Genomic DNA, 227,103 nt, shown 5'->3' on the forward strand with positions numbered 1-227,103 from the left:
CGGTTGACGACGGCCTGTTCCATGACGGCCTGCACGTCCTCGTCCCGCAGGACCGTGACGGCGCCGCGCACGACCGTGGACAGTTCCGAGGTGACCCGTTCGGCGTTGTCGCGCTGCGCGAGCCAGCCGCCGAGGCTGTTCGCCACCCCGACCCGGCGGAGGCGTTCGCGGACCACCTGTTCGGAGAGGAAGTTCGTGCCGACGAAGTCGCCGAGGCTGTCGCCGAGGACGTCCTTCTTGTTCGGGATGATCGCCGTGTGCGGGATCGGCAGGCCCATCGGCCTGCGGAACAGCGCGGTGACGGCGAACCAGTCGGCGAGGGCGCCGATCATGCCCGCCTCGGCGGCCGCCTTCACGTAGCCGACCCACGGGGGCGCGTCCGGCCACAGGGTCAGGCCGATGAAGATCGCCGTCGCCCCCAGCAGGAAGCCCAGGGCGACGCCCTTCATCTTCCGTAGTGCGCGACGCTTCTCAAATTCGCCCGGTACTTGCTCCACGACGTCATTGTCCGTGAGGATTCCTATCCATGCCTCGAACCACGCTTGTACCCAGGCTGCGTCCGTTCACGTCGACGATCTTCGCGGAGATGACCTCCCTCGCGGTGGCCAACGGCGCGGTCAACCTCGGACAGGGTTTCCCGGACACCGACGGTCCGGCCGCCATGCTGGCCGAAGCCCAGAAAGCCATCGCCGACGGGATCAACCAGTACCCCCCGGGGCCGGGGCGGCCGGAGCTGCGCGCGGCCATCGCGGCGCAGCGGTCGCGGTACGGGACGCCCTTCGACCCGGACTCGGAGATCCTCGTCACGGTGGGCGCCACGGAGGCCATCGCGGCGTCGCTGCTGGCCCTGGTCGAGGCGGGCGACGAGGTGATCCTCTTCGAGCCGTACTACGACTCCTACGCCGCCTCGGTCGCCATGGCGGGCGCCACCCGGCGGGTCGTGTCCCTGGTGGAGGAGCCGTCGGGCCGCTTCGGTCTCGACGTCGACGCGCTGCGGGCCGCGGTCACGCCCGCGACCAAGGCGATCCTGGTCAACACCCCGCACAACCCGACCGGGACGGTCTTCACCCAGGCGGAACTGGAAGCGGTGGCCGCGGTCTGTATCGAGCACGACCTGCTGGCGATCACCGACGAGGTGTACGAGGACCTGCTGTTCGACGGGCTGGCGCACGTGCCGCTGGGGTCGCTGCCGGGGATGGCGGAGCGGACGCTGACGATCTCCAGCGCGGGCAAGAGCTTCAACTGCACCGGGTGGAAGATCGGCTGGGTCTGCGGGCCCGCCGAGCTGGTCGCCGCGGTGCGCGCGGCCAAGCAGTTCCTGACCTTCGTCGGCGGCGCGCCGTTCCAGCCCGCCGTCGCGCACGCGCTGAACCACGAGGGCGCCTGGGTCCAGCAGCTGCGGGCCTCGCTGGAGGACAAGCGCGACCGGCTCTCCGCCGGGCTCGCCGAGGCGGGCTTCGGGGTGCGGCAGACGGCGGGCACGTACTTCGTCTGCGCCGACGTGCGGCCGCTGGGCTTCAGCGACGGCCTGGAGCTGTGCCGCGAACTGCCCGGGCGCATCGGGGTGGCGGCGGTGCCGGTGCAGGTGTTCACGGACAACCCGGATCGCTGGCGGCACCTGGTCCGCTTCGCGTTCTGCAAGAAGGACGACATCCTGGACGAGGCCATCAGCAGGCTGCACAAGCTCGCCTGAGTCCGGTTCCCACTGTCCCTCTTTGGTGGGTCACCCGGATCCGGCTCCCGGTGATCGTCGTCCGACCGGCGATGACGATCACCGGGAGGACCAAGTGGACACAGCCGAGCTCGTCCGCCGGGCGGGCACGGGTGACCAGACGGCGTGGCGCGACCTGGTCGACCGGCACGCGGGCCTGGTCTGGCGGATCGCCCGCGCCCACCGGCTCGACGACGCGGACGCGGCCGACGTCAGCCAGAGCACCTGGATCGCCCTCGCCGAGCACCTGCCCACGCTCCGGTCGCCGGAGCGGCTGTCGGCATGGCTGGCGACCACGGCGCGGCGCGAGTGTCTGCGGATGATCGCCGACCGCGGCCGCGAGGTGCGGGCGTCGGAGTGGTCCGACGTCGTCGACCACGAAGGCGAGCACCGCTGGCCGGAAACCGCCACCCTGCGCGGCGAACGCGACGACACCCTGTGGCGCGCGTTCGCGGCGCTGCCGGACCGCTGCCGGTCCCTGCTGGGCCTGCTCGCCTTCGCCCCGGACCTGAGTTACGCCCAACTGGGTCGGGCGGTCGGTATCGCGGTCGGCAGCATCGGTCAGACCAGGGGCAGATGCCTCGACGCCTTGCGGCGCAAGCTGATCGCACTCGGGCTACCGGGCGAGGTGGCGTGATGACCGACGCGGAGTTGCTCGCCGAGCTCGCGGGCATGTTGGACCGGATCGATCCCGTGCCCGCCACCGTTCGCACCGCGGCGATGTTGGCGGGGACGTTCGTCGGCGCGCGTTGGGACTGGTTGGAACTCTCGCCGCTGGCCGGGGTCGCGGTTCGGGGCGAGGCGCGGATGTGGCGGTGCGGGGCTGGTGTCATCGAGATCGCCGACCGGGTCCGCGGGCTGCTGACCATCCCGGTCACCCGCGCCGAACTGCACAGCGCCGCGGGGGTGGTGGCCGTCGCGGTGGACTCGGTGGGGGCTTTCTCCGTCCGGGTGCCCACCGGCCGGATGCGGCTCGTACTGCACCGGGCCGGCGAGGTTCCGCTGGTCACGGGATGGTTCCGGTGACCTGGGAACACCATCACCAGGCCGCGCTCGCCCATCAGGAACGCGGCGAGCCGTTGCGGGCCCGGCCGCACGCGCGGCTGGCCCGCGAACACGCGGCGACCGCGGCGCAGGCGGCGGAGTCCGCGCTGGTCATGGCCTGGATCGCGCATCAGGTCGGCGACCATGGCACGGCCGTCGCGCTGATCGACGACGCTCGGCCCGCGTTGTCCGGCCAGCTTCTCGCGCGTGCGGACTGTCTGCACGGGCTGGCGCTCTCCATGATGGCCGAGCACGAATCGGCGCTCACCGTCCTGGCACGAGCGGCGGATCGGCTGCACGACGGCCACTGGCGGGCCAACGCCCTGGTCGGCATCGGCATCTCGGCGGGCTACCTGCGGCGGTCCGCCGTGGCGGAAGACGCCTTCGACCGCGCGCACGACCTCTATCTCGCCCACGGCAAACCGGAGCGGGCCCGGACCTGCTTGCACAACAAGGGATTCGTCGCCGCCCAGGCAGGCGACTTCAGCCGCGCCCTGCGCCTCTACGACGCCGCGGCCATCGACGAGACCAAGCGGCCGGAAGTCCTGGTGGACCGGGCTAACGCGCTGCTCGGCGTCGGCTTGGTCAACAGCGCCGGACGGGCGCTCGCCCGGGCGGCGGTGGCACTCGGCGCCAACGGGCGTGGGCCCGCTTTCGCCGAGGCGACCCTCGCCCACGCGCGCCGTGCGCTGCTGGCGGGCGATCCCGACACCGCGGCGAAGGCAGCGGGGACCGCGGCCGAACTGTTCGAGGAGCAGCGCAATCCCGGGTGGTCGGCGCACGCCCACGCCGTGCGCCTGCGGGCCATGGGCCGGACTTCGACCGACGTCGCCGACCGGTGCGAGCGGGCGGGCTGGGTGGCCGAAGCCGCTGAACTGCGGTTGCTCGCCGGGCGGCTGGATCTCGTCGAGCCACACCGGTTCGCGGCCGAACCCGGTCTGCGTGCGCTGGGCTGGCTGGCCCGGGCCCGCGCGGCGCGCGATCCGCGGGCCGCTTTCGCCGCCTGCCGCGCGGGCGGTCTCGGCGACTCACGGCTCGCCGCGGTCGGGGTCGACGCCGCCGTCGCGGGTGGCAGGCCCCGAACGATCTTCAGCTGGGTCGAACGCTCGCGTGGCGTGCAAGCCCCTGGGTTTCGAGAAATCAGCGCGGCGCTCGGCGACCGCGTGTTGCTCGACTTTTTTGTCCACAAAGGACAGATGCGGATGGTTTCCGTTTCCCGAGGGCGGTTCCACTCACACGTCGTCGGCCCTGCGGACGCGATCGTCGAAGCCGCCGAGAGCCTGCGCGTTTCGTCCACACTGGACGCCAGAACCGGCGGCGCCACGGCTTCTCAGCGCGCGGCACGGGTACTTGACGCGATGCTGTTCGCGGGGCCGGTGATCCGGGATCTGGTCGTGCTTCCGTCGGCGGAGTTGTCGTCGGTTCCCTGGGCGGCGCTGCCGAGCCTGGTGGGCAGGCCGGTCTCGGTGGCGCCCTCGGCCGCCGCCTGGCTGCGCGCGGAACTCGCCCCCGAGCGGACCGGGCCGACCGCGTGGATCGCCTGCCCTGGCTTGACCCACGCGGCGGGTGAAGTGGCCGCCCTGCGGGCCCGGCACGGCGGCACGCTGGTGACCGGCGAGGAGTCGACCGTCGCGAACGTGCTCGGCGCGATGTCCGGCGCCGGTCTCGTGCACATCGCCGCCCACGGCCGCCACCACGCGGCGGCGCCGCGGTACTCCACGCTGGCCTTGGCCGACGGCCCGCTGCACGCCTACGACATCGAGCGCCTTCCCGAGCCTCCCCGACGGCTGGTGCTGTCGTCCTGCGAATCGGGCAAGGCGGACCTGCTGGGCCTGATCGCCGTTCTGCTCGGCCTGGGTGTCAGCACGGTGATCGCCAGCACCCTGCCGGTCCCCGACGATTTGGCGGTTCCGCTCATGACCGCGCTCCACGAGCACCTCGCGGCGGGCGCGGGGCCGGCGAAGGCACTCGCGGACGCCCAACTGGCGCACGGACACCTGGGGTTCGCCTGCTACGGCAAGCCGGGATGACAGTTGGGCGCCTGCAACTTTTGATTGAGTCTCGTCCGCATCGTTCGATGCCCCGATCCTGAACTCTCGACCGATGCTCCACGCCGGCCACCAAGGCAAGGTGGAGACATGTTCAAAGCCCTGCGAGACCCCCGCTTCACCCAAGGCTGTTTCGCCCTTGAGCACGATGCGGGCCAGCGGTCGCCGCCCCGCTCCTTGCTTGCCGCCAGGACTGATCGCGGCTCGGATTCACCCGCTACGGCTCACCGGGACATCACCGGCGACACCTGTTCCCGTGCGGCGGTGTGGGTCAGGCCGTCGTTGATGGCCTTGGCGATCTCAGCCGCCACCCTGGGCGCGGCGAAGGAGGTGCCGCTCCAGCGGGCAGCGCCATAGGTCCGGCCGGTTTCCGACTGGCGGACGTGGGCGCTGACGACGTCCACACCCGGCGCGGCGGTGTCGACCCAGGGGCCGTGGCCGGAGAACGCGGCCGGGCCGCCGTCCGGCTTGGTGGCGCCCACCGCGACCACCGACGGGAGGGCCGCGGGCCAGAAGGGTCGGGAGGTGCCGTTGTTGCCCGCGGCGGCGACCACCACGGTGTCGGTGAAGCGGGCGAACTCGTGGGTCAGCGCGGGCGGGCAGCGGTCGTCCGCGGTGTGGCAGCCGGCGGTCAGGACGATGACGTCGAGGTGCTCCCCGCGTGCCGCCGCGTGTTGCCGTGTGCGGCGCAGGGCCATGGCCACCGTGCGGTCGTCGGTGAGGCCGTGGGAGCTCAGCACCCGGTGGTGGCGCAGGACCGCCCCGGGCGCATGGCGCAGGGCCACCCCGGTGACGAAGGTGCCGTGGCCCGCTTGGGCGTCGGTGACACCGTCGCCCTCGAAGTCGAGGGTCTCCGGGGTCGGACCCCACTCGCCGAACCAGGGGCGGCTGGTGAACCACGGGTGCGGGTCCACGCCCGTGTCCAGGATCAGCACCGTGACCGGCTTGGCCCACTCCTCGGCGGGCGGTTCCGGCGGCAGCTCGACGGGCTCGGGCTTGGCGCCGGTGCCGTGCATGATCGGGGCGCCGACCATGACCGTGTGGACGTGGTTGGCCGACACCTTGAGGCGGTCGGCGTAGTCCGCGGCGATCCGGACGGCGTCCGCCGTCGGGCGCAGCCGCAGGGTCGCGTGGTCGGCCGAGTCCACGCGGTCGATCCAGCGGCCGAGCGCGTCGACGGCGGCGTCGAGGCCGCCGAGCGGGACGAGGAGCTGGCCGCGGTGGACCAGGCACTCGGCGGGGCCGCCCGGGTCGTGGTGCTGGAAGGCGGGATGGCGCTCGGCGATCTCATCGGTGTGCACAAGGGACACGCTCCCGTCGCAAGGGGACAGGCGCTCGCGGGAAGGCCCCGCGTCACCCGGAGTGGTGATTTCCACACTCTGTGATGTTCGACGGCCCGGAGTGCGGCCGTTCACCGTCTTTCCGGGTGGAACGAGCCCGGTTAGGGTGCAGAAATGCGGCTGAGTCGTGGATAGTGGCTTGGTTGCGCCGGGTAGTCGGGACCGAGTCGCGGATGGTGGTGACGAGCGTGGATCGCACAGTGAGCGTGCTGTTGCTCCGCGTCGCCGCCGTCGCCGGGCTGCTGATGGCGGTCTGGGTCGCGATGGTGCTGCTCGCGTCGAACGCCTCCGCCGAGGACAAGCCGCTGCCGCCGAAACCGCCCCGGACCGGTTCCGGGCTGATCGGTGGTCTCGTCGGGAACACCCTCAGCACCCTCGATGTGACACGCCCGCTGGTGAGCGGGCTGGTCGGCACGGTGTCGGAGGTCCCCCTGGTCGACGAGCCCGTCGACCTGCCGCTCCTGGAACCCCAGGCAGGCGTCAGCCAGTCGAGTGAGACGTTCTCGGCACCCGCCGCGGTGTCGGTCAAGCCGCCCGCGCCGCCGCGCAAGCCCGCGGTGAGCGCGCCCGCGCCGATCAAGGCCGCTCCGGTGCGGCCCGCACCCAAGGTCGAGGCGCCCGTCGAGGCGCCGCGGCCAGTCGTGATCCCGAAGGCCCCCGCCCCCAAACCCACTTTCCAACTGGTGTCCGGCTCGTCGGATGAAGAAGCCGACAGGCGCACCACCCCGGAACCGCCCGCCGCGCCCGCGGCACCGGCCGCTCCGGGGTCCACCGCCTCCGCCGCCTCCGATGGCGGCGGTCACGCCCGCGGCCTGACCGGCATGCTCGCCGGTCGCGCCCCGCTCACCCCGCCCGCGTCGGCGGGAGTGGCGGGTACGCGCGTCACGGACGCGGCAGGCAGATGTGCGGGGCTTCCCGCGTCGTCCCCCGACTGACCCAGCACCTTTCTCGGGGACAGGTGTGCCCATAGGGCGCCCGTGTCCGCTCTCGAACCATCTCCACAGCCCGATCTGCCGACCGCGCCCGTGCAGATCGGGACCCTGGCCCCGGCGCCGCGATGCCCCCGCGGCGCCGGGGCACCCACTGGCCGTCCACCTTGATCGGCACAACGAGGGGCTGTGCCGAATGACCTTCATGGTGGACGACCAGGTCGAAGTGCGCTGGATGGCGACAGACCCGGAAGGGTCAACGCGTTACGCCATCCAGCGCACTGCGCTTTTTAGCGGGTAAAGGGGTAGGAAAGCTAGTCAAGCGACCGGAATGTGCCCATACGGACTTATCGGTGCAGGCGATCCGGTGACATTCTCGGCCACCAGCGACAGTCTGCGCACGGCTTCGGCCAGTTGCGCGGGGGGCAGCGTGTAGGGCAGCCGGAGCCAGCGTTCGAGGCCGCCGTGGGCGGCGAACCGCGATCCGGGCGCCACCCGGACCCCGAAGTTCTGGGCGGTCACCGCGAGCCGGGTGCCGATCGGCTCCGGCAATCGGCACCACAGGCTCAGCCCGCCGCAGGGCACCTCGAAAGTCCACTGTGGACAATGGGTGCGGACGGCCTCGACCAAGGCGTCGCGACGGGCCGCGAGCTCCGCGCGGCGCTCCCGCGGAACCGGGTCCGCATCGGCGTAAAGTTCAGCCAGGACAAGCTGTTCGAGCACCGGCGAGCCCAGATCGTAGGCGTGCCGGGCGGCGGCGATCCGCCGGATGACCTGCTCCGACGCGCGCACCCAGCCCAGCCGCAACCCACCCCAGTGCGACTTGCTGGCCGACCCGACGGCCATGACCATGCCACCGCCGAACGCGGGCAGCGGCGCGGGCCCGTCGAGCGGGTCGCCGTCGAGGTCGAGTTCGACCAGGGTCTCGTCCACGACGACGGGCGTCCGCGCGCGGCGCAGCGCCGAGACGAGCCGGGCGCGCCCCTCGGCGTCGAGCCTGCGGCCGGTCGGGTTGTGGAAGTCGACGATGAAGTGGGCCAGGCGCGGCGACGCCTGGCGCAACGCGGCCTCGATGCCCTCGTGGTCCCAGCCGTCCTCGGCCAGCGGGACAGCGACGGGGATGGCGTGCGCCGCCTTGATCGCGTCGATGGCGTTGGGGTAGGTGGGGAGTTCGACCAGGACCCGGTCGCCGGGGTCGGTCATCGTGCGCAGGACAAGCGCGAGCGCGTGGTGGGCGCCGTTGGTGATCAGCACCTCGGCCGGGGAGGTCGGCAGGCCGCGGGCGGTGTAGCGCTCGGCGACGCGCTGACGCAGGATGTCGACGCCGTAGTCGTGGTAGCCGTGACCCGCCAGTTCCGCGGCGAACCGGGAGCGCACGGCGTCGATGGCCTTGGCGATGCCCGGCACCGCCTCGGGCGCCGCGCGGGCAAGGTCGAGGGGTTGTTCGTCGAGCGACTCCCACGTCCGGTCGGCTGGGACGGGCAGGGCGGTCCACGACCCGGACCCACGCCTGCTGACGATCAGGCCGTCGGCGCGCAGCAGGTCCCACGCGGTGCCGACGAGCGTGCGGCTGACGCCCAGGGCCTCCGCGAGTTCGCGCTCGGCGGGGAGGACGGTGCCGGGCGGGATCTGCCCGTCGAGGACCAGCAGCTTGATCCCGGCGGCCAGCCCGGCCGAGCCCTGCCTGCTGCCGTGGGCCCGCCACTCACCCAACAACCGGACCAATTGCTGCTTGGACACCCGCCCACTGGGTGGAACACTCGACGCCATGCGGCCAATTGTCGCAGATTGGCCCTCGATAGGAAGTCCAATCATTGTCAGGATGGCCGCATGGCCGTAGTCAACCTCCAGCATGTCCCGGTCCGGGTCGCGCCCGGACGCCGTCTCACCCAGCTGTTCGCCGGACTCGCGCTCTACGGGGCGAGCATGGCGCTGCAGATCGAGGCGGTGCTCGGCCTCGCGCCGTGGGACGTGCTGCACGAGGCGCTGAACAAGGTCACGGGGCTCAGCTTCGGCACGATCACCGCGATTACCGGTGCGATCGTGATGCTGTGCTGGATCCCGCTGCGGCAGCGACCCGGAGTGGGGACTATCGCCAACATCGTGCTGATCTCGGTGTCGGTGGATGTGACGCTGTTCCTGCTGCCCACACCGGATTCCCTACCGGTTCGGATCGCGTTCCTCGCCGCCGGGATCGTCCTTAATGGACTCGCCACCGCCGCGTACATCGGCGCCCGGCTCGGACCGGGGCCGCGCGACGGCCTGATGACCGGGATCGCCAACCGGTTCGGGTTCTCGATCCGCTGGGTCCGAACGGGAATCGAGGTGGCGGTCCTCGCCACCGGCTGGCTGCTCGGCGGCACTGTCGGAATCGGGACCGCGCTCTACGCGGTGGCGATCGGGCCGCTCGCGCAGCTGTTCCTGCCGCTGGTCTCGTGGAAGACGATTGACCCGACCATCAATTCCGGGGAGGCGGGCAGCTAGCCCGCCTGGGCCAACTCCGCGCTGACGACACGGTGCGTGACGCCGAAGTCCGCCAGGATATCGGTCACTACGCCCGGCTCGGCGAGCAGCGCCAGCAGGACGTGCTGGTCGCCGATCGTGGATTCCTTGCGGGCCAACGCTTCCCGCAGGGCTCCCTCGATGACCTTCTTGGACTCCGGAGCGATCGGGACGCGCCACCGCGGACCGAACGTGCGCCGCCGCTTGGCCGGAGCCAGGGCGCCTTCACCATGAGCGGACTCGAGTGCCTCGACCACCGCGTCGACGTCGATGCCGACCTCGCTCAGCGCCGCCGTGTCCGCTTGGGACAGTCCGCCGCGGCGGTGGACCTTGGCGATCGCTTCGGTGACCGCGGCGGTGGTGACGCCGTGCGCGGCGAGGATCTTCGCGCTGACCGTGTCGGCGTCCTTGAGCATGGCCAGCAGGAAGTGCTCGGGCCGAATCAGCGCGGCACGCTCCTGTTCGGCCAGGTGGACGCCGTCGCGCACGATGACGCGGGCGGACTTGGTGAATCGCTCGAACATCTACTTCCTCCCGTATTTCTTGTGCACGGCCTGCTTGCTCACGCCGAGTTCGTCCGCGATCTCCTGCCAGGACCAGCCGTCGATCCGGGCACTGCGGACCTGGACGGCCTCGAGTTGTTCGAGTAGTCGACGCAAGGCGGCCACCGCGCGCAGACCGACCCTGGGGTCCTTGTCGCCCGCCGCCGTGGCCAACTGGGTTGCTTCAGCCATGTCGTCAACATAGGTTGACGACACCGGGGTTGTCAACCTTCGTTGACGGAGGCAGGATCAGGGCATGCCGGGATTCGGAATCGCTGAAGCCGCGGGGGTGGGCCTCGACGGGGTCGAACGCCCCAGCGAGGACGTGGTGATCGTGCTGCCGGAGGCGGTGATCCTGCTCGACGGCGCCACCAGCTCACGGACGGACCTGCCCAGCGGAGGCGACTACGCCCGCGAACTGGGCGCACAACTGGCCGCGCGGCTGTCGGCCGCGCCCGAACTGGACCTGGCCCACCTGGTCGCCGGGTCGATCCGGTCGGTGGTGCGACACAACGGCTTCACCCCGGGCGACAGCCCGTCGAGCACCGTGTCGATCGTGCGGTGGGACGACACGACGGTGGAGGCGCTTGTCTTGGCGGACAGCCCGGTCGCGGCTTTCCTCACCGACGCTGTGGAGGTTGTGGCCGATGACCGGCTTCGGGCTTTGCGGCGGTCGGTGGACACAGTGGTCGAATGGCGCAACCGCGAGGGCGGGTTCTGGGTCGCGGAGGCTGTTCCCGCTGCCGCTTCACAGGCGATGCGGGCTTCGTGGGCTCGCTCGGAGGTGCAGGCGGTGCTGATGGCCAGCGATGGGGTTTCTTGCGGGGTCGATGAGTACGGCGTGTTCTCCGGGTGGGAGGAGATGCGGCGGATGGTTGAGGCTGAGGGGCCTTCGGCGGTTCTCGCGGCGGTTCGGGCGGCTGAGTTGGCTGATGTGGATCGGGTTCGGTGGCCTCGGACGAAGGTGCACGATGATCAAGCCTTGGTGCATCTGGACTTTCGCTAACTTCGGCTGGGGGCCTGTTTGGGTGGTTCGCCTTGATTTGGGGACCCCGGAAATGGGCCTGCGCGGGTAAAGCGGGCAGGATAGGGAAACTGCCCCGCGCCGCGAAAGTTTAGGCCCATTTCACCCCAAATCAAGGCGAACCACCCAAACAGGCAGGTGGGATCGGCCCGTTGCGACTCGGGGTGGCTGGGATTGACCACTTGCGACTCGGGGTGGTCGGGAATGACCACTTGCGACTCAGGGCGGTCGGGAATGACCACTTGCGACTCGGGGCGGTCGGGAATGACCACTTGCGACTCGGGGCGGTCGGGATCGACCTCCTGCAAGTCGGGGTGGTCCGGAATGACCTCCTGCGACCCGGTGCGGCCGGGATCGACCTCCCGCAAATCAGGATGGTCCGGAACGACCTCCTGCAACCCGGAAGTGCCAGGGAATGACCTCGGGCCGGTCGGGACCGACCTCCTGCACCCGGGGGCGGTCCGGAGCGACCTCCTCGGTCCGGCACGACCTCCTGCGACCTGAGATGGCCGGGATCGACCTCCTGCAAATCAGGGTGGTCGGAATTCGCCCGTTGCGACTCGGGGTGATTGCGATTGGTCTAGTGCTTGCCCACACCAATCCATTCAAAACCCGCGCGGCGGGCGACTGCCGGGTCCAGGAGGTTGCGGGTGTCGACGACGATCGGCTTTCGCACCTCTCCTGCCAGCCGGGGCCAGTCCAGGGAGCGGAACTCCGGCCATTCCGTCAGCACGATCAGGGCTTCGGCGTCCTGCGCTGCCTGGTATGGGTCTTCCGCGATGGTGATCGAGTTCAGGTCCGGGTGGGTGACCCCCGGCTTCAGGGCCGGGTCGTAGCCGGTGAGGGTCGCTCCCGCCTGTCGCAGGAGGGCTGCCACTGCCAGTGCGGGGGAATCGCGCAGGTCGTCGGTGCCTGCCTTGAAGGTCAGGCCCAGTAGGCCGATCTTCACGTGCGACAGGGAGCCGCCCTTTTTGCCGGTGACGGCGAGGCGGATCTTCTCCACCATGCGCAGGCGCTGGCGGGTGTTGGTGTCGATGGTGGCCCGGATGAGGCGGAACTCGAAGTCGGCGGCGTCGGCCAGTTGGAGCATGGCCGAGGTGTCCTTGGGCAGGCAGGAACCGCCCCAGCCGGGGCCGGGCTGCAGGAACGCCTGGCCGATGCGCTTGTCGTAGCCCATGCCCTCAGTGACATCAGTGATGTCCGCACCGAGGCGGTCGCACAGTTCGGCGACGGCGTTGACATAGGACAGCTTCATCGCGAGGAAGCAGTTGGCGGCGTACTTCACCAGTTCGGCGCTGGGGGCGTCGGTCAGCACGGTGGGGGCGCCGAGCCTCGAGTAGAGCGCGGCGACTCGTTCGGCGGCGTCCTGTTTGCTGCCGCCGACGACGATTCGGTCGGGGTTGAGGAAGTCGTAGACCGCGCTGCCCTCGCGCAGGAATTCCGGGTTGGAGACGACTGCGACATCGTCCCGGACCAGGAGTTCCTCGGTCCGTTCCGCGGTGCCGACCGGGACCGTGGACTTGTTGACCACGACGCAGCCCGAAGGCAGCAGGTCTCGGGTTTCCTCGATGACCGACTCGACGATGCTCAGGTCCGCCACGCCACCCACGCCCATCGGCGTCGGGACGCACAGGAACATGACCTCCGGCTGGCGCTCGACGGCGGCCGCCGCGCCCAGGACGAAGGTCAACCTGCCCGCGGCGATGCCCCCGGCCACGAGTTCGGCGAGACCCGGTTCGAGGATGTCGACCTCGCCCGCGGTCAGGCGCTTGATCTTGTCGGCGTCGACGTCGGCGCACACGACGTCGTGGCCCAGTGAGGCCAGGCACGCGCCCGTCGTCAGTCCCACATATCCGGTCCCGATCACGGCGATCCGTCGTACGAACACCGATTCCCCTCCCATTTCGGTCAGTTCGCCTGCGGCGTGGTCATCCTGCGGGCCGCGGCGAACGCCCGCAAAGCCTTGTCGTCACGGAGATCGACAAGTGGGTTGCCCCATTGGTCTTGCAGGTTCCCGTCAGCGGGACCCGACCTGCGGTCGGTCGCGGGCCAGCCCTGCGGGAACGGGCCCCGCGAAGCGAAGCCGAGAAGGTCGTCGTACACACCGATGTAGGCCAGCGCCTGCGGCCGCCAGTCGAGCACCTGCTCCGCCCGGCGCCTGCCCGCGGTGCCCAGTTCCGCGCGCCGCTCCGGGTCGTCGGCGAGGGCGACGACGGCGTCGGCGAGGCCGTCGCTGTCCCCCGGCTCGATGTACACCGCGCAGTCGCCGCCGGACACGACCGTCTCGGTGAGCCGGTAGGCGACCACGGGAAGCGCGTAGGCCATGTACTCCATGGTCTTGTTCATTGTCGACACATCGTTGAGCGGGCTGCGCGGGTCCGGGGAGAGACCGATGGAGGCCGCCGACAGATACCGGGTGATCTGCTCGGGGCCGACCCGTCCGGTGAACTCCACATAGTCGTCCAACCCGAGGTCGGTGCTCTGCCGCCTGAGATCCTCCAGGCAGTCGCCGAAGCCGAGGAGAACGAAACGGAAATCCTTGCGGTCCATCAGGTTCACGATGCGGTCGGCGGCCAGGAGAACCCCGTCGACGCCGTCCTGCGGGCCCATGATGCCCAGGTACGCGACCAGGTGCTTCCCGCCGCGCCGCGGGCCGTCGTCGACGACCGCGGGCCGCATGACCGAGGTGTCCGGGCCGGACCGCACGACGGTGGTGTGCTCACGGGGCACGCCGCCCCGGTTGACCGCGATGTCCTGGTAGGACGTGTTGGTGGAGATCACCCGGTCCGCGGTGCGGAACGTGCGCCGTTCCAACCACTTCAGCACCGCCAGCTGCGCCTTGCCGGGCAGCGACGTCGGCTCGCCGAAGCGCGACCGGAACACCTCGGGGTTGAGGTCGTGGTGGTCGAAGACGAACTTGACCCCACCGAGCTTCCACAACAGTGCCAGCGCCCAGTAGGTGTCCGGCGGGTTGCACGCCTGCATGACGTCGAACCGGGCGCGGCGGCGGACCTTGAGGGTCAGCCGGGCCGTGCGCAGCCAGCAATAGACGAACTCCCATGCGTAACCGAGGAGACCGTCGGCCTGCCGCGGCGGCGCGTACTTGTAGAGGTGCACACCGTCGAGTTCGGCATAGGCGGGATCGCCTGGGCCCTTGGGGCAGATCACCGAGACCTGGTAACCCGCGTTGACCAGCGCCTGGCACTCCAACCAGACCCGCCGGTCCAGCGGGACCGGCAGGTTCTGCACGATGATCAGGACATGAGGGGGCCGAGCACTCACGCGGACCTCTTTCTGAGGTGAGCTGACGCTTCGTAGTCGCTGAAACGGCCCCGAGAGTTACGGATCGCAGGTCACGATGTGCTCAATCACAGTCCCTTGACCTGGTCAGAGCACCCATTCGGTGTAACGCGGAGTGCCCGTGCGGTCGATACAGAATGCGATGGTCCGGTGTCCCCGTCGTGGCCGCCGCCGTGTCGGGAGGTGATGCCGGGGTGTACATCGCGTCAGCGCGGGCAGGCCGGGGCTCTCGACTGGGCTCGGTGCCCCCCACGGTCGTCGCGCTGGGCACGGTCAGCCTGCTCACCGACATCTCCGCGGAGATGATCACCGCGTTCATGCCGGTCTACCTGCTTTTCACCCTCCATCTCAGCTACGTCCAGTTCGGACTCATCGACGGCATCTACACGGGCGCGACCGCGATCCTGCGCCTGGTGGGCGGCCACGTCGCCGACCGGCTGCGCAGGCCCAAGCTGATCGCCGGAGTCGGCTATGGACTGTCCGCGTCCACCAAGCTGCTGTTCCCGGCGGTCGGCGCGTCGACGTTCGGCATCGGCGCGCTCATCGCGGTGGACCGGGCGGGCAAGGGGCTGCGCACGGCCCCTCGGGACGCGCTGATCTCACTGAGCGTGCCCACGGAGCGACTCGGCACCGCGTTCGGCGTGCACCGCGGCATGGACACCATCGGTGCCCTGCTCGGCCCGATCGTCACGTTCCTGCTGCTGGCCAACCTGGGCAGCGCCCCGACGCCGATCTTCGTCGTGAGCTTCGGTTTCGCGGCGGTCGGCCTGATCGTGCTGATGTTCTTCGTCCGGGAACGGCCCGTGGCCGAGGTCCCCGCCGGTCCCCGCCCGTCGATTCGAGCGGGGTTGGCGCTGCTCGCCGACCGGAGGTTCCGCCGCGCCTGCGCGGTCGCCGGGCTGCTCGGGCTGGCGACGCTGTCGGACGTGTTCGTCTTCGTGCTTGTGCAGCGCACCACGGAGATCTCGATCGGCGCGCTGCCACTGCTGCCCTTGCTGACGGCGGGCACGTTCCTGCTCGCCGCCGCCCCACTGGGCAGGCTGGCCGACCGGGTCGGCCGGTGGCCGATGTTCTTCGCGGGCCACCTGCTGCTCCTCGGCGTCTACCTCCTCCTGCTCGCGCCGTCGGGCGGGTACGTCGTCGCGGTCGCGGCGCTGGTGCTGCACGGGCTGTTCTACGCCGCGACCGATGGTGTCCTGTCGGCGTGGGCGAGCACGATGATCCCGGCCAGCCTGCGGGCTTCCGGACTGTCCGTCGTACAGACCGGGCAGGCGCTCGCCCGACTGACGTCCTCGGTAGCCTTCGGCTTTCTGCTGCAGTACACCGCGATCGGCACCGCCGTTCTCGTCGCGGTCGGAACGCTCGCCGCGGCCTTGCTCGTGGTGGCGCAGGTGACGAGGACCAGCGCATGAGAGACCTGGTGTCGCGGTATCGAATCGCGATCGGTTTGGTTCTGATCGTGGTCGTCGCGGGACTGACGTCGTGGTACGTGATCACCACCGCGCGCCCGGAGGCCGGCGCGGGCGGCCAGAACGGCGGCGTGTTGGTGATCGACCAGCGCGCGGGCGGCGACGCCGTATCCACTTTGGACGGAGATCCGGAGGGGCAGCGGACGCCGACCGGGCTGCGCTGCCAGCGGGTGTACTCGGCGGGCGGCACCACCGTGTGCCTGCGACCGTCCGGGGTGGGCTTCGAGGCAGCGGTCCTCGACGCGGGCGGCAAGACGCTGCGTTCGGTCGCGCTGCCGGGGGTGCCGAGCCGGGCGCGGGTGTCCGCGTCGGGGCGGATCGTGTCGTGGACGGTGTTCGTGACCGGCGATTCGTATGCGGCGCCGGGGGGATTCTCCACGCGCACCGGGTTCCTGGACCTGCGGTCGGGGACGCTGGTGGAGTCGCTGGAGAGCTTCTCGACCACTGTGGACGGTGCGCCGCACGACGCGGTGGACGAGAACTTCTGGGGCCTGACGGTCGCCGCCGACGACACCACCTTCTACGCCACGCTCGGGACCGGTGGCCGCCGGTGGCTGGTCAAGGGCGACCTGTCGGCACGCACGGTCGCGACGGTCCGGCCGGGGCCGGAGTGTCCGTCGCTGTCACCGGACGGGACGAAGGTGGCCTACAAGAAGGCGGGCCGCTGGGTCGGGCGGTGGGAGTTGGCGGTGCTGGATCTGGCCGCAGGCAAGGAGACTGTGCTGCCGAAGACCGAGGGCATCGACGACCAGGCCGCCTGGCTGGACGACTCGACCCTGGCTTACGGAGCCCCGTCGAGCTCGACGGGGGTGCCTTCGGTGTTCCGCGTGGCGGCGGACGGTTCCAGCGACCCGGTGCTGCTGGCGAAAGACGCATCCTCCCCGGTCCCGGCTGGTTGATGAACCCAGGCGGACTGGCTACGGGCGGAACCAGGCTGTTCGCCAGGGTTTGCCGGTCGTGAGGACCTCGGCGACTGAGCCCGCCCGGTAGCCCTGTTCGCCCAAAGCCGCGACCAGTTCCCTGGTGACCTCGCCCCGGTCGAACGTCGGCCGAGGCGTGTCGTCGCCCTCCGGGACCTCGAAACCGTCGTGCAGCAACACGATCGCGCCCGGGTGCAGCTGCGGGAGCGCGCGGCGGGCGACCTCGCGAGCCGAGCCGTCGACCCAGTCCGACACGGTCGGGCCCCACACGACGACCTCCAGCCCCGCGCGGCGGGCCGCCGCGAACGTCGACAGGGACTGGGAGCCGTAGGCGGGGCGGAACAGGCGGATGTCGGTGCCGCTGACCGCCGCCAGCCTGCGCTTTCCGTCCGCGATGAGCCGGTGCACCTGGGACGCGGGCAAACCGGTCAGGCGTGCGTGGTCGATTCCGTGCAAAGCGATCTCGTGACCCTCGGCGACCACTCGCCGCACGAGGTCGGGGTGGCGTTCGGCGCGTTCGACGAGGATGAAGAAGGTGGCGTGGATCCCCAGGGCGGCAAGGGCTTCAAGCACCTCCGGGGTGCCGTCCGGGTCAGGTCCGTCGTCGTAGGTCAGGGCGACCATCCGCTCGCTGGTGCGGGCGGCGCGCAGGGAGCCGATGGGGGTGAGGAGGCGGTCGGTCGCCTGGCGGACCTTCGTCCGGGCGCGCGGCGAAAGCCGTTGTGCCAGACCGGAGGTCAGTGCTCCCAGCGACGTCATCCGATACTCCCAGCGGCGATCTCGGCGACCTGGCGCGCGGCGCGGTCCCAGGTGTAGTGCTCGGCGACACGCGGGGCGTCGGCGTGGGTGTGGCGGTAGATGTCGTCGTCGGCGAGGACCTCGGCGATGACTTTCGCCAGGTCGGCGGGGTCGTCGCCGCGCACCAGGTCGCCGGTCCGGCCCGCCTGGATGATCTCCGGCATGGCGAAGGCGTCGCGGCCGACACACGGCAGGCCGCGGGAAAGGGCTTCGACGAAAGCGATCCCGAAACCCTCGAACCGCGACGGCAGGACGAACAGGTCGTGCGCGTCGTACAGGGCGGCCAGCTCGCCGACCGGTCGCCTGCCGAGGAACTCCACGCCCGGTGGGACGGGACCGGGCAGCGGCCATTCCCGCGGGCCGACGACAGTCAGGGTGAGCTCCGGGTCGACGTCGCGGCGCAAAACCTCCAGGGCCGCCACCACTTGGTCGCCCGCCTTGGTGTGGAAGTCCTTGCCCACCAACAGCAACCGGCGTCGTGGGCCGGACATGCGCCGCGCGTGCGCCGCCCGGGTCGCGGCCGGATCCGGGGCGCCGGTGGACACCCCCGGGTTGACCACGTGCACCTTCTCCGGCGGCAGCCCGCTGACCCGGACGAGGTGGTCGGCGAACCAGCCACTCATCGCCAGCACGCCCGCCGCCGACGCGTAGACCCGGTGCTGCCGCTCGGCCGACCAGCGAACTGCCTCGCGGGTCAGCGACGGGAAGTGGCTCAGCCCGCCCGGCTGGTCGATCAGCTCGGTGAGGACGTCGTAGCTGAGGTCCTGGAGCAGGAAGTAGGGCTTATCCAGCACCGCGAGGTCCTGGATCTGCAGCACGGCGTCGCAGTCCGACGTGCGGGAAGCCTTGCGCAGCAAGGTTTCCTCATACCTGCGGGCCACCTTCGAGTGCCGCCACATGCTCACCCACCGCCCGTCCACCCGGCGCGCGTAGGCGGCCTTGAACGCGGTGCGCACCGCCGCGGGGTGTTCCACGCCGAGGTCGACCACGTCCACCCGGTTGCGCAGTGCGGCGCGCAGGTTCCACGGCGTGTGCGACCAGGTCAGCTCCGGGACGGGGTCCCAGCTGCAGGCGAATCCCAGTCTCATGTCGACGACCTCACACTCGGCTGGTCAGCGGATTCGGGGTCCTCGATGGCGTCGATCTCGTCGCGCCGGGCCATCCGCCACAGGGCGCCGATGATGCCGATGACGAGGAACAGCAGGCCGCTGATCATCGGGAACCCGAGTCCGTCGAAGGTGACGAAGGCCAGTGCCGCGACCGCGATCGAGGCGGCCAGGGCCTGCCCGAGGTGGCGGAGGTCCTCGTCGCGGGCGCGGGCCCGGATGCCGCGCGCGGAGGCGAAGCTGATGACGAACAGCAGGATCAACGCGGTCAGGCCGAAGAACCCGGTCTCGATGATCTGGCCGAGGTATTGGTTGTCCAGGGTGATGAAGTCCTCCGGCAGGAACGTGCCGAACGCGCGGCCGAACCACGGGGAGTCGTTGATGAACTCGCCGACCACCACGTAGTCGTCGGTGCGGCCCTGGATGCTTGGGTCGTCCTGCCAGCCGGTGAACAGTCCGGTGATCGTGCCGACCAGGCCGGGGATGAGCAGCCGCAGGCACACCACGAAGACCGGGCCGACCAGGAGCGCGACCATCCGCCGGAATCCGTTCCAGCCCGCGAAGAGCACGATGAACGCGACGAACATGCCGAGCGTGGCCGACCGCGACACCGACATCGGGCTGGCGATGCCGATCAGCGCCACCAGTCCCCACCACAGCCAGCGGCGTTCCTTGACGTAGAACGCCAGGTGCAGCGCGATCGGGAACACCATCGCGAGCACGACGCCGTACTCGATCGCGTGCGAGGCGGTGGCCGAGACCCGGCGGAAACTGGAGCGGTCGGTGACCGAGGCGATGGTGTAGTTGACCTCCAGGCCGGGGATCTTGTAGAGCTCGGCCAGGTTGAGCCCGGTGGCGAACTGCAGCAGCCCCATCACGGCGATGACACCGGTGAGGATGACGATCGTCCGCAGCAGCAGCTCGACGCTCTTGCGGGTGCGCAGCAGGTCCGCGGCGACGAACGCGATGCCGCACCACGACATCAGGGTCAGCATCGCGCGATCGGCCCCGGACACCTGCGGAGCGGGCAGCGGCTGCAGCATCCCGACCGAGTACGACACCAGGATCGCGATGGCCAGCAGGCCGACCGCGACCCGCGCGGGCTGCAGGCCGGTCACGATCCCCGACCCCGGCCGCATCCGCACGACCAGCCAGAACAGCAGCAAACCCATGCCGAGCACCCCGGCGGGGGTGCCACTCGCCCCCAGCGGGCCGATGATCAGCTGGGCGGGCAGGCAGAACAGCAGGACGGCGTAGACGGTCAGCAGACCGCGCGCGTCGCCCCGCTCCTGTCTGGCGGGGAGGAAGGAGGACACCGCCCGCTCACTTGGTTCCGGGCGTCGACCCGTTCGTCGGCGACATCCGCAACGGACGTGCCCCCGCCGGGGTCGAGTCGACCCGCTTCGGCGCGGGGGTCTCCGTCGGCCGCTGCTCGGTCTGCAGCGGCGTCACGGGCTTGACCCGCTTGGTCTCGTCGACCCGAGGCCAGTCCGGGTCCGGCTTGGGCGGGGTGACCGGCTGGACCCGCTGGGTCTTCTCGGCCGATCCCGGGGGCGCCTGCCGGGGCTGCCGTCCGTGCGCGGCGGGGTCGATGAACCCGGGCGGCGGGCGGCGGTGATCCTGCGGCGGGACCGGGGGTCTGCGGTTGCCGGGAGCCAGGTCGACAGGCGGGATCTCGACGGGCAGGATCTCGTCGACACCGCTCTCCTCCATCGCCTTGGCGGCCTCTTCCTGCAGCTTGCGCGCCTGCACGCTCTCGGCCATGAAGGCGGCGAGCACGGTCAGGGCGAGGCCGACGGCGAGCATGCCCGCGAGCGCGCGCATCTGGCTGCCCCGCGACGCCTCGGCCTGGGTCGCGGTGGTGACCGGGCTCAGGACGATCAGCAGGTTCTGCGGCGCCTTGAGTTCGAGTTGGTTGCGCTGCAGCAGCTCGCCCATCGCCTTCTCGACGATCCGGGCGGTGTTCAGCGCTTCCTGTTCGTCCTTGGACTTGGCGGTGACCTGGAGCACCGGGGCCTCGCCGGGCACGATGTCGACCAGGTACTCCGCGGTCGCGCCCTTGCTCTTCATGTCCTCGACCGACACCGGGTCGTTCATCCGGCGGGCGGTGATCTCGGCGACGATGCCGAGGGCGCCGCCGAAGCCGAGGTACGGGTTGGCCTGGCCTGCCTGGGTCGAGCCGACCTGCGCGGGCACGAGCAGCACGTCGGAGGCCTTGGCCTCGTAGGTGGGCGGGATGGCGACGAAGATCCCGACGGCGGCCACCAGCATCAGGCCCAGGCCGGTACCGACGACCACCCAGTGTCTGCCGAGGACCTTCAGCGCGCTGACGAAGTCGAGTTCCTGGCCTGCCCTCTCGCGGGCGCGGGCGATCACGAGGCGACGCTTGTTCTTGCTGGTCTCGCTCATCGCAGTACCTCCGATCTCTTCGTGCCGGTCAACTCGTCGCTGTTCCCCAGTCCCCGATGCCACACTTCCAGCGACAGCAGCGTCCAGAGTCTCGGTTGCTCATTTCGGCTGCCCGAGTCGTGCTCGGCGAGCAGCCTGCGCACGGCCCCTGGTTCCAGCACGCTCGCCGCGAACGACGACGGGCCGGTCAGCAGGTCGTGCGCCATGTCGCGCAGCCCGCCGCGGAACCACGCGTCGAGCGGCACCCGGAAACCGGCTTTCTTGCGGTCGACCACGTCGGCGGGCAGGTGTCGGCGGGCGACCTCCTTGACCACCCACTTGGTCACGCCGTTGCGGACCTTGACCGAGCTGGGCAGCGAGAACGCCAGTTCCACCACCCGATGGTCCATGAACGGCGGCCGCAATTCCAGCGAAGCGGCCATCGACATCCGGTCACCGCGTTCGAGCAGGTTGTCGGCGAGCCAGGAGTGCGAGTCGGCGTAGAGCATCCGGTGCAGGGCGTCACCACGGCCGCGCTGGTACGGGCCCAGGACGCTGCGCGTGGCGGGCTCGCCGAGCAGCGCGGTGCGCTCGGCCCCGGTGAACGGCGCGAACCAGCCGCGCATCCGCTCGGCGGTGCTCGGCTCGGCCATCGCCCGCATGGCGACGCCGAGGCGGGCGCCCGCGGCGGGCAGCGACTGCTCAAGCCTGCGCAGGACCGCGCCGCGCGGCAACGCGGGCAGCAGCCCGGCCCAGCGGGTCGCGCGCGCGAAGCGGTACTTGGGGTAGCCGCCGAACAGCTCGTCGCTGCCCTCCCCGGACAGCACGACCTTCACGTCCCGGCGGGCCAGCTCGGCCAGCTTGAACACCGCGACGTCGGCGGGTTCGGACAGCGGCGCGTCGCGGTGCCAGCTCAGCTTCGTCCACGACTCGCGGAAGTCCTCGGCGGTGACGATCACTTCGTGGTGCTTGCTGCCGACGATGTCCGCGACCTTGCGCGCCCACTCGACCTCGTCGACCCGCGCGTCGCCGAAACCGGCGGAGAACGTGTGCAGGTCGGCGCCGTCACGGGCCTTCGCGATGAGCGCGGTGATCAGGCTGGAGTCGACCCCGCCGGACAGGTAGGCGCCCACCGGGACGTCGGCGACCAGCGCGTCGCGCAGGGCCTCGTCCAGCGCCTCGGCGACCAACTCCACCGCCTCGGCCGGTCCGCAGCCCACCCGGGCCGGCCGGACCGGGACCTCCCAGTACTGCCGCAGCCGGAGCTGGCCGTCACGGCCGAGGGTGAGCCGGTGGCCCTGCGGCACCTTGCGCACGCCTTTGACCAGTGTGAACGGCGCCGGGACCGACCGGTGCGCGAGGTAGTCGTGCAGGCTCTCCTGGTCGACCTCGGGGCTGCCGATGACCGGGTACAGCGCCTTGATCTCCGAAGCGAAGGCGAAGACCTTGTCGTCGGCGTAGTAGTACAGCGGCAGGATGCCCATGCGGTCGCGGACCAGGTGCAGCTCGCCGGTCTCGGCGTCGTGCAGCGCGTAGGCGAACTGCCCACGCAGCTTGCTGGTCCCGTTCACGCCGTGCTTGTCGTACAGCGCGAGCAACGTCTCAGTGTCGCCTTTGGTGCGGTACGGGTAGTCCGGCAGCTCCGTCCGCAGCTGGCGGTAATTCAGGATCTCGCCGTTGAACGCGAGGTGCTGACGTCCGCTCGCGGACTCCATCGGCTGCACGGACGCGTCCAGGTCGATGATCGAGAGCCGGGTGTGCGCGAAGCCGACCGATCCCTCGAACCAGACACCGCTGTCGTCCGGGCCGCGGTGGTGCAGGGTCGCGCCCATGGCGGCGAGCAGCTCGGGGTCGACGGGCCCGCCGTCGAGCCTGCGGATCCCCGCTATTCCGCACATGGCGTGTCCTCGGCGAGGTCCATCAGCTGACGGGCGCGGGCATCCCATGACTCGGGCAGCACAGACCTTCTTCGTTGGTCCGGAGTGGACAGACCACCGTCGTCGAGGCTCTTCGCGATCAGCTCGACGAACTCGGAGCTGCTGGTGGAAACCCGGACCAGGTCGGTGTAGTGCGCGATCTCGGGGAAGTCCGTGCTCACCACGGGAAGGCCGAGCGCGAGGTATTCCTTGAGCTTGATCGGGTTGGCGTGGGTGATCCAGTCGTTGTCGAGCCACGGCATGATCGCCACGTCGAATCCCGAGCCGTAGGCCGGAATCTGTTCGTAGGGACGGAAACCGAGCCAGTGCACGTTCTCGTACTTCTCGAACCGCTCCATCGAGCAGGTCGCGTCGCCGATCAGCACCAGCGAGACGTCCGGCAGCTCGGCGGCGACCCGCTCCATCAGGTCGAAGTCAACGACGTAGTCATCGAGCCCGCCGAAGAAACCGACGCGCGGGCCGGGGATCGACGCCAGGTCCGCGGGCAGCTCGGCGGTCGGGGTGAAGTGCTGGAGATCGACGCCGTGGTCGAGGAAGTAGCCCCGCTCGCCGGTGACCGCGCGGTCGTCGGACTGCAGCGCGCGGCTCACGTAGAGGATGTGGTCGGAGTGCGCGAGGAGCTTGTCCTCCAGCGCCTCGATGGCCGCGGTGTCCGCCTCGGGGAACGCGGAGTGCCGGTCGGAGCGGTTGAACAGCAGCTTCTTGCGCGGCATCGGCTCGACGACGTCCCACGCGGTGGGGATGGTCGCGACGACGACCGGTGTGCCCATCCGCAGCACCGCGCATACCGCGCGGACCTGCGCGCGCACGAGCACCGCGTTGAGCTTGCGCAGCCACGGCTTGCCGTAGAACGGCAGCGGCAGCGGGGTCATGACATGGAAGCCCGGCACATCGGGCAGCGGGCGGCGCACCAGCATCGCGACGCTGCGGGCCTTGCGCAGGATCCGGCGCAGGAACTGCGTGCTGCGCCCGGGCAGCGGCATCCGCATGCCGATGCTGTTGACGAGAAGCACCTTGCGCCGCTTGGCGACCCGGCGCATCAGCTGGAAGTCGGAGTGCGCGCGATTGTGATACCACCAGTCCTGAGCGGAGAAGCACAGGTAGCTCGGCCCCTTGGCCGAATCGAGCGACTCGGGCCAGCGCCGCATGCCGACCAGGCCGCGCAGTGCGGCCCGGTGTCGGGCAGTCCCCGCGCCGCGGACCGCGCGCAGGCCCTCATTGAGCGCGACGGCCAACCACATCAGCACCGAGCGGATCCGGCCGTGGCGTTTCCGGTGCAGCCGGACCCGATTCGCGGCGAGCAGCGACCAGAGGGTCGCCGAGGACTCCGACTCGCCGCCCAGGTGCACGGCGACCGCGGCGGGCTCGTAGCGCACGGCGAACCCGCGTGCACGCGCGCGCAGCATGAAGTCGGTTTCCTCGGAGTACAGCAGGAAGCGTTCCTCCAGGTCCCCCACGTGGTCCAGACAGTCGCGGGTGACCAGCCACGCGGCGCCGGTGACCCAGTCGGCGTCGGTGCCGCCCTCGTAGGCGCTGGAGTCCGTGACGGTCTCGCCGAGCACGGGCACGCGGCCCGCCAGGTTCCCGCCGAGGACGGCCTCACCCAGCGCGCGCAGGACGGTCGGCTCGCGGCGCAGCGACTTGTGCACGACGCCGTGCTCGTCGGTCAGCTTGGGGGCGACGATGCCCGCCCCGGTGGCCGCGGCCGTGTCGCGCAGCGTGGCGACCGAGCCCGGCGCGAGCCGGATGTCGGCGTTGAGAACAAGAACGTCGCAGCCGGGGGCGGCGGCGATGCCCGAGTTGACCCCCGCGGCGAAGCCTTCGTTGCCGAGCCTGCGCACGAACGGGACGTCGAGACCGAGCTTGGCGGCGGTGGCCGCGACGACGTCGGCGGTGCCGTCCGTCGACGCGTTGTCCACGACGATCACCCGCGACTCGCCCGCACCGAGCAGCGCTTCCGGAAGAGCCTCCAGGCAGCCCGCTATGACCTGCGCGCTCTGGTAGGTGACGATCACCACGGCCAATGGGCGTCGCTGATCCGGTCTAGATTCCTGCGGAGACTGCTTCACGGCCACGTCCTCGACAACCCACGACGCGCCGGCGGTCCCGGCGACAGAACACTTGCCTGGTAGATCGACGGCAGCCGGATGACCGTTACTCTCGGTCTACTTATTCACCATGTCTTCACGCCGACTAGTCACACGGAGTGATTAGCCCGGCACGCCAAGGGCCGCGATGTGACTTGGTGTCCACATCGCGGCCCGTCGAGCGCGCATCGGTGCTTGTTCAGCCCCGGATCGGGACCGGGTTGCCGTTCGCGTCCACGTTGCCGCCACCATCGGTGGTGCCCGACAGGGCGTTGTGGAACGGCGCGTACTTGAACTCGGTCAGCACGTTGTCCTTGACCACGAACGGCGGCGACGCCGCGGCGAAGATCAGGTGGTTCGAGCGCCTGATGTAGTTCCCCTCGATCAGCCAGTTCTTGCTGATCGCGGTGCCCGCACCCGGGGTGGCGTCGTTGTAGATGCCGATGCCGTTGTGGGTGTAGCCGCCGTCCATCCGGCCGCCGTCGATGTAGTTGTGCCGGACGACGCCGTTGCTGGCGTTCGGGTTCATGTTGATGACGTCGGTGTGGTCGCCATCGCGGAAGTACGTGTCGTGCAGGAAGTTGTCCTGGATCAGGTACGGGCCCTGACCCTGGATGATCATGTGGATGTTGAACCCGTAGATGTTGTTGCGCACGAAGGTTCCGCGGTCGTAGGCGAAGATGCCGTTGCCGCTGAGCCCACCGGACTCGGGTGCGATCGTGCTGTCCTGGATGGTGACGGTGCCGTTCTCCAGCCACACCGCGTGGTGGTCGCCGCCGTAGATGCGGCTCTGCGAGACGGTGATGTGCACGCTGTCGCCGACATTGACGTGCAGCATGCCGTCGATCAGGAACTTCTCGATCTTGTACGGGTTGGCCGCGGTGCCCGCGCCGGGAATGCCCTTGTCCTTGAGCCAGGTCGCGTTGACCAGCTGGGTGCCGCTGACGCGCCGCAGGTCGGTCGCCTTGACGCCGGTGTTCGCGGCGTTAGGCCAGCCGGACAGGCCGGGCGTGGTCGTCGCGGTGGTGGAGGCGGACGGCTTGGGCGCGACCGTGCCGGTGGCGGTCTTCGAAGCCGAGGAGCTCGGCGCCACGGACGCGGAGGAGGTGGGGACCGGGCTGCTCGTCGAGCTGGGCGGGGAGGAGGACGAGACGGTGGGTTCGACTGGGAGTGTCGCGTCGGCGGGAGCGCAGGCGATCGTGGCCGCGGCGACGATCAGCGATCCGCCTACCGCCAGGACGCGGCGACGAGCCTTGCCGGGTAAATCAGAGCCACGGTGCGTGGCCGTGCGGGGATGCACGAGCAATGCCTACCTTTCGTCTGACCGCGTCCAAGCCGGACTTCGAATCCCCCGTAGTCCGGCCAGGTGGAAGTGGTCTCGTTATCTTCATGTGACCAATTGGCGCCCGAACGGTAACCCAAGGTTCCGGCGGGTGCATTAGTCCATTCAGACCAGCCCATGGTCGCACGGGCAGGGCCGGCTGCTCCCTGCTCGACCGGATCGTGATCCGGTCCGGCCGAGGTGATGATCGGATACGACCACGCCGCTCGCAGGTCAGCCCGGCGACCCGCCGGCGATTCCCGCTGACCTGCGCGAACTCGCCAACATCCGCCCCGCGAAGACGATCGCAGCGAGAATCGTTTGCATTCGCAGGCGTGACGCCCGCCACACTGGCGCTGTTAAGGGTGCTGACCAGCGGCTTCCTTCTTTCCGACGGATGTGAGTTCGGCCAACCCCGACCGCATCGGAGCGACCACCGGCAGGTACAGCAGCAGTCCGCCGATCCCACCGACGGCGAGGATCAGCAGGTCGGGGCTCAGGTGGCGGGTGGCGAGGAACGGCACCACGCACAGCAGCAGGACTCCGGCGAACGGCCGGGCCACCGCCTTCGCCAGGCCGGCGGCTGGGATGCCGAGCCTGCCCAGGGTCCACAGGAACGCGGGCACCATGATCAGCACGGCGACCAGCATGTGCGCGACGCCGACTCCGGCGACGCCGCCCACTGAGGCCCCGAGGACCAGGGCGGGCAGCAGCGCGACGACCCACATGGCCTGCAGCGCCAGCGTGCGGCGGGCGTGGCCGAGCGCGATGAGCAGGTCGAAGCACAGCTGCAAGGCGACTCGGGCGACGCCGAGCACGGCGAGGAACACCAGCGCGGTGGCCGCGCCGACCCACTTCTCGCCGTACATCAGCCGGATCGTGGGGACCGCCATGATCGCCAGCAGGCCGCAGATCGGCACCGCGGCGGCCATGAGCAGGCCCATCGAGCGGGTGAAGGCGACGCGCACGGCGTCGAGATCGTGCTGGAGCCGGGCGAAGGCGGGGACGCTCACCCGGGCGACCGGGATCGACAGCAGGGTGATCGGCCAGCTCGACAAGTTGAACGCGAGCACGTAGAGGCCCAGCGTGGTCGGACCCAGGATCGGGCCGATCACCATGTTGTCGAGGTTGACCATCAGCACGGTGAGCAGCGTGGCGCCGCCGAGCGGGATGCCGTTGCGCAGCAGTTCCTTGGCGATCTTCGGGTCAAACGCCGGCTTGTAGCGGGCCGGGGTGAGAGCGAGGTGCATCAGACCGTTGACCAGGTTTCCCGCGAGCCTGCCCCACACCAGGCTCCACACGCCGACGCCCGCCAGCGCGAGCGCGAGGGTGAGCCCGGTGGTGATGACGAACCCGGACATGTCGGCGTAGAGCCGCAGGTCCTGGCGGAACGAGCGGGTCAGGATCGCCGACGGCACGGCCAGCGCGCCGTTGATCAACAGGGATACCGACAGCACTTGGACGAGTTCGGTCGCCTCCGGCGCGCCGAGCGCGGTGGCGAACAGGCCCGCGCCGCCGAAGAAGACCAGGAACATCACGCAGCTGAACCCGAAGATCACCGTGGTCGCGGTCGGCGCCACCTTCGACACGTCGCCGGGCCAGCGCACCAGCACCTGCTCGATGCCGAGGTCGTTGATGTTGATCAGGATGACGAGCACGACGGTCGCCACGGCGAACAGGCCGTAGTCGTTGGGCGTGAGCAGCCGGGCCAGGATCATCCCGGAGATCAGGTTGGCCAGCCGCGACACCAGGGTGCTGGCGAAGCTCCAGCGCACGCCCTTGCGGACGAGGGCGCCGAGGTCTTCGTCCTGGGTCGTCACAAGCGTTCCCGGCGCCCGCGGATCGCGGCGGTGACCGCGGACAGCGAACGGTTCTCCAGGAACGGCCGCTCGAAGGCCCGGTGGAACAGGTACGACCCGGCCAGCACGGCGGCCATCCCGACCGCCAGCAGGAGAACGAACCTGGTGAGCGGGTCGGCGACGACCGGCTCGACCGCGAAGTGGCCGATGAGCCACAGGATCGGCAGGTGCACCAGGTACACGCTGTAGGAGTAGAGCCCGATCCCGCTGAGCACCCGGCCCGCCAGCAGCGAGCGCAGCGGGCCGAGCCCGCCGCCCGCCAGCGCGGCCAGGATGCAGGCGGTGCCGACACCGACGAGCAGGTCGATCCAGAAGTAGGCGTGGTCCACCCACACCGATCCCTTGACCGCGGCCAGCACACCGAAGGCGGCGAAACACCCGATGCCCAGCGTGGCCAGGCCGCGCGGCGACCGGCCGTCGCGCACCACCTGGGCGGCGGCGACCCCGAAGACGAACAGGGCGAGGAACTGCGGGGTCAGGTTCAGGATGCCGTCGAGCGCGCCGACGTTCTCGCCGACGAGCTGGGCGCCGATGACCGCGGTCGTGAAGATCGCGACCATCCACACGGGGCCGAGCTTGCGGCGGAACAGCAGGACCAGCGGGAACAGGAAGTAGATCTGCCATTCGACGGCGATCGACCAGAACGCGCCGTTCGGCTTGGGGCTGTCGATCACGTCCTGGACGAGGAAGAAGTGCGCGATCACACCCTTGAGCGTGATGGCGCGGCCGGTCAGCTCGGGGGTGATCAGGCCGAAGACGATCACCGACAGCGCCAGCGCCGCCCAGTACGGCGGCAGGATTCGCCAAGCGCGCCTGCGCAGGAACCGGAGGGTCCCACCCAACTCGAACTCGCGGCGGGCCGGGGCGACAGTCAACGAGAACCCGCTGACCACGATGAACACCGCGACTGCCAGGTGGCCGTAGACGAGCCAACCGAGCGCGGCGGGGCCGGTGTTGACGGGGTAGCTCGGGTAGACGGTGAACCAGATGTGGTGCAGGACAACGTAAAGCGCGGCGACCGCGCGCACCCCGTCCAGGTAGGACAGGCGCGGCTTCGGCCGGTCGGCCGTGGCGGGGGCAGCGATCTCGGTCGCGCGCTCGGTCATTTCGCCTCCACCACGTCGCCGTCACGCCGGTAGCGCTTCCCGCAGGCCGGGCACACAAGGGTGTCCTCGCCCTCCGCGTCGAGGCGTTCGGCGCACTCGCAGACCCAGCCGCGCACGGCGGCCGGGTTGCCCGCGACGAACGCGTGCGCGGGCACGTCCCTGGTGATCACCGAGCCCGCGGCGGCGAACGCGTACGCGCCGATCGTGGTGCCGCACACGACGGTGGTGCCCGCGCCGAGTGTCGCGCCGGACTCGACTCGGGTGCCGCTCAGCGCCTCCGGGCCCTTCTTGATGTGCGCGCGTGGGCGGAGGTCGTTGGTGAACACGACGTTCGGGCCGAGGAAGACGTCGTCGCCGGTGGTGACGCCGTCGAAGAGGAGGACCGCGTTCTTGACCGTCACCCGGTCGCCGAGGCGCACACCGCCCTCGACGAACGCGTGGTCGCAGATGTTGCAGTCGACGCCGACGACCGCGCCGGGAAGCACGTGCGCCCACGCCCACACCCGGGTGCCCGCGCCGACCTGGTCGGACTCGCACAGCCCCAGTGGGTGCACTCGCACGCCTTCCGGCTCAGCCATGTCTGGCCACCGCCTCCGCGAGGACCGCGCACACCCGCTCCTGCTGGTCGCGGGTGATGCCGGGGAACAACGGCAGCGACAGGATCTCCGCGGCCGCGCGCTCGGCGACCGGGTAGCCGCCCGGCGCGCCGTACTGGGCGAACGCGCCGGTCTCGTGCACCGGGGTCGGGTAGTGGATGCCCGCGCCGATCCCGGCGGCGTTGAGGTCGGCGAGCACGGCGTCGCGGTTGGCGACGCGTACGACGTAGAGGTGCCATACGTGCTCGTTGCCGGTCGCGGTCGTGGGGACGCGCACGCCGTCGACGCCTTTGAGGAGGTCGGCGTAGGCGTCCGCGGCGAGCCCGCGTTCGATGTTCCAGTCGGCGAGCAGGCGCAGCTTCGCGCGCAGCACGACCGCCTGCAGTGCGTCGAGGCGGGAGTTGAAGCCGACCACGGGGTGCGAGTACTTGCGGTCGCTGCCGTGGTTGGCCAGGAGCCGGACCCGCTCAGCCACCTCGTCGTCGTCGGTGGTGATCGCGCCCGCGTCGCCGAACGCGCCGAGGTTCTTGCCCGGGTAGAAGCTGGTGCCCGTGGCGACGCCGAACGCGCCCATCGCCTTGCCGTCCTGGGTGGCGCCCTGGCACTGCGCGGCGTCCTCGATGACGACGAGTCCGTGTTCGCGGGCGACCGCGCCGACCCGGCCCATCGGGGCCAGCTGGCCGAACAGGTGCACCGGCATGACGGCCGTGCACGTCGCGGCGACCTCGGCCAGCGCGTCGGGGTCGATCAGCAGGTGCTCGTCATCCACGTCGACCGGCACCGGCACCGCGCCCGCGCGCAGCACGGCCTCGGCGGTGGCGACGAAAGTGTTGGCGGGCAAGGCGACCCGGTCGTCTCGGCCGACGCCGACCGCGCGCAGCGCGAGTTCGAGGGCGTCGGTGCCGTTGCCGACGCCGACACAGTGTGTCCGGCCGGTGAACTCGGCGAACTCCGCCTCGAACGCGGCGACCTCCGGGCCGCCGACGAAGCCGGTGGTCGCCAGCACCCGGGCGAAGCCGTCGCGGACCTCGTCGGCGATCTGGTCGCGCTGCCAACCGAGGTCGACAAGTGGAACGGTCATCGAACGGCCCCTTCAGGTGCTGTCTTGCGCGGAGCGAAACCCTTGCCCCGCAAGTTGTTCTTGAGTGGCTCGGGCAGTCGGCGCCCGGCCAGCAACGCCGCGGTCCGAACGCCCTCGCGCAAAGCGGTGGACCGCGACACCTTCGCCGCGGCCACCTCGCGGTAGAGCCGTTCGACGCCGCGGGCGGCGGGCGCCAGCCCGTAGTGCTCGGTCACCACCGACCGGCCGAACGCGCCGAGTTCCGCACGCCGGTCCGGGTCGAGCAGCAGCGGCCGGATCTGCTCGGCCAGCGGCTCGGCCGACAGGTCGCCGGTGCCGAGGCCGTAGTAGCCCCACTGCCCGAAGTAGCCCGCGCTGGTTTCGTCGTAAGGCAGGGAGAACCCGCGCTCGCCGAGCACCACGATCGGCTTGGCGAAGGCCAGCGACCGCAGCGCGGAGCCGCCCATGCCGAGCATCAGGTCAGCGCAGTCGTAGGCGGGGCGCGGGTCGATCATCCCGCCGGTCATGACGACGACATCGGTGCCGTGGCGGTCGTTGACCCGGTTCGCGAGCTCACCGACCCGCTCGGCCGCGGTGCCCTCGCCGACCAGCACGAGCCGCACCGGCAGGTCCTCGGCGAGCAGGTCGACCGCGGCGATGCTGCGCTGCAGGCTCTCCAGCTTGAGCCACTCGGTCAGCCGGGACACGGTGACCAGGTTGAGCTTGCCGTCGTCGAGCCCGAACTTCGCCCGGAAGGGCGCCGAGTCGACGGCTCCGGGGGCGTTGAAGTCGGTGTCGACCGGCGGTTCGAGCAGCTCGACCCGGCCCGCGCGCATCGCCCTGGCCTCGTCGACGAGTTGGCGGGTGCCGAAAGTGGTGGTCAGGTGGCGCGGAAGGAAGCGCGGCACGACCATCCCCATCATGGTGCAGAGGATGGGAACGCCACGCAGGAGATGTTCGCCGTAGTAGGCGTCGAAGCACTGCGGCCAGTCCCACACGTGGATCAGGTCGGGCCGCTCGGTGCGCACCGCCGCGCGCAGCGCCCGCATGACGGCGGGCGACGGATGCGACTGGGCATCCGGTGCCTCGATCAGCCGCAGGCCCTTCTGCTCGGCGAGGGCCACGGCGGGCCCGGGGGCGGCGAAGAGCACCACGTCGTGGCCGAACTGGTCGCGCACGGTCGCGGCGAGCTCGATGGCGTTGGTCTGGGTGCCGCCGAGTTCGAGGCGGTGGGCGAACACGAGGATCTTCATCCGGCCACCCCGATCCGGGCCGGGAGCTTGCGCGCGGGCACGCCCGCCCAGGTCTCGCCGTCCGGAATGTCTTGCAGCACAACGGCTCCCATGCCCACCAAGGCCCGCTCCCCGATCCGCAGCCCCTCCCGCACGAGCGCGCCCGCACCCAGGTAGGCGCCCGTGCCGACGCGGACAGCGCCCGCGAGCGCGACGCGGCCCGCGAGGGTGACGCCGTCGCCGACCTCGTCGTCGTGGGTGAGCAGAACCTGGGGCATGGCCAGCACGAACTCGCCGATCCGCTGCGGCGCGGTGACGACGCAGCCGGCGAAAAGCATGGTGCCCGCACCGATCTCGGTGCCCGCGGCGACACTGGCCGCCGGGTGCACGAGGGTGGCGTAGCGGCCGTTCGCGAGACCGAGTTCGGCGGCGATGCGGAGCCTGCTGCCCGCGTCGCGGCTGCTCGCGGTGCAGATCAGCACCTCGGCGTCCGGGTGGTCGTGCACGGCCTCGACCGGGCCGAGCACCGTCGCGCCGTCCACCACGGCGCCGTGTCTGGCCGTGTTCGCGTCGAGCAGGCCGAGCAACTCCCAGCGCGGAGACACGGCGTTGACCGCCGCGACCGCCGCCATGGTCTCCCTGGCCAGCCCGCCCGCCCCGATCAGCAGCAGCGGCCTGGTCACAGTGGACTCCCCGCCGGGACCGGCAGGCCGAGCGCCGCCTTGACCGCGTCGACCACGGTGGCCTGGTCCTCGGCCGTGAGGTCGTGGAACAGCGGCAGGATCAGCGTGCGCTCGGTGAACGCCTCGGTCGCCGAGAGGTCGCCGTGCGGGTGGCCCGCGTACGCGGGCTCCAGGTGCGAGGCCATGATCCCGCGCCGGGCCGACACCCCGCGCGCGGCGAGGTCGGCGAGCAGCTCCGTGCGGGTGATCCGCGCGTCGTCGGGCAGCCGGATCCAGAACGACTGGTAGTTCGTGGTGCCGTACTCCGGGTCGCGGACCATCCCGAGTCCGGGCACGTCGGCGAACGCCTCGTGGTAGCGGGCGGCGAGCTCCCGGCGACGGGCGACGATCGCGTCCAATCTGGACAGTTGGACCAGGCCGACCGCTGCCTGGATATCGGTCATCCGGTAGTTGAACGCGGTCTCCAGGTACTGCTCGATGACCACGCCGCCGCCGCTGTGCCGGTCGGCCGCGCTCACGCTCATCCCGTGCTCACGCAGCCGCCGCGCCCGCGTGGCCCACTCCGGGTTGTCGGTGGTGAGCATGCCGCCCTCACCGGTGGTGAGCAGCTTGCGCGGGTGGAACGACCACGCGGCGAGCGTCGCTTCGGCGCCGACTGGCGCGCCCCGGTAGGTGGAGCCCGCGGCGCAGGCCGCGTCCTCGATCACCGGCAGGCCGAGCGGGTCGCACAGAGCACGCAGCGCCGCGATATCGGCGGGCACGCCCGCTTGGTGCACGGCCATGACCGCGCGGGTCCGCTCGGTGAGGACCTCGCGGACGGTGTCGGCGGTGAGGTTGCCGGTCGCCGGGTCGATATCGGCGAAGACGGGGGTCGCGCCGCAGTAGCGGACCGCGTTGGCGGTGGCGATGAACGACAGCGACGGCACGACCACCTCGTCGCCCGGGCCGATGTCGAGCAGGTGCACAGCGAGATGCAGCGCGGTCGTGCACGACGAGACAGCGACACCGTGGTTCGCGCGCACGCGCGCGGCGAACCGCTCCTCGAACGCGGCGACCCGCGGTCCCTGGGCGACCCAGCCGGAGCGCACCGCCTCCGCGGCCGCCTCGGCTTCGTCCTCGCCGAGGAGGGGGCGCATCACGGGGATCATCTGCGTTCTCCTGATTCCGCGCGCGCCGTGCCGACCGCCATGGGCCCTCCCTGGTTCGATCCCGCCGGGATCAGTCCGATCGCCGCCGCGAAGACGTCGCCGCGCCGCGACCACGAGTGCCGCGCGGCGAAGCGCTGTCGGGCCTCAACGACCTCCGGTGTGCGCGGCAGCGCCGCCGCTTGTGTGACCGCGGCGGCGAAGTCCGCCGCGGTGCTCGCGATGGACAACATCGAGGAATCGAGCGGAAGCGTTTCGCCCGCGCCGTCGGCGAGCCAGCGGCTGGCGGGCAGGTCCGAGCTGACCGCGGGCCTCCCCGCGGCGAAGTACTCCAACGTCTTGAGCGGGAACGACGCCCGGTTGAACGGGGTGTCGAGGTACGGGGTGAGGCCGACGTCGATGGCCCGGAAGTACCCGGGGAGGTCGGTGAACGGCACTTCGTCGACGTGCGCCACGGTGGGCCGCGAAGTCAGCAGCGCCCACCGCTGCGGCTCCCAGGAAGGGTTGCGGGGCCCCACCATCAGCAGCGAGACACCGGCGTCCACAACGGACTCCAGCAGCTCGATGTCGATGCGCGCGGTGATCCGGCCGACCAGGCCCGCCACCGGCGACGGCAGGTCGGGCAGGCCCGGCGGAAGCGGTGCGGAGTCGACGTCGAGATAGGCCGCGGAGTGCACGCCGTTGGCGATCAGCACAGGGTCCGCGCCGAGCCCGCTCCAGCGCTCGACCAACGCGGGTGTGACTGCGATCACGGTGTCCGCCCGGCGCAAGGCCACCTGCTCGACCGCGCGCAGCCACTCCGGGTCCAAGCCCATCAGCTGACCGCCCGCGACCCAGTCGTCGGTGCCGTAGAGGACGTCGCGAACGTCCGGACCCCAGCAGCCGAGGACGTCGTCGAAGGAGAACGACACGACCGCGTGCGGCTGCCTGCCGAGCCTGCGCAGCGCCCACCGGATCTGGGAGCGGACAAGAGGCCACGTGGTGGCCCGGATTCCCGGCCGGGACAGGCCCGGCAGCGCCACCGGGGTCAGCCGGATGATCCCGTCCGCGGCCCGCGCGAGCCGAGGCCACACGCCCGGGCCGACACCCGGGCGGAACCGCCGAGGGGTCACCGGGGAGATCGGCGGGTCGACCCACAGCACCGTGGCGTACCTGGTCAGCTGCTCGGCCTGCTGGCGGTCCGCGCCGCGCACGCCGTCCCACGGCTTGCCCGACATCATCACTACCAGTGGATCCGGTCTCCGACCGTCCCCCGTGCCCTCGATGCCCACCGTCGACTCCGATCCCCTGCGTCCCTGGACAGTCCCTCCTCCTGTGTCGGTCATCGGCGGCTCTACGTTGCAGGGCTGCCGAGTGACTTCCACGGCTCAAAGAATTTCCGCGTCATCAGCGTGTGCGTCTCAGCGGCGAACGTGGTGTATCGCCGGAACACCGCTTCCTCGGTCAGGTCGGCTCCGGACTGCCGCGACCCCTTGGCCTTCGTGGACTTCGCCGCCGGAGCGGGCGCGCCGAACGCGACCGGCTGGGCGGCAGCCTCGCTGTCCGTGCTCTGCAGGCCCGCGTTCAGCGTCTGCGCCCCGCCCGCGCCGCCCACCGATGGCGAGAACACGGTGTCGACCCAGTAGTTGGTGTCGTTGCCCGACGTCGGGAAGCCCGTGGAGCCATAGCGGTACACGCCGTTCGGCGCACCCGCCTGGGCCCGCGGCGCGTGCAGCGGCGCCCGGTCGACACCGTTGAACTCGAACGTGCCGTAGGTGACCGAGTAGTGCCCGTTCGGCGCGTAGTACGACGCGATGTACGTCGTGCCCGGGCTGACCGCGATCGGCGACGCGAAGTTCGCCTGCTGCCACCCACCCGCGGTCTCACCGCTGAACGTCACGGTGCCCAACAGGGTTCCGGTGTCGGTCCACAGGTGGCCGACGTGCGTTCCGGTGTTGCCGGATCCCTTGTAGAACCGGATTCCGCTGACCGTGCCCGCGGTGTCCACGGTGAAGCGCACCCCGAGTTCCAGCGGGCCGTTGTCGTTGGCCGACGGGATCGACGGTGTCGCCGTGTCCGGGAACAAGGTGCACGGGCAGCCGGACCCGGCGGGCTGGGCCGTGGTGAACGTCCACGTCACCGACGCCGACATGGTGTTGCCCGTCGTGTCCTTCGCCCCGGACACCGTCGCCCGGTAGCTGGTCGCGCTCTGCAGCGGCGCCGACGGCTGGAAGGACGCCGTGCGGGTGGCCGCGTTGTAGCTCAGGGTTCCGGGCACCGCGGTGCCACCGGCGGTCGGGGCCACGGAGAACACCGGGGTGTTCGCCTGGATGTCCTCGTCGAACGTCGCCGAGATGGCGCCCGTGGGCGGGACACTGCTCACCCCGTCGGCCGGGTTCGTCGCGGTGACGGTCGGCGCCGTGGTGTCCGGCGGCGCGACGTTGGTGAAGATCGCGTCGACCCAGTAGTTCGACGACCGGTAGCTGTCGATCGGGAAGCCCGAGGTGCCGTACCGGTAGAGCCCGTTGGTCTGCGCCGAATTCGCCGGCGCGTGCAGCGGCGCGTTGTCCACACCGGACACGAAGTAGTCCAGGTTGGACGAGTAGCGGCCGACCGGCGCGAAGTACGAGACCACATAGGTCGTGCCCGCGGTGACCGCGACCGGGTTGGCGAACTTCAGCGTCTGCCAGCCGCTCGCCGTCTCGGCGGTGAACGTCCCGCCCGCCAGCTTGGCGCCGGTGTTGGACCACAGGCTGCCGGTGTGCGTGCCGGTGTTGCCCGCGCCCTTGTAGAAGCGGACGCCGGAGATCCAGCCGTTGGTGTCCGGGATGACCCGCATGCCGAGTTCGACCGCGTTGCTGTCGTTGGTCGACGCCGTGCCCGGAACCGCGCTGTCACTGAACAGCGTGCAGGGGCAGGCGCCGATGCCGGAGGTGGTGAACGACCAGCTGAACGCTGTCAGCATGGCGTTGCCGCTGGTGTCGGTCGCCTTCGCGGTGGCGGTGTAGACGGTCGCGGGCGACAGCGCGGTGGTCGGCTGGAACTTCGCCGTGCGCGAGCCCGGGTCGTAGGTGACCGTGCCCGTGCGGTTGCCCGGGTTCAGCGTGAACTGCACGGTTCCCGCGTTGACCGCCTCGTTGAACGTCGCCGTGAGCGCGGCGTTGACCGGCACGCTCTTGGCGCCGTTGCCTGGGGTCACCGAGCTGACCGTCGGGGCCGTCAGGTCCGGGTCCGGCACGAAGACCGCGTCGACCCAGTAGTTCGCGCCGCCGCCGTTGATCGGGAAGGCGCCGCCGCTGCCGTAGCGGTAGACACCGCTCGGGCCGTCGGTGCCGTTCGCGATGGCGTGCAGCGGCGGGTTGTCGACCGCGGCGTTGAGCCCACCGAGGGTCGCCGAGTAGAAGCCGCCCGTGTGGTACGACACGACATAGGTCGTGTTGGCGCTGATCTGCACCGGGGTGGAGAAGTTGGCCTGCTGCCAGCCGGAACTGGACTCATTGCTGAAGGTCACGGTCGCCAGCTGCGTTCCGGTGTTGGACCACAGCGTGCCCTTGTGGGTGCCGACGTTCTGCGGTCCCTTGTAGAACCGCACGCCGGTGATCTTGCCGCTGACGTCGGAGCGAAGCCGCATGCCGAGCTCGACACCGCTGGCGTCGTTGACCGTGACGATGGTCGGCGTAGCGGTCTCATCCCAGACCGTGCAGGGGCACACGCCTGGCGGTTTCGGTGTGGCCTGCGTGGTGAACGACCACTGCACAGGCGTCGTCATGGTGTTGCCCGCGGTGTCCTTCGCCCCGGAAACCGTGACGGAGTAGGCGGTCGAGTTCGCCAGCGGCGAGGTCGGGGTGAAGGTGGCGCGGCGGGTCGCGGCGTCGTAGGCGACACTGCCGGGAACCGTGACGTTGCTCGGGTTGCGCACGACGAAGCTGATCGTCGCGGGCTGCACCGGCTCATCGAAGCCCACGACCACCGTGGTCGACGCGGACACGCTGGAACTGTTGGGCTGCGGCGTGACCGGGGTGCCCGACGGCGCGATGGTGTCCGGCGGTGCGACGGTGTCGAAGACCGCGTCCACCCAGTAGTTGCCGCCCTTGTAGCTCTCGGACGGGAAGCCGAACGAGCCGTAGCCGAAGACGCCGTTGAGCGCGGTCTCCTGCGTGGCGGGGGCGTGCAGCGGCGGCGCCGAATAGCCGGAGTTGCCGAAGAAGTACGCGTCCGCGGCGTAATGCCCATTGGGCGCGTTGTAGGAGACGATGTACTGCGTGTTGGGCTGGACCGCGACCGCCGGGTTGAACCCCGCGGTCTGCCAGCCGGAAGCCGTCTCGTTGGTGAAGGTCGCCGTCGCCAGCTGCTGGCCCGAGGCCGTCCACAGACCGCCGACGTGCACACCGGTGTTGCCCGCGCCCTTGTAGAAGCGGACGCCGGTCAGGTAGCCGGCGGTGTCCACAGTGAACCGGGTGCCGACGTTGATCGAGCTGGTGTCGTTGGTGGCGGGCGTCTTCGGGACCGCCAGGTCCGGGAACAGGGTGCACGGGCAGGTGCTGTTGACCGTCACCGACGCGGGCGTGCTGTCGGTGTTGACGCTGTCGTCGGTCGCCCGTGCCTTGATGTCGATGGATCCCCGGCGCGGGATGCTTCCGGTGTAGGACCAAGTCTCACGGCCGTTGGCCGGGTGCCAGCTGGCACCGCCGTCGAGGGACACCTCGACGCCGCCGACGCGGCTGCCGTCGACGGCCGTGCCGGTGACGGTGATCGTGTCGCCGCTGTTGACCGTCGCGCCTGGAGCGGGCGAGGTGATCGTCGTGTTGGGCGCGGTCACGTCACTCGACGCGGTCGCCGCGACCAGCCCGGCCATCAGCGTCGTGGGCTGCACACCCATGTCCGCGAACAGGTTGACCGTGGCCTGCTGCATCCGCTGGTCGGTGTTGACCACCGCGCCGTCGTGGTTGTCGTCCAAGCCCCACGACCACTGCACGGTGCCCGCGCCGAAGACGAGAGCGCCGCTTGCCGCGCGGTAGAGCGTCATGCGGTGGGTGGCCTCGCCGGGCGCCACGGACGAGCCGTGGTCCATCAGCTTGGCCGCGACGGTCTCGGTCGTCTTGGACAGCCGGATCATCCCGTTGGGACGGAACCCGTTGTCCAGGTCCTCATCCCACTCGTATCCCAGCGTGTTGGGTGCGAGGGTGGCGGTCGCACCGGCCAGCTGGGTCGCGACCGAGGTGTTGCGCCAGAAGCGCATCTTGCCGTCGTCGGCGGGAACCTTGATCGCGTAGCTGCAGCAGTTGACCGTCCAGATCTGACCGGTCAGCGCGTTCTCGGGCTTGCCGCCGTCCGACGGCGGGCTGAACCGCGGGTCCCGCCAGGTGCCGGTCCACGCCACGTTCGGGTCGATCTTGGCGTTGGCGTGGGTTTCCTTGTAGGTCACCAAGGTGCGGTAGGACGTGTTGGACCCGTCGATGCTGTTCTCCCAGCGGGTCTTCCAGAAGACCTCGTTGCCGCTGAAGAACGCCAGGTGCACCCCAGCGTCGCGGGCGGCCTCGACGTTGGCCCGCTGCGCGCCCGACCAGTACTCGTCGTGGCCGGTGGAGATGAACATCTTGTGGTTGAGCAGCAGCGAGCCGCTGCGGTCGGCGTCGATGCCGGAGATGTAGCTGACGTCGTAGCCGTTGCGCTCCAGGAACCGGATCATCGGGTACTCGGACCCGAAGACGAAGTCGCGGCCGTCCGGAACGTCGGTGCGAGTGGAGAATGGACGGTTGTAACTGAGCTTGTACGCACGGCTATCGGGCTGGCCGCCGTAGAAGGAGTTGCCGCCCCACACGTTGTAGGCCTGCCACGTCGGGTCGGAGGTCTGGAAGACCATCTTCGACGTGCTCGCGTCATTTCGGACGATGAACACGATGTGGTTGTTCACATCGGTGTCGGTGCGCTGCAGGTTCGCGATGTACACACCGGACACCGCGGTGGACGGTACCGCCCACGAAGCGGAGACCTGCCAGTTGCCGCAGTCGATCAAGCCGGTCGCCGACTGGCTCAGACACGCGGGCTGGGTGCGCGGCGTCGGCGTGATCGGCGTCGCGGTCATCTTCCGCGCGCCGAGGCCGCCGTAGTAGCCGAGCCGGAAGATATCGATCTTGTACGGCGCGGAAGTCTTGACCTTGAAGGAGATCGACTGTCCCACGTTGACACTCATCGAGGTGCCGAAGCCCTCGATGCTCGGGTCGCCACCACCGGTCGCGTCCCAGTTGGCCGTGCCGGGCTTGGAGTTCTCACAAGCCACGGGGCTGACAATGGGCGCGTCACAGGGTCCGGCGGCGACGGCGGTGGGCACCACCGCCAGCGCGGTGAGTCCCGCCGCGATCAACGCCGCCGCGGTCGACATGGCGACCGCTCTGCGAACGCGGTGCGCGAAGCGACGACCACTACCGGCGATCAAGCCGGTGGGTGCGGAAGCGGACACGGCCAATTCCTCTCAAGCCGTCCAGCCGATGAGCACTTCGTCATCGGTGCGGAACGCAGGCACGGCCGGCGTTCCAGTTGTCCCCAGGGCATTTGGTGCGGGTAGTCGACCTCGACGGTCCACCGCGGCGGCCGGTTCGCGAATCACGACACGACACGCACTCCCGCGGTTTTCCGAGTTCTTCGGCACACCGCGGGACACGTTGGATACCACTCAATGTCGTAATCGCGGGTTTCCACGCTCTGTTACAGGTTCCGCGACCATTTGGGGGGTGAACAAAGACCCACTTGCCCTAGCGCCCACACAGCGTGATCGCCACGTGAGAAAAGCGTTACTCGGCGGGCCGAGGCTGGGACTTCCACCACTGGACAAGGCCGCGTAAGCCGTCCTCCAGCTTGATTTCCGGGCGCCAGCCAAGATCGCGCTCGGCGGCGCCGATGTCGGCCAGCCTGCGCGTGACGCCGTTGACCTTGCGGTCCGGACCGTGCTCGGGAACGAGGTCGGAGTCCATTGCGGACAACAGCGCGTTGGCGAGGTCCAGCAGGCTGGTCTCGTGCGCGCTGGCGATGTTGTAGACCGTGTCGGTCACGTCCGCCCGCGCCGCGAGCACGTTCGCCCTGGCGATGTCGTGGACATGCACGAAGTCCATGGTCTGCGCGCCGTCGCCGAAGATCAGCGGCGCCTTGCCGTCGACGACCCGGTCCATCCAGCGAATAAGGACCTCCGTGTACAGACCGTGGACGTCCATTCGCGGGCCGTAAACGTTGAAATAGCGCAAAGCCACGTAGTCCAGGTCGCGCATCGCCTTGAAGCTGCGCAGCATTCCCTCGTTGAACGCCTTCGCGGCGCCGTAGAACGTGTCGTTGTTGTACGGGTGGTGGCGCTCGTCGGTCGGGAAGGTCTCGGCGAGGCCGTACACCGACGCCGACGACGACGCGATGACCTTCTTGACCCCCGCGTCGGCGGCCGCCTCGATGACGGTGAAAGTGCCGTCCACCAGACACTCCAGCGCCAGCCGTGGTTCCTCGGCGCACTGCGTGATGCGGATCGCGGCGAGGTGGAACACCAGATCCATGCCCGCGGTCAGCTCGCCGACCACGGCCCGGTCGTTGATGTCGCCGTCGACCACCCGGAGCCGGTCGCCCGCGACGGCCGAGGCGTCGGCGAGGTTCTCCTTGCGGCCACGCACGAAGTTGTCGAGCACGACGACCTCACGCGCGCCCGCGGCGAGAAGCTGGTCGACCACCGCCGACCCGATGGTCCCGGCACCGCCGGTCACCAGAGCCCGCTGACCCTCGATCGGCTGGGCGGTCATGCGGAAACCCCTTCACTGTCAGCGTCGAGCAGGTCGAGGTCGGCACCCAGGATCGGCATGAACACCCCGCCCTGGGCCAGGCTGGCCGACGCGGCCTCCAAAATGGACAGCACCTGCAAGCCGGACCGACCGTCCGTGAGCGGTGCGCGGCGCTCGGTGATCGACGCGTGGAACTCGGTCATCACCGCGCGCAGCGCCTCCTTCTCCGGCAGCGCCGGGGCGACCATGTCACCGGTGCGGTAGGACACGATCGTCTGCGCGCGGCGGTCCTCACCGAGGTCCGCCGCCTCGGTGCGCTCGACACCGCGGTCGTAGACCGACAGCCGCTGGGTCGGGTTCAGGTCGTCCCAGACGACCGTGCGCGTCGAACCGCCGATGACCATCGTGCGGATCTTGGTGGGGGACAGCCAGTTCACGTGCACGTGCGCCATGGCGCCGCCGGTGAGCTGGATGGTCAGGTGCGCGACGCACGCGTGGCCCGCGCCGATCGGGTCGGACCCGTGCGCGGCGACCGAGAGCACCCGCACGTCGTCCGGCAGGATCGACAGGAAGATCGACAGGTCGTGCGGCGCGAGGTCCCACAGCACGTCGACGTCGGGCTGCACGAGCCCGAGGTTGATCCGCACCGAGTCCAGGTACTGCACCGAGCCGATGCCACCGCCGCGAACCAGCTCGCGGAGGTGCGCGACCGCGGGGGTGTAGCAGTAGGTGTGGTCGAGCATCAGGGTCAGGCCACGGCTGTCCGCGGCCTCGACGAGCTGCCTGCCCTCGGCGTACGTGGCGGCCAGCGGCTTCTCGACCAGCACGTGCTTGCCCGCCTCGAGGGCGGCCATGGCGACCGGCAGGTGCGTCTTGGCGGGCGTCGCGATCGCGACGGCCTGCACGGCCGGGTCGGCGAGCACCTCGTCGAGCGAGTCGGACACCCGGACCGTCGAGTAGTCGCCCAGCACGCGACGGGCGCGGGCGAGGTCGAGGTCGCACAGGTATTCCAGCCGCAGACCGGGTGTGGCCTGCGCGTTGCGGACCAGGTTCGGCCCCCAATAGCCTGCCCCGATTACGGCGAGCCCGATGGTTCCCACGCGGTGAATCCCCTTCAAACGATGTGACGAGTCCGGTTCCCCGAACCGGTTCTCAGTACGCTCCCAAGCCGCTGAACACGGCACGGAAGGTCTTCCAGAGGATCACCGCGTCCAGCGCCAGCGACCAGTCCTCCACATACCGCAGGTCGAGCCGGACCGACTCCGCCCACGTCAGATCACTTCGCCCGCTGACCTGCCAGAGCCCGGTGAGCCCCGGCTTCACCAAGAGCCTGCGGCGCACGTCCGGCGCGTACCGCGCGCTCTCCTCCGGCAGCGGCGGCCGCGGCCCGACCAACGACATCGATCCGGTCAGCACGTTGAGCAGTTGCGGAAGCTCGTCGATCGAGTAGCGGCGCAGCGTCGAGCCGACCCGGGTGATCCGCGGATCCCGGCGCAGCTTGAACAGCAGGCCCGAACCTTCGTTCTGGTCGGCGAGATCTGTCAGCATCCGGTCCGCGTTCTTGACCATGGTGCGGAACTTGATGATGGTGAACTCGCGGCCGTCCTTGCCCACGCGGCGCTGCTTGTAGAACACCGGGCCACGGTTGTCGATCACGATGGCGAGCGCGACAAGCATCATCAGCGGCGCGAGGACGGCGAGCAGCAGGCTCGAGCCGATCTTGTCGACGACGTCCTTGACCACCCGGCGCACACCGGTGAAGGACGGCGCGGTGACCCGCAGCATCGGCATGCCGAGCACGGCGTCGACGTGCAGCCGCGGACCCGCGACCTCCATCAGCACGGGCGCGACGACCATCTCGGTGCCGCTGCCTTCGAGCTTCCACGCGAGCTGCTGCAGGCGCTGGGGAGTCCAGTACTGGTCGGGGGTCACCGCGACGATCCGGTAGCCGCCACGGCGCACGTGGCTGGCCAGGTCGCTGAGCCTGCCGACGACGGACACACCTTCGAGGTCGCCGTCGGCGACGCCGAGGCCGTCGCGGGTGCACACCGCGTCGACGCGCCAGCCGAGGTGCGGCGAGTTCCGGGTGCGGGTGATCAGGTCGCGGACCGTGTCGACGCTGCCCGCGGCCATGACCGGGAGCAGGCAGCGGCCCTCACGGCGCGCGCGGTGCAGGAACTGGCGGAGGGCGTAGCGCATGGGGAACGCGATGATCGCCGCGCTCGGGACCACGATGAACACCCACGGGCGGATCTGCTCGATGTCGAACAGCAGGCCGCTCAACGCCAGCATGATCGCCGCGGCGGCGAAGCCGCGGCCGAGCCTGCGGAACTCTTCGGCGCCCTGGCCCAGGACCGCGAGGTTCCACGCGCGGTTGGCCATGAGCGAGCCGAGCAGGACCAGCATCGTCGCGATGCCGATCAGTTCGGCGGCCGGGCCCGGCACGGAGTCGTCGGAGACCAGGCTGCCGACGATCAGGACGGCGGTGACCAGCGCGAAGAGGTCACCCAAGAGCACGCCCGTGCGGTAACGCGGTTCCCAGCCCGCGACCGGCGGGAAGGACGGCTCACCCGCGGGCAGGTCGAGTCTCGGCGTTCGCGCGCGACGCGGCGCCACGGGCGCGGGCCACATGGTCGATCTTCGTCGCGGGAACCCCGTTTGGTCACGCATCGTGTATCCCCCGGTTCAGCCGGTTTGGGCATGCACCGGCACAGGGGCGTCCCCGAGGTCCCTCGTGCCTTCGTCTAAATGTGTTGGACGAGCCACTCGCTCGAACGCTTTGATCGAGCTCTGGCCGCGCTACGTGATTCGTTTCCCTCGCCGGGACCGTTACACGGAGGGTTAGTTTCTTGGTAACCCGTTCGCACGCACAGCCAGTTGCCGCTTGCCTTTCTATACCGTGCGTAGCACTGACCGTTGCCTTTTGTTCACCAGCCGCTGATCAACACCCCAGGTCACAGCGTCGCGGCGAACACTCTCGACAGTCGCATTAGGACAGTTGGCGACCTGACTCACCGTAGGTCCCGCCGTTGATCAACCGGCAAATGATGATCGTCGGTCCATTTCCCGGCCGACGGGCCCGCCGCCTGTTCCGTGATCAGATTTCCCGACCGGCATTCCGGGGGTTGCTCAATTTCGAACCGCCAAGTGCCCGCTTTATGCCCATCCACCAGGACATCCGCAGGCAGAGCCCAGCCCTCCGACGATCACCCGGACGCCTGACCGACGCTCACGCACAGCGATCACAAACCAGAGTTCCGGCAATTACCCGCCCCCTGTGCCTCGCACCACACCCGATCGAGTGGCCCGCGGGCAGATCAACTCACCCGCTCGACCTCCGCCGTTTTGCCCCTCGAGCGCCCGGCAGACGACACGAAGTCCCGGTGAACCCTTCACAAATCGCCCACCGCCGGCCACAAATAGGTAACCCCCATCACATTCACCCATCCGGGGTAAGGCCATTCGGCCCTAACCGCGCCCACGCCCCGAAAAATGCCCCCTCGGGTCCGGCGACGGACCCGGCCTCCACTGGTGGCCGTGGCGGTGCCGGATCCGCCCCCGGGGGGAAACGCAGAACGCCCCTCCCGGATCCCGGGAGGGGCGTTCTGTTCGACACTGTGGCCAGGGGCGGGGTCGAACCGCCGACCTACCGCTTTTCAGGCGGTCGCTCGTACCAACTGAGCTACCTGGCCGTACTACTTGCCTGACCAACACAACCACGATCCCCAAGGGATCGCACCCCGATACCGAAAGGTGCGACCTACCAACAGAACCAAGCTGGTTCCGCCGGCCGCCGCACCGTGGGGGTTGGGGGTTGCCCCCCTGTGCTTCGCCGAGCGCCCCTCTCCATGTTTCCGTGGAGAGGGGCCACCCAAAGCGAGCGACCCAGACGGGACTCGAACCCGCGACCTTCGCCGTGACAGGGCGACGCGCTAACCAACTGCGCCACTGGGCCTTGCTCTACTGCTGTACTGATCAACACTGTACTGCGACTGCACTAGCTACTACGTACTCCCAACGGGATTCGAACCCGCGCTGCCGCCTTGAAAGGGCGGAGTCCTAGGCCGCTAGACGATGGGAGCCCGACCGCTCGGGCGGACCGATCGACTGCGCTTCCAGAGGCTACCGGTTCTGCTTGCTGGTATTCGCTGGGAGCATGGATAGCTTAGGGCACACCCCCTCGGTACTCCAAAACGGGTTATCCATTATGCCTCTGAGCTGCGGAAACGCGGCTTTTCGGCGGCCACGGAGCCGATCAAGCCCCGGGTCGGGCACGACCCGGGACCGCGATCGAGTTCGCGGCGTGCGTCCCGGGCCTTCGGCGCCGCCCCACGCGGGGGGACGACCGGGGCCGGGAACGTCGGAGAAAGCGGCCGGAATTGTCGATCATGTCCGACTCGGAGTGCTTCCCGGACACACGGACAAGATCGACAAAAGAAGGCGTGGAAATTCAGAACTGAATGGTGCTCACAATTCACCCGAACGTCATTGACGACGGTCGCGCGCCGGCCGACGGCCCGCGCGCGACCGGGGTCGGCGACTACCGGCGGACGGCAGGCAGGCCGTCGTCACCTTCCACGAGTCCGAGCATTTCGAGCAGCTCACGGCAGTCGTCGGCGTCGATCGAGCCGCGCGCGACAGCCAGCCTGGCTCGCCGCACCTGCTCGTCGGACACGCGTGCCGAGTCGCCGGACCGCGGCGCAGGCACTCCTGTCGAGAATTGGCCGGACGTGCCGAGGCTGTCCTGCTGAAGAAGGAAGGACCGCACTTCGAGTGACCCGCTCATATCGCCTCCCCGAATTGTTTGGCGTGAGGCTATGAGAGATCTCGTCCCGGTCACAGCCCCCCGGAGAGTGAACCGAGTACACGCCGGGTAGCCGAACGTGATCGATTTTCTTGATCCCTGCCGGGTTTGGCCAGTAGGTCACCAACTTTGGGATCACCTGAACGGCGCAACGAGGCCCCACCCATGTAAACCTTTACCCCCTAGGGGTATCGTTGCCTGCGCGAACCACCATCGTCGAGAGGATCCCTCCGTGTCTGTTCAGACCGTCTACACCGTCACCGGCATGACGTGCGGCCACTGCGCCAGCTCGGTCACCGAGGAGCTCACCGGAATCGAGGGCGTCACCGACGTCGCGGTCGATCTGGCGAGTGGCGCGGTGACCGTCACCAGCGCCACGACACTGGAGCGGGACGCCGTCGTGACCGCGGTCACCGAAGCGGGTTACCAGGTCACGGCCTGATCGCTCCCCCGCGCGGGTTACCTACCGCGAGATTTACCGAGGCGCAAGGCGAACATCAGGTGAACATTTTCCCTCGAATTTTCCCACCTTGCCCCTCCCGCAGGACGAGTGCGCGTGCAACAATCGACTTGCTGACATACCCCCGGTCAGCGCCTGTGGAGATCCCCTCCGGCCCCCGCGTTCCTCCCCCTGGCGCGGGGGCCTCTCCATGTCCGCAGGTCAGCGGCCTGCCCAGCTGGGTTGTCACAGTGGTCACCGCTCGTTAATCACATCGTGTGGTGTGTCGCCCCTCACAGAGGAGGCGGCACCGCAACCGATTCGTTATCCTCTCCCGGTGCCTTTTCCCTCTTTCGGACGCAGCCGTACCGACCTCAAGGCGGTCGGCACCAACACGGGACGCCACCGTCCCCCGCACCGTGAGCAGAGTGAGGAACTCCTGCCCGACGTAGAGCTGGAGAACTACCTCGCGGCTCTCTCCCCCGAATCGGACAACGAGACGACGGCCACCGGCCGCCGCTTCGGCAGCGCCGAGGTCTACCAGCTGCGCTTGTCGCTGATGGCGAACGAGCAGCTGCGCGAACTGGCGGCCTACCGCCAGACCTCCCCGATGGCGCTCGCCCAGGAATGGGTCATGCAGCGCCTGGAGTGGGAGTCGCAGCAACTGCAGCGGTCCTGACACCCACACGCACGAGAGCCCCGGTCGTGGGCGACCGGGGCTCTCGTGTGTGAGGACTAGAGCGGGACGACGTTCGTTGCCTGCGGGCCCTTCGTGCCCTGGCCGACCTCGAACTCGACGCGCTGGTTCTCCTCAAGGGACCGGAATCCCTTGGACTGAATCTCCGAGTAGTGCACGAAGACATCGGCGCCGCCATCATCCTGCGCGATGAATCCGAAGCCCTTCTCGGCGTTGAACCACTTGACTGTGCCCTGTGCCATAAAACCTGCCTCCATCGCAGGAGCTTGGGGCTGCACCATGCAGCCCCGGGCCGCCCTCGGGCGGTGCTCCCGCCCAGTCCGACGAAAGCAGCGCGCCCGCGTTGTCGTTCCGCGAGCGTGGAAAGCACGAACACAGAAGCTACGGCCTGCAGGGCAAAGAATATCGAGATGTCGTGGGCCGCACTACTGCCTGACGGGCACCCCGCTAGCCCAAGCGGGTGATCTACATCGACACGCTCCGAACATCTTCCGGCCGTCCCTGAACCGCCACCCAAAAGCAACAGATGTGACGTGAGTCACACCCCTATTCAGCCAACTTCGAAACCCACTACAGCGTCGTAATGGGTGTCAAGGGGTGCTGGGGGAAGGGAAGCGACATGGGCGGCACGAAACTCTCGGGGAGACGGTGGATTCCCGCCACGCTGGTGGGTGCCGGACTGGTCGCGGTCCTCGCCATGACCGGCTGCACCACGACCGGCGCGGGCACGGCCACCTCCGTGGGCGGCGGCCTGGTCGAGCAGCCCGAGCCGGCCAAGATCACCGTCAGCCCGGCCGCGGGCGCCAAGGACGTCGGACCCGGCGGACCGATCGCGGTCAGCGTCGCCGACGGCACCCTCGAGAAGGTCACGCTCACCAACCCGGACGGCAAGCAGGTCAAGGGAGAGCTGGCCGCGGACAAGAAGTCCTGGAAGCTCGGCGAGGACCTCGGCTACGCCAAGACCTACACCTGGTCCGGCTCGGCGCTGGGCGCCGACGGCAAGAGCGTCCCGCTTTCCGGTTCCTTCACCACCGTCAAGCCGAAGAGCCAGATCAAGGCGAGCCTCAACACCGGCGACGGCCAGACCTACGGCGTCGCCATGCCCATCGCGCTGACCTTCGACGCACCGGTGAAAGACCGGGCGGCCGTGCAGAAGGCGCTGACGGTGGAGACCTCGGTCGACACCGAGGGCGCGTGGGCCTGGCTCAGCGACCGGTCGGCGCACTGGCGCCCCAAGGAGTACTGGAAGCCCGGCACGAAGGTCACCGTGAAGGCCGACACCTACGGCATCGCCTTCGGCAACGGCGCCTACGGCCGCAACGACGTGACGTCGACGTTCACCATCGGCCGGTACCAGGTCGTCCAGGGCAACACCCAGACCCACCGGATGGTCGTGAAGACCGAGGCCGGGCAGACGCACGACTTCCCCGCCAGCTTCGGCCTCGAGTCCGACCCGGGCCGGGTCACCAAGAGCGGCACGCACGTGGTGATGAGCAAGCACGCCAGCTACGGGATGACGAACCCGAAGTACAACTACGAGAACGTGGTCGTGCCGTGGGCGGTCCGCATCTCCAACAACGGCGAGTTCATCCACGGCTACGCCCCGTCGATCTGGGCCCAGGGCAAGCAGAACGTCTCGCACGGCTGCATCAACCTGGCCCCCGCCAACGCGAAGCTCTACTTCGAGACGGTTCTTCCGGGCGACCCGGTGGAGATCATCGGCAGCACCCAGCAGCTCGGCGCACAGGACGGCGACTACTACGACTGGGCCTTGTCCTGGGACAAGTGGCAGGCTCTCTCCGCCGAAGCCCCCTAACACTTTCCTCCAAGGTGGCCACCGCCGAAGCGCTCGCCGCTTCGGCGGTGGCTGTCTATGCACACCGTGTGCCAGGCCACAGAGGACGCCCGGCTTACGCTCGCGGCATGAGTCGTGCACCTGAGCCGTGGCCGCCCGTGGAGACCGACCTGCCGCAGCGGCATGAGGACGCCCCGGACCCGGGCACCGACCTCCCGCCGCACTACGCCCACTGCTTCGGCTGCGGCGACCAGGCCGAGGACGGCCTGCATCTGCGGGCCACCGTCGGCGAGGGCCACACGATCCTGTCGCAGTTCACCGTCACCGAGGCCCACCAGGGCGCCCCGGGCCTGGCCCACGGCGGCCTGCTGGCCTGCGCGTTCGACGAGGCACTGGGCACGACGGTCGGCAACCTGCTGCGGGCGCCCGCGGTCACCGCGAAGCTGGAGACGAGCTTCCTGCGGCCGGTCCCGGTGGGCACCACGCTGTTCATCGACGCCCACCTCGACGGCAGCGCGGGCCGCAAGATCTACGTCAGCGCCGACGGCCGCCTCGACGCCCCGGACGGGCCGATCGCGGTGCGCGCGCGGGCGCTGTTCGTGCTGGTCGACCTGAGCCATTTCGTCACCCACGGCCGCAAGGAAGACCTCGTCGCCGTGGCGAAGGACCCGAGCCTGCTCAGCCACCGTCCCTTCGAGATCAATCCGTAGGCTGAGGGGGTGGTATTCCTCCTCATAGCGCTGCTGGTCGTCGCGGTTCTGCACGCCTACGTGTGGAAGCGGCTGGTGCTCGACGTCGCCCGGACCCCACGGTTCCGCAAGGCGGGCACCATCGCGCTCGCGGTCCTGGCCGTGCTGCTGGTCGCGGCTCTGGTGCTGCCGCGCCGGATCGGGATCGACGCCGCCCGCTGGATCGTGTGGCCCGGGTACCTGTGGTTCGCGGTGCTGTTCTATCTGTTCGTCGTCCTGCTGGTCCTGGAGATCCCGCGGCTCGTGGCGAACCGGTGGCCGAAGGCGAAGGCCACCGACGAGAGCCGCAGGCTGTTCCTGGCCCGCGGCGCGGCGGTCGTGGCGGCGGTCGCGGCCCCGGCCACGGTCGGCGCGGGCATGGTCTCGGCCCTGAGCGCTCCCGACGTCAAGCGGTTCACGGTGCCGATCCGCAGGCTCGACCCGTCGTTCGCGGGCTTCCGGATCGCGGTGGTCAGCGACATCCACCTCGGCCCCATCCTCGGCCGCGCGCACACCGAGCGGCTGGTCCGGATGATCAACGAGACCCAGCCGGACCTGGTGGCCATGGTCGGCGACCTGGCCGACGGGACGGTCGAGGAACTGGGCCACGCGGCGGAGCCGCTGCGCGACCTGGTGTCGCGCGAGGGGACGTTCTTCGTCACCGGGAACCACGAGTACTACTCCGGCCACCAGCAGTGGATCACCGAACTGGAACGGCTCGGCCTGCACTACCTGCGCAACACCCGCACCCCGATCACGCGGGCGGGCAAGACGTTCGACCTGGCGGGCATCACCGACGTCACCGGCAAGCAGTTCGACGACGGTCCGGACGTCGTGGGCGCCCTGCGCGGCCGCGACGAGACCACCCCGGCTGTTCTGCTGGCACACCAACCGGTCCAGGTGACCGACGCGGCGCGCGCCGGGGTGGACCTGCAGCTGTCGGGCCACACCCACGGCGGGCAGCTGTACCCGTTCCACCACGTCGTCGGACTGGCTCAACCCGCCGTGTCCGGCCTGTCCAAAGTGGACGACACCTGGCTGTATGTGACCAATGGGGCGGGCTTCTGGGGTCCGCCCGTGCGGGTCGGCGCGGCACCGGACATCACGGTGCTGGAGCTGGCGAGCGCGCCGATCATCCGCTGAGGGCCGCTACCAGGGCAACCGGGACCGCAGCTCCCGCCGGGCCCGATAGAGGTGCAGGTGGACACCCGCGGGAGAGATGCGCAGTTCGCGCGCGATCTCCGAGGGACGATATCCGCGCATCGAATACGCGATCACCTGACGCTGCCGGGGCGGGTGCTCCCGCAGGCCGCTCGTGAGGTCGAGCAGTTCCTCCCGCCGCACCAGGTGGTCCAGCGGAGTCGCGGAGTCGATCCCGGCGACCGCGCAATGCTCCACCGAGCACTCGGTGACCAGCGGCCGGTAGCAGCCGTGGCGGTCATGGTCACGCCATAGCCGGGCCGCGATGCCCCGCACGAGAGAGCAGGGATGGTCGACCGTCGTCCATCTTCGGTAAATGGCCGTCATCGCGTCCTGGGCCAAGTCCGGCGCCAGGTGGCCTGCGCCGAGTCGAACCAACAGGTCGACCACTCGGGGCCATTGCTCTCGATAGAACCGGTCGAATTCGGAATCGGACGCATTCGTTTCCATCATGACCGCCGAAACACGAAACCCCTGGGTCCGCGGAAAGAGAACTGATCCCGCGGGCCCAGGGGCCACGTTTATCGCATCAACCTCAGTCGTCGATCTCGTCGCCGGTGTGCACGACACCCTTGACACAGCGATCGATGTAGGTCGGGTTGAGCGCGTTCACGGCGACGGCCACGACACCACCGGCGATGGTGTTGTTGGTGGCGCAGACCGGGATGTTGACGTTCTCGGCGACGTCGACGTTGTCGACGTTCACGACGCCGACCTGGCCGTCGTGGTGACCCGGGAAGTCGCTGGGGCCACCCCACTCGTCGTCGCAGTCCGTGCACGCGAACGCCGCGCTGCCGATCATCATGAGGCCCGCGACAGCGGACGCGACAAATCCTGCCTGCTTCAGCACTGGATCACTCCTTGATCGAGGGTTTGGATGGATCGGAAATGGTCTTCCGCCAATGCCCGGCAGCGAACCTACCGAAAGTGGGTGCCCAACTCCGCGCGAAACCACGGCGAAACAGAACAACCACCCGAATCGGCATTAATCGCGCCCCGCCATTGACGGTGAGCCACTTAATGATCAACCAGCTCACCCGTCAGAGCCGAGGCATCACCCATTCGGGACGACTAGATCCGCGAATGTCGGGATTCATTCGACATCACGGGTCGCGGGTTCCCCCGACTGGCATTTCGCGAGCCGCCGCGCACGGCGATCTGGCACCTACCGAAGACGTCGCTCGATCAGGTGAAGGTGCGGGGCCGGATGGAGTTGGCCTTGTCCACCAGCGCGTGTCGTTGTTCCGCGGTGCCCGCGAGCCGGGCCAGCGCGCGGTAGCAGCGTTCCAAGCCGAAGCGGAGTTCGCGCTCCGACAGGTCGCAGCCGAGGACCTGCCGGTTCGGCGTCGCCGGGTGCGCGCCCGGCTTGCCCGCCTTGACCCAGCCGTAGGCGGCTTCCAGCACGTCGGCGGACAGCCGCGTCCGCCGCTCGGCGTCGAGGACCAGCCGTTCCAGCCGCTTGGCGGCGTCGTGGATGTCCGGCTCGGCGACCGGGGTCTGACCGGTCGGCCGGGTCTTGACCTTGATCGCGGCGACCTGCGCGGCCACGTGGTGGCTCGAGGTGTCCGGCACCGAGTGCAGGACCTCGATCGCCCCGTTGCGCGCGGTCTGGGCGAGGTACACCCGGGCCAGGCCGAACGCGGCGCTGACGTACGAGTGGTCGGTGCGCCAGACCAGTTCGTAGTAGCGGGCGGCGGAGAAGTGGTCGCCCTCCTGCTCCGCGCTGGCGGCAAGCGCGAGCTTGGGGGCGATCTCGCCGGGCACCGCGTCGTAGACGTGCTCGAAGGACTCGCGGGCGGCCTTCGGGTGCCCGCCCGCCAGGGCGATCAGGCCCCGGTACCAGTTCGGGCGCCAGTCGGCCGGGTCCGCGACGAGCCTGCGGGCCGCGTCGAGCTCCGACGACGCCGCACGCAGATCCCCTTGCTCCATGCGGGCTTTGACCAGTCGCAGCCGCACCTCGATCGAGTCCTGCGGAGCGGCGGTCAGCGCCGCGACGAGTTCGGCGGGCTCGGTGGCGGTGATGCTGGCGAGGACGGCGGCGGCCGGGTCGTCGGTGTCGATCAGCGGCAGCGGCAGCACGGAGGCGACGTCGGCGGGGCTCGGCAGCGGCAGCGGCTCCGGGCCCTCGGACACGACCGAGCCGAACGTCCTGGTCTCCACACCGAACACAGTGGACAGACCGGGCCGCGGCCTGCCGGTGCCCAGCGCCATGACCTCGCGCAGCACGCCGGTCAGCTGGTCGGCCATCTCCTCCGCGGAGGCGAAGCGCTGCACCGGATCGGCGTGCGTCGCCCGCTTGAGGACCCGGTAGTAGCTGCTGAACAGCGCGAACAGCGGCTCGGCGTCCGGGGCGGGAAGGGTGTGCTTGTAGCGGCTCGTGTAGCCGGCGAACTCGATCGACAGGACGGCCAGGGTGCGGCCGACGGTGTAGATGTCGGAGGCCACGGTGGCGCCCTCGGTGGCCAGTTCGGGCGCGGCGTAGCCGGAGGTGAAGAACAGCGGGCTCTCGTAGTCGTCGGTCTTGCGGACGGCGCCGAGGTCGATCAGCTTGAGCTGCTCGCCGTGCTGGATCACGTTGTCGGGCTTGAGGTCGCAGTAGAGCATGTCGATGCTGTGCAGGTAGCCGATGGCGGGCAGGATCTCCAGGCCGTAGGCGATCACCTGCCCGATCGGCAGCGGCTCGGCCCGGCCCGCCTCGCGGTGGTGTTCGAGCGCGAGCTGGCGCAGCGACTGGCCGCCGACGTACTCCATGACGATGTAGCCGACCAGGTTGCCGGTGTTGGGGTCCGGGTGCTGGACGAAGTTGTAGATCTTGACGACGTTGGGGTGCTCGACCTCGGCGAGGAACCGCCGCTCGGCCACGGCCGAGGCCATGGACGTCGCGTCGCCGGTGTCGATCATGCCCTTGAGGACCACCCAGCGGTCGCTGACGTTGTGGTCCTTGGCCAGGTAGATCCAGCCGAGGCCGCCGTAGGCGATGCTGCCGAGCACCTCGTACTGGCCGCCGACGAGGTCGCCGCGGAACAGCCGGGGGCGGAAGTTGAACGCCTGGCCGCACTTGTGGCACTCGCCCTCGGCCGGGCCGGGCGCACCGTCGGTGCCGCGGCCGACCTCGGCGCCACAGTTGTTGCAGAAGCGCTTGTTCTCCGACACCGACGGGTCGTCGAGGACCGCGCTCGCCGGGTCCTTGACCGGCACCACGGGAACGTCGACCAGACCGGCGCCCAGCCTGCCCCGCCCACTGGCCCGCGACGCGGTGCGCCTGCTGGTGCCGGGGAAGGAACTGGACCCGGTGGTGATCGGCCCGGACTCGGTCCGGGTCGCGAGCGGATGGGGTGTCTGCTGGGGTTCCTCCGGCGGCTTCGGCGGCACGATGCTCTGGGTGAGCGTGTGCATGCCGAGCACGCTGGTGGGCTGCGGGTCGCCGTCGCTCAGGGCGGTGTCGGGCAGGACACCGGGCTGGCGGGGGGCGACCTGCGGCAGTTCCTGCGGCCAAGGGGCGCCGGGGAACGGGGAACGCGACGGATCACCTGGTGCGGATCCGGTGCGGCGCGGATCGCCGTGGGCGGCGGATGGGGGTTGACGGCGCTGACCGGACTGGGGCTGCCCGCCCTGCGACGGCGGACCTGACTGGCCCTGGGAACCAGGGGCCCTGCCCTGCTGAGCCTGGCCCTGCTGAGGTTGCCCTTGCTGGGTTTGGCCCTGCTGGGCTTGGCCCTGCTGAGGCTGACCCTGCTGGACTTGGCCCTGCTGAGGCTGACCCTGCTGGACTTGGCCCTGCTGAGGCTGACCCTGCTGGACTTGGCCCTGCTGAGGCTGACCCTGCTGAGCTTCGCCCTGCGGAGCTTGGCCCTGCTGAGGTTGGCCCTGCTGGGCGTTGGAACCCGCGGCCTGGTGACCCTGTGCGCCGTGCACGGGCTGGCCTTGCGACGGCTGGCCTTGCGAGCCGGGAGCGCCGAACGGCTGGTGCGCCTGGGAACCAGGGGCGCCGGCGAGCTGGTGGCCTTGCGTGTTGCGGCCTTGCGGGGCCTGAGCCGGAGGCTGCTGACCACGAGGTCCCTGCGGCCCCTGACCGTGGCCCGTGGGCGTGCCCTGCGGGTAGGGCCTGCCCTGGGTGGCCGAGGGATGCGGCGGCTGCCCCTGGGGCCGCCAACCCTGCTGCTGGCCCTGCGTCCCGCGGGGAGGTGTCTGCGGCGGTGCGCCCTGCGGATGCGGCTGCCCCTGTGTGCCGGGCGCGTGCGGCCGCGGTTGCCCCGCGGCAAAGGCGCCGGCCTGACCGGGCGCACCCGGAACGGGGTACTGCGCGGTCCCCGCCGGCTGGGGGTTCGCGGCGAACGGTTGCTGCGCCTGGGTTGCCTGCCGTGGCTGCGCGTGCGGGCGGGGCGGCTGGCTCTGCCCGGCGAACGGCGGCTCGGTGGCACCGGTCGACGCGGGGTGCCTGCCCGGTCCGGATTCCGTGCCGCCGGTGGTGGCCTGCGGCCTGCCCGGTGAGTCCGCCGGCGTCCGCGGCGCCGAGCCGGAACGCTTCGGGTCGGCGTCACGCTGGATCTGCCACTGGAGCTTCTCCGGGCGCGGCTCGGGCTCCTCGCGGGGCTCGTCGCCGGGGGGTGTCCACTGTGTCATCTCGGCCTCAGTCCCGGTACTTGACCGTCGGGGGCGCGGCCTGTTCGCCCGCCTGGGTGAGCCAGCGCCCGTAGCTGGCCGTCCACGAGCCGCTCGCGATCGACTTCTCCAGCACGCCGTTGACGAACCGGACCATGTCCACGTTCGCCTTCGGGATGCCGATGCCGTAGGGCTCCTCGGTGAACCGCGGTCCGACCATCTTCACGTTCGGGTCCTGTGCGACCATCCCGGCCAGGATCGTGTCGTCCGTGGACACGCCGACGACCTGTCCCTGCTGCAGCATCAGCAGGCAGTCCGTCCAGTTGTCCACGGCGACGACCTCGGGCGGCGCGGGGGAGTCGCGCAGCTTGTTCAGCGACGTGGACCCCTTGGCCGCGCAGACGCGCTGGCCGCGGAGCTGATCGACGCCGGTGATCTCGGAGCCGCGGTCCACCAGCAGGCGCTGGCCCGCGACGTAGTAGATCGCGGAGAAGTTGATGTCGACCCAGCGGGCGCAGGTCGCGGTCATCGTGCGGACGACGATGTCGACCTCGCCGCTCTGCAGCGCGGGAATCCGCTCCGCCGAGGTGATGACCTTGAACTGGACCTTGTTGGCGTCACCGAAGATGGCCGCGGCGATCTCGCGGACCCGGTCGATGTCGAAGCCCTCGATCTGGTTGCTGGTCGGGTTTCGGAACCCGAACAGGAAGGTGTTCTGGTCGACGCCCGCGATGAGCCTGCCGCGGTCCTGGATCTTCTTCATCGTCGACCCCTCCGGCATCGCGCCGGGGCCGGGCATCGCGCCGGGGCGCAGGCTGGCGGTGGGGTCGCACGGCGGGACCTGGGTGGCCGCGCCGGTGGTCGTCGGCGGGTTCACGACCACGCCGACCGGCTCGGGCCGCTGGGCGGACTGCACGGCGGCCAGGTCGACCGGCTTGCCCGTGGCCGTGCAGGCGGTGGCCAGCATGGCCAGCGCCGCTACGAGTGCCGCTGTGGCACGCCTCATCGGTACTCCCGCAGTCGTTCCCGGATGCCGAGCAGGATCCCGGCCACGGCGATGATCGCCAGCACGACGACGCCGGGAACCAGGCCGGTCAACGCCGCACCGGCGTACTTGGTCTGGGTGAAGAACTCCTCGCGGCCCGCGTTGAGGGCCGTGATCAGGTTCTTGTCGAGCTTGCCGAACGCCGTGGCCGAGCTGTCCGGCGCGGCGCCGATGGCCGTGGCGACGGCCTCCTCGTACTGGCCGCCGTCGTCGAGTTCACGGATCTTCTTGTGCGCGGCGACCCACGCGTCGGCGTTGGCGCGGGCCTGGTCGACCTCGCCCGCGATCGCCGGGCTGGAGGCCAGCTCCCTGGCCTGGCGCAGCAGGTTGCCCCGGTCGCCGCCGCTGAAGGTGACGGAAAGTTCCTGCCACTCCTTCTCATACCCGGGCCCGTCGCCGCGGGCGACCAGGGTCAGGGTCTCGTCGGCGCGGCACTTCAGCGAGTTGATCCTGGCCTGCACCAGCACGTCGACCTGCTGCGAGCCGTTGCGTTCGCCGTCGCCGACCTGGGTCGCGCTGATGATCAGCGCCGCGGCGCCCCACATGAGGGCCAGGGCGACGGCGAGCGTCGCGCCGAACAGGCCGACGTTGAGCAGCCGGTTGGTCTTGCGGGTCAGGTAGCGCTGGCTCATCACGAGCGCGGCGAGCAGGCCCACGGTGAGCAGCAGGGTGAACCAGGGGAACGACCTGGCCTCGGCCTGGCCTGCCTTGAGCCGGTCGTAGTCGATCGCATAGAGCTGCTCGGCGGCGGGCAGGATCTTCGACCGCATCAGCCCCGACGCCTCGCGCAGGTACGCCGCGCCCGCCGGGAAGCCCTGGCGGTTGTTGGTGCGCGCGGTCTCGATCAGTCCCGTGTAGACGGGCAGCTGCTGCGAGAGCGTGCTGACCTGCTGCTCGGCCAGCGAGTCGCCCGCGACGTCCGAGGACGCCTTGCCGAGCGCGGCGCCCGCCTGGGCGATGTCGAACTCGTAGCGTGACCGCAGCGCGGCGGGCTCGACACCGCCGGAGAGGAACGCGCTGGCCGCGGTGGCGTCGGCGTCCGACAGCGACCGGTAGATCTGCTGCGCGGCCGCGGCCAGGGGCTCACGGTGGTCGGTCAGCTCGTCGAGGGTGGACTGCTTCGTCTGCAGGGTCACGGCGGCGAAAAGGCCGGTGACCACGGTCAACAGGAGCAGGCCGACCGCGATCAGGCTCAGCCTGCCAGGGGTCGTCGTCGCCGAGTGGGTCACTCGACGCAACGGCGAAGCCTGCCTGGCCTCGGCGGTCACCACGGATACGTCCACGGGGCAACAGTCAACAACACAAACCCACCCACGACGCCCGCTTTCCCCCGGCGGTTATCTGCCTGTGACGCCGGCACCTTGTCGGAAAGAACCTAGTCGACCGCCACCCGGCGAGCCACCACGGCTGGATTTAACCTGCCGCGTCCCAATGGCGACGGTGAGTCACCAAAAGTCCTTCTTGCGTGCAGGTCAATCGCCTGGTTGCCCTCTGGTTCTGCCCGCGCGCCTCTGGGACCGTCGTTGTATGACCAGTGATCACAACATGCGGCATGTCGCCACGTTCTGCGGCCAGTGCAGCTGTGGCTGCCCGGAGCTGTGGATCGATCCGGACGCACCCGAGGAGAAGCGGGTGGTCATCACCGACGACTTCGGCCAGCGGATCCAGATGAGCGTCGGACAGCTCACCGACCTCGTGGCCGACGTCAAGAACGGTGTCCTCGACGAATTGCTCATCCCGAGCTAGCCACTGTGGCCACCTGGCTCGGGTGGACGTGCACGGCGGCCTTCCTGGCCGTCGCCGGGTACGCGATCGCCCGGCTGGTGGTCGCGTGCCGCACGCCCGGCTCGACCGGGTGCCACCGCACGGTCGACACCGCGCACGCGCTGATGGCGCTGGGGATGGCGGTGATGTGCTCGCCGGTCGGCGGGCCGCTGCCGATGGCCGGATGGCAGACCGTGTTCCTGCTGCTCACGGCCTGGTTCCTGGTCCGCAGGGAGCCGGTGTCCGGGTGGCACGGCGGCGGGCTGCACCACGCCGTCGGCGGGCTGGCGATGCTCTACATGCTCACGGCGGTCCCGCACAGCGCCCACGCGATGGCGTCCGCCTGGAGTCCCCGGATGGCCGGGGAGGCCGCGCTGCCGGTGCTCGGGTGGATCTTCGTCGGCTACTTCGCCGTGCAGGCCGCGCGGCTGGCCCGGGTGAGCCTGCGGTCGGAGGCGCACCGGGTGGCGGCGGGCTGCCAGGGCGTCATGGCGGTGGGGGCGGGCGGGATGATCCTGGCCATGCTGTGAAGTGCTTACACAACTCGAACCCTTTCCTGGCGTCTCCTTGACTCTGGTCTGTGACAGTCATGTCATCAGGTCGTCAAGGGAGGAACTGCCATGCGGGTCAAGCAGTGGGCCGTGGTCGCGGCCATCGTGAGCGGGGTCAGCCTGGTCGGCGGCGGGGTCGCGGCGGCGCAGCCGAGCGCGCCGGTCACCATCACCCTGAGCCCGGAGCAGGTGCAGAAGCTGTGCGAGAAGCGGCTGCCCAAGGCGGAGAAGCGGATCGCCAAGCTGCTGGAGCGCATCAATGGGGACGCGCAGGTCAAGGGGTCCGTGGCGTGGCTCAAGGCGCGGGCCGAGAAGGAGCGCGCGGCGGGTCGGGAGACCACCGCCCAGCTGCTGGAGGAGCGGGCCGAGCGCCGGGCGGGCCGGGTCGATGAGCTGAACAAGGCGAAGGACCGGGTGGCGGAGTTCCAGTCGAAGCACTGTGGTGCCAAGTGAAGCGCGCGCTGACCATGGCCGCGCTGCTGCTGGCCTGCGTCGCGTGTGAGCAGCAGCCTGGGTCATCGGACACCACGAGTACTTCTGAGATCGAGCAGATCGAGTCCACCCTGGACGCCATCGAATCCGAGCTGGCCGGGGATTAGCCTGACGTCCATGGAGTCCCGTGGGCTGGTGCTCGTGGTCGAGGACGACCCGGCGATCGCCGAACTGGTCACGCTCTACCTGCGCCGCGACGGGTTCGGGGTGCAGGTGGAGACCGACGGGCAGGCGGCGCTCGCCGCGGCCCGCCGGGTCAAGCCGGTCGCGGTGGTGCTCGACATCGGGCTGCCCGGCATGGACGGCATCGAGGTCTGCCGCGCGATGCGCAAGGACGGCGACTGGACCCCGGTGCTGTTCGTGACCGCGCGCGACGACGAGGTCGACCGGGTGCTGGGCCTGGAACTCGGGGCCGACGACTACGTGACCAAGCCGTTCAGCCCGCGCGAACTGGTGGCGCGGGTGCGCACGGTGTTGCGGCGGGCCAACGGACCTGGCGCCGGGGAGGTGCTCTCGGCGGGCGGGACGCGGCTCGACCTCGGCGAGCGTCGCGTGTGGACGGACGCGGGCGAGGTCGCGCTGACGTCGACGGAGTTCGACTTGCTGGCCCACCTGATGCGCAGGCCGGGTCAGGTGTTCGACCGGGCCCAGCTGCTGAGCGCGGTCTGGGGATACGCCGCGGCGGCGGGGACCCGCACCGTCGACGTCCACATCGCGCAGCTGCGGGCGAAGCTGGGAGCACAGTGTCCGATTAGGACGGTCCGCAGTGTCGGCTACTCGGTGGAGCGGCAGTGAAGCGGGCGTCGATCGCGGTCCGGATCACCGCGCTGGCCCTGGCGGTGGCCGGGGTCGTCGCCGTGATCGGCGGGCTGGTCTCGGCGCGGCTGGTCGTGCAGACCGCGCGTGAGGTGACGAGGCAGACGCTGTCCGACCAGGCCGACGTGGTGGCGGGCCAGCTCTCCGACAGCAAGCTTGGGCTGCGGCGGGTGGTGGAGGTGCTCGGCGGTCAGGGGGTGGCGGTGGTTCAGGTGCGGCCCAACGGGAACGTCGTCAGCTCGGACGCCACCGCCGAGCGGGCGGCGCGGCAGGCGGGCATCACGGAGCTGACGGGGCCGGTGCACACGACGGTCGAGCTCAACGGGCGGGTCCTGCTCGTCGAGCTGCGGCCCGCCGATCCGCGCGGGGCGATCGGGCTGGTCCGGGAGACGGAGACGGCCAAGGGAGTCGGGCGGACGCTGGTCCGCAACATCGCCTTCGCCCTGGGCCTTGGCCTGCTGGTGGCCGCGGTGGCCGGGCTGGTCCTGGCGCGGCTGCTGTCGCGGCCACTGCGCCGCACGGCGGCGGTTGCGACGTCGATGAGCCACGGCAGGCGCGACCTGCGGGCCCCGGTCGACGGGCCGCGGGAGGTGGCGGAGGTGGCGGCGGCGGTGAACGAGTTGGCGGACGCCCTGCACCGAAGCGAGGCCCGGCAGCGGGACTTCCTGCTGTCGGTGTCGCACGAGCTGCGCACGCCGCTGACGGCGGTCAAGGGTTTCGCCGAGTCCCTGGCCGACGGCGTGGTCACCGGCGACGCGGTCGCCGCGGCGGGCCGCACGATCGACCAGGAGGCCACCAGACTCGACCGGTTGGTGACCGACCTACTCGACCTGGCCCGCCTCGGCGCCGACGACTTCCGCCTCGACGTGGTCGCCGTCGACCTCACCGCTTTGGTGGCGGAGACGGCGACGGTGTGGTCAGCCCGCTGCGCCACGGCCGGAATCCGCTTCACCCTGGAGGCGCCGCCCGACCCCGTCATCGTCCACGCCGACCCCCGCCGACTGCGGCAGGTACTGGACGGCTTGGCCGAGAACGCTTTGCGCGCCACCCCTTCCGGCCGCCCTATGGTGCTCGCGTTGTCCCGCGCGCCGGGGGCGGCGGTGTTGCAGGTGCGCGACGGAGGGCCGGGGTTGGCGCCGGAGGAGTACCAGGTGGCTTTCGAACGCGGGGTGCTGAATGCGCGCTATAGCGGGAGCAGGCCGGTGGGGACGGGGATCGGGCTGGCGCTGGTGCATGGGTTGGTGAGCCGGATGGGCGGAGTGATCGAGGCTGGGCCCGCCCCGGAGGGCGGGGCAGCCTTCACCGTCCGCTTCCGAACCGCCTGACCCCACGGCACCACGGCACCACGGCACAAATTTCGGCGCCGACCCCTCCACACAAAGCCCCCGCCCACCTCGGGGGGCTGCCCTTGGCCAGTCTATCGGCTGGTGGGGGTGGGTGGGAGGGGTGCGCTGGGGCTGTGGACAAGTCGGGGTGGGTGTGGATGGGGTGGGCGTTCGACTTGCGGTTACTGGGTCGCGCCTTTGAGGACCGTGTAGAGCGCGTCCACTGCGGACTGGTCGCCTTCGACGGTGACGGCGTCCTCGTCGGTGCGGCGCCAGAGCCAGCGGAGGAGGGTTTCCGGGTCGGCGCGGACGGTGGCGTCGGGGGAGCCGTCCGGGGCGGTGAGGGTGATGACCTTGGAGTCCAGGTTCACCAGCCAGGCCGAGCCCGCGGTCTCCACCTGGACGCGCTGGCCGGTCAGGTCGTCCAGGGTGCCGGCGAAGTCCTCACGGAAGTGGTGGGAGGCGAACGCCAGGAACCGCTCCAGGACCTCGTCCACCCCATCCACCGCCAGGTCTTCCGGGATGGGGGCCGACTCGACGCCCGCGGCGAGTTCGGCGTCGATGCGGTGGATCACCGTTTCCTGCGCCATCCGCCGGATCCAGAACGCGACCGTCTGATCCGGTGGGAACCAGGTCACGGTGACGTCCGAGGGCTGGCGGTGGCTGAACTGGGCCAGCAACCTCGCATAGCCGCGGTCGAGGGCCGCCAACGGGTCCTCCGCGCTCACGTCCGGCTGCGGCTGCCGAGCGTCGTGTTCCATGGTGGCCGCTTTGTGCAGGTAGACCTGGGCGACATGGCGGACCAGGTCGGACATCGTCCAGGGAAGACAGGTGGGCACCTCGGCATCGGGCGCCGACGCCGCGATGGTGCGCAGGCGGGCGTAGTCCGAGGCGAGGCAGTCGAGGTAGCGCTGTGAGTCCATATGGCACACCCAAGCATCTGTCACCGGCGATCCGCGCCCGTTTTTCGCTCGCGCGCCAACTCCCGCAGGTAGGGCAGGAAATCGACCTCGATGGTGTGTCGCTTCGACGACAGGTACCGCTTGCGCACTGACCGCTGGTAGGCGGTGATCTCGCGCCGCATCGCCGCGCTGGTGGGCAGCCCTGCCGCACCCGTGATCAGGTCCGCGACCCAGTGCGCCTGCGCTTCCGCGATCGGCATGATCGCTCCCAGCGGCTGGACCAGCCCGAGGAAGTACAGGCCGGCGTGGTCCGGGGCCACGACTCGCCGGTACAGGGCCACCTCGTTGTCCCGCGCACTGAACACCGACGGCGCCAGGAACGGGAAGCTGATCCGGTAGCCGGTGCAGTAGACGATCTCGTCGACCTCCTCCTTCGACCCGTCGGCGAAGTGCACGACCGTGCCGTCGAGCCGGGTGATGGTCGGCTTGACCGTCATATCCCCATGCCCGAGGCGGACCAACAGGTCGCTGGACACCGTGGGGTGCGCGGAAAGCACCTTGTGGTCCGGTTCCGGCAGCCCGTAGTCCGCCATCCGGCCCTGGGTCATCCGCAGCGCGATCCGCATCGTCTGCCGCTGGAACCAGTGCGGCAGCAGGGCGAGCGGCGTCTTCGCGAGCCGGTCGAACGGCTGGCCGAACAGGTACTTCGGCACGATGTGCGCGCCGCGGCGCATCGCGAGGAAGGTTCGCTCGGCCACCCGGGACGTTTCGACGGCGATGTCCGTGGCGGAGTTGCCGATGCCCAGGACGAGAACCTTCTTGCCCACATAGGGATCGGGGACCTTGTAGTTGTGGGCGTGGGTCTGCCCGCCCTCGAAGGTGTCCGCGCCGGGGAAGGCGGGCTCCGGCCAGCGCGCGTCCCAGTGGTGTCCGTTCGCGACGATCACCGAGCCGTACTCGGCGGTGCGGCGCTCGTCGGTGTCGCGGTCGCGCACGGTCACCCGCCAGCCCTCGCCCGCGGGCTCGACGGCGACGACCTCGGTGCGGAAGGTGATCCGGTCGCGCAGGCCGAAGTAGTCGACGAAGTCGTCGAAGTACTCGGCGATCTGGAAGTGGTTCGGGTAGTCCGGCAGGTGCTTGGGCATCGGGTACGCGGCGTACTCCATGACCTGCCGCGACGTGTTGATGTGCAGCGACCGGTACGCCGACGACATGCCGTTGTCGTTGAGGTAGCGCCAATTCCCGCCGACCTCGGACCCGGCCTCGAAGCAGTCGAAGTCGATCCCGCGGTCACTGAGCACCTGCGCGGCCGCGATGCCGGACGACCCTGCCCCGATGACGCACACTCGCTTCATCGGGCCAGATTAGTCAGTCAGACCCGCCGCATAGGAGAGCAACTTCTCGTGGGACCAGGTCAGTTCGCCGCTCTCGAAGTCCGTCAGGACCGAGCGCAGCCACGCGAGTTCGGCGCGGCCGACGGCCTGCGCGTACTCCTCCTCCAGCCCGAAGATCCGCGGCAGCCCGGTGACCTCCGCCAGGGCCGCGTCCAGTGACCGCTCCAGGGCGTCCGCGCGGGTCCGAAGGCACTCGGCGACCTCGGTCGGCTCCATGATCAGCATCGACGCCAGCGCGGCGGGGAAGGCGGGGAACTCGGTCGCGGGTGTGCTCAGCAACTCGCGCAGCCACTCGACGACCGTGCGCGAGCCCTCTTCGGTCAGCTCGTAGACCGTGCGCTCAGGGCGACCCTCGTCGCGGGCGGTGTTGCGGACGCGGATGAGTCCGACCCGGTCGAGGCGCTCGACGGTCTGGTAGACGCTGTTGCGCTGCGCGACGTTGGCGACCCGGTCCTTGGCCCGCTCCTTGATCAGCTCACGCATCCGGTACGGGTGCATGGGCTGCTCGGCCAGGAGGACCAGCAGGACGAGGGCCAGCGGCGATGGGCGGTGCGACCGGCTCGACATGGACCAAGCCTAATCGCTTGTCTCGCCATAGTCATAATATGTATAGTCATGGCATGACCTCACCTGTTCTGATCATCGGCGGAGGCATCGCCGGTCCCGTGACCGCGATGGCGCTCCGCGAAGCAGGAATCGACTCGACCGTCTACGAGGCCTACGACCAGGCCGCCGATGGTGTCGGCGCGTTCCTCGGCCTGGCACCCAACGGATTGCACGCGCTGCGCGTGCTCGGCCTGGACGAGCTGGTGCGCTCCGCCGGGTTCGACAGCCCTGGCCTGCGGCTCACCCTCAGCGGTGGTCGAACGCTGCTGGAGACGTCGTTCACCGGCACCCGCGCGGACGCGCTGCCGCCGATTACGATCAAGCGCGCCGACCTCTACGCGACCCTGCGCGACGAGGCCGTCCGCCGCGGGATCGACCTCGTCTACGGCAAACGCCTGGTCGACGCGGTGTCGAGCGGCACCGGCGTCGTCGCGCGGTTCGCCGACGGCACGACCGCCGAGGGCGACCTGCTCATCGGCGCCGACGGCCTGCAGTCGCGGGTCCGACAGCTCATCGACCCGACCTCGCCCGCACCCCGCTACGTGCCGTTCCTCAACACCGGCGGCTTCGCCGAGGGCGTGCGCGTGGACGTGCCCGTCGGGTTGACCCAGATGATGTTCGGCAGGCGCGCGTTCTTCGGCTACACCCCCGCGCCCGACGGCTCGGTCTGGTGGTTCGCCAACCCCGCGCAGCGCCAGGAACTCTCCCGCGCCGAACTGGACGCGATCACCTCCGAGCAGTGGCGCGCCCGGCTGTTGGACCTGTTCGACGGCGACGACCCGGTGGCGTCGGAGCTGATCAGGGCCACCCCGGTGATCCCGCCGTGCTGGGCGACCTACGACTTCCCCTCGGCGCCGCGCTGGCACCGCGACCGAATGCTGATCATCGGCGACGCCGCGCACGCGACCTCACCGTCGTCCGGCCAGGGCGCGTCGATGGCCTTGGAGGACGCCGTGGAGTTGGCCCGCTGCCTGCGTGACCTCCCCGACCACACCCGCGCTTTCACCGCCTACGAGGGTTTCCGGCGCGAACGGGTCGAGCGGATCGTGGCCACGGGCAAGCGCAACGGGTCGCAGAAGGGGCTCGGCCGGATCGGCCGGATGCTGCTGCCGGTGATCTTCAAGGTGTTGCCCAAGCCGGACCTGAACTGGATGTACGACTACCGCTCGCCGTGGGACACCCGAGTCACAGTCTGAATCCGCGCGGGCCAGGTAGTCTGCCGGAAGAGCACGTCTGGGGGCGTGCCGCTTCCTAATACTTGGGGTGTAGATGAAGCGCGTTGTTTCCCTTTCTGTCCTCGCGATAGTCGCTCCGTTATTGGTCACCATTCCGGGCGCGAACGCCGCGCAGCCCACCCGGGCGCCGAAGCTGCCGTCGATCCAGACGGCCGACCTGCCCGCGAGTCCCCCGGTCAAGGCGAAGGCCGCGACCTTGGCCGCGAAGTCCGGCAAGACCACGGCGCCAGGTGTGCGTGAGGTGGCGCCGGACGGCGGGTTCTCGATGGTGGGGCTCAAGTGGAGCGGCGCGGCTCCCGAGGTGATGGAGGTGCGCTGGCGCACGGACGGCACCTGGAGCGATTGGCAGGAGAACGAGCCCGCCGAGGGCGGACGCGACGGCAAGCCGGTCGTCACCACAGAGCCGATCTGGACCGGGCGGGCCGATCGGGTGCAGGTGCGGGCCACCCGCGCGGGCGCGGACGCGACCGACGCGCTGACAGTGGTGGCCGTCGACCCGGGCGAGTCGCCGAACGACTCGCTCATCGCGAGCGTCAACGCCGTCCCGGACAGGCCGACCCTGGTCACCCGCGCGCAGTGGGGCGCGGATGAGTCCATCATGAACTGGACGCCGGAGTACGTCGACGACATCAAGGGCGTCACGATCCACCACACCGCGCAGACCAACAACTACACCTGCGCCGATTCCGCGGCGATGGTCCGCTCGGTCTACCAGTTCCACACCGTCGCCCAGGGCTACGGCGACATCGGCTACAACGTGCTCGTCGACAAGTGCGGCATCTTCTTCGAAGGCCGCTCGGGCGGCCAGCGCTACCCGGTGGTCGCAGGGCATGCGTACGGCTTCAACCGGCACACCTTCGGCATCTCGATCATCGGCGACCACACGACCACCCCGCCCACGGATGTCACGCTGGAATCGGTCGCGACCATGGCGGCGTGGAAAATGGGCAACGGCTACATCGACCCTGCGGGCACGATCACGCTGACCAGCGGCGCGGGCACGGACAAGGCCAAGTACCCGATCGGCAAGCAGGCGACCCTGCCAAAGATCTTCGGCCACCGGGATGTCGTCTTCACCGAATGCCCCGGCACCACGGCGTACAACAAGCTCGACACCATCCGAGCTCGGGTCACCGCGCTGATGGGTGACTGGCAGGCCAGCCCGATCCACCAGAAGTGGCAGGCACTGGGCACGACCTCCATCGGCCCGGTCTACGGCGTCGAGCAGTCGGAGGCGGGCGGCGGGCGGTCCACCGAGTTCAAGCAAGGCGTGTCGACCATCGCCTACCGCTCCGACGTGGGCGCCCACCTGGTGAGCGGCGCGATCAACGCCAAGTTCCGGGAACTGGGCGGATTCGCCAAACTCGGCTACCCGACGAACGACGAGTCAGGCACCACCGACGGCCAGGGCCGCTTCAACCATTTCACCGGCAACGCGTCGATCTACTACACACCGACGACCGGCGCACACGCGGTGCTCGGCCCGATCCGCGACACCTGGAACTCCCTGGGCGCGGAAAAGTCGTTCCTCGGCTACCCCACCACCGACGAGGAAACCATCGACGGCGGGCGACGGGCCAACTTCCAGGGCGGCACCGTCCTCATCAGCAACAGCACCGGCAAGATCACGATCTACCGCAAGTACACCGGCACCACAGCGGTCCGCCGCTGAGGTTCGCTTGACACGAAACTGCCCGACCGGCCATCCGGTCGGGCAGTTTCATTGAAAGAAGAATCCACATACGCAACGGACCCAGCGAAAGCGCCGGTCGGGTGGTTCGACTTTATCTGGGGGGAGAAGGACCTAAACTTGCGCTGCGCGGGGCAGTTTCTTCACCCTGCCCGCTTTACCCGCGCAGGTCCTTCTCCGGGGTCCCCAGATCAAGTCGAACCACCCGACCGGCACCACACCCCAAAGCCCGCCCCACGACGCCTACGTCCGGGAACGGATAGCCGATCCAATATCCCCAACCCGATCAGCGAGCAGCCCCACAGCCCCCACCGCCCGACTCATCGGATCAGTACCGTCCCCACCCAACGCCTTCTCCCGCAGATAAGCCGCCTTGACCACAGCCCACCGCTCACCCTGCGAAGCCGACAACCTGCCCCGCAACTCAGCGAGCTTGAGCAGATTGGCCTCAGCGCCAGAAGTGAGAGTCTGAGCTTCACCCTGATAGTGGTCATCAATGACCGCTTCCAGCTCAGCATCATTCATCACCGGCACAATGCGCTCCGCGAGCTTGTTCATGTTCCGATACGACCCCTGCAACCCAAACGGCGGCTCAGTCCGCGAGGAATCAGCCTGAGCAGCAGACTCGATATAAGCCTGGTTGTTCGCCAACACCACTTCCTGCACCCGCAAAAGCTTGCGCAGCACCGAAAGGATCTGTTCGACCTCGACCGCCGAGTAGGGATGCGAAAGCTGGTCGGACCGAACCGAGTCGTCCCCGCGAGCCATCCGAACAAACAGGCCGATGTCCGCCCGTTCCCGAGTGGACAGTGGAGCCAGAACCGGGTTCGACGTGAGCGAGTTCTCCACGTAGCTCAGCGCGAACAGTTCCTCCCGGCCGGACAACACGTCACCCAGGTTCCACACGTCAGCCCGGTTGGCGAGCATGTCCGGGACGCGGAAGCGCTTGCCGGACTCGGTGTACGGGTTGCCCGCCATGCACACGGCGAACCGCTTGCCACGCATGTCGTACGTGCGGGTGCGGCCATCCCAGACGCCTTCCATCCGCCGCTGCGCGTCGCACAGGGAGATGAACTTCTGCAGCAGCTCCGGGTTGGTGTGCTGGATGTCGTCGAGGTAGAGCAGGACGTTGTTGCCCATCTCCAACCCGAAGTTGATCTTCTCGATCTCCTGCCGGGCGGTCGCGTTGGGGGCGTCCGCCGGGTCGATCGACGTCACCTCGTGACCCAGCGCCGGGCCATTGACCTTGACGAACACCAAACCGAGACGGTTCGCGACGTACTCCATCAGCGTCGTCTTGCCGTAGCCGGGCGGCGAGATCAGGAGCAGCAGGCCCATCTGATCGGTGCGCTTGGCGTCACCCGCCGCACCCAGCTGCTTGGCCAGGTTGTCGCCGATGAGCGGCAGGTAGACCTCGTCGAGCAGCCGGTTGCGGACGAACGCGCTCATGACCTTCGGCTGGAACTCCGTGAGCCGCAGCCGAGACTTCTCCGCCGTGACCAAGGACTCGCGCTTGCGCTGGTAGGCGCGGAAAGCGGGCACCTGCTCCACCCGGAACCGCTTGGTGCGGGCCAGGAACTCATCGAGCCGCAGGTCGAGCGCGCGGTCGGCGATCCGCGGATGCGCCCCGAGCAGACCCTCGACCCGCTCGGTGAGAGCGGCGGACGAGTCGTGCCGCGGCAGGTCCGCGCACAGCTCGATCGCGACCGCTTCCGGCAAGTCCACATCGGACAGATCGGTGGTCGCCTGGAACGCGCCGAGCCAGGCGAGGACGAGTTGGTGCCGGGTGCCGAGATCGTCGCCCAGCGAACGGATGTCCTCGTCGAACTGCTGCCCACAGGCGGCACGGAAGCGGTCGACGAGCGTGCGGGCGGCGGCACTGGTCACGAATCCCAGCGGCGCGCTCGCCAACTCCTCGAACAGGTACTCGCCGACATCCTCGACCGGCAGACCGGCTCCGGCCAGGAACTCCGACGCCGCACCGGAAAGCTCCGCGCTCAGGGCGGCGATGGCGGGTGGCGGCCCGAAGGCCGATCGGACCCGGGCCAGCGAGCCCGCGCGAATCGTCCACTGGTTCCGGGTCGCCTCATCGGTGCCATAAGCCCAGAACAGCTGGGCGGCCGCGCGGACGGCGGGCGAATAGCGCAGCAGACCGGCACCCGCGTGCAGGCGCAGCAGCACGTCGAGGATCTGCGTGGCGTCGTGGTCGTGCACGCCACGTTCGTAGCCCTCGTCGTAGCGGCTCTCGGCGACCTTGCGCACCTCGGCCAGCAAACTCTCCGACTCGCGCAGCGCGACCGCGTCGCCCGAGTCCAAGATGGACGCAGCGAGATGCTCGGCCCGGTAGACCGCAGGCGACTCGGACACCAGCAGCTGTGACCAGAAGACGCTGGTGTGCTGGAAGTCCTGGTCGCGGACCGGCGAGCGGTAGTCGGTCCCGGTGACCGCGAACGCCATCTCGTCGCCATGCGGGACGAGCGTCAGGTCGAGCGGCTGGGTGTTGACGGCGAAGGCGTGTTTGCCGAAGCGCAGCGTGTCGCCGCCGTCGCTGAACAGGTCGAGGCGGTCGCGCAGCGAGCGGCCCGCGTCCTGCCGGGCGGCCTTCACCCGGCCCGCCAGTTCCTCGGCCCGGACCTGGTCACCGAGTTCGCGCAGGTCCGCGGTCACCGAGCGGAGCTTGGCGACCATCGGGTCGGAGGCGAAGTAGGTGTTGACCTCGTCGATCGAGGCCAGGCTCGCCACCCGGCGGGTGACACTGGCCAGCACCCGCTCGGCCGACTCGACAAGCCGGTCGGCCCGGCGGGCGCGGTCGTCGAGCAGGGCCTGCTTGCGCGAGGAGAACGCCTCGTAGACGTCTGTCCGCTTCTTGCTGAGCTCGGTGAGAAAGTCGTCGAACTCGCCGAAGCGCGACTCCAGGTTCTCCACCTGGAGCATCAGTCGGCCGAGTTGCTCGTCGCAGCGCTCCGGGGTGTCCGCGACCGCCAGCGCTCCCGTAATGGCCTGCCCGAGCAGGGCGAACTCGGCGGCGAACTCCGCGCGGCCCTCAGTAGCCAGGAGTTCCTTGCGGCGCGCGGTGAGGGTGGCGCGGGCCCGGTTGACCCCCGCGAGGACTTCGCCGATCCGTTCCAGGATGGACGTGCGCGCGGTGGCGTCGGCGATGTCGAGCGAGCCGACGACCTCGGTGACGACCTCCAGCCCCTCGGACTGCTCGCTGAGCCGCTCGCTGATCGGCGCCGCCTCGGCGACCGTGGCGATCGACTCGGCGTCGGCGACCAGCTTGGCGACCTGCTCGTGGTAGCCGGTGAACGCGTCGGCGCCCTGCAGGAAGCCGACGGCGCGCTGGCCCGCCGAGGTCTGCTCCTCGGCCACCATCGCGTCCAGCGAGTCCACAGTAGACAAGTCGACATATCGCTGTTCGCGCAGGGTGATGAGCCTGCCCTGGGCGCGGCGCAGCTCGGCGAGCTGGGAAACCCAGGCGGCGGCCGACTTCGGCGCCTCGCCGCGCACGGTCCGCACCAGCGTGGTGATCTGGGCCGAGGTCTCGGCCAGCACGTCGGCGGCCTGCTTGGTCAGCGCGGTGACCGTTTCGAACTCGTCGAGCACCTGCTCGGCGGTGGCCCGCACCTCGGTCAGCGGCTCGCGCAGGTCGCCGAGGTCGAGCCAGTGGTAGATGTCGAACGCCCGGGAGCAGGACGCGATCAGCGACTCGAAGACGGCGGCGGACGGAGCCATGTCGTCGACCATGTGCGCCACCGACAGGCAGTCGGAGATCCCGCGCACCAGCTCCGGGTTGCCGACCCGCTCCAGCGGCCCGGTCCCGACCGGCTGCGCGGCCGCGTAGGTGTCCGACAGGTACGGCGTCTGCCAGACCTGCATGGGATGCACGCGGGTCGGCTCCTCGGAGACGGCCCGGAACACCACCAGGGTGCCGTCGTCGAAGAGCGAATACCCGTGGCAGACCAGCGGGTTCGCCACTTCCTTGCGGATCAGGTTGTACGGCAGCAGAAGCGAGCGGCCGTCGCCGCGGGCGTGGAAGACGAACAGCACGTCCTCGCCGTTGGGCGAGCGGATGACCCGCTCGTACTCCAGGTCGGTGACGTCGGTGTCGAACGTCTTGTGGACGCCGGTCGCGAGGTAGTAGCCGCCGGGGAAGATCAGGCCCTGGTCCTCCGGCAGCCGCCTGCACGCCTGGCCGATGCCGTCGAGCCGCACCACGGACTTGGTGTGGGTGTTGAAGACCAGGTGCCGCCAGGCGGTCTCGTTGTACGGCCGGACGCGGAGGAGGATCAGCGGCCCCACCTCGGCGTAGTGCACGTCGGCGTCGGCGAGGCTCTGCAACGGCTCCGCGACCGACTCGGCGTAGATGCCTTCGCCGGTCTCGGTGTTGTTCTCGATCTTGAGCGTGAGGTCGCCGTGGATCGTCTCGACGAACACCTTGTCCAGGATGGAGATGTGCGGGAACCGGCCGAGCACGTGGTTGTCGCGGGTCGTCTCGACCCACTCGAAGTCGTGCGACGGCGGGAAGACGTGGTCCCGTTCACCACGGTTGTCCTCATAGGACACCAGTCCGCTGGGAGTGATCTTCCACCGCAGGACCTTGATGTCCTCGGTGCGCGGACCGGTCTGGAACACCGCGAGCAGCTTGCCCTCGACCCGGCGCAGTTGCAGCAGCCGGGTCTCGCGGTAGTACCGGTACAGCTCGCCGAAGTCGCGGACGAACTGCTCGTCACGCAACAGCTCCGGCAGCTCCTCCGCGCCCGCCGCGTCGAACCGGAACGCCTCGCCGTCGCGCACGAAGCTGTGCAGGGAGAAGACGTCGTCGATCGTGGTCTCCGGCTTGAGGCCGATGAACACGTTGTAACCGAACAACATCTGCCCACCCACGGACACGATGTCCCTGGGCACACAGTTGTTCTCCGTGCGGATCCGGTCGTTGCCGACCAGCCGCAGCTCGGTCCCGCCGAACACCCGCAGGCGTTCGACGTTGAGCGCCTCGGCCCGGCGGGCCAGCTCGGCGGCTTGCTCGCCGAGCCGGGCCCGCAGCACCTCGTACGTGCCCGCGTCAAGCGCGGGGGCCTGCGTGGCCACCTCAGTCGTCGTCACCGCTGTCGGGTCAGCTCTGCGCGGCGGCCAGGGCGGCGACCGGCTGGTCGGCGATGCCGAGACGCTGCGCGTGGCCGAGCAGCTCCTGCAGCTTCGTCGAGTCGCCGCCACCGGTGTTGATCAGCTTGAGCAGCAGGGCCGACACGGTCAGGTTCTTGACGTCGTTGGTGCCGAACGACCCGAGGATGCCCTTGAGGTCGTCGGTGAAGCTCGCCGAACCGTTGAGCCACCCGCCGCCGAGCTGCTGCGCGACCGACGAGTGGTCGACGAACCCGTCGACGGCCTTGCCCATCGAGATCGCACCGACGATCTTGTCGAAGAACATGGTCTCGCCGCCGACGATGTCGATGTCGGCCTTCTCCAGGCCCGCGGCCAGCACCATGGCCTGCGCCTCGGCGACCTCGCGCTGCGCGTCGATGCCCTTGAGGCGGACCTCCTTGTCGGCTTCGAGCCGCAGGCGGTACTCCTCGTGCCCGCGGGTCGCGTCGTCCATCGCGGCCAGCGCGCCCGCCTTGTCGGACAGACCTTCGGCCTCGCCCTTGAGCTTCTCCTTGATGCCCTCGGCCTCGGCCATCGCCTTCTCGCGGTAGACCGCCGCCTCCGCGCGGCCGACCTTCTCGATCGCCGCCGCGTCGCGCTCACGGACCTGGACCTCGGCCAGCCCCTTCGCGGCCGCCTCGGCCTGAGCGCCCTCGGCGAGCCGGATCATCGCCCGGGTGTCGAGCTCCGCAGCCTGCTGGCGGGCCTCGGCGAGCACCAGTTCCTCGCGGGCCTTGTGCTTGGCCGACGCCTCGGACGCCTCAGCCGCCTTGATGTCCTTGACCAGGCTCTCCTGCGCCTCGGCCTCGGCGCCGATGATCAGCGCCTGGCGCTTGCGCTCGGCCTCCTCGACCATCCGCAGGCGCTTGATGTTCTCTTCCTGCTCGGCGACGGTCTTGTCGACGGCGATGCGCTCGCGCACGACCTCGGCGACCGCGCGCTTCTCGGCCTCGACCTCTTTGTTCTTGGAGATGGTGGAAAGCTCGGTCTCGCGCTCGCGGGCGATGACCTCCAGCATCCGGTCCTTCTCGATGCGCTCGGTCTCGATGGCGATGACCCGCTCGCGGTTCTTCTCCGCCACCGCGATCTCGCGGGCCTTGTTCTCGGTCTGGATGCCGAGCGCTTCCTCGGTGCGCAGGTGCGCGGTGTTGGCCTTGAGCCGCTCCTCGGCCTGGACCTTGGCGGTCTCGGCCTCTTCACGGGCGCGCATGGTGTCGACCTCGCGACGCTGCTTGATCTCCGCGTCCGCCTGCCTGCGCTCGAGTTCCAGGATGGCCTCCCGCGCGTCGACGTTCTGGCGGGTGATCTCCTTCTCCTCGTTGCGCTGGAACTCGTTGGTGCGGATGTGCTCGATCGCGGTCAGCTCGGTGATCTTGCGGATGCCTTGCGCGTCAAGGATGTTGGCCGCGTCGAGCTGGGTCATCGGGGTCTGCTCCAGGTAGTCGATCGCCGCGTCCTCAAGGCTGTAGCCGTTGAGGTCGGTGCCGATGACCCGGATGATCTGGTCGCGGAAGTGGTCGCGCTGGGTGTAGAGGTCGACGAAGTCGAGCTGCTTGCCGACGGTCTTGAGCGCCTCGGAGAACTTGGCGTTGAACAGCGCCTGCAGGGTGTGCTCGTCGCTGGCCCGCTGGGTGCCGATCGCCTGGGCGACCTTGATGACGTCCTCGACGGTCTTGTTGACCCGCACGAAGAACGTGATCCGGATGTCGGCGCGGATGTTGTCGTGGCAGATCAGGCCGTCCTTGCCCGCACGGTTGATCTCGATGGTCTTCACCGAGATGTCCATGAGCTCGGCCTTGTGCAGCACCGGGAGCACGACCGCGCCGGTGAACGTGACGTCCACCTTCTTGACCTTGGACACGATCAGCGCCTTGCCCTGCTCCACCTTCCGGAACAGCCTGCTGACCAGGAACAGCATGATGATGATGACGAGCAGGATCACGCCGAGCAGGATGCCCAGACCGGTGGAGATCAGGTCCATTCTTGGTGCCCCTCAGTAAAGGTCAGATCAGGAAAGTGGAACGTCGACGGCGGAGATCCAGAAGAACTCGCCGGTCGGGTCGTAGTCGTAGATGAACGCGGTGTCGCCGGTGCCCAGCACGGGCCCGCCCGCGCGGCGGACCTGGATGATCGCCGAGGAGCCGTCGTCGGCGGTGACCTCGGCCTGGCCGAAGGTCTCGTCGACGACGCCGGTGCGCACCACGCACGGCCTGCCGACGAAGTCGATCCGGGAGGCGACGACCTCGTCGCCGAACATCCGGCGCAGCGGGACGACGACGATCCGGGTCACGAGCAGCGCGATGAGCAGCGCGGCGAGCAGCACGCCGATCAGGAGCGCGATCTTGAGCGGAGCGGCGAATCCGACATCGCCAAGCAGGACCGTGCCCACGAAGGCGACGAACCAGGCCACCACGATCACCAGGGTGAACGCGATGCTGGCGGGCACACCCCCGAGGCCGAACCCGTCGGCGACGCCGCCATCCAAACTGTCCGCCGCGTCCACTTCGGACGCACCCAGCGCGACGAAGAGCCAATAAAGGATCACGACGAGCAAGAGGAAAGTGAACAACACGACGGGGAAACGGAGAGTCGTCGCGACGAACTCACCCATTTACCGCCCCCATCACCGAGTTGTCGAGGCCGACCCTAGCGGTCTTCCCCTGTGTAGTTCGCGTTTCCGCGAGACAATGTGACGCGGTGGAGACCACCGAAGTTCCACCCGTCCACAGCGGACCGCAGATTAGTGTTACCGGAAGTAACTGTTACTTGCTATCATGGCTTCGAACAGCCGCGAGAGAGGCAAGGACCATGACGCTGGCACACGCCGACACACCGCCCGCCGGGGGCGCGCCTGTCCTGCAGATCCTTATCGCGCTGGGCATGTTCGCGGCGGTGTTCATCCCGCTGACGATCTTCGCCGTGCGCGAGGTGCGCGGCCGCAAGACCGCGCTGGGCGGACTGGCCGATTTCGCCGCCCGGATCACCGGACTGCCCCGCTGGGCGCCGCTGCCGATGGCCGTGGCGTTCGCCTCCGGCATGTCGGCGCTGATCGGCGTGTACTGGGACGTGCCGATCCACATGGAACTCGGCCGCGACGAAGGCCCGCTGGCAAACCCCTCGCACTACCCGATCTACTTCGGACTCGTCGGCATCTTCGCCTCCGGCATCATCAGCGCCGCACTGTCCGTGCGCGACATGCCGCCCGGCGGCCTGAAGATCGGGCCGAACCTGCGCATCCCGCGCGGCAGCGTGCTGATGATGGCCACCGGCTCCGTCGGCCTGATGGGCTTCCCCCTCGACGACCTGTGGCACCGGCTCTTCGGCCAGGACGTCACCGAGTGGGGTCCCACGCACGTGCTGATGATCTGCGGCGGCATCATCGTGGTGATCGGCATCCAGCTCCTGCTCGCCGAGGCTCGGCGGGTCACCGGGGACACCAAGGTCACCCGCTGGCTCGGCGTGATCACGGCGGGCGCGTGGCTGATGGGCACCTCGGCGATGCTGATGGAGTTCGACCTCGGCGTGCCGCAGTTCCCGATGCTCGCCCATGTCGGGCTGGTCGCGCTGACCACCACGTGGCCGATGGTCGTCGCCCGGGCGAGCTTCGGCCCCGGCGGCGCGCTGATCACGGTCGGGGTGCTGATCGTCTCGCGGCTGGTGTTCGTGGCCATCCCGTTTGCCCAGGACTTCCACGTCGCGGTACTGCTGCCGTGCATCGCCGAGGCGATCGTCATCGAGATCGTCGCGCTGTTCCTGCGCCCCGGCTACGCGTTCGGCGCGGTGTCCGGCCTCGCGGTCGGCACCCTGGGCATGCTCGCCGAGACCGGCCTGAGCCAGTGGATCATGCCCGACCCGTGGCCGACGTCGATGCTGCTCGACACGATGATCGTCGGCGTGATCGCCGGTGTCTCCGGTGGCCTCATCGGCGCGTGGCAGCACCAGCGGATCACCGAGATCGCCCAACCGCACACGGTTGTCCGGCCGCAGGGCTTCCGCCGCAGGCACGCCCTGGGTCTCGTCGGCGCGCTCGGCGCGACGGCGGTGCTCGGTTTCGTCGTGCCGCCGCAGGACCCGGACCCGGGCTGGACGGCGGAAGTCCAACTCACCGAGTCCCCCACCGGCCTGCACGTCGAGCGGCCGGACGGCGCCCCGGAGCGCTGGGTCAACGCCACCATCAAGATCACGCCCGCGGAGATCACCAAGGACGCGGTGTGGCTCAACGGGTTCTCCTGGCAGGGCGGCGGCTTCAACAGCGCGCCCCTGGTCCCGCTGGGCGACGGCGTCTACCGGACCAGCGAGCCGCTGCCGGTGTTCGGCAACTGGAAGTCCGGCATCCGGCTGCACACCAGCGACCGCGTGCTGACCCTGGCGCCGGTCTACGCCCCGGCCGACCCGGCGGCGAACGCCCCGGCGATCGCCGCCGTCGACGGGCCGCACCCGTTCGTCAAGGAGATCGACTTCCTGCAGCGGGAGCGCAAGTCCGACACCCCGCCCGTGCTGTGGTCGATCGCCTACCTGTTCGTCGGCGGCATCTTCGCCCTCGCCTGGGCCCTGTTCGCCTGGCTCTACGCCTCGGCGGCGCAGCCCGTGCGGGAACGGACCAAGGCTGTCGCGTAGCTCCCCTTCGTCCGCCCGAAAGGTCATCGACTCTCGGTGACCGGCGGTCGACGCTGTGAGACGGCACCCATGTCGGCCCACAGGGAGCACTCGATGTCCGCACCGATCGAACAGCTCGACCCCGAAGTCCAGGAACAGCTCAGAGCCCACTTGGAGATCTCCGACAACTCGGAGCTACCCGGGCCGGGGGAGAACTACGAAGAGATCCTCACCTTCTTCGGCGAGCAGTACGAGGCGCTGAAACAGGAGGTCGAGGTCGTCAAGACCCGCATCGCCTATCTGCTCGAGTCCCTGCCGCAGTACATCGACCAGGCGGGAGGCTCGCGATGAACCCCACCTCGTACCTCGACACGCTCCCCACGGAGTTGCAGCAGCAGATCGTCAACCAGCTCGACGCCGATTCCGTGGCCACGCTGGCCATGCAGGTCTCGGCGATGCGTATGCGTGAGGTGGCCCTCACGCGCCTGCAGGCGATGCAGGGCGGGTTGCAGGCGCTCAACGACGCCATGGACCGCGAGTTGCAGCAGATCTGGGAGGACGGTTACTGACGCCCCCGGGTCACGGGATCGCGCGCTCCAAGGCGTCGAGCAGGGGCGCGACCCGATACGGGATCTGTTCGGTCATCGCGACGGCTGTCGTGCTGCGGATGACGCCGCGGCACGCCAGCACCGCGTTGATCACCTCGTGCAGGTGCCTGGTGTTGCGGGCGGCGACGCGGACCAGCAGGTCGCCGTCGCCCGCGATGCCATGCGCCTCCAACACGAACGGCACGACGGCGAGGTCCTCGATCGCCGACCCGAGCCTGCCCTGTGCGACCTGCACCGTCAGAAACGCGGTGACCTCGACGCCCAGTTCCGTGTAGTCCACCGAGCGACCGCGCATGCCGACAACGCCCTGGCGTTCGAGCCGGGCGACACGCGCGTGCGCGGTGTTGCGCGCGATGCCCAACCGCTCGGCCAGCTCGGTGATGCCGATGCGCGGACTCGCGACCAGCTCGCGGATGACCCGCAGGTCAAGCCGGTTCAGCATGCCCATGCTGCGCAACCTCCTCACTGGACACGAACCAGATTTGAGCATTTCGCTCAAATTCCACCTCACAGTCTTGCACTACGCTCACCGTGGGCCGTCTCCTTGCCCGCGACGCGCAGGCGAATGAGAGGTGTCGACGACCATGACGGAGCTGTTCGAGGGGTACCGCCCCGCTGACGTCGTGCGCCGGACCTCAGGTCTGGGCGCCATGACCGGGGTCCAGGCCCTCGGCAAGCTGCTTGTCGACCAGCACCGCGCCGACCAGGCCAGGGGCTGGAAGACCGCGGGCCTGGTCTCCGGGTACCGGGGGTCACCGCTCGCGGGGCTCGACCAGGTGCTCGACCGCAACGCCGACCTGCTCGCCGAGCACGACATCAAGTTCATCCCCGGCGTCAACGAGGAGCTGGGCGCGACCGTCGTCTACGGCTCCCAGCTCGCCCCGCAGCTGCCCGATCCGCGCTTCGAGGGCGTCTTCGGCCTCTGGTACGGCAAGGCGCCCGGTGTGGACCGCTCCGTCGACGCGTTCAAGCACGGCACGTGGATGGGCACCACCCCGCGCGGCGGCGTGCTCGTCGTCGCCGGTGACGACCCGGCCAGCAAGTCCTCGTCGCTGCCGTCCAATTCCACGATGGCGCTGGCCGAGTCGCTGATGCCGGTGCTGGCGCCGGTCGACGTCGCCGACGTGCTGCGGCTGGGCCGCTTCGGCTTCGAGATGTCGCGGTTCAGCGGCGCGTGGACCGGGTTCACCGTGGTCACCAACATCGGCGACGCCTACGAGATCGTCGACCTGGGCGCGACGCCGGAGATCGTGGTCCCCGAGTTCGAGTGGGACGGGCGGCCGTGGCGGCCCACCCACAAGCCCGGTGTCGGCATCCCCGAGGCGCTGGCGATGGAGCGCGAGGTGCTCGACGGCAGGCTCGCCGCCGCCGTCGCGTTCGGCGCGGCCAACGGCCTGGACCGCATCGAGGGCGCGGTGTCCGACGCCCGGATCGGCCTGGTCGCCTCCGGCCACAACTACGCCTCCCTGCGCGACGCGCTGCAGCGACTCGGCCTTACCGAGGACGCGCTTCGCGCGCGCGGGATCCGGGTCCTGCGCCTGGGCATGGTCCACCCGCTCGACCGGGACCTGCTGTTCCGCTTCGCCGACGGCCTCGACGAGTTGGTCGTCATCGAGGACAAGCGCCCGTTCATCGAGACGCTGATCAAGGAAGCGCTGTTCGACAAGGCCGTCCGGCCGCGCGTCTACGGCAAGCAGGGACCTGAGGGCAAGACGCTCATCCCCGTGCACGGTGCGCTGGAGGCCGACCGGATCCTGGTCGCGCTCGGCCGCTTCCTGGCCGAGCGGGTCGGCCGCGAGCACGTCGACCTTCGGCACCCGGCGTTCAAGCCGCGGCTGCCCGCGCTGACGCTCACGCCGATCAACCGCACCCCGTTCTTCTGCTCCGGCTGCCCGCACAACCGCTCCACCGAGACCCCCGACGGCTCGCTCGCGGGCGCGGGCATCGGCTGCCACGCGATGACCACGTTCATGGACCGCAGCGTCGGCTTCACGCAGATGGGCGGCGAGGGCGTGAGCTGGGTGGGCGCGGCGCCGTTCACCGGCACCACGCACCTGTTCCAGAACCTCGGCGACGGCACGTTCTTCCACTCCGGCAGCCTCGCCGTGCGCCAGGCCGTCGCGGCGAACACCAACATCACCTTCAAGCTGCTCTACAACGCCGCGGTCGCGATGACCGGCGGCCAGCACGCCGACGGGTCGGTCGACCCGGCCGCGGTGACCCGGATGCTGCACGCCGAGGGCGTCGTCAAGACCGTCGTGGTCTCCGACGAGCCGCGCAAGTACCCGCGCTCGACCAAGTGGGCGCCGGGCGTCCGCGTGCGTCACCGCGACGACCTGGACAAGGTCCAGCGCGAGCTGCGCGAGACTGAGGGCGTCACGGTGATCCTCTACGACCAGGAGTGCGCCGCGGAGAAGCGCCGCAAGCGCAAGCGCGGGCTGGCGCCGGACCCGGCCAAGCGGGTCATGATCAACGAGTCGGTGTGCGAGGGCTGCGGCGACTGTGGACAGAAGTCCAACTGCCTGAGCGTCGAGCCGACCGACACCGAGTTCGGCCGCAAGACCCAGATCGACCAGACCTCGTGCAACAAGGACTACTCCTGCCTGCTCGGCGACTGCCCGTCGTTCCTGACGGTCATCCCCGGCACCGGCAAGAAGCGCCTGGTCCGCGACGAGCTGCCCGCCGACCTGCCCGAGCCGGATTCGCGGCCGACCTCGGCGAACCTGGTGATGGTCGGCATCGGCGGCACCGGTGTCGTCACGACCAACCAGGTGCTCGCCACCGCCGCGCTGATCAGCGGGCTGGACGCGCGGGCGCTGGACCAGACCGGGCTGAGCCAGAAGGCGGGCGCGGTGGTCTCCCACCTGCGCATCACGCCGGAGCCGACGTCGCTACCCGGGCTGGTGCCCGCGGGGACCGCCACCGGCTACCTCGCCTTCGACGCGCTGGCCGCGACCACCGACGTCAACCTCTCGCGGTGCTCCGACCGCACGATCGCGGTCGTGTCCACTTCGGAGGTTCCGACCGGGAAGATGGTCGTCGACCCGGCGGCGTCCTACCCGGGGCGTGAGGACCTGCTCGGCAAGATCTCCGGTCGGACCAAGTCGGTGCACGCCTTCGACGCGCTCGACCTGGCGGAACGGCTCTTCGGCAGCACGGCGGCGGCCAACTTCCTCGTCGTCGGCGCGGCCTACCAGGCCGGGCTGCTGCCGCTGACCGCGTCGGCCATCGAGCGGGCCATCGAGCTCAACGGCGTCGGCGTGGCCACGACCATCCAGGCGTTCCGCGCCGGCCGCAAGGTCGTGCAGGACCCGACCTGGATCAGCTCGACGAAGCCCGCCGCGGCCCCGGTGGAAGGCACCGAACTGGAGCGCCTGCTGGCGATCCGGGTGCCGGAGCTGACCGCGTACCAGAACGCCGACTACGCGCGCCGGTACACCGACGTCGTGTCCACTGTGGAAGCGGCGGAGCGTGCGCTGGGGCTGCCCGGCACGCCGCTCACCGAGGCGGTCGCGCGGAACCTGTTCAAGCTGATGGCGTACAAGGACGAGTACGAGGTCGCCCGGCTGCACCTCGACCCGGAGCTGCGCGCGTCGGTCGAGGAGAAGTTCGGCGCGGGCGCCACCATCGGCTACCAGCTGCACCCGCCGATGCTGCGGGCCATGGGGATGAAGCGGAAGCTCACGCTCAAGCGGACGGCCGGTCCGGCGTTCAAGGTGCTGCGGGCTCTTCGCGGACTTCGCGGCACCGCTTTCGACCCGTTCGGCCACGCCCACCTGCGCAAGGTGGAACGTGCGTTGATCAGCGAATACGTCGCGATGATCGAGCGGATCGCGGGCGAAATGACCACCGAGAGCCACGCCGTGGCCTGCGAATTGGCGGCGCTGCCGGATTCGGTGCGCGGCTACGAGGACATCAAGCTCGCGTCCATCAATCGTTATCAAGAGCGGATTCTTGGTCTACTGGATCGATTCGACCAGGCGAATCGTCCTCTGGAAAGGGTCTAGACCGGCGGTTAACTGGCAACTGTTAACGCTTTCGGAGCGTCATAACCCGACCTACGTTCCCTCTCGAATGGTGAAGGCAATGTTCACCCGAAGGTGCATGCCGTCACCGGTTGCGCATTCACGAGAGGACCTCTTGATGAAGAAGCGGTACACCGCCGCGCTCGCCACCCTGGGCCTGGCCATCGCCGGGTTCGCGGTTCCGACGCTGGCAGGAACGGCCCAGGCTGGTCAGGACGCGGCGATCGAGGCTGGCTACGACCAGTTCATCGTCACCTTCGCCGACTCGGCGACGTCCCGTGGCCTCGCCCACAAGGGTGTCACCCAGGTGCGCGAGCTCACCTCGGGCAGCGTCGTCGTCAAGCCCTCCCGCGGCCTCGGCCGCAACGGCACGGCCGCGCTGATGAACGACCTGCGCAAGCAGGCCGGTGTCGTGAGCGTCGAGCCCGACCTGATCATGACCGCCACCTCGGCGGACACCCGCTACAGCGAGCAGTGGGACCTCTTCGAGGCCACCGCGGGCATGAACGCCCCCGGCGCGTGGACCACCGCTGACGGCGCGGGCGTGACCGTCGCGGTCATCGACACCGGCATCGTGAAGCACTCGGACCTCGACGGCAACGTGCTGCCCGGCTACGACTTCATCAGCGACGCCACCAGCGCCCGCGACGGCAACGGCCGCGACGCGAACCCGAACGACGAGGGTGACTGGTACGCGGCGGGCGAGTGCGGCGGCGCCGCCAAGCCGAGCGACTCGAGCTGGCACGGCAGCCACGTCGCGGGCACCATCGCGGCGGTCTCGGGCAACAACAACGGCATCGCGGGCATCGCGGCGAAGTCCAAGATCGTCCCCGTCCGCGTCCTCGGCAAGTGCGGTGGCCGCACCTCCGACATCGCCGACGCCATCACCTGGGCGTCCGGCGGCAAGGTCCGCGGCGTGCCCGCCAACGCCAACCCGGCCAAGGTCCTGAACCTCAGCCTCGGCGGCAGCGGCACCTGTGCCCGCGCCTACCAGCGCGCCATCGACGGTGCGGTGTCCCGCGGCACGACCGTCGTCATCGCGGCGGGCAACTCGAACTCCAACGTCTCGGGCTTCACCCCGGCCAACTGCAACAACGTGGTGTCGGTGGCCGCCAGCGACCGCGAGGGCAACCGCGCGTTCTACTCGAACTACGGCGCCCTGATCGACGTCACCGCCCCCGGCGGCGAGGTCCGCAACGAGACTGACGCTCCCGGCACCCGCACCAAGCCCCAGGACGGCATCCTCTCGACGATCAACGCGGGCACCACCACGCAGACGACCGAGGACTACAAGACGTTCATGGGCACCAGCATGGCCGCCCCGCACGTCGCAGGCCTGGTCGCCCTGATGCTCGGCGAGAAGCCGCTGACGCCCGCCCAGGTCGAGGCAGCGCTGAAGGCCAACGTCCGCCCCCTCGCCGGCGTGTGCGCCGAGGGCTGCGGCTCCGGCCTGATCGACGCGACGAAGACCATCGCGAACATCTGAAACACCTGAGTTAGCCCCCGAAAGGGCGGCTGCCACCACGCCCGGTGGCAGCCGCCCTTTTCTTTGTCCCCCCTTCCCCCTGCCGCAGCCCAGTCCCACCTCATCGCCCCGGCGGCCCAGCAGGGGGAGGAGGAAGAGTCAGGGCAAAGCGAGCAGGGGCAAGCATGTGCGGCAAGCAAGGCACGGCACGCAAAGCAGGGCGTGGCAAGCAAGGCGGGCCGGCAAGGCAAGCAAGGCAAGGCTGGCAGGGCGGCAGGCCGGGCAGGCAGGCAGGCAAGTCGGGCAGGCAAGTCGGGCAGGCAAAGTCGGGCAGGCAAGTCGGGCAGGCAGGCAGGCAGGCAGGGCGGGCGGGCAAGCAGGGCGGGCAACGCGGGCAACGCGGGCAGGGCTGGCAACGCGGGCAGGGCTGGCAACGCGGGCAGGGCTGGCAGGCAAGCAAGGCAGAAGAACGATCAGCTACTCACCCCATAACCATTGCCGCCCAACTCAAAGCACCAGGTCGCGCCTGCCACCGCCAAGCGGAGAGAGACCCACCCCAACCACCCCACCGCCCCCACTAACTAAGCAGTTCCCCCACAGCACCCACCCCGGAAGAGATCACCTCAACGATGCCCTTAGTCCCTGCACTTCCCCCTGCACCCTCGTCCAGGCAATCGTTAGCTCTCGGGCGGCGGTGTCAAGGGTCAGCTCCGCTGATCGCGAAGCGACGGCCGTTTACGGCCGCCCTTGATACCGCCGCCCGAGAGTTAAACAATCAAAGCCGAGGGAGACCCCACCTGCCACGGACCCGGGAGCCAGAAGCCGGAACCCACGGAGCCAGAAGCCGGAGCCACGAAGCCGGAAGCCGCGGAGCCACGGAGAACTAACGAGACAACTCCATCACCCAGTTGATCTCCCAAGTCTCCCCGTCATCCACCGAGAACCCCTGCCGCCAAGTAGCCGAGTCAGGCGAGTGCACCGTCCACAAGTAGCTGACCTTCACCCGCCGCCCCTCAAACTCGTCCCACCCGTAGAACTCCCCCTCGCTATCGGACGCGAAGTTCCCGAACACCGGCGCCTGCAGCACTCCGTCCCGGCTGCTGATCCAGTAGATCGCCCAGTGCTCCCGCTCCACATCCCAAGTCCGCAACGTCAACCCAGCGGACCCCTTGGTGGGGAACGAAACCTCGTCGATGTTGCCCCCGAAGAACGGCCGACACGTCGACACCGCGGGGAACTCGTCCCACTTGTCGCTCCCGGTCAGCGGGTCGAGGAGCCGCCGGTTGACGACATTCCAACTGCCATGCAGAAAATCGAACCCCTTGGTCATGTCCCGGACGCTAGAGGGGTATCACTGACATCTTCTGTCAGTGGTACCTGCGAAACTTCCCCCATGCGCGCGAGCAGACTGGTGTCCCTCCTCCTGCTTCTGCAGACTCGCGGCAGGCTGACCGCCCAGGAACTCGCGACCGAACTCGAAGTCTCGATCCGCACCGTCTACCGCGACGTCGACGCCCTGCACGCCGCGGGCATTCCCCTCTACGGCAGCGCGGGCCCCGCGGGCGGATACCAACTCCTCGGCGGCTACCGCTCCAAGCTCACCGGACTCACCAGCGACGAAGCCGAGTCCCTGTTCCTCATGCCCGGGCCTGCCGCCGAGTTGGGGCTCGGCTCCGTGGTCGCCGCCGCGCAGCTCAAGATGGTCGCCGCCCTTCCCGAAGAACTGCGCGACCGGGCGGGGCGCATCTCCTCGCGGTTCCATCTGGACACCCCGGGCTGGTACGACTCCGACCAGACCCCGCACCTGGCCGCCGTCGCCGGCTCGGTGTGGAACCAGCGGGTGATCGACGTGCGCTACCGCCGCTGGAAGACCCCGCGCGAGGTGACCCGGACGTTGCGGCCGTACGGCGTCGTCCTGAAGGCGGGCCGCTGGTACCTGGTGGCTCACGGCTCGACCACGGTGTCGACGTACCGGGTCTCCGCGATCCTGGACCTCGAGGTGTCCACGGAAACGTTCGACCGCCCCGATTTCGACCTCGTCGCCTACTGGAAGTCCTACGTGGAGGAGTTCCTGTCCTGGCGCCTGCGCGGCACCGCGACCGTGGCACTGTCCCCGCGCGGGATGGAGCGGATGCCCGACATCCTGTCCACCGAGGCAGTGCGGGCGATCGAGGAGACCGGCGAACCCGGCGAGCGTCCACTATGGACTCGTGCGGTGATCCCGGTGGAATCCCCCAGCCACACTGTCAGCGACTTGTTGCGGATGGGCGCGGACATCGAGGTCATCGAGCCACCGGAACTCCGACAACTGTTCGCCGAGACGACCAGCGAACTGGCGCGCTTGTACGCATAGGCGGTCAGCCAACGCTTTCCGCGACCTGTGCCGACCGCCCGCGGGTGTAGTGGAAGGCGGTGATGGCCATGAGCACGCCCCACACGACGAACCATGGGGCCCACAGGTAGAGGTGGCCGTAGAAGCCGCGCCAGTCCATATCCCCAGGCGGCACAAGGATTCCGGCCCGGACCAGCAGCTGGATCCCGATTTGCGCGGCGCCATAGAGGATGAGGGCGGCCGCGCCGCCCCAGCCCGCGAGCATCAGCATCCAGTGCGGGAACCGCTTCCGGCCCCACGGCTGGACCAGTGCCAGCGCCACGACACCGCCCGCGACCTTGACGAACCCCGCGAACCACACGGCGAAGTAGATGCCCGGATCGCCCGCCTCGATCAGCTCCACCGCCTCACGACCGACCGTGTCGAGGGCGAAGGTGCCGCCGAAGCCCCAGTAGAAGCTGGTGAGGGCGAACAGAAACGCGCACGCCGCGGTCGCGTACCCCGCCCACCGGCCGGACTGGCGCGCACGGATGTCGGTGATCATCGTTCCCCCCGGAAGTCGACCTCACCGTAGCAAATTCAACGCACGTGGAAACCGGATCGACCAAGCCCGAGGGGGAAGTTGTGGGGCGCCCGGGGCTCGAACCCGGAACCTACTGATTAAAAGTCAGCAGCTCTACCGATTGAGCTAACGCCCCTCCGCTGCGCGAGTGTACCGGGTGTCAGACGGCGGGGAGGCGAGACTGGGTGATCAGCGGGGGACAGGGCCCGCGCCACCCATCCCATTCGGCCATCAAATTTCCTGATGAGCGCAACTGGTAATGGCATGAATTGGCGAGTAGCAGACATTTCGTGGATCCCCCTACTGCGGTCGGCTAGGCCTTGGCAGAAGCAGCGCGGCATCGAGTTCGGCGTGGTGTTCCGGGTGATCGATCCACCACTTCGCGTAATACGGATTGCGCGCGACAATTGTCGAGTAGGCGTGTGCGACGCAGGCGGTGAGCTCGTGTCTGCGGTCGGCCCACGGACCGTCCGAGCGGATGGCCAGCAGCACCGGGGTGATCAGCGGCGTACCGCGCAGCGGGCGCACGACGACCCCGTAGCCGTCGATCGAGGCGGGTTGGAGCAGGCAGACCGCGCCGTCCGCGGTGAGGGTCATGGCGGTCCGGGCGTCGCTGACCTGGTGGGTGAGGCGGGGCAGGAAGCCCGCCGCGTCGCACGCGTGGCGGAGTTGGATGCGCAGGCCGTCCTCCTCCGGTGGCGGCACCACCCAGTCCCGGCGGGCGAGGTCGGCCAGATCGATTTCGTCGGCTCCGGCGAGCGGGTCGTCCTCGCTCAGGCCGACGAACTGCGGCTCGCGGACCAGTGAGCGGACCTCGACACCGGACAGTTTGCGCTGGTCAACGCCCTCGAACCACTCGAACACGGCAACGTCGGCGCGGCCGGACGCGACCAGGTCCAGGACGCCCGAGCCTGCCGTGTAGGTCTGCACCCGCACCTCGGCGCAGCGGATCCACGCGGCCAGTTCGGAGACCACGGTCCCGGTGAACAGCATCGGCATGGAGGCGAAGACCAGCGAGGTGTCGGCCGCCGAGCGCGCCTTCGGGTCGCCCATGTTCAGCAGCGTCTTGACGTCGTCGAGTACCACCCGCGCCGAGCGGATGAGGCTGCGGCCCAGCTCGGTCGGCACGCTGCCCGTCGGGGACCGCTCGAACAGGTCGCCGCCGATCAACCGCTCGATGGAGCGCAGCTGCGTGGTCATCGCGGGCTGCGACACGCCGATTCGCGCCGCCGCCTTGGACACGCTTCCTTCCTCGGCGATCGCGCAGATCGTCCGCAGGTGTCTCAGTTCCAAGTTCGCCATAACCGCAATTAATACCCCGTTTAGATGAGCCTTGGCCAGAAGGCTGGGTCATATTTCGCTGCACGGATACCTGCGTCCGTGATTTTAAACCCTGCATTTCGAGAGGAGCCCGCATGCGGCTCAAGAAAGCCGTGCTCGCGGTGAGTCTGGCCGCGTCCGCGATCGGTGTGGCCATCGCCGCGCCGTCCGCGTTCGCCGCGCCGCCGCCGCCCGAGGACAACGTGGCCCAGCCGATGATCATCGGCGGCGGCAACGCCAGCCAGACCTACTCGTTCATGGTGTCCCTGCAGACATCTCAAGGTCACCACTGCGGTGGTTCGCTGATCGCCCCGCAGTGGGTGGCGACCGCCGCGCACTGCGTCGGCAGCCTGACCCAGGCACGGGTCGGCACCACCACCTGGAACTCCGGCGGCACGCTCGTGCGGATCGCGTCGCAGACGAAGAGCCCGGACGGGCGCGACTTCGCGCTGGTCAAGCTCGCTTCCGCCGTGCAGCAGGCACCCATCACCATCGCCGCCGACCCGGGCCCGGCGGGGACCGTCACCCGGCTCATCGGCTGGGGCCAGACCTGCCCGACCCGCGGCTGCGGCGGCGCGCCGACGAACCTGCAGGAGATCGACGTCAAGGTCCTCAGCTCCGGCTGCACCGACAACTTCGACTCCACCAAGGAGATCTGCCTCGGCGACAAGCCCAACACCGGCGCTTGCTACGGCGACTCCGGCGGCCCGTCGGTGCGCCAGGTCAACGGCCGCTGGGAACTGACCGGCGCCACCAGCCGCGCGGGCCAGGGCCAGGACACCTGCGGCACCGCGCCCGCGATCTACATGAACGTCCCGGCCTACAAGAACTGGATCAACCAGACCACCGGCGGCGGCACCACACCGACGCCGACACCGTCGTGCTCGGACGTGCAGCCGTGGAACCCGAATGCCTGGTACTCGCCGGGCAACCGCGTCTCCTACAACAGCCACCGCTGGGAAGCGACCTGGTACACCACCGGCCAGGCTCCCGGATCGTCCCCGTGGAGCAACTGGCGCGACCTCGGCTCCTGCTGACCGGTCGCGGATGATCCCGGATGCCGTCACCGCCGCGCGGTGGCGGCATCCGGCTCGTGGGTGGAGACGATCTTGTCGATCCCCCATGCGGCGACCACCGCGATCAGGCCACCGACGGTGTTGTTGTAGAAGTCCTGCGAGTCGCAGATGCCGACCGCGATCAGGGCCTGCGTCAGCTCGATGCCCGCGCTGAGCACGGCGCAGGCGATCATCACCGGCCAGGCGCGGCGGATGGCGAGCGTGGCGAAGAACGCGAACGGCATGAGCATGTAGAAGTTCAGCCGCTGTTTCGTGCTCGCCAACGCGAAGTCGTTCTCGACGCACCGCCGCAACGGGTCCAGCGTGGCGATGTCCGGATCCAGGACGCCGGATCTTCCCAGCGTGACGGCCAGCGCGAGCGCGAGCCCGAAGCCCGCGAGCACGGCCGGAACCCGACGCCAGCCCCGCCACCTGGCCAGCACGAGCGCCACGAACCCGATCACCACGCACCCGGCGACCATCGCGGCCGCCACCAACGGCTGGTTCAGTATTCGTTCCGCCAGGTCGGCGTCCTGCCCCATGCTCATACGCACTGCCCCCAGGTATCGGTTATCTCTTCACTTGAAGACGTCCGACCTGGGCGAAGGTTGAGCGCGACCCGAGAATGGGCTGGTCAGTCCCAGTCCCAGCGGAAGCCGAAACAGCCCGGACCGAAGTCCAGGGCCACGGAATGCACCGTATGCCGGTCATCGACAGCCATCGGCCGCACCCGCTCGGCGTTGCCCGCCGTCCGAGCGAACTGCTCACACCGCCCGGGCGCGGCGGCCGGGTCGAAGCACACCTCCAGCACGTACTCGCGCACCGGCAGCCGGAACTTGCGCTCGTAGTTGGTGGCCAGCGGATGCGGCGGCCTGCTGACCAACTCGTGTTCGAGGACGATCGTCTCGCCGCGGCGAAGAACCGTGTCGAAGACGAGTTCGGCGACCAGCAGCCCGCTCTCCGGCCTGCTGATCGTCCGGCCGAGATGACAGTTGCGCAGCGGCCGGATCGTGGGCAGCGCGCGGTCGTGCTCGTCGATGTGGTTGATGACGATCCAGCGGTCCGGGCCGTCCGCCTCCGCGCGCAGCACCTGCCGCGAGGTCGACGTCCGCTCGCCCCGGTCGCCGCCGACGACGACGCGGTCGTGCTGGCTGAGCCGGGTCAGCCGGTCGTCCCAGCCGATGTCGACCCCGCTGACCGCGTCCTCCACCGGGGTCTCCCGCGGCCAGAACGCGCCCATCGCCGGGCGGTGCGGGTCGATCAGGGCGGTCAGCGCGCCGCGTGGGACGTCCAGGATGTCCTCAAGGTGACGGACCACGGCCAGCGAGGACTGCCGGGCCGGGCGGCTGCGGCCGGTCTGCCAGTAGCTCAGCGTCGCCAGGCTGACCGACACCCCGCGCCTGTTCAGCCGGTCCTGGATCCGGACCAGCCCGAGGCCCTTCGCATCGATCGCCGAACGCAGGGCGGCCGCGAACGACGGCATGGTGCTGTCGTAGGCGAAGTCGGGCTCACTGAACATCGCGGGCTCCTGATCTGGTCGTGCCGATGGTCGTGCCAGAGCCGGGGGAGGTCAAGGCCCGGTCATTACCACCCAGCTGAGCCGACCGGGATTGACCAGGCATGATTCGAAGCCGTGTCCACCCTCCCCGCCGAACTCGCAGGCGCCCTCGACGACGCCCTCGGGCGGTTCCCGACCTCGCAGGTCACCGACGCCGTCGAGGCGCTCATCCAGCTCTACCGCGGTGGTGTCGACCCGTCGTCGCTGGTGCTGGACAAAGACCTCACGGTCGCTGCCTACGCGGCGTACCGGATGCCCGCGACCTTCGCCGCCGTGTCGGCCGCGCTGCGGCACGCGGCCGCCCTGGCCCCCGAGTTCCAGCCGACGTCGATGGTGGACGTCGGCGGCGGCACGGGGACGTCGGTGTGGGCGGCCCAGTCAGTGTGGCCGTCGCTGGCGGAGGTGACTGTGTTGGAGCAGTCTGCGCCCGCGATCGCCCTGGGCCGCAAGCTCGCGGAGCGCTCGTCGGCGCTCGCGGTGCGATCGGCGCGGTGGGAGCGGGCCGTCATCGGGAGCAGCGTGGCCAAGCCCGCCGCCGACCTGGTGACGTTGTCCTACGTGCTCGGCGAGCTGGCGGAGTCGTCGCGGGCGGAGGTGGTGCGCTCGCTTGCCCAGGACGCGGGTCTGCTGGTGCTGGTCGAGCCCGGCACGCCCGCGGGCTACGAGCGGATCGTCGCGGCCCGCGACCTGCTCATCGCCGACGGGATGAAGGTGCTGGCGCCGTGTCCGCACGAGCGCGCGTGCCCGATCCCGCGCGGGCAGGACTGGTGCCACTTCGCCGAACGGCTCAACCGGACCGCGCTGCACCGGCGGATCAAGTCCGCGACGCTCGCGCACGAGGACGAGAAGTACTCCTACGTCGCCCTCACCCGCGCCGACCTGCCGCACGTGGACAACCGCGTGCTGCGCCACCCGTTCAAGCGCAAGGGACTGGTGTCGCTGAAGCTGTGCACCGACGCGGACGGGCTCGCCGAAGTCAAGATCACCAAGCGCGACCCCGCCGCCTACAAGCGGGCCCGCGATGTCGAGTGGGGCGACGGCTGGAGCGCGGACACATGATCGACATCACAGGCCTCACTGTGCGCTAACAAGGGAGAAATCCCTTGGCTGTCAAGCGAAAACGGCGTTCAAGACGCGGACCTGCCGGTCGGCAAGTGATCAACTGATCTTGCCCTGTCAACTCGTTTACCGAGAGTCGAGCATCGGCATTTGCTCTATCCACTGTGGACTGATTCCTGCTGTTAGCGTCGATTTCGGTGCCGTCACATGGCATCCACCCGACTCAGGAGGAACAGACATGACCAACCGCATGCGCGCAGTGACCACCGTGTTAGCGGGCACCGCCGCCGCGTTCGCGCTCGCCGCGGGCACCGCGCAGGCCGCACCCGCCAACTCGGTCTTCCTCTACACCGGCACCAGCGGCCACTGCGCCACCAGCGGCAACAACGGTGTCGCGGGCGGCGTGTTCGCCTCCTACACCTGCCAGGCGGGTATCGCGGGCTACAGCCTGTCCGTCACCGCGAAGTCCGGCTCGGTGAGCGGCGTCTACATCAACACCTTCCCGTCGCTGGCCGACTGCCAGGGTGTGGGCAACAACGGCAAGTCCGGTGGCGTCTTCACCTCGTACCACTGCCAGAACGGTGTCGCGGGCTACAGCCTCTCGGTGACCGGCTGATCCACCGCCCAGGGGTGCCCGCCGCGGCACCCCTGGGCGTTTCGACCGTCGTTTGGAAGGCTGGTGGCCATGGGAGTCGAAACGTGGTCGTCGGCGGCATGGGTGGAACTGGCGACGGCGTGGCTGGACGAGCGGCTGGCCGACGCGGGCATCGAGCGGACCGGCCCGGCCGAGCAGCCGCGCGTGCGACCTTGGTCGACCCAGCTGACCGCGCCGACCACGGTCGGAACCGTGTGGCTCAAGGCGGTCAACCCGCCGAACGCCTTCGAGGCCGGGCTGTACGACGTGCTGCACGAACTGGTCCCGCACCGCGTCCTCGCCCCCATCGCCACCGACGCCGAGCGCGGCTGGATGCTGCTGCCCGACGGCGGCCGCACGATCGCCGACCGCGACCTCGCGGACGACGACCTGGTCAAAGTGCTGACCGAGGTCATACCGCGCTACGGCCTGCTGCAGCGCGACCTCGCCCCGCACGTCGACCGGATGCTCGCCGCGGGGGTCACCGACATGCGGCCCACGGTGATGCCGCAGCGGTTCGACGAAGCCCTCGCCGTGGTGGGCGACCTGCCCGCCGTCGCCGCGAAGTCCGGCGAGTTCGCCGACTGGTGCGCCCGGCTGGCTGTGTCCCCGGTGCCGCCGAGCCTGGACCACAACGACCTGCACGCGAACAACATCCTGCTCGCCGACCTGGCCGATCCCGACGCGGTGCGCTTCTACGACTGGGGCGACGCGGTCATCGCGCACCCGTTCGCCGCGATGTTCGTCCCGCTCAAGGTCCTCGCCGACATCCTCGGCAAGCAGACCACCGGCGTGCTGCGGGTGCGCGACGCCTACCTGGAGGTCTTCGCCGACCTGGGATCGCACGCGGAACTGGCGGCCGAGCTGGACCTGGCGTGCCGGGTCGCGAAGGTCGCGCGGACCCTCGTCTGGGCTCGCGCTGTCGCCGTCTCGCCCGGCGAGTGGGCCGACGCGCCCCGGGAGACGCTGATGAGCCTGCTGGCCGAGTCCTACTTCTGACCGCGGTGGACGGCGCGCGGCGCGCCTGACAGCCTGGCGCGATGGAGGAAATCGAGCGGAAGTTCCTGGTGGCGGACGACTCGTGGCGGTCGTCGGTGATCTCGACCAACCGGATGGTGCAGGCGTACCTCGCCATCGGCGAACGCGCGCAGGTGCGGGTGCGCAGCTCCGGCGACAAGGCGTGGGTGACGGTCAAGGGCCAGGCGAAGGGGATCTCCCGGCCGGAGTTCGAGACCGAGGTGCCGGTGGACTTCGTCGAAGGCGTGCGCTCCTCGGGACTGTGCGAGGGATCACCGGTGGAGAAGGACCGCCACGTCGTCGACGTCGACGGGTATCTGTTCGAAGTGGACGTGTTCCTCGGCGACAACGAAGGGCTTGTGCTCGCCGAACTGGAACTGGACACTGCCGACGCCGAGTTCCCCCGCCCGCCATGGCTGGGCGAGGAAGTCACCGACGACAAGCGGTACCGCAACGCTTACCTCGCGACGAACCCGTGGGCGAGCTGGAACCGTGACGGGGACATGGACGTCTACCCGTCGACTTAGATCTCAGAGGGGACGACACATGGCGGACATCGAGTATCGGTTCGGCACCGGCGAGGGCGACCCGAACGTGCACCACGGCCAGGCCAATGTGGACGTGGACGGCGACGGCACGACCGACGCGATCGCCGTCGACTTCGATGGTGACGGCCGCTACGACGACGCCATGTGGGACTCCGACGGCGACGGTGTCGCCGACACCGCGCTGCTCGACCACGACAACGACGGGGTGGCGGAGTCGGCGTACTCCGACCCGACCGGGCTGGGCACGTGGAACGCCAAGGGCCAGGGCGGCGAGCCGAAGGCCGAACCGCAGGCCGAGGACGTCCCGGAGGAGAAGAAGGACGCCGCGCCGGACGACCAGTCGCAGGACCAGCCGTCCGACGTGCCCGAGGAGGACACGCCCGCGAAGGACACTCCCGTGGAGGACAAGGGCGAGAACGTTCCCACCGAGGACAAAGAGGAGCCGAAGGACCACGAGCCCCGGGACGAGGGCGACGCCAAGGACGACGGCTCCAAGGGCGAGTCGGCCGGGGAGGACTCGGGTTTCGAGAACATCCCGACGGATGTCGAGTTCGAGAACGAGTCCGGGTCTGAGGGGTCTGACGAGTCCGGGGAGTCCGGGGAGTCCGAAGAGCCGCCCGCCGCCGAGGAGGAAGAGCCCACCGCCGAGGAGGAGCCGCCCGCGGAGGACGACACCCTCGACGACGGCGCGTTCGCCGACGCCGACCTGTTCCAGGCCGAGGACACCACCGACGCCGGACTGTCGGACTGGTACTAGAACTTCGCAGACCTCGCAGACTTCGCAGCCCGGACCAGGGCGTCTCCGGCAAGATCCACTGGATACGCCCTAGCCTGATGGTGTGGGGATGACACTCAGCAGGCGCGCCCTGCTCACCGCCGGGGCGGTGGGCGTCCTCAGCGCGTGCACGCCCCCGGAGCCGCGCACGCGGGCCACCGAGCCCAGTTCAGCGCCGAGCCCGTCGCCGAGTTCGTACGCCGTCCCCACGACGTCGGCGTCCGCACCGGCCCCGGTCTCCACGGCACCGACCACGACGCCCGCCGCTCCGACCGCGCGGGCGGCCGTGGTGCGCCGCTATCAGGCGGTCCGGCCCACCCAGTTCGGCCTGACCGTGCCCGGCGTGATCAACCGCCTGCCCTCGGCGGGCGTCGCCTTGACGTTCGACGCGTGCGGCGGCCCCGGCGGCGCCCAGTACGACGGCGCGCTGATCAAGACCCTGCGCGACCTTCGTACCCCCGCGACGCTGTTCCTCAACGCCCGCTGGATCGAGGCCAACCCGGCGATCTTCCGCGACCTGGCGGCCGACCCGCTCTTCGACATCGCCAACCACGGCACCAGGCACCTGCCGCTCTCGGTCGCGGGCCGCTCGGCGTACGGCATCGCGGGCACCCGCGACGCGGGCGAGGTCTACGACGAGATCGCCGGCAACCACGAGCTGCTCACGCGCGCGCTCGGCAGGCCACCGGCGTTCTTCCGCTCCGGCACCGCCCACTACGACGACGTCGCCACCAAGATCGTCGCCGAGCTGGGCGAACAGGTCATCGGCTTCGACGTCAACGCCGACAGCGGCGCCCGGGCGAGCCTGCCCCAGATCACCCGGGCCATGGCCGGGGTGCGGCCGGGCTCGATCGTCATCGCCCACATGAACCGCCCCGGCGGCGCCACCGCCCAGGGCATGGCCGCCGCCCTGCCGCCGCTACTGGCCGCCGGAACCCGGTTCGTCCACCTGCGCTGAGGCTGATCGAGTTCGGCGCGGTCGACCCACCCGCGTCCGACGCGCTTGGAGCAGCATTCGCAGGACGGTGAGCGCCCGCTCGCCGCGCTCGCCGCGCACCGCCACCGCGATGACCCCGGCGAGGAGAACGAGCAGCGCGGACGGCGCGTATCTGAGCAGCACGACGATCGCCAGCAAGGGCACCGGCAGCTGGGTCAGCACCTGGACAAGCGTGGGCATGAAGCGTTCTCCCTCGTCGGGCCGGGAGAAACGCGCGCGAACACCATCGGCGTCCCCTTCGACCACTGGAAGAAGGAACGCCTGTACCTCCACGGCCGGCCCGAATACGCGATTCGGCCCACCGAGTCAGGGACAGACGACCTCGGACCCCTCGATGATCTCAGAAACGGCCGAGTGCGCACAGGGCCAGTCGGGCGCACCCGGCGCTGTAGGCCACGTCACGATTCCTGGGCCCGGCGGGCACTCCGTTAGCCTTGAGGCGTGATGTCCCAGGTCCCGCCCCTCATGATCGGCCCGTACAAGGTCGATCCTCGGGTCGTGCTCGCCCCGATGGCGGGCATCACCAACGTCGCGTTCCGGACGCTGTGTCGCGAGTTCGGCAGTCCGACGTCGCTCTACGTGTGCGAGATGATCACCGCCAGGGCGATCGTCGAGCGCGATCCGAAGACGATGGAAATGATCACCTTCGGGGCCGACGAGCACCCCCGGTCCATGCAGCTCTACAGCGTCGACCCGGCCAACATGCGCGAGGCGGTCAAGATCATCGTCGCGGAGGGCCTGGCCGACCACATCGACATGAACTTCGGCTGTCCCGTCCCCAAGGTCACCCGCAAGGGCGGCGGGGCGGCGCTGCCGTTCAAGCGACGGCTGTTCGGCGAGATCGTCGCCGCCGCCGTGCGCAACGCCGGGGACCTGCCGGTCACCGTGAAGTTCCGGGTCGGCATCGACGACGAGCACATCACCTACCTCGACGCGGGGCGCATCGCCGAGGCCGAGGGCGCCGTGGCGGTCGCGCTGCACGCGCGGACGGCGGCGCAGCGGTACTCCGGTCAGGCGGACTGGTCGCGGATCGCGCGGCTCAAGGAAGCGGTGACGACCATCCCGGTGCTGGGCAACGGCGACATCTTCAGCGCGACCGACGCCATCAAGATGGTCGAGCAGACCGGGTGTGACGGCGTAGTCGTCGGCCGGGGCTGCCTCGGCAGGCCGTGGCTGTTCGCCGAGCTGCACGCCGCCTTCACCGGCGCCCCGATCCCCGACGGGCCGGACCTGGGCACCGTCGGCCGGATCCTCTTCCGGCACGCCACCCTCCTCGCCGACCACCTCGGCCCCGAGAAGGGCCTGCGCGACCTGCGCAAGCACATGGCCTGGTACCTGCGCGGCTTCCCGATCGGCGGCGACCTGCGCACCCGCTTCGCGATGGTGTCCGGGCTCGGCGAACTGGCCGACCTGATCGGACAACTCGACCCGACCGCCCCCTATCCCGAGGAGGCCGAAGGGCCGCGCGGGCGCCAGGGGTCGCCGGGCAAGGTCGTGCTGCCGGAGGGGTGGCTCGACGATCCCGACGACGCCGCTGTGCCGGTCGGTGCGGAACTGATGCACTCCGGGGGCTGAACATGCGGTGGGTACTGGGGGTCTTACTCGTCACGGTCACAGCGTCGGCCTGCTCGACGACGGTGGCCGGGCAAGCGGTGCCCGCGGGCGGCGCGGGCGCGCCGGAAGTCGAACGCGAACTCGTCGGCCGCTACTTCACCGACTTCAACGACGCCGCCGACGAGGGCCCGGAGACGCAGCGCGACTTCCTGCGGCGCACCCAGCACCCCGACTTCACCGACCGCACCTGCGACCTGGGTGACCTCGTGCTCACCGTGGAGCCCGCGCTGTCGACCTTGCGCACGGACGCCAAGTGGAAGCCCGAGGACGCGAGCAAGCGCCCGCGCGGCTCGGTCTACGTAGTCGGCGTGTCGGTTCGGATCCGCCGCGACAACGCGACCCTGGCCGAGCAGATCGGGTCACAGCGGGTCGTCGTGCTCGACGGCCGCGCCTATGGTTTCGCTCCGTGCCCCACCCGCTGATCCATTCGGGGTACCCGAACGGGCGCGTACCGCAACAGCGCTCAGTGATCGTCACCGGCTTGGCCCAGCGTTCAGTCCACCAGTAGGGGGAATTCCCGGCTCCAGTCGTCCCGTCCGCTCAAGCCTCGCGTCATTACAGACGACACACCACGTAGGTAGGAGGTGACCGCGGTGGCCGCACTGGGACGAGGCGTCGCCGAATCTGAGCCCGCCCAGCGGGCACGGGACAGCGCCTGGCGCAACGAGCCGACGGTTCCCCTGCGTCGGTCCGCGCTCGCCGACGCCGAGGATCCCGACTCTGCCGCCGCCGGCCCACCCGCGGACGCGGCGAACCTGGTGAGTCTGCACGAGTCGATCGCCGCGCTGCTCGCCTCGCGCGGGCAGTACCGCCAGGCCTACCAACACCTGCGGTCCGCTTTGGACCTTATGTCCGAACTCAGCGCGCCCCCGCAGATCCCCGAACAGTTCCGCCGCGAGGTCGACCGGCTGCGCCGCGAGCACGCCGAGGCCCACGAGCAGAGCATCCGCGACAGCCTCACCGCCAGCTACAACCGCCGCTACCTCGACCAGCGGCTGGTGGAGGTGGTCAGCGAGCAGAGCCACGCCCACGGGCTCGGTGTCGCGCTGGTGGACCTCGACTGGTTCAAGCAGGTCAACGACACCTTCGGCCACCTCGTCGGCGACCGGGTGCTGCAGCGCGTCGTCGAGCTGCTGCAGCAAGGCCTGCCCGAGGGCGCGTTCTGCGCCCGCTACGGCGGGGAGGAGTTCGTTCTCGTCCTGCCCGGTGTCGACCGCCCGACAGCGGTCACGCTGGCCGAGACCGCACGCGCGCGCGTAGAGACCTATGCGTGGTCGTCGTTGGTCCTCGGGCTGCGCGTGACGGTCAGCATCGGCCTCTCGCACGAACCGGCGACGCACGTGGCGCACAACACACCCGCGTCTCCCGAGCGGCAACTGCGCGACGCCGACACCTTGCTCTACACAGCGAAACAGTCGGGCCGCAACGCCGTCGCCTATCTGCTCGACGGCAAGGCTCACCTGGCCGGACCGGCTTCCGGCAGGCGTGCGGTCACTGTTCCGCGAGCAATTCAGCCTTGAGACCGCCCCCAGAGGGCGATGCTCGCCCGATTGGGCTAGTGGTATCCGCGTAATTGCGTACCGTTAGTGAACAAATCCCGGCTTGCGGTCGTCACGACCGCCCCTGCGGCCGTACTATCGCCTCCGCCTGCCACGATTAGGTGGGCAACCGCACGCAGTCCCACAACGTGTTGATAACCACCTGACAACGGTTCGAGCAGAACTTCGGAAGGAGCCCGGGTGCGCGACGATCTCGACCCCGACTCCGGACGTGCGACTCAGGGTGGCAAACGACGTGCTCCCGAACCCGACGAGGCGCCCCGCCGCAGGCGCCGGTCGATGGAGGCGTCCGGCGGGGTCAGCGTCTCGGACCTCGTAGAGCGGCACACCGGGTCGCGAACGAATCTCCAGCCCGTGCCGCCGCCGCACAGACCGGCGGAGAAACCCGCCGACCCGCCCGCACCCCAGTACGTCGCACCTCCTGAGCCCCCGGCCAAGCACGGCACAGGTGAGTTCCCGGCAGGCCCCGCCGCCGATGTCGCACCGCACGCCCCTCGCACCGGCCGCCGCCGCGCCGTCGAGGAGGATCCCCGCCCCAACCTCGCCGACGCCTTCGGCCGCCCCCAGCCCGAGCCGCCGCCGCGCGCGGTCGAGCCGCCGGCACCGCCGCGCGCGATCCTGCACGCCCCCATCCCGGCGGACCTCGCCGTCCCGCCGACCGGCGCCGACCCGCGCAGGCCGCTGCCGGTCGAGCAGGTGCACCGCATCGTCGAGGTCAAGCCGGAGGAACCCACGCGGCGACCAGAGCCGCGACGCGCCGACGTCGGCCAGCACTCGATCCCGATGGCGCCCGTCGTCGCACCGCGGCCGGTCGCGTCCCCGCAGGGTCCCCGGCAGGCGGAACCCCGCCCGATCCCGATGGACCCGGCGCCCCGGCCCGCGGACGTTCCCTATGGCGAGCAGCGCACCGGCTCCCGGCCCATCCCGGTGGACCCGCCCCAGGGCCACCGGCAGGCCGATCCCCGTCCGATCCCCATGGACCCCGCGCCCCGCCCCGACGTGAACCACCGCGGCGAGCAGCCCGGCGACGTCCAGCGCACCGGCGCCCGTCCGATTCCCATGGACCCCGCGCCCGGCCGCAGGCCCGGCGACTCGGGCCCGCTTCCGCGCGGACCGCGGCCGACCGGCGCTGTCGACCCGGCCCACCGCACCGGAGCCCGGCCGATCCCCGCGGAGCCCCACCGTCCCCCGGGCCAGAACAGCGGCCACCGCCTGCCTCCCGGCCCCCAGGGCAACGGGTACCGACCCGCCGATCCGAATGCCCAGCAGGGCAACGGGTACCGGCCCGCCCCGCAAGGCGGCTACCAGCCGACTGGCGGCCACGAGCGGCCCGTGCCGAGCGATTCCCCCCAGGGCTACCGTCCGGCCCCGCAGAACCCCGGCTACCGGCCGGACGCCTCCCACGAGGGCGAGCCAGGCGGCAGGCGCGGCCCGTTCCCCGGACAGGCGCCAGGGAACCGCGGCGGCGAGCACCCGATGGACCCCGCGGGCCGGGGTTCCCGCCCGCTTCCCGTCGACCCGCGCGGCCCCCGGCCCGCCGACGGCATGCCCCCGCGCGGCCCGATGCCGACCGGTGCGGGCTCGGTCGACGCGATCCTGTCCGGCAGGCAGCCCGCGGGCGACACGGGCAGCCATCCCCGGCCCCGGCCCGACGCGGACATCGGCCAGGCCACCGGCCACTACCCGCCCCCCGGCCAGGACTCGCTGCCCGGAAACCAGTCACGGCCGATGATCCCGCGGCAGCTCCCGCCCGGGCAGTCGTCGATGCCGCCGCGGCCCGATGTCGCCGAAGCGCCGAAGCCTTCCGCTCCCGCCGTGCCGCCCGAAGAGCTCATCGGCATGACGACCGAGATGGAAGCCATCGGTGAGCACACCCAGAAGCGCAGGCGGGTCGACCAGACGCTGGCCCGCTTCTCCAAGGTGCACGACGAACTCAAGGCCGAGGAGCGCGCCCGCAAGTCCAAGTTCAGCAAGCTGAACCCCTGGGCCGCGCAGGACGCCGAACTCGACGAGCACCTCGAGGAACTCGCGATGGTCCCCGGCGAGCCGACCGCGCTGGTCGCGTCGGTAGGGGTCGTCGGGCCTGACGCAACCAACACAGCCGACCCAGGCGAGGCAGGCGACGAGCCGCCCGCGGGCACCCGGTTGCAGGAGAAGAAGGTCCGCAAGCAGACCCAGTCGTCCAAGATCGCGAAGATCGTCGCAGGCGTCATGGCCGCGCTGGTCTTCCTCTCGAGCGCCGTCGGCTGGGGCTTCCAGAAGTGGGCCGACGACAAGATCCCGAACGTCCGCGGCCTCGACCTCAACTCCAAGTCGATCCAGAACCCGGAAGCGCAGCGCGGCGACGAGAACTTCCTGCTCGTCGGCTCCGACTCGCGCGAAGGTGCCGCGGGCGAGGACGGCGTGGGCAGCGCGGACAAGGTCCCCGGCGCGCGCTCCGACACGATGATGATCGCGCACGTGCCCGCCGACCGGTCGCGGGTGGTGATCGTGTCGTTCCCGCGTGATCTGGAGATCAAGCGGCCCGAGTGCGAGCGGTTCGACTCCAAGACGGCCACCTACACCGGCGAACGCGTGCCCGGGCAGAAGATCGCCAAGATGAACACGGCCTACCAGGTCGGTGGGCCGCTGTGCGCCACGAAGGTCGTGCAGGAGATCTCAGGCCTGCGGATCACCCGGTTCGTCGGCATCGACTTCAACGGCTTCAAGGGCATGGTCGACGCGGTCGAGGGCGTGAACGTGTGCGTCGAGAAGCCGATGTACGACACGTTCCTCAAGAAGTGGATCGTCAAGGACGCGGGCAAGGCCGTCGAACTGCGCGGCGATCAGGCACTGGATTTCGTCCGGGCCCGCCACGTGCAGGGCGACATCACCTCCGACTACGGCCGGATCAAGCGCCAGCAGCGGTTCCTCTCGTCCCTGCTGCGCAAGGCCATGTCGAGCCAGGTCCTGCTCGACCCGGGCAAGCTGACGGACTTCGCCACCTCCTTCGCCGAGGCCACCTTCGGCGACAACATCGACATCGAGGCGCTCCTCGGCCTCGGGCAGTCGATGCAGGGCCTTGAGGCGGGCCGGGTCACGTTCGTGACGGTCCCGACCGTGGGTGACGCGAACGAGCGCGGCAACGAGGTGCTCCTGCAGGAGCCGACCAACGCGCTGTTCCGGGCCATCGTCAACGACCAGCCGCTGCCCGGGGAGAAGCCCGCGGGCAGCCAGCCGCCCACTTCCGGCAGCCAGCAGGCGCTGCCGCAGTCCGCGCCGCTGCGCCAGCAGGGGCCCGTCGACCCGAAGACCCTCAAGATCCAGGTCCTCAACGGCGGCAACACCACCGGGCGCATCGCCGCCAAGACCGCGGACAAGCTCACCGCGCTGGGCTACCAGGTCGTCAATGTCAACGCCGGGCCCGCCGTGCCGAAGACCGTGGTGCGCTACGGCAAGGGCAAGGAAGCCGAGGCGAAGACGCTGGCGTCATCGGTCCCGGGTGCGGTCCTCGAGGAGGACGCGGCCTCGGTCGGCGCGATCGTGCTGATCATCGGGCCGGAGTACAAGGGCGAGGTCGTGGCCCCCACCGGGCAGGCCCAGCCCACGCCGGAGAAGCTGCCCGCCAACCTGTCCACGGTGAACGGCGGCGACGTCGCCTGCGCATAGGGGCGTTCTCGCGTGGTTCACCATGGATTCACCTGACGATGGGGTGCGCCGCTGCGCGCCCCTCTAGGCTGTGCGCATGCGTGAGGCTTACCATTCCGAACTCGGCGTACTCGCCGACCAGCTCGCGGCCATGTGTTCGATGGTCGCCGAGGCCATGGAGCTCGCCACGCGCGCGCTGCTCGACGCCAACCTGACCATCGCCGAACAGGTGATCAGCGGCGACGAGAAGATCGACGACGCCCGCTCCGCCTGCGAGGAGCACGCCTACTCGCTGCTCGCGCTGCAGGCGCCCGTCGCGACCGACCTGCGCACCGTGCTCGCGGCCATCCACGCCGCCGAGAGCCTGGAGCGCATGGGCGACCTCGCGCTGCACGTGGCCAAGGCCGCGCGGCGCAGGCACCCCGCGCCGGTGCTCCCCGACGACGTGCGCGGCTACTTCGCCGAGCTGGGCCGGGTCACCGTGCAGCTCGCGCGCAAGGCCGAGGTCATCATCCGCACCCAGGACGTCGAGGCCGCCCGCGCGCTCGAGGACGACGACGACGTCGTCGACGACCTGCACCGGCACCTGTTCACGGTGATCATGGACAAGGAGTGGCAGCACGGCGTGCCGTCGGCGGTCGACGTCACCCTGCTCGGGCGCTTCTACGAGCGCTACGCCGACCACGCGGTGTCCGTGGCCAAGCGGGTCGTGTTCGTGGTGACCGGCCGGATGCCCGGCTCGGTCAGCGAAGACGACGACCTGTAGCGCCGCCGCGCCGCGGCCTCACGGCCGCGGCGCCACCGACTCGATCAGCTCACCGAGCTGCTGGGTCAGCCGAACGCTGTCCGCGGGCGAGTACGTCGCACGGATCCCGCCATCGGGGCTGGGCCGCGACAGCGACAGGTAGCGCCCGGCGTCGGTGTCGATCCAGCTGACGGTGCCCGCGTCGGCCTGCCGCCCACGCCTGCCGCGCGTGGTGACGGTGAACATCCCGAACCCGGTGCGTGGCCGCTCAAGCATGGCCGCCGCCATCCGCAGCTGGGCCTCCGACGTCGACCGGGGCGCCCGCACCTGCTGGACGAACCCGTCGTCGGACTTCGGCTGCGGCGGGGCCTCGACGACCTGCACGGACTGTCCCGGCCCGGCCGCCATGCCCGGCAGCAGGCCCACCAGCGACCGGGCGAGCCCGGCCGGGCTGATCAGCTCGAACCGGATCGTCTGCCCCTCTTGCACGGCCAGCACCGCCGTCGTCCCAGCCGCGGACGCGCGGGCGCGCACCGGCCGGTCCTTCTCGACGGTGCCCATCATGCCGATGCCGACGTCGTAATCACCGGTGACGACCAGCGCCGCCTCGAGGTCGGGATCGAGCTGGTTGCGCCGCACCAGACCCCGGTTGGCCAGGTCGGTGAAGACCGCCTTCGCGATGCGATTGCGGTCTTCCTCAAGCTGCCCGAAACTCGGGATCTGGAACGGAAACTGCCTGCAGCTGGTCTTCAGAAGCTGCGACAACATGTCCACCGCCGCGAGCGACAGTGAGAACGACCTAGGCATCCACTAGCCGCCGATCACAGGAGGTGCGGTCATCTCGTCGGTGCCGAAGACCTGGTCGGGGTCGGCCTCGACCAGGTAGGACGGCCGGTTGTGCTCGTCGTCCTCGCCCCCCTGGCCACGTCCGCCGCCGCCCATGCCGCCGCCCATGGGCGCGCCACCGCGACCACCCGCGGCGCCCACGCCACCACCACGTCCACCGCCCGCGGCATGCTCGGCCGCGAGGGCGCCTGCCCCCGCCGCGCCGCCCACGCCCGGTCCGCCCATGCCCGACCGGCCGCCGAAGCCACTGCCACCGGAGCCACCGCCTCCGCCGGGCCCGAAGCCGCCGCGGCCACCGCCGCCGCCGCCACCTCCACCGCCGCCACCACGGCCCGGCCGGTCGGTGTCGCCGCCGCCCATGCCGGGTCCCATCGGACCCGGGCCCATCGGCGGCATGCCGCCGGGGTACGGGCCGACGGGCGGGTGTCCGCCGGGGTTCTGGCCAGGGCCACCGGTACCGGGGCCTGGGGGAAGGTCGACGAAGCCACCTGGGGTCGTGCTGCCGCCGCCGGTGCCACCGCCACCGGGCAGGGGGACACCACCTGTGCCCGACGGGGGTGTGTACCCGCCGCCAGTGCCCGTGCCATTTCCACCAGGGTTGTAGGAGCCGGAGCCGTCACGGTCGCCGGTGCCGCCGGTGTTGACGTCGTGGTTGGTCGGCTTCTTCACGCCGGTGCCGTCGCCGGGATCCCCCGGTTGTCCCGTACCTCCACCACCCATGGTCGGCGGCGGCGCGAACGCGGGCATCGTCGACGCACTGCCCAGCGCCCCGTCGTACGACCCGACCACCCGCGCGGCTTCCTGGTGCGCGGTCTGGCTCTCGCGGTAGTCGTTCATGTAGATGGCGGACTTGCGGGCCAGGTCGAGCGGGTTGGTCGTCGTCATGAGGTCGCGGTTGGCGGCCGCCATGTCGAAGGGCTTCTCCTCCGGCATCGAGTTCTTGGCCTCAGCCAGCGCGGCGGCCTGCAAACTCGTCTGCGTCCCGGCGAGCTGGGCGCTCTGTCCGGACTTGCCGACCCAGTTGCCGATGTCGGCCATGAACTGCCGGGCCTGGTCGCCCGCCTTGCCCTGCCAGTCGGCCTGACTGTTGTTGATGGCGTTCGCGACATCCGTCTGGAACTGGACCATCTTGTTGCCAGCCTCGGTATAGGCCGCCCCCATGTCGCCGACCTGGTCAGGGTCGACGCCCTCAGTGACCATGGTCCTGAGGTTGCCGTGCTCATAGCTCATGTAGTTCGTCGGAGGCATCCCAGGCGGCGGGCGTGTGTCGACGCCCTGCGCGAGTTGGGCGGCCTGGGCGCTCATCTCCTGGTTGTACTGCTCGTTCACCTCACTGTTGCGGGTGAACCGCTTCCAGATCTCCCACCACTCGGCGTTCTCGATCTCCTGGTCGACCTGCTGCTCAGCGTGCTCCCGCACCTCGGCATCGCTGTCGGAGGTGCCCTTGCGCTCGATGTAGTAGCGGCTGTTGGGATCGTAGGTGGGGTCATATGAGGGGTGGTCGCGCTGCCCATTGCGCGACACATCCACCGTGGTCTGATTCCCCTGCGGCGGGGTGTACGCGGTCCTGACTGGTCCAGGCATTGGTCAATCCCTCCGATACCTAGGGCAGTTCCGGCTCGACAAGCTTCGCGGCTTCCAGCACGGCCGGGCAGAGCTTCTCACCGGAGGCGCCGGCAGCTTGCACATCGACCCGCGACTTCTCGGTGACCTCGATGGAAATCGCGCAGCCTGAGCCGCCACCACGAAGGGTCTGCACGGCCTTGCGCGAACCAACGGTCACGGGCTTGGGGGCCCCGTCTCCGCGAACATCCTTGATGCCAAGCGTTTCGAACAAGCCGACATCAATCGAGTAGCTGTCGGTGGTGGTCCCTTTGTCGACACGCCATTGACATCCACGTGATTTCCCCACGGTGGCATCCTCGCCCGGCTCAGCGATTCCGAGAGTGCGCATAGCCGACGCGTCAAGAAGGTCACAAGGGTCGACAGACTTCAGGGGGGACTCGTCGGTGCTTGGCTTAGTCGCCGATGACTTCGTCGTCGGCGACGGGCTACCGCTGGAAGTCGGCTCGGGCTGAGCAGTGGGCGAACCCGGGGTTTTGTCCGAGCAACCGGCCAGCATCAGAGTGAGTACGGCGACTAGGACGAGCGGGCGCTTCACGTGGTTTCCTTCACCTTCGCATCTGTTGAGCATTCGTTCACTTGAGCTTGCTCGCAGCAGCCTCGTCGGTGTTGCGGTAGTTGGCCATGGCCTGCATGATGCCTTCTTCCGCCTTTGTCAGCGACGCACGGAATTCCTTCAGTTGCGTGTTGAATCCCTGACCGTCATTAGCCACCTGCTGCAGGTGGGGCTTCATCACACGAGCACCGTTGCTGTCGCCCAGCATCGCTTGCTCGTTGAGCCTGCTCAACTGGTTGGCCTCGCTGTCAACCCACTTCACCATGTCTCGAATGGCACGAAGGAGGGCCTCGCCGCCCTCTTCGTTGACCGAGAACGCCCCACTCGCCGCCCCAGTCGCGAAATCCGACATGGATTTGCCGATCGTGCTGCCGATCGAAGCGCCGCCCGCGTCGTCGATGTACATGTTTGCCCCTAGTCCGATCGCCTGCCAGACCCCAAGGGCACGGTACCAATCGCCCGTGGTGTCCGTCTTGTGTGTGACGAAATGGCCTGACGTCCGGTTCCCCGGAAACGCGAGGTCCCCCGCACGGACCATGCGGGGGACCTTCGTGCGCGAAAACTCAGCCGAAGCGGCCCGAGATGTAGTCCTCGGTGGCCTTCTGACCTGGGTTGGAGAAGATCCGCTCGGTGTCGTCGATCTCGATCAGCCGTCCGGGCTGGCCGACGCCCGCGAGGTTGAAGAACGCGGTCTGGTCACTCACACGGGCAGCTTGCTGCATGTTGTGGGTGACGATCACGATCGTGTAGTCCTTCTTCAACTCCCCGATCAGGTCCTCGATCGCCAGCGTGGAGATCGGGTCCAGGGCCGAGCACGGCTCGTCCATCAGGAGCACGTCCGGCTGGACCGCGATGGCGCGGGCGATGCACAGACGCTGCTGCTGACCGCCGGACAGGCCGCCGCCGGGCTTGGCGAGGCGGTCCTTGACCTCCGCCCACAGGTTGGCGCCGCGCAGGGCTCGTTCGGCTACCTCGTCGAGTTTGCGCTTGTCGCGCTCGCCCGCCAGCTTGAGGCCCGCGACGACGTTGTCGCGGATCGACATCGTGGGGAACGGGTTGGGCCGCTGGAACACCATGCCGATGGTGCGCCGCACGGACACCGGGTCGACCGTCGAGGCGTAGATGTCCTCGCCGTCGAGGAGGACCTTGCCCTCGGCGCGGGCGCCGGGGATCACCTCGTGCATGCGGTTGAGCGACCGCAGCACCGTCGACTTGCCGCAGCCCGAGGGGCCGATGAACGCGGTGACATTGCGCGGGGGCACTGCCAGCGAAACCTTGTCCACGGCGTGGAACTTGCCGTAGTACAGGTTCAGGTCTTTCACGTCGATGCGCTTGGCCATGGTTGCTTACCGCCCGCTCACTTGGTCTTCAGAGACGTCAGCCGCGAGATCAGGGATCCCAGCAGGTTGAACACGGTGATGATCAGAATCAGGGTGACCGCCGCGCCCCAGACCCGCGCTTCGCCGACCTCGTTGGTGGTCAGCCGCTCGGAGGTCATGAGCAGCGGCAGCGAGGACATGCTGCCGCCGAACGGGTCGTAGTTGATGAAGGTCGTGTACCCGACGAGCACCAGCACCGGCGCGGTCTCGCCCATGACGCGGGCGATGGCCAGCGAGATGCCGGTGATGATGCCGGACATCGCGGTCGGGATGACGATCTTGACGATGGTCTTCCACTTCGGGATGCCCAGCGCGTACGACGCTTCGCGAAGTTCGTCGGGGACGATCTTCAGCAGTTCTTCCGTGGTCCGCACGACGACCGGGATCATCAGCAGCACCAAGGCAAGCGACACCGCGAAGGCGCTTCGCGGCATGCCCATCGTGGTGATCCACAGGGCGTAGATGAACAGCGCGGCGACGATCGACGGGACACCCGAGAGGATGTCGACGGTGAAGGTGACCGCGCGCGCCAGGCGCGAGTTCTTGCCGTACTCCACCAGGTACACCGCCACCATGATGGCGATGGGGACCGCGATGACCGCGCAGATCAGTCCTTGCAGCAGGGTGCCGAGGATCGCGTGGTAGACCCCGCCGCCGAACTGGCGCGACGTCAGGCCCGCCAGCGACTTCTGCCACCAGTCCGCGGTGAGGACGTGCTGGAAGCCCTTCGAGATGACCGTGAAGAGCAGCCACACCAGCGGCGCGAGGGCGAGGACGAAGGTCGATCCGACGAGGATCGTCGCGGCCTGGTTCTTCAGCTTGCGCCCAGTGCTGAGCTGCTGGAACGCCGGCGCCTTCGCGGGCCGGTCCAGGCTGGTCGCGGTAGTCATCATTCGTACTCCTTGTGACCCGCGATGATGGACCGAGCGAAGGCGTTGACGATGAAGGTCAGGACGAACAGCACCAGGCCCGCGGCGATGTACGCGCCCGCGCCGCGCGGGTCGTTGAACTCCTGCGCCGCGCGCGCGATCTTCGAGGCGATGGTGTCGCCGCCGTCGAAGAGGCTGAAGCTGAAGTTCGTCGTCGTCGAGCTGAGGATGATCATCACGGCGATGGTCTCGCCGAGGGCGCGGCCCAGGCCCAGCATCGACGCGCTGATGTAGCCCGCCTTGCCGAACGGCAGGACCGTGGTCCGGATGACCTCCCACTTGGTGGCCCCGAGCGCGAGCGCGCCCTCGACCTGCATCGTGGGTGTGCGGTCGAAGACCTCGCGGCTGATCGCGGTGATGATCGGCAGCAGCATCACCGCGAGGACGATGCTCGCGGTGAAGATCGTCTGCCCGATGCCGAGGTCGGAGCTGCCCTTGGCGAAGATCGGCAGGAAGCCCAGGTTCGCGTTGAGCCAGACGCTGAACGGCGCGATCGCGGGCGCGAGGACGTAGGCGCCCCAGAGGCCGTAGATGATCGACGGCACCGCGGCCAGCAGGTCGACGATGTAGGAGAACGGCCGGGCCAGCCTGCGCGGCGCGTACTGGGTGAGGAACAGCGCGATGCCCAGCGAGACCGGCATCGCGATCAGCAGGGCGAAGACCGAGCTGAACACGGTCACCAGCAGCAGGTCGAGGACACCGAAGGCCAGGTCGCCCGGTTCGGCGTTCCACTCGCGGCTGAACAGGAAGTTGGACTGGTTCTCCATCAGTGACGGGATCGCCTGGATCAGCAGGAAGACGCCGATCAGGACGATCATCGCGACCACGAAGACACCGGAGCCGACGGTCAGCGCCTTGAAGATCCGGTCGCCCGGGCGGGTGATCACCTTGGCAGGCGCGGCAGGCCCTGGAGGGGGTCCGCCCGCACCCTGCTCGTTGGAAGAAATCGTGGCCTCCGCGGCAGTGTTGGAAGCCGAACCGCCCCGCGGCCCACGAGGGGCCACGGGGCGTCCGACCGAGACGGGTTCGCTCATCGCTTACGCCCGTTCGAAGTGTGCCGGCTGCCGACTAGGAAATCGCCTTGATGGCGGTGAGCAGCTTGGTCTGGAACTCGTTGGGCAGCGGCACGTAGCCCGCGTCCGCGAGAGTGGCCTGACCGGTCGTGGCGGCGGTGGTGAGGAACGCCTTCACGGCCTTGGCGGTGTCGGCGTCGTAGCCCTTCGAGCAGACGATCTCGTAGGTCGCCAGGACCAGCGGGTAGACGCCGGCTTCCTTGCTCGCGTAGAGAGCGTCGAGGTCGATGACCAGGTCGTTGCCCTGGCCCTTGATCTTGGCGGCGTTGATGGCCTTCGCGGCGCCCTCGGCGCCGAGCTCGACCGCACCCGCGCCACTGTCGATCTTGGCGGCGTTCAGCTTCTTGTCCTGGACGTAGGACCACTCGATGTAGCCGATGGTGCCGGTGCCCGCGGAGATGGCGTCAGCCACGCCCGCGGAACCCTGGGCGCCCTGGCCGATGCCGCCGTTGAACTTCTTGCCGGCGTCCTTGCCCCAGGCGTCCTTGGCGGCGGCCTTGAGGTACTTCTGGAAGTTGTCGGTGGTGCCCGACTCGTCACCGCGGTAGATCACGGTGATGGCGGTGTCCGGCAGGGTCTTGCCGGAGTTGAGCGCGGCGATGGCCGGGTCGTTCCACTTGGCGATGCCGCCGTTGAAGATCTTGGCGGTGACCTCGGCGTTGAGCACCAGGTCGGTGACGCCGTCGACCTTGTAGGCGATGCCGACCGGGCCGAAGACCATCGGCAGGTTCCACGCCGGGTTGCCCTGGCAGCGCTTGGCCGCGGCCTCGATCTCGCCCTTGTCCTTGTTCAGGGCCGAGTCCGAGCCGCCGATGTCGACGATGCCCGCGTTGAACTGCTTGACGCCCGCGCCGGAGCCGGACGGGGTGTAGGCGAGCTGCTGGTCCGGGCACGCGGTGACGTACGCGGCGGTGAACGCCTCGATGGCGCCCTTCTGTGCGCTGGAGCCCTCCGCGACGAGGCCCTTCTTGCCGCCGCACTCGATCGCGGCGGTCTGCGTGGGCGCGGGAGCGGCGGAGTTGTTCGAACCCGCGGGGGTGTTCGAGTCGCTGCCGCACGCCGTGAGCGCGAGGGCGCCGGCGGCGATGAGACTCAACACGGACGCGTGCCGCTTGATGTTCACGTTGGATTCCTCCACCAGGAGTCTTCATTGTCGCGGCACACCAAGTGGCGCCGCCTCTCGTGAGGGGACGCTAGGCAGCGGTGGTTGACGCTTCACCCCAACAAAATGAACGACGGGTGAACAAGCACCTGATTGTGACCAGAGCGACCTAGTAGTCGCCCGTCCGTGTCCAGCGCGTGACCTGCGCGTACGCGGTGCGTAACCGGCTAACCCCGGTCAGTGTCCACAGTGGAGGAATATTGGACGTGGGCCTCCGCGCGTTCGAACCCGAGTCCCCGGTAGACGGTCACCGCGGGTGCGTTGTCGGATTCGACGTAGAGGATCACTTCGGACAGTCCCAGGTCGACCAGGTGCGCCAGGCCCGCGAGCGTGAGCGCCTTGCCGAGCCCGCCGCCCTGTGCGGCCGGGTCGACACCGACGACGTAGACCTCGCCCTCGCCTCCCGGGTGGACCTTCGTCCAGTGGAAGCCGAGCACGCGGTCGTCGGCGTCGACGGCGAGGAAGAAGCCCGCCGGGTCGAACCAGGGCTCCTTCTCGGTGGCCTCGACGTCGGCGACGGTCAACGCGCCCTGCTCCGGGTGCCAGTCGAACGCGCGGCGGTTGACCTCGACGAGGGCGGCCTCGTCCTGGCCGGGCACGAACGTGCGAACGCGGACACCGTCACGCCAGCGCGGCTCGGGAAGGTCCGCGGTGGACAGGTCGAGGCGCATCTTGAGCATCTCGCGGACCTTGGTGAGGCCGAACCTGGCGGCGATGGCCGCGGCCGCCGGGTGGTTGCCGTGGGACCAGAACCGGACCCCGCCGGCAGCCCGGTCGAGAACCGTGCGGACGAGTTCGGTGCCGATGCCCCGGCCGCGGGCGTCCGGGTGGATGAAGGCCTCGACGACCTGGCGGCCGAAGGCGTCGCCCTCGGTGTCGAGGTGGGCGTAGCCGACAAGCTCGTCGCCGACCGTCGCCAGCAGGTGCGCGCCGCCACGGAAGTCGCGCGGCAGCGGGCCGTCCGCGGACACCTCGGGGCTGCCGTCCACGGCGGCGACCGCGAGCAGGAAGGAACGGATCAACGCCGAATGGCGCCCCTCGGGGGCGCCATTCAGCCAGGCATACGTCGCAGACGTCGATGGGGTGTGGTCCACCCCTCCGACATTAGGCGTCGATCGAGTAGCGAAGCTCGTCGGCCGAGATCTCCGCGTCGCGGCGCGAGCCCGACTTCGGCGGCTGGACGAACTTGTAGCCGACGTTGCGGACGGTGCCGATGAGCTGCTCGTGCTCGGGGCCGAGCTTGGCGCGCAGGCGCCGGACGTGGACGTCGACGGTGCGGGTGCCGCCGAAGAAGTCGTAGCCCCAGACCTCCTGCAGCAGCTGGGCCCGGGTGAACACCCGGCCCGCGTGCTGCGCGAGGTACTTGAGGAGCTCGAACTCCTTGTAGGTGAGGTCGAGCGGGCGGCCGCGCAGGCGCGCCATGTAGGTCGCCTCGTCGATGACCAGCTCGCCCAGCCGCAGCGCGCCGTCCACGGCGGCTCCTGCCGGGCCACGCGAGGTGAGCAGCCGCAGTCGGGCGTCGACCTCGGCCGGGCCCGCGGCGGGGAGCACGATCTCGTCGATGCGCCAGTCGGAGGTGATGGCGACCAGGCCGCCTTCGTTGACCACCGCGATGACCGGGCAGCTGTCGCCGCCACTGGTCAGCAGCCTGCACAGGCTCTTGGCGGCGGCGAGGTCGGTCCGGGCGTCCACGATCACGGCGTCACGCGAGCCCGCCTCGAGGAGGGCGGTGACCTCGGGAGCCTGGGTCCGCACGGTGTGCGGGAGCAGCATCAGCGAGGGCAACACGGAACCGGGCTCTGGGTCAGCGGTAAGCAGCAGCAGATCGAGGCTCATCCGAGTCCGCCTCTCTGTTGATCCGCTCCGCTTCATTGAGGCGCGGCCCCCATCCGGGGGTTTCGATTGCGACGTGCACACAGATTAACCAGTGGGAACGGCATATGTCCTGGTCATGCCGCCCGCGTCACACGAGCGGAGGCATCTTTCCGATGATGCCCCGGCGGGTCTGACGTCGTGTTACAGGGAAGTAAAACCTAAGGTGGGCTGCGCTTTATGGGTGCCGTGAGGGTGGTTTCGACAGACGTGTGAATGGCGTGTTACGCGGATTCATCCCACCATTCACCGACCCGCCTGTGGACAACCCGATCCACCGCCGGGACGTCCTCAGTAGGCTTGGAGACCGAATGACACCGGCGTGGACGGATGACGAGATGACAGGTGGCGGGGCAACCATGGTGACCAACGGGGGACGGCCGAGCGCCGGACCCAAGCGCCGCTCGAAGGCGGTGCGACGGCTGGTGATCACCCTGGTCGTGCTGCTCGGCCTGCTGGTCGCGGCCGATTTCGGTGCGGCGGCGGTCTTCGAGCACGAGGTCTCGAAGCGGGCGCAGAGGCAGTTCAACCTCACCGACCACCCGTCGGTCAAGGTCGGCGGGTTCTCCTTCCTGCTGCAGGCCGTGTCCGGGGAGTACGACCTGGTGACCGTCGACGCCAAGGGCGTCCCGGTCAACCAGCTGCGCGACGTCGAGGTGCACGCCGACCTGCGCGGAGTGCAGGCGCCGCTGTCGGACCTGGTGTCGGGTTCGCTGACCGAGGTCCCGGTTCGCGAGGTCGTCGGCCAGGTCAAGGTCAAGGCGGCCGACGTCACCCGGGCCATGGCCGCGAACGAGAACCAGGTCATCAAGTCGCTGACGAACCTGACGATCGACCCGGTCAGCGAGAAGACGGTGGCCACCAAGCCCGCCGAGGACGCGCCCGCGGAGGACACCGCGGAGACCGCCGACACCGAGGGCAGCACCGCGGGCGTCAAGCTCTGCGGCACCGCCGAGATCGCGGGCGAGTCCACCGAGCTGTGCGTCTTCTCGATCATCACCCTCACCGAGAACCTGATCTCGGTCTCACCCAAGCGGATCGAACTGCGCAACGGCGAAGCCGACGTCAAGCTGCCGCCCGCGATCCAGCAGAAGGTGCTGCCGTTCTTCGCGGTCAAGCTCGACCCGGGCGACCTCCCGTTCGCGGTGACGCCGACGTCGGTGAAAGTCGAGCCGGGCGTGCTGTCGGTCAAGGGCAAGGCCACGAACCTGGTGCTCGGCAAGTGATCGTCGGCTCCGCGTGCCGGTGGTGCGACACCGGGAAGTTGGAGCCGGGGTTCATCGAGGACATCGGACACTCCCGTGGCTTCGCCCGATGGATCCGTGGTCCGCTGGAGCGCGGAATCTTCGGGAGCGCGAAGAAGATGCGGAGGGCCCGGATGCAGATCGACGCCTACCGGTGCAATCGGTGCGGACATCTCGAACTGTTCGCAACGGTGCTGGTGTAGGGCTTCGCCTCCGCTAGTGCGCGGCGCTGGGGGATCTCTGGGACCGGCCCGGGCACCTGCCAAGGGACCTTGCTGACCGCCCGAGGCCTGCACGGGGACCTGCCGACCTCCGGTGACCCGACCTGCCCGGTGACCCGACGTGCCCCACCTGCCCACCTGCCCACCTGCCCGGCGGGCCGGCGACCTGCCGACCTGCCGACCTGCCGACCTGCCGAGAATTCCCAAGGGACCACCCGACCGCACCCTTCGGCCCCAACGTGCCGCTGCAGATCTACCTCCCGGCCGCCAAAACCGAAGGATGACTGTCTGACACAGGTGGTCCCGCCCGAGCGCGGGACCACCGAGGACGACTGCCGGATCAGCCCCGACCAGCACAAACGCAACGGGCAGAACCCAACAGCCTGTTCGGGTGGTTCGCCTTGATTCGGGGTGAGAAGGACCTAAACTCGCCCGGCGCGGGGCAGTTTCATCACCCTGCCCGCTTTACCCGCGCAGGTCCTTCTCCGGGGTCCCCGAATCAAGGCGAACCACCCGAACAGGCACCCGCACCCCAACCCGGCCCAGCCGCGCAACCGGCAAGCCGGACAAGCCACGCAACCGGTCCAGGCGGGCACGCCGGACCAAGCAGGCGAGCCAGGCAGGCAAACAGCCCGGCAGCCGGGCCAGGCAAGGCGCCAAGCAGACAGCCGGGCGAGCCAAGCGAGCGAGGCTGCCGGGCGGGCGGGGGCAGCCAGGCGGGCAAGCCCGACCAAACAGGCGAGCGAGGCAGCCGGGCCAGGCGAGGTGCCAGGCGGGCAGGCGGGCAGCCGGGCCAGGCAAGGTGCCAAGCGGGCAGGCGGGCAGCCGGGCCAGGCAAGGTGCCAAGCGGGCAGGCGGGCAGGCAGGCAGGCAGGCGCCAAGCAGACAGCCGGGCAAGCCGGGCAAGCCGCGTTCACCCACATAGGTCATCCCCGTCACCACGGGAATGCCCCGATCCACCGCCCGGTTCCACTGGTTGGACATAGATGCGCGCAGCTCCGAGCGGGTCGATGCTGGGAGCGCCCGACGGAAGGAGACCGGATGATCGGCGGCTTGGTAGCCATCGGCACCCTCCTCCTCGCCACGCTCATCGGAGTCTGGCTGCGGCGACGCGACGGTCAGGTCCGGACCAGGAACACCGCGACCGTCCCCGCGGACGTGAGGGCGGTGCTCGACCCCCGTGCCACCGTCACGCTGGTTCAGCTGTCCACCACCTTCTGCGCCCCCTGCAGGCACGCCCGGGTCATCCTGGCCGACCTCGCCGACAAGACCGACGGGCTCGCGCACACCGACATCGACCTCACCGACCGGCCCGAACTCGCGCAGCGGCTCGCCGTTCTGCGGACGCCGACCACGCTCGCGGTGGACTCCCGGGGCGCCGAGATCCTGCGGGTCGGCGGGGTTCCTCAGCGTGAGTCGCTGCTGGCCGCGTTGCGGCCGCATCTGTCGGCATGATCAGTCCCACTGGCTGGACAGAAGTCCCGTACCGAGGGATCGCCGGTAAACTCGCCGCCGTGACCAGCACTCTGACCAGGCGACGCGCGGTGGATTTCTGCCGTGTCGACAGTTCGCTGTGTCGGGAAACGATCTGATCGGGCGGTAAGCCCAGGATCGCGCAAGCGTCCGCTCCGCCCCCACCGGACTCCATTTCCCGCGCGTCCAGGTCAGGAGGCACTGTGACCGAACCAGTCACCCAAGCCCAGGCAACACCCCAGGTGGACCCCCGCGGTCCCCGATTCAGCGCTTGGCTCACCACGGCCGTCCTGGTCGCGGTGCTGCTCACCGGGTGGTGGCCGCTGCTGGCCGCCCAGGCCGTCGTGTTCGCCCTCGGCGCGTTCGCCGGCCTCAACTACTCGCCCTATGGCGTGCTCTACCGCGTGTTCGTCGCGCCCCGGCTGGGCCCGACCGACGAGCGGGAGGACGCCGCTCCGCTCCGCTTCGCCCAGGCGGTGGGCTTCGGCTTCGCCGTCGTCGGCACCCTCGGGTACGCGACCGGGCTGGTGGGGCTGGGGATCGTCGCCACGGCGGCCGCCCTGGCCGCCGCCTTCCTGAACGCCGCGTTCGGGTTCTGCCTCGGCTGCGAGGCGTATCTGCTGCTCAACCGCTTGTCCATCACGAATAAGAAAGTAGGAACCACCCGATGAGCCGCGAAGACGTGCTTGTGACGGCCGCCTGGTCCGAGGAGAACCTCGGTGCGCCCGGTGTGGTGTTCGTCGAGGTCGATGAGGACGCCAGCGCGTACGACACCGGCCACATCCCGGGCGCGGTGAAGGTCGACTGGCGCAAGGACCTGCAGGACCCGGTGCGCCGCGACTTCATCGACCGCGCCGGTTTCGAGAAGCTGCTGTCCGCCCGCGGCATCGCCAACGACGACACCGTGGTCCTCTACGGCGGCAACAACAACTGGTTCGCCGCGTACGCCTACTGGTACTTCAAGCTCTACGGCCACGAGTCGGTCAAGCTGCTCGACGGCGGCCGCAAGAAGTGGGAGCTCGACGGCCGCCCGCTCGAGGCCGACGCCGTGTCGCGCCCGGAGACCACCTACTCCGCCAAGGACCAGGACCTGAGCCTGCGGGCCTTCCGCGAAGAGGTCGTCGAGGCGATCAACGCGAAGAACCTGGTCGACGTCCGCTCGCCCGACGAGTTCTCCGGCAAGCTGGCCGCCCCCGCGCACCTGCCGCAGGAGCAGGCCCAGGTCAAGGGCCACATCCCGAGCGCGATCAACGTGCCGTGGAGCAAGGCCGCCAACGAGGACGGCACGTTCCGCTCCGACGAGGAGCTGCGCGAGCTGTACAAGGAGGCCGGGCTCGACGAGGGCAAGGCGACCATCGCCTACTGCCGCATCGGCGAGCGCTCCTCGCACACCTGGTTCGCCCTGCGCGAGCTCCTCGGCTACAGCGACGTCAAGAACTACGACGGCTCGTGGACCGAGTACGGCTCGCTGGTCGGCGTGCCGGTCGAAATCGGCGCCCAGAATTGACCCGCCGCACCACTTAGGGAGATACCTGACATGAGCTCTTGCGGAGCCCCCGACCAGTCTTTGCCCGCCAACGTGGACGCGGGCAAGGAGATCGTCCTGACCGGCAAGGTCACCAAGGGCGGCGAGCCCGTCGGCGGCGCCTTCGTGCGCCTGCTCGACTCGACCGGCGAGTTCACCGCCGAGGTCGTCGCCTCCGACGCCGGTGACTTCCGGTTCTTCGCCGCCCCCGGCGACTGGACCGTCCGCGCCCTGCACCGCACCGGCAACGGCGAGGCCACGGTCAGCGCGGCGGGCCCCGGCCTGCACGACGTGGCCATCGCGGTCGCCTGATCCGTCAGCTCACCGATGCCCCCGGGATCTCCCGGGGGCATCGGTGTTTTCGGGGCAAGAAATCCGTGACTTCCTTGTGACCAACCGATTCCCGGGTTCAGGCGTGTACCTGGCAGCGAGGCCGAAAGGCCGCCGAACTGGGGAGAAACCATGGGAATCAAGGCTTGTTTCCGCACGTCCATCATCGGTCTGCTGGCAGCGGGCGTGCTCGCGGGCGGCATGGCCGCAGGCGCGGGTACCGCCGCCGCGTGCCCGGAGTCGACCGCGAGCTCGTCGACGAACTCACACAGCTACGCGAGCAGGCAGCCGCAGGTCCGTCCCGGCGCGACCGGCAAGCATGTCCTGGCGCTGCAGCTCAACCTGCGCAACCGCGGCTACCAGCTGACCGGCACCGGGTTCTACGGCGCGAAGACGCTCGCCGCCGTGCGTGCTTTCCAGCGCGCGCACGGAATCAAGGACAGCGGCATCGTCGGGTCCAAGACCTGGCAGGCCCTGTTCGGGCGAATGGACTTGGGGCTGACGCTGGGGCCCGCGGTGACGCCGAAGTTCGGCATCCAGCCCGGCGAGCGGGACGTCGCGAAGGTCAACCACCTCGGCGCGACCTTGAAGCGGCTCTACCCGACCGAGTCGGGTTGGGCGGTGCGCGGCGGGCTCTACGGCCCGGAGATGGTCGACATGGTCAAGCGGTTCCAGCGCGCGGCCGGGATCAAGGCCAGCGGCATCGTCGGCCCGAAGACCTGGTCGGCCATGTACGACGTCATCTCCGTCTCCGGCGGCTGGGGCCGCTGAGACACCCGCCACGCTCGGGCCGCCGCGGTCGTGTCCGCGGCGGCCCGTGCCGTTATCCTCCGGTCTGTGGAAATCTTCTTCACGACGCTGCTCGTGCTCATGGGTGTGCTGACCACGTGGTTCGCCGGCTACGTGGTGTACCGCATCTACGCTGACCAGCGCTGATATGACGGCGAACGACCCGGTCTCCGGCAGCGGCGACGCGGCGATCAACGCCGCCGAGAAGCGGGCCGAGCAGACCCGGCACCTCAACCTCCCGCAGTTCGACGACCTGCCGATCCCGGCGGACACCGCGAACCTGCGTGAGGGCCCCAACCTGCACGACGCCTGCCTGGCGCTGCTCCCGCTCGTCGGGGTGTGGCGCGGTGAGGGCGAGGTCGTCTATCCCACGATCGAGGGGCCGTACAAGTTCGGCCAGCAGGTCACCTTCGCGCACGACGGCAGGCCGTTCCTGTACTACGAGGCGCGGTCCTGGCTGCTCGACGACGAAGGCAAGGTCATCCGGCCCGCCGCCCGGGAAACCGGCTTCTGGCGCCCGCAGGCCGACGACACCATCGAGGTCCTGCTGACGCACTCGTCCGGCATCCTCGAGCTGTACTACGGCACCCCGCGCACCCAGACGTCGTGGGAGATCGGCACCGACCTGGTCAGCCGGACCGCTTCGGCGAAGGACGTCACCGCGGCCAAGCGGCTCTACGGGCTCGTCAACAACGGCGACCTCGCCTACGTCGAGGAGCGGGCCATGATGGGCCAGCCGATGCAGCCGCACACTTCGGCCTACCTGCAGAGAATCGTCGGCTAGGGCCGTGCGGCTGCGGCGGTGCGGCGCGGCCGCGGTCCTGGTGGAGCTGGACTCGCTGACCGAGGTCGCCGCCGCGCGGGCCGCACTGGCCGATTTGCCCGGTGTCGTCGAGCTGGTTCCCGCCGCGCGGACCGTGCTCGTGTCGTTCGCGTCCGGCGCGGGCAGGCTCAAGCAGGTCAGCGAACTCCTGGACAACGCCGACCTGTCCAACGCGCCGGTCTCGGATTCCCGGACCGTGGTCCTGCCGTCGGTGTACGACGGGCCGGACCTGGAACTCGTCGCCGAGACCGCCGGGTTGTCTGTCGAAGACACCGTCGCCCTGCACACCAGCGCCGAGTACACCGTGGCGTTCTGCGGTTTCTCGCCCGGTTTCGCCTACCTGACCGGCCTTCCCGAACCGCTGCGCCAGCCCCGGCTCGACACGCCCCGCACGCGCGTCCCGGTGGGCGCGATCGGCGTCGCGGGCGAGTTCACCGGCGTCTACCCGCGGTCCTCGCCCGGTGGCTGGCGGCTGCTGGGCAGGCTCGCCGACGACACCGACGCGCTGTTCGACCCGGCCCGCACCCCGGCGTCGCTGCTGGCCCCGGGCGACCGTGTCCGCTTCGAGGCGCGATGACCCGAGCCGTGACCGTCCTCGCCACCGGACCGCAGGCCCTGATCCAGGACCTCGGCCGACCCGGCAACGCCCACCTCGGCGTCCCGCCGTCCGGTGCGCTGGACGAGCCGTCGCTGCGGCTGGCCAACCGGCTCGCGGGCAACTCCGAGGACGCGGCGGGCATCGAATCCGTGCTGGGCGGGCTGCGGCTGCGCGCGGAGGGGTCGTGCACCGTGGCGGTGACCGGGCCGAGCGTGCCGGTCGCGGTCGACGGCCGCGACGCCGGTTCGCACACCCCCGTCCACCTGCGGGCGGGCCAGGTCATCGAGCTGGGCTCACCGCGGTCCGGGCTGCGCTGCTACGTCGCGGTCTCCGGGGGCATCGAGGTCGCTCCGCAACTGGGGTCGCGGTCGACCGACGTCCTCTCGGGCATCGGCCCGGAACCGCTGCGGGCCGGTGACGTGCTGCCGCTGGGCACCCCGACTGGCCCGCCGGTCGGCGAGGACGCCGTGCCGCCGCCGAGCCCCGCCGACCACCTGACGATCCCGGTCCTGCTCGGCCCGCGCGACGACTGGTTCACCGACCCGTCGGCCCAGTTCGCGAAGCTGACGTGGGCGGTCTCGCCGGAGAGCAACCGCGTCGGCCTGCGGCTGCTGGGCGACCCGGTGACCCGCGCGCCCGAGTTCGCCGGGCGCGAGCTGACCAGCGAAGGCGTGGTGACCGGCGCGGTCCAGGTGCCCGCGAACGGCAAGCCCGTGATCTTCCTCAACGACCACCCGACGACCGGCGGCTACCCGGTGATCGGCGTGGTCGACCCGCGCGGGATGCCCGCGCTGGCGCAGGCGCGGCCGGGCACCAAGATCCGCCTGCGGGCCACCGGGTAGCGAAGGTCGAACTCAGTCGCCCGAAGGGGCGACTCACTTGCTGGACGGGGCGACTCGCGGGTCAGGGGTATTCGGACTCGTAGAGGGCGCTGAGTTCGGTGTGGAGCTTGACCGAGTCGGGGAGTTCGACGCCGTCGAGGGTGTGCACGCGGGTGATCTTGCGGACGCTGGAGACCAGGAACAGGCCCTCGGCGTTCTCGAGTTCGTCGCGGTGGATCGGTTCGGTCTTCGTCGTCCAGCCGGACCGCTCGGCCGCGCGGAACAGGGCGGCCTGGGTCGTGCCGGGCAGGATGCCGATGGTCGGCGGGGTGGTGCGCATGGTGTCGCCCTCGACGAGCACGATCGTCGCCGTGGGGCCTTCCAGGACGGAGCCGTCGGACGCGATGAAGATCGCCTCGTCGGCGCCGTGCGCCTCGGCGTAGCGCAGCGCGGCCATGTTGAGCGCGTACGACAGCGTCTTCGCGCCGAGCAGCAGCCAGGGCGCGCGCTCCACGATCGACGGGTCGAACCCCCGGTCGAGCGTCAGCGCCGCCACGCCCGCCTCGCGGTGGGTGAACGTCCTGGGACCGATGGCCATGCCCAGGGCGAACGCCGTGGTGCTGCCGTCGCCGAACTCCGGACCACGCGTGTAGACGAGCTTGAGCGCGAATTCACCGCTGTCGGTCCAGCTGTCGATCACCTGGCGCGAAACGCGCTCCCAGGCGGCCAGGTCCGGCGCGGGCAGGTTCAGCATCGCCGCCGACCGGGCCAGCCGGTCGAGGTGCGGGCCGAGCTCGCGGGGCTGCCCGTCGACCACGAGGACGGTCTCGAAGACGCCGTCGCCGCGCAGCAAGCCGAGGTCGTCGACCCGGATGTGCGGGTGGTCCGCGTCGGCATGGGTTCCGTCAAGCATCACCAACACGCGCATGGCCGCACTTTACGCCCGCCGAGGGCCTAACATCGGCTGGGTGGAGACCCTGGGAAACCGCGAGGAACTGCGCACGACGCTGCACGAGCGCGGCATGCGCATGACCCCTCAGCGGCAGCTGGTCCTCGACGCCCTGATCGAACTCGAGCACGCCACGCCCGAGCAGGTCTGCCAGCATGTGCAGCGGACCACGCCGTCGGTCAACATCACCACGATCTACCGCACGCTGGAGCTGCTGGAGAGTCTCAGCCTGGTCCGCCACACCCACCTGGGCCACGGCGCGCCGACCTACTCGGTGCACGAACACCAGCACGTCCACCTCGTCTGCCACCGCTGTGGCCACATCGATGAGATCCCGCGGTCGATGATGGAAGGGCTCGCCGGAACAGTCCGGGCCGCCCACGGGTTCGTACTAGACGCAAGCCATCTCGCCCTGTCCGGTACCTGCCGCACCTGCACCCAGGAGTCTTCGTGACACCTCGCTCGCCGATCCTCGACCTGCCCGGGGCCATCTCCCCGCCGGACGGGGCGGTGGACTCGGGTGTCGCCTGGCACTGGGGCGACCCGTTCGCCGAGCAGCGGGCCGCCGCCCGCAAGGTCGCCGTCGTCGACCGGTCGCACCGCGAGGTCATCGCGGTCCCGGGCGAGGAGCGGCTGGCCTGGCTGCACCTGGTCATCTCCCAGCACGTCACCGCCCTGGCCGACGGCGCGGGCACCGAAGCGCTGGTGCTCGACAGCCAGGGCCGGGTCGACGCGCACATGCTGCTGGCCCACGCGGGCGACACGGTGTGGATCGACACCGAGCGCGGGGCGCAGGCCTCCGGCGCGCGCGGTGGTCAGGTCTCGCTGTTGGAGTACTTCCAGCAGATGGTCTTCTGGTCGAAGGTCGAGCCGCGCGACGCGAGCGCCGAGCGCGCGGTCCTGTCGCTGGTCGGCCCGGAGACCCCGGAGCTGCTGGCACGCGTCGGACTGCCCGTCGCGGCGGGCGAGTACGCCGTCGCGGAAGGTGCTGACGTCGTCGTCCGGCGGATGCCGTGGCCCGGCCACGACGCCGCCGACCTGCTGGTTCCCCGGGCCGAGCTGGTCGCGTGGTGGACCAAGCTGACCGACGCGGGCGCGCGCCCGATGGGCACGTTCGGCTTCGAGGCGTTGCGCGTGGAGTCGGGCAAGCCCCGGCTCGGCGTCGACACCGACGAGAAGACGATCCCGCACGAGGTCAACTGGGTGCCGTCGGCCGCGCACGTGGCCAAGGGCTGCTACCGCGGCCAGGAGACGGTGTCCAAGGTCCACAACGTCGGCAGGCCGCCGCGCCGGATGCTGCTGCTCCACCTCGACGGCAGCGCGGACAGCCTGCCCGACACCGGCGATGCGGTCCGCAGCAGCGAGAAGGTCGTCGGTCGGGTCGGGTCGGTCGCCCAGCACCACGAACTGGGCCCGATCGCGCTCGCCCTGCTGAAGCGGTCCGTCGGGGCCGGGGCCGAGCTGGTCGCGGGCGAGTCCACCCAGGCCTCGGTCGACCCGGACTCCATCCCGCCGGACACGCCCGCGCTGGGCCGAGTGGCGGCTCAGGGCCTCCGGCATTAAGGCACCAGAGGCTCGGTATGCCAGGATCGGCGCCATGTCGACATCTCCGGGCACGTTGATCACGGTCGCCCCGACCGGTGCCGAGCACGCCAAATCCGACGTGCCGAACCTGCCGGTCACCCTGGACGAGCTCGTCGCCACCGCGCGCGACTGTGAGCGCGTCGGCGCCGCGATGATCCACATCCACATCCGCGACGACGACGCGAAGCCGTCGTTGGACCTGCAGCGGCTCAAGGACACGGTCGCCGCCGTGCGGGAGAGCACGAACCTCATCGTGCAGCTCTCCACCGGCGGCGCGGTCACCGATCCGGAGGAGCACCGGCTGCGCGTCCTCGACGCGATGCCCGACTCGGCGTCGTGCTCGATGGGCACCCTCAACTTCGGCGACGACGTGTTCCTCAACCGCTGGGACTTCATCGTCGAGCTGCACAAGCGGATGCAGGACCGGGGCATCGTCCCCGAGTACGAGATCTTCGACCTCGGCCACCTGACCGCCCTGCGCAGGCTGCTCGACCAGCACGGCCTGCCCGCGGGCGGCCACGTGCACCTGGACCTGGTCATGGGCGTGCCCGGCGGCATGCCCGGCGACACCGAGACGTTCGCCGCGGCGCTGCGGCTGATCCCCGAGGGCGCGACCTTCTCCGCGACCGGCGTGGGCCGCTCGACCCTGCCGATCCTGTTCGCCGCCCTGTCGGCTGGCGGGCACGTCCGGGTCGGGATGGAAGACACCATCTCCTACGCGCGTGGCGAACGGGTCAAGGACAACGCCCAGTTGGTCGCACGTGCGTCGGGTCTCGCGCGGATCGCCCAGCGTCCGCCGATCAAGCCCGATGACGCGCGAGTGCTGCTCGGGGTGACAAGCTAGGGAGTGATTAGCTAGTCACGGTATGGCGGCGAGGCACGATTTATCGGAGGATGTGCGCGTGATCGAAGTCCGCCCCGGTGGGCGCAGGCGCATCGACCGAGTGCTGTCGCCTGACTATGTCGAGAACCTCGACCAGCTAGACCTCGTCGAGGTCCGTGCGCGACGCGACGACGCCGCGCAGGAGGAGACCGACCTCTCCTACATGCGCAGACTGCTCCACGGGCGGATCGACATCGTCAAGGCCGAGCAGAAGCGCCGGGCGACGGGCGGGTCCCAGTCGGTGGTCGACCAACTCGCCGCGATCCTCGCCGACAACGCGGTGGGCCCGGCGATGGGTTCGGGCCGCTACCAGACCTTGGAGCCCTCACGCGCCGAAGCGCACCGCAGGCACGTCGAGGCCCTGGTCTCGGACGCGGACCTGACCGACGTGGTCAGCCTGCCGGACGAGCGCCTCGACCTCGCCCTGCGGACCTACCAGGCCGAAGAGGCCTCGGTGTCGCAGCGGCGGCGCCAGGTGCAGGTGGTGATGGATCTGCTGAACGAGCAGATCGGCAGCCGCTACCGCGCGGGCAGCGCCTCGGTCGACGATCTCCTGGCCGCCGAACGCGCGAAACGAGAGCCCAGCTGAATCCCGTACTGGTCGAAGTCCTCCGCTCCGGATTCGTGGAATCCGTGCACCGCGGCTCTTTGGTGGTGCTCGATCCGGGCGGCGAGATCCTCCTTGCCCTGGGCGAGGTCCGCGAACCGGTCTTCACCCGCTCCTGCAACAAGCCCCTGCAGGGCCTCGGCCTGCTCCGCGCCGGCCTGGACCTGCCCGACGACGCCGACCTGGCCGTCGGCTGCGCGTCGCACAGCGGTGAGACCGAGCATGTGGAGCAGGTCCTCGGAATCCTGGGCAAGAACGGCCTGACCGAGTCCGACCTGGGCTGCCCACCCGACTGGCCGCTCAACCAGGCCGCCCGCAACCGGGTGATCGCCGGCGGCGGCGGCAAGCGGTCCGCGGCGATGAACTGCTCGGGCAAACACGCGGCGATGTTGGCCACCAGCGTCCAACTCGGCTGGGATGTCCGGTCGTACCTGGACCCGGACCACCCGGCCCAGGCCGCGATCGCCGACACCGTCGCCGAAATGACCGGCGAGGACATCAGCACCATCGGCGTCGACGGCTGCGGTGCCCCACTGTTCGCGTTGACCTTGGAAGGCCTGGCCACGGGCTACCGCAGGCTGGTCCTCGCCGAACCCGGCACCCGCCGCAGGCGCGTAGCCGACGCGATGCGGGCGTATCCACACCTGGTCGGAGGCACCGACCGCGACGACACGGAACTGATGCAGGCTATCCCCGGCGTCCTGGTCAAGGGCGGCGCGGAAGGCGTGCACGCGATGGTCTTGGCGGACGGCACGTCGGCGGCAATGAAGATCGACGATGGCGCACCACGACCGCGCACTCCGCTGTTGGTGGGCGTCCTACGAGCACTGGGCTACGACGCTCCCGCGCTGGCCGACATGGCCGAACGAGAAATCCTGGGCGGCGGCGTCCCCGTCGGCTCCGCGCGACTGCGCCCAGGCCTGCTCGACGACTTGGGCTGACCCCCGCCCTCACTCCCCCCAACGTCAACGGGCCGAACCCAACGGCCTGTTCGGGTGGTTCGCCTTGATTTGGGGTGAAATGGGCCTAAACTTTCGCGGCGCGGGGCAGTTTCCCTATCCTGCCCGCTTTACCCGCGCAGGCCCATTTCTAGGGGTCCCCAAATCAAGGCGAACCACCCGAACAGGCACCCCAGCCAGGCAAGACGGCTCAGTTGAAGCGTTCCCGAATAGCCATCCCAGCCCAAAAATCCCGAAGCTTCGTAAACCGCTCAGCAACTTCCCCAGCATCAGAAGCCTCAATAGCGTCCAAGATCCCGTTCACGTCATCGGCCGACGTGTCCTCCAACAGCTCCTCATCAGAGAACAGCTGCACCAACCCGCCATAGTCCAGCTCAACCGCCGACGCGTCGTCGAAGTTCTCCAACCAAGCAGCGGTGTCGATCAACACCCGCGTAGGCCCGGCATCCCCGAACGTCTGCTCAGCCAGCGTCGCCGCCCGCTCGATCCGCCGCCGGGCGTCGCCCATCGCCACCCGCCAGAACACCTGCCGCCGCGGGTCGTCCCGAGGCGCCACGACGATGTGCCGGTGGGCGGGGTCGACCAGCGAGAACCACGGCAGCGGCACCGTCCACGTGGTCGACACGATGTGCACCGACCCGTTGGGCTGGTCGCCAAGGATGGTGGCCGCCCGCGCCCGCAGGCGCTCCGGCGAGTCCGACAGCATCGCCGCCCGCAGCATCGGCGTGGACGTCTCCAGGAAGCCCATCAGGGCCGCCGCGGACCGTGCGCGGACGTCCATCGGGCACACGAGCGGGCCCGGCCCCACGGTGGCGTCCTCGCAGTGGACCTCGGCCGGGTCGATCACCAGGACGTCGCGGACCGAACTGGGCGAGGGGCGGCCGTCAGGCAGCTCGCCGGGCAGGGTGGCGTTGGCGAGCTGTGATCGGAACCACACCTCGCGTTCGCGGACGCCTGCCTGGGCGTGCTCGACCGCGCCGTCCTCGATCACGGCGCGGAGCAAATCCCCCAGTGATCCACCGAAAGAAGACAACGGCTCGTACACCCGGAGGTAGGCGACGAACGGACGAGGCACGCGCTCATGGTTTCACGGACTGTGGCGATCGACGCCCTCGGGCGAGTGTTCGGCCAGGTGTCGGGTTCTGCACACCATGCCGCGTCGCATCGAACCCCTTCGGCACGGTACGGTAGTTACCAGGAATCAACTGTCGACATCTACGGGGCCGCCGTTCCCCCGGCCGCCCCGTCACTGTGCGAGGGGGTCGAGCCATGGGGCGCGGCCGAGCTAAGGCCAAGCAGACGAAGGTGGCCCGGGAGCTCAAGTACAGCTCACACGCCACGGACTTCGACGCCCTACAGCGTGAGCTGTCGGGCGGCAAAGACGACGGTCACGACAGCAGTGACCAATTCGACGACTCGTCCGACGACGAGTACGACGAATACCGGCGATGACTCAGGGTCCGTCACACCGCATTTGGTGACGGACCCACCACGCCGCATCCCCCTCCGTAAAGCCATGAAGACCGCCCCCTGACCGGGGCGGTCTTCATGGCTCGACATCGGAGCACACAGCTCGGTTCGGCGCACCCTCAGTACGAGACACTCCGGTACTGGGCGGGCACGGCCGCACTGTCACCGAGTTCGGTGGCCGCACGGAGCGCCCAGTAGGGATCCCGAAGCAATTCCCGTCCGACGAGCACCAGGTCGGCCGATCCGTCCGCCAGCACCCCCTCCGCCTGGCGCGCGTCGGTGATCTCCCCGACCGACGCGGTCAGCACGTCGGCCTTGCGCTTGATCGCGTCGGCGAACGCCACCTGGTAGCCGGGTCCGGTGGTGATCTTGGCGTGCGGGACGTTGCCGCCGCTGGAGACGTCGATCAGGTCCGCTCCCGCCTCGGCCAGCACCCGCGAGATCTCCACGCTGTCGTCGACGGTCAGCCCGCCCTCGGTCCAGTCCGACGCGGAGATCCGGACGAACACCGGCACGTCCTCGCCGACCGCCTCGCGCACCGCGCGCACCACCTCGACGGCGAACCGCGTCCGGCCCTCGAAGGAGCCGCCGTAGCCGTCCGCGCGGGTGTTGGACAGCGGCGAGAGGAACTCGTGCAGCAGGTAGCCGTGGGCGGCGTGGATCTCGACGACCTTGAACCCCGCCTCGACGGCGTGCCGCGCGGCCTGGGCGAACCTGGTCACGATGGCGGCGATCCCGGCCTCGTCGAGCGCCACGGGAACGCGGTACTCGGGGACGAAGGCGTCGGTCGTCGGCGCGACCGGGGTCCAGCCGCCGTCGGCGTCGGCCACCCCACCGTGACCGGCGAACGGGCTGTAGGTGGAGGCCTTGCGGCCCGCGTGCGCCAGTTGGATGCCCGGCACGGCGCCGTGCGCGGCGATGAACGCGGTGATCGGCCGCCACGCCTCGACGTGCTCGCTCGACCAGAGCCCGGTGTCCTCCGGCGAGATCCGGCCTTCGGGCTCGACCGCGGTGGCCTCGGCGAACACCAGGCCCGCCCCGCCGACCGCCCGGGAACCCAGATGCACCAGGTGCCAGTCGTTCGGCAGGCCGTCGCGCGCGGAGTACTGGCACATGGGGCTGACCACGACCCGGTTGGGCAGGGTGACCGAGCGCAAGGTCAGCGGGCTGAACAGCAGGCTCACGGGATCCTCCGGGCTAGTTCGTATGACTACGAACTGTTCAGCACCGGTCACCCGACCCGTGTTCCCGTTGTGGTTCAGATCACTCGGCGGAGGGCGCGCGGCGGCCACGCTTGGTCTCGCCGCGCTGCTTCTTCGCGGTGATCCGCCGCTCCTTGGCCCGGCGCGACGGCTTGGTCGGCCTGCGCGCGGGCGGTGGCGGTTCGGCGGCCTGCCGCAGCAGCGTGGCGAGCCGCTCGCGGGCCGCGGCACGGTTGGCGAGTTGCGCCCGGTATTCGCTGGCGGCGATCGTCACCACGCCGTCGACCAGCCGGTTTCCCAGGCGGGCGAGGAGGCGGGGGCGCAGGTCGTCGGGGACCGACGGCGAGCGCTCGACGTCGAAGGACAGCTCGACGCGGCTGTCGGCGGTGTTCACGCCCTGGCCGCCGGGACCGGACGACCGAGAGAACCGCTCACGCAGCTCGGTCGCCGGAATCACCAGCTTTCCGGACACCACCAGTTCTTCAGCCACGCCACAAAGCATGCCGTACCGGCTCTGACACGCGGAACCGGTTTAAGCCAGGCCCGGGAAGGTGCCGATTGTCGCGAGCAGTTCGACGGAGAGCAGCCTGCCGGGCCGCCCATGATCGGCGGCGGGGCTCTCGACTACAGAGACCTCGCGACCGTTGGAGCGCCGGATGTTGACCAGCACGGTCTCGCGGTCGCCGTCATGCTCGATCTTGGTCCTGATCACGGTGCCGTCGACGTTCTCCTGGAGGTGGCAGTCCTCACCCGAGCGGCAGAACAGGCGCAGGGTGCCCGACGGCTCAAGGGTGATCGTCAACCGGCGCGCACCCGTGGAACTGGCCAGGTGCACGGTCAGCACCGGTCCGCGGAACTGGAACTCGCCGGGACCCTGCCCGGTCCCGCGGACACCGGTGACCTCGCTCGGCCACAGCGGGCTTCCCGGGCGCACCGCGTCGGACAGCTCACGCCAGACGACGATCGACCCGGCGCCCTCCGACCGGCTCGGGGACTGGGTGGTGGACGGGTTCAGCGGCGGCACGGGCCCGCTCGGCGACGCGGCCGGGCTGACGTCACCCGCGGGCTGGCTGAGCAGCCCGCCTGCCAGCGCCGTGGTGCCGAGAGCCGCGGCGACCACCGCGGTGGCCACCCCGCTGATCGCGATCGAGCGCCTGCGTCGCAGCCGCGCCCGGCCCTCGGCGAAGACCTTGTCGCGGTCGATGCCGAGCGGCGGTTCGCCGTCGAGGGCGCGGCCCAGCAGGTCCCTCACGTCGTCGGGCATGGTGATCCCTCCAGCGCGACACGGCCTGCCGCCAGCAGTTCACGCAGGGCGGCGAGTCCCTTGGACGCCTGGCTCTTGATCGTGCCCTCGCTCTTCCCGAGCGCCTGCGCGGTCTCCGCGACGGAGAGGTCTTCCCAGTACCGCAGGACGACTACCGCGCGCTGCCCCGGCGGCAGCTGCGCCAGCGCCCGCCGGACGTCGACGGCGTCGTCCACCCCGGCGGGTGGGACGCCGATCTCCGGGAGGTCACCGACCACGTTCTCGCGTCTGCGGAACGCGCGGCGGGATTCATCGATGGCGGTGCGGACCATGATCTTGCGCGCGTAGGCGTCGACGTTGCCCGCGCGGTTGAGCCGCGGCCAGGCGACGTAGATCTTCGCCAGCGTGGTCTGCACAAGGTCCTCCGCGCGATGCCAGTCGCCCCCGCTCAACAAGTAAGCGGTTCGGCGCATGACGACGGCACGGCTGTCCAGGTATTCCCCGAATTCCGCGTCGCGATCGGACACCGGCCCCTCCCGCCCTCACCTGTTAATACGGCCGGGCGGGACCGCGGGTTGCCTCAGAACCTGGGGTGATCTCCGAGCAGCACCGCGCGCGGGGCGTCGGCGTCCTCGGCGGGGCGGACATCGCCGAGCACCCACGCGGGCACGTGCCGGGCGGTGAGGACCGCCAGCGCCCGGTCGACGTCCTCGGGCGCGACGACGGCGACCATGCCGACGCCCATGTTGAACGTGCGCTCCATCTCGACCCGCTCGACCCGGCCGCGCTGGGCGATCAGCGAGAACACCGGCTTCGGCGTCCAGGTGCCGCGGTCGAGGTCGGCGTGCAGGCCGTGCGGGATGACCCGGGCCAGGTTGGCCGCGAGGCCGCCGCCGGTGACGTGGGCGAAGGTGCGGACCTCGGTCTCCGCGCACAGCGCCAGGCAGTCCTTGGCGTAGATCCGGGTAGGTTCGAGCATCTCCTCGCCGAGGGTGCGGCCGAACTCCTCGACGTGGCCCTCCAGCGGCATCCGGCCGATCTCCAGCAGGACGTGCCGGGCCAGCGAGTAGCCGTTGGAGTGCAGGCCGGAGGACGCCATGGCGATCAGCACGTCGCCGGGGCGGACCTTGTCCGGGCCGAGCAGCTGGTCGGCCTCGACGACGCCGACACCGGTGCCGGACAGGTCGTAGGCGCCGTCGGCCATCAGGCCGGGGTGCTCGGCGGTCTCGCCGCCCAGCAGCGCGCAGCCCGCGAGGACACAGCCCTCGGAGATGCCCTTGACCAGCGCGGCGACGCGGTCGGGGATGACCTTGCCGACGGCGATGTAGTCCTGCATGAACAGCGGCTCGGCGCCGCAGACCACGAGGTCGTCGACGACCATGGCGACCAGGTCGATGCCCACGGTGTCGTGGATGTCGAGGGCCTGGGCGACCGCGATCTTGGTGCCGACACCGTCGGTGGAGGAGGCGAGGATCGGCTCCTTCCAGCGGTCGAGCTTGAGCTTGAACAGCCCGGCGAAACCGCCGATGCCACCCATCACCTCGGGCCGGATCGCCTTCTCCGCCCACGGCTTGAGCTTCTCGACGGCCTCATCACCGGCCTCGATGCTCACCCCCGCGGCGGCGTAAGTGGCACTGGCGGAGACGGGCTGGGACTCGCTGGTGTCAGTCATAACTCGAATCACTGTTTGTAGGAACGCGAGATCAGGGACGGCGCAATGCGTCCTCGGCACCGTACCCGGTGGTGAGGACCGGGGCAGCGGAGCCCGCGACGCCCTTCTCGATCCCCTCCAGGAGGTGCTTGCCGATGTGGATGTCCTCCGGCAGCGGGATCGGGTACTTGCCGTCGAAGCAGGCCGAGCAGAGCCTGCTCTTGGGCTGCTCGGTCGCCGCGACCAACGCGTCGAGCGAGACGTAGCCCAACGAGTCCGCGCCGATGGAGCGGCGGATGCCGTCGAGGTCGAGGCCGTTGGCGACGAGCTCGGCGCGGGAGGCGAAGTCGATGCCGTAGAAGCAGGGCCAGCGCACGGGCGGCGACGCGATCCGCACGTGCACCTCTAGGGCACCCGCTTCGCGAAGCATCCGGACCAGCGCGCGCTGGGTGTTGCCGCGCACCACCGAGTCGTCGACGACGACGAGCCGCTTGCCGCGGATGACGTCGCGCAGCGGGTTGAGCTTGAGCCGGATACCGAGCTGGCGGATGGTCTGCGACGGCTGGATGAACGTCCGGCCGACGTAGGCGTTCTTGACCAGGCCGGAGCCGTACGGGATGCCGCTGGCCTGCGCGTAGCCGATCGCGGCCGGGGTGCCGGACTCCGGGACCGGGATGACCAGGTCGGCCTCGGCCGGGAACTCGGCGGCCAGCTTGCGGCCGATCTCGACCCGGGTGGCGTGCACGCCGCGGCCGGAGATCGTGGTGTCCGGGCGGGCGAGGTAGACGTACTCGAAGATGCAGCCCTTGGGCTCCGGGGTGGCGAAGCGCGATGAGCGCAGCCCGTCGGCGTCGATCGCGATCAGCTCGCCGGGCTCGACCTCGCGGACGAACGACGCGCCGACGATGTCGAGGGCGGCGGTCTCGCTGGCCACGACCCAGCCGCGCTCGAGGCGGCCGAGCACGAGCGGCCGGACACCGTGCGGGTCGCGGGCGGCGTAGAGGGTGGACTCGTCGGAGAAGACCAGGCAGTAGGCGCCGCGCACGGTCGGCAGCAGCTCCATGGCGGCCTGCTCGATGCCCTTGTCGGCGGCCGCGGCGGCCAGCAGACCGGTCAGCAGGTCGGAGTCGGTCGTCGCGCCGTTGCGGGTGGCGACGCCCAGTTCGGTGGCGCGGTCGCGCAGTTCGGCGGTGTTGACCAGGTTGCCGTTGTGGCCCAGGGACAGACCGCTGCCGATGGCGGTGGTCCGGAACGTCGGCTGGGCGTTCTCCCACGTGGTCGACCCGGTGGTCGAGTAGCGGCAGTGCCCGACGGCGACGTGGCCGCGAAGGGAGGACAGGACCTGCTCGTCGAAGACCTGGCTGACGAGCCCGAGGTCCTTGAACACGACGATCTGCGCGCCGTCGGCGACGGAGATGCCCGCGGCTTCCTGCCCACGGTGCTGCAGCGCGTACAGGCCGTAGTAGGTGAGTTTCGCGACTTCCTCACCAGGCGCCCAGACGCCGAAGACTCCGCATTCTTCGCGGGGCTCAGGTTCCGGCTGGTCGATGTTGGGGTCGGATGTGACTGGGCCAGTCGAGAACTGGTCGGTGACCACCGGAGCGCTCCCTGTGGATGGAGTGAGGCTGCACCCAAGTGTAAGTGCTCGATCGTGTGATGCCGACAATCGGACGGTGGCCCGCGTCACGTGTCCCGCGTTGCCATTACCGTGTGTCCGGTGTCCGGACGAAAAGCACTGATCATCGCCCTCGCGAGCCTCGTCGCCTTGGTGGTGGCGGGATCGCTGGCGCCCGTGCCCAGTCCGGCGGAAGTGCGCGGCTGGGCGGCGGCAGCCGGGTGGGCGACCCCGGTGGTGTTCCTGGCGGTCTACGCCGTCCTGACCGTGGTGCCGATCCCGCGGACCGTGTTCAACCTCTCGGCCGGACTCCTCCTCGGCGAGGCACTGGGCGTCGCGGTGGCCATGCTCGCGACGGGCCTGGCGGCGTGGACGGCGTTCCTGCTGGCCCGCGGGCTCGGCCGCAAGTGGATGGAATCCCACCTGGAACGCGACGCGGTGCGCACGGTGAACGCGCGGCTCAGCGGGGGCGGGATCGCAGGAATGATCTCGCTGCGGCTCATCCCGATGATCCCGTTCGCCCCGATGAACTACTGCTGCGGCATCTCGACCGTCCGCCTCGGGCCGTTCCTGGCGGGCACAGTGGTCGGCAGCCTCCCCGGGACCATCGCCGTGGTGACCTTGGGCGACGCCCTCACGGGCACGACTCCGCCGGCGCTGCTGGCGGTGTACGCGGGATTGGCTCTGGTCGGAGCGGTGGGGCTGTACGCGGTCCTGCGCAGGCAGCGCCTACGTACCGGACTCGCAGGACCGGACCTAGCGGACTGACTCGCCGACCGCTTCGGTGAACGCCTTCGGGTCGTCCACCCAGGGGAAGTGGCTCGCATCCGGCAGCACCGCGGGCTCGGCGTTGGGGAAGAGATCGACAAGAGCGCGCGCGGCGGCTGGGGTCGGCGCCGGATCCAGCGCACCCGCGACCACCAGGACCGGCGCCGTCACCGCGCGCAGCGCTTCGCGGACGGCGCCCGTGTCGGGCTCGAATCCCGCGTAGAACCCCTCGGCCGCGGCGCGGCCACGCTGCTTCGGCTCGGCCGCGGCATGGGCCTGCGTGACCGCGTTCCACTGCCCGTAGGCGAACGGTGCCGCGGCCATCCTCAGCGGCATGATCTCCGCGTAGTCCCGGCCCTCGGCGGCGGCCCGCTGCCAGGCGTCCATGGCGGGCCGGGCGGTGCGGAACCACGGTTCGGCGGACCTGGCTTCGATCGCCTCCTCGAACCCGACTGTGTCGAGTCCGACCGCGCGGAGACCGGGCGTGACCAACACCAGCCGGTGGAGCCGGTGTGGAAAGCGGGCCGCATAGAGGGTGGCGACGTTGCCGCCCGCCGAGTGCCCGACGAGGTTCATTCGCTCAAGCCCGAGGTGCGCCCGCAGCGCCTCCACGTCGTCGACAAGACGATCGCAGCGGTACGCGGTCGGGTCTGCGGACTCCGCCGAGTCCCCGGTTCCCCGGTGGTCCAGGAACACCAGTTCATGGCTGTCGGTCAGGCCGCCGAGATCACCGAGATAAGACGAGGCCCGACCGGGCCCGCCGGGCAGGCACACGAGCACCGGCCCGGTCCCACGCCGGTGATAAGCGAGCTTGGTGCCATCGGCGGCGGTGAACAGGGTGCTCATTCGATGCTGAGCAACGGGAGCAGCGCCGAGAGGTCGGCGCGGGCGCCCGAGGCGGTGACCCGGCCGGTCAACACCGCGTCGGGCCACGACAGTTCGCCGGTGGCGAGGGCGAGCCAGGTGGTCGGGTCGGTCTCGATCACGTTGGGCGGTGTCCCTCGGGTGTGGCGTGGGCCTTCGACGCACTGGACGGCGGCGAAGGGCGGTACCCGCACTTCGACGCTGCGGCCGGGAGCGATGTCCTCCAGGGTGCGCAGGCTCAGCCGGACCGCGGCCGCGAGGACCGGTCGGGGCGGCTGGTCGCCCGCGTCCCGCCAAGCCCGCACCGCGGTGCGGAGCTCGGCGGGATCGACACGTTTGCGGCCGGGCAACTCAGGACTCGGTCGACCGCATCGCCTCGGCCAGCATCTCGTCCACCAGGTGCACGAGCTTGCGGGTGTCGGCGGGCGAGATGGTGGTCCAGAAGTTGCCGTCCGAGGAGGCCTTGCGGACCTGGACGTAGCGGCCGTCGGGGGTGTCGAAGAAGGACACGACCCGGGCGGCGCGCTGGCGGCGGCCAAGGCGGTCGCGCACGGCGGCACCGAAGTTCCCGGTGCCCTGGACGTCGCCGATCATCGTGGCGAGGGCCCGGGCGTCGTCCGTGCGGACGCCGCGGCCGAGCAGGGCCGCCTCGAAGCTCTTCTGGGTGCCGTCGGTGGACTTGGCCGCGGCCTCGAAGTCGTCGGTCCGCAGCGTGACGGACTGGCCGGGGCCGCCCTGCCAGCTCGGCAGGACACCGACCGCGGCCGACGCCAGCGACTCCGGGGAGATGCGGCTCAGGGTGATCTGGTTGTCCCGCATCACGGCCAGCGCCGCGTTGGGACCGGCCACCCCGGTCATCAGCCGCACACCGCGCCCGGCCCACGCACGGCCGTCGACCTCGCGGTCGGGGCGGGCGATGATGCCGAACAGGTGCTCGATCTCCGGGTGCACGTCGACCTTGCGGCCCAGGCCCCGGGCGTCGAGATCAGCCCAGACGCGCTCCTCGATGGCGGCGCGTTCCTCGTAGGTCTTGCCCGGGGACGGCACCTTGACGATCAGCGGCATGGCGCCGGGCGACAGGTGCTCCCACAGGACGTCGAATTCGAGGGCGGAGAGCGAGACGGGCTCGCTCTCCACCTCGATCATGGCTCCGAACGGCATCACTGCTCGCTGGTCTCGCCGATGACGGTGGGGGCGACCATGCGGTCGTCACCGAACACGTCCTCGGTTTCCACGAGGTAGTTCGCCAACTCGTACTCTTCGTCTTCCTCGCTCTGGGCACCGCGAGCGCCACCCATGCCGCCGCCCATGCCCTTGCCCGCACCCGCGGCACCGCCGCGAGCACCGCCCGGACCACCGGGACCGGCCTGGCCGAAGCCACCGGCACCCGCCATGCCGCCCTTGCCCATCTGGCCCGCCTGGCGCGACGCGTCGCCCGCCTGGCCCATGCCGCCCTGGCCGAGGCCGCCCTTGCCGCCCGCACCGCCCGTCGCGGACTTGCCCGCGCCGGGGTTGTTGGTGCTGTTCGGCGAGGACGGGTTGCTGGTCGGCGGGAGGTTGCCGGTGAAGCTCGGGTTGTTCGGCCCGTTGGTGCCGCCGGGGACGAGCTGGTTCGGCGCGGGCGGTCCACCAGGGGTGACCGTCGGCGGGACGTAGCCCTGCGGCGTGGTGCCCGTGGGCGGGACGTAGCCGCTCGGCAGCGTGGGCGTGCCGGACGGGGGACCCACGTACTGGCCGCCGCCGGTGCCCGCCGGGGCGACGTAACCGCTGCCGGTGTTGGGCGCGCCCGAGTAACCGGACGGCGAGGTGTAGTTGCCGTTGCCGTTGTTGCCCGAGTAGCCGGAGTTGAAGTTGCCGACAGCCGAACCCGACGTGCCCGCGGGCTCGGGCGTGGAGACGACCACGTCCGGCGGCGGGACGAAGGTGCCCAGCGTGTTGCGGTTGAACTCGCTGCTGTTCTGGTACGAGTCCATGGTGTCGACGGCCTTCTGCGAAGCCCGGTCCTGCTCGGCTTCCTGGGCCTCGTGGTCCATCGCCTGCCCGGCGACGGCCGCGGCGGGACCGGCGTTGCCGGTCAGCAGCGCGGCACCGGCGGCGACCTTCGCCCAGCCCGAGGGCGCGGGCGTGGAGATCTCGACCGGCTCGGGCATCTCGGCCCGGGCGCGGGAGATCATGTCGGCCTGGTACTCGGTGGACGACTTCATCATGTTCGTGCCGGACTGGGCGTCGGCCGCCCACGCCTGCAGCGGGGTCAGGCCGGCGGTGGCGCTCTCGCCCGCCGCGCCCTCCCAGGCCGCGCCGAGCTCGCCGAGCTTGCGGTTGAGATCGGCGTCGATCTCGGCCAGCTCGGTGGTCAGCGCTTCCCAGTACGTGGTCTGCGGAGTGGAGGCGGCCGCACCCGGGCCGTTGTTGATCATCGTGTGGAGCGTGGGGTGGTCATACCCCTGCCACCGGTGCATCACCATAGGAATCACCCTCAGGTCGTCAAGCGAAAGTCTGCGGCCTACTAGCCGTTGTCGTGCTTGCCCCAGCGGGCCGTGTTGTCGCCCTCGACCAGCATGTAAGCGTCGTAGGACCGCTGCAGCGCGTCACAAGCGGCCGTGAGCTGCTTGTCGTAACCCTTCAGGCAGGCGATCGCGGAATCCGCGCCTCCACCGTTGGTCCGCTCAGCGAACTGCTCGGCAGTCTCACCACTGACCGGGTCGTCGGCCCACTTCGGGATCTGCAGCGCGTCGAGGGCTCGCAGCTTCTCGGCCACCCGGTACTGCGCGTCTCGGAATGCGGCCAGCGCTGCCGGGATCGACGACGGCTCGACCTTGAGCGTCTGCGTACCGGAATAGGTGGGCCCCACAGGTGCGGATGAACCCCCGCCGCCATCGGCTAGAAACACCGTTCGACTCCCTCAGTCCTGTGCTCTTGCAACGAACTGTATCTGTGATGCGTGAGGTCGCGGAATGGTTCCGCGACATCGGGTGAATCTTTGACTTAATTTTCAGACTCCCCCGAGCCTCCGGTATGACGCTAGCGCGCGAGGACGACCTTCATGCCCGCTTCCGCCATTTTGACCACCCTGGTGCACAACTCCGGCTGCGGTGTGACGGGCTGACGGCTGTCGTTGGACACCAGGAGCTGGAAGAACATCATCTGGCCGTCCTTGGTGTCGACCACCGCGTAGCAGGAGATCCCCCGCTTGGGGGCCACGGTCGCCGCGGGATACCCCTCGATCTTGATCTGCTTGGTCTCCCCATTGGCGCCCTCGACCCACGATTTCATTCCCTGGGTCACAACTGACTCGATCCCGACAGTCAGATTGGACGTGATCCCCGCCGCGGTACAGCCCTGAGACCCCGGGAAGATCGAGGATTCCTTCTGGAAGCCGGGGACTTGGTTATCCATGCCGTAGTCGCTGAGCTTGAGCGTGTTCATGACGTCGCACGGGTTGACCGCCGACAGGTCCTTGTCCGCGGGGCGGTCGACCTTGGGCGGCGCGGTCGTCTTCTTCGTCGGGCTCGGCTTGTCCGTCGTCTCCGTCGATTCGCTGGTCTTCGGCGTCGTGGTCACCGGAGCGGGCGTCGGCTCCGAGCAGGCCGTCAGCGCGAGTGCGGCGAAGGCTGTGACGCTGCTGACGGCCAGGCGTGCTGCGTTGGTCCCCATGACCGCAAAGTACCGAAGGGTGACCAGCGGTGACTCGGGAACCTACGATGAGCCGCATGGAGGAGCCGGAGATCACCCTCGACATGCGTGCGGGCGCGCGGGCGAACCCGAACAGCTGGCTTTACGTGATCGACCCGGCCTTCGGGCACGACGAGGACGTGCCGCCGTGGGGTGTGGTCGGGGCGTACCCGGTCGACGACCGCGGGGAGATCGGTGAGGCGTTCCGCCCGAACGCCGACTACCGACCCTCGCCCGCGGCGCTGCGGATGCCGGTGCCGTCGAATCCGCTGGAGAAGATGCTCCAGCTGATCAAGACCCGCCACCGCGAGCAGCGCGACCTGCTGCCCGCGGTGCTGGACGCGACCCTGCTGCTGTACTCCGCGTCGGCCGAGGACCAGGGGGTGACCGGTTTCCCGAACCATGACGGGCGGGTGATGGTCCCGGCCTGCACCTCCGCCGCGCATGTCCCGGCGAACTGGCCGGGATGGCGGGAGGTGCGCGGCCGCGACCTGGCCAAGCTGCTCTACGGACACCCGCTCGTGGTGAACCCGATCGGCCCGATCACCGCCCTGGTGCCCGCCGCCGACCTCGCCAACGCCTTGACCTGGTAGTCAGCCGACCACCACGTCGAAAGAGCTGATCCGCTCCTGGTCGGCGATGATCTCGATGCCGACGATCTTCCCCTCGGCGATCGTGAAGCCGAAGACGACCCGCGGCGTGCCGTCCGGCGCCCACACGGCCGCGGGAGCACCGTCGACCAGCGCGGGCAGCGCCGCCTGGGCGCGACCGAGGAACGAGCTCGCGACGGCCGCGCCCCCGCGCACCTCGCTCGCCAGCTCGGGCGCTCCGGGGCTGGCCGCGGCCGCGACAAGGGCTGCTTTGTCGGTGCGGAGCACGACGTCGGGGTCGAGCACCGTGAGCAGGGCGTCGAAGTCGCCGCCGCGGGAGGCGGCCAGGAAGGCGTCCACGATCTGGCGGCGGCGGGGCAGGTCGGCGTCGGTGACCGGGTCGGCGCCGCGGACCCGGCGGCGGGCGCGGCTGGCCAGCTGGCGGGTGGCGGCCGGGGTGCGGCCGACGATCTCGGCGATCTCGTCGAACGGCACGGCGAACAGGTCGTGCAGGACGAAGGCGAGGCGTTCGGCGGGCGCGAGCGTCTCCAGGACCACCAGCAGAGCGGGACCCACCGAGTCGGCGAGCAGCGCCTCTCGTGCCGGATCGTCGCCCGCGACCGGCTCGGGCAGGTCCTCGCCGAGTTCCTCGCGGCGGGACTTGCGGGTGCGCAGCATGTCCAGGCAGACGCGGGCGACGACGGTCGTCAGCCAGCCCGTCAGGTTGTCGACTTCGTCGACGTCGGCGCGGGTGAGCCGGAACCAGGACTCCTGCACGGCGTCGTCGGCTTCGGCGATCGAGCCCAGGATGCGGAAGGCGACCGTCCGCAGGTGGTCACGGTCGGCCTCGAAACGCCGTGCGAGCTGGTCGTTCTTGTCCATCGGTCCATTCCTCCGTCGCGGTCCGTCATGCCACTGACGTTCGAAACGAAGCCGATGTGACGGAAACGCCGGTGATCACGGGCGGGAGCGGTAGGCCTTGACCTTGTGCCGGTTGCCGCAGCGCTGCATCGAGCACCAGCGGCGGGTACCGGGCCGCGAGGTGTCGAGGAAGATCAGGTAGCAGTTCTCCCCGCCGCACTCGCGGACCCGCTCCCCCAGGTCGGTGGTGACCAGGTCGATCGCCTCCCGCGCGGCCGCGCCGAGTATCTGGGTGCCGGTCACCGGAGCGACCCATGCGCGCTGACCGGTCGCGGGGTCCACGCGCGGGCGGGGTGGTGCTTCGGCGCAGCCGTTGAGGACTTCGAGTTCGGCCGGGGCGGGCGCCCGCCCATCGGCCACAGCCTTGGCCACCGACCACAGCGTGTCGCGGAAGTGCTTGACCCTGGCCAGTTCCGCTGGGCTCACGCGCAGGTCCGTCAGTGGCGCCAACTCGGCCAGGCGCGAGTCGTGCAGCCAGGCGGCCAGGTCGTCGGCGGTGTGCAGGATCTCGTAGGCCGCGCCCGGCCCGGGACCGCCGGTGACCAGCAGTTCCAGGCCGAAACAGCCCGGCTCGAACTGGTACGTCGTCCCGGTGAGACTGGTCAGCGTCCGCATGTAACCACTATAGTCGGTGTCGTAGGACCGGTAATAGCGGTTACATGCGAGACGGGGAGCACTGTGATGGTCGGGCAGACGAAGGACGCGGGCTGGCAGATCGGCGTGTCCAAGACGGTTCCGCACCCGGTCGCCCGGGTCTGGGACTTCATCGCGAGCCCCGAAGGAACGGCGGTGTGGCTGGGCCCCGACGCGGAACTCAAGCCGGAGAAGGGTTTCCGGTACGAGACGGCCACCGGGGTCGCGGGCGAGGTCCGCAGTTTCCACGAGCACGACCGGATTCGGCTCACCTGGCGACCGGCGGACTGGGACCATGACAGCACCGTCCAGGTCGCCGTCACGGCGAACGGCGATCGGACGGTGCTGCGCTTCCACCAGGAGTGGCTGGCCGACGCCGAGGAGCGGGAGCGTCAGCGCGCGTACTGGAAGGGCGTCATGAACACCGTCGTCGACGCGCTCGGAAGCTGATCCCTACCAAGGGATCGGCCCGTGGCGGTCGAAGTAGCCGCCGGTCGGGCCGTCCGGTGGCACCGTCGCCATCGCGACGATGGACTCGACACCCTCGGCCACCGTCTGCGTTCCGCTGTGCCCGTTGATGTCCGTGGCGGTGTAGCCGGGATCGACAGCGTTGACCCGCATGCCGGGAAGCGCCTTCGCGTAGTGGAGGGTCACCGCGTTCAGCGCCGCCTTCGACGTCGGGTAGCCGATCGACACCAGCGTCGACTCCAGCCGTTCCGGGTCGGTGGTGATGGCGAACGAGCCCATCCCGCTGGACACGTTGACGATTCGCGGCGCGGATGACTTGCGCAGCAAGGGAAGGAACGCGCGGGTCACCCGGATCGGGCCGAAGACGTTGGTGTCGTACACGCCGCGGACCTCGTCTGCGGTCATCTCCTCGGGCGAGGACCACGGGCCGCCGATGCCCGCGTTGTTGATGAGCACGTCGATGAGCCCGAAGCGGTCGGCGACCAGGTCGGCGGCGGAGACGACCGACGCGTCGGAGGTCACGTCCATCGCGACGACGTGGGCGGACGCGCCGAGCTTGGCCGCGGCGGCCGCGCCGCGCTCGGGGTCACGCACGGCGAGCAGCACGGTCCAGCCCCGGCCGGTCAGCACGCGGGCGGCTTCGAAGCCGAGTCCTTTGTTGGCGCCGGTGATCAGCGCGGTCGTGGTCATGACTCCACTGTCGATCCCCCCGTGCCGGGCAGCCAGGGACAGGTTGTCCCTGCCTGCCGGGCATCGGCTGGGGCACGATGGGGAGATGGACAGACAGGGACTCGCCGCCGCGCTGGCCGCCTGGCGGGCCCGGCTCACCCCTTCCGACGTCGGGCTGCCTGCGGGCACGCGCAGGCGGACCCCCGGGTTGCGCCGCGAGGAAGTGGCCCAGCTGGCAGGCATCTCCGTGGACTACGTCAGCCGAATGGAACAGGGCCGCGGCGCCCACCCCTCGGCGTCGGTGCTGGGCGCGTTGGCCCGCGCCCTGCGGCTCGACGAGACCGAGCGCGACCACCTCCACACCCTCGCGGGCGTGCGCGCCCCGAACGCGAACAGCGTCCCCAGCCTTGTCCGACCCAGTGTCCGCAGGCTGCTCGACCGCTTCGCCGACCTGCCCGCCGTCCTGCTCGACGCGAAAGGCACTGTGCTGGCGTGGAACCCGCTCGCCGCCGCCCTGCTGGGCGACTTCTCGAAGTGGCCGATCGAGGAGCGAAACCTGCTCTGGCAACGTTTTCTCGGTGACCACGATCCCGTCGCGCACGCCGACGAGGCGGCCACGGACCTGGTGCTCGTCGGCGAGCTGCAGACCGTCGCCGCGAGGTACCCCGACGACCCCGACCTCAGGTTGCTCATCACCAAGCTGCGTAAGGGAAGCCGCCGATTCGCCGAGCTGTGGGAACAGCAGATCCCGGCCTACCGGCACACGGCGACCAAGCAGATCGTCCACCCGGAGCTGGGCCGGATCGAGCTGAACTGCGACGCACTGGTGGTCCCGGAGACCGACCAGAAGATCGTGATCTACTCAGCGGAGCCGGGATCACCGGGCTCGGTCGCACTGGATCTGTTGCGGGTCATCGGGATCGAGCGACTGACTCAGGATTCGAGCCAGCGCTCGATCTCCTCCGGCGGGCCGGGCTTGGCGAACAGCCAGCCCTGAGCGGTGTCGCAGCCGATCAGCCGCAGCCGCTCGGCCTGCTCCGGGTCCTCGACGCCTTCGGCGACCACGTCGTGGCCCAGCGCGTGCGCCAGTTCGACGAGCGTCGACACGATGCGCGCGTCGGCCTCGTCGGCGTCCGGCGCGGCGCGCAGGCCCTCCATGAACCGGCCCGCGAGCTTGATCGAGTGCACCGGGAGGTGCCGCAGGTAGGCCAAGTTGGAGTAGCCGGTGCCGAAGTCGTCGATGGCGATCCGCACCCCCATGTCCGACAAGGCGCGCAGGGCTTCCAGCGGGACTCCGGTGGTGGCCATGATGGCCGACTCGGTCAGTTCCAGCTGGATGCTCGACGGTGGAAGCTCGGCGGCGCGCAGGATCGTCGCGATGTCGTCGACCAGGGTGGGTTCCACGGTCTGCCGGGCGGCGACGTTGACGCTGACCCACGGCGCCTGGTCCCCGTAGATGTCCCGCCAGCGGCGGGCCTGCCTGGTGGCCTCGCGCAGTACCCAGCGGCCCAGCGGCACGATCAGCCCGGTCTCCTCGGCCAGGCCGATGAACTGGTCGGGCCCGAGCCTGCCGAACTCCGGATGTGACCACCGCACAAGGGCTTCGACGCCGACGAGCTTGCCGTCGGCGAGCCGGACGATCGGCTGGTAGTCCACATAGAACTCTTCGCTCTCCACCGCCGCGGGCATCCGGGCGGCGAGGGTGAACCGGGCGACCTCACGCGCGTTGCGCTCGTAGTTGTAGCCCGCCCAGCGGTTCTTGCCGTCCGCCTTGGCCCAGTACAGCGTGACGTCGGCGTCGCGCATGGTCTCGGCGGGCGTGGTGCCCGCGACGGGCCGCTCCACCAGGCCGATGCTGGCCGAGACCGACAGCCGGTGGCCGCCGATCCGCACCGGCACGGCGAACGCCGCGAGGATCCGCTCGGCCAGCGCGATGACCTCGTCGATGCTCTCGCAGTGCTCCATCAGCACGACGAACTCGTCGCCGCCCATCCGCGCGACCAGCCGGTCGGGTCCGGAGACCAGGCCTTCGAGGCGGATGGCGACCGCGGCCAGCAGTTCGTCGCCGATGTCATGGCCGAGGCTGTCGTTGATGACCTTGAAGCCGTCGAGGTCGAGGTAGCAGATGCCGACGCGGTGGTCGCCGCCCTTGGCGAACGCGGCGTTGAGCCGCTCGGTGAACAGCGCCCGGTTGCCCAGGCCGGTCAAGGGGTCGTGGTTGGCCTGGTGTCGGAGGCGCTGTTCGAGCAGGTGCCGTTCGGTGATGTCCTCCAGCATTCCGACGACGAACTGCGGCGCCCCGGCCTCGTCGCGCACCAGCGTCACCGACAGGTCGGTCCACAATGGACTGCCGTCGGACTTGCGCAGCATGCGCTCCATCCGATAGCTGTCGCGTCGACCGGTGAGCAACTCCTTGAGTGGCCTGCGCATCGCGGAGGGCTCGTCGGGGTAGCGCAGGTCGTCGACGTGCATGCCGGGCATCTTCTCGACGGGGTAGTCGAACATCCGGGCGCACGCGGAGTTGACCTCGACCAGCGTGCCGTTCGAGTCGGTGATCGCGATGCCCACGGCGGTCTGGGTGAACATCGCCTTGAACCGGGCCTCGCTGGCCAGCAGCGCGGTCTCCGCGCCGCGCCGGGCGTCCATCACCGCTTGGCGGATCTCCTCCTGGTCGCGGAAGATCCGCTGCCGCATGGCGGTCGTGAAGCCCCCGGCGAACGCCGACAGCAGCGCGGGCAGCAGATGTGCGCGGTCTTCGCCCACGAGGCGAGGGAGCCGCTCACCGATGAGCTGGACGGAACCCGCGAGGGTCTCCGGCGAGGTGAGGCCGAGTTCGACCAGGGAGGCGCCCACCCGGGCGACCGGGGCCGGGTCGAACGAGTCGGAGCCGAGCGCCGCCACCAGGGATTGGGCGTAGCGGCCGACCTGGACAACGAATTCGCCGCTTGTCAACGCCACATAGCCTGTCGCGGTCAGCGCGGTCGCCCACAGTTCAGCGAATGCGTCGCGCTCGCCCGGTGCGCAGTCCACCCATCACCCCTTGCTCGCTAGACGCACAGTTTCCCCTGTTCAACGCCAGGTAGCCACCCCGGACAGAGGTGTTCACCTGACGCGATCGACCGACTACCACTGGGAGTAGGTCTTCCTCCGCTCCCGACCTTGGTATGCGGTGATTACTGAGGCCATACGGGTAATGGTGAATCATTCACATGGAGCCATGACAAGTGGGTAGTTGTTGGATCACACTGCCGAGAACGGTGATCACGTGCCGGTGATCACCGCGAGAGGGCGACTCGGAAGGAACCTCCACATGACCCCCACCCTGCGCGGCCTGTTAACCGTTCTGGCGACATTGCTACTGGTCACCGGCTTGACCATGCCGGCGAGCGCCGCTCCACCCGACGACCATCCGATGGGTTCGCAGATCCGCAAACACGAAGGGGTGCACGGCAAACCCACGGACGTGGGCACGATGGCCGTGGTGGCCGGAATCGACGTCTCCGGCTGGCAGGGCAACGTCGACTGGAACCATTGGTGGAACCAGGGAAAGCGCTTCGCCTACGTGAAGGCGACCGAGGGAACGGGCTACAAGAACCCGTACTTCGCCCAGCAGTACAACGGCTCCTACAACGTGGGCATGATCCGCGGCGCCTACCACTTCGCGCTGCCGGACAAGTCGAGCGGCGCGACCCAGGCCGGGTACTTCGCGTCCAACGGCGGCGGCTGGTCCCGGGACGGGAAGACGCTGCCCGGAGTGCTCGACATCGAGTACAACCCCTACGGCGGCACCTGTTACGGCAAGACGCAGGCGGGGATGGCCGCGTGGATCCGGGACTTCAGCAACACCTACCGGTCCCGAACGGGCCGTGACGTGGTCATCTACACCTCCACCAGCTGGTGGTCGCAGTGCGTCGGCACCGCGCAAGCGTTTGCCAGCACCAATCCGCTGTGGGTGGCGCGCTACAACACGACCGTGGGGACCCTGCCGTACAACTGGGGTTACTGGACCTTCTGGCAGTACTCGGATTCGCCGATCGACCAGGACTACTTCAACGGCGCGTACGACCGGTTGAGGGCACTCGCGCTGGGCTGACCCCAGGCCCACCACCGGGGAGCTAAGTTGTCGCGCGATGAACAGCACAGTGTTCGTAGTCGCGGGCCTCAGCGCCCTGGTGGCGGGTCTCGCCGCCTTCGCCCTGTCCCGCCTGGCCGCGCGGCGGGGGAAGACCGGCTTGCCGCTCGTCGGCACCGTGCTCGTCGCGGCCGGGTTGCTCGCCCTGGTCACCGGCTGGCTGCTGACCGGCGCCAACCCCGACCGCGGGGAGGCGCTGAAGACCGGCGGCCTGGCGGCGGGGTCGGTCGTGGCGCTCTATGCCCTGTGGCTCAACGACCGCAAGCGGCAAGTCGAGGATGAGCGGCAGGTGATCGAGCGCGGCAGGCAGGAACTCGAACTCGCGCGCGCGGACCACGATCGCGAACGTGTGGCCGACGAGCGGTTCGCGCGCGCGGTCGAACTGCTGGGCAACCCGGCCGACCAGGTTCGTGTCGGCGCCCTGCACGCGCTCACCGGTCTGGCGCGAAGCCGGCCGTACTACACGCAGACTGTGCTCGACGTCGTCTGTTCCTACCTGCGGATGCCGTTCGACCGCACGAATGTGGACCTGCGGGAGAGCCAGGTGCGCCTGACCGCGCAGCGGGTGATCGAAGACCTGCTGCCGAAGCGGGGAACCGCCGAGCCGGAGCGCTACAACCTCGACCTGACCGGCGCCGACCTGGAGTACTTCGACATCTCCGAACGGGTCGTCGGGACCCTGGTGCTGCGGTGGGCCAAGCTGCACAACTCGAACTCGCTGTGGGGTTCGGAGATGCTGGGCAGCGTGTGGTTCACCGGCGCGGTGAGCCACGGAATCCTGCACGCCCACCACATGGTCTTCCACCGCAAAGCATGGTTCTCCGGATTCCGGGCGCGGGGGCCGGTCGACCTGACCGCCACGGAGTTTCTCGGCCCCACGAAGTTCGACGGTGCCCGATTCCACGAGTGGCTGCGCTTCGGCACCGAACCCGGGCCAGCCGAGCGATAGGGAACCGAAACAACCGCGCCACCGTCTACACGTCTCGTAAGGTTCGGTGACGACCCGGCACCCTGGGGGTAGCGGCATGGCGTTCTACGGGGACCCCGACGAGCTCGACCGGCTCGCGGGGCAGATCGAGCGGCGGGCGGACGAGGTCCGCACGCACGGCGAGGGCATGGACAAGCAGGCCGTGGAAATGCGGTGGAAGTCCATCGCCGCCGACCGCTGCCGGGAGACCATCGCGGGCGACCGCAAGACCCTCGACGGCACCGCGACCAAGCTCGACGAGGCCGCCGCCGTCCTGCGTCAGCACGCCCAGGAGGTCCGCGAGCTGATCGCCGCCATCAAGCGGATCGCCGAATCGGTGGTCAACTGGTTCAACGGCGCCATCGACCGGTTCAACAAGGCCGTCGAGAGCTTCAAGAACATGGTCGGCGACATGGTCGACACGGTGACCGGCGTGTTCGGCGGGGGCGGGGACGCCCCGTCGCCGCCGCGGCCTCCGTGGGAGGGCTGGCGCTACCAGCCCGACAACCTGCCGCCCGCGGGCGACAAGCAGTGGCTCGAGGTCGGCAAGTTCATGCAGGCGCAGGGGGTCGCGTGACCATGGCCACGACCGTCGCGCCGCACCGGCTCACGCTGACCGCCGGGGAGTTCGCCTTCCTGGTGGCCAAGCTGGGCGTCAGCCTGCCTCCCGAGTGGGAGCCCGCACCCGAGATCGCGACCGGCGCCGAGGGCGACGCGCTGGTCGGCAAGGGCGTCTTCACCGGGTCGGGAGATCTGCTCAAGGTCCACCCGTCGGTCGAGTCGAACCTGCGGGTCCTCGCCGCGCCGAAGATCATGTTCGACACCACCGCGACCGCGGGCACCCGCGGTTCCCGCAGCCTGCACGCGCTGGCCGGACCCGTCGGCGCCTCACTGTTCATGCTGCCCGACGGCGGTGTGGAGCTGTCGATGTTCACCGCCGTCGACCTCGGCCGCGAACTTGTGCGGGCCGTGCCCGCCGAGGTGTCCGAGGGCATCGGGTCCGCCTTGGACGACCCGGAGGGCGTCGAGCCGCTGCGCGGTTCCGTCCCCCTGGCCGCCCTGCACGAACTGGGCGTCGCCGACCTCCTGCGCGAAGGCGACCCGGACGCGCCCGCGTACGTGCTCGCGGAGTTGAAGCTGCCGGAGGCGGAGGCCAAGTTCGCCACCGAGGTAGTCCGCCGCACCGACGGCCTGCTGCGCTGCCTGGTCACCGCGCTGGTCGGCGACGGTGTCCGCACCGCGCAGGTGACGTGGCTGCACACCGACGCGGGCTGGGTCGGCGTCGCGCCTTCGGCGACCGGATCGGAACGAAAGCTCGTGGACCTCACGCCGGTCGCGCGGGAAGACCTCGGGGTCTGGCTGACCCCGTTCGTGGCGGAGGCGCTGGCATGAGCGAGACCGGACCCGGCGTCAGCAACCTCAGCGTCACCGGCGGAGCGGGCGGCTCCGACGCGTTCTACGAGGACCTCGCCGCCATGGGCGACCTCACCGACGACGTCGCGGGCTCCACCCTGACGATCGCCATGACCAGCCACAAGTACCTGGTGGACCCGGATGTGCTGGCGTCGGGCATCCTCAACCCCGGTGGCCTGGCCAAGTTCGAGGCCACGATGCTCGGCGCGCTCGACGGCCCCAGCGGCCTCACCGCCACCTCGGCCGCGATCGGCGTGCGGGGGCTGACGCTGCAGGCCACCAACCAGGCGTACCAGTTCGTCGACGACCTGAACGCCAAGGCCCTGGAAGCCAGCCGCTGGCTGGCGGGCGCGGCGGTCGCGACGAACCCGCTTCTCGGTGTTGCGAGCGCAGGTGCGATCGCGGCGGACGTCTACCTGAACTACGACGGCGACTGGCAGAAATGGCTGGTCGCGCACCCGGGCATGATCGACACGATCCTCGGCATGTCCCCTGGCGCCCTGAGCGCGCTGGGCCTGCCCTCGACCTTGGCGACGCTGACCGAGTCCCTGGCAGCGCTCTATCCGGACGGCGACCCGAAACTCATCGATCAGGGTCCTGACTTCGACCCGCGCACCGCCACGGCGCCGCAGAACCTCGGCGACCTGATGGACGGGCTTGACTACCGCAACGGGCAGAACAGCGACAAGCCCGGCGAAGGCAGCAATATCGACGTGCGGACCATCAAGGACGAGCACGGCAAGATCACCGGGTACGTGGTCGACATTCCCGGCACCAAGGTGTGGAACGCGCCGTTGATGGACGACAAGAACAACGCCAACGACTTCGGCACGAACATCGACGGCATCGCGGGCAACGAAACCGTGCTGCAGGAAGGCATCGAGCAGGCGCTGCGCGACGCCGGAGTGCCGAAGGACGCGCCGGTCATGCTCGTGGGCCACAGCCAGGGCGGCATCGTCGCCGCGCGGGCGGCCAACGACTTCGTCAACAACGGCACCTACAACGTCACCCACGTCGTGACCGCGGGCTCGCCGGTAGGCAACATCCCGATCCCCGACAGCGTGCAGATGCTGTCGCTGGAGAACAACGGCGACGTCGTCCCGCACCTCGACGCGCGCGAGAACCCGGACGCCGACAACCGCACCACGGTGAAGTTCGACAACCAGACCAACACCGCGGGCGGCAACCACGCGATCAGCGGCCCTGACGGCAAGGACGGCAACTACGAGGCCGCGGCCCGTCAGCTCGACGGCGGCAACGACCCGTCCGTCCGCGGGTTCATCGACAGTGCGGGAGCATTTCTGGACGGCAAGAGTGCCGACTCACACCAGTACAAAGTGGAGCGCCAGCCTTGAGGAACGTCGCGGTGATCGCGGCACTGGTCGTCGTGACCAGTGCCGCGTGCGCCGAATCGAAGCCCGCCACCGTTTCCGAGGACTTCAAGTCAGCGGTCAACAGCATGCTGTCGACCGTGGGATCAGGCTCTTCGCCGACCTTCGAGGCCCTCACGTGCGGCAGCGTCTTGGACGCGCCGGGCGACGAGCAGGTCGCGATGTGGGCGGACGCGCAGGTTCCCGAGGGATCGGCGGACAAGCTGCGGTCAGCGGGTATCTCCGCCGGATGGCAGCCGCAGCGGGCGGAGGGGTTCGACCTGTTCCTCGTCGGACCGAACAACGTCAAGTTCGCCCTGCGCGGGTCGAAAGTCCGGGCGGAACAAGCGAAGTGCTCTATCTCCGGTCGGCACCAGGAGCTGTCGGTCGACGTCCGCCCGGAGCTGACACCCGGCCAGAAATCGGCGCTGTCGGCGCAGCTCGGGCCCGCCGTGGCGGCAGCGGAGGCGGTTCACGAGGTCATCGGGAAAGCGTTGGACCACCGGAAATTCCCGGCCTCGGGCAAGATCGAAAGCGCGGGCGGCCTGTCGCTGTCGACGTGCGGTGAGAAGAACGGTCCACGTGGTGTCCAATGGTCCGGGTCGACCGAACATCAACTCGACGCCGCCACCGACCCGGCCGCGCTGGAGCGGAAGATCATCGACCGGCTGCCGTCCGGCCTCACGGTCGACGAGCGTCCCGGGCAGCCCGGATATTTTCAGGCGAAGGCTTCGGGCGTGAGTTTGAGTGTGTCGATCAGCCCGAAGAAGCAGGAGGACGGGTCGAAGGTGTTCGAGTTCGAATTCTCCGCTCAGTCCTCGGAGTGCGCACTCGTGACCGCGGGCTGAGAACGGCCGGGTCGCGGTTCGCGACCCGGCCGCTGTAACTCTGCGACTCAGCCGAACAGGGCGGGAAGTGTGCCCTCCCAGGCGGTGCGCAGTTCCTCCAGCGGGAACGTCGCCACGTCCTGGATTTCCAGCGCCTCCGACTCCGGGTCGACGACGCCGGTGCGGCGGCAAGGCAGCCCGCGCGCGGCGCACATCTCGGTGAAGCGGAGTTCCTCCGAGCGGGGGACGGCCACGAGGACGCGACCCGCCGACTCGCTGAACAGCTGGACGAACGGGTCCTGGTCCGGGTCGAGGAAGACCCGGGCGCCGACCTCGCCGATGAGGCACGTCTCGACCAGGGTCTGGACGAGGCCACCGTCGGACAGGTCGTGCGCGGCGGAGATCATGCCGTCGCGGGAGCCCGCCACGAGGATCTCGCCGATGAGCTTCTCCCGGGCCAGGTCGACCTTCGGCGGCACGCCGCCGAGGTGGCCGTGGACCACGTGCGCCCACTCGGAGCCGCCGAACTCGTCGCGGGTGTCGCCCAGCAGCAGCAGGGTCTCGCCCGCTTCCGCGCCGATGCCGGTGGGGATGCGGCGGCGGACGTCGTCGATGACACCGAGGACACCGACGACCGGGGTCGGCAGGATCGCCGTGCTGCCGGTCTGGTTGTAGAAGCTGACGTTGCCGCCGGTGACCGGGATGCCCAGTTCCTTGCAGCCCTCGGCCAGACCGCGCACGGCCTGCTCGAACTGCCACATCACGCCCGGGTCCTCGGGGGAGCCGAAGTTGAGGCAGTTCGTCACCGCGAGCGGGGTGGCGCCGGAGACGGCGACGTTGCGGTACGCCTCGGCCAGCGCGAGCTGGGTGCCGGTGTACGGGTCGAGCTTGACGAACCGCGCGTTGCAGTCGGTCGCCAGGGCCACGCCGCGGCCGGTCTCCTCGTCGATGCGGATCATGCCGGAGTCCGACGGCTGCGCCAGAACCGTGCCACCGCGGACATAGCGGTCGTACTGCTCGGTGACCCAGCGGCGCGAGGCCAGGTTCGGCGAGGAGATCATCCGCAGCACCTCGGCCCGCAGTTCGTCCGAAGTGGACGGACGGGCGAGCTTCTCGGCGCCGTCGGCGATCAGGTCGTCCTGATCGGCCGGGCGGGCGATCGGGCGCTCGTACATCGGGCCCTCGTGCGCGACGGTGCGCGGCGGCACGTCGACGACGGTCTCACCCTGCCAGGTGATGATCAGCCGGTCGCCCTCGGTTACCTCGCCGATCTCGGTGGCGATGACGTCCCACTTCTCGCAGACGCGCATGAAAGCGTCCACATCGGACGGCTTGACCACCGCGCACATCCGCTCCTGCGACTCGCTGGAGAGGATCTCGGCCGGGGTCATTCCCGTGGCACGCAAGGGAACCCGGTCGAGTTCGACGTGCATGCCGCCGTCACCGGCGCTGGCCAGCTCGCTCGTCGCGCAGGACAGGCCCGCGCCGCCGAGGTCCTGGATGCCGACCACGATGCCTTCGCGGAACAGCTCGAGGCAGCACTCGATGAGCACCTTCTCGGTGAACGGGTCGCCGACCTGGACCGCGGGCAGCTTCTTGCGGCCGGTGCCGCCCTCGTCGCCGGAGAACGTCTCGCTCGCCAGGACCGAGACGCCGCCGATGCCGTCGAGGCCGGTGCGCGCGCCGAAGAGGATGACCTTGTTGCCGGTGCCCGAGGCGTGCGCGAGGTGCAGGTCTTCCGACCGCATCGCACCGACGCACAGCGCGTTGACCAGCGGGTTCCCCTGGTAGGAGGAGTCGAAGACGACCTCGCCGCCGATGTTCGGCAGGCCCAGGCAGTTGCCGTAGCCGCCGATACCGGCGACGACACCGGGCAGCACGCGCTTGGTGTCGGGGTGGTCAGCCGCGCCGAAGCGCAGCGGGTCCATCACCGCGAGCGGGCGGGCACCCATCGCCATGATGTCGCGGACGATGCCGCCGACACCGGTCGCGGCGCCCTGGTAGGGCTCCACGTAGGACGGGTGGTTGTGCGACTCCAGCTTGAACGTGACCGCCCAGCCGTCACCGATGTCCACGACACCGGCGTTCTCGCCGATGCCCGCCAGCATCTTCGCCTTCATCTCCGGCGTCGTGTTGGCCGACCAGTGCTTCCAGTGCACCTTGGACGACTTGTACGAGCAGTGCTCGCTCCACATCACCGAGTACATCGCCAGCTCGGCGTCGGTGGGGCGGCGGCCGAGGATCTCGCGGATGCGGGCGTACTCGTCGTCCTTGAGGCCCAGCTCGCGGAAGGGCTGCGCCTGCTCCGGCGTCGCCGCGGCGTGTTCGACCGAGTCGATCATGCGGTCACCACCGAGTCGAGGAGGGACAGGAACAGGCCCAGACCGTCGTCGCTGGGGCCGGTGAGCGCGTCGATGGCGTGCTCGGGGTGCGGCATCAGGCCGACGATGCGACCGGTCGGGTCGCTGATGCCCGCGATGTCGTCGAGCGAGCCGTTGGGGTTGGTGCCGACGTAGCGGAACACCACGCGACCCTCACCCTCCAGTTCGTCCACAGTGGACTTGCTCGCGGTGAAGCGGCCGTCCATGTTCTTGACCGGAATGATGATCTCGGCGTCCTTCTCGAACCGGGACGTCCACGCGGTGGTGTTGTTCTCCACCTTGAGCCACTGGTCGCGGCACACGAAGTGCAAGCCGGCGTTGCGCAGCAGCGCGCCCGGCAGCAGCCCGGCCTCGCAGAGCACCTGGAAGCCGTTGCAGATGCCCAGGACGGGCATCCCCTTGTGGGCGGCGTCGATGATGACGTCCATGACGGGCGCGAACCGCGCGATGGCGCCCGCCCGCAGGTAGTCGCCGTAGGAGAACCCGCCAGGCAGGATCACCGCGTCGACACCGCGCAGGTCGGCGTCGCCGTGCCACAGGGCGACGGCGTCAGCGCCCGCCGCCTCGATGGCCCGGATGGTGTCGCTGTCGTCCAGCGTTCCCGGGAAGGTGACGGCCCCGATTTTCACGAGTCCACCCGCCGGACGACGAAGTCCTCGACAACGGGGTTGGACAGGAAGCCTTCAGCGATCTTGGCGAGCGTCTCGTCGTCGACTGAGTCGTCGACTTCCAGCTCGAAATGCTTCCCCTGACGGACATCGGACACACCATCGAATCCCAGGCGCGGCAGCGCGCGCGCCACGGCTTGCCCCTGGGGGTCGAGGATCTCCGGCTTGGGCATGACATCGACGACGACTCGGGCCACGGCGGGCTACTCCTGAGTTCGAGCGGGCCGGTACTGCCGCAGCCTACCTGAGCTGCGAGTTCACCTGACGTTCGCGGGCTCCCGGGTGACCTGGGCCACTGAGCACGACCGAGTGAACCCGGTGGACTGGGATTGGAGGGTGGACTAACCTGGTGTCAGCTCTGGCGGTAAGCCAGGGAAGTGAGCCCGGTTCCCGTCCGGACGGTCGGCAACCGGGCTTCGCGCTGTCTAGGGCGCGCCACCCAGATCAATCACCTTCTGCAAGATCGGCTCCAGACGACGGTGCCAGTCGCCGCCCGCGCCATAACACCAGGCCACCGCATCCGCGATCCAGAGCAATTCGTCCTGAGTGCTGTTCCGGTGTTCGTAAGCGAGAGCCGTCCCGGTCACGTGTTTCCTGAGGGCGGACAGGATCGTCACACGGTCGCAGCTGCGCCGAGCCCGTTCCTCACCTTGCCCGCAGGTCGCGAGGTACACCCGAACTGCGAGCCGTTCCGCGGCCAGACGGGAAATGATCGCTTTACGTCGCGCGGGAGTCTCCTTCTTGAAGTGCAGTTCGTACTGCCCTGGCAGCAACATTCCGCGCAACAGCTTGCGCAGCCTGTGCAGGTCCCGCGCATCGACGAAGGCGGCGGCAACGAGGTAATGGCGGTTTCTGCGGGATTCGTCAGCGAAGACGTGCAACGTCACCCAAGATAGATCGACTTGCGGCCCTTTCGGCTGGATCGCTAGAACGGGTGTTCGCCCTGGGCGAGAACGGTGGCAGCGGCAGGCGAGTGCGGCAATGGTGGGCCCATGCGACTCCTTGTTCTCGGTGGTACCCGTTTCCTCAGCCATTCCGTCGCCGCGGAGGGTGTGCGGCGGGGGTTCGACGTGGTGTGCGCGGCGAGAGGTGAGTCGGGCCGAGTGCCGGACGGCGCCCAGCTGGTCAAGGTGGACCGGGACGCCGACGACGGCCTCGACGCGCTGACCGGCGACTTCGACGCCGTGGTCGACGTGGCCCGGCTGTCGTACTCCTGGGTGCGGCGGGCGCTCGACACGCTCGGCGGCCGGGCGGGGCACTGGACGTTCGTCTCCTCCATCAGCGCCTACGCCGACCACCGCACCGGCAGCGACGAACTGCTTCCTCCGCGCGAGGTGGACGACGTCCAGGAGCTGTACGGCAACATCAAGGTCGCGAGCGAGAACGCCGTCCTCGCCGCACGTCCCGACGCCTTCATCCTGCGGTCCGGCTTGATCACCGGACCCGGTGACGGCAGCGACCGCTTCGGTTACTGGCCCGCCCGGATGGCGCGCGGCGGTCGGGTCGCGGTGCCCGAGGTGGACCAGCAGATGAGCTATGTGGACACCCGGGACCTGGCCGCGTGGATCGTCGACGCCGCCGTGAAGGGGCTCAAGGGGACGTTCGACGGCAATGGTCCCGCCGTCCCGCTCGGTGAGCTGCTGCGCGGGATCGCGGACGCGGTCGGCACCGACGTCGAGTTGGTGCCGGTGCCGGAGTCGGTCCTCGTTGACCAGAAGATCGCTCCGTGGTCCGGCCCGCGGTCGCTGCCGCTGTGGCTGCCCGAGGACTTCAAAATGATGGGCGCCCGCGACCCCGGACCGGCGCTGGCCGCGGGCCTGAACCCGATGCCGCTCGCCGACGCCGTGGCCGGTGCCCTGGAGCACGAGCGTTCCCTGGGGCTCGACCGCGAGCGCAAGGCGGGACTTTCGCCGCGAGAAGAGACCGATTTGCTGGCTGCGCTTTAGCCCGCGAAGCGGCAAGCTCGACCGCATGGAGTCGTTCGATTACATCGTGGTCGGTGCGGGCAGTGCGGGTTGCGTCCTCGCGGGGAGGCTGACCGAGGACCCGAGCGTGCGGGTCCTGCTGCTGGAGGCGGGCGGGGCGGACGACGCCGACGAGATCAAGATCCCGGCGGCGTTCTCCACCCTGTTCAAGACCCGGTGGGACTGGAACTACGAGACCGTCGAGCAGAAGCACCTGGGTGGCCGCACGGCGTACTGGCCGCGGATGAAGGCGCTCGGCGGGTGCTCGTCGATGAACGCGATGATCTACATCCGCGGCAACCGCGCCGACTACGACACCTGGCGTGACCAGCACGGCGCCACCGGCTGGGGCTACGACGACGTGCTCCCGTACTTCGTGAGGGCCGAGCGGAACTCCCGCCTCGACGGGCCGCTGCACGGCCGGAGCGGTCCGCTGCACGTCGAGGACCGGCGGTACACCCACGAGCTGAGCGCCGCGTGGGTGGAGGCGTCGGGCCTGAAACCGAACGACGACTTCAACGGCGCCGAGCAGGAGGGCGCCGGGCTCTACCAGGTCACCTGCAGGCGCGGCCGCCGCTGGTCGACCGCCGACGCCTACCTGCGCCCGGCCATGACCCGCCCGAACCTGGTCGTGCGCACGCGCGCGTTCACCTCCCGGGTCCTGCTGGACGGGACACGGGCGACCGGGGTCGAGTACGAGCACCTTGGCGTCACCCACACCGTCGGCGCTTCGCGCGAAGTCCTGCTGTCGGGCGGCGCGATCAACTCGCCGCAGCTGCTGATGCTCTCCGGCATCGGCCCCGCCGACCACCTGCGGGACCTCGGCATCGACGTCGCGGTGGCGTCGGCGGGCGTCGGCGGCAATCTGCACGACCACCCGGCGGCACCGGTCATCTGGACCACCAAGGGCACCACCGACCTCGCCGACTTCTCCACCCCGCGGCGGCTGATCCAGTGGCAGACGACCGGCCGCGGCCCGCTGACGTCGAACATCGGCGAAGCGGGCGGCTTCACCCGCACCCGCGACGGCCTGGACGCACCGGACATGCAGTTCCACGTCGCGCCGACGATGTTCTACGACAACGGCCTGCGGGAATCCTCAGCCCCAGGCTTCACCTCGGCGGCCACCCTGGTCGCGCCACACAGCCGCGGCACCCTGCGCCTGCGGTCGGCCGACCCGCACTGGCGGCCGCTGATCGACCCGGCGTACTACGCGGAGGCCGCGGACCTGGACGCGATCGTCGAAGGCTGCCGCACGCTGATCGACATCGCCGAGGAGTCCGGCCTGAGCCGGTACCTGGACAAGCCGTTCATCCCGAAGACCGATGACCTGGCCGAAAGCGCCCGCCAGTGGACGCAGACGCTCTACCACCCGGTCGGCACCTGCTCGATGGGCGAGGACGACCTGTCCGTCGTAGACCCCCAACTCCGCGTCCGCGGTGTGGACAACCTGCGCGTGGTGGACGCGTCGGTGATGCCGGTGATCCCGCGCGGCAACACCAACGCGCCGACGATCATGATCGCGGAGAAGGCGGCCGACCTGATCAAAGCCGGGTGAAGCAGACCCCACCCGCCCTGGGGGGGCTGCCCTACGCCAGTCTACCGGCCGCGGGTGACGGATGATCTTGATGGCGGGCCGTCTGTGGATAACCGCACGGGCTGTGGATAACGTCAGCGGCGCTTGCCGTGCAGCAGGGTGATCAGCTTCGCCACCTGGGCGTCGACCTTCGGGCCGCGCGCGAAGCTGGTCAGGGTCAGTGGGGCGCGGAAGCGCTGGCGGGTGATGGCCTTGGGCTTGCCGAACTCGCGCAGGCCCTCCGGGCCGTGGATGCGGCCGAAGCCCGAGTCGCCGCTGCCGCCGAACGGCAGGGAGGGGACGCCGGCGAAGCTGATCACCGAGTTGACGGCCACCATGCCCGACCGCAGCCGCCGCGCCAGTTCCATTCCGCGCTTCTTCGAGAACACCGAGCCGCCGAGGCCGTAGGTGGTGTCGTTGGCCTTGGCGATGGCCTCGTCCATGTCGCGGACCTTGGCGATGGTCATGGTCGGGCCGAACGTCTCTTCCCGGACCGCCGAGGAGTCCTCCGGGACGTCCACCAGCACCGTCGGCTGCACGTAGCGGTCGCCGACCTCGCCGCCGACCAGGGCGCGGCCGCCGCGGGAGACGGCGTCGGCGATGTGGCGGCGGATGATGTCGAGCTGGCTGGGCATGGTGATCGGGCCGATGTTCGCGTCGGCGTCGAAGCCGGGGCGGACGGACTTGGCCTTCTCGACGACCTTCGCGACGAACTCGTCGTAGACCTGCTCGTGGACATAGACCCGCTCGATGCCCGTGCAGGTCTGGCCCGCGTTGGAGAAGCCGCCCCAGACGGCGCCGTCGGCTGCCAGGTCGAGGTCGGCGTCGGCGTCGACGATGAGGGCGTCCTTGCCACCCGCCTCGATCAACACTGGGGTCAGCGTGTCGGCGCAGGCGGCCATGATCTTCTTGCCGGTGCCCGGCGAACCCGTGAAGGCGATCTTCGCTACACCCGCCCGGCACAGCGCCGCGCCGGTCTCGCCGTAGCCGGTGACCACCTGCAACACCGGGTGCTCGGGCACGATCTCGGCGAAGCTGTCGGCGAGCCAGCGGCCCACGCCGGGGGTGTACTCACTCGGCTTGAAGACCACAGCGTTGCCCGCCGCCATCGCGTAGGCGATAGAGCCCATGGGCGTGAACACCGGGTAGTTCCACGGCCCGATGACGCCGACCACGCCCAGCGGCTGGTACTCGACGGTCGAGGCCTGGTTGGCCATCAGCAGCCCCGACGACCGCCGGTGCGGGCCGAGGACCTTGCGCGCGTGCTTCGCCGCCCAGTCGGTGTGGTCGATCGCGAGGATGATCTCCAGCATCGCGTCCGCGTGCGGCTTGCCCGTCTCGGCGTGCACGACACCCGCGAGCTGCGCGGCGCGGCGGGTCAGCACGCCCTTCCACCGCTGCAGCCGCTCCGCGCGACCGGAAAAGCCCAGGTCAGCCCACCAGGCAGCCGCCGTCCGCGCCCGCTCGACCGCGGCCTGGACTTCCTCCGCGGTGTGGATCGGGTGGCTGCCGACGACCTCATCTGTCGCCGGATTGAGCGAGTCGAACTTCGTCTGCATGGTGGTCATGACACAAAACGTACCCGCCAGTAGTACTCAGTAGCGAGAGAAAAGCGGCCAAAAAGCCTAAGGTTGCCCGCGTGAAGATCACGCACTTCGGCCACTCGTGCGTCCTGGTGGAGACCGGGTCCGCCCGCCTCCTGCTCGACCCGGGTGTCTGGTCCGACGGGTTCGAGGACGTGCGCGACCTCGACGCGGTCCTCATCACCCACGTGCACGGCGACCACATCGACGCCGACCGCGTCGGGCCGCTGATGGCCGCCAACCCGCACGCCGAGCTGATCGTCGACCCGGACACCGCCGCCGAACTCGCGAAGCTCGACCTGCCCACCAGGACCGTGCGCCAAGGCGACACCTTCAAGGTGGCGGGCGCGACCGTCGACGCGGTCGGCGGGGCGCACGCGGTGATCCACCCGGAGATCCCCGCGCCCGCCAACCTGGGCTACGTCGTCGACGACGGCGCGTTCTACCACCCCGGTGACTCGCTGTTCGTGCCCGCGCAGGAGATCGACATCCTGGCCCTGCCCACGGGCGCGCCGTGGATGAAGCTGGCCGAGACGGTGGGGTACTTCCGGGCGGTCGCTCCCCGGGTCGCGGTGCCGGTGCATGAGCGCTGGTTAGCCCAGGGCGGCATCGATTCGACCTTCCACCGGTTCGCGACGATGCACCCGCCGCAGTCCAGGGTGCACTTCCCCGTCGTGGCCGAGTCGGTCGAACTCTGATAGCCCGCTTGGCGCAATTCCGCGAATTACTTCGTCACACGCCGTCCCGAAAGGGGCCGGACGCCCTCTTCACTGGGTAACGGGCTCCTGCACCCCGTGCCGACCGGCGCGGGTATGCCCCCTGAGTTGTCCGGAGGAATCGTGTTCCTGCGTTCACGCAACCGGCTTGGCCGCGCGGCTACCGTCGCGCTGGTCGGTGCCGGTCTCATCGCCACGGCGGGCACCGCGTTCGCCGCCCCGGGCGCCCCTGCCGCCCCTGGCTCCATCTACGGCTCGGATTCGATCTCGAGCCTGGGCTCGATCTCCAGCCCGGTCGCCGCCGGCACGCGGTCGTACCTGGTCATCACCGCGCCGAACGACACCGCGGGCGCCAAGACCGCCGTCGGCACCAACGGTGGCTCGGTCTTCGCCTCGTACGACGCGATCGGCGTCATCGTCGCGCACTCGGCCGCCGCCGACTTCGCGTCGAAGATGCGCACGGTCACCGGCGTCCAGCAGGTCGGCGCGTCGCGCACCAGCGACGTGCCCGCCGAGGCCACCAACCCGGCCATCCCGCCCGCCCCCGCGCAGGTCACGCCGACCACCAGCGAGACCGCCCGGGTCGACATGACCCAGATCGGCGCCGACAAGGCGTGGGCCGTCAACACCGGCTCCTCCGCGGTCACCGTCGGCGTGCTCGACACCGGTGTCGACGACCAGCACTACGACCTCAAGGCCAACTTCGACGCCACCAAGTCGGCGTCCTGCGCCTACGGCAAGCTCGACACCCGCGCGGGCTCGTGGCGCGACACCGGCTCGCACGGCACGCACGTCGCGGGCACGATCGCCGCGGCCAAGAACGGCAAGGGCATGGTCGGCGTGGCGCCGGGCGTGAAGATCGCGTCGGTCCGCATCGCGGAGAACCCGAGCGGCCTGTTCTTCCCGGAGAACACCATCTGCGCGTTCGTCTTCGCCGGTGACAAGGGCTTCGACGTCACCAACAACAGCTACTACACCGACCCGTGGCTGTTCAACTGCCCGGACAACGCCGACCAGGCCGCGATCCTCGAAGGCGTCAAGCGCGCCCAGCAGTACGCCGAGGGCAAGGGTGTCCTCAACGTCTCCGCCGCGGGCAACGAGGACTACAACCTGGCGAGCAAGTCCTCCGACAGCACCAGCCCGAACGACTCGACCCCGGCCAACCGGACGATCAGCAACAACTGCCTGAGCGTCCCGGGTGAGCTGCCCGGTATGGTGTCGGTCTCGTCGATCAACTCGTCGAACGTCAAGTCGTCGTTCTCGAACTACGGCACCGGCAAGATCGCCGTCGCGGCCCCCGGCGACAACGTGTACTCCACCGTCCCCGGCGGCAAGTACGGCGCGAAGTCCGGCACGTCGATGGCGTCCCCGCACGTCGCCGGTGTCGCCGCGCTGCTGGTCAGCGTGAACCCGACCGCCACCCTGGCGGACCTGCGTTCCAAGCTGGCCACCCAGGCCGACGACCTGACCTGCAGTGACAGCCGCTGCTCGGGCACGACCGCGCTGAACAACTTCTACGGCGAGGGCCGCGTCGACGCCCTGGCCGCGGTCTCCGACGGTGGCACCACCCCGCCGCCCACCGGCACGGTCTTCGAGAACACCGCTGACGTCAGCATCCCCGACGCGGGCGCGGCTGTGTACAGCAACATCGTGGTCTCGGGTGTCACGGGCAACGCCCCGGCGACGCTGAAGGTCGACGTCAACATCGTGCACACCTGGCGCGGTGACCTGGTCATCGACCTGATCGCCCCGGACGGCACCGCCTACCGGCTCAAGGCGTCGTCGTCGAACGACTCGGCGGACAACGTGATCGCCACCTACACGGTGAACGCGTCGACCGAGGTCGCCAACGGCACGTGGAAGCTCAAGGTCCAGGACGTGGCACGGTACGACACCGGCCACATCAACTCCTGGAAGCTGACCTTCTAACTAGATCCCCGCGGGAACTGTGACCGCCCCCGTCGAGGCCTTCCGGCTCTCGGCGGGGGCTTTCAGCACTTCGGGGTAGGTGACGCCGGTGGCGCCGTGGTGGCGGGCGATGTCGATGGCGTCGAGGACCGCCTGCCGGGGGCCGGGACGAACCAGGTCGGCGGCGTCGACGGCGAGGCGGATCAGGCCGCCGCGGCGGGCGGTGCGGGCGGCGGCGAGGACGTAGGTGAAGCACCAGAGGGTTTCGCCGCGTTCGGTCTGGGCGAAGCCCAGGACGCGGGCGCGGTGGACGCCCTCGGTGGTGAGGTCGTGCACGCCGTGCAGGTCGGCGCAGAGGCTGAAGCCCTTGCGGCGCAAGGCGGTGAGAGTCCCGCGGGAGGCGTGCCAGCGCGGCGGGGCGAAGCTGTCGGTGGACAGGCCGAGCCGCTCCATCGCCGACACGGCGGCCGTCAGGCGCAGCCCTGCCTCATGCGCGGGCAGGGCGCCGAACTCGGCCCGGCGGGCCAGCGACACCGTGCGCCGCGCGCGGGGTTCCGGGGAATGGTCGAAGCCGTGCATCAGCACCGCGTCGCCCGCGGCCCGGCGGGTGCGGACCCAGTCGGCGACCGCGCCGTCGCGGCGAGGGGCGAAGAGAAGGGACAGGGGGACCTGTCGCTTCTGCATCTCCTCGGCGAGGTCGGCGCAGCGGTGCAGGGTTCGGGTGTCGATCCCGGCCAGCGAAACCACGAGTCTTGCCGTCACCTATCAAGCTCAGCGCATCCCGGTGACGGCCAGGTGTCACTTGTGGATAATCACCCGATCCAGTCGCTGAACTTCCGTCCCGTGACCTGCTCGTAGGCCTGGACGTAGCGCGACCGGGTGGCTTCGACGACCTCGGCGGGCATCGGGGGCGGCGGCTGGTTGCCCTCGCGGTCCCAGCCGGTCTCCGGCGAGGTCATCCAGTCGCGGACGAACTGCTTGTCGAACGACGGCTGCGCGTGGCCCGGCTCGTAGGTGTCGGCGGGCCAGTAGCGCGAGGAGTCGGGGGTCAGGACCTCGTCGCCGAGGACGATGACGCCGTCGAGGAGCCCGAACTCGAGCTTGGTGTCGGCCAGGATGACGCCACGGCCGTGCGCGTAGTCGGCGGCCTTCGAGTAGATGGCGAGGGTGAGCTCGCGGACCTTGCCCGCGAGGTCGGCGCCGATCTCCGCGACCACCGCGTCGAAGCTGATGTTCTCGTCGTGCTCACCCAGTTCCGCCTTGGTGGCCGGGGTGAAGATCGGCTCAGGCAGCTTCGAGCCCTCGACCAGGCCGCCGGGGAGCGTGACACCGCAGACGGCGCCGGTGCGGTCGTAGTCCCGGGTGCCCGAGCCCGCGAGGTACCCGCGCGCCACGGCTTCGACCGGCAGCATCTCCAGGCGCTTCACGATCAGCGCCCGGCCGCGGACCTCGGCGGGGATGCGGTCGTCGTCGTAGGAGACGAGGTGGTTGGGCACGAGGTCGCCGAGCAGCTCGAACCAGAAGACGCTCATCGCGGTGAGGATGCGGCCCTTGTCCGGGATCGGCACGTCCAGCACGAAGTCGTAGGCGGAGATCCGGTCGGAGGCGACGAGGAGGAGATGGTCGTCGTCGACGGCGTAAAGTTCGCGGACTTTGCCTGCGGCGATCTTGGGGTACTCAGCGAGCGTCGGCACGCTGCGGAAGCTTACGTGGCAGGCTCGGCGCCACCGGGCCCCACCTCACCCGATCAGGGGTGACGCGGTGGCCCTGGTCGGCGACACTTCGTCAATGGCGTACGACTGGATCTCGTTCACCACCGACTACGGCCTCGCCGACGGCTTTCCCGCGGCCTGCGAGGGTGTCATCGCCCGGATCGCCCCGGCGGCCCGGGTCATCCACGTGACGCACCTGGTGCCGCCGCAGGACATCCGGCGCGGGGCGGCCGTGCTCGCGCAGACCGTCCCGCACCTGCCGTCCGCGGTGCACCTGGCGGTGGTCGACCCCGGTGTCGGCACCACGCGCAGGCCCGTGTGCGTCGCCACCGGGGCGGGGATGCTCGTCGGACCGGACAACGGCCTGCTGATCCCCGCAGCCATCGCCCTGGGCATCTCCGCGGCGTTCGAGCTGACCGAGTACCGGCTGAACCCGGTCTCGGCGACCTTCCACGGGCGCGACATCTTCGCCCCCGCCGCCGCCCACCTCGCCGCGGGCCTGTCCCCGGAACGGCTCGGGCCTGAGATCGACCTCGGCACCCTGGTCCGGCTCCCCGAACCCGAAACCGTCGCCACGCCGGGCAGGCTCGCCACCGAGGTGCTCAGCTCCGACACCTTCGGCAACCTGCAGCTCGCCGCGACCGCCCTGGACCTGGCCGCGTCCGGGGCGAAGGCGCGCACCCGGGTGCACGCCCAGGTCGGCGACCGGTCCGTCGAAGCCGTTGTCGGACAGACCTTCGCCGACGCCGAACCCAGCGGCGCGGTGCTGCTCGTCGACTCCGCCGGGCACCTCGCGCTCGCGATCAACGGCGGCTCGGCGGCGGACGAACTGCGCGCGGGCGCGGGAAGCCCGGCGGTCGTGCTGATCGGCCGCTAGGCGCAGGCAAGGCGCGCGGTGGCCTTCTTGCTGATCGTGTTGGGCATGTCCACTTCCAGGGTGTACGAGCCGTCCCGGACCCGTTCTTCGGCGGGGACGCCGAACTGCCAGGTGATCTCGTCGAGCCGCTTGGTCCCGGCGGCGTCGAACCGGAGCGTCCCGGAGTCGTTCGGGCCGATGGCGCCGTCCGAGCGGATCCAGCGGTAGCGGACCTCGCCCGCGCCGTTGGCGACGATGGCGCCGCGGAAGGTGAACACCTTGCTCTCGGTGTCGCAGGCGACCGTGCCGCCGGACGGCTCGACGTTGAGCTGCACCTCGGTGACGGCGAACGCGGGCGGCTTCGTGTCCTTCTTGGTGGTCTTGGTCGTGGTCGTGATCCGACCGCCGCCGCTGTTGCCACCACCGCCACCACCACCGGACTTGGTCGTGGTCGTGGTCGTGGTGGTGGTGACCGAAGTCGACGCCGCACCCGCTTCGGACTTCTTCGGGCCGAGCAAGGCGTACGCGCCCACCAAGGCCGTGATCAACGCGGCCACCGCGCCGATCACGGCCGCCGCCGCACCCCAGCCGCTCCTGCCATCCCCGCTCATCAATCGCTCCTCTCACAAACGGCGTGAGAGAGATCGACAACGGTCGGACCGACGTGACGGGTCCAGCCGGAATTCGCCCGATCGGGCTTAGAGGATCGCCCCCGGCACGTAACCGGTGGCCTCGGGGAAGCGGCCCAGCACCTCTTCGACCCGCTTCACGACGGCCGCCACCTGCGCGCCCGCCACCCCGGTGAAGGGCAGCCGGTCGGCGAGCAGCGCGTCGAGGCGGGCGCGGTCGAGCGGGATGCGGTCGTCGGCGGCGAGGCGGTCGAGCAGGTCGTTGCGCTCGATGCCCTCCTCGCGCATCGCCAGGGCCACGGCCACCGCGTGCTCCTTGATCGCCTCGTGCGCGGTCTCGCGGCCGACACCGGCCTGCACGGACGCCATGAGCACCTTTGTGGTCGCCAGGAACGGCAGGTAGCGGTCGAGTTCCCGGGCGACGACGGCCGGGTAGGCGCCGAACTCGTCGAGCACGGTCAGGAACGTCTCCAGCAGGCCGTCGAGCGCGAAGAACGCGTCGGGCAGCGCGACGCGGCGGACCACCGAGCACGACACGTCGCCCTCGTTCCACTGGTCGCCCGCGAGCTCGCCGACCATCGACGCGTACCCGCGCAGGATCACGGCGAGACCGTTGACCCGCTCGCAGGAGCGCGTGTTCATCTTGTGCGGCATGGCCGACGAGCCCACCTGGCCCGGCTTGAAGCCCTCGGTGACCAGCTCGTGCCCGGCCATCAGCCGGATCGTCTTCGCCACGCTCGACGGCGCCGCCGCGAGCTGGACCAGCGCGGACACCACGTCGTAGTCGAGCGAGCGCGGGTAGACCTGGCCGACGCTGGTGAACCGGTTCTCGAAGCCGAGGTGCTCGGCGACGACCCGCTCCAGCTCGTCGAGCTTGTCCTGGTCGCCGCCCAGCAGGTCGAGCATGTCCTGCGCGGTGCCGACCGGGCCCTTGATGCCGCGCAGCGGGTAGCGGGCGATCAGCTCGTCGACCCGCTGGAAGGCGACCAGCAGCTCGTCGGCGCCGGTCGCGAAGCGCTTGCCCAGGGTGGTGGCCTGCGCGGCGACGTTGTGCGAGCGGCCGGTCAGGACCAGGTCGCCGTGCTCGGCGGCCAACCGGGCCAGCCGGGACAGCACCGCGGCGACCCGGCCGCGGATCAGCTCCAGCGACCGGCGGACCTGCAGCTGCTCGACGTTCTCGGTGAGGTCACGCGAAGTCATGCCCTTGTGCACGTGCTCGTGCCCGGCCAGCGCGTTGAACTCCTCGATGCGCGCCTTCACATCGTGGCGGGTGACCCGCTCACGGTCGGCGATGCTGCCGAGGTCGACGTCGGGCAGGACCCGGCGGTAGTCCTCGATGGCCTGCTCTGGAACGTCGATACCCAGCTTGGCCTGCGCGGAGAGCACGGCGAGCCACAGCTCGCGCTCCATCCGAACCTTCTCCTCGGGCGACCACAGGGTGGCCAACTCGGTGGAGGCATAGCGGCCTGCGAGGACGTTGGGGATGCGGGGCTTCTGCGCGGCGGTCACGTTTGCCCAGCTTACCGGGGTACCGGAGGCACCCCCAGTGCCCCCGGTACCCCGCGGCTCAGAAGTGCAGAGCCGGGTCGTTGGCGAGCGCGGTCAGATAGCCGTCGATGACCTCGGCCGATGGCGCCCCGGACTCGCCCGCATGCCACTGCGCAGTGACAACCGAGAGGTCGGGACGGACGACATCCACCGACCGGCTGAGCCGAAAGCGCCCACCTACTCCCATCCCTCCGGAACGGCACTCGGTCTCGGCGCCCACACAGTCGGACAGGTCCTCCGCACCGGTCGCGATCACCGTGAAGTGGATCCCATGCTGCGCACCGTTCAGGGTGAAGGTCGTGAACTGCGCTATTCCGACGAACCCCAGAAGATCTGGTGCCACACCAGCCCTGGTCACGATGTTCGTGGCACCGGGAATGGCGGCGGCGATCCGCGCGGGCAAGGCGGCAGCCAAGGCCGCCGACCGCTCGGCGATTTGAGCGGGCCGGTACGTGGGTGTGGTGGGTGACGCCACCGAGGTCGTCGACGACGGCCCCGGAAAGGTCATCGCCTGAACATCATCCATCGCCTTCGCCGTGGTCGGCACCACGATGATCGCCCCGACCAGCACGACGGTGGCCGCGGCGGTAGCCACGAGCGCGCGCTTGCGGGACGTCTCTTTGCGCGCGCTCGCGATCACGTCGTCGATATCGAGGTTCAGTGGCGGCTCGGACTCGAGCGCCCCGAGCAAGTCGTCTCGAAGGTCGGTGTCATGCATGTTCCAACTCCCCCTCGGACAACCGGGCGACGGCCGCGCGCAGCGAGTCCAGCCCGCGCGCTGCCTGGCTCTTGACCGTGCCCTCGGTGCACCGCATGACCCGCGCGGTCTCGGCGACGCTCAGCTCGTCGAAGTACCGCAGGACCAGCACCGCGCGCTGGCGCGGCGCCAACGTCAGCAGGGCCTGGTGGACGAGATCGCGGTCCCACGAGCGGCCGACGCCCTCGGCGATGTCGATGTTCGGGTCGGCGGTGTCGGGCACCTCGGAGCCGACCGGCTCCCGGCGGCGCCACGGCTTGCGCTTCTCGTCGAGCCAGGTGCGCAGCAGGACGGTGCGGGCGTAGTTGTGCACGGTGTCGCGCTTGCCCAGCTTCGACCACGACCGGTAGATCTTCACCAGCGTCGTCTGAACCAGGTCCTCAGCGGTGTGCCAGTCGCCGCAGAACAGGTAGGCCGATCTCCGCAGTGTTCTGGCGTGTTCGTGGGCGAACACCCGGAAGTCCTCGTCGTCTCGCACAGCGCCCCCTTCCGCCTATTACTCACGCCGCGGGGGCCGAAAAGGTTGCGTCGATCAGGCGAGCGCTTCGCGAAGCATTCTGCGGGCGGCGGAGCGGGGGTCCGGGTCGACCTCGATGAGGGCGTTGACGACAGCGCCGTCGACCAGGGCGATCAGCTGCTCCAGCCGGGCCTCGTCGATGCCCGCCGCGGACTTGGCGAAGGTGTCCATCAGCAGTGACCGCAGCTCACCGCCGAGTTCGAGGGTCAGCGGGCGCAGGTAGGGCCTGCGGGCGGTGGCGATGAGCCGTTCGTAGCGCAGCAGGATCGCCTGGGCGTCGTTGTCACGGGCTTTGGGGCCGAGCAGCTGGTCGAGCACCAGCTCCACCAGCGCTTCCAGGCCTTTCGGGCTCGTCGCCAGGGCGTTGAGGAGTTCCCGGCCGCGGGCCAGTTCCTGGCGGCCGTGGAATTCCAGCGCTTCGACGATCAGGTCGTCGAGGGATTCGAAGTAGTACGTCGTGGACGCCAGCGGCAGGCCCGCGCGCTCGGCTACCGAGCGGTGCCGGACCGCGTCGAACCCGCCTTCGATCAGCAGGGCCGCGGCGGCCTCCACGAGCGCGTGTTTGCGGCGCTCGCCCTTGGGGGTGCTGGCGGTGGTCATGGTGGAGCAATGGTGCCAGGTCAGTACCTGGCAGCCAGCTCCTGGGCGAGTTCGCGCACGTCATCGTCGTCGAGCGGGAGGTCGGGGGACTCCGGGAACGGCTCGACCGCCACGACCAGCTGGCCACCCGAGGGGGCGACGGCCACGGCGCCGAGGGCGCCCGGGCGGTCGATCCAGGGCGGGTGCAGCGGCGCGCTGACGCCCGCGGGCACCAACATGATCGACACCAGGCCGCGGCGGGACCCCTCTTCGACGCCGAAGCTCGCGGAGCGGCCACCCATGGGGCAGCCAAGGGGGGAAGGAACGTACTCGCCGCGGGAAGTGGCGGCCGGGAGCTCGCCCGCGAGGGCAGCAGCGAGCTCCCGGTCCGCCGTTCCGCACCCGCTAGGGGTGCCACCGGCCTTAGAGCCGGCATTCCCATCCGACGAACGCCCCCTGCTTGGCGTCGCCGACGGGAAGTCTTGGGCCTCCGCGGCCTTCTGTGACGGTCCGTCAGTCGTAACCTCGTACGGCGTCGACAGTTCGTTACCGCTGGCAGGCGATTCAGCCGAACCGACCGCCGCCGAATCGCTGGTGTTCTTGCTCGGCCACCACGCATCGCCGGCGACGACTACGCCCGCCAACAGCGCAAAGCCTAGCGCTGTTCCTGTAAGAAGGGTGTTCCTCTTTCGGGTCAACCTCGATGACTCTGCGCTGATATCCGACTGGTCGAAGGAGGGCGGCGGAACGTCACGGACCGCGTCGTTGAACAGCTCCGCCAACTTGCGCTCGTCCACTACCTCCACCCCCTCGCCCTTATCGTCATCGTCGCCGTCTTCACAGTCCCGACCTCAGGTCATCGAGCGTGTCGCCAAGCGATTCCCGCAAGGCGGCCAGTCCCCGTGAGGTCTGGCTCTTGACCGTTCCCTCGGTGCACTTGAGCGTCTCGGCCGTGGCCGCCACGTCCAAGCCTTCCAGGAACCGCAGCACCAGCACCGCCCGCTGCCGCGGTGGCACCCTCGACAGTCCGTCGAGGAGCGCCGACCTGGTCGCGACCGTGGTGCCGATGTCGCCTTCGGTGCTCGCCGATTCCGGCAAGACCTCCGTCTGGCGCTCTCGCCGCCACGGCCTGCGCGTCTCGTCGATCATCGCGCGAACCACCGACCGGCGGACGTAGGCGTCCAGGGCCTGACGGTCCCGGACCTTGCGCCACCTGCGGTGCAGTGCGACGAACGCGGTCTGCGCGAGATCGTCCGCCTTGTGCCAGTCGCCGCACAGCAAGTACGCGGTTCGTCGCACGGCGTCGCGCCGCGCGGCGAAGTATTCCGCGAACTCCTGCTCGTCGCGCTGATCCACGCGAACGCTCTCCACTCGTCTGTACGGACTAGGGACGGATCTGACCGGCACCACGGTTGCATGGGGACGAGACGAGATCTACGCCACCCCCGCGATCCGTGGTCGGGGCGTAGCGGTATTGCCCGTTGTGGTGTGATCGGATCGTGACCACACTGCGTCGGATTGATCTCCGCTCGGACACCGTGACAAAGCCGGACGACACCATGCGGGCCGCGATGGCGGCCGCCGAGGTGGGCGACGACGTCCTCGACCACGACCCCACGATGCGGGCGCTGGAAGAGCGCGCGGCCGGGCTGCTCGGCGTCGAGGCGATGCTGTGGGTGCCCAGCGGGAGCATGGGCAATCTGATCGCGCTGATGCTGCACCTGGGCCGCGGCGACCGGTTCCTCGCCGCGCGCGGGTCACATGTGCTGGAGGCCGAACTGGGCACGCCCGCCTGGCTGGCGGGCGGCATGCCGCACCCCCTGGAGTGGACCGGACGGCCGGGGCGGATCTCCGCGGACGACGTCAGCGCGTTCGCCGCGTCCGGGGCGCCGTACTACGCGCTGCGGACGGCGCTGCTCTGCCTGGAGAACACGCACAACTTCGCCGGCGGGACGGTCACCCCACCGGACCATCACGCCCTGCTGGTCGCCACCGCCCGCGAGGCCGGGATTCGCGTGCACCTCGACGGGGCGCGGCTGTGGAACGCGGCGGCGGCGCTGGAAGTCCCGCCCGCGGCGCTGACCGTCGGGGTGGACACGGTGCAGGTCTGCCTGAGCAAGGGCCTGGGCGCGCCGGTCGGATCGCTCGTCGGCGGGTCGGCGTCGTTCGTCGCGGAGGCGCGGCGGGTCCGCAAGATGCTCGGCGGCGGGGTCCGCCAGGGCGGAGTGCTCGCGGCGGCCGGGCTGGTCGCGCTGGACCGCATGGGCGATGTGGCCGCCGACAACGCGAACGCGGCCACCCTGGCGGCGGGACTCGCGGACCTCGGCTGGGAGGTGACCGCGCCGGAGACCAACATCGTGCTGGCCTCGGTGCCGGACGTGCCGACGACGCTGCGGATGCTCGACCGGGTCGCGGTGCCCGCCGTCGCGGTGCCGGGCGGGGTGCGGTTCGTGACGCACCGGGACGTGTCGGCGACCGACATCGCCGAGGCACTCGACCGGATCAAGGCCGGCTGATCTGGCCGCCTGCCTGCTTGAGTTCGGTCCGCAGTTCGGCGATCTCCGCGCGCAGGCCCTTGACCTCGCTGCGGATGGACTCCTCGATCGACTCCTCGGCGCCCGCGATCTTCTGCACGAACCAGGACGCGATCACACCGGTCACCACACCGAGCAGGGCGATGCCGCCGATCATCAGGGCGGCGGCGACCAGCCTGCCCTCCACGGTGACCGGGTAGCGGTCGCCGTAGCCGACGGTGGAGATGGTGGTCATGGTCCACCAGACGGCGTCGCCGAAGGTGGTGATGTTGGCGTCCGGGTCGTGCCGTTCGGCGTCGAGCACGGCGAGCGACGCGGACAGGCCCACGAGCAGGATGGTCCCCGCGACGTAGACGCCGATGCGGCCGCGGAACGTGGTGCCGACCCGGCGGTTGAGCACTTTGAGAATGGTGATCAGCCGCAGCGCCCGCAGTTGGCGGACCATCGGCAGGGCCACCACGATCAGGTCGAACAGGTGCCGCCAGATGAACCGGCCCTTGCGCCGCGCCAGGGTGAACCGGATGACGTACTCGACGGCGAAGACGGCCCAGATCGCCCAGAGCCCGATCTCCTGCCACAGCACCACCGTCGGCGACGCCGACGTGTGCAGCACCTGCCAGGCGTAGCCGATCAGGAACACCACGGCCAGCGCGGTCAGGGGCAGATCAGTGCGCTCTTCCCACGCGCTTAACCTGGGCTCGAGCGGGTCGCTGTGGCGCACGCCGGGCGCGTAGGTGTCGGACACACCGACATCATCGCCGACCGCGCCTGATGCGCTAGGGGTTACCGGCCGATTCGGGGCCGATCCGCCTTGCCCTTGATGGCCCCGTACGCCGCGGCGCCGACGGTGAGTATCGCGGCGGCTACGAGCAGCCACACCACCGCCTTGAACAGGACTCCGATCAGCCAGAACGCCAACCAGATCGCGAGCACCGCGCCGATGATCTTGATAACCATGCCGCCCCCTCAAGCTGTTTCCTGGTCAACGCCTGGTGGCGGCCACCGGTTCCCAGGCGCGCAGGCGGCGCAGCGCCTCCTCGATGTCGGCAGTCGCGCCCGCGAAGGACAGGCGGACGAACCGGTTGCCGTCGACCGGGTCGAAGTCGATGCCGGGCACGATCGCGAGGCCGGTGTCGGCGAGCAGGCGCTGGCAGAAGCTCATCGAGTCGTGGGTGAGGTGGGTGACGTCGGCGTAGGCGTAGAACGCGCCGTCGGCGGGGGCGATCTTGTCGATGCCAAGCTCGGGGAGGCCGGTGAGCAGCAGCTCGCGGTTCGTCGCGTAGCGGGCGACATGGCCGTCGAGTTCCTCGTAGCTCTCCGGCTCGAACGCGGCGACGGCGGCGAGTTGGGAGATCGCGGGGGCGCAGATGGTGAAGTTGCCGGTCAGGGCGCTGACCGCGCGCTGCAGGCGTTGCGGGACGAGCAGCCAGCCCAGCCGCCAGCCGGTCATCGCGAAGTACTTGGAGAACGAGTTCACCACGATCGACTCGCGGGAGTACTGCCAGGCCGAGCTGGTCTCGGCGCCGTAGGAGATGCCGTGGTAGATCTCGTCGCTGACCAGCTGCACCCCGCGCTCGGCGCACCAGCCGGCGATCGCGGCCAGCTCGGCGGGGTCGAGGACGGTGCCGGTGGGGTTCGCGGGGCTGGCGAGGATCAGGCCGTCGATCGGGCCCAGCTCGTCGAGCATCGCCACGGTCGGCTGGAACCGGGTCGTCTCGTCGCACGGCAGCTCGACGACCTCGCAGCCCAGCGCGGTGAGGATGTTGCGGTAGGCCGGATAGCCGGGTCGCGCGAGCGCGACCCGGTCGCCCGCGTCGAACGCCGAGAGGAACGCGAGCAGGAAACCGCCGGAGGACCCGGTGGTGATCACGACGTCCTGCGGGGACACGTCGAGGGAGTGCAGCCGCTCGTAGTGGCCCGCGATGGCTTCGCGCAGCTCGGGAATGCCCAGCTGCTCGGTGTACCCGAGCGCCTGCGTGCCGAGCGCCTCCGCGGCGGCGAACCGGACGGCCTTCGGCGCCCCCGTCGACGGCTGACCCGCCGCGAGCGACACGACGTCGCCGTGCGCCCGCTGCCGCGCGTTCGCGGCGGCGAGGACATCCATCACATGGAATGGCGGGACGGCGGCGCGGTTGGCGACTTTGAGCAGGCGAGCGTGCATGCCGCCAGACTAGGACTTGTCAGTACCCGACATATCCGCCGCCGCCGTGCGTGGCCTTGATGCCAGGAACGTCGGCCAGCGAGCCGTACCGGGAGATCGCGTAGTTCACGCCCGCGCAGATGTTGTCGACCGGGTTCCAGATGTCGTCATGCCCGGGCAGCTTGTGCGCCTGGAACGTCGGATCGATGCACTGCATGAGGCCCTTGGACGGTGTTCCCTTGGCGGCATTCGAGTTGCCGGTCAGAAACACATCGTCGCCGTCGCGAGCTGTCCACGTGCCCAGGTCGGTAGTCACGCACCAGACCGCGCCCCGGCCCGCGGGCTTCTTGGTCAGGGAGTTGCCGGATACGGTCGGGAGATTGGCGCGCACGTACGCCTCGGGCGCCCACGCCGTCGGAGCGTTCTTCCTGGTTACGTGACCGACTCGCGGCTTCCTGCCAGTGAGGTAGACCGCAAGAGTGATCGCCTCCAGGATCTCGCCTGGCGACTGGTAGATGTAGCCCGCCGCGTTGGCCTCGGCGTCGGTGATGGCTTCCAACCACGCGGCGCGCTGCTCGGAGGACATCGCGAGGACTTGGGCGACCGCATCGGTCTTCGGGTTGCCCGCCCTGCGCAATAGATCCACCGCGTAGTCCGGATCCAGCCGGAACTGGTGCCGAGGTCCGCAGCTGTTGCCTCCGCGGTCGTCGATGTAATCGGCGTGTGGCACTCCATCAAGCAGCTGACGCAGCTTGACGACGAACGTCGGTTTCGACTGGGCGATGGACATCGATGGGCGATGCTTGCGTGTCTCGACATGCCCGTCACCCGCGATCCAGCCGAGGATCGCGGCTTCGGTGACAGTGACGTCGAGGCCCTGTTCGGTCTTGGCAGGTGCCGCCACCATGAGACGAGTGTGCGACGCGATTCGGTCTGTCGTCACGAATCCCGCAGCCGGCGTCGCGTCAGCGGGAGGCAGCCGGGTTCCGTGCATCTTCGCGAGGTGCAGCCGCAGCCCTCCCTTGGTGGTCTTGCCGCGTCGCCGGACCCCGGTCGGCCATTCGCACAGCCCGCACTCCTCCGCGTCGGGTACGCGACGTGATTCGACGCGGAGCCATCGGTGGTTCGGGGTCGCCGTCGCGCTCCAGCGTGAGTTCGAGATCGTCACCAATGGCGCGTCCTCGTAGTGGTGCACCTGGGTCACCCGGGTCCACTCGCTGCAGCCGGTGGCCTGGTTGTAGCCGATGGTCTCGTCGCCTGCCCGGACCTGCTCGTGCTTGAGCCAGCCCCGCCGGGTCAGGATCATCGCGTCCGTCGTCAGGCAGTCCCAATTGTTCTGGGCGTTTGGGTTTCCGCCCGATTCGTGCTGGATGATCTCCCAGATCAACTGGGCGTCCTTTTCGGACACGTTGATGCCCCGGGCGCGCAGGACCTCGATCGCCTCCTTGATCCATTCCTGCACGTTTCCGGGTGGTGGGCCCGCGGGTGGGCCACCGCTCGATCCCATGCCGCCGCCACCGCCTCCTCCGCCACCGGAGCCCGAGCCGCCGCCCGAATCACCGGAGCCGGTGCCGCTGCTCCCGGCGGGCTGCTTGTCCGCGGACGATGGCGAGGTCTGCTGGGGCGGTGTGGGGGTCCATTCGATCGGCTTGCCCGGCGCCGGGGTGAAGGTCTGGGTGCCGGGGTCGGGGATGGCGCTGAACTTCGGGTCGACCGTGCGGCCGCGCACGGCCGCGGCGGCGGTGCTGACGGCTTGTTCGGCGTTATCGACCTGCGTGGTGACGCGGCCCTGGTAGCCGGCGGCGAGGCTGTCGACGTGCTGGCGCTTCTCGTCGGCGGTCTTGTCGGGGTTGGCGTTGAGCCAGGCCGTGGCGTTGTCGTGGAGTTCGCCGAAGACGCCTTCCAGCGCGTCCTTGGCGCCCTGGAGCCCGGTCACCGCGGTGGCCAGGTCGGCGGCGACAGCGGTCATCGCCTCGGACAGCGAGGTGGCGGCTTGGCCGAACTTCGCCATGTACGCGACGAAAGCGTCGGCGGAGGCGCCCTGCCAGGCGCCGTCGAGTTCGTCGACCGACGTGGTCACGGTCTTCGCCGAGTCGGTGGCGCCCGTGGCCGAGGCGGTGAACTGGCCCGCGATGTCGCCGATGGCGCCGGGTTGGGCCCGGTAGACCGGCTCCGCTTGCGCGGCCAACTGCGCGGCCGTGCCGCCCAGGCTGGCGACAGCGTCCCTCGCGGTCACGGCTGTCCCCCTCTAGATCGCGGTCTGCGACTGTGTCGCGGCTTGCTCGGTGCCATCGACGGACTGGCCGATCGAGTCGAGCGCCCGGTCGATGTTGCCGAGCAGGGCGCCGGCGCGGTCCAGTTCGTCACTGGCGGTGCGGGCGATGGCCTGCACGGCTTGGGCAAGGGCGGCGGAGCTGGGGAGTCCGCCGAAGACACCGGCGTCGGCGTCGCGCGGGAGGGTGTCGCCCGCGGCGGCCATCGGGCCCGCCTGGCCGCCGACGGCGGTGCGGCACTGCTCGATCGCCCGCAGGTTGTAGTCCACTGTCCCCATCCCTCAGCTCGTCCGGTTCGACGCCTGACGGTCCGCGGTGGTTCCGTCAGAGCTCGTCGAGTAACTCCCGCACGCAGGTGGCGAGGCGCGCGTTGTCGGCTGGGGTGATGGTGCTCCACAGGCGGCCGTCGGCGCTCGGTCGCGTCAGGTAGAGGTAGCGGCCCGCGTCGGTGTCGTGGAAGGAGACGACCCGCTCGGCCCGGTCGCGCCGCCTGCCGCGCTGGGCGCGTTCGGCGCCGAACTGGCCGCGGGTGGTCATGCCGGTGACCATTGAGCCGAGCATCTGCGCGTCGCTGAGGCTCACGCCGTGCTCGGTCAGCGCGTTGATCATCTGCTGCGGGTCGGCGTGGTCGGACTTGGTCAGGATGTCGGTCGGCAGGCTGACAGACCGGCCGGGACCGGCCGGGACGTCGCCCGCGATGGAGACGGCGGCCTCGGCCATGGCGGTGCCGCGGGCGGGGATGAGCCACACCTCGGCGCCGTCGACGACCGCGAGCATGCCCTGGTCGCCGTTCGCCACGGAGAGGGCCGTGATCTCGTGGTCGGTCCACACCCAGCTGTCGACGGTGACCGGCGCGTGGGCGACCAGGCTGAGCGAGTCGGCCAGTTCGGGCACCGCGCGGCCCCCCTCAGCCAGCCCGCGCTGCTCCAGACCGGCGAACGCGGCCGCAACCAGGTCGCGGCGCTCGGTGTGGGTGCGGCCGGGACTCGGCACGTCGAGCGCGACGTGGCGCTCCGGGAGTCGCTCGGACTCCCAGAGCACGTCGAACTCGAGGGTGGAGAGGACGACACTGTTGGACAAGGTCAGTCGTCCTGCCCCAGGACCGGCGAGACCACCATGCGTTCGTCACCGAAGACGTCCTCGGAGTCGATGCCGTACTTGCGCACGTGCTCCTCGTCGTCCTCGCCCTTCGCCCCGGCGGCCGCGGGCTGCATGAGCGACGCGCCCGCCTTCCCCGGCTTGGCCCCGATGCGCTCGGCGTTCTTGGCGGCGCGGGACTGCTCGTCGGGCAGGTCGGTGATCGGCGCCGCACCCCGGGCCGCCGCCCGAGCCGCACGGCCCTCGGGGGTGTCGGGGAAAGCGCCCGCCCCGCGGACCAGCCGGTCCTTCCGCGCGTTCTCACCCGCGGCGGCACCACCGGCCCCGGCGGCTGTCAGGCCGGCGAGGGTCGACATGTCGTTCAGCATGCCCATGGGCATGCCGGGGCGGAGTCCGCCGGGGAGGTTGGTGGGGTTGGGGAGTCCGCCGAAGTTCGGGCCCAGCGGGCCGACAGTGCTGAGCCGGCCGCCACCGGGCTGGTTGTTGTTCGTGCCACCAGTACCGCCGCCGCCACCGGGGCCGTCGGGGATGCCCGCGAGGCCAGGGCCGCCGCCACCGGGCAGGCCGGTCTGGCCGGGAACGCCCGGATTGCCCGGGTTTCCGGTCGGGGTGTAGGCGTTGGGATTGCCGTTGAAGGTCTGCGCGGAGGTGGTGCCCTGGCCTTCGTACGGGGTGGCGACGAGGTTCATGCCGGGCGGCACCGGGAGCGACTGGTAGTTGCCGAGGGCGGACTGGCTGCCCTGGCTGTAGCCGTTCATCGAGTTCACGGCCTGCTCGCGGGCGGCGTTGGTCTGCTGGACCTGCTTGGCGTTGTCGGTCGTGTGCCCGAACGCGCCGAGGAACCGGTCCATGCCGTCGAGCTTGGTGGGGCCGCGCAGGTCGCCACCGTCGGGAGCACCGTTGCGGGTGGTGGAGAAGGCGTCGCCCTGCTCGCTGACACCACCGGCGGACTGCTCGACCGCGGGGGTCGCGTCCTCGGCGTAGATGGCCGCGTTCTTGGTCGCGTCCATGCCGCCCTCGGAGGCACTGCCCTCCCAGGTGACACCGATCTTGCCGAGCTCTTCGCGGAGAACCTGGTCGGTCTCGGCCAGCCCTTCGGCGATCGTCTTGAGTGCCGTCACCGACTTATGGATGCTCTCGGAGCCTGGGCCTTGACGCAGCTTGTCGAGTTCGTCGGCCAGTTGGTGGTGCGTGTAGCCCTCGAAACGGAGGTCGCTCAGCCCGTTGTCGCCTGCCATGTCAGCCCCTCACCCCAGCGTCTGCAACGTGGTCATGGCCATTCCCGCGGCCTGCTCGGTCATCTGACAGATCTGTTCTTGCGAGAATGTCCGGCTGATCTCGCCCAGTCCGACCTGAAGCTGTTGCCCGTCGGCGACATCGACGCCGATGTAGCACTCGTGACTGTTCTTCGCGCCGCCCGCACCCTTGAGGACATGAATGACCCCGGCGTAGCCGTTGACCGAGACCACAGTCGTGTCGACGCGGCGCTTGCCGGACAGCCATGCCTCGACACCCTCGGTGGTGATCAGGTTGATCGTGTACTCGTAGGCGAGTCCGGTGGCCGCGACTTCAAGCTCGCACTGCTTGGCGCCCTTGTATATGTCGGTCCCGTTTGTGGATGCCTCGACCCGCGTGATCCGCAGCTCCGCGCGCTGAGCGGCGGTCAGGAGTGCACAGGGATCAGCGGAATCGAGTTTGAGCGCTTTCGGTCGCGGCGGGATGGTGGCGGTCTTCGACGTGGACGACGACTTGGTCGTCGTCGGAACGTCCGCCGAAGATTCCGAGGTCCTCGGGTTTCCGGCTTCGCTGGTGGTACATCCCGCGACCACGAGCAAAGCCAGCAGGGAAAACGCGGCCCGACTACGCACTCTGCCCGCCTCCGAGAGCCGCGGCGATCTCTTCTTCGTTGTAGCCGTAGGCCTTCGCGCTGTCCGTCAACTGCTGAACAAGGTTCTTCAGACCCATGACGTACTCGTCGATTCTGGTCGCATACGAGTCGTCGTTGTAGATCAGAAGGTCATTCCATGCCTCGGCGACCTTGGTGCTGACGATGTCGTCGCCGGGCTGATCGATCGGGAGGTTGAATCGCGCCTCACGCACGAGCTCGTAGAGCGATTCCGCCTGGGTATGGATGATCTTGGCGGCGGCGAGGACGTTGTCGTGGTTGACCACGAACTGACCGCTGGCCGGGCTGCCGCCCATGAGCGTGCGGGCGGCCTCGATCGCGGCGCCCGCTATCGCGTTGACCGTGCCGCTCAATGAAGCGCCGATGTCCATCTTCACGCACCCCCGTACGCATCGTGACGATGTCGTCTCGTTTCGCAGGCTACCAATGGCGCGGTAAGGCCCACCTGAACTTTGACGGAGAAATCGACCCTTCGGTTCCCTCAGCCCGCGACGGGGATGCCGATCTCGCCGCGCTGGGCGCGCAGGCCGATGTCGGTGCGGTGGTGGGAGCCCGCGAGGTGCACGGCGTCGACCTTGCGGTAGGCGTCGGCGCGGGCCGATTCCAGGTCATCGCCCATGCCGACCACAGCCAGGACCCGGCCGCCTGCGGACACCAGCGCGCCGTCTTCGCGGCGGCGGGTGCCCGCGTGCAGGACGCCTTCGGCCTCGGCTCCGGTGATCAGGTCGCCGGTGCGGGGGCGGCCGGGGTAGCCGTCGGCCGCTATGACAACCGTCACGGACGAGCCCTCAGCCCACTCCAGGGGCGGGTGGGCGGCCAGTTCGTTGCGCGCGGACGCGAGCAGCAGGGCCGACAGCGGGCTGCGGAGCAGCGCGAGGACCGACTGGGTCTCCGGGTCGCCGAAGCGGCAGTTGAACTCGATGACCTCGGGGCCGTTGCTGGTGAGCGCGAGCCCGGCGTAGAGGAGGCCGGAGAACGGCGCGCCGCGCTTGGCCATCTCGTCGACGACCGGCTGGATGATGCGGGCGACGACGTCGTCGACCATGCCGTCGGGGGTCCAGGGCAGCGGCGCGTAGGCGCCCATGCCGCCGGTGTTGGGGCCCGCGTCGTTGTCGCCGACTCGCTTGAAGTCCTGGGCGGGGAGCAGGGGGACGACGGTGCCCGCCTCGTCGACCACGCAGAACAGGGAGACCTCGGGACCGTCGAGGAACGACTCCAGCAGCACGGGGTGACCGCCGTCGAGCAGGGTCATCGCGTGCGCGCGGGCCTTGCTGAGGTCGGTGGTGACGACGACGCCCTTGCCCGCGGCGAGGCCGTCGTCCTTGACGACCCAGTTGGGGCCGAAGCGGGACAGCGCGGCGTCGAGCCGGGCCGGGTTGTCGACGATCTCGCTGTGCGCGGTGGGGACGCCCGCCGTGGTCATGATGTCTTTGGCGAACGCCTTGGAGCCCTCGATGCGGGCCGCGGCGGCGCTCGGACCGAACACGGGGATGCCCGCCGCGCGGACCGCGTCCGCGACGCCGGCGACCAGCGGGCCCTCAGGTCCGATGACGACGAGGTCGGCCTCCCATTTTCGGGCCAGCACCATCACCGCCGCCGGGTCCGCGGGGTCGACCCCGTAGCTCTCGGAAAGCGAGGCGGTGCCCGCGTTCCCGGGCGCACACGCCAGCGCCGTCACCTCGGCGTCCTTGGACATAGCAAGGACCAGGGCATGCTCGCGGGCGCCAGACCCGATAACCAGGACACGCACGAGGACTGAGACTAGATGCTGGGCGCCCGCGACCGGTAATCGGTGTCAGCCGCCGAGGGCCTTGCGGGATCCGTCGTGCAGCGGCACCGGGTCGGTGTCGGCGGCGGTGGCCTTGTCGATGCCGCCCGCGGCGGGGTGCACCTTGACCAGCTCGTCCTTCTTTTCGACGACCAGTTTGGTGATCGCGCACGCGTTGGCGGCGGGGAAGTCCTCGCGGACCAGGAGGACGTTCGGCACGACGATGGTCTTGGTCTCAGCCGCGCCGTAGGTCGCCGCCGGGATGGTGCCCGTGTCGTAGACCGGGTTGATCTTCTTCAGCTCTTCGAGGTGCGGGGTGACGTCGATGAACTCGACCTGGCCCTTCATCGACGTGAACAGGTCGGTGAGCTCGGGCGTGGGCAGGCCGCCGGACCACACCAGGCCGTCGATCTGGCCGGCCTTCATCCCGTCGACGGTGGGGCGCAGGGCGAGGCGCTGGGCGGAGACGTCGGTGTCCGGGTTGAGGCCCGCCGCCTTGAGCAGGCGGGTGGCGATGACCTCGGTGCCCGACTTCGGGGAGCCGGTGGAGATCTTCTTGCCACGCATGTCGGCGATCGACTTGATGCCGCTGCCGGTGCGCACGACGACCTGGGTCGCGTTCGGGTAGATGCGGGCCAGGGCGCGGACCTTGACCGGCTTGCCCTCGAACGCGCCCTTGCCGTTGACGGCGTCGGCGGCGGTGTCGGCGAGGGAGAAGGCGACGTCGTAGTCGCCGCCGACGAGTTGCTGGATGTTCTGCACCGACGCGCCGGTCTCGGCGGCGGTGGCCTTGAGCTTGGAGTTGTCGCTGATCAGCTTGGCGAGGCCGCCGCCGAGTGTGTAGTAGACGCCGCCGGTGTTGCCGGTGGCGATGGTGATGCGGCCGTCGCCCGCCTCGCAGTCGCCCGCGCCGCCGGTGGTGGCCGTGTCGGACCGTTTGCCGCCGCAGCCCGCGGCGAGCAGGGCGAGCGAGACGATCAGGATGCGGCTACGCATGTGCTTTCTCCTTGACGCGGGTGAGCAGGTGGACGACGAGTGCGATGGCGAGGAATCCGAGGCCGATGCCGATCGACACCGGGTGCAGGTAGAGCAGCAGGAGCGCGGCGGGGACGCACAGGAGGCGGGCGGGCAGCCGGACCGGGCCGAACAGCCAGCCGCCGGTGACCACGGCGAGCGCGCCGATGCCGACCGCGGAGACCGCGACCACCCAGAGGACGGTGCCGACGGGTCGTTGCAGCAGGAGCGCGGCGCCGTTGTCGGTGAGGACGAACGCGATCGGGACGAGGAACGCGGGCAGCGTGTACTTCCAGGTCTGCCACATGGTGCCCATGACCGACCCGCCGGTGATCGCGGCCGCGGCGACGGCGGCGAGCGCGGTCGGCGGCGTGACCTCGGAGAGGACGGCGTAGTAGAAGATGAACATCGCCGTTTCCGCGGGCGCCACCCCGAGGTTGATCAGCGCCGGGCCGAGGATGACCCACGAGATGATGAACGACGCGGTGACCGGCACGGCCAGCCCGAGCACGCAGACCGCGACGGCGGCGAACACGACGGTCAGCACGAGCACCGCGGTGGGGTCGGACGCGAGCGCTTTGGCGGCGTCGACGAGCGCGTCGGCGAGGGCGAGACCGAGGCCGGTCTTGGTGATCGTCGAGGTGATGATCCCGGCGGCGGCGCAGACGGCGATCACCGGCAGGGCGCCCCGGATGCCTTCGGCGAGGGAGTCGGCGAGGTCGCGCACCCATGCGCTCACGTTGTGGCGGCGCGGGATCAGGGCGAACAGGGCGGCCACGCCGGTGGCGTAGACGACGGCCGTGAACGGCGGGATGTCCATCGCCAGAAACACGACGATGATCCCCAGCGACGCGAAGTGGAACCACCCGTGCCGCAGGACTGTCCACAGGCGAAGGGGCTTATCCACAGCCACCCCTTGCAGCCCCCTTTCTGACACCCCTCCCCGATAGACTGGCCAAGGGCCGTCCCCCCGGGGAAGGGCGGGGGCTGCGCTGGGGGCGTTTTCGGGATTTGGGGGTTCGGGGTTTGTGGGTTTGGCGCCGGGGTTTATGGGCTCGGTGCTGCGGTTTATCGGCTCAGTGGCGGGGTTTGCGGGCTCAGTGGCGGAACTTGTGGGTTCGGCGCTGGGGTCTGGGGGCTCGATTTCCGCTGGTGGGGCGAGGTCCAGGCCGGTGTCGTTGACGTGGAAGCGGCGGGCGTCGGCTTCGACGGCCAGGCCGATCCCCAAGTAATAGAGCAAAGTCGGGACGATCGCCCACACCAACACGCTCAGGTACGAGGTCTGCAGGTATTCGGCGATGATGAACGCCGCCGCCCCAAGTGTCGGGGGCGAGAGGATCGCGCCGATGCCGGAGGCGGCGAGCAGGCCGCCGGCGTTTTCCTTGGGGTAGCCCGCTTTCCGCAGCACGGGCCAGGTGATCGCGCCGAGGCTGACGGTGGTCGCGGTGCCCGATCCCGACACGGTGCCGAGCAGGAATCCCGACGTCGCGGCGGTGCGGCCCGCGGCGGTGCGGGAGCGGCGGAACAGGGCGAAGCTGAAGTCGACGAAGAAGCCGCCCGCGCCCGAGGTGTTGAGGACCGCTCCGTAGATGGTGAACAGGACGATGTACGTGGCGGCGACGTTGAGCGGGATGCCGTAGAAGCCGCTCTGCTCGTTGTAGAGGGCGTTGACGATCTGGCCGAAGTCGATGCCCGCGTGCGCGAAGTCCCAGTTCTGCGGCAGGAAACCGCCGTAATAGGCGAACGCCAGGAACCCCAGGCAGACGATCGGCAGCACCCAGCCCGTGGTGCGCCGGGTCGCCTCCAGGATCAGCAGGAGCAGCAGACCGCCGGCGATGATGTCCGGTGTGGACAGTTCGGCCCGGTCGAGGAAGGCGTCGTACCCACCGGCGAAGCCGTTGCCGCCGAAGGGAAGCACCGGGTAGAGGCCGACGAACAGTGCGATCGTGGCGTACACCCAGTCGACAACGCCCGGATTCCGCGGGCTCTTGGACGTCGGCCGATAACAGAGGAAGACCAGCGGGAGCGTCAGCCCGAGGAAGATCACCAGGTAGAACTGGCTGCCCTCGGGGAACGGCCAGAAGACCTGCTTGAGCACCAGCACCGCGATGGCGACCGACGCGGCCCACACCCCCAGGTCCCAGCGGCCGGTGAGTTTGCGTGCCGGACGTTCCTCGTCGTGCGCGCCGACGACCTCGGTCGGGTCAATGGTGCTGGTCAACCATCCTCCTGCCAGGTGCGTTGATCTCTGACGCACGCTACCGCTGGTCACCGGTCCACAGAAGAGGGGATGTTGACCCGCCCATCACCGAACGCGACGATCAAGGCACACCTGGTCAGTTTCTCCACGTTCACCCGCAGGTCGGCAGCCCTTCGCCCAACAGCGGTCCGGGCGTCTTGCCGCCCGGCGAGTGTTGCCCGGTCACCCACATCTTGGAGGTCACCATGGTCCGAAAGGCCCGGTTAGCCGGCGTCGCCCTCTGCGTGCTCACCCTGTTCGGCGGGGTGTTGACCAGCGCGAGCGCGTCCCCCGAAGAGCACTCGGCGGGCCCGCTGGTGCTGGGGCACCGCGGCGCGTCGGGGTACCGCCCGGAGCACACGCTGGCCTCTTACGAGCTGGCCGCGCGGATGGGTGCCGACTACATCGAGCCGGACCTGGTGTCCACGAAGGACGGTGTGCTGGTCGCCCGGCACGAGCCGGAGATCGGCGGCACCACCGACGTGTCCGCCCGGCCCGAGTTCGCCGCGCGCAAGGCGACGAAGAACCTCGACGGCGTGCAGGTCACCGGCTGGTGGACCGAGGACTTCACCCTCGCCGAGCTGAAGACGCTGCGCGCGGTCGAGCGCATCCCGCAGCTTCGCCAGCGCAACACGGTCTACAACGGCCGGTACGAGGTGCCGACCTTGCAGGAGGTCATCGACCTGAGCAAGCGGCTCTCCCGCGAGTTGCGGCGCGACATCGGGATCTACCCGGAGACCAAGCACCCGACGTACTTCCGCAAGCTCGGGCTGGAACTCGAGCCGAAGCTCGTCGATGTGCTCACCCGCAACGGGCTGAACCGGCCGAACGCCAAGGTGTTCGTCCAGTCCTTCGAAGTGGGCAACCTCAAAGCTCTCAAGAGCAGGCTGCGGGTGCCGCTGATCCAGCTGACCTCGGCCTCCGGCGCGCCGTTCGACTTCATCGACTCCGGTGACCCGCGCAAGTACTCCGACCTGCTGACGCCGGCGGGCCTGCGTGAGGTCGCGTCGTACGCCTACGGCATCGGTCCGGCCAAGGACCAGGTCATCCCGCGTGACGCGGCGGGCAACCTGGCCGCCCCGACCGCGCTGGTCGGCGACGCGCACGCGGCGGGCCTCAAGGTGCACCCGTACACGTTCCGGGCGGAGAACAACTTCCTGCCGGTCAACCTGCGCTCGTCGGCGAACCCGGCCGAGTACGGGAACCTGTTCGGTGAGCTGTCCGCGTTCTGGGCGGCGGGCGTCGACGGCGTGTTCACGGACAACCCGGATCTCGCGGTGGCGTCACGTTCGGAACGGTAGAGGTGAGCTGCCGGTGCCGCCGGGGATTCCCGCGGCACCGCACTCGGCTCAGTCCTGCTTGCGCAGTTCGCTGTTGGCTTGCTGGGCTTCGTGGAGCTGGTCTTCGAGGGTGACGATGCGGCAAGCCGCCTCCAGGGCGGTGCCCTGGTCGACCAGTTCCCGGACCCGGGCGGCGAGGCGCAGCTGTTCGCGGGAGTAGCGGCGGTGCCCGCCCGCGGAGCGCTGCGGCTCGATCAGCTTGGCCTCATCGAGGCTGCGAAGGAAATTCGGTGTCGTGCCGAGGATCTCGGCCGCTCGGCCCATGGTGTAGGCCGGGTAGTGCTCGTCGTCGAACTTGTCGGCCGCGGTCGAATTCGAGGCCGTCTCGCGTGGGTCTGGGATCATCGCGCCTCCACATCACGAGGGGCCCCGGTGCGTTCGCACCGGGGCCCCAGGGTTTTGGGTGTCATCACTGTCAGCCGACCGCGAGGCCGACTTTCCGTACTCGCGCGCGCCCGAAATGCGAGCGCCGCGAGGATCGCTTTTCCGTAACCGAGAACCACCTTCCAATCTGATGGAACTGCGGTACCCGCCGGGCGAAACCCAGCCACAGCGGGCGATCCAATGACGAGCCCCTTCCCTTCTCTCCGGTGTTATCAACTTGCCTTGCACTTCCGGCATCTCGCGTGGAACCCCTTACGTTGATCGGTCCCAGCACGCAGACGCCTCGGTCACTGACACGGAACCCCTTCACCGACTGGTTCCGGCCACCTGACCGTCTTGCCTCTAACCGTCTTGCCTAACTGCCTTGCCTCTTGCTGTCTTGCTGATTACCGCTTGCCTTGATTCCTCAGGACCGGCACTGCTCGAACTTCGTCTTCACTTCCCGGTCCCGGTCTTCGTCCCACTTCGCGGGTAGTTCCGTCATCTCCCGCGCCTGTATGACGTTGTCTCTCTCAGTACGAGGAGAACATTACACACAGCTGGCGACGAATGTCTACCTCAGCCAGATGAGATTTTCTGTCGCTCAGACCACCCGGCTGTCGACGAAGCACCAACGCCAGGTCTCTCCCGGCTCCAGCGAGCGCATGACCGGGTGGTCCGACGAGGTGAAGTGGGCAGTGGCGTGCCTGCGGGGGCTGGAGTCGCAGCACGCCACGTGGCCGCAGGTCAGGCACTGCCGCAGGTGGACCCAGCCGGTGGCGCCCATGGCCCGGCAGTCGGCGCAGTAGTCGTCGGCGTCGGGGGTGACCTCGCCCGGTAGGTCGGCCAGGTGTTCGCAGCTCATCGCGCACTCCTTCGGTGTCCGGGTAATCCTGACGCAGTGGAGATACTTCTGCTGCTGGCCGGAGCGCTGGCCGTGACCGCCCTCGCCCGCCGGGTCGAGTGGCCCGCGCCGCTGGTGCTCGTCGCCGTCGGGCTCGCCGTGTCGTTCATTCCGGGAGTCCCGGAGTTCCGGCTGCACCCGGAAGTGGTGCTGCTGCTGGTGCTGGCGCCGCTGCTCTACTCGGCGGCGCTGGACAGCTCGTACCTCGACATCAAGGCGAACCTGCGGCCGATCGGGCTGCTCGCGGTGGGGTTGGTGCTGTTCAGCACGGCCGTCGTCGGGGTGGTCGCGCACGCGGTGGTCCCCGAACTGCCGCTGGCGTCGGCGCTCGTCCTCGGCGCGATCGTGGCCCCGCCGGACGCGGTGGCCGCCGTGGCGATCGGCCGCAGGCTGGGGCTGCCGCGGCGGGCGATGACGCTGCTGACCGGGGAGAGCCTGGGAAACGACGCGACGGCGCTGACAGCGTTCAAGGTGGCGGTCGCGGCGGCCACGGGTGCGGCGGCGTTCTCGTGGGGTCAGAGCGTCCTGACGTTCGCCGTCGCGGCGGTCGGCGGTGTGCTGGTCGGGTTGGTGTTGGCGGTGCTCGTCCATGCCATCCGCCTGCGGCTTCGCGATGGTGTGCTGGAGAGCGCGCTCGGGTTGCTGGTCCCGTTCGGCGCGTACCTGCTGGCCGAGGAGGTGCATGCCTCAGGTGTGCTGGCCGTCGTCGTCGCGGGGCTCTACCTCGGGCACAACGCGCCCGCGGCGGGGTTCTCCACCCGGCTGCAGGAGACGGCGGTGTGGCGGTCGGCTGACGTGCTGTTGGAGTCGCTGGTGTTCGCGCTGATCGGGCTGCAGCTGCGCACGGTCATCTCGGACGCACGGCCGGGCTGGGGTCTGGTGGCCGCGTCCGCGGTGGTGTTGGCGGCGGTGATCGTGGTGCGGTTCGTGTGGATGTTCCCGGCCGCCCACATCCCGCGCTGGCTGTCGTCGAGGATTCGGGCGCGGGAACCGGCGCCGGGATGGCGGCAGATCACGGTGATCTCGTGGGCGGGCATGCGCGGGGTGGTGTCGCTGGCGGCCGCGGCGGCGATCCCGGCGGACATGCCGGGGCGCGATGTGGTGGTGTTGCTGACTTTCGTGGTGACGGTCGGGACACTGTTGTTGCAGGGCACGACTTTGCCCGCGCTGATCCGGGCGCTGCGGGTCGAGGCGTCCGACGGACAGGAACGCGCGCTCGCCGAAGCCCAGGTGCAGAACGCGGCGGCGCGGGCGGCGATCGACCGGCTCGACGAGGTGTTGTCGGAAGGTGAGATCCCCGACCACCTCGCCGACCGGCTGCGCGCGATCGCCGAGCACCGGGGGAACGCGGCGTGGGAACGGTTGGGGCGTCAGGAGTTGGAGAGTCCGGCGGCCGCTTTCCGCCGCCTGCGCCGGGAGATGCTGTCGGCGGAGCGGTCGGTGTTCATCCAGGCGCGGAACAAGGGCGACATCGACGACGAGGCGCTGCGGAAGGTGTTGCGGGAGCTGGACCTGGAGGAAGCCGCCCTGGCCAGGGAATAAGCGTCGGCCGGTAACCCTTCAAGATCGTGACGAGATACCTGGGTGAAGCAGACACTCGACACGACGAATGGGCGACCGTGGGCAGCGAAGACTTCTACCGGTGTGACGCGTGCGGGAAGCGGAACCGCATCCCGGCGGCGGTCGGCGTGCGCGGCATCCGGTGCGGCGGGTGCGGGCACGCCCTGCCGACGCCGAAGATCCTCGAACGGCTGAGCCAGGTGAAGACCGAACTCCAGGACCTGTCCGTGCGGCTGAGGCGGTTCGACTATCCGCGCAACCACACCGAAATCGAACGCAAGCTGAGCAGGCAGAAGGCGATCCTCGCGAATCTCCCGGATCTGCCTGGCTACCGGATGACCTCGCACGCGAGTTTCGACCTGATCATCGAGATCGGCGTGCTGGTCGACGACCTGGAACGCCGACTGCAGCGGACCGCGCTGAAGGTGGCGCTCCGGATCCTCGTCGAGATCGGGCAGTTCCTGCGCATCCTCGCCGTGGAGACACCCCGATTGCTCACCAGCGGATCCGACGACTGACCGGGCGCCCCGCGAAGGGCGCCCGGCAGCGCTTACGTCATCGGGTAGCGGACGATCGTCTCGTCGCGGCCGGGACCAACGCCGACGGCCGACACGCGGGCGCCCGAGAGTTCCTCGATGCGCTCGACGTACGCGCGGGCGTTCGCCGGGAGTTCCTCGAAGGTCCGGCACTCGCTGATGTCCTCCCACCAGCCCGGCATCTCCTCGTACACCGGCACCGCGTGGTGGACGTCGGTCTGGGTCATCGGCATGTCGTCGATCCGCTGCCCGTCGACCTCGTAGGCCACGCAGATCGGCACCGTGTCCAGGCCGGACAGGACGTCGAGCTTGGTCAGGAAGTAGTCGGTGATGCCGTTGACCCGGCTGGCGTACCGGGCGATCACGGCGTCGAACCAGCCGGTGCGGCGCAGGCGCTTGGTGGTGACGCCGATCTCGCCGCCGACCTTGCGGAGGCGTTCGCCCATCTCGTCGTTCAGCTCGGTCGGGAACGGGCCGGAGCCGACGCGGGTGGTGTAGGCCTTGAGGATGCCGATCACCGTGGTGATGCGGGTGGGGCCGATGCCCGAGCCCGCGCTCGCGCCGCCGGACGTCGGGTTCGACGAGGTGACGAACGGGTAGGTGCCGTGGTCGACGTCGAGCAGGGTGCCCTGCGAGCCTTCCAGGAGCACGGTCTCGCCGCGCTCGAGCGCCTGGTTCAGGAGCAGGCGGGTGTCGGCGATTCGGTGGGCGAACTGCTCGCCGGACGCGAGGACCTCGTCGACGACCTGTTCGGGGTCGAGGGCCTTGCGGTTGTAGATCTTGACCAGCATCTGGTTCTTGATGTCGAGCGCGGCCTCGACCTTCTGCCGCAGGATCTTCTCGTCGAGCAGGTCCTGCACGCGGACGCCGACGCGGGCGACCTTGTCCTGGTAGGCCGGGCCGATGCCGCGACCGGTGGTGCCGATCTTGGCCTTGCCCAGGTAGCGCTCGGTGACCTTATCGATCGCCACGTGGTACGGCATGATCAAGTGCGCGTCGGCGGAGATCAGCAGGCGGGACGTGTCGACTCCGCGCTCGTCCAGTCCGGCCAGCTCCGTGAGCAGCACCGCCGGGTCGACCACGACACCGTTGCCGATCACGTTGGTGATCCCCGGGGTCAGGATGCCGGACGGAATCAGGTGCAGGGCGAACTTCTGGCCGTCCGGGAGGACGACCGTGTGGCCCGCGTTGTTGCCGCCTTGGTAACGCACGATCCAGTCGACGCGGTCACCGAGCAGGTCGGTGGCTTTGCCCTTGCCTTCGTCGCCCCATTGGGCGCCGATCAGCACGATTGCCGGCATGTGAGACTCCAGGTGTTGGCAGTGGAACCGTGGACACCCGAACCCGGGCTGATGCGGGCGAATGCCGGTGATTGAGACTAGACCAGGAGCGTGTGGTGGGTGCACTCGTGCTGGCCTGCGGAAACCAGGCCGACACCGAAGCGTTGTTCGACGTCGACGCCGAAGTGCGGGAAGTGGCCGCGAAACCGGCCAAATCGGTCGTAGATCCCCTGCTCAGAGGCCTGGGCGGGCGCAGGCTGGTGGTGCACGGCACCGACGCGGACCTGGCAGCCATCGTGTTGCGAATCATGCGGCTCGACCTCCTGGGCGGCACCGCGGTCGGTTTCGTGCCCGCCGAGCGCTCGGTGATCCCCAAGCTGTGGGGCATCCCGGCCGACCCGGAACAAGCCGCGCGGGTCGCCGTCGCCGGTGAGGTCGACCCGATCCCCCTCATCCGCGACGACGCGGGCGGCGTGCTGCTCGGCGTGGGAGTCCTGCGGTCGGTCCGCGGCGTGGCCTACTGCGACGACGCCACGGTCCTGCGTGGGCGAGCGAGCCGGGTCGAGGTGACGCCGGATCCGCAGGGCGGGGAGGGGCTGATCGTCCGGGTGATCCACCGCGGCCTGCTCCGCAACCGGGTCGAGACGACGCGGGGGCGGGCGTTCCAGGTGGGGTGTCTGCCGGTCATTCCCGAGTCGGACGGGGTGACCTACAAGCGGGACGTGTCGCGGTGGACCTGGTACCGCCACACCGCCGACCTGCGGGTCATACGCGGAGCGATCTAGCCACGACAGTGGTACCGCCACCCAGCGGATCTTCACGGGCTCTAGCGGAGAGTGGTGAAGAACTTTTACTGTAAGTCGTCAGTGTGTCACCCAATGGCTCCATGAGCTCCACCCTGCGCAGACACGGTTACCCGGCGTTCTCCTGATCCGCACCTGGAGGAACCTTGTCGAAGATCCGCACCCTGCTCGGCTCCTTATCCCTCTCCGTCGTCCTCACCGTCGGCCTCGCCGGTGTCGCGAGCGCCACCCCGCCCAACATCCCCACCGAGACGACCGCCCGCTCCGAGCTCGCCGCCCTCACGGTCGCGGCGGACGGGTCGATGACCGGCTATTCGCGGGACCTCTTCCCGCACTGGAGCACCATCTCCGGCACCTGCAACACCCGTGAGACCGTCCTCAAGCGCGACGGCAGCAACGTGGTGACCGACTCGTCCTGCGCGGCGACCTCGGGCAGCTGGTACAGCCCGTACGACGGCGCGACCTGGACGCTGGCGTCCGATGTGGACATCGACCACGTCGTCCCGCTCGCGGCGGCTTGGCGGTCCGGCGCTTCCTCGTGGACGACCAGCCAGCGGCAGGCGTTCGCCAACGACCTGAGCTACCCGCAGCTCATCGCGGTCACCGACAACGTCAACCAGGCCAAGGGCGACCAGACGCCCGCGACGTGGAAGCCGCCGCGCAGCGCGTACTGGTGCACCTACGCGAAGATGTGGACGCACGTGAAGTACAAGTACTCACTTCGCGTGAACTCCGCGGAGAAATCCGCGCTGTCGAGCATGCTGAACTACTGCTGACGACTTGAGAGGACGCCGATGTCGGAGTACACCTCACCGTTCGCCGCCGGCCCGGGCGTGATGACCGAGGAAGCCGGTGTGCTGACCGGTGACCTGGAGCTGCGCACGGTCAGCGCTCCTGGTGGCGCGGTGACGGCGAAGGTGCGCTACGCCGGGACGGACGAGTGGTACCGGCTGCGCGGCGGCCAGTGCAAGCTCGTCCACGACGGCGACCACAGCGCGGTGCACTCGATCCTCGTCGGCGTCCTCAACCGACCGATCGGTTAGACAACGCGAGTCGCCCCGTCCAGCGAGTGAATGTCGAACTCACTTGCCGGGCGGGGCGACTCGTTTGCCTGGAGGGGCGACTCGCGGTTAGAGGCCTAGGGCCGCGGGGGCGGCGGGGTCGGAATCGGCGAGGAATGTTGAGCAGCGCTCGTACTCCTCGGTGTCGTTGATGGCCTTCGCGGCGCGGGCCAGTGCGGCGAGGGCGCGCAGGAAGCCCTGGTTGGGGGCGTGCGACCACGGGATGGGGCCGAAGCCCTTCCAGCCGGAGCGGCGCAGCTGGTCGAGGCCGCGGTGGTAGCCGGTGCGCGCGTAGGCGTAGGCGGCGACGTTCTCGCCGGAGTTGAGCGCCGCTTCGGCGAGCGCGGCCCAGGCGGCGCTGAAGTCCGGCCAGCGGGCGGCTACGTCAGCCGGGTCGGTGCCAGAGTCCAAAGCACCTTGCGGCTCGTCGCGGGCGGGGAGCATTGTGGGGTCAGGTCCTAGCAGGTTGCCGTCCATACGGGTCATCCTGCCCCATCGCCCGAGTCGGTGACCCTTGAGACGAATACATCCAGATATCGCACTAGGTGACGACCCTGATTCGAAAGGTCACCAACCCGTAGGGGATTACCCGGGTTTTTCCCACGAAGGAGTGGGGGCGGCTATCCGTTCTCAGCGTCGCGCCGCCATGATGACTGGGTGAACATGGGGCGAGCATCGATCGACGACCCTGCGGGCAAAGGTCCTGTCGGGCAGTTCAAGGATTTCTTTCGGCTGCATTGGACGCGCGGCGACGCGGGTACCGAGACGCCGGAGTGGGTGTGGCATTTCGCCTATCGCACCTGGTTGATCGCCCTGTTGTTCAAGGTGCTCGGGTCGTCGTGGGACGAGTCGTGGCATTTCAAGTTCCAGCGTGACGACCTCGCCGCACCGCACCTCATCAACAGCGTCGGCACGGGTATCGCTGTGGTTCTGGTGGCCATTCACACGTTCACCGGCATGGCTGTCACGAAACGCGCGCAGCGGCTGCTGCAGGTCGGTTTGGCTGTTTTCCTCATCGCCGCCCCGCTTGATGTGATCAATCACCGGGTCAACGGGCTCGATCTCACAGCGTGGAGCGCGTCACACGCGCTGCTGTACCTGGGCACCGCGCTGATGATCGCCGCGCTGATCGACGCCTGGGTCTCGGCCGGGCCGCGGGGCAAGTCGCGGCCGTGGATCCTGGGCGCGCTGTGGTTCTTCTTCCTGGAGAACGTGCTCTTCGCGAACGGGCAGCAGGAGTACGGCGTCCTGGAGCTGCGGTCCTGCATGCCGAACGGCGTGCTGAACATCGACACCTGCTACGCCGAGCGCAGCCTGCTGGAGTTCGCCGCCGAGCAGATCGGCCGCCCGGTCGACTACGTGGCGATCAAGCAGTTCGCGCTGCCGATCCCGGACTGGGTGTACCCGATGTGGGGGATCGGCGTGGCTGCGCTCGTGCTCGCCGTCGCCGCCAAGACGATCGGCCTGCGCTGGGCCGCCACCGGTGTGGCCGCCGCGTACGTCGCCTACCGCGCGGTGATCTGGCCGATGCTGGTCGTGGCCGACTTCCCGCCGTCGACCGTGCCGTTCTACCTGGTGTTCGTCGGCCTCGCGATCGACCTGGTGCGCCGGATGAACCTCTCGCATTCACTCGAAGCAGTGGCAGGCGCCGGTGTGGTGACCGTGCTCGGCCACGTCGCGCTCTACGCGCAGGAAGTGACCATCTCCGCACCGCCGATCGCTTGGTGGTCCGCGCCGATCACCTTCGTGCTGCTCGCCGGGTTCTGGTGGCTGGGCAAGCCGGTCGCGCAGTGGTTCGACAAGCGGCAGACGGCCGCCAAGGTCTCCGTCTGACAGACGAAGAACGGCGCCTCCCGCGAGCGGGAGGCGCCGTTCTCGTGTCCGGGGTCAGCCCGCGATCATGCGGCCCGCCGACTTGAGGTGCTCACACGCCTGGGTGATGCGCGCGGCCATGGCCTGCTCAGCGGCCTTGAGGTAGCTGCGCGGGTCGTAGACCTTCTTGTTGCCGACCTCGCCGTCGATCTTGAGCACACCGTCGTAGTTGGCGAACATGTGCGCCGCGATCGGACGGGTGAACGCGTACTGGGTGTCGGTGTCGATGTTCATCTTGATGACGCCGTAGGACACCGCCTCGTGGATCTCCTCGAGCAGCGAGCCGGAGCCGCCGTGGAAGACCAGGTCGAACGGCTTCGAGCCGGGCGCGAGGCCCAGCTTCTCGGCCACGACGTCCTGGCCCTGCTTGAGGATCGACGGCTTGAGCTTGACGTTGCCCGGCTTGTAGACGCCGTGCACGTTGCCGAAGGTCGCGGCCAGCAGGTAGCGGCCCTTCTCGCCCACGCCGAGCGCGTCGACGGTCTTGAGGTAGTCCTCGGCCGTCGTGTAGAGCTTGTCGTTGATCTCGTTGTCGACGCCGTCTTCCTCGCCGCCGACGACACCGACCTCGATCTCCAGCACGATCCTGGCCTTGGCCGCGGCCTCGAGCAGGTCGGCGGCGATCTGCAGGTTCTCGTCGAGCGCGACCGCCGAGCCGTCCCACATGTGCGACTGGAACAGCGGCGCGCGGCCGCCGTCGACCCGCTCCTGGCTGATCGCGATCAGCGGGCGGACGAAGCCGTCGAGCTTGTCCTTGGGGCAGTGGTCGGTGTGCAGCGCGACGTTGACCGGGTACTTCTCGGCGACGACGTGCGCGAACTCGGCGAGGGCGACCGCGCCGGTGACCATGTCCTTGACCTTGGTGCCGCTGGCGAACTCGGAGCCGCCGGTGGACACCTGGATGATGCCGTCGCTCTCGGCTTCGGCGAAGCCGCGGAGCGCGGCGTTCAGTGTTTCCGACGAGGTCACGTTGATGGCCGGGTAAGCGAACTCGTTCGCCTTGGCCCGATCCAGCATCTCCGCGTAGACCTCGGGTGTGGCGATGGGCATCGGTGGGTCCTCCTCGGGGTGGCCTGCGCCGTTCCGCCGCATCCTACGAGGGTTGTGTGTCAGGCGTGTCGGGCTAGTCCGCCAACCAGCTAACTGTTACTCCAATTTACGGTTACTTGTGGTAGCTTACTCGCGGTAAGGAACGCGATCGAGGAGGACTTCCGATGGGTGTGACGAACCTGCTGGCCCGCGAGCAAGACGTCAAAGGCAAGGTCATCCTGATCACCGGAGCCGCCCGCGGCTTCGGCGCGGGCCTGGCCAAGCGGTTCGCCGCGCGGGGTGCCAAGGTCGCGCTCGTCGGTCTGGAACCGGACGTGATGAAGAAGGTCGCCGCTGAGTGCGGGCCCGACGCCGCCGTGTTCGAGGCGGACGTGACCGACTGGGCCGCGCTGGAGACCGCGACCAAGGGCGTGGTCGAGCGCTTCGGCGGGATCGACATCGTCGTGGCCAACGCGGGTATCGCGGCGGCCGGCTTCGTCCGGTCGATCGACCCGAAGGCGTTCGAGCGGACCATCGAGGTCGACCTGCTCGGCGTGTGGCGCACCGTCCGGGTGACGCTGCCGCACGTGATCGACCGCAAGGGCTACATCCTGGTCGTGTCCTCGCTGGCGGCGATCACGCACGCGCCCGCGATGGCGGCCTACGCGGCGGCGAAGGCGGGCGTCGAGGCGTTCACCAACAGCCTGCGCGCCGAGATGCGGCACCTCGGTGTCCGCGTCGGTGTCGCGCACCCGTCGTGGATCGCGACCGACCTGGTCAACGGCGCCGACGAGCACCCCGTGTTCGGCCCGCTGCGGGCGAGCATGCCCGGCCCGATGGGCAAGACGTACCCGGTCGAGTTCGCCCTCGACGCCCTGGAGAAGGGCATCCTGCGGCGCGACCGCAGCATCCATGTGCCCGGCTGGGTCGGCGCGCTGAAGCTGGTCCGCACGTTCCTGCCGCCGATCATCGAGATCGGCGCGAAGCTGCGCGGCAACATCGTGGCCAAGGCCGACAAGGCCGCGCTCGAGGACATCGCCAAGCGTGGCGCGGAAGCCTCTTCGCGACCCGTCGGCGCGGGCGGGCAGGCCGACGCCGAAGCGCGCTAGCCTGCCGTCAACCAGCGAGGAGGCGCGGATGTCGCGACGGGACCAGATCAAGCTTTCGCCGGAGGAGATCCAGGCGTTCCTGGGGAACCAGAAGACCGCGAACGTGGCGACCATCGGCAAGAACGGGCGGCCGCACCTCGTCTCGCTCTGGTACCTGCCCGAGGGCGACATCCTGACGACGTGGACCTACGAGTCGTCGCAGAAGGTCGCCAACCTCCGCAGGCTGCCGCAGGCCACGGTGCTCGTGGAGAGCGGCGAGAGCTATGAGGAACTCGTCGGCGTGATGCTGGAGTGCGACGTCGAACTCGTCGAGGACACCGAGCGGATCACCCAGATCGGCAGCGCGCTTACGCTTCGCTACACGGGCAGCGAGGAAGTCGCGGCGGCCGCGTCGCAGTTCGTGCGGGCCCAGGCGGCGAAGCGCATCGGGCTCGTCTTCAAGCCCACCAAGATCGTCTCCTGGGACCACAGCAAACTCGGCGGGACTTACTAGCCCGCGAACGGGCCGAGGGCGATCGTCCACTCCCGGATCATGCGGGCGGCGGCGATTCCCTCGGTCGTGTACGGATCGACGGCGAGGATCTTGTCGAGTTCCTCGCGGTCGGCGACCTTGACCACGAAGAATCCGCCGGTCCCGTCCGCCCATGGCCCGCCGCCGAGCACGTGGCCCGTCTCCGCAAGCTCCTGCAGGTAGGCGCGGTGGGACGGGCGGACCTCGGCGAGGCGGTCGGCGTCGTCGATGTACGTGGTGTCCACGGTGAACCAGGTCATGGCGCCCATCGTCGCAGTCCGTCTTTTCCGACCGTCGGCCGATGTGCTTCTGATCGCCGCCCGGTAAGGTTTGGCCGTGGCAGGGGATGGTGTGCAACCGGGTGATTACCCCCCGGCGCGCGGGAATGTCGAGCCCGCGAACACGCCCGTGGAGGGCAACGCGGAGCGCAGCGTCGAGCAGACGCTGACCCGACTCCGGGCTATCGACCTCAAAAGCGCGCCACCGCCGACGCCTGAGGCGCCGCTGACGCTCGAAGACCTCTACCGCACCCACCGGATGCGTCTCGTCCGGCTGGCGCTGCTGCTGGTCGACGAGCCCGCGACGGCCGAGGACGTCGTGCAGGAGGCGTTCACCGGGCTGCACCGCAACTGGGGTGGTCTGCGCGACGCGGCCGCCGCGGTCGGCTATCTGCGAACAGCCGTGGTCAACGGCTCGCGCAGTGTGCTGCGGCGACGCAAGACCGCGCGGGAGTACACGCCGCCGCACGCGGTCAACGCGCGGTCCGCCGAGAGCCTCGCGATGCTGACCGCGGAGCACCAGCAGGTGGTCAAGGCCCTGTCGCAGCTGCCGCCGAGGCAGCGCGAGGTCCTGGTCCTGCGCTACTACGGCAACTTGTCCGAGGCCGAGATCGCCGAGGCCACCGGCATTTCCAAGGGCACGGTGAAGTCGACGGCGAGCCGCGCGCTCGAAGCCCTCCAAAAGATCATGAACACCTAGACTCCCGCAAAAGTGGTTTAGACCAATAGACTCTCCCTGGGAAGTGATCTCGGGGAGGGATACGCGCGTGGGCGCACATCTGATTTCGGGCGGCAGGCTCGTCACGCCGGACGGCGTGCTGGAGGACGGCTGGCTGCTCATCGAGGACGGCCTGATCGCCGACCTCGGCTCCGGCGCGCCACCCGCGACCTACCGCGTGCACGACGCGCGCGGGGCCTGGGTGGTGCCCGGGTTCATCGACATCCACTGCCACGGTGGCGGCGGATCGGCCTTCACCAGCCTCGACCCGGCCGACATCCTGCGTGCCGCGCACACCCACGCCCGCCACGGGACCACGACACTGCTCGCCAGCCTGGTCTCGGCGACGGTCCCGGATCTGGTCGAGCAGATCGCGGCGCTGCGCGAGCACGTCGAGGACGGCTTGCTCGCGGGCATCCACCTCGAAGGACCGTTCATCGCCGAGGCCCGCTGCGGCGCGCACGACCCGGCGATCCTGCAGCCGCCCTACCGCGACGCCGTGGACACGCTCCTCGCGACCGGCCCGGTCCGGATGGTCACGCTGGCGCCTGAGCTCGAGGGGTCGGTCCGCGCGGTCCGCCAGATCGTCGACGCGGGCGCCATCGCCGCCATCGGCCACACCGACGCCACCGAGGCCCTGGTGCTGCCCGCGGTCGACGCGGGCGCGACCGTCGCGACCCACCTGTTCAACGGCATGCGGCCCCTGCACCACCGCGAGGCGGGCCCGATCGGCGCGCTGCTCGACGACGAGCGCGTGTCCGTCGAACTGATCTGCGACCTGGTGCACCTGAGTCCCACGGTCGTCCGGCTGGCCGCCCAGCACGCGGGCCCCAACCGGACCGTCCTCGTGACCGACGCCATCGCCGCGGCGGGCGCGGGCGACGGCCGCTACCTGGTCGGCGGGATCACCGTGGAGGTCCTCGACGGCGTGCCGCTCATCGTCGGCGGCGACTCGCTGGCGGGCAGCACCCTGACCATGGACGCCGCCTTCCGAAACCTGGTGAAGATCTGCGGCATGGGCATCCTCGACGCCGTGGACGCGACCGCCACCCGGCCCGCCGAGCTGTTGGGCCTGGCCAAGACGACCGGCAGCCTCACCAAGGGTCTGGCGGCCGACGTGGTGCTGCTCGACCCGGACCTGTGCCTCGACGCCGTCCTGCGACGCGGTGAGTGGGTTAACGTCGACGCATGACCGACGACCCGGAGCGCCTCCTCGCCGAGGCGCTGCGCGCGCAGGCCGCACGGACGCCGCTGTCGGAGTCGGCGACGAGCCCGGTCGCGCATTTCGGCCTGCTCTCCGGCAGTGACCTGCCGCTGATCGCCCAGCCGGAGCCGACGACCCGGCTCGAACCGGACACCCGACCGAGGGTCGGCTGGGTGTTGTTGATCGCTGTTCTGCTCGGGTTGGCCGCCGGGTCCCTGGTGGGCCTGCTCACGCTTATCTGAGACCGGTACCTTTGTGGGCGTGATGAGCGCCGATCTGACCGTCAATCTCGCCCTGCTGCCGTCCTGGCTGGACCCCGAGGTCATCCTCCGGAGTCTGGGCCCGTTCCTGCTGCCGGGTCTGTGCCTCATCATCTTCGCCGAGTGCGGCCTGCTGCTCGGGTTCTTCCTGCCGGGCGACTCGCTGCTGTTCACCGCGGGCCTGTTCGTCGCCCTGGACTACATCTCGCCGCCGCTGTGGTTGGTCTGCCTGCTGCTGACGATCTGCGCGTTCGTCGGCAACGTCGTCGGGTACTGGATAGGCGAGAAGGTCGGGCCCGCGCTGTTCAACAAGCCGGACTCGAAGCTGTTCAAGCAGGAACACGTCGTCAAGACGCACGAGTTCTTCGAGAGGTACGGCCCGCGCGCGATCGTCCTGGCCCGGTTCGTGCCGATCATCCGCACGTTCATCACCGCTATCGCCGGTGTCGGCAAGATGGACAAGCGCAAGTTCTTCGTCTACTCGGGCATCGGCGCGGTGCTGTGGGCGACCGGTGTGACAGTGCTGGGCTACTTCCTCGGCCAGATCCCGTTCGTGCACGACAACCTCGAAGCGATGATCCTGCTGATCGTGTTCGTCTCGATCCTCCCGATCATCTTCGAGGTGCTGAAGGCCCGCCGCGAGAAGAAGCGCACCGCCGCCTAATCGTCGTCCTCGAAGGTGACGGTCACGGCGTCGTCGCGCGAGATGTCGACGAGGCCGCGGATCGTGAAGTCCGTGCTGCGGGTGCGGCCGTCGTTGAAGCTGAACTGGCCCTGCGTGGTGGCGAAGTGGATGGCCGGTTTCGTGGTGCCGTCGGCCTTGTACTCGGTCTGGTAGACCTGCAGCCGTTCGATCGGGGGACTGCGGTCCAGCCGGAAGTCGGTCGCGCCTTCGGCATACGGCCGCAGGTAGCGCGGGCAGTCGGCGGGCGGCATGGCGCCGGTGCCGAGACACCGAGCCAACAGCTCGTCGATCTTGGCCGTGGCCAGTCGGAACAGCTCCTGCTCAGGCTGGTAGCCGATGGCCGCGGGGTTCATCTCCATGGACTGGCCATGGGCGACCGACACGGCCTGCGGCAAGGCTCGCACGTATTTCGACGTCATCCCCGTGAGCTGGTAGGACGCCGGGTACATGAGGAAACGCCGCTGGGGAAACCCGTTGAGGCGAGGGCCGCTCACCGGGATCTTTGCCGCTCCAAGGGAACCGGAGTCCAAGGTCGGCACGTTGGTTTGAACCACGACCGGCACCACCAGCGGGTCGATGACGCGCCACTGTTCGAGGCCACCGAAGGAGTTCGGTTCGCGCTTGACCCGCAGATCCGCGGAGTAGGAGTGTCCGGGGAGTTCGTAGCGCACGGTCGCCACGGCGGTCTGACCTGGCTCGACGCCCGAATCGTCGCCGGACACCTCGGTCACCTTGATCCGCTGCGACCCCGCCAGCACCTCATCGGTGAGGAAGGCCCGGTCCGGCCCGGGGTCGACGAGCGCGTTCGCCGCTGTCGCGTCACCGCGGGCGATGAGGTCGACGTACTCCCGCACGGCTTGCGCGGGACCGCGCGAGTCGTTCACCTGGCCGATGGCGATCACGCAGGCGATGAGCAACGCGACCGCGCACCCGGCTGCGATGAACGCGTTGCGGCGCGACTGCATGCCAACCACGTTGTGCCTTTCGTCCGTCTCCTGCGCGTCGGACGAGAGTGCGTGCCGACTGGTTCCGGGTCAGTGGAACATCGAACCCGGGTTGAACAGGTTGCCCGGGTCCAGCGCGGCTTTGATGGCGCGGTGGGTGCGCAGGCCGATCGGGCCGATCTCGCGGGCCAGCCAGTCGCGTTTGATCTTGCCGATGCCGTGTTCGCCGGTGACCGTGCCGCCGAGGCTGAGGCCGACGGCGAGGATGTCGTCGAAGGCTTGGCGGGCGCGGGCGAACTCGTCCTCCGACGTCGGGTCGTAGACGATCGTCGGGTGCATGTTGCCGTCGCCCGCGTGTCCGACGACGGCGATGCGCAGGCCGACCTCGCCGCTGATCCGCTCGCAGCCCGCGATCAACTCGGCGATACGGGTGCGGGGAACGCAGACATCGTCGGTAAGCCAGGCGCCGTAGACCTCCAGGGCCGTGAGCACGGCCCTGCGCGCGGTGAGTAGTGCCTGTCCTTCGGCCGGGTCGAAGGTCGTGAACGCCATTTCCGCGCCCGCGTCGGTGCAGACCTGTTCGATCATGCCGAGCTCGCGGCGGGCGGCCTCGCCACCGGAGTCGGACTGGCAGATCAGCAGGGCCGCGCAGCCCTTGCCCGCGCCGAGTTCGGTCTTGAGGTGTCGCTCGACGGCCTCGATGGAGGTGGCGTCCATGATCTCCATGAGTGAGGGCACGATGCCCTCGCGGACGATCCTGGTCACCGCGACGCCCGCGGCCTCGGTGGAGCCGAACGCGGCCACCATGGTTCCCGGCGCCTGGGGCAGCGGCCGCAAGGCGAGGGTCGCCTGGGTGATGACACCGAGGGTGCCTTCGCTGCCGATGAAGAGCTTGGTGAGGTCGTAGCCCGCGACGCCCTTGACGGTGCGGCGGCCGGTCTTGAGGAGTTCGCCATCGGCGAGGACGACGTGCAGGCCGAGCACGGAGTCGGTGGTGACGCCGTACTTCACGCAGCAGAGCCCGCCGGCGTTGGTGGAGAGGTTGCCGCCGATAGTGCACCAGTCGTAGCTCGACGGGTCGGGCGGATAGAAGAGCCCGTGCTTCTCGACCGCGCCGCGCAGGTCGAGGTTGACGACGCCGGGTTCGACGACGGCCAGCCGGTTGTCCGGGTCGATCTCCAGGATCGCGTTCATCCGGGTGGTCACCAGCACGACACAGCCGTCGATGGCGTTGGCCGCGCCCGATAGTCCGCTACCGGCGCCGCGAGGAACGATCGGCACGCCGTGCTCAGCGCAGGCCCGCACTACTTCCTGGACTTGGGCGGTGTCGGTGGGAAACGCGACCGCGAGCGGCTCGCCGAACGGCGCCAGCGGCATGACGTCACGCCGGTACGCGGCGGTGACGTCGGGGTCGACCGCCAGGCCGTCGCCGAGGATGCCGTTGAGCCTGGTCAGCAGGGCGTCGGTGCTCACATATCCACGGTAGTCGCCGGTGGGATTAGTAACGGTTAACAGTTACAGCGTTCGGACGAAGAGCCGACGCCATTCGCTGACTTACAGTTGGTCAAGTGGGTTGCGTCACTGTGGACCGCCCACGTCGGGGAGGGGCGGTGTGCCATGGCTGTCATGCCAGGTCCCAGCGTGCAGGCTCGTGCTCTATCGCTGTTCATGACCAGAACCATCCGCCCGATCGCCGACCGGATCCAACTTCGCGGAGCGCAGCTGCGCATCGTGCGTGAGGCATTCGACTCGCTTGGGGTGACTCCGCTTCCGCGTGGCACCAAGGTGCGGGCGGTGTCCGAACCGCACGGGTATGGCGACGTCCATGGGCTGTGGATCTGCGCGCGGGAGGCCGACGAGAAGGCCGGTGCGGTGCTGTACCTGCACGGCGGCGGCTTCGTCTTCGGGTCGGTGCGCACGCACAAGCACCTGGCGGCGGCGCTGTCGGCGACCTCGGGTCTGCCGGTGCTGCTGCTGGACTACCGCAAGGCGCCCGAACACCCTTTCCCAGCCGCCGCCGACGACGCGCTCGCCGGCTACCACTGGCTGCTTGACCAGGGCATCCCGGCGAGCAAGATCGTCGTCGCGGGCGACTCAGCAGGCGGTCACCTGACGGCCGGACTGCTGGCCGAACTGACTCGTCAGCGCATCGTCATGCCGGGCGCGGCGGTGCTGCTGTCGCCGTTCCTGGACCTGACCTGCACCCAACTCGACGAACGCGACGCACGGCGTAGAGACCCGTACATCCCACCGAACCGCGCGCGCGAAGCGGCGGCCGCTTACGCGGGCGAGGTGGCGGTGACGCACCCGCGTTTGACGGTCCTCAAAGGAAGCAAGCGGCGTTGGCCGCCCATGCTGATCCAGGTGGGCGACACGGAGTGTCTGCTGGGCGATTCCGAGCGGCTCGCGACGGCCATGCGGATGGCGGGAGCGCACTGCGAGTTGCAGGTGTGGCCGGGGCAGGTGCATGTGTTCCCGGCGTTCTACCCGATCGTGCCGGAGGGCAGGCAGGCGATCCGTTATGCGGGCGAGTTCCTGCGGGAAGCACTGTCGGAGGAACTCGCGGCCTGAGTGCAGGACCGCCATCGGAACTTCCGCATCGGCGCGTCCGTTCGCCGGGTATGGAATGGGTGATCCCGATCCCCGTGCTGCTCCTGGTCGCCGTCGGCGTCTACGAACTGCGCGCGCAGCGGTGGCGGAAGCGGCCGGGGACACCGATCTCCGCGACCTACGTCAACGAGTTCACCGCGATCTTCTACGGCACCAAACGCACGGAACTCGACCACCGCGACTCCATGTCCCTCATGCGCGAGGACGACGCCCAAGGCGCCCCTCCCGGCCTGGGCGTGGATCTCGACCGGGGCATCGTCGTGCTCGAGCGAAACTTCCGCGACCGCGTATCCAGGTCCGAGATCCGCACGGCCCCTTCTCCCACATGGTCCTCTGGAAGCCCTGGCACCGACTCGAATACCGCCGCATCCATGGCAAGGGACGACAAACCGGCCTGACCCGCGAGAAGTGGTTCGTCACCTATCCACGCCGGCGCTGAGGACTTCCTCCGCGCAAGAACGCCCCACCGGGTGACTGCGTCGTCGCCGTCTACCGCACCGGCCACAGCCGCGACGGCGACCGCGGCCCGTTGGGCTCGATCCGAATCAGGTTTGTGCCGGAAGCCGTCCACGGACAACAGTGAGCCGTGCGCATCAACTCCGCGGCGTGGTCGGCGCCGTATCCGTTTCCCGCCGTCGGATGGTCGGCCATCGCGGAGCGCTGTCAGGAGATGGCCGCTGAACACCCCGAGTTCCAGCACATGGCGGACATCGCCGACAGCGTGATCGCCCGCAGGGCCGAAGACCGACTGGCCGGTTTCACTTCCATGCACGACCTCGTCGTGGCCGCCCGGCCGTTGCCGGAAAGGCCGCCGATCGACGTCCTGGTCGTCTGGTCGCCGTCATCTGGTCATGGGGGCACCGGCGGCGTGCTGATCGAGCACCGATCGACCACGGGGCCCGACGATCGGATCTACCGGCCGAGCGACCAAGCCGTGCCATTGTTCTGGCGGTTCGTCGCGGAGAAATTCGCGTTTCACCCGGTTCAGGCATCATCGAAGGATGAGCAAATGGGAGAAGCTGCCGGAGCGGGTCCTGCCTGAGGGCTGGGTCGTCGAGGTTGAGACGTCCGCCCAGGACTCCAGTGTCGCCGCTGACGCGGATGCCGAGGTCAGGGAGGCGCGCAACGTTCTCGAGCGGGGTGGGTGGGGCGTCTGACCCGGCGATTGCGGATGCGACAAGGCCAGATGAATAGGTCTTCATTCCCCTGCGACACCCCCTGCCTCGCACGTAGGGTGACGGCGTGACCCTGGCTACAGGTCTGCTTGATTCCGCCGGCCCGCTGCTGGTCTGGGCGATCGTGCTCGGCTTCGTCTTCGCCGAGTGCGCCTTCATCGTGGGCTTGTTCCTGCCCGGCGACTCCCTGCTGTTCGCCGCGGGCGTCGTGCTGGCGCAAGGGGCCCACGAGCACCAGGCCTGGTGGCTGTCGCTGGCCGCGACGATCGTCGCGGTGGCGGGCAACCAACTCGGCTACTACATCGGCCACAAGACCGGCCACGCGATCATCACCCGGCGCGGTGGCAAGGTCATGAACGAGCACAACCTGTCCCGGGCCAGGGAGTTCCTGGACCGGCGCGGGTTCTGGGCGATCGTGTTCGCCCGGTGGATCCCGTGGATCCGCACCCTCGCCCCGCTCATCGCGGGCGCCGCCAAGATGGACCCCCGCCGGTTCGCGCTGGCCACCTTCATCGGCGGGCTGGCCTGGGTGCCGACGCTGGTCCTGGCTGGGTACTACGCCGCCGGCCTGATTGATGACCTGCCCTGGCTGCAGACCGCCGCCCTGTGGGGCAGCATCGCATTCATGGTGCTGGGCACCGCGTGGGGCATCTGGCGTTACCGCCAGGAGATGCACAAGCCGGTCGACACCGTGCTGATCACGGAGTAGAGCGCAGCGCCAGCAGGATGCCGTCCGGGTCGCGCACGGCGATCTCGTCGGTCTCCACGGTGAACGGGACACCGAACTCGGCCAGCCTGGACTCCCACGACACCAGCTCATCGACGTGGAACGTCAGGTGGTCCAGGCCCGGTCGGCTCTCGTCGAACGACGCGCGCTCGGCGCCGAGGTGCTGGACCAGGGTCAGGGTGATGCCGAAGCCGTCGAGGAACGCCTTGCGCAGGCCCGGTTGGTCTTCGTGCACCGCGGTGGCGAACCCGAGGACGCGTTCGTACCAGGGGACGCTGCGGTCCACGTCGGTCACCGTGAGAGCGACCTGGCGAACGCCGGGCATCGGACGACCTTCCTTTCGGCGCCGTTCGGGCGGCGGCCTTCCGCCATACTGCCCCAGTCAGGTCACGGTCCGTGCCGTCGTTATTCGATCTTTCGCAGGACGAGATCCGCTGTTCGCGCGGTAGTCGCGACCAGACGGGCGTTGCGCTCGTCCGATCCGTCCGTTCTCGCCGCCGCCTGTTCGGGTGAACGGCCGTGGGCCAGATGGCGTTCGAACAGGCGTTTCCGGCGCAGACCGGGATCGGGGTCGAGGTACCAGACCTCGTCGAGCAGCGGCCGCACCTGCGGCCAGAGCAGCAGGTAATTGCCCTCGGTGACCACGAGGGGAACGTCACAGGTGATCGGGACCGCGCAGGCGATCGAGTCCTCGATCTCGCGGCGGAACTCGGGCGCGTAAACGATCTTGTCGGTGTTCGTCCTTAGTCTGCGGAGCAGGTCGACGTACCCGTCGGCGTCGAAGGTGTCCGGGGCACCCTTGCGGTCGGCTCGCCCGAGCCGGTCGAGTTCGGACTGGGCGAGGTGGAAACCATCCATACCGACGAGGGCCGCCTGCCCATCCAGCGCGGCGACGATCCGGGCCGCCAGAGTCGACTTTCCGGAGCCCGGTGGTCCGCAGATGCCAAGGACACGCCGGTGCCCTGGCAGCGCCAGCGCTTGCGCCCGCCGGACCAGGTCGGCAAAGATCGGCTCTCCCCGCATAATGACTCCTTAACTGCCGATAGGGTCCGCGCGCAAGCGTTTGCAGATGGAGTCGGACAGGACAACGCTGTGGCCACAATGGAGGACGTCGCCAAGTTGGCGGGTGTCTCGATCAGCACCGTCTCACATGTCGTGAACGAGACCCGCGCGGTCGCCGTCACGACGCGCTCGCGGGTCTTAGAGGCGATCGAGTCGACCGGCTACACCGGCAACGCGATCGCCCGGTCGCTGGTCACCGGCGGCACGAAGTCCATCGGCGTGGCCATGTCCCTGCTGGCCAACCCGCACCTGGCCAAGCTGATCCACGCCATCGAGGCCGAGGCCAGCGCCGCCGGCTACACCGTCCTGCTCGGCGACACCCTCGACTCGCCCGACGGTGAGCGCTCCGCGGTGCGCAGGCTGCAGGCCCGCCGGGTCGACGGCATGCTGCTGACCCCGGCGCCCGGCGACACGGCGACGCTCGAACAGCTGGCCCGCACGGATGTGCCCGCGGTGCTGGTCGACCGGGTGTCACACAAGATCAAGCTCGACCAGGTGGGGCCGGAGAACATCCAGTCGACCTCCACCCTGGTCTCGCATCTGGCCGCCGCCGGACACCGCCGGATCGGGTTCATCAGCGGTGTCGAGTGGATGACCGCCAGCGAGGAACGCACGCTCGGCTATCGGCTCGGCCTGGGGCGGGCGGGACTGCGCTGGGATTCGAACCTGGTCGCGGGCGGTGGCGCCACCCCGGAGGACGGCGTGCTGGCGCTGCGCAGGCTGCTGACCGTGCCGGAACGACCGACGGCGGTGATCACCGGAAACGGCGCGATGACTGCGGGCGCGTTCCGGGAGGCGCGGGCGCATGGCCTGGAGATCGGCCGCGACCTGGCCATCGTGGGCCACGACGAGGTCGAGTGGGCCGAGTTGGTGCATCCGCCGATCACCACGATGGCGCACCCGGTCGACGAGATCGGGCGCACCGCCGTCCGGTTGCTGCTCGCCCGCCTCGACGACCGCGACCGGCCGCCACAGACCGTGTTGCTGCCGCCGGAGCTGATGCACCGGGGATCTTGCGGGTGCGGTCCCACGTCGTAAAACGGCGGTAACGGCCACAGTGGACAGCGCGACGTCTCCGAAGGGTCCGGCAACCACGTCGACTCCGGTCCGAAGGAGACGGGTGTTGGCTGAGCTGGCGATCAGTTCCGCGGACGAGTGGCCGGTGGCTCGCCGGTCGCTGAGCAAGTGGCTGTTGCGGCGCGACGTGCCGGAGTTGCTCACCTGCGATGTGGTGATGGCGGCCGAGGAGGCACTCGGGTTGGCCGGTCCGGTGTCGATCGTCGTCGAGGCGTCGGAGACCGATGTGGTGCTGCGGATCGTCGGGCACGGCCCTATTCCGCCGGGTGCGCTGCCGATGCTGCGGGCGTCGGTCGACCGGTTCGAGCTGGTGCGCGAGGGCGACCGGACGACGGTGATCGCGAGTTTTCCCTTACCCCGCTCAGAATCCGCCTGACACCGGCAGTACCGCGCCGGTCACGAAGGACGCCGCCGGGCTGAGTAGCCACACCACACCCTCGGCGATCTCCTCCGGCTCACCGGCGCGTCCGAGCGGGATCTTCGGTGCCAGTCGTTGGGGGCGGTCGGGCATGCCGGCGGCGGCGTGCAGGTCGGAGTTGACCAGGCCGGGGGCGACGACGTTGACCCGGATGCCCTCCGCCGCGACCTCCTGAGCCAGGCCGTAGGACAGGGTTTCGACTGCTGCTTTGCTTGCGGCATAGTGAATCCACTCGCCGGGAGAGCCGCGGCGGGCGGCGGTGCTGGAGATCGTCACGATCGAGCCACCGGGACCACCGTCGCGTGTGGACAGTCGGCGGACCGCTTCGCGGGCGCAGAGGAAGACGCCGGTGACGTTGACGTCGAACACGCGGCGGAAGGTGTCGGCGCTCTGCTCGTCGAGCCTGCCGGGGGTGTTGCCGGTGATCCCGGCGTTGGCGACGAGGGCGGACAGCGGGCCCAGGGTGTCGGCCTGCTCGAACAGGGCGCGGACCTGGGCCTCGTCGGAGACGTCGGCCTGGACGGCGAGCGCCTTGCGGCCGAGCGCTCGGACCTCTTCGGCGACCTGCTCGGCCGCGACGGCGTCGCCCGCGTAGTTGACCACGATGTCGAACCCGTCGCGGGCGGCCCGGCGGCACACCGCCGCCCCGATTCCCCTACTGCCGCCGGTGACAAGAAGAACGCTCATGACCTCATGCTGGCATGGCCTTCCAACGCGGCGGCGGCCTCCATGACCATCCAGCCGGACACCTGCACCGACAGGTCGCGCTCGACCCGGCCGTCCCGCGGGCCGCGCGGGGTGATGGCCGGGATGCCTGGCTCGTCGCCGAACAGCGGGCCGCTGGGGGCGACCGCGCGGTTGCGCCAGGCCTCGTCGGCGGTGGTGAACACCAGCCAGGACGCGAGGTCGCCGGACGCCTCCGGCAGGCGGATGGCCGACAGGGCCAGGTAGCGGGCGAGGATGCCGGCGAACAGGCCGCCGTCGCCGCCGCGCCTGCCGGGCAGGACGCCTTCGACAGCGAGGTGGTGGGCGACGGCGTGGATGGTGCGCTCGGCGCGCTCGGCCCAGATACCGGAGCGGTCGTCGGCGGCGAGTTCGACGCAGGCGCCGAGGAAGGTGCCCTGGTTGTAGGTGTAGACGATGTCGACGAGCCCGGCGATGCCGCCGTCCGGGGAGGTCCGCAGGCCGTCGAAGAGCAGGCCGGTCTCGCGGTCGCGGAGGTAGCCGTCCATCCAGTCGGTGATCGACCGGGCACGCTGGCGGTCGGCGCGGTCCTGGGCGAAGCGGGCGAGCAGGATGGCGGCCGGGCCATTGGCCGGGACGTTCTTGAGGTTGTCGCCGCGCCGCCACCAGATGCCGCCGCCACCGTGGTCGGTCCAGCCTTCGCGCAGGCGCACGGTGATCGCGTCGAGGGCGTCCTCGGTGTCGAGCCCGAGCTCGTCGGACGCGCGGAGCAGGGCGAGGCCGAGCCAGGCGATGTCGTCGTAGTACTCGTTGGTCCACTGGCGGAAGTTGCGCAGGCGGATTCCGCGGACGTGCTGGTGGATGGTGCGCAGCCGGTTGGGCGATGGCGCGCGGACCTGGGCGTCGATGAGACAGTCGAGCAGGTTGGCCTGCCACCAGTAGTTCCAGTTCACCAGGAGCCGGTGGCGCGGGGACGCGGGCCAGGTCGCCACGCCCAGCCGGGTGCCGGGGATCGCCCAGAGTCTGCGCAGGTGGCGGGCCAGCACACCCTGCTCGGCGAAGGCGGCGCGGGCCGCCCACAGTTGAGGTGACTGCTCGGCAGCCCCCTCCGCGTACTCCGTACCCCGGGTCACACACCAATCGTGACGGCTGAATCGTTTCCGAAGTCCCGCGAGAGGGGAGATGTCACCGGGTCGTGGAAAGGTGGGGTGATGCGAACCGAGCAGGTCACGTGCCCGTTGTGTGAGGCCACCTGCGGCTTGGACGTCACCCTCGACGGTGATCGGGTGACCTCCGTCCGTGGCGACGCGGCCGATGTCTTCTCCGCGGGGTTCATCTGCCCCAAGGGCGCCTCCCTGGGCGCGCTGCACCATGATCCGGACCGCCTGCGCACGCCGATGATCAAACGCGACGGTGTGTGGGAGTCGGCCACGTGGGATGAGGCCTTCGCCGAGATCTCGGCGCGGCTGCTCCCGATCATCGCCGAACACGGCAAGGACGCCGTGGCCGTCTACGCGGGGAACCCGTCTGTCCACAACACGTCGACGGCGCTGTACGGGCGGGTGTTCTTCAAGGCGCTCGGGACCCGGAATTTCTACTCGGCCAGCACTGTCGACCAGATTCCCAAGCACCTGAGCTCGGGTTACCTGTTCGGCGATCCCATGAGCATCCCGGTGCCCGACATCGACCGGACGGACTACCTGCTGCTTCTCGGCGCGAACCCGCTGGTGTCCAACGGCAGCCTGATGACCGCCCCGGACATGCGCGGCAGACTCAAGGCGATCCAGGCCCGCGGCGGCAAGATCGTCGTCCTCGACCCACGCCGGTCCCGGACCGCCGAGCTGGCCGACGAGCACCACGCGATCCGCCCCGGCACCGACGCCCTGTTCTTGTTCGCGCTGGTCAACACCCTGTTCGCGGACGACTTGGTCACTTTGGACCACTTGGCCGACCACGTGACCGGCGTCGAGGACGTGCGGGCGCTGGCCCAGCCGTTCACCCCGGAGGCGGTCGAGCCGATCACCGGGATCGCGGCAGGCACCATCCGGCAGCTGGCCCATGATCTGGCCGCCGCACCCAGCGCGGCCGTGTACGGCCGGATCGGCACCTGCGTGCAGGCGTTCGGCACCCTCTCAAGCTGGCTGGTCGACGTGCTCAACGTCTTGACCGGCAACCTCGACCGCCCCGGCGGCGCGATGTTCCCGCTGGCCGCCGCAGGCCAGGCGAACGCCCAGTCGGGCCGACGCCGCGGCTTCGCCCACGGCCGCTGGCGCAGCCGCGTCCGGGACCTGCCGGAGGTGATGGGTGAACTCCCCGTCGCCACCCTGGCCGACGAGATCCTGACCCCGGGCGATGGCCAGGTGCGCGCGCTGGTCACCGTCTGCGGCAACCCGTGCCTGAGCACCCCGAACTCCGCGAGGCTCGCGGATGCGTTGGGACAGCTGGACTTCATGGTCTCGCTGGACGTCTACCTGAACGAGACCACCCGGCACGCGGACGTCATCCTCCCCGGCCCGACCGCCCTGGAACGCCCCCACTACGACGTCGCCCTCTACCAGTTCGCTGTACGGAACGTGGCGAACTGGACCAAGGCCGCACTGCCGACGGACCAGCCACAGGAGTGGCAGACCTTGTTGCGGCTCACCGGAATCATCACCGGAGCGGGCACCGACATCGCCGCCATGGACGACTTCGTGGCGACCCAGTTCGCGGCCAGGACAGGCGTCGAACCGGCAGCGGACCTGACGGGCCCGGAACGCCTGATCGACATCCTCCTGCGCGGCGGACCGTATGACCTGACCTTGGCGGACCTCCTCAACGCTCCCCACGGAATCGACCTGGGCCCGCTGAAGCCGAGGATTCCCGATGTCCTGGCAACCCCGAGCGGCCGAGTCGAACTCGCACCGCCACCCCTGACCGAGGACGTCCCAAGGCTGGTCGCCGAACTGACGAACGTCCAGAGTGGACAGATGCTGCTGATCGGCAGGCGGCAACTGGGCTCGAACAACTCGTGGATGCACAACCTGGAACCGTTGGTACGAGGAAAGAACCGCTGCACAGCCCAGGTGAACCCGGACGACGCCGAACGACTCGGCCTGACCGAGGGCGGCACGGCAACCGTCCGGTCTCGGACAGGGAAGATCGAGGTCCCCGTGGAAATCACGGACACGATCCGCCCAGGCGTGATCAGCATCCCCCACGGCTGGGGCCACGACACGGACGGCGCACGGATGGCGGTGGCGAAGGCCCATGCGGGCGTCAATTCAAACCTGCTGGCCGACGAACTACTCATCGACGCTTTGTCAGGAAACGCGGTCCTGAACGGCATCCCGGTTGAAGTAAGTCCCGGCTAAGGGCTTCGCGCAAGGCCCCGGCCGGGCCACCCCTCAAGAAGAGCCTTCCCCTTAGGCCGCAGGGACGGCTCCACCCCTGCACCCCGCAATGGTCGCCTCCAGCGATGCCCTTGTCCTTGGACCTCCAGACGTTGTCACCCTCAGGGACGGCCTTCCGCCCCTGCAGTTCCCCCTTGCCCCTCGTCCTGGCCGCTTTTAATTCTCGATCATCGGTGTCAAGGGTCGCGCAGCGATCGCGCAGCGACGGCCGTTTACGGCCGCCCTTGACAGCGATGATCGAGAATTAAACAATCGCGCCAGAGGGGCCCACCCACTTCTCTTTGGTACCAACAAGAAGAGTCCCCCTCGGCCATAATTGTTTAACTCTCGATCATCGGCGTCAAGGGCGGCGCAAGCGCCGTCGCTTCGCGATCGGCAAGCCGACCCTTGACACCGATGATCGAGAGTTAAAGATGGCCAGGACGAGGGGGCAGGGGGTAGAGCAGGGATTAAGCATGCTCATTGCCCACTCGCCCAGTGCACCCGGCTATCCCCTTCGGGTTTCCTCGTCCGGGGTGGGGCTATGGGCGGTTTGGTTGGGCTGTGCGCTCGGTTGGGCCGGTGGATGATGCGGCCGACTGGTGGAGTTGGTAATGGCGGTTGCTAGTCGAGCCAGTCCTTCAGGTGTCGGTGTCTACCCAGTCCGGCCGCGTCGAACTCATCCGACTTGCCTGCCTGTCGGACGCCGAGGTGTCGAAGTGCCTGGGAGATCGGGGTTCCCGCTGTGGGGGTCGGCTCGTCCTCCGCCAGGTGGAGCGGCCCGAACACTATGGTCCCGTCGATCCACACCGCAGCCGTCTGTGAGCCGACGCCGCCGAAGTATTCGGCTTCGACATAGGCGGTCGGGCCGACCTGCGACCATGTGGCCAGCCGGTCTGTGAATCCGCACGGCAGTTTCCAGAAGTCGGGGTCTCGCGGTGCCGTTGGATCGGTGACCGAATCGAAGAAGTCGTCAGTGATGGGTAACAGCGCCAGTCCTTGTGCGATGGGAACGATCTTGGTTCCGGTCAGCTCGCCGATTGTGCGGAACAGTGCCTCAGCGGCGATGACGGCCGCCAACTCATAACCCATTTGGTCACCAGGCTTTTGACAGGTCCGCGTGTGTCCGCACCCAAGAGTGCATGACCACGCCCGCTGCCACTCCCGCGTTTATCGACCGAGTCGAGCCGAATTGGGCGATCGACACCAGCAGATCCGCGCCCTCCCGGGCTTCGGCCGTCAGGCCGGGACCTTCCTGTCCAAAGACGAGCACACATTTCCGGGGTAGTTCAGTCGTCTCGATCGGGACCGAGCCGGTTGTGTTGTCGACGCCCACGACCGCCAGGCCGGCGTCTTTCGCATAGGCCAGCAGGGAATCAACCGTGGCGTGGTGGTCGACGTGCTGGTACCGGTCCGTCACCATTGCACCCCGTCGGTTCCACCGACGCCTGCCGATGATGTGGACCGCTCTGGCGGCGAAGGCGTTAGCGGTTCGCACGACGGTGCCGATGTTGTGGTCGTGTTGGAAGTTCTCGATGGCGACATGGAAGTCATGTCTGCGGGTGTCGAGGTCGGCGATGACGGCGTCCCGTCGCCAATATCGGTAGGCGTCCACGACGTTGCGGCGGTCGCCATCAGCCAGCAAGTCCGGGTCGTAGCGGTCGTCGGTGGGCCAGGGGCCTTCCCACGGGCCGACGCCGACCGGTTCGCCGAAGACCCATTCGGTGGGGCCGCTCTCCGGGTCTTCGGGGGGACCGCTCACTTCGCGGGAACCAGCGGTCGGTGCCAGCGGGCGTAAGCACCGACGTAGGACACCACCAACACGATCAACGCTCCGATTGCCACGGCCTGAACATAGTCCTCCGGGAAGAGGACCCCGATGATGTAGTGCTCATTGAAACCCCCTGGCAGATCACCGAGGCCCTGCTGTCTTCGGAAGTAGTTCTCGATCGCCGTCAGCGGGCAGGTGACCGGCAGGACGTTGACGATCACGCCCCAAGCGGCGAAGAAGACGTGGACGAAGATCGACTTGGGCCAGTGCCAGGCGAGGAAGCCGCCAAGGCCGATGTAGAGGAGCGCGATGAAGTGCACGACCATCGTCGCCGCGGCGAGAACACCGGCCATGCGCATCCTCCCGACCCCAGTACCCACCACGGTACCTGCGGATCGGGAGGACGCGCCTGGTCAGAGGCCTAGATCGGCAAGATCGAGCAGCGAACGGTACGGGAGTCCCCTGGCCTCGATGGCTTCGCGGGCCTCGGTGCCGCGGTCGACGACCGTGGCGACGCCGACGACGATCGCGCCCGCCTCCTCCAAGGCGTCGACGGCGGTCAGGACGCTGCCGCCGGTCGTGGAAGTGTCCTCGACCGCCAGGACCCGCTGGCCCCCGACCTCGATGCCCTCGATGCGGCGCTGCATGCCGTGTTCCTTCAGCGCCTTGCGCACGACGAAAGCGTCGAGGACCTCGCCCGCGTTGGCGGCGGCGTGCATCATCGCCAGCGCCACCGGGTCGGCGCCCAGGGTGAGGCCGCCTGCGGCGACGTAGTCCCAGTCGGCCGTGGCCTGCCGCAGCAGGCGGCCGATCAGGGGGGCGGCGGCGTGGTGGAGGGTGGCCCGGCGGAGGTCGACGTAGTAGTCGGCTTCCTTGCCGGAAGCCAAGGTCACGCGTCCATGGACAACGGCTAGTTCGGTGACGAGACGGGCCAATTCGCGCTTGGCGGTCAGGTCGACACTCGGAGCGGTTCGCACAGGTCGTCAGTCTCTCACGTGGTTCAGCCCAGGCCCCTGGTGTCCTGCTTCAACGCCGTGTCGACGGTGAGCGCGGACGCCACGACCATGCTGATCAGGGGGTCTTGGAGCGGGCGGTGGATCTGCAGGACGTAGTTGTCGGCGGTGGTGAACATGGTCTTGGCGATGCCCTCGAACGTCTTGGTGATCCGCGCGACCTCGGCACCGGAGTGGTCGAGCACGGCGAAGTTCCACGCCCGCCAGTTCTCCGCCTGGATGCCGCCGATCTGCTGACCGTTGACCATGAACGAGAAGCGGATCTTGCCGAAGACGTTGTCCTGGACGATCTCGCCGACCGGCTGCCCGTCGGGCCGCTCGACGATCATCCGCGACTTGAACACCTTGCGCGGCCGGGTCAGCGCGAGCACCGGCTGGTGGTTGGCGTCGCGCACCTCGAAGCGGTGGGTGAAGAACTGGTCGTACTCGCCGAGGAACCGCACGACCTTCTTCAGCGTGCTCTGCCCGACCTGCGCGACGAACCCGACTGGGCGCCCGTGCTGGTCGAAGACCGAGTACTCCGACGCCAGCTCGATCAGCTTGACCTTCTGGTTCACCACCAGCACCGGCTCGGTGAACAGCGTCCCGCCGCCCTGCGCGGTCTGACCGACCCCGGCCTTGCGCTGCTGCTCCTTGATCCGGTTCGGGTCGTGGGCGCCTTCGAGCGACAGCTCCCAGGCGCTCGCGTCGCTGCGCGCCTGCTGCTGGGCGGGCTGAGTCCTGGCGGTCCACTGGGTGCCATCCCACCAGCGCAGGAGCGGCGAGCCAGGGCCGTCCGGGTACCAGCCGGGCTGCGGGTTCGTCATGGCCTGAGCCTAGCCGCGGCGGCGTCCCTTGGCGGCCCGCTTCTGCAGGACGCGCAGCAGACCGCGCGGAAGGATCTTGGCGGCGCCGATCAGCGCCTTGTACTGCAAACCCGGGATGGACCGCGACCGCCCGGAGGCCAGGTCGTCGAGGCACTCGGCGGCGACGCGGTCGGCGTCGAGCCAGAGGAACTCCGGGATGGCCGAGACGTCCTCGCCGACCCGCTGGTGGAACTCCGTGTGGGTGAAGCCGGGACACAGCGCCACGACCCGGACGCCGGTGCCCGCCAGCGACGACGACAGCCCCTCCGACAGCGCGGTCACATACGCCTTCGTCGCCGCATAGGCCGGACCGGTGAAAGGGAAGAACCCGGCGACGCTGGACACGTTGATCACCCCGCCGTGACCGCGCTCGATCATGCCCGGAAGCACCGCGTGGCTCAGCCGCATGACCGTCGTCGCGTTGACGTCGAGCTGCGACTGCAGGACGTCGATCTCCGCCTCGGCGAACGGGGTGGCCGTGCCGTACCCGGCGTTGTTGACCAGCAGATCGATCGGCCGGGACGCGTCGGCGAGGCGTTCCTCGACCCGCTTGCGCGCGCGGGTGGTGGCCAGGTCCGCGGTCATGACCTGGGTCTGGATGCCGTGGGCGGCGGTCAGCTCGGCCGCCGTCGCCTTGAGGCGCTCGGTGTTGCGGGCCACGAGCACCAGGTCGTATCCGGCCTTGGCGAGGTTGCGGGCGAATGCGGCGCCGATGCCCGCGGTGGCACCGGTGATGAGCGCGGTAGGCATGCGATCAACCTACTGGGTGGTAATGGCTATGTGGGAGGCTCAGCTGTTGTCGTCGATCTGCCGGACGCTGTGCAGTCCGGGCGACGGCTCGGTCTCGGCGTCGAACGGGTCGACGACGTCGGCGATCTCGCCGATGCCGCGCAGCAGCCGCTCCAGCCGCGACGGGCTGGAGTTGGGCGCGGCGGCGGCCAGGACCCAGCCGTCCTCGATCCAGGCGACGGCGATGTCCGGGCCGATCTCCTCGGTGGCGTCGACCAGGTCCGGGGTGATCAGCGCGCGGGCGCCCGCGATGTCGGAGACGAAGGCGTAGCGCTGGCCGACCGGGCCGAGCAGCTCCGGCATGTGCTCACGCTGGAACGGCGTGCTCGGGATCCACAGCTCGACCACGACCGGATGCACCCGGCGGCACTGGACGGCGACGATGACCGTGTTGACCCGGCCGCCCATCTCCAGGTCGAAGACGTAGACCCGGCGCCTGCCGTCGGCGGTGAACGTCGAGCCGGTGACGACGTCGCGGGCCACGCCGTCGCCGTAGTAGGCGATGGCGCCGCCGTTCCACTTGCTCGGCAGGACGTGGTCGGTCTCGGCGAACTGCCAGCCGCGCAGGGCCGCCCAACGGCGTCGCTCACGGTTTCTCGAGGTGAGACGAGCGCGATCGCGCAGCAAGAAAAGGCCGCCCGCGACGAACGCGACCGCGGCGATGACGAACCAGACCCACGCGGGTATGCCCACGTCTTGCAGCGTAGTCGTCAGGCGCGCGGGTTCAAGATCACGGGTGGTGTGGCTGAAGGTTTATCCGTGAACCTTGGTCGCGTCGAGGGCGGAGAGGGCCGCGCGGATCGACAGGAGATCCTCGTGCCGAGCCACCTGCAGCCCGGTCAGGCCGGCGATCTTGCGCAGCCGGTAGTCGACCGTGTTGGGGTGAACCCGCAGCTGGGTGGCGGTCTGGCGGCGGTTGAGGCCCGTGTCGAGGAAGACCCGCAGGGTCGGCAGGAGGTCCGGTTTGCCCGCGACGGGGGCGAGCAGCGACGCGAGGTGGTCGCGGGCCGGGCTGGGCCGGGTGAGCTGGTATTCGAGGAGCAGGTCGGCCAGCCGGTAGATGCCCGGGGGCTTCGCGTAGATCATCGCGACCTCGCGGACCTCGCCCGCGAGGCGGGCCGCGTCCGGTACGCCCGCGGGCTCGGTTGCGACAACACCGGCGACCACCGGCGCGCCCGCGGCCTTGCTCAGGGCGGCGGCGAGCGCCTCGAGCCGCGACCAGTCCTCCAGGGAGACCGAGGCAGGCGCGGTGTGGTGCGGGATCAGGGCCAGGCCGCCGTCGGCCGACAGCATCGACAGCACCGGCTCCCGTGAGCGGCGGTCGAGTTCCGTGCGGAGCCTGCGCAGCTTGCGGCGCCCCGCCACGCCGGGGTCGACGCCCGCGATGGTCTCGTCGGGGTGCTTGCCGATGGACAGGCTGACCACGAAGTAACTCGGGGGCAGTCGGGTGCCCGCGACGTCGGCCGACCGGCCGCCGTCGAGCAGGGTGGCGAGCAACGCCTGCCGGGCGCCGTGCTCGTCGCCGAACATCGACTGGCGCTCGCTGAGGTAGCCGGCGGCGACGGCGCCGGTGGTCAGGCGCAGGTAGTTGAACAGCAGCCGGTGCGCCTCGAACACCGATCCCAGCTCGTCCGGCTGGACCTCGGGCTCGACGAACTCGAAGCACGCCTGGGCACCGAGGTGGTACGCGCCGATCACCGCGTCGATCGGCAAACCCTCCTCGGCGCGGCGGGCCGCCGACTCGCGCACGATCGCCAGTTCCGCGGAATCGGGCAGCGTCCCGGTGCGCAGGACGCCGAGGAACAGGCGGATCGCCTGTTCGATGATCCGGGCCACGTCGCCGGACAGCTCCTCGGCGGGCAGCCGGTTGTAGACGTCGAGCCCGTCGACCAGCCGCTTGATCACAAACGCGGTCAGCTCCGGGAGCTGGGAGCCCAGCCGCAAGTGCAGGGGCATGCCGCCGAAGACGATTCTGTTGTGATCGGTCACAAGTTTCCTCCGAAACTTTGGGCCAATCTCCCAGCGCCCACCAGGGATTGTGTCCTCCACCATGTGACCAACAGATTACTCGCTAGTAATACAGAATGGAGCACCCAATGCTGGTGCGACGGCTCAGCCTGGCTCTGGCGGTCACCGCCGCCACCCTCGCGGTCGGCATTCCCGCGGTGGCTGACGACACGATCGATTACGTCGCCCTCGGTGACTCCGCGGCCGCCGGACCGCTCATCCCGAACCAGGACCTCAACCTCGCCTGCCTGCGCTCGGACAACAACTACCCGGCCGTCGCGGCGAAGGCGCTCGGCGCCCGGCTGACCGACGTCTCGTGCTCCGGGGCGAAGATCACCGACTTCACCGGCCGCCAGTTCGGCTTCCTCCCGCCGCAGTACGACGCGCTGAACGCGGGCACGGACCTGGTCACGCTGACCATCGGCGGCAACGACATCGGCCTGGTCCAGGCGGCGCTCGGCTGTCTCAACCTGTTCCCGGAGCCGTTCGGCTTCTCCTGCGCCGACCGGCTCAACGCGGGCGGCAAGGACTCACTGGGCACGGCCATCGCCGCGTGGGCGCCGAAGATCGGCGAGGCGCTCGACGCGATCCGGGCCAAGGCGCCGAAGGCGAAGATCGTCGTCGCCGGCTACGGCACCTACATCCAGCGCGACGGCTGCTACCCGGTCCAGCCGATCTGGGCCCGCGACGCCAACTACATCCAGGCCTCGGTGGACAAGCTCAGCGCCGCCCTGCGTGACCAGGCCGCCTCGCGCGGCGCGACCTTCGTCGACCTCGCCGCCGTGTCCGCGGGCCACGACACCTGCGCGGCGCCGTCGAAGCGGTACCTCGAGGGCCTGATCCCGACCACGGCCGCCGCACCGCTGCACCCCAACGCGCAGGGCATGGCCGCGTTCGGCGCCGCCATCGCGAACGCCGTCAAGAACCCCGCAATCCACTAGGAGGCACGGATGTTCGGAAAAGTGTTGGCAAGCGCGGTCGCGGTGACCGCGGCGGTGGCACTGGCCCCAGGCGCGTCGGCGGCCGAGGTCGACGAGTACGTGGCCCTGGGTGATTCGTACTCGTCGGGCAACGGCACGTACGCGGCGAACCTCGACCCGTTCTGCTACAAGAGCACCTACGCCTACCCGTATCTGGTGTCCAAGGCCCGGCCCAACACGCAGCTGAACTTCCAGGCGTGCCAGGGCGCGAAGACCGACAACATCATCAGCGGCCAGAGCCGGGCGCTCACCGCGAGCACCGATCTCGTGTCGATCACCATCGGCGGCAACGACATCGGGTTCGCCGACCTGATCTTCGGCTGCGCGGGCAACAACAGCACCAACTGCCAGGGCACGGTCGACGAGGCGAACCGCAAGATCCGCGAGGAACTCCCGGCGAAGCTCGACCGGGCCTACGCCGCGATCCGGGCGGGCGCGCCGAACGCCCGGATCGTCGTCCTCGGCTACGGCCGCTTCGCCGGGTCGACTGTCTCGTGCGCGGCGGCGAACGGGATCACCGCCGACGAAGCGGTGCTGCTCAACGGTGTGGCGGACAACCTGGACGCGGCCATCGCGGGCCGGGTCGCCGCGGCCGGCTTTACGTACAAGAGCTCGATCGCCCGGTTCACCGGGCACGATGTGTGCGCGGCCGACCCGTACCTCAACGGGAAGAGCTGGAGCGTGGCCGACATGTACCACCCGACGCGCAGCGGCCACGCCAACGGCTTGGCGTACCTGCTGCGTCAGGTGATCGGCTGACGAACGAAAGGGCCGCCCGTGGGGGGCGGCCCTTTCGTGCTGTCGTCAGTCTTCGCGGCCGACCGTGAGGGCGGTGTTGTCGTCGGCGATGTCGACCTTGACCGTGTCGCCGTCGCGGATGTCGCCGGACAGCAGGGCCTTCGCCAGCTGGTCGCCGATCGCCGAGGACACCAGCCTGCGCAGCGGGCGGGCGCCGTAGACCGGGTCGAAACCGTTGAGCGCCAACCACTCCCGCGCCGCCGGGGTGACCGTCAGGCTCAGCCTGCGCTGCGCGAGCCTGCGGCCGAGCTTGGCGACCTGGATGTCGACGATCGACGTCAGCTCCTCGGTGGCCAGCGAGTGGAACACCACCACGTCGTCGAGCCGGTTGAGGAACTCCGGCTTGAAGTGCCGCTGCACCACCGACATCACCGCGTCCTTGCGGTGCACCTCGTCGAGGTTGGCGTCGGCGATGATCTGCGAGCCGAGGTTCGACGTCAGCACCAGGATCGTGTTGCGGAAGTCGACCGTGCGGCCCTGGCCGTCGGTGAGCCTGCCGTCGTCGAGGACCTGCAGGAGCACGTCGAAGACGTCCGGGTGGGCTTTCTCCACCTCGTCGAGCAGCACGACGCTGTACGGGCGACGGCGGACCGACTCGGTGAGCTGGCCGCCCTGGTCGTAGCCCACGTAGCCGGGAGGGGCGCCGACCAGGCGGGCCACCGAGTGCTTCTCGGAGTACTCGCTCATGTCGATGCGGATCATCGCCCGCTCGTCGTCGAACAGGAACTCCGCGAGCGCCTTGGCCAGCTCGGTCTTGCCGACACCGGTCGGGCCGAGGAACAGGAACGAGCCGGTCGGGCGGTCCGGGTCGGACACGCCCGCACGCGCGCGGCGAACCGAGTCGGACACAGCGCGCACGGCCTCGGCCTGCCCGACGACCCGCGAGGCGAGGGCGTCCTCCATCCGGAGCAGCTTGTGCGTCTCGCCTTCGAGCATCCGGCCCGCGGGGATGCCCGTCCAGGCGGAGACGACCTCGGCGACGTCGTCCGGACCGACCTCCTCCTTGAGCATGACCTGCTCACCCGGCTGGGTCGCCGTGGCCTCGGTCGCGGCGTCGAGTTCCTTCTCCAGCGCGGGGATCCGGCCGTAGCGCAGCTCCGCGGCGCGGCCCAGGTCGCCGTCGCGCTCGGCGCGCTCGGACTCGCCGCGCAGCGACTCCAGCTGCTCCTTGAGTTCGCGGACGCGGTCCAGCGAGCCCTTCTCGTTCTGCCAGCGGGCGGTCAGACCGGCCAGGTCCTCCCGCTTCTCGGCCAGTTCGGACCGCAGCGCGACGAGCCGCTCCCGGGAGGCTGCATCGTCCTCTTTGGACAGCGCCATCTCCTCGATCTCCAACCGGCGGACCGCGCGCTCGACGCCGTCGATCTCCACCGGACGGGAGTCGATCTCCATGCGCAGCCGCGACGCCGCCTCGTCGACAAGGTCGATCGCCTTGTCCGGCAGGAAGCGCGCGGTGATGTAGCGGTCGGACAGAGTGGCGGCGGCGACCAGCGCGGTGTCGGTGATGCGGACACCGTGGTGGACCTCGTAGCGCTCCTTGAGGCCGCGCAGGATGCCGATCGTGTCCTCGACCGACGGCTCACCGACCAGGACCTGCTGGAACCTGCGCTCCAGCGCCGGGTCCTTCTCGATGTGCTGGCGGTACTCGTCGAGGGTGGTCGCGCCGACCATCCGCAGCTCACCGCGGGCGAGCATCGGCTTGATCATGTTGCCGGCGTCCATCGCACCCTCGCCGGTCGCGCCCGCGCCGACGATCGTGTGCAGCTCGTCGATGAAGGTGATCACCTGGCCTGCGGAGTCGGTGATCTCCTTGAGCACGGCCTTGAGCCGCTCCTCGAACTCGCCGCGGAACTTCGCGCCGGCGACCATCGACCCGAGGTCGAGGCCGATGACGCGCTTGCCGCGCAGCGACTCCGGCACGTCACCGGCGATGATCCGCTGGGCGAGGCCCTCGACGATCGCGGTCTTGCCGACACCGGGCTCGCCGATGAGGACCGGGTTGTTCTTGGTGCGGCGGGAAAGCACCTGCACCACCCGGCGGATCTCGGCGTCGCGGCCGATCACCGGGTCGAGCTCGCCCTTGCGGGCCCGCTCGGTCAGGTCGAGGCCGTACTTCTCCAGCGCCTGGTAGGTGCCCTCCGGGTCGGGGCTCGACACCCGCGCGGACCCGCGCACCTTGGCGAACGCCTCCCGCAGCGCGTCCGCGCCCGCGCCGTGCCGCTTGAGGACCTCGGCGACGTCGCCGCCCTCGGCCGCGAGCCCCACCAGCAGGTGCTCGGTGGAGACGTACTCGTCGCCCATCTCGGTGGCGAGCTTCTGCGCGTGGGTGATCGCCCGCAGCGCCTGCTGCGCGAGCTGCGGGGAGGAAACGGTCGCCCCGGTCGCCGAAGGAAGGGCGCGGTGCAGCGGCTCCAGTTCCTTGCGGACGGTCTCGGGATCGGCTCCGACGGCGGTGAGCAGCGGGGCGGTGAGCCCGTCGCTCTGCGCGAGCAGGGCGCTGAGCAGGTGCACCGGGCGGATGTCGGGATTGCCCGCCGTCGAGGCGGCCTGGGCCGCCGCGGAGATCGCCTGCTGGGTCTTGGTCGTCGGATTGAACGCGTCCATCTGCCACCTCGGGTCGTACGTTCGCCTGTCACCGGATCCAACGCGCGGAAACTTGAGTCAGTTCCACTCAACCTTAGGACGTGGACCACTTCCGGTCATGCCGAAACGGCCGCCCCGACCGTTGCCGATCAGGGGACCGACAGGTCACCCACCCGTCGCAACGACGCTGTCCACACCCGATGCCCAGTTATCCACAAAGCCCAGGAGGCTATCCACAGGCGGCTGTGGGTTTCATCCCCGACCGGACGCACCCGGATAAAGGAAGCCGCCAAGTGGGTGGTATCCCGGCGGCAATCGATCACACTGTGGCGATCAAACCGGCTGTACGCAGCGGAAACGTCAGGTGTCGGCGAGGTCGCCGAGAAGTGGACCTGATCACAGGTCGGCGTTCAGCTTGCCAAGGAGGCGCGAGAACTCGCTCAGATCGTCGGTGGACCACTTGCCGAACATGGCGCGCAGCTTCTGCCAGCGGTCGTTGCGCACCTTCGCCAGCCGCTCCGAGCCGGTCTCGGTCAGCTGCACGAGCCGGGCACGGCCGTCGGACGGATCGGGCACCCGCTCGATCAGACCCAACTCGGTCAGTCGGGCGATCTGCCTGCTGACAGTGGACTTGTCGAGTCCCGTGCGCTCGACCACGTCCGCCGCCCGAACCGCGCCGATGTCGTTGAGGTGCAAGAGAAGCGCGTAGGACGCGCCGTCCAGGCCCGGGTGCACCTTGGCCGCGAGGGTCAGCGAGACGCTGCGGGCGCGGCCGAACAGCTTCGACAGTTCGGATTCGAGCGCCTGTGCCGCCTGTTCGCGCGCGTTCTCGGTCACGTGCGGCCTTTCCGTCCCGGTTTGGTCGCGGAACGTTATCGTCCGATCGCTCGCTCGTGAACCCAGGTCTCGTCCCCGTCGACCCGGCATCAGCCGAATGCGCCATCCGCCAATCAAACGTCCCCCATTAGGCGGAAGTTTGATCACCGAAAGTGAGGATACGGCACACCTTAGGGTGATCTTCGCGGCTCTTTCATGGAATCGGACTAGGCTGAACACTCCGTCGGGGGATGTAGCTCTAGTACCGTGTTGCCACGCTCAGCCGGCGCCCGAGAGGTGGAGTCTCCCCCCGATCATGACAGCCAACGCCCTGGTGAGCCCCATCCCGAGCTCACAACCTCGGACCGACTCGCCCACCGCTGTGTCGACGATGGTGCGTCTGGTCCGGGAGAGCTTCGCGGTGGTGGAGCCGCACGCCGAAGAGGTCGCACAGTTCTTCTACGGGATGCTCTTCACCATCGAGCCGTCGGCGCGGGAGATGTTCCCCGCCAACATGCAGGTCCAGCGGTCCCGCCTGCTGCGTGCCCTGGTGCACGTCGTGCAGATGGTCGACCGGCCCGACGACCTGGTGCCGTTCCTGCAGCAACTCGGGCGGGACCACCGCAAGTTCGGCGTCGTCAGCACCCACTACGAGGCCGTCGGGATGGCGTTGATCTCGTCGGTCAAGAAGTTCGCCGGCCCCGCGTGGACCGACGAGGTCGAACGCGCCTGGGCCGAGGCGTACACGATCATGGCCCGCTCGATGCTCGACGCGGCCGCGGCCGACGAGGGGCCGGCGTACTGGCCCGCCGAGGTCATCTCGCACGAGCGGATCGGCTGGGAGATCGCGATCGTGCGGGTCCGGCCGCACTACCCGGTGCCGTACCTGCCGGGGCAGTACGTGAGCGTCGAAGTTCCGCAACGCCCCCGGTTATGGCGCTACCTCACCCCGGCCAACGCGCCAAGACCCGACGGAACCATCGACTTCCACATCCGCGGCGTCGACGGCGGCTGGGTCAGCCGATCGATCGTGGCGCACGCGAATGTGGGCGACACCTGGAAGATGGGTCCGCCGATGGGGCGGATCAGCGTCTCCCGCGAGACCTCGCGCGATGTGCTGATGGTCGCGGGCGGGACGGGGGTCTCGCCGATGCGGGCGATCATTGACCACCTGTCGCAGTGGGGGCAGAACCCGCATGTCCACCTGTTCATCGGTGGGCGGATCGAAGAGGACCTCTACGACGTTCCCGCGCTGCAGAGCATCGCCGCGGTGAATCCTTGGCTGACCGTGGTGCCGGTGGTGGAGGAAGCCGGGATTCCTGGGACAGAGCAAGGGACATTGGCTGATGTGGTGACCCGTTATGGGGCTTGGGGCGATAGGGACGTACTTGTGTCTGGGTCTCCGGGGATGATCCGGGCGACTGTTTCCCGCATGCTTGTGGCTGGGACTCCGCTGGACCGCATTACTTACGATCCATTTACCGTGGACTAGCCGAGGCCGAAATTCAGGCGCGGACTGATCGGGCGCATTGCTACGGTTCCACCGCACTCCCGGTGCGTAGCCCGCGGTTACTTCCTCCAAAGAATCACACCGCAGGCGATTTGATCTCGGGGGCGGCGACTTCAGATGTGCCCGGTGCGCAGGTAGCGGTTACTTCCATCTCCTAAATGGGCGGGTTGCGGGTTCGAGTCCCGTTCTCGACTTCGGGTCGAGGTAGCTCAACTGGCAGAGCAGCTTGTCACCGTCACCGACTTCGATCTCGGGCCACATCTGACGTTGTCCGCTCCCGCTTTATGGGGGCTTATCGTGAGCAAGTTCAACATCACCTCCGCGCGACCGGCGGTCACTTCGCCGATCACCGGCGAGCACACGCCGTCGGGCGTCACCCACCAGGGCGGCGCGGGGTACGCGCGGAACACCAAGTCCGAGCTGTTCCTGCTGGCCGTCACGAACATGGTCGGCGAGAACACCTTCTACGAGCCTGGCGGCAAGCGCGACGAGCGTTACGCCCAGCTCGTCGGCCAAGCCGCGCTGACCGACCCGGCGTGGACGGCCCGGTTCCTGCGCTGGCTGCGGGCCGAGGCCAACCTGCGCACCGCATCCCTTGTGGGCGCGGCCGAATTCGTCCACGCCCGGCTCACCACTGATCAGCCCAGCGATCAGGGGCCCAGCAACCGTTCGGTCATCGACAGTGTGCTCTTGCGTGCCGACGAGCCAGGAGAGCTGCTGGCCTACTGGACTTCCGTGCACGGCCGCAACGTTCCGAAGCCGGTCAAGCGCGGCATCGCCGACGCGGTCCGCAGGCTCTACGACGAGCGCGCGCTGCTGAAGTGGGACAGCGCCGCCCGTGGCTTCCGCATGGGCGACGTCATCGATCTCGTCCACCCGAACAGCGACACGCCCGCTCAAGGCGAGCTGTACAAGCACGCCCTCGACAAGCGCCACAACCGCGCCAACCCCATTCCCGAAAGCCTTGCCCTGCTTCGGGCGCGCGCGAAGCTCACCGCAGTCCCCATTTCGGGACGCCGCGGCCTGCTGCACGCGGACAACGCCACAGAGGTCCTGCGCGAGGCAGGCATGACGTGGGAGTCGCTGGCCGGGTGGCTGCAGGGACCGCTCGACGCCCGCGCCTGGGAGGCAATCATCCCGACCATGGGCTACATGGCGCTGCTGCGGAACCTACGCAACTTCGATGAGGCCGGGGTGTCCGACGGTGTCGCCGAGGGGGTCGCCGCTCGACTCGCCGACCCCGTCCAGGTCGCCCGCTCGAGCCAACTGCCGATGCGGTTTCTGTCCGCGCACCGCGCCGCGCCCAGCCTGCGGTGGGGCCATGCCCTGGACAAGGCGCTCACCGCGTCCCTGGCAAACGTGCCCACGCTCGACGGGCGCACCCTGATCCTGGTGGACACCTCGAGTTCCATGGATTCCGGTTTCTCCAAGGACGGAACCCTCAAGCGGTGGGACGCGGCGGCGGTCTTCGGGATCGCCCTGGGCGGGCGTTGCCGCAACGCCGAGGTCGTGTCGTTCTCGTCCGCGCACACCTACCTGAACGAGCCGCCCGGACCGAAGACCAAGCCATTCGCGATGCGGAAAGGCGAGTCGCTGCTGCGGTCGGTCGACCGGTGGAAGAGCGATGGCTACTTCCTCGGCGGTGGCACGGACACCCCCGGCGCCATCGCCAAGCACCTGCGTCCACGCTTCCACAACCGGCTCGTCATCATCACCGACGAGCAGGCCGCGGGTGGGGACGTCAACGCCGTCGTTCCCGACACGATGCCGCTCTACACGTGGAACCTGGCCGGCTACCAGCATGGCCACGCGCCGAGCGGCAGCGGTAACCGGCACACCTTCGGCGGACTCACCGACGCCGGGTTCCGGATGATCCCACTCCTGGAAGCGGGGCGAAGCGAGAACTGGCCGTTCTGATCCCAGGCGGGTGGTCAGCGACGGGGTTGGGGGCGCCAGACTACCAGGGCCGTCTGCTGGCGCACCGGGACCAGGTCGTTTCGGTAGGACTTGTGGATGGCGGCGGCTGCCTGTTCCGCGGCGGCGTAGGCCGAGGCCAGTTCCTGGGTCAGTTCCGAGATGCGGTCGCGCAGGGCGTCGACTTCGTTTTCCAGTTCGATGATGCGCTTGATGCCCGCGAGGTTCACACCGTCCTCTTGGGACAGTCGCTGGACCTCGCGGAGCAAAGCGATGTCGCGCATCGAGTAGCGGCGGCCGCCGCCGGAGGTTCGGCCGGGGGAGACCAGGCCCTGGCGGTCGTAGCTGCGCAGGGTTTGGGCGTGCAGGCCGGACAGCTGTGCTGCCACCGAGATCACGAAGACCGGGGTGTCCTCGTCGGCCCCGGGTGGGAAGGGGTTCATGACTCCCTCGCCTTCTGCACCATCGCCGTCAGCTCCGGGCGCGGGTCGTGCGCGTTGGTTGCCGCGGCGTACGCCTCGAGGGCGGACTTGGCGGCGTCGTCAAGTGTCGGTGGGACGGTGACGGCCAGGGTGACCAGCAGGTCTCCGGTTTGGCCGTCCCGCTTCACCACACCCTTGCCGCGGACACGCAGGACGCGGCCCGGCGTGGTGCCGGGGGTGACCCGCAGCGAGACCGGGGCGTCGAGCGTGGGCACGGTCAGGGTCGTGCCGAGGGCCAGTTCGGGGTAGGTGACCGGCACCTTCAAGGTGAGGTCGTTGCCGTTGCGGCCGAAGACCGGGTGCGGGGTGACGTGTACGCGGACGTACAGGTCGCCGGCGGCGGCGCCTTGCCTGCCCGGCTCGCCCTGGCCCGCCAGGCGGATGCGCTGGTCGTCCTCGACGCCCGCGGGGATCCGCACGGTGAGGGTTCGGGTCTTCGTGCTGACACCCTCGCCGCCGCAGTCGGGGCAAGGGTCGTCAATGGTGCGGCCGGTGCCACGGCAGTCGCGGCACGGCTCGCTGAAGGCGAAAGCGCCCTGGCTGCGGCTGACCAGGCCGACGCCACCGCAAGTGACACACACCTTGGGGCTGCTGCCCGGTCGGGCGCCGGAGCCGTGACAGGTGTCGCAGGTGGACGGACTGGACAGTCGCAAGGGGACAGTGGCGCCCTTGACCGCTTCGACGAAGTCGATGCGGACCTCGGTCTCCACGTCGGCGCCGCGCCGGGGGCGGTTGCCCGCGGTGGTCGCTCCCGCGCGAGTGCGGCCGAACAGGTTGCCGAGCAGGTCGCTGAAGCCCCCGCCGCCGAAACCGCCCTGACCGGACTGGCCCGCGAAGTCGAAGTCGAACCCGCCGCCACCGCCGCCGAAACCGCCGGGGCGGAAGCCGCTGGAGCCGAACATCGACCGGGCTTCGTCGTACTGCTTGCGCTTGTCCGGGTCGCCGAGGACGCCGTAGGCCTCCGACACCGACTTGAACTTGGCCTCGGCGTCGGTGTTGCCCGGGTTGGCGTCCGGGTGCAGCTCGCGGGCGAGCTTTCGGTACGCCTTCTTGATTTCCGCGTCACCGGCGTCGGAGGAGACGCCAAGCTCGCGATAGAAGTCCTTGTCGATCCAGTCCCTAGCGCTCACCGGACGTCTCCTCCTTTCGCTCAGTTCTGTTCGTCGGCCGGCTGGTCGACGATCACAGGTCCGGCCTCCGCGTCGGTGACCGCGACCAGCGCCGCGCGCAGGGTCCGGTCGCCGAAGCGGTAGCCGCGGCGCAGAACGCCGGTGACCGTCGGGCCCGCCACGTCCGGGGACGTGTTGTGCTGGACGGCTTCGTGCACCGAGGGGTCGAACGGCTCGCCCTCGTGGCCGAACGGTTCGAGGCCTGCCTTCTGCAGCGCGGCCGCCAGCTTCTCGGCCACCGCCTTGAAGGCGCCGGTCAGGTCGCCGTGGGCGCCCGCCCGCTCGATGTCGTCGAGGACCGACAGCATCTCGTTGACCACCTGCGCCTTGGCCGCGGTCGCCACGACCTCGCGGTCGCGGTCGACGCGCTTGCGGTAGTTGGCGTACTCGGCCTGCAGGCGCTGCAGGTCGGCGGTGCGCTCGTCGAGCTGCGCCTTGAACTCCGCGGCCGGGTCGAGTTCGTCGACCTGGACGGGCTCGGGCACAGACTCGGGCCCGGAATCGGCCGCGGCGTGTGCGGGTGCCGCGGCGTCGTCCGAGGCTGTGCGGATCTCCCCG

General features: G+C 69.7%; 222 protein-coding genes, 4 tRNA genes and 3 pseudogenes (2 of these 229 only partly in view). 97 read left to right on the forward strand and 132 right to left on the reverse strand.

Annotation, left to right across the window (positions count from 1 at the left end; genetic code table 11):
* Positions 1-449: the 5' portion of a DUF445 domain-containing protein gene (locus C8E96_RS06230; protein WP_091375917.1), read on the reverse strand. It extends 754 nt beyond the left edge of the window; the window shows 449 of its 1,203 coding nt (coding positions 1-449); it begins with the start codon at positions 447-449; its stop codon lies beyond the left edge, outside the window.
* A 77-nt stretch (positions 450-526) separates the two neighbouring features.
* Here C8E96_RS06230 and C8E96_RS06235 point away from each other — a divergent pair, with 77 nt between their 5' ends.
* From C8E96_RS06235 to C8E96_RS06250, 4 genes are all read left to right on the forward strand, one after another.
* Entirely contained in the window at positions 527-1,693 is a 1,167-nt protein-coding gene (locus tag C8E96_RS06235) for a pyridoxal phosphate-dependent aminotransferase (protein WP_091375920.1), read from the forward strand.
* 94 nt (positions 1,694-1,787) lie between these two features.
* Positions 1,788-2,348 (forward strand): RNA polymerase sigma factor, encoded by a 561-nt coding sequence (locus C8E96_RS06240; protein WP_091375924.1) that lies wholly within the window; start codon positions 1,788-1,790, stop codon positions 2,346-2,348.
* Positions 2,348-2,737, forward strand: a complete 390-nt coding sequence (locus C8E96_RS06245; protein ID WP_091375929.1) for a hypothetical protein — start codon at positions 2,348-2,350, stop codon at positions 2,735-2,737. The genes C8E96_RS06240 and C8E96_RS06245 overlap by 1 nt, the downstream gene beginning before the upstream one ends.
* A complete protein-coding gene (locus C8E96_RS06250) occupies positions 2,734-4,785 on the forward strand; it encodes a CHAT domain-containing protein (RefSeq protein ID WP_166657891.1) in 2,052 nt (683 codons plus the stop codon). Before C8E96_RS06245 ends, C8E96_RS06250 begins: the two co-directional genes overlap by 4 nt.
* 242 nt (positions 4,786-5,027) lie before the next feature.
* Here C8E96_RS06250 and C8E96_RS06255 read toward each other — a convergent pair whose 3' ends face one another.
* Positions 5,028-6,104 carry a S8 family peptidase gene (locus tag C8E96_RS06255; protein WP_228769931.1) on the reverse strand — a complete coding sequence of 359 codons (1,077 nt, stop codon included), beginning with the start codon at positions 6,102-6,104 and terminating at the stop codon, positions 5,028-5,030.
* Positions 6,105-6,331: 227 nt separating this feature from the next.
* Here C8E96_RS06255 and C8E96_RS06260 point away from each other — a divergent pair, with 227 nt between their 5' ends.
* On the forward strand, positions 6,332-7,078 hold the full coding sequence (locus C8E96_RS06260) for a hypothetical protein (RefSeq protein WP_133794205.1): 747 nt from the start codon (positions 6,332-6,334) through the stop codon (positions 7,076-7,078).
* A 312-nt stretch (positions 7,079-7,390) separates the two neighbouring features.
* Here C8E96_RS06260 and yczR read toward each other — a convergent pair whose 3' ends face one another.
* Positions 7,391-8,842, reverse strand: coding sequence for a MocR-like transcription factor YczR (gene yczR / locus C8E96_RS06265; protein WP_091375943.1), 1,452 nt, complete (start codon positions 8,840-8,842; stop codon positions 7,391-7,393).
* Between the two features lie 60 nt (positions 8,843-8,902).
* Between yczR and yczE the strand changes: the two genes are divergently transcribed.
* A complete protein-coding gene (yczE, locus tag C8E96_RS06270; protein ID WP_091375947.1) occupies positions 8,903-9,556 on the forward strand; it encodes a membrane protein YczE in 654 nt (217 codons plus the stop codon).
* Here yczE and C8E96_RS06275 read toward each other — a convergent pair.
* Positions 9,553-10,098, reverse strand: coding sequence for a Clp protease N-terminal domain-containing protein (locus C8E96_RS06275; RefSeq protein WP_091375951.1), 546 nt, complete (start codon positions 10,096-10,098; stop codon positions 9,553-9,555). The two genes, yczE and C8E96_RS06275, sit on opposite strands and share 4 nt — an antisense overlap.
* The gene (locus tag C8E96_RS06280; protein ID WP_091375955.1) at positions 10,099-10,308 is read right to left on the reverse strand and encodes a sigma factor-like helix-turn-helix DNA-binding protein; all 210 of its coding nucleotides are present in this window, start codon (positions 10,306-10,308) and stop codon (positions 10,099-10,101) included.
* Between the two features lie 64 nt (positions 10,309-10,372).
* On the opposite strand from C8E96_RS06280, the gene C8E96_RS06285 reads away from it, so the two are divergent.
* On the forward strand, positions 10,373-11,122 hold the full coding sequence (locus C8E96_RS06285; protein ID WP_091375959.1) for a hypothetical protein: 750 nt from the start codon (positions 10,373-10,375) through the stop codon (positions 11,120-11,122).
* Here C8E96_RS06285 and C8E96_RS06290 read toward each other — a convergent pair.
* The 3 genes from C8E96_RS06290 to C8E96_RS06300 form a co-directional block, all read right to left on the reverse strand.
* Positions 11,119-11,508 (reverse strand): hypothetical protein, encoded by a 390-nt coding sequence (locus C8E96_RS06290; protein WP_133794206.1) that lies wholly within the window; start codon positions 11,506-11,508, stop codon positions 11,119-11,121. The genes C8E96_RS06285 and C8E96_RS06290 overlap by 4 nt on opposite strands.
* A gap of 212 nt (positions 11,509-11,720) precedes the next feature.
* The gene (locus tag C8E96_RS06295) at positions 11,721-13,028 is read right to left on the reverse strand and encodes a UDP-glucose dehydrogenase family protein (protein ID WP_091376967.1); all 1,308 of its coding nucleotides are present in this window, start codon (positions 13,026-13,028) and stop codon (positions 11,721-11,723) included.
* A gap of 20 nt (positions 13,029-13,048) precedes the next feature.
* Entirely contained in the window at positions 13,049-14,422 is a 1,374-nt protein-coding gene (locus C8E96_RS06300) for a glycosyltransferase family 4 protein (RefSeq protein ID WP_091375963.1), read from the reverse strand.
* A gap of 212 nt (positions 14,423-14,634) precedes the next feature.
* Here C8E96_RS06300 and C8E96_RS06305 point away from each other — a divergent pair, with 212 nt between their 5' ends.
* Positions 14,635-15,852, forward strand: coding sequence for an MFS transporter (locus C8E96_RS06305; protein ID WP_407642607.1), 1,218 nt, complete (start codon positions 14,635-14,637; stop codon positions 15,850-15,852).
* Entirely contained in the window at positions 15,849-16,808 is a 960-nt protein-coding gene (locus C8E96_RS06310) for a TolB-like translocation protein (protein ID WP_091375972.1), read from the forward strand. The genes C8E96_RS06305 and C8E96_RS06310 overlap by 4 nt, the downstream gene beginning before the upstream one ends.
* An 18-nt stretch (positions 16,809-16,826) precedes the next feature.
* On the opposite strand, the gene C8E96_RS06315 is transcribed toward C8E96_RS06310, so the two are convergent.
* The 23 genes from C8E96_RS06315 to C8E96_RS06425 all read right to left on the reverse strand — a co-directional run bounded on the left by C8E96_RS06315 (position 16,827) and on the right by C8E96_RS06425 (position 46,666).
* Positions 16,827-17,588 carry a polysaccharide deacetylase family protein gene (locus C8E96_RS06315; protein WP_091375975.1) on the reverse strand — a complete coding sequence of 254 codons (762 nt, stop codon included), beginning with the start codon at positions 17,586-17,588 and terminating at the stop codon, positions 16,827-16,829.
* Entirely contained in the window at positions 17,585-18,715 is a 1,131-nt protein-coding gene (locus tag C8E96_RS06320; RefSeq protein WP_091375978.1) for a glycosyltransferase family 4 protein, read from the reverse strand. The genes C8E96_RS06315 and C8E96_RS06320 overlap by 4 nt, the downstream gene beginning before the upstream one ends.
* Positions 18,712-20,049 (reverse strand): O-antigen ligase family protein, encoded by a 1,338-nt coding sequence (locus C8E96_RS06325; protein WP_091375982.1) that lies wholly within the window; start codon positions 20,047-20,049, stop codon positions 18,712-18,714. The genes C8E96_RS06320 and C8E96_RS06325 overlap by 4 nt, the downstream gene beginning before the upstream one ends.
* A gap of 7 nt (positions 20,050-20,056) precedes the next feature.
* Complete coding sequence (locus C8E96_RS06330; RefSeq protein WP_091375984.1) at positions 20,057-21,142, reverse strand: hypothetical protein; 1,086 nt, start codon at positions 21,140-21,142, stop codon at positions 20,057-20,059.
* Positions 21,139-23,019, reverse strand: a complete 1,881-nt coding sequence (asnB, locus tag C8E96_RS06335) for an asparagine synthase (glutamine-hydrolyzing) (protein ID WP_166657892.1) — start codon at positions 23,017-23,019, stop codon at positions 21,139-21,141. The genes C8E96_RS06330 and asnB overlap by 4 nt, the downstream gene beginning before the upstream one ends.
* Positions 23,007-25,073 (reverse strand): glycosyltransferase, encoded by a 2,067-nt coding sequence (locus C8E96_RS06340; protein WP_228769933.1) that lies wholly within the window; start codon positions 25,071-25,073, stop codon positions 23,007-23,009. The genes asnB and C8E96_RS06340 overlap by 13 nt, the downstream gene beginning before the upstream one ends.
* 271 nt (positions 25,074-25,344) lie before the next feature.
* Entirely contained in the window at positions 25,345-26,445 is a 1,101-nt protein-coding gene (locus C8E96_RS06345; protein ID WP_133794207.1) for a right-handed parallel beta-helix repeat-containing protein, read from the reverse strand.
* Positions 26,446-26,825: 380 nt separating this feature from the next.
* Positions 26,826-28,286, reverse strand: coding sequence for a lipopolysaccharide biosynthesis protein (locus tag C8E96_RS06350; RefSeq protein ID WP_166657893.1), 1,461 nt, complete (start codon positions 28,284-28,286; stop codon positions 26,826-26,828).
* On the reverse strand, positions 28,283-29,431 hold the full coding sequence (locus C8E96_RS06355; RefSeq protein WP_091375993.1) for an acyltransferase family protein: 1,149 nt from the start codon (positions 29,429-29,431) through the stop codon (positions 28,283-28,285). Before C8E96_RS06355 ends, C8E96_RS06350 begins: the two co-directional genes overlap by 4 nt.
* On the reverse strand, positions 29,428-30,009 hold the full coding sequence (locus C8E96_RS06360) for an acyltransferase (RefSeq protein ID WP_091375996.1): 582 nt from the start codon (positions 30,007-30,009) through the stop codon (positions 29,428-29,430). The genes C8E96_RS06355 and C8E96_RS06360 overlap by 4 nt, the downstream gene beginning before the upstream one ends.
* Positions 30,002-31,108 (reverse strand): DegT/DnrJ/EryC1/StrS family aminotransferase, encoded by a 1,107-nt coding sequence (locus C8E96_RS06365; RefSeq protein WP_091376000.1) that lies wholly within the window; start codon positions 31,106-31,108, stop codon positions 30,002-30,004. Before C8E96_RS06365 ends, C8E96_RS06360 begins: the two co-directional genes overlap by 8 nt.
* Positions 31,105-32,340: a glycosyltransferase family 4 protein gene (locus C8E96_RS06370; RefSeq protein WP_091376004.1), complete on the reverse strand. Its 1,236-nt coding sequence runs from the start codon at positions 32,338-32,340 to the stop codon at positions 31,105-31,107. The genes C8E96_RS06365 and C8E96_RS06370 overlap by 4 nt, the downstream gene beginning before the upstream one ends.
* On the reverse strand, positions 32,337-33,002 hold the full coding sequence (locus tag C8E96_RS06375; RefSeq protein ID WP_091376007.1) for a NeuD/PglB/VioB family sugar acetyltransferase: 666 nt from the start codon (positions 33,000-33,002) through the stop codon (positions 32,337-32,339). Before C8E96_RS06375 ends, C8E96_RS06370 begins: the two co-directional genes overlap by 4 nt.
* Complete coding sequence (locus tag C8E96_RS06380) at positions 32,999-34,150, reverse strand: DegT/DnrJ/EryC1/StrS family aminotransferase (RefSeq protein WP_228769934.1); 1,152 nt, start codon at positions 34,148-34,150, stop codon at positions 32,999-33,001. The genes C8E96_RS06375 and C8E96_RS06380 overlap by 4 nt, the downstream gene beginning before the upstream one ends.
* On the reverse strand, positions 34,147-35,367 hold the full coding sequence (locus C8E96_RS06385; protein WP_133794208.1) for a glycosyltransferase: 1,221 nt from the start codon (positions 35,365-35,367) through the stop codon (positions 34,147-34,149). The genes C8E96_RS06380 and C8E96_RS06385 overlap by 4 nt, the downstream gene beginning before the upstream one ends.
* Before the next feature lie 113 nt (positions 35,368-35,480).
* Positions 35,481-40,586 (reverse strand): DUF4082 domain-containing protein, encoded by a 5,106-nt coding sequence (locus C8E96_RS06390; protein WP_133794209.1) that lies wholly within the window; start codon positions 40,584-40,586, stop codon positions 35,481-35,483.
* Positions 40,587-40,917: 331 nt separating this feature from the next.
* Complete coding sequence (locus tag C8E96_RS06395) at positions 40,918-41,901, reverse strand: NAD-dependent epimerase/dehydratase family protein (protein ID WP_091376016.1); 984 nt, start codon at positions 41,899-41,901, stop codon at positions 40,918-40,920.
* Positions 41,898-42,980 (reverse strand): Gfo/Idh/MocA family protein, encoded by a 1,083-nt coding sequence (locus tag C8E96_RS06400; protein ID WP_091376018.1) that lies wholly within the window; start codon positions 42,978-42,980, stop codon positions 41,898-41,900. Before C8E96_RS06400 ends, C8E96_RS06395 begins: the two co-directional genes overlap by 4 nt.
* A 52-nt stretch (positions 42,981-43,032) precedes the next feature.
* Complete coding sequence (locus C8E96_RS06405) at positions 43,033-44,550, reverse strand: sugar transferase (protein ID WP_228769935.1); 1,518 nt, start codon at positions 44,548-44,550, stop codon at positions 43,033-43,035.
* A 948-nt stretch (positions 44,551-45,498) separates the two neighbouring features.
* Positions 45,499-45,572 (reverse strand) — tRNA-Phe (locus tag C8E96_RS06410).
* A 189-nt stretch (positions 45,573-45,761) separates the two neighbouring features.
* Positions 45,762-45,835 (reverse strand) — tRNA-Asp (locus C8E96_RS06415).
* 54 nt (positions 45,836-45,889) lie between these two features.
* Positions 45,890-45,962: transfer RNA gene (locus C8E96_RS06420), tRNA-Glu, on the reverse strand.
* A 458-nt stretch (positions 45,963-46,420) separates the two neighbouring features.
* A complete protein-coding gene (locus C8E96_RS06425; RefSeq protein ID WP_091376024.1) occupies positions 46,421-46,666 on the reverse strand; it encodes a hypothetical protein in 246 nt (81 codons plus the stop codon).
* A 250-nt stretch (positions 46,667-46,916) separates the two neighbouring features.
* Between C8E96_RS06425 and C8E96_RS06430 the strand changes: the two genes are divergently transcribed.
* Entirely contained in the window at positions 46,917-47,126 is a 210-nt protein-coding gene (locus tag C8E96_RS06430) for a heavy-metal-associated domain-containing protein (RefSeq protein WP_267463829.1), read from the forward strand.
* A gap of 334 nt (positions 47,127-47,460) precedes the next feature.
* Positions 47,461-47,802 (forward strand): hypothetical protein, encoded by a 342-nt coding sequence (locus C8E96_RS06440; RefSeq protein ID WP_091376028.1) that lies wholly within the window; start codon positions 47,461-47,463, stop codon positions 47,800-47,802.
* A 56-nt stretch (positions 47,803-47,858) separates the two neighbouring features.
* Here the strand turns inward: C8E96_RS06440 and C8E96_RS06445 are convergent, their stop codons facing one another.
* A complete protein-coding gene (locus tag C8E96_RS06445) occupies positions 47,859-48,062 on the reverse strand; it encodes a cold-shock protein (RefSeq protein ID WP_054052713.1) in 204 nt (67 codons plus the stop codon).
* 377 nt (positions 48,063-48,439) lie between these two features.
* On the opposite strand from C8E96_RS06445, the gene C8E96_RS06450 reads away from it, so the two are divergent.
* The 3 genes from C8E96_RS06450 to C8E96_RS06460 all read left to right on the forward strand — a co-directional run bounded on the left by C8E96_RS06450 (position 48,440) and on the right by C8E96_RS06460 (position 51,486).
* Complete coding sequence (locus tag C8E96_RS06450) at positions 48,440-49,636, forward strand: L,D-transpeptidase (RefSeq protein WP_091376031.1); 1,197 nt, start codon at positions 48,440-48,442, stop codon at positions 49,634-49,636.
* A gap of 107 nt (positions 49,637-49,743) precedes the next feature.
* A complete protein-coding gene (locus C8E96_RS06455) occupies positions 49,744-50,325 on the forward strand; it encodes a PaaI family thioesterase (protein ID WP_091376035.1) in 582 nt (193 codons plus the stop codon).
* A gap of 9 nt (positions 50,326-50,334) precedes the next feature.
* Positions 50,335-51,486 carry a metallophosphoesterase gene (locus C8E96_RS06460; protein ID WP_091376037.1) on the forward strand — a complete coding sequence of 384 codons (1,152 nt, stop codon included), beginning with the start codon at positions 50,335-50,337 and terminating at the stop codon, positions 51,484-51,486.
* A gap of 6 nt (positions 51,487-51,492) precedes the next feature.
* Here C8E96_RS06460 and C8E96_RS06465 read toward each other — a convergent pair whose 3' ends face one another.
* The 3 genes from C8E96_RS06465 to C8E96_RS06475 form a co-directional block, all read right to left on the reverse strand.
* A complete protein-coding gene (locus tag C8E96_RS06465; protein WP_166657894.1) occupies positions 51,493-51,921 on the reverse strand; it encodes an RNA polymerase sigma factor in 429 nt (142 codons plus the stop codon).
* Positions 51,922-52,078: 157 nt separating this feature from the next.
* Positions 52,079-52,393, reverse strand: a complete 315-nt coding sequence (locus C8E96_RS06470) for a hypothetical protein (protein ID WP_091376044.1) — start codon at positions 52,391-52,393, stop codon at positions 52,079-52,081.
* A 335-nt stretch (positions 52,394-52,728) separates the two neighbouring features.
* Entirely contained in the window at positions 52,729-54,939 is a 2,211-nt protein-coding gene (locus C8E96_RS06475) for a serine/threonine-protein kinase (protein ID WP_228769936.1), read from the reverse strand.
* On the opposite strand from C8E96_RS06475, the gene C8E96_RS33690 reads away from it, so the two are divergent.
* Positions 54,934-55,173 (forward strand): hypothetical protein, encoded by a 240-nt coding sequence (locus tag C8E96_RS33690; RefSeq protein ID WP_176926772.1) that lies wholly within the window; start codon positions 54,934-54,936, stop codon positions 55,171-55,173. The two genes, C8E96_RS06475 and C8E96_RS33690, sit on opposite strands and share 6 nt — an antisense overlap.
* Before the next feature lie 188 nt (positions 55,174-55,361).
* Here C8E96_RS33690 and C8E96_RS34585 read toward each other — a convergent pair.
* The 3 genes and pseudogenes from C8E96_RS34585 to C8E96_RS06490 form a co-directional block, all read right to left on the reverse strand.
* Positions 55,362-56,084, reverse strand: a pseudogene (locus C8E96_RS34585) (hypothetical protein); the annotation flags it as partial.
* 89 nt (positions 56,085-56,173) lie between these two features.
* Positions 56,174-57,151: a glutamate ABC transporter substrate-binding protein gene (locus tag C8E96_RS06485; RefSeq protein ID WP_091376047.1), complete on the reverse strand. Its 978-nt coding sequence runs from the start codon at positions 57,149-57,151 to the stop codon at positions 56,174-56,176.
* A complete protein-coding gene (locus tag C8E96_RS06490; protein ID WP_228769938.1) occupies positions 57,148-58,473 on the reverse strand; it encodes a hypothetical protein in 1,326 nt (441 codons plus the stop codon). Before C8E96_RS06490 ends, C8E96_RS06485 begins: the two co-directional genes overlap by 4 nt.
* 244 nt (positions 58,474-58,717) lie before the next feature.
* Here C8E96_RS06490 and C8E96_RS06495 point away from each other — a divergent pair, with 244 nt between their 5' ends.
* The 6 genes from C8E96_RS06495 (at position 58,718) to C8E96_RS06515 (ending at position 62,138) form a co-directional block, all read left to right on the forward strand.
* Positions 58,718-58,936, forward strand: a complete 219-nt coding sequence (locus tag C8E96_RS06495; protein WP_091376051.1) for a hypothetical protein — start codon at positions 58,718-58,720, stop codon at positions 58,934-58,936.
* Between the two features lie 5 nt (positions 58,937-58,941).
* Positions 58,942-59,484: a DUF5134 domain-containing protein gene (locus C8E96_RS06500; protein ID WP_091376054.1), complete on the forward strand. Its 543-nt coding sequence runs from the start codon at positions 58,942-58,944 to the stop codon at positions 59,482-59,484.
* A 90-nt stretch (positions 59,485-59,574) separates the two neighbouring features.
* Positions 59,575-59,958: a hypothetical protein gene (locus tag C8E96_RS06505; RefSeq protein WP_228769939.1), complete on the forward strand. Its 384-nt coding sequence runs from the start codon at positions 59,575-59,577 to the stop codon at positions 59,956-59,958.
* Complete coding sequence (locus C8E96_RS33115; protein ID WP_166657895.1) at positions 59,955-60,104, forward strand: hypothetical protein; 150 nt, start codon at positions 59,955-59,957, stop codon at positions 60,102-60,104. The genes C8E96_RS06505 and C8E96_RS33115 overlap by 4 nt, the downstream gene beginning before the upstream one ends.
* A gap of 10 nt (positions 60,105-60,114) precedes the next feature.
* The gene (locus C8E96_RS06510) at positions 60,115-60,792 is read left to right on the forward strand and encodes a response regulator transcription factor (RefSeq protein WP_166657896.1); all 678 of its coding nucleotides are present in this window, start codon (positions 60,115-60,117) and stop codon (positions 60,790-60,792) included.
* Positions 60,789-62,138, forward strand: coding sequence for a HAMP domain-containing sensor histidine kinase (locus C8E96_RS06515; RefSeq protein ID WP_091376058.1), 1,350 nt, complete (start codon positions 60,789-60,791; stop codon positions 62,136-62,138). Before C8E96_RS06510 ends, C8E96_RS06515 begins: the two co-directional genes overlap by 4 nt.
* 182 nt (positions 62,139-62,320) lie before the next feature.
* Here C8E96_RS06515 and C8E96_RS06520 read toward each other — a convergent pair whose 3' ends face one another.
* From C8E96_RS06520 to C8E96_RS06530, 3 genes are read right to left on the reverse strand one after another with little or no spacing between them, the layout of a single operon-like run.
* Positions 62,321-63,061 (reverse strand): maleylpyruvate isomerase family mycothiol-dependent enzyme, encoded by a 741-nt coding sequence (locus tag C8E96_RS06520; protein ID WP_091376061.1) that lies wholly within the window; start codon positions 63,059-63,061, stop codon positions 62,321-62,323.
* A gap of 20 nt (positions 63,062-63,081) precedes the next feature.
* On the reverse strand, positions 63,082-64,395 hold the full coding sequence (locus C8E96_RS06525) for a flavin-containing monooxygenase (protein ID WP_091376064.1): 1,314 nt from the start codon (positions 64,393-64,395) through the stop codon (positions 63,082-63,084).
* Positions 64,396-64,404: 9 nt separating this feature from the next.
* Positions 64,405-65,001, reverse strand: a complete 597-nt coding sequence (locus C8E96_RS06530; RefSeq protein ID WP_091376068.1) for a PadR family transcriptional regulator — start codon at positions 64,999-65,001, stop codon at positions 64,405-64,407.
* A gap of 53 nt (positions 65,002-65,054) precedes the next feature.
* Between C8E96_RS06530 and C8E96_RS06535 the strand changes: the two genes are divergently transcribed.
* Both C8E96_RS06535 and C8E96_RS06540 read left to right on the forward strand, forming a co-directional pair.
* Entirely contained in the window at positions 65,055-66,236 is a 1,182-nt protein-coding gene (locus tag C8E96_RS06535; RefSeq protein ID WP_091376071.1) for an FAD-dependent oxidoreductase, read from the forward strand.
* 121 nt (positions 66,237-66,357) lie between these two features.
* Positions 66,358-67,947 (forward strand): N-acetylmuramoyl-L-alanine amidase, encoded by a 1,590-nt coding sequence (locus tag C8E96_RS06540; protein WP_166657897.1) that lies wholly within the window; start codon positions 66,358-66,360, stop codon positions 67,945-67,947.
* Between the two features lie 261 nt (positions 67,948-68,208).
* Here C8E96_RS06540 and C8E96_RS06545 read toward each other — a convergent pair whose 3' ends face one another.
* From C8E96_RS06545 to C8E96_RS06555, 3 genes are read right to left on the reverse strand one after another with little or no spacing between them, the layout of a single operon-like run.
* A complete protein-coding gene (locus C8E96_RS06545) occupies positions 68,209-73,068 on the reverse strand; it encodes a DNA repair ATPase (RefSeq protein ID WP_091376079.1) in 4,860 nt (1,619 codons plus the stop codon).
* 10 nt (positions 73,069-73,078) lie between these two features.
* Positions 73,079-75,088: a flotillin family protein gene (locus C8E96_RS06550; RefSeq protein WP_091376082.1), complete on the reverse strand. Its 2,010-nt coding sequence runs from the start codon at positions 75,086-75,088 to the stop codon at positions 73,079-73,081.
* Between the two features lie 27 nt (positions 75,089-75,115).
* Entirely contained in the window at positions 75,116-75,718 is a 603-nt protein-coding gene (locus C8E96_RS06555) for a hypothetical protein (RefSeq protein WP_091376085.1), read from the reverse strand.
* A 197-nt stretch (positions 75,719-75,915) separates the two neighbouring features.
* Between C8E96_RS06555 and C8E96_RS06560 the strand changes: the two genes are divergently transcribed.
* The 3 genes from C8E96_RS06560 to C8E96_RS06570 all read left to right on the forward strand — a co-directional run bounded on the left by C8E96_RS06560 (position 75,916) and on the right by C8E96_RS06570 (position 78,272).
* Positions 75,916-77,724 carry a hypothetical protein gene (locus C8E96_RS06560; RefSeq protein WP_091376088.1) on the forward strand — a complete coding sequence of 603 codons (1,809 nt, stop codon included), beginning with the start codon at positions 75,916-75,918 and terminating at the stop codon, positions 77,722-77,724.
* Between the two features lie 93 nt (positions 77,725-77,817).
* Positions 77,818-78,054: a hypothetical protein gene (locus tag C8E96_RS06565; RefSeq protein WP_133794215.1), complete on the forward strand. Its 237-nt coding sequence runs from the start codon at positions 77,818-77,820 to the stop codon at positions 78,052-78,054.
* Positions 78,051-78,272 (forward strand): hypothetical protein, encoded by a 222-nt coding sequence (locus tag C8E96_RS06570; RefSeq protein WP_091376094.1) that lies wholly within the window; start codon positions 78,051-78,053, stop codon positions 78,270-78,272. Before C8E96_RS06565 ends, C8E96_RS06570 begins: the two co-directional genes overlap by 4 nt.
* 10 nt (positions 78,273-78,282) lie before the next feature.
* Here the strand turns inward: C8E96_RS06570 and C8E96_RS06575 are convergent, their stop codons facing one another.
* Positions 78,283-78,759 carry an Lrp/AsnC family transcriptional regulator gene (locus C8E96_RS06575; protein ID WP_166657898.1) on the reverse strand — a complete coding sequence of 159 codons (477 nt, stop codon included), beginning with the start codon at positions 78,757-78,759 and terminating at the stop codon, positions 78,283-78,285.
* Between the two features lie 136 nt (positions 78,760-78,895).
* On the opposite strand from C8E96_RS06575, the gene C8E96_RS06580 reads away from it, so the two are divergent.
* Complete coding sequence (locus C8E96_RS06580) at positions 78,896-82,318, forward strand: indolepyruvate ferredoxin oxidoreductase family protein (protein ID WP_091376100.1); 3,423 nt, start codon at positions 78,896-78,898, stop codon at positions 82,316-82,318.
* Between the two features lie 136 nt (positions 82,319-82,454).
* Entirely contained in the window at positions 82,455-83,822 is a 1,368-nt protein-coding gene (locus tag C8E96_RS06585) for a S8 family peptidase (RefSeq protein ID WP_091376105.1), read from the forward strand.
* Positions 83,823-84,684: 862 nt separating this feature from the next.
* Here the strand turns inward: C8E96_RS06585 and C8E96_RS06595 are convergent.
* On the reverse strand, positions 84,685-85,131 hold the full coding sequence (locus C8E96_RS06595; protein ID WP_091376108.1) for a hypothetical protein: 447 nt from the start codon (positions 85,129-85,131) through the stop codon (positions 84,685-84,687).
* A gap of 63 nt (positions 85,132-85,194) precedes the next feature.
* Here C8E96_RS06595 and C8E96_RS06600 point away from each other — a divergent pair, with 63 nt between their 5' ends.
* The gene (locus C8E96_RS06600; protein WP_091376110.1) at positions 85,195-86,154 is read left to right on the forward strand and encodes a helix-turn-helix transcriptional regulator; all 960 of its coding nucleotides are present in this window, start codon (positions 85,195-85,197) and stop codon (positions 86,152-86,154) included.
* Between the two features lie 4 nt (positions 86,155-86,158).
* On the opposite strand, the gene C8E96_RS06605 is transcribed toward C8E96_RS06600, so the two are convergent.
* The 3 genes from C8E96_RS06605 to C8E96_RS06615 all read right to left on the reverse strand — a co-directional run bounded on the left by C8E96_RS06605 (position 86,159) and on the right by C8E96_RS06615 (position 87,997).
* Positions 86,159-86,677, reverse strand: coding sequence for a DUF3995 domain-containing protein (locus C8E96_RS06605; RefSeq protein ID WP_091376112.1), 519 nt, complete (start codon positions 86,675-86,677; stop codon positions 86,159-86,161).
* 81 nt (positions 86,678-86,758) lie between these two features.
* A tRNA-Lys gene (locus C8E96_RS06610) sits at positions 86,759-86,831 on the reverse strand.
* Positions 86,832-86,995: 164 nt separating this feature from the next.
* Complete coding sequence (locus C8E96_RS06615; RefSeq protein ID WP_091376115.1) at positions 86,996-87,997, reverse strand: LysR family transcriptional regulator; 1,002 nt, start codon at positions 87,995-87,997, stop codon at positions 86,996-86,998.
* Between the two features lie 113 nt (positions 87,998-88,110).
* On the opposite strand from C8E96_RS06615, the gene C8E96_RS06620 reads away from it, so the two are divergent.
* Complete coding sequence (locus C8E96_RS06620) at positions 88,111-89,052, forward strand: trypsin-like serine protease (protein ID WP_091376117.1); 942 nt, start codon at positions 88,111-88,113, stop codon at positions 89,050-89,052.
* Positions 89,053-89,078: 26 nt separating this feature from the next.
* Here the strand turns inward: C8E96_RS06620 and C8E96_RS06625 are convergent, their stop codons facing one another.
* Both C8E96_RS06625 and C8E96_RS06630 read right to left on the reverse strand, forming a co-directional pair.
* Positions 89,079-89,618: a VanZ family protein gene (locus C8E96_RS06625; RefSeq protein ID WP_091376120.1), complete on the reverse strand. Its 540-nt coding sequence runs from the start codon at positions 89,616-89,618 to the stop codon at positions 89,079-89,081.
* A gap of 86 nt (positions 89,619-89,704) precedes the next feature.
* The gene (locus C8E96_RS06630; protein ID WP_091376122.1) at positions 89,705-90,589 is read right to left on the reverse strand and encodes a transcriptional regulator; all 885 of its coding nucleotides are present in this window, start codon (positions 90,587-90,589) and stop codon (positions 89,705-89,707) included.
* Between the two features lie 114 nt (positions 90,590-90,703).
* On the opposite strand from C8E96_RS06630, the gene C8E96_RS06635 reads away from it, so the two are divergent.
* The 6 genes from C8E96_RS06635 to C8E96_RS06660 all read left to right on the forward strand — a co-directional run bounded on the left by C8E96_RS06635 (position 90,704) and on the right by C8E96_RS06660 (position 95,619).
* On the forward strand, positions 90,704-91,687 hold the full coding sequence (locus tag C8E96_RS06635) for a small ribosomal subunit Rsm22 family protein (RefSeq protein ID WP_091376124.1): 984 nt from the start codon (positions 90,704-90,706) through the stop codon (positions 91,685-91,687).
* Between the two features lie 238 nt (positions 91,688-91,925).
* On the forward strand, positions 91,926-92,303 hold the full coding sequence (locus tag C8E96_RS06640; protein ID WP_091376125.1) for a hypothetical protein: 378 nt from the start codon (positions 91,926-91,928) through the stop codon (positions 92,301-92,303).
* A gap of 69 nt (positions 92,304-92,372) precedes the next feature.
* Positions 92,373-93,320: a phosphotransferase gene (locus tag C8E96_RS06645; protein WP_091376127.1), complete on the forward strand. Its 948-nt coding sequence runs from the start codon at positions 92,373-92,375 to the stop codon at positions 93,318-93,320.
* Between the two features lie 41 nt (positions 93,321-93,361).
* The gene (locus C8E96_RS06650; protein WP_091376129.1) at positions 93,362-93,865 is read left to right on the forward strand and encodes a CYTH domain-containing protein; all 504 of its coding nucleotides are present in this window, start codon (positions 93,362-93,364) and stop codon (positions 93,863-93,865) included.
* 19 nt (positions 93,866-93,884) lie between these two features.
* On the forward strand, positions 93,885-94,643 hold the full coding sequence (locus C8E96_RS06655) for a hypothetical protein (RefSeq protein ID WP_091376133.1): 759 nt from the start codon (positions 93,885-93,887) through the stop codon (positions 94,641-94,643).
* Between the two features lie 88 nt (positions 94,644-94,731).
* Positions 94,732-95,619: a polysaccharide deacetylase family protein gene (locus tag C8E96_RS06660; RefSeq protein WP_091376137.1), complete on the forward strand. Its 888-nt coding sequence runs from the start codon at positions 94,732-94,734 to the stop codon at positions 95,617-95,619.
* Here the strand turns inward: C8E96_RS06660 and C8E96_RS06665 are convergent.
* Positions 95,581-95,838 carry a hypothetical protein gene (locus C8E96_RS06665; RefSeq protein WP_091376996.1) on the reverse strand — a complete coding sequence of 86 codons (258 nt, stop codon included), beginning with the start codon at positions 95,836-95,838 and terminating at the stop codon, positions 95,581-95,583. The two genes, C8E96_RS06660 and C8E96_RS06665, sit on opposite strands and share 39 nt — an antisense overlap.
* A 264-nt stretch (positions 95,839-96,102) precedes the next feature.
* On the opposite strand from C8E96_RS06665, the gene dusB reads away from it, so the two are divergent.
* From dusB to phoU, 5 genes are all read left to right on the forward strand, one after another.
* The gene (gene dusB / locus C8E96_RS06670) at positions 96,103-97,233 is read left to right on the forward strand and encodes a tRNA dihydrouridine synthase DusB (protein ID WP_091376140.1); all 1,131 of its coding nucleotides are present in this window, start codon (positions 96,103-96,105) and stop codon (positions 97,231-97,233) included.
* A gap of 2 nt (positions 97,234-97,235) precedes the next feature.
* A complete protein-coding gene (locus tag C8E96_RS06675) occupies positions 97,236-97,694 on the forward strand; it encodes a hypothetical protein (RefSeq protein ID WP_091376144.1) in 459 nt (152 codons plus the stop codon).
* A 258-nt stretch (positions 97,695-97,952) separates the two neighbouring features.
* Positions 97,953-98,792, forward strand: coding sequence for a GGDEF domain-containing protein (locus C8E96_RS06680; RefSeq protein WP_166658222.1), 840 nt, complete (start codon positions 97,953-97,955; stop codon positions 98,790-98,792).
* A gap of 219 nt (positions 98,793-99,011) precedes the next feature.
* Positions 99,012-102,479: an LCP family protein gene (locus tag C8E96_RS06685; RefSeq protein WP_133794219.1), complete on the forward strand. Its 3,468-nt coding sequence runs from the start codon at positions 99,012-99,014 to the stop codon at positions 102,477-102,479.
* A gap of 76 nt (positions 102,480-102,555) precedes the next feature.
* Positions 102,556-103,224: a phosphate signaling complex protein PhoU gene (phoU, locus tag C8E96_RS06690; RefSeq protein ID WP_091376155.1), complete on the forward strand. Its 669-nt coding sequence runs from the start codon at positions 102,556-102,558 to the stop codon at positions 103,222-103,224.
* Positions 103,225-103,242: 18 nt separating this feature from the next.
* Here phoU and C8E96_RS06695 read toward each other — a convergent pair whose 3' ends face one another.
* The 10 genes from C8E96_RS06695 to C8E96_RS06740 all read right to left on the reverse strand — a co-directional run bounded on the left by C8E96_RS06695 (position 103,243) and on the right by C8E96_RS06740 (position 112,607).
* Positions 103,243-104,010 carry an ESX secretion-associated protein EspG gene (locus C8E96_RS06695; protein WP_091376158.1) on the reverse strand — a complete coding sequence of 256 codons (768 nt, stop codon included), beginning with the start codon at positions 104,008-104,010 and terminating at the stop codon, positions 103,243-103,245.
* Between the two features lie 3 nt (positions 104,011-104,013).
* Positions 104,014-105,633 (reverse strand): hypothetical protein, encoded by a 1,620-nt coding sequence (locus tag C8E96_RS06700; RefSeq protein WP_133794221.1) that lies wholly within the window; start codon positions 105,631-105,633, stop codon positions 104,014-104,016.
* A 19-nt stretch (positions 105,634-105,652) separates the two neighbouring features.
* On the reverse strand, positions 105,653-106,243 hold the full coding sequence (locus C8E96_RS06705; RefSeq protein WP_091376164.1) for a DUF3558 domain-containing protein: 591 nt from the start codon (positions 106,241-106,243) through the stop codon (positions 105,653-105,655).
* A 4-nt stretch (positions 106,244-106,247) separates the two neighbouring features.
* Positions 106,248-106,634, reverse strand: a complete 387-nt coding sequence (locus C8E96_RS06710; protein ID WP_091376167.1) for a hypothetical protein — start codon at positions 106,632-106,634, stop codon at positions 106,248-106,250.
* Positions 106,635-106,791: 157 nt separating this feature from the next.
* Positions 106,792-107,568 carry a phosphate ABC transporter ATP-binding protein PstB gene (pstB, locus tag C8E96_RS06715; RefSeq protein ID WP_091376171.1) on the reverse strand — a complete coding sequence of 259 codons (777 nt, stop codon included), beginning with the start codon at positions 107,566-107,568 and terminating at the stop codon, positions 106,792-106,794.
* A 17-nt stretch (positions 107,569-107,585) separates the two neighbouring features.
* Entirely contained in the window at positions 107,586-108,500 is a 915-nt protein-coding gene (gene pstA / locus C8E96_RS06720; RefSeq protein ID WP_166657902.1) for a phosphate ABC transporter permease PstA, read from the reverse strand.
* Positions 108,497-109,423 carry a phosphate ABC transporter permease subunit PstC gene (gene pstC, locus C8E96_RS06725; protein WP_228769940.1) on the reverse strand — a complete coding sequence of 309 codons (927 nt, stop codon included), beginning with the start codon at positions 109,421-109,423 and terminating at the stop codon, positions 108,497-108,499. The genes pstA and pstC overlap by 4 nt, the downstream gene beginning before the upstream one ends.
* A 181-nt stretch (positions 109,424-109,604) precedes the next feature.
* Complete coding sequence (pstS, locus tag C8E96_RS06730; protein WP_091376999.1) at positions 109,605-110,732, reverse strand: phosphate ABC transporter substrate-binding protein PstS; 1,128 nt, start codon at positions 110,730-110,732, stop codon at positions 109,605-109,607.
* Between the two features lie 206 nt (positions 110,733-110,938).
* Positions 110,939-111,793: a mycothiol synthase gene (gene mshD / locus C8E96_RS06735; protein ID WP_228769941.1), complete on the reverse strand. Its 855-nt coding sequence runs from the start codon at positions 111,791-111,793 to the stop codon at positions 110,939-110,941.
* Between the two features lie 82 nt (positions 111,794-111,875).
* Entirely contained in the window at positions 111,876-112,607 is a 732-nt protein-coding gene (locus C8E96_RS06740) for a winged helix-turn-helix transcriptional regulator (protein ID WP_091376181.1), read from the reverse strand.
* Between the two features lie 395 nt (positions 112,608-113,002).
* Here C8E96_RS06740 and C8E96_RS06745 point away from each other — a divergent pair, with 395 nt between their 5' ends.
* The 9 genes from C8E96_RS06745 (at position 113,003) to C8E96_RS06790 (ending at position 120,488) form a co-directional block, all read left to right on the forward strand.
* Complete coding sequence (locus tag C8E96_RS06745; RefSeq protein ID WP_166657903.1) at positions 113,003-113,869, forward strand: LmeA family phospholipid-binding protein; 867 nt, start codon at positions 113,003-113,005, stop codon at positions 113,867-113,869.
* A 1,280-nt stretch (positions 113,870-115,149) separates the two neighbouring features.
* Complete coding sequence (locus tag C8E96_RS06755) at positions 115,150-115,563, forward strand: TlpA family protein disulfide reductase (RefSeq protein ID WP_091376187.1); 414 nt, start codon at positions 115,150-115,152, stop codon at positions 115,561-115,563.
* A gap of 221 nt (positions 115,564-115,784) precedes the next feature.
* Positions 115,785-116,252 carry a DUF4395 domain-containing protein gene (locus C8E96_RS06760; RefSeq protein WP_091376190.1) on the forward strand — a complete coding sequence of 156 codons (468 nt, stop codon included), beginning with the start codon at positions 115,785-115,787 and terminating at the stop codon, positions 116,250-116,252.
* Positions 116,249-117,088, forward strand: a complete 840-nt coding sequence (locus tag C8E96_RS06765; protein ID WP_091376193.1) for a sulfurtransferase — start codon at positions 116,249-116,251, stop codon at positions 117,086-117,088. The genes C8E96_RS06760 and C8E96_RS06765 overlap by 4 nt, the downstream gene beginning before the upstream one ends.
* 30 nt (positions 117,089-117,118) lie before the next feature.
* On the forward strand, positions 117,119-117,418 hold the full coding sequence (locus C8E96_RS06770) for a DUF1416 domain-containing protein (protein WP_091376196.1): 300 nt from the start codon (positions 117,119-117,121) through the stop codon (positions 117,416-117,418).
* A 150-nt stretch (positions 117,419-117,568) separates the two neighbouring features.
* A complete protein-coding gene (locus C8E96_RS06775; protein ID WP_091376199.1) occupies positions 117,569-118,207 on the forward strand; it encodes a peptidoglycan-binding domain-containing protein in 639 nt (212 codons plus the stop codon).
* A gap of 166 nt (positions 118,208-118,373) precedes the next feature.
* The gene (locus tag C8E96_RS06780; RefSeq protein WP_091376202.1) at positions 118,374-119,009 is read left to right on the forward strand and encodes an FABP family protein; all 636 of its coding nucleotides are present in this window, start codon (positions 118,374-118,376) and stop codon (positions 119,007-119,009) included.
* 4 nt (positions 119,010-119,013) lie between these two features.
* Positions 119,014-119,625: a 5-oxoprolinase subunit B family protein gene (locus tag C8E96_RS06785; protein WP_091376204.1), complete on the forward strand. Its 612-nt coding sequence runs from the start codon at positions 119,014-119,016 to the stop codon at positions 119,623-119,625.
* Positions 119,622-120,488: a 5-oxoprolinase subunit C family protein gene (locus tag C8E96_RS06790; RefSeq protein WP_091376207.1), complete on the forward strand. Its 867-nt coding sequence runs from the start codon at positions 119,622-119,624 to the stop codon at positions 120,486-120,488. The genes C8E96_RS06785 and C8E96_RS06790 overlap by 4 nt, the downstream gene beginning before the upstream one ends.
* A gap of 61 nt (positions 120,489-120,549) precedes the next feature.
* On the opposite strand, the gene C8E96_RS06795 is transcribed toward C8E96_RS06790, so the two are convergent.
* A complete protein-coding gene (locus C8E96_RS06795) occupies positions 120,550-121,395 on the reverse strand; it encodes an aminodeoxychorismate lyase (RefSeq protein ID WP_091376210.1) in 846 nt (281 codons plus the stop codon).
* Positions 121,396-121,489: 94 nt separating this feature from the next.
* On the opposite strand from C8E96_RS06795, the gene C8E96_RS06800 reads away from it, so the two are divergent.
* From C8E96_RS06800 to C8E96_RS06820, 5 genes are read left to right on the forward strand one after another with little or no spacing between them, the layout of a single operon-like run.
* On the forward strand, positions 121,490-121,870 hold the full coding sequence (locus tag C8E96_RS06800) for a Fur family transcriptional regulator (protein WP_228769973.1): 381 nt from the start codon (positions 121,490-121,492) through the stop codon (positions 121,868-121,870).
* Positions 121,867-122,979, forward strand: a complete 1,113-nt coding sequence (ygfZ, locus tag C8E96_RS06805) for a CAF17-like 4Fe-4S cluster assembly/insertion protein YgfZ (protein WP_091376215.1) — start codon at positions 121,867-121,869, stop codon at positions 122,977-122,979. Before C8E96_RS06800 ends, ygfZ begins: the two co-directional genes overlap by 4 nt.
* 34 nt (positions 122,980-123,013) lie before the next feature.
* Positions 123,014-123,844: a BKACE family enzyme gene (locus C8E96_RS06810; RefSeq protein WP_091376218.1), complete on the forward strand. Its 831-nt coding sequence runs from the start codon at positions 123,014-123,016 to the stop codon at positions 123,842-123,844.
* Positions 123,845-123,902: 58 nt separating this feature from the next.
* Entirely contained in the window at positions 123,903-124,472 is a 570-nt protein-coding gene (locus C8E96_RS06815; protein WP_091376222.1) for an RsiG family protein, read from the forward strand.
* Between the two features lie 8 nt (positions 124,473-124,480).
* Complete coding sequence (locus C8E96_RS06820) at positions 124,481-125,431, forward strand: asparaginase (protein ID WP_267463831.1); 951 nt, start codon at positions 124,481-124,483, stop codon at positions 125,429-125,431.
* A gap of 208 nt (positions 125,432-125,639) precedes the next feature.
* On the opposite strand, the gene C8E96_RS06825 is transcribed toward C8E96_RS06820, so the two are convergent.
* Positions 125,640-126,524 carry a hypothetical protein gene (locus C8E96_RS06825; RefSeq protein ID WP_091376228.1) on the reverse strand — a complete coding sequence of 295 codons (885 nt, stop codon included), beginning with the start codon at positions 126,522-126,524 and terminating at the stop codon, positions 125,640-125,642.
* Positions 126,525-126,718: 194 nt separating this feature from the next.
* Between C8E96_RS06825 and C8E96_RS06830 the strand changes: the two genes are divergently transcribed.
* Positions 126,719-126,901, forward strand: a complete 183-nt coding sequence (locus tag C8E96_RS06830) for a DUF3073 domain-containing protein (RefSeq protein ID WP_091376232.1) — start codon at positions 126,719-126,721, stop codon at positions 126,899-126,901.
* A gap of 137 nt (positions 126,902-127,038) precedes the next feature.
* Here the strand turns inward: C8E96_RS06830 and C8E96_RS06835 are convergent, their stop codons facing one another.
* The 6 genes from C8E96_RS06835 to purF all read right to left on the reverse strand — a co-directional run bounded on the left by C8E96_RS06835 (position 127,039) and on the right by purF (position 132,612).
* A complete protein-coding gene (locus C8E96_RS06835) occupies positions 127,039-128,103 on the reverse strand; it encodes an NADH:flavin oxidoreductase/NADH oxidase (RefSeq protein WP_091376236.1) in 1,065 nt (354 codons plus the stop codon).
* A gap of 79 nt (positions 128,104-128,182) precedes the next feature.
* Entirely contained in the window at positions 128,183-128,611 is a 429-nt protein-coding gene (gene arfB / locus C8E96_RS06840) for an alternative ribosome rescue aminoacyl-tRNA hydrolase ArfB (protein ID WP_228769943.1), read from the reverse strand.
* 42 nt (positions 128,612-128,653) lie between these two features.
* Positions 128,654-129,385, reverse strand: coding sequence for a hypothetical protein (locus tag C8E96_RS06845; protein WP_091376242.1), 732 nt, complete (start codon positions 129,383-129,385; stop codon positions 128,654-128,656).
* Positions 129,370-129,891 (reverse strand): SigE family RNA polymerase sigma factor, encoded by a 522-nt coding sequence (locus C8E96_RS06850; protein ID WP_091376246.1) that lies wholly within the window; start codon positions 129,889-129,891, stop codon positions 129,370-129,372. Before C8E96_RS06850 ends, C8E96_RS06845 begins: the two co-directional genes overlap by 16 nt.
* 53 nt (positions 129,892-129,944) lie before the next feature.
* Complete coding sequence (purM, locus tag C8E96_RS06855; protein ID WP_091376249.1) at positions 129,945-131,036, reverse strand: phosphoribosylformylglycinamidine cyclo-ligase; 1,092 nt, start codon at positions 131,034-131,036, stop codon at positions 129,945-129,947.
* A gap of 31 nt (positions 131,037-131,067) precedes the next feature.
* Positions 131,068-132,612, reverse strand: coding sequence for an amidophosphoribosyltransferase (purF, locus tag C8E96_RS06860; RefSeq protein ID WP_091376252.1), 1,545 nt, complete (start codon positions 132,610-132,612; stop codon positions 131,068-131,070).
* A gap of 120 nt (positions 132,613-132,732) precedes the next feature.
* Between purF and C8E96_RS06865 the strand changes: the two genes are divergently transcribed.
* Positions 132,733-133,398, forward strand: coding sequence for a TVP38/TMEM64 family protein (locus C8E96_RS06865; RefSeq protein WP_091376255.1), 666 nt, complete (start codon positions 132,733-132,735; stop codon positions 133,396-133,398).
* Here C8E96_RS06865 and C8E96_RS06870 read toward each other — a convergent pair.
* The 6 genes from C8E96_RS06870 to C8E96_RS06895 form a co-directional block, all read right to left on the reverse strand.
* Positions 133,387-134,244, reverse strand: coding sequence for an alpha/beta fold hydrolase (locus C8E96_RS06870; protein ID WP_091376258.1), 858 nt, complete (start codon positions 134,242-134,244; stop codon positions 133,387-133,389). The genes C8E96_RS06865 and C8E96_RS06870 overlap by 12 nt on opposite strands.
* Entirely contained in the window at positions 134,241-134,612 is a 372-nt protein-coding gene (locus C8E96_RS06875; protein ID WP_091376261.1) for a sterol carrier family protein, read from the reverse strand. The genes C8E96_RS06870 and C8E96_RS06875 overlap by 4 nt, the downstream gene beginning before the upstream one ends.
* Position 134,613: 1 nt before the next feature.
* Positions 134,614-135,423: an ESX secretion-associated protein EspG gene (locus C8E96_RS06880; protein WP_091376264.1), complete on the reverse strand. Its 810-nt coding sequence runs from the start codon at positions 135,421-135,423 to the stop codon at positions 134,614-134,616.
* Positions 135,423-136,727 carry a PPE domain-containing protein gene (locus C8E96_RS34385; RefSeq protein ID WP_091376268.1) on the reverse strand — a complete coding sequence of 435 codons (1,305 nt, stop codon included), beginning with the start codon at positions 136,725-136,727 and terminating at the stop codon, positions 135,423-135,425. The genes C8E96_RS06880 and C8E96_RS34385 overlap by 1 nt, the downstream gene beginning before the upstream one ends.
* Before the next feature lie 41 nt (positions 136,728-136,768).
* Positions 136,769-137,113 carry a hypothetical protein gene (locus tag C8E96_RS06890; RefSeq protein ID WP_091376270.1) on the reverse strand — a complete coding sequence of 115 codons (345 nt, stop codon included), beginning with the start codon at positions 137,111-137,113 and terminating at the stop codon, positions 136,769-136,771.
* Between the two features lie 170 nt (positions 137,114-137,283).
* Positions 137,284-137,916, reverse strand: coding sequence for a DUF3558 family protein (locus C8E96_RS06895; protein ID WP_091376274.1), 633 nt, complete (start codon positions 137,914-137,916; stop codon positions 137,284-137,286).
* Between the two features lie 56 nt (positions 137,917-137,972).
* Between C8E96_RS06895 and C8E96_RS06900 the strand changes: the two genes are divergently transcribed.
* A complete protein-coding gene (locus C8E96_RS06900) occupies positions 137,973-138,527 on the forward strand; it encodes a type VII secretion system-associated protein (protein WP_228769944.1) in 555 nt (184 codons plus the stop codon).
* On the opposite strand, the gene C8E96_RS06905 is transcribed toward C8E96_RS06900, so the two are convergent.
* Both C8E96_RS06905 and C8E96_RS06910 read right to left on the reverse strand, forming a co-directional pair.
* Positions 138,528-139,406 (reverse strand): sigma-70 family RNA polymerase sigma factor, encoded by an 879-nt coding sequence (locus tag C8E96_RS06905; RefSeq protein WP_091376281.1) that lies wholly within the window; start codon positions 139,404-139,406, stop codon positions 138,528-138,530.
* Positions 139,407-139,481: 75 nt separating this feature from the next.
* Positions 139,482-140,060, reverse strand: a complete 579-nt coding sequence (locus C8E96_RS06910; RefSeq protein WP_091376284.1) for a CGNR zinc finger domain-containing protein — start codon at positions 140,058-140,060, stop codon at positions 139,482-139,484.
* 66 nt (positions 140,061-140,126) lie between these two features.
* On the opposite strand from C8E96_RS06910, the gene C8E96_RS06915 reads away from it, so the two are divergent.
* A complete protein-coding gene (locus C8E96_RS06915; RefSeq protein WP_091376287.1) occupies positions 140,127-140,528 on the forward strand; it encodes an SRPBCC family protein in 402 nt (133 codons plus the stop codon).
* Between the two features lie 3 nt (positions 140,529-140,531).
* Here C8E96_RS06915 and C8E96_RS06920 read toward each other — a convergent pair whose 3' ends face one another.
* Complete coding sequence (locus tag C8E96_RS06920) at positions 140,532-141,236, reverse strand: SDR family NAD(P)-dependent oxidoreductase (protein WP_091376290.1); 705 nt, start codon at positions 141,234-141,236, stop codon at positions 140,532-140,534.
* An 85-nt stretch (positions 141,237-141,321) separates the two neighbouring features.
* Between C8E96_RS06920 and C8E96_RS06925 the strand changes: the two genes are divergently transcribed.
* Positions 141,322-142,212 carry a helix-turn-helix transcriptional regulator gene (locus C8E96_RS06925; RefSeq protein WP_091376293.1) on the forward strand — a complete coding sequence of 297 codons (891 nt, stop codon included), beginning with the start codon at positions 141,322-141,324 and terminating at the stop codon, positions 142,210-142,212.
* On the opposite strand, the gene C8E96_RS06930 is transcribed toward C8E96_RS06925, so the two are convergent.
* Positions 142,149-144,245, reverse strand: a complete 2,097-nt coding sequence (locus C8E96_RS06930; protein ID WP_176926775.1) for a putative bifunctional diguanylate cyclase/phosphodiesterase — start codon at positions 144,243-144,245, stop codon at positions 142,149-142,151. The two genes, C8E96_RS06925 and C8E96_RS06930, sit on opposite strands and share 64 nt — an antisense overlap.
* A 346-nt stretch (positions 144,246-144,591) precedes the next feature.
* Here C8E96_RS06930 and C8E96_RS06935 point away from each other — a divergent pair, with 346 nt between their 5' ends.
* From C8E96_RS06935 to C8E96_RS06960, 6 genes are all read left to right on the forward strand, one after another.
* Positions 144,592-145,308, forward strand: coding sequence for a lysozyme (locus C8E96_RS06935; protein WP_228769974.1), 717 nt, complete (start codon positions 144,592-144,594; stop codon positions 145,306-145,308).
* A 37-nt stretch (positions 145,309-145,345) separates the two neighbouring features.
* Positions 145,346-146,296, forward strand: a complete 951-nt coding sequence (locus C8E96_RS06940; RefSeq protein ID WP_133794223.1) for a hypothetical protein — start codon at positions 145,346-145,348, stop codon at positions 146,294-146,296.
* Positions 146,297-146,372: 76 nt separating this feature from the next.
* A complete protein-coding gene (locus C8E96_RS06945; RefSeq protein WP_091376304.1) occupies positions 146,373-146,891 on the forward strand; it encodes a WXG100 family type VII secretion target in 519 nt (172 codons plus the stop codon).
* Positions 146,888-147,706, forward strand: coding sequence for an ESX secretion-associated protein EspG (locus C8E96_RS06950; protein ID WP_091574901.1), 819 nt, complete (start codon positions 146,888-146,890; stop codon positions 147,704-147,706). Before C8E96_RS06945 ends, C8E96_RS06950 begins: the two co-directional genes overlap by 4 nt.
* The gene (locus tag C8E96_RS06955; protein ID WP_091376310.1) at positions 147,703-149,082 is read left to right on the forward strand and encodes a lipase family protein; all 1,380 of its coding nucleotides are present in this window, start codon (positions 147,703-147,705) and stop codon (positions 149,080-149,082) included. Before C8E96_RS06950 ends, C8E96_RS06955 begins: the two co-directional genes overlap by 4 nt.
* The gene (locus tag C8E96_RS06960; protein WP_133794225.1) at positions 149,079-149,945 is read left to right on the forward strand and encodes a hypothetical protein; all 867 of its coding nucleotides are present in this window, start codon (positions 149,079-149,081) and stop codon (positions 149,943-149,945) included. Before C8E96_RS06955 ends, C8E96_RS06960 begins: the two co-directional genes overlap by 4 nt.
* Before the next feature lie 47 nt (positions 149,946-149,992).
* On the opposite strand, the gene purL is transcribed toward C8E96_RS06960, so the two are convergent.
* The 4 genes from purL to C8E96_RS06980 form a co-directional block, all read right to left on the reverse strand.
* Positions 149,993-152,266: a phosphoribosylformylglycinamidine synthase subunit PurL gene (gene purL / locus C8E96_RS06965; RefSeq protein WP_091376317.1), complete on the reverse strand. Its 2,274-nt coding sequence runs from the start codon at positions 152,264-152,266 to the stop codon at positions 149,993-149,995.
* Positions 152,263-152,934, reverse strand: coding sequence for a phosphoribosylformylglycinamidine synthase subunit PurQ (gene purQ, locus C8E96_RS06970; RefSeq protein ID WP_091376320.1), 672 nt, complete (start codon positions 152,932-152,934; stop codon positions 152,263-152,265). The genes purL and purQ overlap by 4 nt, the downstream gene beginning before the upstream one ends.
* On the reverse strand, positions 152,931-153,170 hold the full coding sequence (purS, locus tag C8E96_RS06975; protein ID WP_054052885.1) for a phosphoribosylformylglycinamidine synthase subunit PurS: 240 nt from the start codon (positions 153,168-153,170) through the stop codon (positions 152,931-152,933). Before purS ends, purQ begins: the two co-directional genes overlap by 4 nt.
* Positions 153,171-153,398: 228 nt before the next feature.
* Positions 153,399-153,860, reverse strand: a complete 462-nt coding sequence (locus C8E96_RS06980; protein ID WP_091376322.1) for a hypothetical protein — start codon at positions 153,858-153,860, stop codon at positions 153,399-153,401.
* 105 nt (positions 153,861-153,965) lie between these two features.
* On the opposite strand from C8E96_RS06980, the gene C8E96_RS06985 reads away from it, so the two are divergent.
* Entirely contained in the window at positions 153,966-154,919 is a 954-nt protein-coding gene (locus tag C8E96_RS06985; protein WP_091376327.1) for a Rossmann-fold NAD(P)-binding domain-containing protein, read from the forward strand.
* A gap of 25 nt (positions 154,920-154,944) precedes the next feature.
* Entirely contained in the window at positions 154,945-156,495 is a 1,551-nt protein-coding gene (locus tag C8E96_RS06990) for a GMC family oxidoreductase (protein WP_091376330.1), read from the forward strand.
* Between the two features lie 113 nt (positions 156,496-156,608).
* Here C8E96_RS06990 and C8E96_RS06995 read toward each other — a convergent pair whose 3' ends face one another.
* Positions 156,609-158,081, reverse strand: a complete 1,473-nt coding sequence (locus C8E96_RS06995; protein ID WP_091376333.1) for an aldehyde dehydrogenase family protein — start codon at positions 158,079-158,081, stop codon at positions 156,609-156,611.
* 71 nt (positions 158,082-158,152) lie between these two features.
* On the opposite strand from C8E96_RS06995, the gene C8E96_RS07000 reads away from it, so the two are divergent.
* A complete protein-coding gene (locus tag C8E96_RS07000) occupies positions 158,153-158,794 on the forward strand; it encodes an MBL fold metallo-hydrolase (protein ID WP_091376337.1) in 642 nt (213 codons plus the stop codon).
* A gap of 141 nt (positions 158,795-158,935) precedes the next feature.
* Entirely contained in the window at positions 158,936-160,741 is a 1,806-nt protein-coding gene (locus C8E96_RS07005; RefSeq protein WP_228769945.1) for a S8 family peptidase, read from the forward strand.
* Here the strand turns inward: C8E96_RS07005 and C8E96_RS07010 are convergent, their stop codons facing one another.
* Together C8E96_RS07010 and C8E96_RS07015 are read right to left on the reverse strand one after the other, a co-directional pair.
* On the reverse strand, positions 160,742-161,482 hold the full coding sequence (locus C8E96_RS07010; protein ID WP_228769946.1) for a DUF2334 domain-containing protein: 741 nt from the start codon (positions 161,480-161,482) through the stop codon (positions 160,742-160,744).
* Positions 161,483-161,532: 50 nt separating this feature from the next.
* On the reverse strand, positions 161,533-162,414 hold the full coding sequence (locus C8E96_RS07015) for a phosphoribosylaminoimidazolesuccinocarboxamide synthase (protein WP_091376339.1): 882 nt from the start codon (positions 162,412-162,414) through the stop codon (positions 161,533-161,535).
* A 94-nt stretch (positions 162,415-162,508) separates the two neighbouring features.
* Between C8E96_RS07015 and C8E96_RS07020 the strand changes: the two genes are divergently transcribed.
* On the forward strand, positions 162,509-163,309 hold the full coding sequence (locus C8E96_RS07020) for an SAM hydrolase/SAM-dependent halogenase family protein (RefSeq protein ID WP_091377016.1): 801 nt from the start codon (positions 162,509-162,511) through the stop codon (positions 163,307-163,309).
* Here C8E96_RS07020 and C8E96_RS07025 read toward each other — a convergent pair.
* The 7 genes from C8E96_RS07025 to C8E96_RS07055 all read right to left on the reverse strand — a co-directional run bounded on the left by C8E96_RS07025 (position 163,306) and on the right by C8E96_RS07055 (position 168,674).
* Complete coding sequence (locus tag C8E96_RS07025) at positions 163,306-163,899, reverse strand: hypothetical protein (protein WP_133794227.1); 594 nt, start codon at positions 163,897-163,899, stop codon at positions 163,306-163,308. The genes C8E96_RS07020 and C8E96_RS07025 overlap by 4 nt on opposite strands.
* An 87-nt stretch (positions 163,900-163,986) precedes the next feature.
* Positions 163,987-165,426 carry an adenylosuccinate lyase gene (gene purB / locus C8E96_RS07030; RefSeq protein WP_091376345.1) on the reverse strand — a complete coding sequence of 480 codons (1,440 nt, stop codon included), beginning with the start codon at positions 165,424-165,426 and terminating at the stop codon, positions 163,987-163,989.
* Positions 165,427-165,484: 58 nt separating this feature from the next.
* Positions 165,485-166,156 (reverse strand): hypothetical protein, encoded by a 672-nt coding sequence (locus tag C8E96_RS07035; protein WP_133794229.1) that lies wholly within the window; start codon positions 166,154-166,156, stop codon positions 165,485-165,487.
* Between the two features lie 19 nt (positions 166,157-166,175).
* Complete coding sequence (locus C8E96_RS07040) at positions 166,176-166,700, reverse strand: RNA polymerase sigma factor (protein ID WP_091376353.1); 525 nt, start codon at positions 166,698-166,700, stop codon at positions 166,176-166,178.
* 54 nt (positions 166,701-166,754) lie between these two features.
* Positions 166,755-167,339 (reverse strand): TetR/AcrR family transcriptional regulator, encoded by a 585-nt coding sequence (locus C8E96_RS07045; RefSeq protein WP_091376358.1) that lies wholly within the window; start codon positions 167,337-167,339, stop codon positions 166,755-166,757.
* A 20-nt stretch (positions 167,340-167,359) separates the two neighbouring features.
* On the reverse strand, positions 167,360-168,115 hold the full coding sequence (locus C8E96_RS07050) for a hypothetical protein (RefSeq protein WP_133794231.1): 756 nt from the start codon (positions 168,113-168,115) through the stop codon (positions 167,360-167,362).
* A gap of 40 nt (positions 168,116-168,155) precedes the next feature.
* Positions 168,156-168,674, reverse strand: a complete 519-nt coding sequence (locus C8E96_RS07055) for a SigE family RNA polymerase sigma factor (protein WP_091376364.1) — start codon at positions 168,672-168,674, stop codon at positions 168,156-168,158.
* Between the two features lie 140 nt (positions 168,675-168,814).
* Here C8E96_RS07055 and C8E96_RS07060 point away from each other — a divergent pair, with 140 nt between their 5' ends.
* Positions 168,815-169,834, forward strand: a complete 1,020-nt coding sequence (locus C8E96_RS07060) for a threonine aldolase family protein (RefSeq protein WP_407642666.1) — start codon at positions 168,815-168,817, stop codon at positions 169,832-169,834.
* Here the strand turns inward: C8E96_RS07060 and C8E96_RS07065 are convergent.
* The 13 genes and pseudogenes from C8E96_RS07065 to C8E96_RS07125 form a co-directional block, all read right to left on the reverse strand.
* The gene (locus tag C8E96_RS07065) at positions 169,821-170,597 is read right to left on the reverse strand and encodes a potassium channel family protein (RefSeq protein WP_228769947.1); all 777 of its coding nucleotides are present in this window, start codon (positions 170,595-170,597) and stop codon (positions 169,821-169,823) included. The two genes, C8E96_RS07060 and C8E96_RS07065, sit on opposite strands and share 14 nt — an antisense overlap.
* A gap of 38 nt (positions 170,598-170,635) precedes the next feature.
* Entirely contained in the window at positions 170,636-170,809 is a 174-nt protein-coding gene (locus C8E96_RS33120) for a hypothetical protein (RefSeq protein ID WP_166657904.1), read from the reverse strand.
* Positions 170,810-170,834: 25 nt separating this feature from the next.
* Positions 170,835-172,013: a pyridoxal phosphate-dependent aminotransferase gene (locus tag C8E96_RS07070; protein WP_091376371.1), complete on the reverse strand. Its 1,179-nt coding sequence runs from the start codon at positions 172,011-172,013 to the stop codon at positions 170,835-170,837.
* Positions 172,014-172,032: 19 nt separating this feature from the next.
* Positions 172,033-172,248, reverse strand: a pseudogene (locus tag C8E96_RS33895) (transglycosylase SLT domain-containing protein); the annotation flags it as partial.
* A gap of 1,674 nt (positions 172,249-173,922) precedes the next feature.
* Positions 173,923-174,228: pseudogene (locus C8E96_RS33900) on the reverse strand (WXG100 family type VII secretion target); the annotation flags it as partial.
* 12 nt (positions 174,229-174,240) lie between these two features.
* Positions 174,241-174,543, reverse strand: coding sequence for a hypothetical protein (locus C8E96_RS07090; RefSeq protein ID WP_133794234.1), 303 nt, complete (start codon positions 174,541-174,543; stop codon positions 174,241-174,243).
* 46 nt (positions 174,544-174,589) lie between these two features.
* A complete protein-coding gene (locus C8E96_RS07095; protein WP_091376383.1) occupies positions 174,590-175,345 on the reverse strand; it encodes an ESX secretion-associated protein EspG in 756 nt (251 codons plus the stop codon).
* A gap of 2 nt (positions 175,346-175,347) precedes the next feature.
* Complete coding sequence (locus C8E96_RS07100; protein WP_091376386.1) at positions 175,348-176,601, reverse strand: PPE domain-containing protein; 1,254 nt, start codon at positions 176,599-176,601, stop codon at positions 175,348-175,350.
* Between the two features lie 9 nt (positions 176,602-176,610).
* On the reverse strand, positions 176,611-177,231 hold the full coding sequence (locus C8E96_RS07105) for a DUF3558 domain-containing protein (RefSeq protein WP_091376389.1): 621 nt from the start codon (positions 177,229-177,231) through the stop codon (positions 176,611-176,613).
* Positions 177,224-177,646, reverse strand: coding sequence for a hypothetical protein (locus C8E96_RS07110; protein ID WP_091574898.1), 423 nt, complete (start codon positions 177,644-177,646; stop codon positions 177,224-177,226). Before C8E96_RS07110 ends, C8E96_RS07105 begins: the two co-directional genes overlap by 8 nt.
* A gap of 104 nt (positions 177,647-177,750) precedes the next feature.
* Entirely contained in the window at positions 177,751-179,019 is a 1,269-nt protein-coding gene (gene purD / locus C8E96_RS07115) for a phosphoribosylamine--glycine ligase (RefSeq protein ID WP_091376395.1), read from the reverse strand.
* 45 nt (positions 179,020-179,064) lie between these two features.
* Positions 179,065-180,033, reverse strand: coding sequence for a TAXI family TRAP transporter solute-binding subunit (locus C8E96_RS07120; RefSeq protein ID WP_091376398.1), 969 nt, complete (start codon positions 180,031-180,033; stop codon positions 179,065-179,067).
* Positions 180,026-182,272 (reverse strand): TRAP transporter permease, encoded by a 2,247-nt coding sequence (locus C8E96_RS07125; protein ID WP_166657905.1) that lies wholly within the window; start codon positions 182,270-182,272, stop codon positions 180,026-180,028. Before C8E96_RS07125 ends, C8E96_RS07120 begins: the two co-directional genes overlap by 8 nt.
* A gap of 224 nt (positions 182,273-182,496) precedes the next feature.
* Here C8E96_RS07125 and C8E96_RS07130 point away from each other — a divergent pair, with 224 nt between their 5' ends.
* On the forward strand, positions 182,497-183,591 hold the full coding sequence (locus tag C8E96_RS07130; RefSeq protein ID WP_091377025.1) for a glycerophosphodiester phosphodiesterase: 1,095 nt from the start codon (positions 182,497-182,499) through the stop codon (positions 183,589-183,591).
* A 48-nt stretch (positions 183,592-183,639) separates the two neighbouring features.
* Here C8E96_RS07130 and C8E96_RS07135 read toward each other — a convergent pair whose 3' ends face one another.
* Positions 183,640-183,975 carry a MerR family transcriptional regulator gene (locus tag C8E96_RS07135; RefSeq protein WP_091376405.1) on the reverse strand — a complete coding sequence of 112 codons (336 nt, stop codon included), beginning with the start codon at positions 183,973-183,975 and terminating at the stop codon, positions 183,640-183,642.
* A 622-nt stretch (positions 183,976-184,597) separates the two neighbouring features.
* Positions 184,598-184,858, reverse strand: a complete 261-nt coding sequence (locus tag C8E96_RS07140; protein ID WP_091376409.1) for a UBP-type zinc finger domain-containing protein — start codon at positions 184,856-184,858, stop codon at positions 184,598-184,600.
* 36 nt (positions 184,859-184,894) lie between these two features.
* On the opposite strand from C8E96_RS07140, the gene C8E96_RS07145 reads away from it, so the two are divergent.
* Together C8E96_RS07145 and C8E96_RS07150 are read left to right on the forward strand one after the other, a co-directional pair.
* Positions 184,895-186,439 carry a Na+/H+ antiporter gene (locus C8E96_RS07145; protein WP_091376412.1) on the forward strand — a complete coding sequence of 515 codons (1,545 nt, stop codon included), beginning with the start codon at positions 184,895-184,897 and terminating at the stop codon, positions 186,437-186,439.
* A gap of 26 nt (positions 186,440-186,465) precedes the next feature.
* Complete coding sequence (locus C8E96_RS07150) at positions 186,466-186,975, forward strand: hypothetical protein (RefSeq protein WP_133794236.1); 510 nt, start codon at positions 186,466-186,468, stop codon at positions 186,973-186,975.
* Between the two features lie 32 nt (positions 186,976-187,007).
* Here the strand turns inward: C8E96_RS07150 and C8E96_RS07155 are convergent, their stop codons facing one another.
* Entirely contained in the window at positions 187,008-188,294 is a 1,287-nt protein-coding gene (locus tag C8E96_RS07155; protein WP_091376424.1) for an adenylosuccinate synthase, read from the reverse strand.
* Between the two features lie 95 nt (positions 188,295-188,389).
* Between C8E96_RS07155 and C8E96_RS07160 the strand changes: the two genes are divergently transcribed.
* The 3 genes from C8E96_RS07160 (at position 188,390) to C8E96_RS07170 (ending at position 190,119) form a co-directional block, all read left to right on the forward strand.
* Positions 188,390-189,058, forward strand: coding sequence for a hypothetical protein (locus C8E96_RS07160; RefSeq protein WP_091377029.1), 669 nt, complete (start codon positions 188,390-188,392; stop codon positions 189,056-189,058).
* A 173-nt stretch (positions 189,059-189,231) separates the two neighbouring features.
* The gene (locus tag C8E96_RS07165; RefSeq protein ID WP_407642667.1) at positions 189,232-189,852 is read left to right on the forward strand and encodes an HNH endonuclease family protein; all 621 of its coding nucleotides are present in this window, start codon (positions 189,232-189,234) and stop codon (positions 189,850-189,852) included.
* 18 nt (positions 189,853-189,870) lie between these two features.
* Positions 189,871-190,119, forward strand: coding sequence for a hypothetical protein (locus C8E96_RS07170; protein ID WP_091376432.1), 249 nt, complete (start codon positions 189,871-189,873; stop codon positions 190,117-190,119).
* Positions 190,120-190,206: 87 nt separating this feature from the next.
* Here C8E96_RS07170 and C8E96_RS07175 read toward each other — a convergent pair whose 3' ends face one another.
* The gene (locus C8E96_RS07175; RefSeq protein ID WP_166657906.1) at positions 190,207-190,614 is read right to left on the reverse strand and encodes a DUF3151 domain-containing protein; all 408 of its coding nucleotides are present in this window, start codon (positions 190,612-190,614) and stop codon (positions 190,207-190,209) included.
* A 186-nt stretch (positions 190,615-190,800) separates the two neighbouring features.
* Between C8E96_RS07175 and C8E96_RS07180 the strand changes: the two genes are divergently transcribed.
* Positions 190,801-191,970 carry a hypothetical protein gene (locus tag C8E96_RS07180; protein ID WP_091376439.1) on the forward strand — a complete coding sequence of 390 codons (1,170 nt, stop codon included), beginning with the start codon at positions 190,801-190,803 and terminating at the stop codon, positions 191,968-191,970.
* Between the two features lie 54 nt (positions 191,971-192,024).
* On the opposite strand, the gene fbaA is transcribed toward C8E96_RS07180, so the two are convergent.
* Positions 192,025-193,059 (reverse strand): class II fructose-bisphosphate aldolase, encoded by a 1,035-nt coding sequence (gene fbaA / locus C8E96_RS07185; protein ID WP_091376443.1) that lies wholly within the window; start codon positions 193,057-193,059, stop codon positions 192,025-192,027.
* A gap of 164 nt (positions 193,060-193,223) precedes the next feature.
* Between fbaA and C8E96_RS07190 the strand changes: the two genes are divergently transcribed.
* Both C8E96_RS07190 and C8E96_RS07195 read left to right on the forward strand, forming a co-directional pair.
* Positions 193,224-194,147 carry an SDR family oxidoreductase gene (locus C8E96_RS07190; RefSeq protein ID WP_091376446.1) on the forward strand — a complete coding sequence of 308 codons (924 nt, stop codon included), beginning with the start codon at positions 193,224-193,226 and terminating at the stop codon, positions 194,145-194,147.
* A 28-nt stretch (positions 194,148-194,175) separates the two neighbouring features.
* On the forward strand, positions 194,176-194,640 hold the full coding sequence (locus tag C8E96_RS07195; RefSeq protein ID WP_091376449.1) for a pyridoxamine 5'-phosphate oxidase family protein: 465 nt from the start codon (positions 194,176-194,178) through the stop codon (positions 194,638-194,640).
* Here the strand turns inward: C8E96_RS07195 and C8E96_RS07200 are convergent.
* Complete coding sequence (locus C8E96_RS07200) at positions 194,637-194,918, reverse strand: YciI family protein (RefSeq protein ID WP_091377033.1); 282 nt, start codon at positions 194,916-194,918, stop codon at positions 194,637-194,639. The two genes, C8E96_RS07195 and C8E96_RS07200, sit on opposite strands and share 4 nt — an antisense overlap.
* A 148-nt stretch (positions 194,919-195,066) precedes the next feature.
* On the opposite strand from C8E96_RS07200, the gene C8E96_RS07205 reads away from it, so the two are divergent.
* The 4 genes from C8E96_RS07205 (at position 195,067) to C8E96_RS07220 (ending at position 197,782) form a co-directional block, all read left to right on the forward strand.
* Positions 195,067-195,636 (forward strand): SigE family RNA polymerase sigma factor, encoded by a 570-nt coding sequence (locus tag C8E96_RS07205; protein ID WP_166658224.1) that lies wholly within the window; start codon positions 195,067-195,069, stop codon positions 195,634-195,636.
* Between the two features lie 79 nt (positions 195,637-195,715).
* Positions 195,716-196,846, forward strand: coding sequence for an N-acetylglucosamine-6-phosphate deacetylase (gene nagA, locus C8E96_RS07210; RefSeq protein ID WP_091377037.1), 1,131 nt, complete (start codon positions 195,716-195,718; stop codon positions 196,844-196,846).
* Complete coding sequence (locus tag C8E96_RS07215; RefSeq protein WP_091376455.1) at positions 196,843-197,100, forward strand: hypothetical protein; 258 nt, start codon at positions 196,843-196,845, stop codon at positions 197,098-197,100. The genes nagA and C8E96_RS07215 overlap by 4 nt, the downstream gene beginning before the upstream one ends.
* A 22-nt stretch (positions 197,101-197,122) precedes the next feature.
* A complete protein-coding gene (locus C8E96_RS07220; RefSeq protein ID WP_091376459.1) occupies positions 197,123-197,782 on the forward strand; it encodes a VTT domain-containing protein in 660 nt (219 codons plus the stop codon).
* On the opposite strand, the gene C8E96_RS07225 is transcribed toward C8E96_RS07220, so the two are convergent.
* A complete protein-coding gene (locus tag C8E96_RS07225) occupies positions 197,779-198,768 on the reverse strand; it encodes a hypothetical protein (RefSeq protein ID WP_091376462.1) in 990 nt (329 codons plus the stop codon). The genes C8E96_RS07220 and C8E96_RS07225 overlap by 4 nt on opposite strands.
* Positions 198,769-198,837: 69 nt before the next feature.
* The gene (locus C8E96_RS07230) at positions 198,838-200,220 is read right to left on the reverse strand and encodes an FAD-binding oxidoreductase (protein WP_091376465.1); all 1,383 of its coding nucleotides are present in this window, start codon (positions 200,218-200,220) and stop codon (positions 198,838-198,840) included.
* A 195-nt stretch (positions 200,221-200,415) separates the two neighbouring features.
* On the opposite strand from C8E96_RS07230, the gene C8E96_RS07235 reads away from it, so the two are divergent.
* From C8E96_RS07235 to C8E96_RS07250, 5 genes are all read left to right on the forward strand, one after another.
* Positions 200,416-201,318: an alpha/beta hydrolase gene (locus C8E96_RS07235; RefSeq protein WP_166657907.1), complete on the forward strand. Its 903-nt coding sequence runs from the start codon at positions 200,416-200,418 to the stop codon at positions 201,316-201,318.
* A gap of 50 nt (positions 201,319-201,368) precedes the next feature.
* The gene (locus tag C8E96_RS07240; RefSeq protein ID WP_228769948.1) at positions 201,369-201,755 is read left to right on the forward strand and encodes a DUF6191 domain-containing protein; all 387 of its coding nucleotides are present in this window, start codon (positions 201,369-201,371) and stop codon (positions 201,753-201,755) included.
* Positions 201,756-201,943: 188 nt separating this feature from the next.
* Positions 201,944-202,399 (forward strand): hypothetical protein, encoded by a 456-nt coding sequence (locus C8E96_RS07245; protein ID WP_091376471.1) that lies wholly within the window; start codon positions 201,944-201,946, stop codon positions 202,397-202,399.
* A complete protein-coding gene (locus C8E96_RS33130) occupies positions 202,359-202,514 on the forward strand; it encodes a hypothetical protein (protein WP_166657908.1) in 156 nt (51 codons plus the stop codon). The genes C8E96_RS07245 and C8E96_RS33130 overlap by 41 nt, the downstream gene beginning before the upstream one ends.
* A gap of 85 nt (positions 202,515-202,599) precedes the next feature.
* The gene (locus C8E96_RS07250) at positions 202,600-203,241 is read left to right on the forward strand and encodes a DedA family protein (RefSeq protein ID WP_091376474.1); all 642 of its coding nucleotides are present in this window, start codon (positions 202,600-202,602) and stop codon (positions 203,239-203,241) included.
* Here the strand turns inward: C8E96_RS07250 and C8E96_RS07255 are convergent.
* Both C8E96_RS07255 and C8E96_RS07260 read right to left on the reverse strand, forming a co-directional pair.
* Complete coding sequence (locus C8E96_RS07255) at positions 203,231-203,584, reverse strand: VOC family protein (protein WP_091376477.1); 354 nt, start codon at positions 203,582-203,584, stop codon at positions 203,231-203,233. The two genes, C8E96_RS07250 and C8E96_RS07255, sit on opposite strands and share 11 nt — an antisense overlap.
* An 80-nt stretch (positions 203,585-203,664) precedes the next feature.
* Complete coding sequence (locus C8E96_RS07260) at positions 203,665-204,282, reverse strand: nucleoside/nucleotide kinase family protein (protein ID WP_091376480.1); 618 nt, start codon at positions 204,280-204,282, stop codon at positions 203,665-203,667.
* Between the two features lie 78 nt (positions 204,283-204,360).
* Here C8E96_RS07260 and C8E96_RS07265 point away from each other — a divergent pair, with 78 nt between their 5' ends.
* On the forward strand, positions 204,361-205,359 hold the full coding sequence (locus tag C8E96_RS07265) for a LacI family DNA-binding transcriptional regulator (RefSeq protein ID WP_091376483.1): 999 nt from the start codon (positions 204,361-204,363) through the stop codon (positions 205,357-205,359).
* A gap of 85 nt (positions 205,360-205,444) precedes the next feature.
* Positions 205,445-205,774 carry an ATP-binding protein gene (locus C8E96_RS07270; protein ID WP_133794238.1) on the forward strand — a complete coding sequence of 110 codons (330 nt, stop codon included), beginning with the start codon at positions 205,445-205,447 and terminating at the stop codon, positions 205,772-205,774.
* Here C8E96_RS07270 and C8E96_RS07275 read toward each other — a convergent pair.
* Positions 205,760-206,503 carry an SDR family oxidoreductase gene (locus tag C8E96_RS07275; protein WP_091376489.1) on the reverse strand — a complete coding sequence of 248 codons (744 nt, stop codon included), beginning with the start codon at positions 206,501-206,503 and terminating at the stop codon, positions 205,760-205,762. The two genes, C8E96_RS07270 and C8E96_RS07275, sit on opposite strands and share 15 nt — an antisense overlap.
* Complete coding sequence (locus C8E96_RS07280; RefSeq protein ID WP_228769949.1) at positions 206,500-207,633, reverse strand: glycoside hydrolase family 76 protein; 1,134 nt, start codon at positions 207,631-207,633, stop codon at positions 206,500-206,502. Before C8E96_RS07280 ends, C8E96_RS07275 begins: the two co-directional genes overlap by 4 nt.
* A gap of 78 nt (positions 207,634-207,711) precedes the next feature.
* Here C8E96_RS07280 and C8E96_RS07285 point away from each other — a divergent pair, with 78 nt between their 5' ends.
* Positions 207,712-209,853 (forward strand): molybdopterin-dependent oxidoreductase, encoded by a 2,142-nt coding sequence (locus C8E96_RS07285; protein WP_091376492.1) that lies wholly within the window; start codon positions 207,712-207,714, stop codon positions 209,851-209,853.
* Positions 209,854-210,495: 642 nt separating this feature from the next.
* On the opposite strand, the gene C8E96_RS07290 is transcribed toward C8E96_RS07285, so the two are convergent.
* The 8 genes from C8E96_RS07290 to C8E96_RS07325 are packed head-to-tail and all read right to left on the reverse strand — an operon-like array spanning position 210,496 to position 216,278.
* Positions 210,496-210,951, reverse strand: coding sequence for a hypothetical protein (locus tag C8E96_RS07290; RefSeq protein ID WP_228769950.1), 456 nt, complete (start codon positions 210,949-210,951; stop codon positions 210,496-210,498).
* Between the two features lie 16 nt (positions 210,952-210,967).
* Positions 210,968-211,633: a TrmH family RNA methyltransferase gene (locus tag C8E96_RS07295; protein WP_091376499.1), complete on the reverse strand. Its 666-nt coding sequence runs from the start codon at positions 211,631-211,633 to the stop codon at positions 210,968-210,970.
* Entirely contained in the window at positions 211,630-211,995 is a 366-nt protein-coding gene (locus tag C8E96_RS07300) for a DUF2784 domain-containing protein (protein WP_091376503.1), read from the reverse strand. Before C8E96_RS07300 ends, C8E96_RS07295 begins: the two co-directional genes overlap by 4 nt.
* A gap of 60 nt (positions 211,996-212,055) precedes the next feature.
* Positions 212,056-212,619 carry an orotate phosphoribosyltransferase gene (pyrE, locus tag C8E96_RS07305; protein WP_091376507.1) on the reverse strand — a complete coding sequence of 188 codons (564 nt, stop codon included), beginning with the start codon at positions 212,617-212,619 and terminating at the stop codon, positions 212,056-212,058.
* A 23-nt stretch (positions 212,620-212,642) separates the two neighbouring features.
* On the reverse strand, positions 212,643-213,461 hold the full coding sequence (locus C8E96_RS07310) for a phospholipid scramblase-related protein (protein ID WP_091376510.1): 819 nt from the start codon (positions 213,459-213,461) through the stop codon (positions 212,643-212,645).
* A 9-nt stretch (positions 213,462-213,470) separates the two neighbouring features.
* Positions 213,471-214,250 (reverse strand): SDR family NAD(P)-dependent oxidoreductase, encoded by a 780-nt coding sequence (locus C8E96_RS07315; protein WP_091376513.1) that lies wholly within the window; start codon positions 214,248-214,250, stop codon positions 213,471-213,473.
* A gap of 39 nt (positions 214,251-214,289) precedes the next feature.
* A complete protein-coding gene (locus C8E96_RS07320; RefSeq protein WP_091376516.1) occupies positions 214,290-214,982 on the reverse strand; it encodes a type III secretion system chaperone family protein in 693 nt (230 codons plus the stop codon).
* Between the two features lie 60 nt (positions 214,983-215,042).
* Positions 215,043-216,278 (reverse strand): PucR family transcriptional regulator, encoded by a 1,236-nt coding sequence (locus tag C8E96_RS07325; RefSeq protein ID WP_228769951.1) that lies wholly within the window; start codon positions 216,276-216,278, stop codon positions 215,043-215,045.
* A gap of 107 nt (positions 216,279-216,385) precedes the next feature.
* On the opposite strand from C8E96_RS07325, the gene C8E96_RS07330 reads away from it, so the two are divergent.
* Complete coding sequence (locus tag C8E96_RS07330) at positions 216,386-217,237, forward strand: SGNH/GDSL hydrolase family protein (protein WP_091376521.1); 852 nt, start codon at positions 216,386-216,388, stop codon at positions 217,235-217,237.
* A 9-nt stretch (positions 217,238-217,246) separates the two neighbouring features.
* Entirely contained in the window at positions 217,247-218,035 is a 789-nt protein-coding gene (locus C8E96_RS07335) for an SGNH/GDSL hydrolase family protein (RefSeq protein WP_091376524.1), read from the forward strand.
* A 45-nt stretch (positions 218,036-218,080) separates the two neighbouring features.
* Here the strand turns inward: C8E96_RS07335 and clpB are convergent, their stop codons facing one another.
* Both clpB and C8E96_RS07345 read right to left on the reverse strand, forming a co-directional pair.
* The gene (clpB, locus tag C8E96_RS07340) at positions 218,081-220,675 is read right to left on the reverse strand and encodes an ATP-dependent chaperone ClpB (RefSeq protein WP_091376527.1); all 2,595 of its coding nucleotides are present in this window, start codon (positions 220,673-220,675) and stop codon (positions 218,081-218,083) included.
* Positions 220,676-221,050: 375 nt separating this feature from the next.
* On the reverse strand, positions 221,051-221,491 hold the full coding sequence (locus C8E96_RS07345; protein WP_228769952.1) for a MarR family winged helix-turn-helix transcriptional regulator: 441 nt from the start codon (positions 221,489-221,491) through the stop codon (positions 221,051-221,053).
* Between the two features lie 295 nt (positions 221,492-221,786).
* Between C8E96_RS07345 and C8E96_RS07350 the strand changes: the two genes are divergently transcribed.
* Both C8E96_RS07350 and C8E96_RS07355 read left to right on the forward strand, forming a co-directional pair.
* Positions 221,787-222,962 carry an FAD-binding oxidoreductase gene (locus C8E96_RS07350; protein ID WP_228769953.1) on the forward strand — a complete coding sequence of 392 codons (1,176 nt, stop codon included), beginning with the start codon at positions 221,787-221,789 and terminating at the stop codon, positions 222,960-222,962.
* A gap of 315 nt (positions 222,963-223,277) precedes the next feature.
* Positions 223,278-224,897 carry a TROVE domain-containing protein gene (locus tag C8E96_RS07355; RefSeq protein ID WP_091376538.1) on the forward strand — a complete coding sequence of 540 codons (1,620 nt, stop codon included), beginning with the start codon at positions 223,278-223,280 and terminating at the stop codon, positions 224,895-224,897.
* 14 nt (positions 224,898-224,911) lie between these two features.
* Here the strand turns inward: C8E96_RS07355 and C8E96_RS07360 are convergent, their stop codons facing one another.
* The 3 genes in view from C8E96_RS07360 to grpE are tightly spaced (at most 20 nt apart) and all read right to left on the reverse strand, a layout consistent with a single transcriptional unit that may run on beyond the window.
* Positions 224,912-225,337, reverse strand: a complete 426-nt coding sequence (locus C8E96_RS07360) for a heat shock protein transcriptional repressor HspR (RefSeq protein WP_091376541.1) — start codon at positions 225,335-225,337, stop codon at positions 224,912-224,914.
* A complete protein-coding gene (gene dnaJ / locus C8E96_RS07365) occupies positions 225,334-226,506 on the reverse strand; it encodes a molecular chaperone DnaJ (protein ID WP_091376543.1) in 1,173 nt (390 codons plus the stop codon). Before dnaJ ends, C8E96_RS07360 begins: the two co-directional genes overlap by 4 nt.
* A gap of 20 nt (positions 226,507-226,526) precedes the next feature.
* Positions 226,527-227,103, reverse strand: partial view of a nucleotide exchange factor GrpE gene (grpE, locus tag C8E96_RS07370; protein ID WP_091376546.1) — the 3' portion only. The gene runs 77 nt beyond the window's last position; the window shows 577 of its 654 coding nt (coding positions 78-654); its start codon lies off the right edge, out of view; the stop codon is at positions 226,527-226,529.

The sequence above is a fragment of the Actinokineospora alba genome, from assembly GCF_004362515.1.
In the GTDB taxonomy this organism is placed as follows: Bacteria; Actinomycetota; Actinomycetes; order Mycobacteriales; family Pseudonocardiaceae; genus Actinokineospora; species Actinokineospora alba.

Coding starts and splice junctions, on each gene's coding strand:
- C8E96_RS06235 (WP_091375920.1), top strand. CDS start 527: ATGCCTCGAACCACGCTTGTACCCAGGCTGCGTCCGTTCACGTCGACG.
- C8E96_RS06245 (WP_091375929.1), top strand. CDS start 2,348: ATGACCGACGCGGAGTTGCTCGCCGAGCTCGCGGGCATGTTGGACCGG.
- yczR (WP_091375943.1), bottom strand. CDS start 8,842: ATGGCGTCGAGTGTTCCACCCAGTGGGCGGGTGTCCAAGCAGCAATTG.
- yczE (WP_091375947.1), top strand. CDS start 8,903: ATGGCCGTAGTCAACCTCCAGCATGTCCCGGTCCGGGTCGCGCCCGGA.
- C8E96_RS06275 (WP_091375951.1), bottom strand. CDS start 10,098: ATGTTCGAGCGATTCACCAAGTCCGCCCGCGTCATCGTGCGCGACGGC.
- C8E96_RS06280 (WP_091375955.1), bottom strand. CDS start 10,308: ATGGCTGAAGCAACCCAGTTGGCCACGGCGGCGGGCGACAAGGACCCC.
- C8E96_RS06285 (WP_091375959.1), top strand. CDS start 10,373: ATGCCGGGATTCGGAATCGCTGAAGCCGCGGGGGTGGGCCTCGACGGG.
- C8E96_RS06310 (WP_091375972.1), top strand. CDS start 15,849: ATGAGAGACCTGGTGTCGCGGTATCGAATCGCGATCGGTTTGGTTCTG.
- C8E96_RS06315 (WP_091375975.1), bottom strand. CDS start 17,588: ATGACGTCGCTGGGAGCACTGACCTCCGGTCTGGCACAACGGCTTTCG.
- C8E96_RS06320 (WP_091375978.1), bottom strand. CDS start 18,715: ATGAGACTGGGATTCGCCTGCAGCTGGGACCCCGTCCCGGAGCTGACC.
- C8E96_RS06330 (WP_091375984.1), bottom strand. CDS start 21,142: ATGAGCGAGACCAGCAAGAACAAGCGTCGCCTCGTGATCGCCCGCGCC.
- asnB (WP_166657892.1), bottom strand. CDS start 23,019: ATGTGCGGAATAGCGGGGATCCGCAGGCTCGACGGCGGGCCCGTCGAC.
- C8E96_RS06355 (WP_091375993.1), bottom strand. CDS start 29,431: ATGACCGAGCGCGCGACCGAGATCGCTGCCCCCGCCACGGCCGACCGG.
- C8E96_RS06360 (WP_091375996.1), bottom strand. CDS start 30,009: ATGGCTGAGCCGGAAGGCGTGCGAGTGCACCCACTGGGGCTGTGCGAG.
- C8E96_RS06365 (WP_091376000.1), bottom strand. CDS start 31,108: ATGACCGTTCCACTTGTCGACCTCGGTTGGCAGCGCGACCAGATCGCC.
- C8E96_RS06370 (WP_091376004.1), bottom strand. CDS start 32,340: ATGAAGATCCTCGTGTTCGCCCACCGCCTCGAACTCGGCGGCACCCAG.
- C8E96_RS06380 (WP_228769934.1), bottom strand. CDS start 34,150: ATGATCCCCGTGATGCGCCCCCTCCTCGGCGAGGACGAAGCCGAGGCG.
- C8E96_RS06385 (WP_133794208.1), bottom strand. CDS start 35,367: ATGATGTCGGGCAAGCCGTGGGACGGCGTGCGCGGCGCGGACCGCCAG.
- C8E96_RS06395 (WP_091376016.1), bottom strand. CDS start 41,901: ATGACCGCCCAGCCGATCGAGGGTCAGCGGGCTCTGGTGACCGGCGGT.
- C8E96_RS06405 (WP_228769935.1), bottom strand. CDS start 44,550: ATGCGTGACCAAACGGGGTTCCCGCGACGAAGATCGACCATGTGGCCC.
- C8E96_RS06425 (WP_091376024.1), bottom strand. CDS start 46,666: ATGAGCGGGTCACTCGAAGTGCGGTCCTTCCTTCTTCAGCAGGACAGC.
- C8E96_RS06445 (WP_054052713.1), bottom strand. CDS start 48,062: ATGGCACAGGGCACAGTCAAGTGGTTCAACGCCGAGAAGGGCTTCGGA.
- C8E96_RS06450 (WP_091376031.1), top strand. CDS start 48,440: ATGGGCGGCACGAAACTCTCGGGGAGACGGTGGATTCCCGCCACGCTG.
- C8E96_RS06455 (WP_091376035.1), top strand. CDS start 49,744: ATGAGTCGTGCACCTGAGCCGTGGCCGCCCGTGGAGACCGACCTGCCG.
- C8E96_RS06475 (WP_228769936.1), bottom strand. CDS start 54,939: ATGCACACGCTCACCCAGAGCATCGTGCCGCCGAAGCCGCCGGAGGAA.
- C8E96_RS06485 (WP_091376047.1), bottom strand. CDS start 57,151: ATGAGGCGTGCCACAGCGGCACTCGTAGCGGCGCTGGCCATGCTGGCC.
- C8E96_RS06495 (WP_091376051.1), top strand. CDS start 58,718: ATGACCAGTGATCACAACATGCGGCATGTCGCCACGTTCTGCGGCCAG.
- C8E96_RS06505 (WP_228769939.1), top strand. CDS start 59,575: ATGCGGGTCAAGCAGTGGGCCGTGGTCGCGGCCATCGTGAGCGGGGTC.
- C8E96_RS06510 (WP_166657896.1), top strand. CDS start 60,115: ATGGAGTCCCGTGGGCTGGTGCTCGTGGTCGAGGACGACCCGGCGATC.
- C8E96_RS06520 (WP_091376061.1), bottom strand. CDS start 63,061: ATGGACTCACAGCGCTACCTCGACTGCCTCGCCTCGGACTACGCCCGC.
- C8E96_RS06525 (WP_091376064.1), bottom strand. CDS start 64,395: ATGAAGCGAGTGTGCGTCATCGGGGCAGGGTCGTCCGGCATCGCGGCC.
- C8E96_RS06530 (WP_091376068.1), bottom strand. CDS start 65,001: ATGTCGAGCCGGTCGCACCGCCCATCGCCGCTGGCCCTCGTCCTGCTG.
- C8E96_RS06535 (WP_091376071.1), top strand. CDS start 65,055: ATGACCTCACCTGTTCTGATCATCGGCGGAGGCATCGCCGGTCCCGTG.
- C8E96_RS06550 (WP_091376082.1), bottom strand. CDS start 75,088: ATGGACCTGATCTCCACCGGTCTGGGCATCCTGCTCGGCGTGATCCTG.
- C8E96_RS06555 (WP_091376085.1), bottom strand. CDS start 75,718: ATGGGTGAGTTCGTCGCGACGACTCTCCGTTTCCCCGTCGTGTTGTTC.
- C8E96_RS06560 (WP_091376088.1), top strand. CDS start 75,916: ATGACGCTGGCACACGCCGACACACCGCCCGCCGGGGGCGCGCCTGTC.
- C8E96_RS06565 (WP_133794215.1), top strand. CDS start 77,818: ATGTCCGCACCGATCGAACAGCTCGACCCCGAAGTCCAGGAACAGCTC.
- C8E96_RS06570 (WP_091376094.1), top strand. CDS start 78,051: ATGAACCCCACCTCGTACCTCGACACGCTCCCCACGGAGTTGCAGCAG.
- C8E96_RS06575 (WP_166657898.1), bottom strand. CDS start 78,759: ATGGGCATGCTGAACCGGCTTGACCTGCGGGTCATCCGCGAGCTGGTC.
- C8E96_RS06580 (WP_091376100.1), top strand. CDS start 78,896: ATGACGGAGCTGTTCGAGGGGTACCGCCCCGCTGACGTCGTGCGCCGG.
- C8E96_RS06585 (WP_091376105.1), top strand. CDS start 82,455: ATGAAGAAGCGGTACACCGCCGCGCTCGCCACCCTGGGCCTGGCCATC.
- C8E96_RS06595 (WP_091376108.1), bottom strand. CDS start 85,131: ATGACCAAGGGGTTCGATTTTCTGCATGGCAGTTGGAATGTCGTCAAC.
- C8E96_RS06600 (WP_091376110.1), top strand. CDS start 85,195: ATGCGCGCGAGCAGACTGGTGTCCCTCCTCCTGCTTCTGCAGACTCGC.
- C8E96_RS06605 (WP_091376112.1), bottom strand. CDS start 86,677: ATGATCACCGACATCCGTGCGCGCCAGTCCGGCCGGTGGGCGGGGTAC.
- C8E96_RS06615 (WP_091376115.1), bottom strand. CDS start 87,997: ATGGCGAACTTGGAACTGAGACACCTGCGGACGATCTGCGCGATCGCC.
- C8E96_RS06620 (WP_091376117.1), top strand. CDS start 88,111: ATGCGGCTCAAGAAAGCCGTGCTCGCGGTGAGTCTGGCCGCGTCCGCG.
- C8E96_RS06625 (WP_091376120.1), bottom strand. CDS start 89,618: ATGAGCATGGGGCAGGACGCCGACCTGGCGGAACGAATACTGAACCAG.
- C8E96_RS06630 (WP_091376122.1), bottom strand. CDS start 90,589: ATGTTCAGTGAGCCCGACTTCGCCTACGACAGCACCATGCCGTCGTTC.
- C8E96_RS06640 (WP_091376125.1), top strand. CDS start 91,926: ATGACCAACCGCATGCGCGCAGTGACCACCGTGTTAGCGGGCACCGCC.
- C8E96_RS06645 (WP_091376127.1), top strand. CDS start 92,373: ATGGGAGTCGAAACGTGGTCGTCGGCGGCATGGGTGGAACTGGCGACG.
- C8E96_RS06650 (WP_091376129.1), top strand. CDS start 93,362: ATGGAGGAAATCGAGCGGAAGTTCCTGGTGGCGGACGACTCGTGGCGG.
- C8E96_RS06655 (WP_091376133.1), top strand. CDS start 93,885: ATGGCGGACATCGAGTATCGGTTCGGCACCGGCGAGGGCGACCCGAAC.
- C8E96_RS06660 (WP_091376137.1), top strand. CDS start 94,732: ATGACACTCAGCAGGCGCGCCCTGCTCACCGCCGGGGCGGTGGGCGTC.
- C8E96_RS06665 (WP_091376996.1), bottom strand. CDS start 95,838: ATGCCCACGCTTGTCCAGGTGCTGACCCAGCTGCCGGTGCCCTTGCTG.
- dusB (WP_091376140.1), top strand. CDS start 96,103: ATGTCCCAGGTCCCGCCCCTCATGATCGGCCCGTACAAGGTCGATCCT.
- C8E96_RS06675 (WP_091376144.1), top strand. CDS start 97,236: ATGCGGTGGGTACTGGGGGTCTTACTCGTCACGGTCACAGCGTCGGCC.
- phoU (WP_091376155.1), top strand. CDS start 102,556: ATGCGTGAGGCTTACCATTCCGAACTCGGCGTACTCGCCGACCAGCTC.
- C8E96_RS06695 (WP_091376158.1), bottom strand. CDS start 104,010: ATGCCTAGGTCGTTCTCACTGTCGCTCGCGGCGGTGGACATGTTGTCG.
- C8E96_RS06700 (WP_133794221.1), bottom strand. CDS start 105,633: ATGCCTGGACCAGTCAGGACCGCGTACACCCCGCCGCAGGGGAATCAG.
- C8E96_RS06705 (WP_091376164.1), bottom strand. CDS start 106,243: ATGCTCAACAGATGCGAAGGTGAAGGAAACCACGTGAAGCGCCCGCTC.
- C8E96_RS06710 (WP_091376167.1), bottom strand. CDS start 106,634: ATGTACATCGACGACGCGGGCGGCGCTTCGATCGGCAGCACGATCGGC.
- pstB (WP_091376171.1), bottom strand. CDS start 107,568: ATGGCCAAGCGCATCGACGTGAAAGACCTGAACCTGTACTACGGCAAG.
- pstA (WP_166657902.1), bottom strand. CDS start 108,500: ATGATGACTACCGCGACCAGCCTGGACCGGCCCGCGAAGGCGCCGGCG.
- C8E96_RS06740 (WP_091376181.1), bottom strand. CDS start 112,607: ATGAGCCTCGATCTGCTGCTGCTTACCGCTGACCCAGAGCCCGGTTCC.
- C8E96_RS06745 (WP_166657903.1), top strand. CDS start 113,003: ATGGTGACCAACGGGGGACGGCCGAGCGCCGGACCCAAGCGCCGCTCG.
- C8E96_RS06755 (WP_091376187.1), top strand. CDS start 115,150: ATGATCGGCGGCTTGGTAGCCATCGGCACCCTCCTCCTCGCCACGCTC.
- C8E96_RS06765 (WP_091376193.1), top strand. CDS start 116,249: ATGAGCCGCGAAGACGTGCTTGTGACGGCCGCCTGGTCCGAGGAGAAC.
- C8E96_RS06770 (WP_091376196.1), top strand. CDS start 117,119: ATGAGCTCTTGCGGAGCCCCCGACCAGTCTTTGCCCGCCAACGTGGAC.
- C8E96_RS06775 (WP_091376199.1), top strand. CDS start 117,569: ATGGGAATCAAGGCTTGTTTCCGCACGTCCATCATCGGTCTGCTGGCA.
- C8E96_RS06780 (WP_091376202.1), top strand. CDS start 118,374: ATGACGGCGAACGACCCGGTCTCCGGCAGCGGCGACGCGGCGATCAAC.
- C8E96_RS06790 (WP_091376207.1), top strand. CDS start 119,622: ATGACCCGAGCCGTGACCGTCCTCGCCACCGGACCGCAGGCCCTGATC.
- C8E96_RS06795 (WP_091376210.1), bottom strand. CDS start 121,395: ATGCGCGTGTTGGTGATGCTTGACGGAACCCATGCCGACGCGGACCAC.
- C8E96_RS06800 (WP_228769973.1), top strand. CDS start 121,490: ATGCGCATGACCCCTCAGCGGCAGCTGGTCCTCGACGCCCTGATCGAA.
- C8E96_RS06810 (WP_091376218.1), top strand. CDS start 123,014: ATGTCGACATCTCCGGGCACGTTGATCACGGTCGCCCCGACCGGTGCC.
- C8E96_RS06830 (WP_091376232.1), top strand. CDS start 126,719: ATGGGGCGCGGCCGAGCTAAGGCCAAGCAGACGAAGGTGGCCCGGGAG.
- C8E96_RS06845 (WP_091376242.1), bottom strand. CDS start 129,385: ATGCCCGACGACGTGAGGGACCTGCTGGGCCGCGCCCTCGACGGCGAA.
- purM (WP_091376249.1), bottom strand. CDS start 131,036: ATGACTGACACCAGCGAGTCCCAGCCCGTCTCCGCCAGTGCCACTTAC.
- C8E96_RS06870 (WP_091376258.1), bottom strand. CDS start 134,244: ATGAGCACCCTGTTCACCGCCGCCGATGGCACCAAGCTCGCTTATCAC.
- C8E96_RS06880 (WP_091376264.1), bottom strand. CDS start 135,423: ATGCCGTTCGGAGCCATGATCGAGGTGGAGAGCGAGCCCGTCTCGCTC.
- C8E96_RS34385 (WP_091376268.1), bottom strand. CDS start 136,727: ATGGTGATGCACCGGTGGCAGGGGTATGACCACCCCACGCTCCACACG.
- C8E96_RS06895 (WP_091376274.1), bottom strand. CDS start 137,916: ATGGGGACCAACGCAGCACGCCTGGCCGTCAGCAGCGTCACAGCCTTC.
- C8E96_RS06900 (WP_228769944.1), top strand. CDS start 137,973: ATGGAGGAGCCGGAGATCACCCTCGACATGCGTGCGGGCGCGCGGGCG.
- C8E96_RS06905 (WP_091376281.1), bottom strand. CDS start 139,406: ATGGACAAGAACGACCAGCTCGCACGGCGTTTCGAGGCCGACCGTGAC.
- C8E96_RS06910 (WP_091376284.1), bottom strand. CDS start 140,060: ATGCGGACGCTGACCAGTCTCACCGGGACGACGTACCAGTTCGAGCCG.
- C8E96_RS06915 (WP_091376287.1), top strand. CDS start 140,127: ATGGTCGGGCAGACGAAGGACGCGGGCTGGCAGATCGGCGTGTCCAAG.
- C8E96_RS06920 (WP_091376290.1), bottom strand. CDS start 141,236: ATGACCACGACCGCGCTGATCACCGGCGCCAACAAAGGACTCGGCTTC.
- C8E96_RS06925 (WP_091376293.1), top strand. CDS start 141,322: ATGGACAGACAGGGACTCGCCGCCGCGCTGGCCGCCTGGCGGGCCCGG.
- C8E96_RS06935 (WP_228769974.1), top strand. CDS start 144,592: ATGCCGGCGAGCGCCGCTCCACCCGACGACCATCCGATGGGTTCGCAG.
- C8E96_RS06940 (WP_133794223.1), top strand. CDS start 145,346: ATGAACAGCACAGTGTTCGTAGTCGCGGGCCTCAGCGCCCTGGTGGCG.
- C8E96_RS06945 (WP_091376304.1), top strand. CDS start 146,373: ATGGCGTTCTACGGGGACCCCGACGAGCTCGACCGGCTCGCGGGGCAG.
- C8E96_RS06955 (WP_091376310.1), top strand. CDS start 147,703: ATGAGCGAGACCGGACCCGGCGTCAGCAACCTCAGCGTCACCGGCGGA.
- purL (WP_091376317.1), bottom strand. CDS start 152,266: ATGATCGACTCGGTCGAACACGCCGCGGCGACGCCGGAGCAGGCGCAG.
- C8E96_RS06985 (WP_091376327.1), top strand. CDS start 153,966: ATGCGACTCCTTGTTCTCGGTGGTACCCGTTTCCTCAGCCATTCCGTC.
- C8E96_RS06990 (WP_091376330.1), top strand. CDS start 154,945: ATGGAGTCGTTCGATTACATCGTGGTCGGTGCGGGCAGTGCGGGTTGC.
- C8E96_RS06995 (WP_091376333.1), bottom strand. CDS start 158,081: ATGACCACCATGCAGACGAAGTTCGACTCGCTCAATCCGGCGACAGAT.
- C8E96_RS07020 (WP_091377016.1), top strand. CDS start 162,509: ATGGCGTACGACTGGATCTCGTTCACCACCGACTACGGCCTCGCCGAC.
- C8E96_RS07025 (WP_133794227.1), bottom strand. CDS start 163,899: ATGAGCGGGGATGGCAGGAGCGGCTGGGGTGCGGCGGCGGCCGTGATC.
- C8E96_RS07045 (WP_091376358.1), bottom strand. CDS start 167,339: ATGACCACCGCCAGCACCCCCAAGGGCGAGCGCCGCAAACACGCGCTC.
- C8E96_RS33120 (WP_166657904.1), bottom strand. CDS start 170,809: ATGGTTATCAAGATCATCGGCGCGGTGCTCGCGATCTGGTTGGCGTTC.
- C8E96_RS07070 (WP_091376371.1), bottom strand. CDS start 172,013: ATGCACGCTCGCCTGCTCAAAGTCGCCAACCGCGCCGCCGTCCCGCCA.
- C8E96_RS07090 (WP_133794234.1), bottom strand. CDS start 174,543: ATGGGGACAGTGGACTACAACCTGCGGGCGATCGAGCAGTGCCGCACC.
- C8E96_RS07100 (WP_091376386.1), bottom strand. CDS start 176,601: ATGGCAGGCGACAACGGGCTGAGCGACCTCCGTTTCGAGGGCTACACG.
- C8E96_RS07120 (WP_091376398.1), bottom strand. CDS start 180,033: ATGCGTAGCCGCATCCTGATCGTCTCGCTCGCCCTGCTCGCCGCGGGC.
- C8E96_RS07130 (WP_091377025.1), top strand. CDS start 182,497: ATGGTCCGAAAGGCCCGGTTAGCCGGCGTCGCCCTCTGCGTGCTCACC.
- C8E96_RS07135 (WP_091376405.1), bottom strand. CDS start 183,975: ATGATCCCAGACCCACGCGAGACGGCCTCGAATTCGACCGCGGCCGAC.
- C8E96_RS07140 (WP_091376409.1), bottom strand. CDS start 184,858: ATGAGCTGCGAACACCTGGCCGACCTACCGGGCGAGGTCACCCCCGAC.
- C8E96_RS07155 (WP_091376424.1), bottom strand. CDS start 188,294: ATGCCGGCAATCGTGCTGATCGGCGCCCAATGGGGCGACGAAGGCAAG.
- C8E96_RS07170 (WP_091376432.1), top strand. CDS start 189,871: ATGTCGGAGTACACCTCACCGTTCGCCGCCGGCCCGGGCGTGATGACC.
- C8E96_RS07175 (WP_166657906.1), bottom strand. CDS start 190,614: ATGGACGGCAACCTGCTAGGACCTGACCCCACAATGCTCCCCGCCCGC.
- C8E96_RS07180 (WP_091376439.1), top strand. CDS start 190,801: ATGGGGCGAGCATCGATCGACGACCCTGCGGGCAAAGGTCCTGTCGGG.
- fbaA (WP_091376443.1), bottom strand. CDS start 193,059: ATGCCCATCGCCACACCCGAGGTCTACGCGGAGATGCTGGATCGGGCC.
- C8E96_RS07190 (WP_091376446.1), top strand. CDS start 193,224: ATGGGTGTGACGAACCTGCTGGCCCGCGAGCAAGACGTCAAAGGCAAG.
- C8E96_RS07195 (WP_091376449.1), top strand. CDS start 194,176: ATGTCGCGACGGGACCAGATCAAGCTTTCGCCGGAGGAGATCCAGGCG.
- C8E96_RS07200 (WP_091377033.1), bottom strand. CDS start 194,918: ATGACCTGGTTCACCGTGGACACCACGTACATCGACGACGCCGACCGC.
- C8E96_RS07215 (WP_091376455.1), top strand. CDS start 196,843: ATGACCGACGACCCGGAGCGCCTCCTCGCCGAGGCGCTGCGCGCGCAG.
- C8E96_RS07220 (WP_091376459.1), top strand. CDS start 197,123: ATGAGCGCCGATCTGACCGTCAATCTCGCCCTGCTGCCGTCCTGGCTG.
- C8E96_RS07225 (WP_091376462.1), bottom strand. CDS start 198,768: ATGCAGTCGCGCCGCAACGCGTTCATCGCAGCCGGGTGCGCGGTCGCG.
- C8E96_RS07235 (WP_166657907.1), top strand. CDS start 200,416: ATGACCAGAACCATCCGCCCGATCGCCGACCGGATCCAACTTCGCGGA.
- C8E96_RS07240 (WP_228769948.1), top strand. CDS start 201,369: ATGGAATGGGTGATCCCGATCCCCGTGCTGCTCCTGGTCGCCGTCGGC.
- C8E96_RS33130 (WP_166657908.1), top strand. CDS start 202,359: ATGAGCAAATGGGAGAAGCTGCCGGAGCGGGTCCTGCCTGAGGGCTGG.
- C8E96_RS07255 (WP_091376477.1), bottom strand. CDS start 203,584: ATGCCCGGCGTTCGCCAGGTCGCTCTCACGGTGACCGACGTGGACCGC.
- C8E96_RS07260 (WP_091376480.1), bottom strand. CDS start 204,282: ATGCGGGGAGAGCCGATCTTTGCCGACCTGGTCCGGCGGGCGCAAGCG.
- C8E96_RS07265 (WP_091376483.1), top strand. CDS start 204,361: ATGGAGGACGTCGCCAAGTTGGCGGGTGTCTCGATCAGCACCGTCTCA.
- C8E96_RS07275 (WP_091376489.1), bottom strand. CDS start 206,503: ATGAGCGTTCTTCTTGTCACCGGCGGCAGTAGGGGAATCGGGGCGGCG.
- C8E96_RS07285 (WP_091376492.1), top strand. CDS start 207,712: ATGCGAACCGAGCAGGTCACGTGCCCGTTGTGTGAGGCCACCTGCGGC.
- C8E96_RS07300 (WP_091376503.1), bottom strand. CDS start 211,995: ATGGCCGGTGTTCTCGCCGCGGCGACGATGGTCGTGCACTTCATCGCG.
- C8E96_RS07310 (WP_091376510.1), bottom strand. CDS start 213,461: ATGACGAACCCGCAGCCCGGCTGGTACCCGGACGGCCCTGGCTCGCCG.
- C8E96_RS07315 (WP_091376513.1), bottom strand. CDS start 214,250: ATGCCTACCGCGCTCATCACCGGTGCCACCGCGGGCATCGGCGCCGCA.
- C8E96_RS07330 (WP_091376521.1), top strand. CDS start 216,386: ATGCTGGTGCGACGGCTCAGCCTGGCTCTGGCGGTCACCGCCGCCACC.
- C8E96_RS07335 (WP_091376524.1), top strand. CDS start 217,247: ATGTTCGGAAAAGTGTTGGCAAGCGCGGTCGCGGTGACCGCGGCGGTG.
- clpB (WP_091376527.1), bottom strand. CDS start 220,675: ATGGACGCGTTCAATCCGACGACCAAGACCCAGCAGGCGATCTCCGCG.
- C8E96_RS07350 (WP_228769953.1), top strand. CDS start 221,787: ATGACAGCCAACGCCCTGGTGAGCCCCATCCCGAGCTCACAACCTCGG.
- C8E96_RS07360 (WP_091376541.1), bottom strand. CDS start 225,337: ATGAACCCCTTCCCACCCGGGGCCGACGAGGACACCCCGGTCTTCGTG.